Raw genomic sequence first — 212,692 nt, forward strand, 5'->3', positions numbered from 1 at the left:
GCCGGTATCCGCACCGGCTTCTGCCAATATTGCTTCTATGGCGTCGATATCATCCACTTCTATTATGTGGTTCCAGAATCGATAGAAAACGGCATCATTATATTTACGGAAAATCTCTCGGCCCTGATCCTGGGCAAACAGCATGCCAATCGTCGCTGGATGTGAGTCGTAAACTTTGCGAGGTCCCTTGATAAACAGATCGCGTTTCGTTGCAAAACGCCGCATGTCCATATAAGCGTATTTTATCTTCCGCCACTGCACAGGGTTTCGATTTTCAACAGAGCCGGCGAAAGATTCAATATCAAGGGTATAAGGACGCCAGACAACCTCCAAATCAAAATCCTCTTCCAATGCATATGCAGACTCCACTGCAAGATACGCATATGGACTCTTATAGTCAGTATAGTGAATGACTTGTTTTTTACTCACGTTTGGCGCTCCGTGTTTTTATTAAATAGTCATCGAACCCGTATTGGATTGCTAACGCACATCCATTCCATTGGGCGCAATCAGAATTTTACCGTAGTGCCCGGGTGATTGCGCATGACGTATTGCTATCTTGATGTCATCTATTGGATAGATTTTATCTACAGGGGCTTGCAAACGGCCCGACGCAACATCGTCAGCGATCTCAGCATAAATAGCCTCGATTTCCGCCGTCGAGTATTTTGCCAAAAATCTTCCCAGCATAAAGCCAGTAAAGGTGATACCTCTGTATATCAGGTCAAATGAAGGGACCGAAGCGGGTAGGCCAGACATGGATCCATACGTGCAAACGGTGGCATTTTCCGCCACACATCCAGCTATGCGCGCTGTCGCACTGCCTGAGATGGCATCAATACCCAGGACAATCGCCGCGCCGTCACAGGCTTTGTCGGCGCGGACCTGCAGATCATCTCCATCCAGCAGGCAGACATCTGCGCCAAGGGCGTACATATCATCAAAAACATCTGCACGGCGAACGATATTAATCGTGCGGATGCCCCGATGTTTCGCCAAGGCAATTATTTGCCGGCCAACTGCCGAATTGCCGACATTCTGGATAATCCAATCCCCGGCGCTTAACGTCACAATGTCTTGCAACAACAGCCGGACGGTTGGCGGATTTATCCGGATCATCGCCGCCTGCGTCAGATTAATATTACTGGGCAATTTGATAACCGACGTGGCTTTAACGCGGCGTTGCTGCGCCCAGTTTTCCCGCTCCAGATTAATGACAATATCACCGATAGAAACCGCGTTGACATCGCTGCCTACCGCAATTATCCGCCCTACGCATTCAGCCCCCGGTGTAGTTGGCAGCGGAGGCTTCAGCCGGTAGTTCCCCTGGCAAAAAGCGACGTCCGCCGGGTTGATAGGAAAGGCGAGAACATCAAAAACAACTTCATCCTTATTTGGCGCATCGATATCAGGCCCTTCAACACAGCTCACGACTTCCTCAGGGTCACCATAACGGGAGATTTCGATTTTCTTCATAGATATACTTCCCAAATAAGTGGTACGGAGCTGTCTTGTTGCAACGTCCGTCGTTTATGCAATACCAGATATCCCATCATACTGCATGATTACGGGAGTACGCAAAAATTTCTCTACAAAAAGCTGCCCGATAATACGGCTATTCCCTGCTCTTAAAGCGAATTTTATTTTTGAAATTATATCCCTATGCGTCCGGGAAGTTCTCCATCACGCCAATAAAGGAGACAGCAACAAAGGCGAATATCTGAATGCGCGCCAAATAGAGTTTTGCTATGCCGTTCGGATTCAGGGAGAACAGCAGCGAAATACTAAGAGCGACGAAGGCCACGATGAGTCCAAGCACCAGGATTGGCCACATCAGAAACCATTCCCCTAATGGGACACTCGACATTTGTGCGGTTGGATGCGCGCCGTCCTGCCCGAGAATGATGGCAGTATAGAGGAACGCGAATAGAGCTGTTGCCAGCGCGATATCCGTCACTCGCTTTACCCAGGTCGGCCATACACGCAGGTTTTCCGATCTGGTCACGCGGCTGTAAACCCAGAAGATGCACGTGCTGAAAGCCAGTAAGATCCAGAGAACCGTAAACATCTCACTTAATCTTCCGATACACAGATTCGTAATTACATTACCCTCCCGTTTTTTGTTTTAGTTTTTCGTATCGTTGCGACAAGTAAGCCTCATCCAGATTACCGGATGCTGCTGGAAGATCATATGATCAATCCATGTTCTTCAAGCTCATTTCGCAATTGAGCCGAGGTTTCAAACCGCACAGTCTTCATTCCTAAGGCTTCCGCGCCTTTCGTATTCACCGGTGAATCATCTATGAAAATACATTCTCCTGCCTGAAGATCATTCCGAGTTAATAAACATTGAAATATTGCAGCATCGGGTTTCATAACCTTTTCATCTCCGGAAACCACCGCATCCCGAAATAACGAAAGGAATTCAAAACGCTTTTGCACCTCACCCCATTTTTCAGATGAAAAGTTGGTAATCGCATAAAGTGGAAATTGTTGTGCCGCCAAAGATTCGAGAATAACGACCGTGTCAGGAAACGTATTCTCTATCATTTCGTTCCAACGCAAATGGGCCGCTTCGATTAGTGAGCTACGATGAGGGAATTGCTCTGATAGATCGGCCACACCCTCTGACCATTGTCTGCCCTTGTCTTGTTGGGCGTTCCAGTTGGCGAAACCAACCTCATCAAAAAACGCATCTATTGATGTCTCGTCTGGGAGCATTTTACGGTACAGATTACGCGGATCCCAATCCAATAACACGCCACCGATATCAAATATGACTGCTTGACCCATTGATTTGACCTCCTCTTCAACCATCAGAGGTGAATACTATCATGACGTTACTACAAGTTGAATTACAAAATATCTTCCGCGCCTTTCAAACATACATATGAAATATAGTCTAAAAAAGAGTTCTGGCGGTCGGTGAGAGATTCGAACTCTCGAAGGGCTTGCACCCTTACCGGTTTTCGAGACCAGCGCATTCAGCCACTCTGCCAACCGACCGCAAATTCGACGCCGCGCCCGTAAACCTGTATATAGAGGCCTATGGGCTTAAAAACACCGAATGGCGGCTTTTACTGCAAGGGTTTTCACAGTGCAAGTGCAGAATGGTTCAAAAACTTTCGGTAGGCGCTTGAATCCTGTTGACTTCGCAGGTCTCATGGATATATTGCGCCCTTCAATTGAGGTACGCGGGGAAATCAGTCTTGGCGGCCCATTCATTATGTTCGAAACGGATCAGCCATGTTTGCAGTGATCAAAACCGGCGGCAAGCAATATAAAGTCGCCAAAGACGATGTCATCAAGGTAGAGCGCCTCGCAGGCGAAGCCGGTGACGATGTACAGTTGGACCAGGTCCTGGCCATCGCAGGTGACGACGGCGCTTTGTCTGTTGGCGTACCCCTTCTGGAAGGTGCGGTTGTTTCCGCTACTTTGTTGGAACAGGCCCGCGCGGACAAAATTGTTGTCTTCAAGAAAAAACGCCGTCAGAACTACCGCCGTAAAGCCGGTCATCGTCAAAATTTGACGGTTCTGCGGATTACAGATATTTCTGCTAAGGGCGCCAAAAAGCCCGCTCCGAAAAAAGCCGCCCCTGCTAAGAAGGCAGATGCTCCGGCTGCAGAAAAAGCTGAACCTAAGAAAGCTGCGCCGAAAAAAGCAGCTGCCCCGAAGAAAGCGGCAGCGCCTAAGGCAGAGAAAGCGGCCCCGAAAAAGGCAGCGCCTAAGAAGGCCGCGCCAAAGAAAACTGAGGAGTAGTTTAGATGGCACATAAAAAAGCTGGCGGTTCAACCCGTAACGGTCGCGACTCAGCAGGTCGTCGTCTCGGCATCAAAAAATATGGTGGCGAAAAAGTTATTTCTGGCAACATCATTCTGCGCCAACGCGGCACCCAATGGTACCCGGGAGATAATGTTGGACTAGGCAAGGATCACACCATCTTCGCCGTTACTGAAGGTAATGTTAAATTTACCAAGAAGAGTGGCGGAAAGATCTATGTATCCGTAGAACAGCAGGCATAACGCCCGCGTTACACGGCTAAGAGATTGAAGAAGGGGAATGGTCCGGCCATTCCCCTTTTTTTATTTTGAACTATAGTCAACGGGATCGCTCCGGTGACATTTCGGTAGGCAATTTTTATGAAATTTCTGGATCAAGCAAAAGTATTTTTACGCTCCGGTAACGGCGGGCCAGGTGCCCTTAGTTTCCGACGGGAAAAATATATCGAATTTGGTGGTCCTAACGGTGGCGATGGCGGTCGGGGCGGATCGGTCATTGTTGAATGTGTTGATGGCCTGAATACCCTTATTGATTATCGCTATCAACAACATTTCAAGGCCAAGAGCGGCGCCCATGGCATGGGCCGCGATCGCAGCGGTGCTGCGGCAAGTGACATGATCCTTAAAGTTCCCGTCGGCACGCAGGTTTTCGAAGAAGACAACAAAACGCTGATCATGGATTTTACCGCGATTGGCCAGAGTCATGTTTTGTGTAGTGGCGGAGATGGCGGCCGTGGTAATGCGGCGTTTAAAACGTCAACGAACCGCGCCCCTCGTAAAATTGAACCGGGCTGGCCCGGAGAAGAACGCTGGATCTGGCTGCGCTTGAAATTGATCGCCGATGCCGGCCTTGTCGGATTGCCCAATGCTGGCAAGTCAACGTTCCTAAGCGTAACCAGTCGGGCAAAACCAAAAATCGCCGACTATCCTTTCACTACTCTTGTACCCCAGCTTGGTGTTGTCGGTGTCGGCACGCGGGAATTTGTGCTTGCCGATATCCCTGGTCTGATTGAAGGCGCATCAGAAGGTATTGGCCTTGGTCACCGTTTCCTCGGACATGTGGAAAGATGTCGTGTTCTCCTGCATCTGGTGGATGGCACTCAGGAAGAAGTCGTCGGGGCGTATAAAACGATCCGCGGCGAACTGGAAGCCTATGCGCAGGAGCTTGCAGAAAAAGAAGAGATCCTTGTTCTGAACAAAATCGATTCCCTCTTTGACGAAGAAATTGCAGAAAAGAAAGCCGCCCTTGAAAAGGCCTCGGGCAAATCCGTTCAGACCATTTCTGCTGTTGTCGGCGATAATGTGGAAGAGTTGCTGTTCTCTTTACAAAAGATTATCGACGACAGTAAAAAAGACGAGGCGGCCGAAATTATCGCAACCGAAAAGCGCCTCGCCGGCGAAGAGCCTGAAACATGGCAGCCTTAATCGATCGATTTACCAAAGCCAAGCGGGTTGTTATCAAAATCGGCTCGGCGCTGCTTGTGGATAGTGAAACAGGACAAATTCGCCGGGACTGGCTGACCGCGCTCAGCGAGGACATTTCGAAAATGCGCGCCCGCGGTCAGGAAGTACTGATTGTGTCCAGTGGATCCATCGCCATGGGGCGGCATGTGCTGGGACTACCCAATGGCCCCCTCAAACTGGAGGCAAGTCAGGCTGCGGCTGCGGCCGGTCAAATCCAACTGGCCCACGCGTATCAGGAAATTCTGGCGTTGCAGAACCTGCAAGTTGCGCAAATTCTTTTGACTCCCTCCGACACAGAGGAACGCCGGCGCTATTTGAATGCGCGGAGCACGGTCGCGACCTTGCTTGGGCTCGGCGCTATTCCTGTGGTCAACGAAAACGATACGGTGGCGACCAGTGAAATTCGCTATGGCGATAATGACCGTCTGGCCGCCCGTGTCGCCCAGATGATCAGTGCGGATTGCCTCGTCCTGCTCAGCGACATTGACGGATTATATGACCGCGACCCCAAAGCAAATGAGGACGCGACCCTTATCCCCGAAGTAACAGAACTTAGCGACGAGGTTATGGCCATGGCCGGCACATCCCGAACCGATGTAGGTAGCGGCGGCATGATTACGAAACTTAAAGCGGCGCAGATAGCCATGGCTGCCGGCTGTACAATGTTTATTGCCAGCGGAACAATCGCCCATCCGATGTCGGCGATCGAGAAAGGCGCGAATTCAACCTGTTTCGTTGCTCATGACACACCGCGTAAGGCCCGCAAAAAATGGATTGCCGCCAGCCTCACCTCACAAGGACGGATTTTCGTCGATGGCGGAGCTGAAAAAGCGCTGAATTCCGGCAAAAGCCTGCTGCCCGCCGGTGTGACGAAAGTAGATGGTAGATTTGACCGCGGCGATCTGGTGACGGTGATGAATACCGAGGGCACGGAACTGGGACGCGGTCTTATTGCCTACTCCTCAGAAGATGCGGCGCGCATCTGTGGCCATAAAAGTGGTGAGATCACCGAGATTCTAGGCTATTCTGGGCGAGACGAGATGATTCACCGCGATGAACTTGCGTTAAACTAACTGGCAAATTGGAAAATTCCATGACCGTACATTCGAATTTAGACGAGAGCGATACCATCGCCAGTATGATGCAGGATCTGGGTCGCCGCGCAAAAGATACGGCGAAAACTCTCGCCATGGCCTCAACCGATGCCAAGAATTCAGCCCTGCGCGATGCCGCCAATGCGCTGCGTGTTCGATCCGCGGAAATACTGGCGGCCAATTCAACCGATATGGCTGCCGCGAAGGAAAAAGGCATTTCCGCCTCTTTGTTGGATCGTCTTGAACTGAACGACGAGCGCATTGGCGCCATGGCGGCAGGTTTGGACGCTATTGCGGAATTGCCGGATCCCGTCGGCGATATCATGGCCGAATGGGATCGGCCAAATGGTCTTGAAATCTCACGGGTTCGGGTTCCCTTGGGCGTGATCGGTATTATTTACGAATCCCGCCCCAATGTCACTGCAGATGCCGGTAGCCTCTGCCTGAAGGCCGGAAATGCCTGTATTTTACGGGGCGGCTCGGAAAGTTATCATTCCAGCCGGGCCATCTGGTCCTGTTTGCAAGAAGGCCTTGTCAGCGCTGGCCTGCCTGCTGATGCCATTCAGATGATCCCGACCACGGACCGGGCGGCTGTGGGTGAATTACTTATCCTGTCTGAATTCGTTGACGTGATCGTTCCCCGCGGCAGCTACAAGCTGATCGAACGGGTGCAGAATGAAAGCCGGATCCCCGTTTTCTCTCATCTGGATGGGCTGGTTCATATATATATTGATGAAGACGCAGATCCTAAAAAGAGTCTGGATATTACCCTCAATTCCAAAATGCGCCGCGTCAGCGTCTGTGGCGCGCTTGAAACATTGTTAGTGCATAAGTCCGCCGCGGCAAGCCAGCTTCCGGCAATCCTTGATAGCCTGATCGACGCAGGCTGTGAAATCCGCGGTGATGACAGCGTCATGGCGCTGGACCCGCGCGTCATCGCAGCGACAGAGGCAGACTGGCAAACAGAATATCTGGAACCAATCCTGTCAATTAAGACAGTAGAAAATCTACTGGCTGCTATTGACCATATTGAGCAATATGGATCCCACCATACGGACTGCATCATCACCGAGAATGCGGACACGGCGAAAACTTTCACGGACATTGTTGATAGTGCCATATTGCTGCAGAACGCGTCGACGCAATTTGCAGATGGCGGTGAATTTGGCATGGGCGCGGAAATTGGGATCTCCACCGGCAAGATGCATGCGCGTGGCCCCGTTGGTGTCGAGCAACTCACCAGTTTCAAATATGTTGTTAAGGGGACTGGCCAGATCCGGCCCTGATACTTCATATGCGGCTACAAAAAATTGGAATTCTGGGCGGCTCCTTCAATCCGGCTCATCAGGGACATCGGGAAATCAGCCTGGCCGCTTTGCGACTGCTTGGACTGGATGAAGTCTGGTGGCTGGTTTCCCCGCAAAATCCGTTAAAATCCAGCGAGGGCATGGGTGAGTTCAAAGACCGAATGGCCAGCGCAAAAAAAATCACGAAGCATCCACGGATCAAGATTTCTGCCTTTGAGGCCAGAATTAACGAGCCAAGAACAGCAAAAATGCTACCAAAATTGATAGAATCAAACCCCAAGTGTCAATTTGTGTGGCTTATGGGCGCCGATAATCTCGTGCAATTTCCAAAATGGTATCAATGGGAAGACATAATGGACACAGTTCCCATTGCAGTTTTTAACCGTCCCGGTTACACATATCGAGCGTTGAACGGGCCCATCGCCCATAAATATCGAAAAAATCGGCTTTTTCCGGCGGCCGACGGTAAACCTATACCGCAATTCGCCTTAACCCCACCCCCTTGCTGGGTTTTTGTGTCGCAAACGGCACATAAAATCAGCAGTACACATATAAGAAATTTTCATGACAAAGCAGGTAATACTTGCTCTTGAGCCATAAAATACCCAAATTAACGGTGTAGGCATGTTTCATGATCACATTTATGGAGAATAATTGATCCCTATTATGAATGCTAACAAAGCTGTAGTTGCTAAACTCCGCGACCTCGTCGAAGACACACTCAATGATGACAAAGCGGAAGAACTTGTTTCTATCGATCTCGCCGGTAAAACCTCCTTCGCAGATTATATGATTATCGCCAATGGCCGCTCCTCTCGTCAGGTAGGCGCGATGGCGGATCATTTACGTACGCGTATCAAAGAAGAAGGTTTTGGCTCCGTCAGGATTGAAGGCAAAACCAACGGAGACTGGATTCTGGTTGACGCGGGCGATATCATAATTCATTTGTTCCGTCCTGAGGTTCGAGAATTCTATAATCTTGAAAAAATCTGGTCTCCAGATTTTCCGATGGAAATGACAAGTTAGCTATCTGCTTCAAGTAAGCTGAAACGTTCAGGAGGGCTGTATGCGCCTTACCATTGCCAGTGTCGGCAGGTTTCGTGGCGGTCCCTTGCCTGCGTTATATAGTGAGTATTCGGCTCGTTTACCCTGGCCTATTGAGCTGAGGGAAGTTGAAGAAAAGCGCCCTCTAAAAGGCGTTCAACGAAAAAACAATGAAGCCGACCTGCTGATGAAAGCCGTTCCCGACAAAGCCCGCCTAATTGTCCTGCATGAAACGGGCAAAGCGCTTACCAGCGTCGAGTTTGCTCGATTACTGGAACAATATGCCGATGACGGAACGCAAAATGTCGCGTTCTTGATTGGCGGCGCAGATGGCCATGCCCCGTCAACTTTGAAGGCCGCTGACCGCCTCCTCTCATTGGGCCCAATGACGTGGCCGCATTTGATGGTGCGCGGCCTCCTGGCAGAGCAACTTTACCGGGCTTCGTCGATCCTAGCCAATCATCCCTATCATCGGGCATGAAACTAATAGAATCTTAAACCTAACGGTACTATAAAGGCATCATGACCAACGACGTGAAAATACAATCAAATGGGCCTGTCCTACTCTGTATTCTGGATGGATGGGGCCATAGTGACAAAGTGATAGACAATGCCATCGCGCAAGGGCAGACACCCAATTGGGATCACATGCTGGCAACGAGACCAAAAAGCCTCCTGGGAACCTCTGGGCTGGATGTCGGATTACCGATCGGTCAAATGGGTAATTCCGAAGTTGGTCACATGACGATCGGCAGCGGCCGCGTTGTGTTGCAGGATCTACCGAGGATCAATACGGAGATCGAGACCGGCGTCCTTGTCACGAACACTGGACTTCAGGATCTCATCAAAAAGCTCCGGACAACCGGTGGCACCTGCCATCTCGCCGGTCTTCTATCCCCCGGTGGCGTGCATTCTCACCAAGATCATTTGGTGGCGGTCGCAAAGATTCTGGATGATGCCGGTATCCCTGTGCGGATACATGGCTTTATGGATGGTCGGGATACTCCGCCCACAAGCGGTGCGGATTTTGTCTCCAAAATGGTCTCTGACCTGTCCGACCTGAACGATACAACCATCGCGACCCTCTGTGGTCGGTATTTTGCCATGGATCGGGACACGAACTGGGATCGGGTTCAGATTGCTTACAAAGCTCTGTTCAATGGCGCGGGCTCTTCCTTTACGAACCCTGTTGCGGCAATTCGGTCTGCCTATGACATCAAAGAAACAGATGAATTTATCAAACCGCTAGTCCACGACGGATTTACCGGCATTCAAGATGGCGATGGCATCATCTGTGCAAATTTCCGTGCCGACAGAGCGCGCGAACTCCTCAGTGCTATTGTGCTGCCCGACTTTGACGGGTTTGATCGTGGGGATCGCCCTCAACTGGCTTCTATCAAGGGAATGGTCGAATATTCGACCACCCTCGCCGATTTTATTCCGGCATTCTTCCCGCCTGTACAAGTAAACAACACCTTGGGGAATGTGGTTTCACAAGCCGGCCGCACGCAGCTTCGCATCGCTGAAACAGAGAAATACGCTCATGTGACGTTTTTCCTGAATGGCGGTGAAGAGCGGGTATATAAAGGTGAAAAGCGTATTCTAGTGCCCAGCCCGAAAGTCGCAACATACGATCTCAAGCCTGAAATGTCCGCGCCTGAAGTAGAAGACAAACTCATTGACGCAATCCAATCAGGTTCCTTTGATCTCATCATCGTCAATTTTGCCAACCCGGATATGGTGGGCCATACAGGCGTCATGCCAGCTGCTATCAAAGCCGTGGAAACCATCGACGGCTGTATCGGCCGCCTGCGAGATGCGGTTGCCGAGGCGACCGGCGTTATGCTGATTACGGCAGATCACGGGAATATTGAACAGATGCGAGATCCGCAAACGGATAGACCACATACAGCCCATACAACAAATCTTGTGCCGTTTGTGCTTGCCGCTGGCGACGGTATCAGTCGACTTGAAAACGGAACCCTTGCCGATATAGCGCCCACACTCTTACATTTTTTAGATATTACAGTGCCTTCCGAAATGACAGGACATAACCTGGCAATCGGTGCAGAAGGAAATGAACATAAACGTGCTGCGTCCTAGTATTAATTACTTTGCCCGTAACGGCTGGTTTTCCGCCGTTTCAGCGTATTTTTGTCTTTTGTGCCTATTATTGGCACCGACCGTCAGCATAGCCAATACGACGCAAGATGATCTGAAAGCCTTACAAAAAGCATTAGCAACCTCGACCAGCCGAAACGAGACATTTACAACTCAGTTGAATAATCTGGACGCCGAGATTATCGGCTTGAAAGCAAGTCTGGTCACTGCCGCAAAGACGCTCACTTCTCTTGATCAAAAGCTGGTGGATGTGGAACAGCGGCTATCGGACATCAAGCAGGTCGAAAATGATACCCTTGACGATTTATCGAAGAGAAATGTGGAGCTGGCGGCAACGTTATCTGCATTGGTCAATTTAAGCCGGCAGCCCGAAGGTACAATTATTGGAAATCCAGCGGGTTTGGTCGATAGCCTCCGGACCTCCTCGCTTCTTCGCAATATCATTCCGACCCTCAAAAATGACGCCGATCAACTGGTGCGGCAACTGGAAACCTTGGAAACCCTGCGGGCGGATTATTTTCGCGAGAAAGCCGAGTTTGAAAATCTGCGAAAAATCAGGCTCATAGAGCAAAAATCCATCGATCAATTGATCGCGGCAAAAAAAGCGGCACAAAACAAGATTGCCGGTTCTCGAACCAAAGAACAGAAACGTCTGAACAAACTGACCGCGAACCTCCGTGATACGACCGCATTGATGGAAAAACTGGCGCAGGATCAACAGAAAGCCAAGGCTGCGGAAGAAAAACGCCTGCAACAAGAAATTGCCCGCACGAAAGCCGAATTGAAAGAGCAACAAAAGAAAGCGGCATCTGTGGCAAAAGCTAATAAAACCGCGGAAAAGCCAATTGAAATTGTAAAACCTGCGGAAAATAAGGAAATAGCTGAAGAAAAGCCGGTGCAAGTGGCCCGGGCAACAATCGGCAAACGCTTTCGCGAAGCGAAAGGCACACTTCCTTTACCTGTTGGCGGTACGATCGTTTCAAACTACAATGAATCCAAGAAAACAGGACAGCAAAAAGGGATCGTAATTGAGAGTAGACCTGAGGCCGCCGTTATTTCCCCGTTTGATGGCCAGATTGCCTTTGCGGGACCATTTCGACATTACGGCCTTTTGCTGATCATTGATCACGGAGATGGATATCATACGCTATTAGCAGGATTAGGATCTATTGAAGGTGCCGTTGGCCAGCTTCTTCTTGCTGGAGAACCAGTCGGACAAATGAAAAAAAGTAGTAAAGACAAACCAAAACTCTATATGGAACTTAGAAGTAAAGGTGCGCCCATTAACCCAGGGCCCTGGTTAATGGCTACCAATAGAAAGGTAAGCGGATAATGAGACATGTTGTAACGGGTGTATTGGCGGTAACGGTAGTCGTGTTGTCTATCGCGATTATTGCGACGCCGGATAAACGCTTAGAAGCCAGCTCGGAAACGTATCAACAATTGAATCTGTTTGGTGACGTGTTTGCAAAAATTCGCGAAGACTACGTGGAAGAGGTTGACGACGCAGAACTTATTGAAGCTGCTATCAATGGTATGCTCAGTTCATTGGATCCGCATTCAAGCTACCTTAACCCAAAAAATTATGACGGCATGAAAGTTCAAACCCGTGGCAAATTCGGTGGCCTGGGTATTGAAGTAACCATGGAAAACGGTCTTGTAAAAGTAGTCTCCCCTATCGATGACACCCCTGCGTCAAAAGCGGGCGTTGAGGCTGGTGACTATATTACTCATTTGGATGGTGAAGCCGTTATGGGTTTGACACTTTCCGAGGCTGTTGAGCGGATGCGCGGCTTAGTCGATACGGATCTTGCACTGACTATTCGCCGGGAAGGTCAAAAAGAACCCGTTGAAATCGTTATTACGCGCGCCATTATTACCGTTCAGTCTGTTCGGGGACGTTTGGAAGACGAAGATATTCTCTATGTCCGTGTTTCCAGCTTTACGGAGCAGACAGACAAGGGCCTTCGAAAGGCTGTACAGAAATTAAAAGACGAAGCTGGCGGAGATTTTAAAGGAATTATTCTGGATTTGCGGAATAACCCAGGCGGATTGCTGGATCAAGCTATCGCCGTCTCTGATGCGTTTCTTGAAAAAGGAGAGATTGTCTCCACGCGCGGTCGGGACGCAAATGATGCCCAGCGTTACAACGCAAAAATTGATGATATCGCTGAAGGAAAACCTGTTATCGTTTTGATAAACGGTGGTTCGGCAAGTGCATCGGAAATCGTTGCAGGTGCCTTACAAGATCACGGCCGTGCGGTAATTCTTGGCACGAAAAGCTTCGGCAAGGGGTCCGTTCAGACCATTGTTCCGCTGCAAGGCAAAGGCGCAATGCGGATGACGACGGCGCGGTACTATACACCGTCTGGGAGTTCTATTCAGGCGAAGGGAATTACCCCTGATATCGAAGTTGAACAGGCGAAACTGGAAGTTTTAAAACCAAATGCACGTCGGACTGAAGCTGATCTTCGGAACCATCTGGAAAACGGCAATAAAGGAGACGCCAAAACCGATCCAACCGCCAAGGCAGGTGACGCACCCGTGGAAAATCTAGATTACCAATTGTTGCGGGCGAAGGATTTATTAAAAGGCGTCTGGCTATTTGCTACAAAAGATGCCAAAAAAGGATAATCTGCCTACCGGCCTGAAATTTGTCATGCGCAATGCAATCGGGCCAACGTCTGATTAAAAAGGCTCGATTGTCGTGCGAAATGTAAAAGAACACCGCGTATCAAAACCGACCCCTCGCAATAGGGTGTCGGTTTTGTTCGTTTTTTCCATAGCTCTAATGCTTGCTGTCATTGGCAGTAGCGCCTGGGTCTATTTAGACCATGACGGCGATTTTTCACCAGAAGTGGTTTCTGCAGTCGCAGCAATTGACGCTCCCCTTGTTGTCTTCGATCCGATTATCTCTGCCCACGAAAAAACAACGCCGACCGACCAGGAAAAAAGGGTCGTTGCTGAAGAAAAAACCGATGTCGCCGTTAAAGAAACAGTGGCCTCTGCTACAGTAACGGCAAGCCCAGCACCGGCCGCCGAGCCTATTGATCAAATCACAGAAGCAGTACCAACGGCAATAGTATTGGATCCTCAACCGCCTGCGACCAAGCCTGCACCCCTTGAAACGCCTGTAATTACCGAAACAAAGCCAGAACCGACGGAAACAACTCTAGCCCGTGCTATTGAGCTTGTGCCGCTAGGAACACCGAAGACGCCAGAAATCGAGTCCCAGCCAACCGATACGCCAAAAATCGCTGAGAATGTCGCAGCGGAAGAAGTCACGCCGGAAATCGTTGAAGCAGCACCTGAACAGATCAAGAAACCGATACAAGTCAGCGAGAGTGTGTCCACAATCCCAGAAAAGGAAATGCAGGAGATATTAGCTGCCGAACCCGCCGCCGGCTCACCTGTCGTTCCTGAGCCCATAACGCAGCCTGATATGCGTGTCACAGACACTCTAGTGACACCGGCCAACGATGATATCCCAACCGAGCTACCAACTATAGCCGCGGCACAGGATCAAGTTTCAAAGGCGCCAGATGAAGCCACCGTTGCGGCAGAAGATATAGACCCCATCGTCGCCATTCCAGTTGAATTTGATCGGGAAATTATTGTTGCCGATATTCCGCCGGCCCCTGCCCCGAGTTTGGATGTGCAAAAAGCCGCTCCAGCCCCGAAACAACCCGCGTTGCCTGAAATCGCAGAAGAAATTGTTGTGGCCCCTCGCGATAAAACGACAGAAAAACTGATTTCAGAAACCGAAGAAACCAAAGTGGAGACACCTGCGTGGCTTGAAGAAACGCCGTCTCTCCCAGCCAGAGGCGCTGTTGAAATGGCCCTGGTCCTGCCCCCCTCACAACCTTCCTATGCTTTCATCGCGCCTACCATTCCGGAGGAGAAACCAGTAGAGACCGCACCAAAAATAACCTCAACACCCGTTGAACCCGTGGTCCTGACACTGCCCCCAGAAAACAAACCCCTGTGGCAAGCAAACGCACAACCTTTCGAGGATGCTGCGAACCGACCTCGGATTGCGATTATTGTGAGTGAGATGGGCATCAGCAAAGCCGGTACGACAGCCGCAATTGATCAACTCCCAGCCGCTGTGACATTAGCCTTCAACCCTTACGGTCGGCGATTGCAAAGCTGGATCGATAAATCAAGAGAGAGAGGTCATGAAGTCCTGCTGCAGCTCCCAATGGAACCCATGGGCTACCCCAAGACAGATCCCGGCCCACGCGCCCTGCTAACGAGCCTAACACCAGTCGAGAATTTGGAACGACTTAATTGGAGCCTGGATCGGTTTTCTGGGTATACTGGACTCACGAACCAAATGGGATCAAAATTTACAGCTTCACGTTCACATATCGAACCGGTCCTTGCCGTCCTAAAAGAGAAGGGTCTGCTTTACGTTGACAGTCGAACTGCCAGCAATAGCGTTGCTGCCAAGATAGCTAAAGAACTTTCTATTCCGGTTGCGTTGAACAATCGGTTCCTGGATCATCGAGCAGATGTTGAAACGCTTGATGCGCGGCTCGTTGAACTTGAAAATATAGCACTGAAGACAGGTTCTGCAATTGGCATCGGCTATCCTTATCCAGCGACACTAGAACGTTTGGCAACCTGGACAGCATCATTGGCAGAAAAAGGAATTGTCCTCGCGCCCATTTCTGCGTTGGTGAACAGACAGGATGTTAAATGACAATGTCCAGCCCAACCACTCCACTTCCTTATCGGCCATGCGCTGGCATGATGGTGATAAACAAAGAAAACAATGTCTTTGTTGGCCGCCGACTTGATATGGTGTCCCAATATTGGCAGATGCCCCAAGGCGGTATTGACCCGGGAGAGCTGCCATTGGAAGCAGCTCACCGCGAACTTTTGGAGGAAATCGGCACTCAAAATGTTGAGCTTTTACACAGCTTAAAGGAGTGGATTGAATACGACCTCCCCGCGGACCTGGTTGGAAAAGTGTGGAAAGGAAAATATCGGGGTCAAAAGCAAAAATGGTTTCTTTTTCGATTTCTCGGCGAAGATGCAGACATCAATATCGCCACAAAACATGCGGAATTCGCAGAATGGAAATGGTCACCTCCAAAAAATCTAATTGGTGAAATTGTGCCCTTTAAGCGTGACATTTATGAAACCATTGTGACCGAATTTACGCCGTTTTTCTAGAAACCGCCGTGAAAATTTATGGCGCACAGTACAACAAATGGTTCATTCCAGTAGTTTTACGACAAATGCCCCCAATATCTAGTATAACAAAATAGTAGTAGCGGATTTAGACTTAACTTGTTGTCTTTCCTTTTAAGTTGAGCCTATAATCTTAACCGATTGTTAATGGTAACTAATTTTTATAGTTAATAGAAATGGTTAACAATTTGACTATTGGGGATCACTTGGTTGGCTTTTCTGTATTTTTAAGAAATCTTGAAAGCTTTCTGAAGTGTAAAAGAGTTGTACTGCTTTTAGTATTTTAATTTTATTACTGTAATCGTTTAGTGAGCGTGACATGAAACATTACGAAGAGCTTACAGGTGGAGAAGGTAGACGTATTTTCTACCGAGCCGAGCGCTTTGATGCCAAAACTCTAATGAGCAGCATCTCACCGGTCGTAGATGTCCAAGATGAATCTTTCGATTTGCTCGATGTCAGCATGAGCGGCATCAGTTTTGTGAGCCCACAAAGTACGTCTTGGCTAGATGATTTGAATAAGGACGTTCCGCTTAGCTTGAAGTTGGATTCTACGGAAATTTTTACCGGACGTGGGACGATCCGACGCATAGAACCTTTGAAAAGCCAGCAGATCGTCGCGTTGGAGTTCACAAAAGGTTATCTTGATATCAAGAAGATCCTGAGACGCCACGACGAAATCTCTCTTCAAAAATCTATCCAAGCCGGTATGAACGATACAACAGAGCTCGTTCCCGGTGAATACAAACAGCTCATAAGCGACGCTATATTTTTGCTGAGATCTGCGCGTACGACACTTGAAGAGATAGAAGCTGAACTATCCGCTGATATGCCACGGCGAGAGGAAAGAATTCGTGATACCGTTATCGCTTGCGAAAAGTTAGCCTATGCGCGCTGGAAAGACCTGTACAAGCTAGGCAATAAAGTTGTGCGCGATATCCGTCACGACCCAATTGTTGAAAGTGCTGTTAAACGATACACGGAAGCGACATTGATGCCTGAGTTAATGGATGGCAAGAACTGGCACCGTTCTTATACCAAGCCTTTAGGGTATCCGGGTGATTTCCAAGTTATGAATTACTTCTATAATGTAGCCCTTATCGGCAATACGCCTTATGAAAAATTCTGCCACCAACTTGGCAATTCAACCGGTGAATTTATTTCTTTTCGCATGACGATGGTCCGCCAAGCTATTGCTAGATTAGCCCTTCAGGCCGCGGAGAAAGGAAAGAGCACTTTTGATGTTGCGAGCCTTGGCTGTGGTCCGGCGCAAGAGGTGCGAAACTTCTTGAAGGCTGACTCTTTGCCGCTTCAGGTTAGTTTTACATTGATCGACCAAGACCATGATGCGCTGACCTATGCCTACGAAAATTCCTTCCCGGAAGTTGCAAGGCTAGATGGGCAAGCGAAAATTAATTGCTTGCATACGTCGTTCGTACAATTTCTCTCTGCTGGAAAACTCGTCGGCAAATTGGGATTGCAAGACCTCGTTTATTCTGTCGGATTAGTCGATTACTTATCGGCGCGTCAGGCTAACAGGTTTGTAACCGGGCTCTACGACAAACTTAAACCAGGCGGAGCCATCGTAGTTGGTAATATGCGACAGTCTGAAGACAGTTTAGAATGGCTATTGGATTACGTTACGGATTGGAAGCTTGAATATCGCACGGAGGATGAAATGTTGGCAATGGCCGACAAAATTGACCCTGATGCGAAACGGGAAGTCCTGCCGGATGTTACCGGACATTGCCACCTTCTAATTGTTACCAAGCCAGACTAAACCGAAAAATATAAACTTTAGCCTTGGGCTTGTTTTTGAGAATTATCTAGGCTTTGTGTAATGACGCGTTCCTTGGGGAATTTGACGATGGCTGTCGTACCTTCTCCAAGCCTGCTTGACAACGTAATCCCTCCGCTATGAAGCTCCATAATGTTTTTCGTCAACGGAAGCCCCAATCCTGTCCCCTCATAATTCCGCGCCATGGAACTCTCAATTTGGACAAATGGCGCAAAAACTTTATCAAGATCTTTCGTATCAATGCCGATGCCGGTATCCTGAATAAGCACCCATAAACCCCCATCTTCGACATTCTCAAAGCTGATCGTCACAGAACCACCTTTGTGCGTAAATTTTACAGCATTCGAGAATAGGTTGAGAAATACTTGTGCGAGAAGTCGGGGGTCTCCGGTCAGCATATTATCATGCTGAGGAACATCAAAAGCCAGCCGAACGCCTCGCTCTGCAGCATGGTCACGCACAATGCGAAGCGTAGAATTAACAATTTCTACAATAGAAACAGGGTTTTCTTGCAAAACCAACTTACCAGCTTCAGCTTTCGAAAGATCTAAAATGTCGTTGATAATGCTTAGAAGATGTTGCCCACTTACATTTATATCTTTGGAGTATTCCTTGTACTGATCTTTTCCGAGAGGCCCGAACATTTCTTTCTCGAGAATTTCTGAAAAGCCAATAATTGCATTTAGAGGAGTCCGTAGTTCGTGTGACATAATCGCCAAAAATTCAGACTTCGCATGATTGGCTGCTTGTGCTTTGTCTGCGAGCTCAACTGACCGGGACCTTTCAGCTTCTAAAAGGCGCATATTGACATAATCCCGACGCCTAGCAATTTCCTGAATATAACTGGCGAAGACACTCAATAACGCCGAACAAACGAGAAAAAATTCAGTCTGAAGAAGAACATCGCTGGGAGGAGGATTTACGAAAAAAACGATATATTGATATGCAACGATGAAAATCGCAATCACGAACGTGGCGTACAGAAAACGCACTGGTGGGATACAGCAACAATAAATCAAGACAATCACAATACCGGCAAAATAACCAGACACGCCAACAGCATCAGCGAGCGCGATCATCACAAGTATGCCGGCTCCGCACGAAAACATGCAAAAAGCAAAAATAGACTGCGCGTAGCGATTTGCAGTGGAATTGAAGGTTAGCAAAATGGACACAAAGAATATAGGTGCGACGATACCAATTCGCACGATCAAGGCTTCTGTAAAGATTTCCGGAATGGAGAAATAGTCGAGAATTCCGAAGGCCATATAGATAATAATTCCAGCTACCAACGCCAACCGCATGACAGGAAGAGCTTTTCTCAACTCCGTCCGATTATGCCGCCGTTCTTCGTCCCGGTCCGCAAACCGCAAAGAGAAGAGGTTGATTGTAAAATCACCGAAACCAAAATGCTCGGAGATCCGCTTGGAGATTGTCATCCCGTCTTTACTCACATACTCGTTAGAGAAAATTATCCCAAAATTCTTTCGAAACTTGCAGACAGATTAACTATTATAGGTAAATAAACTCTTAATTTGACGGGCTGTTGCCTCGCACTCTTCACATATTTATAGTGTATTTTCGGGTATTGGCTCAGATCTCTTCGGAAAATCGAATTGAAATAGGATAATTTCACAAAAAAAGGGCAAAAAAAAGAGACCCTAAAGGCCTCTAATTGATTGAAGATCTAATTGCTACTAATCGATTGCATCAAGCAATTGCTGCAAATGATCCTTATTCTCCGCGGCTCGGCGCCTAACTTCGTCGTCTTTAGCGTCTTCTTCATCTTCTGTCGCATTTTGAATACGCTGCTCGAGATCGGAACGATTAAGATCAGCAATGTAAATTGCTTCTTCGGCCAGTACTGTCAGTTTATCGTTAGACACTTCGACGAAACCACCATTAACGAAAATTCGGTCTTTCTCAACATCATTTTCATAAATGCTAATTACACCGGGACGCAAAGAAGACGTCACAGGAGAATGCCCGGCAAGCACCGCAAAGTCACCTTCGGCACCTGGTACAACCACCATCTCAAAATCAGCAGACAGCATCAACTTTTCCGGTGACACCAGGTCCATGGTAATCTTATCGACCATTCATCGTACTCCTTCAGCCAACAGTGCTTACGCAGCGTCTGCGGCCAGTTTTTTCGCTTTTTCAATGACTTCTTCGATACCACCGCACATGTAAAAAGCTGCTTCCGGAAGCTCATCATAGTCGCCGGCACAGATTTTTTCGAATGCGTCGATTGTGTCTTCCAGCTTAACGAACTTACCAGGAGATCCAGTAAAGACTTCTGCGACATGGAATGGTTGGCTGAGGAAACGTTGAATTTTCCGGGCGCGGGCCACGATCAATTTATCTTCCTCTGACAATTCATCCATACCCAAGATTGCAATAATATCTTGCAGAGATTTATATGTCTGCAATGTTTCCTGAACCTGGCGCGCAATGCCATAATGACGATCACCAACGACAGCCGGGTCGAGCATACGAGAAGTTGAATCCAGTGGATCAACCGCCGGATAAATACCGAGTTCTGCAATCTGACGTGAGAGCACTGTCGTCGCATCCAAATGGGCAAACGATGTTGCTGGAGCCGGATCGGTCAAGTCATCGGCAGGAACATAAATCGCCTGAACTGATGTAATCGAGCCTTTGTTGGTTGATGTAATACGCTCTTGCAAGGCGCCCATATCAGTTGCCAATGTCGGCTGGTATCCCACAGCAGAAGGAATGCGGCCCAGGAGGGCTGACACTTCGGATCCTGCCTGAGTGAACCGGAAAATATTATCAATAAAGAACAACACATCCTGGCCTTCAACGTCACGGAAGTATTCCGCCTGGGTCAAACCAGACAATGCCACCCGCATACGTGCTCCTGGAGGCTCATTCATCTGACCATAGACCAAAGCCACTTTTGACTTATCACCTTCAAGATCAATAATGCCGCCTTCGATCATTTCGTAGTAAAGATCATTACCTTCACGTGTCCGCTCACCAACACCGGCGAACACAGAATAACCACCATGACCCATGGCCACGTTGTTGATCAATTCCATGATCAGAACCGTTTTACCAACACCAGCACCACCGAATAGGCCAATTTTACCGCCTTTCGCATAAGGTGCGAGCAGATCGACAACTTTAATACCTGTGATGAGAATTTCAGCGTCTGTTGACTGATCGGCAAAGTCAGGTGCGTCAGCATGAATTGGTGAGTATGAATCAACTTCAATTGGTCCACGCTCATCAACAGGTTCGCCGACAACATTCATGATCCGACCAAGTGTATTCGGCCCAACCGGCATGCGGATAGCGTCGCCCGTATCTGTTACTTCCTGACCACGAACCAGACCTTCCGTGGCGTCCATTGCAATGGTCCGCACGGTGTTTTCACCCAAATGCTGCGCCACTTCCAAAACCAACCGGTTTCCGTGGTTATCACAATGAAGAGCATTCAAAATTTTTGGTAGCTCACCATTAAATTGTACGTCTACGACGGCACCGAGTACCTGTGTAATTTTGCCGACACTATTCGCCATTTTCATGCTCCCTACAGGGTCACTTCTGTTCTTAAAAATCGACGCGAAAGACTAGACTGCTTCCGCACCGGAGATAATTTCAATTAGTTCACTCGTGATCGCCGCTTGGCGCTCACGGTTATATTGCAAGGTCAATCTATCGATCATATCCCCTGCGTTTCTTGTTGCATTTTCCATCGCTGACATTCTTGCGCCTTGCTCAGACGCTGAATTTTCAAGCAAAGCCCGAAAAACTTGAACCGACAAATTACGCGGAAGTAACTCCGTGAGAATTTCCGCTTCATCCGGCTCATATTCATAAACCACGTCGTCCGCATCTGTTGATGCTTCAGGCACGGAAGCAGGAATTATTTGCAAGCCCGTAACTTCTTGAGTCATAACGGAGATAAACTTGGCGTAAAAAATCGTACAGACGTCAAATTCGCCTTCGCTAAACCTTGTCAAAAGGTCTTGAGCAATTGGTTGCGCATCGCCAAAACCGATCCTTTTGGAGCCTGATAAATCCACGAGATCAATGATCAAATGGCCATATTTACGTTTCAGCGCATCCCGGCCCTTTTTCCCAACACAAAGGATATTGACATCCTTGCCTTGGGAAACAAGACTTTGTACTTTCAAAGCGACCGCTTTGGAAATAGAGCTATTAAATCCCCCGCACAGGCCACGCTCACCTGTCGCTGCAACAATCAAATGCTTTTGATCGGAACCAGTACCGCCGAGGAGCTGCGGAGCATCGTCCCTGCCAACCATTCCGGTCGCCAAAGAAGCCATCATGCTATCCATTCTCTCAGCATAAGGACGAGCCGCATTTGCAGCCTCTTCAGCATGGCGCAGTTTCGCTGCAGCCACCATCTTCATAGCCTTAGTGATCTTCTGCGTCGACTTGACGCTGGTGATCCGGTTTTTGAGCTCTTTAAGGTTCGCCATATTTAGGCTGCCCCTTCCCTAATCTCAGGTTTTACGCAAATGTCGTGGTAAAGCTTTCAAGAATTTCTTTAAGCTTCGTTTCAGATTCTGAAGATAATGCTTCCTCACTCAGGATCGTATCCATAAGATCCTGATGCTTAGCATGCATTTCTGACAGAAGTTGTTTTTCGAAATCACCGATTTGCGATACCTCGATACGATCAAGGTAGCCTCGCACGCCAGAGAAAATAACCACAACCTGCTCGTCCATAGTCAACGGGCTGTACTGCGGCTGTTTCAATAACTCAGTCAACCGAGCGCCACGTGCCAATAGCTGTTGTGTTGCAGCATCAAGGTCGGAGCCGAACTGGGCGAAAGCTGCCATTTCACGATATTGCGCCAATTCCAACTTAATACTACCCGCAACCTGCTTCATGGCTTTCGTCTGCGCGGATGAGCCCACACGAGAAACAGACAGACCAACGTTAATCGCCGGACGGATACCTTGATAGAACAGTTCTGTTTCAAGGAAAATCTGGCCATCCGTGATAGAAATCACGTTTGTCGGAATATAAGCAGACACGTCACCGGCCTGTGTTTCAATTACCGGCAAAGCCGTCATCGAACCGGACCCATTTTCTTCGTTCAATTTAGCAGAACGTTCCAATAGACGTGAATGAAGATAGAAAACATCACCTGGATAGGCTTCACGTCCTGGAGGGCGACGAAGCAACAAGGACATTTGACGATAGGCGACAGCTTGTTTCGAAAGATCATCATAAATGATCAATGAATGCATACCATTGTCACGGAAAAACTCAGCCATCGCACAACCGGTAAACGGCGCAAGATACTGAAGTGGTGCTGGATCTGAGGCCGTCGCTGCAACAACGATGGAATATTCCATGGCGCCGTTTTCTTCAAGGGTTTTCACCACCTGAGCAACTGTTGACCGCTTCTGACCAATCACGACATACACGCAATAAAGCTTTTTGCTTTCATCATCGCCCGCATTTACGGATTTTTGATTGAGGATGGCGTCAACTGCCACGGCCGTTTTACCGGTCTGGCGGTCACCAATAATCAATTCACGCTGTCCACGTCCAACAGGCACAAGGCTGTCGATCGCCTTAAGGCCTGTCATCATTGGCTCGTGAACCGATTTACGGGGCATAATACCAGGAGCTTTAACATCTACACGGCGTGTTTCAGCATCTGCAATCGGGCCCTTTCCATCAATCGGGTTCCCCAAGCCATCGACGACACGACCAAGAAGTCCTTTGCCGACGCTTGTTTCAACAATGGCGCCTGTACGTTTAACCGTATCGCCTTCGCGGATATCGCGGTCGGAACCAAAGATAACAACACCGACATTGTCGGTTTCCAGGTTCAAAGCAAGACCCTTAATGCCTCCTGGAAATTCGACCATTTCACCGGCCTGAATATTGTCTAGTCCATATACGCGGGCAACACCGTCACCAACGGAAAGCACTTGGCCAACTTCTGAGACTTCAGCTTGCGTGTCGAAACCAGCAATCTGTTGTTTAAGAATTTCGGATATTTCTGCGGCGCGGATATCCATCACCCAACCCCTTTCATCGCAAACTTGAGATTCTGAAGCTTGGTTCGGATCGAGCTATCGACCATACGTGAACCAACTTTTACTATTAAGCCCCCAATCAGGCCATCATCTACATCCGCCTCAAGGCTGACGTCACTTTTGATGGCAGATTTAAGAGCTGTCGCAATAGCCTCTAACTGGCTATCACTTAACTTCTTAGCGGATATTACTTTGGCTACGACCTCGCCACGCTCTGCGGCTAGCAATTTACCAAAATCATCTATCATGTCCGGCAGGGCAAATAGACGACGGTTTCGTGCAACTGTGCCGACGAAACGACGAACGAGATCACTAACGCCTAATTTTTCAAGCACGGCCGCCATAGCCTTAGCCTGATCATCGCGGCTGATAAGTGGACTCCGAACGAGGCGCACGAGATCTTCACTCTCGGCCATCATCGATTTAATCGTGGTCAAATCTGCCGCCACTGTATCGAATTGCTTCGCTTCAGAAGACAAATCAAACAAGGCTGTCGCATAACGACCCGAAATACCGGAAACTGTTATGTTCTCAGCTGACAAGGAACGATCCCCAAGCCTGAAAAAAAGACGCGAATTGCGCCGGACAAAAACTTTTATTCGCCAAACTCTCGGCACCTGAAATTCGAGGTCCCGTTAGCAAGGCACCGGGTTATTAGCACAGGGAAATCCGGGTGGCAATATGCTGCAGCCCAGTTTATTCATCAAAAATCACCTTTCGCTCCAGAAAGACTTTAATTTGCGATACATTACATGAAATTATAAGGATCAATATCTATTTGAAGCCTGATATTGCTTGGCACTTTCCGGCCCTTCAACCAATTTCCAATCAGCGCCTGAATATTCATTGCTTTATCGCATTTTACAAGGAATCGATAACGATGACGTCCCCTAATCATCGATAAGGGAGCGGGCGCTGGTCCCAAAATAATAAAGTTTTCTGCAATCGGGGCGGAGCGCGCCAATAAATTGGCGAATCCCGAAACTGATTCGGCATCAACACTTGAAAGAATCAAGGCGGCCAACCGACCAAAGGGCGGCATGCGAGCGTCTTGGCGTGCTGAGGTCTCGTAAGCAAAGAAGGCTTCTTCATCTTGATTGACAATGGCGTCAATTACTGGATGTTCCGGAATATGGGACTGCAAGACAACCTTTCCCTTAAGGGCTTCACGACCCGCTCGACCCGCCACTTGTGAAAGCAGTTGGTAGGTACGCTCAGCAGCGCGCAGGTCCCCGCCAGCCAACCCAAGATCCGCATCAATAATTCCGACTAACGTCAATTTCGGAAAATGGTACCCTTTCGCGACAATTTGCGTGCCAATAAGAAGATCAATCTCCCCTCGTTCCATCGCACCTACAAATTCCGCCGCCGCCCGCGGGCTTGTTATCGTGTCGCTAGCGATTGTTGCGATTTTTTTATCAGGAAAAAGCATTTCGGCTTCCTCAGCCAATCTCTCAATTCCGGGACCACATGCTTTAAAGCTCTCTTCCGCTTCACATTCAGGACATTGACGCGGTGTTTGCGCGGTATAGCCACAGTGATGACATTGTAATCTTTTTACTAATCGATGCTCAACAAGCCAGGCACTGCAATGAGGGCATTGCAAACGATGCCCGCAGGTATCGCAAAGCGTCAGCGGAGCATATCCCCGTCGGTTCAAAAAGAGCATTGCTTGCTGCCCGGAATCTAGAGTCGTTTCCACGGCTTCTCTTAGCGGTTCCGAGATCCAACGCTGTGATCCGGGGCTATGTTGCTTTAAATCAACTATGTGAACGTCAGGTAAAGTGGCTCCGCCAAAGCGAGACGGCAATTTCAAATAAGTATAACGATCTGATTGTGCGTTTATCAGGCTTTCAAGTGACGGCGTCGCTGAGGCAAGTACAACGGGGAAATTTCCAATTTTCCCGCGGACAACAGCCATATCCCGGGCATTGTAAGAAACGCCCTCATCTTGCTTAAAAGACGCTTCATGTTCCTCATCCACTACGATAACACCAAGATTGGGAAAAGGCAGAAATAGGGCAGACCGGGCACCGACGACTACATCTGCACGTCCCTCAATCACGGCACGCCAGTTACGTCGGCGTTCCGCCTGACTAAGATCAGAGTGCCATTCAACCGGTTTTGTGCCGAAGCGATCCTCAAAACGCGACAACCATTGCGACGACAATGCAATTTCTGGCAAAAGTACCAGCGCTTGACGGCTTTGTTTGAGGCATTCGGCAATCATTTCAAAATAGACTTCTGTTTTCCCAGATCCAGTGACGCCGTGAAGGAGAGAAACATCAAAGGAGTTTTGCTCTACCATCCGGACGAGATGCTTTGCAGCGGCGTCTTGATCCATCGATAATCTAGATCCCGGCCGCTGCCAATCAGGCCGCATAACAGGCTTTTCCGAGGGCAAATGCACCCGTTCCAACACAGCTTGCGCTGCCAGTCCCTTAACGACCGAACTGCTGACTGCTGCAAGGTTGCTGAGATCTGCGGCTGTAAATGCCGGACCCTCTGCCGCAATTTCCAAAACCCGTTTACGAGCTGGGGTTAATTTATCCGGTTGGTGCCCCGTAAAACGATATCCCGTACGGGGCGGCTTTGGGTAAAGTGCATCGGGAACACTCATGGCCATTCTCAATACTCGGCCGCGCCGTTGCATGGTATATTTTGCAACCCAATCTACAAATGTACGGCTATCTTCAGGAAGAATTGGCGATGGTAAAATATCCAAAATGTCTTTCATACGTGCTTCGGGGAAATCGGAGTTCAGGGCTTCTTCCCAGACCACGCCCGTAATTTCCCGGCGGCCCAGGGGCACCGTCACAAATTGTCCAAGGACAATCCCCAGATCCTCAGGTGCCCGATAATCATAGACATCTCCTATAGCGAGAGGCAGAAGTACGCGGACGCGTCGATGTTTGTTTGTGCTGCTCATATCTATGCGATAGACTATTATTACACGAGGAACCAGTCGTTATTCGTTAAGGTCGATTGTTCTTTCCGATCAAAAGAATTATAGAGAGTGAACACCCAGTTCCAAGCACCCAGAATTACAGGATTTGAGATATACAATGAAATTTTTTGTTGATACAGCCGATACGGAAGAAATTAGAGAATTATCAGACACTGGCCTCTTGGACGGCGTAACAACAAATCCTTCTTTGATAGCTAAATCCGGACGGGATTTCTTTGAAGTGATTAAAGAAATTTGCAGCCTGACGGACGGCCCGGTAAGCGCAGAAGTCGCCGCAACCGATTATGAAACTATGCTTGAAGAGGGAAAACGGCTAGCTGGCCTGGCAGAAAATGTTGCCGTTAAGGTACCGCTGACGATGGCAGGGCTAAAAACCTGTTCGCAACTCAGCAAAGCAGGAACACAAGTAAACGTCACACTTTGTTTTTCTGCGCCGCAAGCCATATTGGCCGCGAAGGCTGGCGCAGCATTCATTTCACCATTTGTTGGCCGATTAGATGATATCGGGCAGGTTGGAATGGATCTTATCGGTGACATTGTCCAGATCTATGAAAATTATCCAAAAATGGAAACCGAAGTTCTTGTTGCGTCAATTCGCAACCCAACGCACATTGTTGATGCAGCTCTTATGGGCGCGGATGTTTGTACCATTCCACCCTCTGTTCTCAAGCAACTAGTCTCCCACCCTTTAACCGACAAAGGACTAGCCGCGTTTCTCGCGGATTGGGAAAAAACCGGTCAAAAGATTTTGGATTAATAGCCAAATAGTGAGATGAAATAGTGAGTAAAAAATCAGACACCAAAACCGAAAATCCGCAATCTCGAATTGAAGACCTAAGCGAGGAGGATGTTCGAAACTGGCTGACTTCCCACCCTGATTTTTTGTCGAACAATGCAAGCTTGCTGGCGACCTCGCTTCCCTCTGGCAGGATTACAGGCGATGGCGTCATAGATATGCAGTCTGTGCTGGTGAACCGGCTGCAGAAAGAAGTTGCAGATTTATCTGCTGTTCAGAATGAATTTGTAAAAGCGTCGCGCTTAAACTCTCATACTCAAGATATGGTACATGCGTCCGTTATGGCTATGTTATCTGCAACGAGCCTCAATCATTTCGTTCATATCCTAACGCAAGATCTTCCCGAGCTTTTGGAAATCGACGTCATTACATTATGTATTGAAGATGGACCCATTTCTTTGCCGGAAATGACTGGCTTGCAGCGATTGAAAGAAGGCAGTATTGAAAGAGCGAATTGGCGTGAGCGCGATATAATTCTACGGGCTGCTGCCCCAAAGTCCAAAGCAATCTTTGGCCCCGCCAAAGATTTGGTTCAATCAGACGCGCTTATAAGACTTAATGTACCGTCACTTCATGCCAATGCCATGATAGCCTTTGGCAGTCGTGAATCAGATCATTTTCAAGAAGACCAAGGCACAGAGTTACTGACTTTTCTTGGCATTACTATGCAATCTTGCCTCCAGATGTGGTTGGAACAAAAATCGGATTAGCCATGCAGGGCCTTCCACTACTAAGCGACGCGTTCGAAAACTGGATTGATTGGCTTCGGCACGAAAAAAAAGTAAGCCCCCACACGTTGGAAGCCTATGAACGGGATGTCCGTGATTTCCTAAGTTTTATTAGAGGCCATATCGCAAAGGAGCCGGATTTGCCGAGCCTTGAAGCTTTGCGTGCAGCCGATTTCAGAGCGTATCTCGCCTATCGGCGGTCAGAAGGATTGGCGGCAACTTCTTTGCGTCGTGTCTTGTCCTCGATAAGAAGTTTTTACAAAAGGCAAGAGCGGGACAAATATATTCATAATCCCTACCTTAAGACAATCCGAACACCCAAAGCCGGCGTAAAGCTTCCACGTCCACTTTCGGTTGTCGACACACGAGATCTTCTCGATAGTATAACAGATACAAAAGAGCCTTACTGGATACAAAACCGCGATGCAGCAGTACTGACACTTTTATATGGATGTGGGCTTCGCATTGGTGAAGCCTTATCTCTAAATTACGATGATCTTCCCGTTTCGGATACTTTGACACTTATCGGAAAGGGGAATAAGGAACGAATTGTGCCCGTTCTCCCGGCTGTTCGAGAAGCGTTAAATTCGTATATTGATCAATGCCCATATCCCTTGAAAAGCAGAGGACCTCTCTTTGTAGGACGCCGCGGCAAACGGCTTAGCGCTCGTGTCATACAACTCAAAATGCAGGCGTTGCGGCGCAATCTAAATTTACCTGAAACCGCAACGCCTCACGCACTTCGACATAGTTTCGCAACCCATTTACTCGAAGGTGGTGGGGATTTGCGGTCCATACAAGAACTGTTAGGGCACGCATCTCTTTCATCTACGCAACGATATACCGATCTTGATATGGAAAAACTTTTGGCGGTCTACGACAAAGCACATCCGAAGGCTTAGTCTCTGGTCAGCCGAAGGAAAAACGGGCCCAGAAGAGTCACGGCTCCTACAGATGCGAACATTAAACCCCAACCTAACGTTTCAGTCGGTCCGCCAGCACTATCTAAAACCATGCCGGCGACTACTGGGCCCAGCATACCGCCTGTGAAACCGAGGAAACTATGGACCGCCATGGTTGCACCCCTTAAATCCAGCGGAGAACTTCCGACGGCACCAGCGGTCAACGATGATGAATCCGCGGTAATTGTAATGCCGTAAAGAGAGGCAACAGCAACAACGAAGGCAAACGGCATTTCCGCCGTGAAGCCGATGACACAAGAAACAATAAACGAAAGGATCATAATAATCGTAATAGATCGCCGACGGCCAATTTTCAGTGACAGTTCATTTCCCAGAACACTGGACGGCAGACCAAGAAAAACGGCAAAAGCTGTAATCGCAGAAACGTCCATCCAAGCGGGCGCATCGGTCAAGGTATGTGAATAGGCTAGAAACGCGAGTATAAACGATCGCATAGCAACCAGCTCCCAAGTATGAACGACATACCCAAGGATATATCCCATTGTGAACCTATTTCGAACAACAGGTGCATAATTCATAATTTGCGACCAAGGACGCTTTGTCGCGGACTTTAATGGTTTAGTACAAAATAAAATGATCGCGATACCAAGGGGCGGGCCAATAATAATAGCAGCCAGAGAGGTCTTCCAATCCATCCATAAAAATATTTGACCAACGGCAAGAAAAGAGACGGCAGATCCACAAGAAAAGCACGCCGTGTAAAAAGCGATGGAACGCGATTGATCGCCCTGCGGCAATCGGTCAGTCAGGAGTTTCAAGCCAGGCATATAAGTACAACCCAATCCGGCGCCCGAGATAAACCGCCAGGGCAGAGAGCTCCAGAAATCCTCAGCATGAAAAGCGAAACCATAAGTACCAATCCCCGCGAGCACGCACCCAGCAAGAAATACGTTTCTTGCATCGACCCGATCCGTAAACGAGGTGGAAAGCGGACCAACCAACATAAAACCAAAAAAGAACATACCGTTTATCCAACCAGCATCGGTCCCTGTTAAGGACCAATGCTCAAAGAAAAACGGTGTAAGCGCTGGAAACGACGCAAACGACGACATGGCCAGAATTTCGGCAATACAAATCGCGATGGTAAGTCGAACGGCAGTCAAGGTCTCCGCCCTTCTTTATTCTGGAGACGTACTCGCGATTGACGGACGTGATGCCACAGTTTCATACCAAGCCGCCAATTTGGGCCGATCATCCCGCCATTTTTCATCCGAAAAACGAAAGTCGTGATAACCCAGTGCGCTGGCAACGGCAATTGTCCCAATATTTAACGGTCCATTGTAGCTTTCTGCTTGCGTTTCCATAACATCCAAACAGGTTTCCATGGCTAGCTTAAGTCTCGCATTCCAGCTCGGAGAGCCTTCACCATCAGGCATGATACTGTCTACACGGCGATGATATGCAGCATCTGTCATACCATCGGCCATGGCATGCAATGTCAAAACTCTTGTGCGTTCAGCTCCTGCTTCGGGAAATAGCGACGGGCCGCTGCCAATATTGTCGAGATATTCACAAATCACATAAGAATCGAAAAGAACGTCGCCGGAATCCAACGTCAGACTTGGAACTTTCCCTAAAGGATTTGATGGATTATTCCCCTTAAACATGTCGCTGTGGTCGGAATCCTCGAGAACAATCCGATCCCGCAGGTTATGTTCGATAGCTGTAATCATAACACGGCGAACAAAAGGCGAGAGGGGGCTATAACAGAGCTTCATAACGTCTCCTTTGGGAAAAGCCGTCGGCTTGAGCCGACAAAAAATAAGGGCTGCCCCGAAAAAGGCAGCCCTGCATTGTGATAACTTTATGTCGTAACCGTCAACTGTTTAATGTACGACCAGCAACCGCTAGGGCTGCTTCTTTTACAGCTTCATTCAAAGTTGGATGCGCATGGCAGGTCCGCGCAATGTCTTCTGCTGATGCCCCAAATTCCATCGCCAGCACACATTCGTGAATTATTGTACCAGCATCCGGTCCAATTATATGAACACCCAATACCTTATCGGATTTTTTATCAGCAAGAATTTTGACGAAACCATCTGTGAACCCGTTCGCGCGTGCGCGACTGTTTGCCATAAATGGTGATTTGCCAACATTATATTCAACGCCTGTTTCCTTTAATTGCTCTTCTGTTTGACCAACCGTCGCAACTTCGGGCCATGTGTAAATGACCCCAGGAATTATATTATAATCAATATGTGGCATTTGGCCGGAAAGCTTTTCGACACACACAACCCCTTCATCTTCAGCTTTATGGGCTAGCATCGGGCCCTCAATCACGTCGCCAATAGCATAAACGCCATCAACACTTGATTTAAAGTTTTCATCAACGACTATTCGGCCCTGCTTGTCTTGGTCTACACCGATATCTTCCAAACCAAGTCCATCTGTATAGGGACGGCGCCCAATGGCTAAAAGAACCACATCCGCTTTTAAACTTTCTTCTTCACCGCCTTTGGCAGGCTCCACAGTAATTGTTACTGCCGACTTCGTTTTCTTTGCGCCGGTCACTTTTTTACCGAGCATGAATTTAATGCCCTGCTTCTTCATGATCCGTTGAGTGGTTTTTGCAACCTCGTTATCCGTGCCCGGTAAAATACGGTCAAGGAATTCTACAACCGTTACCTCTGCACCGAGACGACGCCATACCGTCCCCAACTCTAAGCCGATGACGCCCGCACCGATGACGATCATTTTTTTAGGTACTTTTGGCAACTCAAGCGCTCCTGTTGAGGAAACGATCTGCTTCTCGTCTATCTCCACATTCGGCAGCGGCGTCACTTCTGAGCCTGTAGCAATCAGGATATTTTTTGCTTTCAAGATTTGAGGGTTTTCACCGGTGACTTCAACACGCCCACCGCCCTGCAGAACACCGGCACCTTTAACGTAGGTAACTTTGTTTTTCTTGAACAGAAACTCGATTCCCTGTGTAAGGCTTTCGACAGTAGCATCCTTCTGCCCCAGCATCTTCTTCAAATTCAGCTTTACGGTTCCCGTCGATATGCCACGAGATTCAAAACTATGTTGTGCTTCTTCGAAAAGCTCTGAAGATTGCAATAAGGCCTTTGACGGGATACATCCGACATTCAGACAGGTACCGCCCAAGGCGCCGCGTTTCTCCACGCAAGCAGTTTTCATGCCCAATTGAGCTGCTCGAATTGCAGCCGTATATCCACCGGGGCCGCCGCCGACAATGATCAGGTCGAAAATATCGTCGCTCATGTTATTCCTCTTTCAGAACGCTAGAGACTAGAGATCAAGCAGTAAGCGCTGCGGATCTTCGAGGGCTTCTTTGACACGTACGAGAAACGTAACCGCTTCCTTACCATCGATGATACGGTGATCATAGGTAAGTGCCAGATACATCATTGGACGAATTTCAATTTCACCATTTACGACCATCGGTCGCTCTTGAATTTTATGCATGCCCAAAACAGCGGCTTGCGGCGGATTCAATATTGGCGACGACATCAACGACCCATAAACACCACCATTAGTGATAGTGAAAGTACCACCTTGTAGATCAGCCATACTCAATTTGCCATCTCGGGCTTTTTTACCAAGTTCGCCAATGCCTTTTTCAACTTCCGCAAAACTCAATTGATCGGCATCTCGCAAGACGGGAACAACAAGACCTGTTGGTGTGCCTACAGCAATACCCATATTGTAGTAGTTTTTATAAATCAGATCATCGCCATCAATTTCCGCATTCACTGCTGGCAGTTCCTTCAAGCCTGCGATACAAGCTTTTGTGAAAAACGACATAAAGCCGAGCTTCACACCGTGTTTTTTCAGAAAAAGCTCTTTGTATTCTGTTCTGAGATCAAGCATACCGCCCATGTCAACTTCGTTATAAGTCGTCAACATTGCAGCCGTGTTTTGTGCTTCCTTAAGCCGGCTTGCGATGCTTTTGCGCAATCTCGTCATTTTCACGCGCTCTTCGCGCGCTTCTTCGCTACGCGGTCCCGACGGAGCAGTAGGAGTTGCAGCCGCGGCAGGTACTGACGTCACCGGTGCGGATACTGCTCTCGGAGAGCTGCCACCATTCTCCATGGCCTCAAGAACGTCACCTTTTGTAATACGGCCATCTTTGCCGGTACCAGTGATGGACGCAGGGTTCAATCCATTTTCATCGATTAATTTCTGAGCGGCAGGTAATGCCTCTGCCGCGTTCTTCGGCGCGGCAACAGCTGCTGGTGCTGGAGACGCGGGCGCCGGTGCAGCAGCTTTGGTAGGTGCAGGGTCACTTTTAGCAATTTCTGCCGGAGCAGAAGCTTTTCCTGCGCCACCTGCAAGAAGTTGACCAAGGAGGGCACCGACTTCAACATCTTCACCTTCGGCAACAACGATTTCTTCCAATCGACCAGATTCAGTTGCATTTACCTCAAGGGTAACTTTATCCGTTTCCAGTTCAACAATTGGCTCGTCCTTTACGACAGCATCGCCAACTTTTTTAAACCATTGACCAACTGTAGCTTCAGTTACAGATTCCCCAAGAACAGGGACACGAATTTCGATCGTCATTTTGACTTCCTATTCTGATGCAACGCCTAATGCGTCGTCGACCAATGCTTTTTGCTGTAGATTATGTTTCTTCAAAAGACCCGTTGCTGTCGACGCTGATGCCGCACGGCCCGCATATCGCGGACGGGTTACTTTTTTCATTTTTAGATTTTCAAAAACCTGCTCAAGATGGGGCTCAGCAAACGCCCAAGCACCCATGTTTTTGGGCTCTTCCTGACACCATACAACTTCTTCCACGTGTTTGAAGTTCTTCATCTCCGCCTCAAGCGCTTGATATGGAAACGGATAAAGCTGTTCTAACCTTAGGAAATACGTTTCTTTGGTTCCCAGCTCTTCTCTTCGGGCATGCAAGTCATAGTAAACTTTGCCCGAGCAAAGAACGATACGCTTCACGTCTTTATCAGCACAAAGTTTTTCATTGTCATATAACACTCGATGAAATGCAGAACCGGGGCCCATATCATCAAATGTCGATACCGCTTGCTTATGGCGTAGCAACGATTTCGGTGTCATCACCACTAGTGGTTTTCTGAATTTACGATGTATTTGGCGTCGCAACGCATGAAAGTAATTTGCGGGCGTTGTACAATTAATTACCTGCCAGTTGTCTTCTGCTGACATCTGTAGATATCTTTCCAGGCGAGCCGATGAATGTTCCGGTCCCTGCCCTTCATAGCCATGCGGCAGTAGCATTACCAATCCGCTCATCCGCAGCCATTTGGACTCGCCGCTGGAAATAAACTGATCGATGATGACTTGTGCACCATTGGCGAAATCACCGAATTGCGCCTCCCACAAAACCAAAGCGTTAGGCTCTGCCAGTGTATAACCATACTCATATCCGAGCACGGCAGCTTCAGAAAGCAAACTATCTATAACTTCATAATGGGCTTGCTCGCCTTCAAGATTATTCAGAGGAACGTAACGTCCCTCCGTAACCTGATCGACAATCACTGAATGACGCTGAGAGAAAGTTCCGCGACCGCAGTCCTGGCCTGAAAGCCTTACCGGGACATTCTCTTTCAACAGAGAGCCGAAAGCCAAGGCTTCAGCGGTTGCCCAGTCAATATTGGCGCCGGTATCGATCATTTTTTTCTTCGACTTCAGCACTCTTTGCAATGTGCGATGAACGTTGTAGTCCTCTGGGACTTCGGTCAATTTATGGCCAATGGCCTTAAGTTCATCGACATCAATAGCCGTCGTTCCACGTCGCGCACCTTCATCAGCCCGCTCAAATCCCTGCCAGCGGCCTTCAAACCAATCTGCCTTATTAGGCTTGAAGCTAGTTGCCGTTTCAAATTGCTTTTCAAGATAATCCTTGAATTCAGCGATAATGGATTCAACATCTTTTTCAGTAATTACGCCTTCAGCAATTAACTTCTTTGCATAAATTTGCATTGTAGTTGGGTGCTGCGCAATAGTCCGATACATGAGCGGTTGCGTGAAAGCTGGCTCATCGCCCTCATTATGACCGTGACGACGATAACAGAACATATCGATAATGACATCGATCTGGAACAGCTGACGAAACTCCGTTGCAATTTTCGCCACATGGCAAACTGCTTCAGGATCATCGCCATTAACATGAAAAATCGGCGCCTGAACCATTTTACCCACGTCTGAAGGATACGGGCTAGAGCGAGAATATTTTGGGCTGGTGGTAAAGCCGATCTGGTTATTGACAACAAAATGAATAGTCCCCGAAGTACGGTAGCCTTTCAATTCAGAAAGACCAAAACACTCCGCAACTATGCCCTGCCCGGCAAAGGCAGCATCGCCATGCAACAACAAAGGCATAACCTGGCCACCGACATCTTCGCCTATCTGGGACTGTTTGGCGCGTGCCTTACCCAAAACGACAGGATTAACCGCTTCCAAATGCGACGGGTTCGCTGTGAGCGACAGATGGACATTGTTCCCATCAAATTCACGATCTGACGATGTGCCAAGATGATACTTAACATCGCCTGATCCTTCGACGTCTTCAGGATTCGCCGGACTTCCCTGAAATTCAGAAAAAACAGCTCGGAATGGTTTGGCCATCACATTCGTTAGTATGTTTAAGCGGCCACGATGTGGCATGCCAAGAATAATTTCCTGTACGCCTAACTGACCGCCCCGCTTAATGATACCTTCCATAGCCGGAACCAATGACTCTGCGCCATCAAGGCCAAATCGCTTGGTTCCTGTATATTTGACGTTGAGGAAATGTTCAAAGCCTTCAGTTTCGATCAATTTTCGCAATATTGCGATTTTGCCTTCATCCGTAAAGGATATTTCTTTGTGTCGTCCTTCAATTCGTTCCTGTATCCAGGCCTTCTGATCGGGTTCCTGAATGTGCATAAACTCAACACCGATAGTCGAACAATATGTTCGCTTCACGATTGCTAGGATTTCTCGAATAGTTCCGGTTTCCAACCCCAACACATTATCGAGGAAGATTTTTCGGTCCCAATCAGATTCCGCAAAACCATACGTCGTCGGATTGAGTTCAGGATGTTCTTTAGGAATTTCCAAACCAAGCGGATCAAGGTTTGCTTTTAAATGTCCTCTTACCCGATAGGAGCGGATCAGCATCAATGCCCGGATCGTATCAATCGCTGCAGCACGAACGTCTTGTTGTTCCGCACCGGATTCGACTGCAATTTCCGTTGCGCGATTTGCAGCACTACCAAGTATTTCATACTCGTCTTCAAGATCGAAACCATTTGACGGGGTCCACGGAGCACCGCGGCTTTCTGCCAAAACTGTTTCGGCATCATCCCCCAAGGACTGGAAATATTGTTGCCAGCTTCCATCGACAGAAGTCGGATCGTCTAAGTAGCGGGCATAAAGGTCTTCTATGAATCCTGCGTTAGAACCAAAGAGGAATGAAGAGTTGTCCAGTTGTTGAGCCATTTCCGGTCAATCGGCGGGGTCTCCCCCGCCTCCCTAAGTACTTGTATAAAAATTAAGGTTAATTATGGAGCCTTAGCCTTTCAAAACTCTTACCAACGTAGAACCAAGTGCCGACGGGCTGTCAGATACTGTAATGCCCGCACTTCGCATCGCGTCCATTTTATCTTCAGCGCCACCTTTTCCGCCGGAAATAATGGCACCTGCATGTCCCATTCGGCGTCCCGGAGGCGCTGTAACACCAGCAATAAATCCAACAACCGGTTTCTTGATTTTCGATAATTTTAAAAACTCTGCGGCTTCTTCTTCCGCAGAACCACCAATTTCACCGATCATAATGATCGATTCTGTCTCGTCGTCACCGAGGAATAAATCAAGGCAATCAATAAAGTTTGTCCCGTTGACCGGGTCTCCACCGATGCCAATGCAGGTTGTCTGACCGAGACCCGCAGCTGTTGTTTGTGCCACTGCTTCATATGTCAACGTACCGGAACGAGAAACGATACCAACAGTGCCGCGACGATGAATATGGCCCGGCATAATACCGATTTTGCATTCGTCCGGTGTGATAACGCCCGGGCAATTGGGGCCTATCAATCGCGTTTTGCTGTCCTTGAGTGCACGCTTTACCCGAACCATATCAAGAACAGGAATACCTTCAGTAATGCACACCACGAGCTCAATACCTGCATCTACAGCTTCGAGGATGGCATCTGCAGCAAATGGCGGCGGGACATAAATGACACTTGCATTTGCGCCGGTCATTTGAGCGGCTTCGTCAACCGTATTGAAAATCGGAAGATCAAGATGGCTTTCACCGCCTTTACCCGGCGTTACGCCGCCGACCATCTTAGTTCCATAGGCAATTGCTTGCTCAGAATGGAATGTTCCTTGCGAACCTGTAAAACCCTGACAGATAACTTTTGTGTCTCTATTAACGAGAACGGCCATTACGCGGCCTCCTTCACTGCTTTAACTATTTTCACCGCTGCATCACCAAGATCGTCTGCAGAAAGGATTGGAAGGCCGGATTCGGCCAAAATTTTCTTGCCAAGATCAACATTTGTTCCTTCTAGGCGCACGACCAGTGGAACACTCAAAGCGACTTCTCTTGCGGCAACAACAACACCTTCGGCAATCACATCACAACGCATGATACCGCCAAAAATATTAACGAGAATTCCTTCGACATTGTCGTCTTTAAGAATGATCTTGAAGGCCTCGGTAACTTTTTCTTTTGTTGCTCCGCCCCCGACATCTAGGAAGTTGGCAGGAGAACCACCATTCAGCTGAATGATATCCATAGTTGCCATGGCGAGACCAGCGCCGTTGACCATGCAGCCAATATTTCCATCTAGCTTAATATAGTTGAGATCATATTGAGCAGCTTCGAGTTCTGCCGGGTCTTCTTCGTCGGGATCCCGTAACTCCGCAATATCTTTATGACGGAACAACGCATTGTCATCAAAATTCATTTTGGCATCAAGTGCGATAACCTCGCCGCTGCCTGTAATCACGAGCGGATTAATTTCAACCAAGCTCGCATCTGTATCGATAATGGATTTATACAAAGCCGTGATGAATTTAACGGCTGCGCCGACTTGTTTGCCCTCTAGTCCGAGGCCGAAGGCAATTTTACGAGCATGAAAAGGCATTATGCCTGTGGCAGGATCAATGCTGACCATATGGATTTTCTCAGGCGTTGCAGCAGCAACTTCTTCTATTTCCATTCCGCCTTCTGTAGACGCCATAAAAGTAACGCAGTCGTTCGCCCGATCTATGATCGCACCCAAATAAAGTTCCCGCGCAATATCACACCCATCTTCGACATAAACCCGTTTAACTTCTTTGCCTTCAGGGCCGGTTTGGTGTGTCACCAGCTGCATGCCAATCATGGCTTTTGCCGTTTCAGATACTTCTTCAATTGATTTGACAACTTTAACACCGCCACCCAAGCCGCGGCCGCCAGCGTGAATTTGTGATTTCACCACCCAAACTGGACCGCCAAGTTCTTGCGCTACTGTTTTGGCTTCTTCTGCAGTATATGCGACGCCGCCTTTTGGCACGGTCACACCATATTTTGCAAGCAGGCTCTTGGCCTGATATTCATGAATGTTCATTGTATTCCGCTGTTCACTCTATTGTGGCTGACGCCCTGTCGACCCATTAATTATATAAGTTATTTCGACTTAAGTTATAGCACCGTAAAAAAGGGGCACAACCGGTTATTGTTGTACCCCTTTGTAATCGACTTAGCTTACCAAGCTTGGATCAAGGCCTATGCAAGCTTCGACCAATCCCTTAACCGCATCAACGGAGCTATCAAACATCGCTTTTTCTTCATCATTCATATTGATTTCAACAATGCGCTCGATACCCCCTTCCCCAATCACGGTTGGAACACCAACATACATGCCATCAAGGCCGTATTGACCGTCGACATATGCAGCACAGGGCAGGACACGTTTTTTGTCTTTGAGATAAGCTTCAGCCATTGTAATTGCACTAGAGGCTGGTGCATAAAAAGCAGATCCCGTTTTGAGAAGGGCAACAACTTCTGCGCCGCCGTTTCTTGTTCGATCAACGATCGCATCAATTTTTTCCTGTGTAGTCCATCCCATTTCGATAAGGTCCGGGACAGGAATGCCGGCGACAGTAGAGTAACGGATCAGGGGCACCATCGAGTCACCATGGCCACCGAGAACAAAAGCAGTGACATCTTCTACGGAAACGCCAAACTCTTCTGCAAGGAAAAGACGGAACCGGGCACTATCAAGAACGCCCGCCATACCAACAACTTTGTTATGCGGAAGACCGCATTTTTCGCGCAGAACCCAAACCATCGCGTCAAGAGGGTTGGTGATGCAAATAACAAAGGCGTTAGGCGCATATTTCTTGATACCTTCACCAACGGACTGCATCACTTTAATATTTGTTCCCAAAAGATCGTCACGACTCATGCCAGGCTTACGAGCAATACCAGCTGTCACGATGCAAACATCTGCACCTTCAATGGCACTGTAGTCATTGGCGCCGGTAATATTTGCATTAAAACGCTCGACCGGAGAAGACGACGCAATATCCAGCGACTTACCTTGCGGTAATCCGTCAACGATATCAAAAAGCACGATATCCCCGAGCTCCTTTAATCCTGCGAGATGAGCGAGCGTACCGCCAATATTTCCGCCACCGATTAACGCTATTTTTTTGCGAGCCATTACTTTCTCCAAACACTATGTGGGAGGGCTCTCTGAGAAGACAGAAAGTCCTCTTTAATTATTCTCGAAGGGGTACTACCCCGTTTCTTGCCCAAGAGCAAGATACGCCAGTGAATTAGTTAGGATTTTTTTCGAATTCGGAATTCTAAAACGAAGGTTTGAACATAATTGGGTCAAAATCCAATCACCTCGGCACACGTTATGCTGAAGAGGACAAAAAATATCTTCATCTTCGTCGCACAAAAATGAATCGAAAAACTGGTTCTGATCGTTGCAAGATGATTGCGAAGCCGCTACAGATCTATAAAGCCAGCTTATCCGATACTTTATTTTGTAGCGATTGCCTTAATTATACCATGACGAATTCGCCCAGCCCTCTCGAAACCTATCGAAAATTGTTGGCGACCCATGCGTTGCAACCTGATCCGATTCAGTTATTAGCTGTTGAAAAACTGCAGACACTGCATCGTCGTCTAGCCAACTACGACCCCAGGACAAGCACGAAATGGACAGATATCTTCCGTTTGGGCGCCCGTAAGCCACGAGTTGAACCTCCGCAAGGCACTTACATGTATGGGGATGTGGGTAGAGGGAAATCCATGCTCATGGACCTGTTTTTTGACACGGTACCAAATACGCACAAGCGACGCGTACATTTTCATGCCTTCATGCTCGAAGTACATGCCTTCATCCATGAATGGCGTCAAAGTGAAACCAAATTAGGAGATGATCCAATTATCTCTTTCGCAAATTCTATCGCCGAGGAATTCTGGCTTCTTTGTTTCGATGAGTTTCAAGTGACCGACGTTGCGGATGCAATGATTTTGGGCCGGCTATTTGAGTATCTTTTTCAGCAGGGAGTCGTCGTCGTCGCAACATCTAATCGGATCCCGGATGATCTGTACAAAGATGGCCTTAATCGAGAACTCTTTCTTCCTTTTATTGAAATGATTAAGGATCAATTAGATGTTCTTCATCTTGACGGCGGGACCGATTACCGGCTCGACAGATTGGCGAAGAACCCTGTTTACTTTAGCCCGCTGGACGATGTTGCCGCAACGGAGATGGATCGACTTTTTGAAGAGCTGACGGAAGGATCCGTACCCCATTCGACGATTTTGACAACACAAGGTCGAGATTTAGAAGTCAAATTTTGCGCCCGCAATGTCGCACGTTTCGATTTTGAAGAGCTCTGTAATCGTCCGCTCGGTGCGTCTGATTATCTAACCTTGGTCGCGCATTTTCACTCCATTTTATTGTCCAATGTTCCACAATTGAGTCCGGCAAGAAGAAATGAATCCAAGCGGTTTGTTACGTTGGTCGATATTTTGTATGAAGCGGGAGCAAATTTAGTAATCTCTGCGGAAGTCGATGCAGATGATCTTTATCTTCAAGGTGATGGAAATTTTGAATTTGCAAGAACTGTATCACGGTTAATGGAAATGCGGTCTGAGGATTACTTAAAAGATGTATCCCTCCGGCGATAGTTCAGCAAAAAATTCTGAAATGCATTATTTTGCGGTTGAGCTATACTGACGAGCAGAAATTCAAAAACAATAACCAGAAAATGGGGTTTCCAATGACCGATATGCCATTTCCAGATTTGGCAGAAATGAAGAACCGGCTAGTCGTAGAGCAACATGTTTCAAAAGCAGTTTCTGATATTATTAACAACACGGCCGATGCTCGAATTCTAATCTCTATTTCCCGATCCCTCAACAAATCTTCAGATGTCGTTGCTGAATTACAAAATTCGCTTCGGGAGAAAATTGTTGCCGTTACAAGCTTGTTGAGCGAACATTCTCCGTATGAAAAGGTATTTGAATTAGCTGGTGAAATTCTACGTCACGACGCTACTCACATTTTGTCTATCGGCGGCGGAAGTGTCATAGACGGAACCAAAATTGCGCTCATAGTTGCGACCAAAAATATCTCTAGTCCGGAAGAGTTAGATGCCAACACATACGCTACTAAAGAAGGAACAGTTGTAGAGAAATGGCCCATCAAGCACATCGCCGTGCCAACCACTCTATCTGGCGCAGAATTTACGCCGCTTGCAGGGGCAACAAGTAGTGTAACGGGACGTAAAGAAGGTTTTCTGAACAGTCACCTCGTGCCCGATCATATTATTCTCAGCTCCACCTTGAGCCTGCATACACCAGAACGCCTTTGGTTATCGTCCGGCATAAGGTCAATAGATCATGCCATCGAAACGATTTGCGCTCCTACCGTTGACGCTGAAATCGCCGATGCCTGTGCAGAAGGCCTTAGGCTTTTACATTCCGGCATGTCTGGATCTCGCAATGACGGAAAAAATCTCAACCATCGCGCTGAAAGCCAAATGGGCGTTTACTACGCGACTGCAGGCCTTTCCAGGTATAGAATGGGGGCAAGCCATGGTTTAGGATATCTTCTTGGCGTGATTGGTCACGTCCCGCACGGGTTGACATCTTGTGTGCTTCTTCCGGCGGTGATGACATATAATCTACCCTCAACAGAAGTTCCTCAAACTCGGATCGCTAAAATCTTGGGCGTAGAATCTGCGCTGGAGGCTGGGCCGGCGTTGCGGAACTTTATCGGGTTTCTCGGACTCCCAAACAGGTTATCCGAAATCGACGTGTCTGACGCCGCCATCGCAGAAATCATGGAAGCGGCCCTAACGCATCCAGTTGTGCAGTCTAATGCCAGAGCAATAACGACAACGGCGGAAGTGTCAGAAATCCTCACTATAGCTAACTAGTGCAATTCAGAGGCCAAAGACAAGCCATAGTAGCATTTAGGACGAAAGCACAATGTGCCGCGTCTCACGGTACAAAAACAAAGTAGCCAGTAATGACAGGGCGCCGGCAAAAGCAATCCAGTATGCCGGTGCAATGGGATCACCCGTCGTTGTGAGCAACCATGTGACGATAAGTGGTGTCAATCCGCCAAATATTCCGACCGAGGCATTATATGAAAAGGCCAATCCGGTGCACCGGACGGATGTCGGCATCATTTCGACATTAGCAGCATTCAAACCACCACTGAAAATTGTAATAGCAAGAACAAAACCAATTTCCCCAATAAAAATGAGCATTGGATCCGTTGTGTGGATGAGATGAAAAAATGGAATGGCGCCAAAAGCTATCAAAAATGCCCCCGCAACCATCATTGGTTTACGGCCAATTTGATCTGCCAACCAGGCGGCAATTGGCATAAAAATTAGTAACAATACCATGCTGCCGGTATTCAAGTTCAAGGCAATTTCTTTCGGCAATCCGTCTACCACCTGAACGTATGTTACGACATAAACAAAGGCCGCGTAGAAGGATACCGCTGTTCCTATGTTCAATAAAATGACTTTAATGACTGTTGGATAATGCAACATGAAAGTTTGTTTGACGGGGCTAGATACTTCTGGCGAAGGCGTATCTTTAGTGAGGGATCTTCGAACAAGAAGGCAACTAATTGCCACGAGTGATCCCAGGAGGAAGGGTGCTCGCCAGCCCCAATCTGCAATCTGCTCGTCCGTTAAAACCGTTGCGACAACATCGCCGACAGCAGATCCAGCCAAAATGCCGAGAGTAGCTCCCCACATTCCCCAAACTGCAAAGAATGAACGACGTTTTGCTGGCGCCTGTTCCACCAAGAAAACAATGGAACTTGTATATTCGCCGCCAACTGACAATCCCTGTATGATCCGAAGAAGCACAAGAGTTATTGGTGCAAGGATACCAATACTCTCATAGCCTGGCAGGAAAGCTATGAGGGTCGTTGGTATCGCCATCGCCATAACGGATAACATCAAGACGCGCTTGCGGCCGACAATGTCGCCAATACGCCCAAATACAATTCCGCCCAGGGGTCGGGCTAAAAATCCAGCCGCGAAAGCTCCGAACGACGCGATTAATGAGATAGCAGGATCTTCAGATGGAAAGAATTGTTTCCCGATAGTAGCAGCGAAATATCCATATATCGCGAAATCGTACCATTCCATGATATTGCCAACAAGGCCTGCTAGAATAGTCCGCGTCCGGCCCGGTGTATTATCCTCAACTCCGGTATCTTGAACGTCACTGTTAATCGACATATTCTCCCGCCACCTATACCTATGCGAGCATTAGTATTTGATATAATACAACTACAGTCAAGGAATACTAATCCAACAAAGTGCCTATCGCAGATTTCACCGATGCCTGATCTTCCGGTAATTTATTCTGGCCCAACTTGGCTTTACCGTCGAGCCTAGTTATTGGAATTTCAAATGCGACAATTGCGCGCATAAGTCCTTGAAGACGTTTTTCGGTTAGATTGTCAGTTGTCCAAGGATCAGGCTTATCCCGTTCGTTCTCAGAAGTTAGGCGCTCTAGAATTGTTAATACTTCGTCTGGATCCAATAAAATTTTTGGGACTCCGTAAGCATGAACCGCCACATAATTCCATGTGGGTACATTGATGTCCGTCGCATAATAACTCGGAGAAATATAAGCGTGCGCCCCCTGAAAAATAACAAGAGCCTCAGTGCCGTCAAACCCCTGCCAATGGGAATTAGCGCGAGCCATGTGAGCATAGATTTTGCCAAACTCGCCACCATCTGGTTCGTAGGATACGGGCAAATGGGATGCGATTGGGGCGCTGTTCTCGATCGTCGTAATCAGTGTCGCAAAGCTCGCCTCAGGCAGTATTTTCTGAAGCGTTTCTTTGCCAGGTACCGCAAAGTGAGGAGGTATGTACATTTTTCTTATCCATAAAAAAAGACCGCTCATCGGAGCGGTCTAATTTAAATTAGTATTGGTCTATGGCCAGCGCCATTTTCAACAAAATGAAGGAGCCAATTAACGCCGTTCAACCATCAATTTCTTGATTTCTGAAATTGCCTTCGCTGGGTTCAGACCTTTAGGGCAGGTATTCGCACAATTCATAATCGTGTGACAGCGATAAAGCCGAAACGGATCTTCAAGATTATCCAAACGTTCACCGGTATGTTCATCCCGACTATCGACTATCCAACGATAGGCTTGTAAAAGTATAGCTGGGCCTAAGAACCGGTCTGAATTCCACCAATAACTTGGGCAGGATGTGGAGCAACAGGCACATAGAATACATTCATATAGCCCATCCAATTTCTCACGATCTTCTTTTGATTGCAGGCGTTCATGTGATGGCTGAGGTGTTTCCGCCTGCAACCAGGGCTTGATGGATGCATACTGTGCGTAGAAATTTGTCAAATCAGGAACAAGATCTTTGACTACTGGCTGATGTGGCAATGGGTAAATATTAATGTCACCGTCCATCTCATCCATACCCGTGGTGCAGGCCAATGTATTGGTGCCGTTGATATTCATCGCACATGAACCACAGATACCTTCACGACAGGATCTGCGAAAGGTCAGGGTCGGGTCAATTTCGTTTTTAATTTTGATCAGGCCGTCCAAAATCATTGGGCCGCAAGTATCCAGATCGACTTCATATGAATCGATAGCAGGATTAGCGTCATCATCCGGCGACCAACGATAAACGTTGAAAGTCTTGGTATTTGTCGCTCCGTCTGGCTTAGCGTGCTTCTTGCCTGTGCCAACTCTTGAATTCTTGGGTAATGTCAGTTCAACCATATCTAACGTCCCTAACTCCTAGTAAACACGTGCTTTGGGTTTAATATATTCGACTTCGTCCGTGAGCGTGTAATCATGCACCGGCCGATAATCGAGTTTCACACCATCCTTATCGTTAAAATAAGTTAATGTATGTTTCATCCAGTTTTCGTCATCTCGATCCGGAAAATCTTCATGGGCATGTGCCCCGCGACTTTCTTTTCTATTCTCCGCAGCTGTCATGGAAACAACTGCCTGGCGGATCAGGTTATCCAACTCTAAAGTCTCAACCAGATCAGAATTCCAAATCAAAGAACGATCTGTGGTTTTGATATCGGGCATTTGATCCCAAACGGCTCCAATCTTATCTTTACCTTCAAGCAAAGTCTTGCTTGTCCGGAAAACGGCGCAATCATCTTGCATCACCTTTTGCATGTTATCGCGAATAGAGGCTGTTGAGCTATTTCCACTTGCATGGCGGTATTTATCAAGGTGAGCCAAAGCTTCATCACAGGCATCCGCCGGCAAAGGCGAGTGCGCTTCCCCCGTCTTGACGACATCTTTTGCACGCAATGCGGCGGCCCGGCCAAACACGACAAGATCAATAAGGGAGTTGGATCCCAATCGGTTCGCGCCGTGAACAGAAACACAGGCAGCTTCACCAACTGCCATAAGTCCGGGAACAATGGCATTAGGATCGCCCTGCTTTAAATCCACGACTTCCGCATGATAATTTGTCGGTATACCGCCCATATTATAATGCACCGTCGGCAAAACCGGAATGGGTTCTTTATGCACATCTACGCCAGCAAAAATACGGGCACTTTCGGATATGCCGGGAAGCCGTTCATCAATCATCGACGGGTCAAGATGGTCTAAATGCAAATAAATATGGTCATTTCGCGGTCCGACACCGCGGCCTTCGCGAATTTCCATGGTCATGGAGCGACTAACCACATCGCGGCTGGCCAGATCTTTCGCATGTGGCGCATAGCGTTCCATGAAACGCTCACCTTCACCATTGACCAGAAACCCGCCTTCACCACGTACGCCTTCAGTGATAAGGCAGCCAGCACCGTAAATTCCTGTCGGATGGAACTGAGTAAATTCCATATCCTGCAGCGGCAATCCGGCACGTAGAACCATGCCGCCGCCATCTCCGGTACAAGTATGGGCAGACGTGCAACTGAAGTAAGCCCGACCAAACCCGCCTGTGGCAAGAACAACCATATGAGCGCGGAATAGATGCAGCGTACCATCTTCCAGACAAAGACACAGGACACCTTTGCAGGAGCCGTCTTTATCCATAATCAAATCAAGAGCAAAATACTCGATAAAGAATTCCGTATCATGCTTCAAAGATTGACTATAAAGCGTGTGCAACATCGCATGGCCGGTCCGGTCGGCAGCTGCACATGTCCGCTGCGCCGCAGGGCCTTCACCAAATTGCGTTGTCATACCGCCAAAAGCACGCTGATAAATCTTGCCCTCTTCTGTACGGCTAAACGGCATACCAAACTGTTCGAGTTCAAGAACAGCGGCCGGTGCCTCGCGGCACATATATTCGATCGCGTCCTGATCTCCGAGCCAATCCGAGCCCTTGACGGTGTCATACATGTGCCACTGCCAGTTATCTTCTCCCATATTGCCGAGGGATGCAGATATACCGCCTTGCGCTGCAACCGTATGGCTCCGGGTTGGGAAAACTTTTGTAATTGCCGCCGTTTTTAAACCGGCTGCGGCCATGCCCATGGTCGCGCGCAATCCGGCACCACCAGCGCCGACAACGACAACATCAAATTTATGTTCAGTAATTGGATAGGCGTCCGACATTCTTACTTTATCCTCCTAGCGCGAGCTTTAAGACAGCAAGCGCGGCAGCCAACCCAATGACCGTACAAATAAAACTATTCAATAACAGCAAAGCGATTTTCGTTCTCTCGGTGTGAACATAATCTTCAATAACAACCTGCAACCCGAGTTTCATATGATAAAACATGGCGCCGATGAGAAGTAACATAACCAAAGAGGAAAACGGCAAGCTTAAAACATAAACGACGCGGTCATAGCTTGAGCCAGTAAGGCTAATGGCATAAGCAAGCGCGATTATAAAGAGCGGGATCAACGCAACTGCTGTCACTTTTTGATGCCACCAATGTGTCGTTCCTTCTTTCGCAGACCCCAATCCACGCACCTTTTTTAGCGGCGCTCTCATTCCCATGATTAGCTCCCCAATCCATAAGCTACAATCCAAGTCAGCAGTGTCAATACGACAGAGGCAATAATCGCGGCCATACCGCTTTTTCGCATTGTCGGAAGCTCAAATCCTTTTCCCATGTCCCAGAATAAATGACGTATTCCGTTACAAAGATGGAAGAAAAGCGCCCAGGTAAATCCGAACATTACCAACTGGCCAAACCAAGAAGAAATAAAGCCGCTGACAGTTGCAAAAGCGTCCGGACCGGTCGCTGCAGCGATTAACCACCAAGTAAGTAGCAAAGTACCAACACCCAGAGCAATGCCAGTCGCGCGGTGCGTGATAGAGGTCACCATCGTAATCTGTGGCTTATATATCTGCAGATGCGGCGATAGCGGTCTTTCAATATTCGCCATGGGAAAGTCTTTCTCGCTGTAAATTTTTCATATATTATTGATTATCTTCAACTGGAGTGGATTTTAGTCCTCCACTTCCCGAAGTCAACCGAACCCTGCCTTATTTATGAAACTTCCTGCATTTTAGGCATGATCACCCAGTAATCAAGGTCTAGAACGACGGCAGGGTCCCGTTTTCCATCTTCCGATTTGTCCGGGAAACTTTCACAGGGCATATCCTTTGTTGCCAAAGTCCGTATTCTAAGCGCACCGGCATCTGTTCGATCCGGTAAGTCGGCCTTTTCAAGAACTTCGCTCCAAGCGTAAATCGTGTGCCCCGCAAATGTTGGTGCCGTATGTGATCCACCGTTAATCGCGGCTATCAATTGCGCGTTGCCTAACCCATTAAAAGTAAGCGCGCGGGCAAGGCTTATAATATGTCCACCATAAATCAATCTACGTCCAAATCGATCATTTTGCATTTGATGCTGGTTAAAGTGAACTTTCGCTGTGTTTTGGTAAAGGCGTGTTGCCATCATATGTTCGGCTTCTTCGATCGTCATCCCGTCAACATGATCAATTTTCTCACCGACTTCGTAATCCTCATGAAAATGAGGTGATCCAGCAAGTGTTGCGTTATATGCAGAAAAGTTGAGGTCTGGAGCGATCGAAAAATCTGCGGGATCAACACAGTCCATCAATTGTGGAACAACTGGTGTCGGTGCCACAGCGTTTTCATCTCTTTTACGCACCATTACCCAACGGACATAATCAAGAACAACTTCATCCATCTGATTGGTGCCAATGGACCGAACATAGACAACACCTGTTTTGCCGTTGGAATTCTCTTTCAGTCCAATTACTTCCGAAGAGGTTTGCAAACTGTCTCCTGGATATACAGGCACTCGGAACTGCACATCCGCGTAGCCCAGATTGGCTACCGCGTTAAGTGAAACATCCGGGACTGTCTTCCCAAATACAATATGAAATACCAGCAAGTTATCTATTGGTGCAGCCTCTAAGCCGCAATCCATGGCAAAGCTGTCGGCAGATTGCAACGCAAAGCGACTTCCGTACAACGCCGTATAAAGAGAGGCATCTCCTTCGGTAACTGTTCGCGGGGTTGCGTGATCAAGAACCTGGCCTATTGAGAAGTCTTCAAAATAATTACCGGGATTGGTTTTCGTTGTCATGCTGTAGAGTTCCTATTCTGCCATTGCCTGAATGGCATCAGCCATCGCTACTTTTGATTTGGCTATTTCTACATGAAGATTTTCGATTAGCTTGCCCTCGACAAGAACCACACCTTTACCTTGAGCCTCTGCCTCTTCAAATGCAACGATCACTTTTCGGGCATGCGCGACTTCCTCTATCGACGGCGCAAATACGTCATTGGTCGGCGCTAATTGTTTAGGATGGATAAGCGTTTTACCGTCAAATCCGAGTTCAAGACCCTGAACGCAGGATGCCAGAAATCCATCTTCATCTGCCAGATCCAAGTAAACACCGTCGAGAACTGTGAGCCCATATGCGCGACCTGCCAATAAACACAAGCCCAATGACGTGATGACGGGAAGACGCAATGTCGTATGCTGTGCTTGCAAATCTTTCACAAGGTCAGAAGTTCCCATAACAAAGCACTCAACCCGTGGGCTCGAGGCGGCTATTTCTTCAGCTTTAAGAATACCTAGTGGTGTTTCCATCATGCACCAAATTGAGACTTCGGGGCCCGCGCCCGCGGCGCTCATGATCCCCTCCAGCTCCATGACCTGCCCGGCGCTTTCCACTTTCGGCAGTAAGATAGCGTCTGGTTTCGCGGCGGCGGCGGCGGCAATATCATCCCGTCCCCAGGGTGTATCCAATCCGTTCACCCGAATTATTATTTCACGATTACCATACTCGCCCGAAGCCGCATTCGCGCATACGATAGCGCGCGCCTCTTGCTTGGCATCGGGAGCGACTGCATCTTCCAAATCCAGAATTAGTGCATCGGCAACAAGTGTTTTCGCCTTTTCCTGTGCACGAGCATTTGATCCCGGCATATAAAGCACGGAACGACGCGGACGTATGGTTTTCGTCATAATATATCCCTCGGGCGTTCGTTCTCGCCTCTATTGATTTTATTCATGTTTGAATTAGCAAAAAGTTCGCCGCCATCATAATCAGTTTTTGCTGCGACGCAATAAAGTTGCGGCGGTTTTCTCGCTTACGCAATAAAAAAGCCGGGACAGGAACCCTGAACCGGCTTTAATCGAATTATGATAAACGTGCTATGCTGCTTTTTTAAGGTATTCCCGGCCAACAAGTTCCGCGATCTGAACCGTATTTAACGCCGCGCCTTTGCGTAGGTTATCAGAAACACACCACAGATTGATACCGTTTTCTATGGTTGGATCGTCGCGAATACGAGAGACGAAAGTTGCGTAATCACCAACACATTCAACAGGCGTGACATATCCATTCTCTTCAGGATTATCAACGACCAGTATACCCGGCGCTTCCCGAAGAATACGGCGTACATCATCTGCGCTAAGTTCGTTTTCAAACTCGATATTGACGCTCTCCGCATGGCCAACAAAAGTCGGCACACGGACACAAGTTGCGGTCAATTTGATAGCCGGGTCGACAATTTTTTTCGTCTCCACCACCATTTTCCACTCTTCCTTGGTATACCGATCATCCATAAAATCATCGATATGCGGAATTACGTTAAAGGCTATTTGCTTGGGGAATTTAGACGGTGTTGGCTCGTCATTTACAAAGATACCTTTGGTTTGAGAAAACAACTCATCCATTGCCGCATTCCCGGCCCCAGATGTAGATTGATATGTTGACACCACGACGCGTTTTATTTTCGCGATATCGTGCAAAGGCTTTAGTGTCACAACCAGTTGCGCAGTCGAGCAATTTGGATTGGCAATGATATTCTTTTTTACATAACCTGCTGCATCTTGCGGATTAACTTCGGGAACAATCAATGGAACGTCCGGGTCCATCCGAAAATGAGATGAGTTATCGATTACAATACAGCCTTGCGCTGCGGCAATCGGGCCATATTTAGCCGAAACCGAACCACCCGCAGAAAACAAGGCAAAATCCATGCCCGTAAAATTAAAACCATCCAGAGCCTGTACCTTCAGATTTTTATCACCGAAGGAAACTTCCCGTCCTACTGACCGTTTTGAGGCCAGAGCAATGACTTCTGTGACAGGAAACTGTCTTTCATGCAGAATGTTCATCATTTCGCGGCCCACGCTACCGGTGGCGCCGACGACAGCTACTCTATATCCCATGATCTTAATCTCTTCTCTTTCCCGGATTTTCCATTCCCGGGGTATGCTTCTATTTAATACTATCTTGGTACTAAGCGTTGGCTTTATTCAGTTCCTTTAAAATGGCGTCGCCCATTTCAGTTGTAGAAACCTGTGTCATGCCGTCCGCCATGATATCGCCAGTCCGCACGCCACTTTCAAGTACTTTTTCGACAGCACCTTCAACAAGGTCTGCTTCGTCGCCCATATCAAAGCTATAGCGCAGTGCCATGGCGTAGGACAAAATAGTTGCGATTGGGTTAGCCAAATTTTGACCTGAGATGTCGGGGGCTGATCCGTGAACCGGCTCGTAAAGAGCCTTTCTTCGACCTGTTTCATCAACATCACCCAAAGACGCGGACGGCAGCATTCCCAAAGAGCCGGTCAACATTGCCGCGCAATCCGATAAAATATCGCCAAACAGATTATCCGTTACAATAACATCAAACTGCTTTGGCGCTCGTACCAACTGCATGGCAGCATTATCCGCATACATATGGCTCAACTCGACATCCGGAAACTCTGTTTGTTGAATATGGGTGACTTCTTCGCGCCAGAGCACACCAGATTCCATGACATTTGCTTTTTCGCTAGAGCAAACGCGGTTACCGCGCTTCTTCGCCAGTTCAAAGGCAACCCGTGCGACACGGTGAATTTCAGGTGTTGTGTAGACTTGCGTATTAACGCCACGACGCACACCATTACCCAAATCTTCGATACCACGTGGCTCTCCGAAATACACACCGCCAGTCAGTTCGCGCACAATCATAATGTCTAGGCCACTGACAAGCTCAGGCTTAAGACTGGAGGCATCAACAAGCGCATCAAAACAAACAGCAGGCCGCAAATTGGCAAACAACTGCAGATCCTTGCGAAGGCGTAATAGGCCTCTTTCAGGCTTAATAGAAAAATCCAGATCATCCCATTTGGGGCCGCCAACTGCACCAAGCAGCACGGCATCAACGTTCTGCGCTTTTTCAACAACTGCGTCGGTAATCGGAATACCGTGTTCATCGATAGAGGCGCCGCCAACCAGGTCTTCATCTATATCGAAGGCGACCGCGCGGTTTTCTTCCATCCAGCCAACAATACGGCGCACCTCAGCCATAACTTCAGGCCCAATGCCATCACCTGGCAGTATCAATAGTGACTTGTTCGATGTCATAACGGTTTACTCTCAATAACAGGACTAAAGGTGTAACCAGGGCTGGTCGATTTTACGGATTTCTTCAAATTCGGTCACTTTATCTTCTTTCTTCATAGTCAGGCCGATCTCATCAAGGCCCTCAAGAAGACAATGTTTATTGAAATGATCAATATCGAATTTGATGACACCACCATCCGGACCGTGAATTTCCTGGGCTTCCAGATCTACAGAAATTGTCGCGTTTGCACCGCGCTCTGCATCATCCATAAGCTTTTCCAGCTGCTCGTGGGTTACCTCAATTGGCAGGATACCATTACGAAAACAGTTGTTATGAAAGATGTCTGCGAAACTTGTGGAAATCACACAGCGAATTCCAAAGTCTTTTAAAGACCACGGAGCATGTTCGCGGCTGGAGCCACAACCAAAATTATCTCCCGCAACCAGTATCTGAGCATTCCTATAAGCTGGCTTGTTCAGTACAAAGTCTTCGTTTTCATTTCCATCATTGTCATAGCGCATTTCAGCAAACAGGTTCTTACCAAGACCCTCACGTTTGATGGTTTTCAGAAACTGCTTCGGAATAATCATGTCCGTATCGATATTGACCAGGGGCATCGGTGCTGCAACGGCTGTTAGTTTATTGAACTTATCCATTTCCCTACCCCTTATGCCAAATCACGAATATCAGTTAATCGACCCGTGATGGCTGCCGCTGCAGCCATTGCCGGGCTCACAAGATGTGTCCGCCCACCACGACCTTGACGACCTTCAAAATTACGGTTGGAAGTCGACGCACAACGATCGCCATCTTCCAGCCGATCTGCATTCATAGCCAGACACATAGAGCAACCCGGTTGGCGCCATTCAAATCCAGCCTCTTCAAATATGATATCCAATCCTTCTTCTTCAGCTTGAATTTTTACTAATCCAGACCCTGGAACAATAATTGCGTTGACGCTGTCTTTGACTTTCCGACCTTTGACGACGTCGGCCACCGCCCGCAAATCTTCAATTCGACCATTTGTACAAGACCCAACAAAAACATGGTCAACTTCAATATCCGTAAGTTTCGTACCTGCTGTAAGGCCCATATAATGCAAGGCACGCTGAGCAGCGATCTGTTTGCCTTCATCGTTAAAATCGGCTGGCGCCGGAACATAGCCCGTAATCGGTAACGCATCTTCCGGGCTCGTACCCCAAGTTACATAAGGAACCAAATCATCGGCTTTGAGGGTAATTTCAGTATCAAAATGGGCCCCTTCATCAGTTTGAAGTGACTTCCAGTAAGCAACGGCCTGCTCATAAGCACCTGCCTTTGGTGCGTACGGACGCCCTTGAACATATTTGAAAGTTGTTTCATCGGGGGCAACCAGACCGGCCCGCGCGCCCGCTTCAATGGTCATATTGCAAAGGGTCATCCGACCTTCCATTGACAATGCACGAACGGCTTCTCCGGCATACTCAATCACATGACCGGTACCACCAGCAGTTCCAATTTGCGCGATAATGGCCAGCGCAAGATCCTTGGCCGTTACACCGGCCGGAATATCACCTTCCACCGAAACCCGCATGTTTTTGGCTTTTTCTTGAACAAGTGTCTGCGTCGCCAGAACATGCTCAACCTCTGAGGTACCAATTCCGTGCGCAAGCGCACCAAAAGCACCGTGGGTCGATGTATGAGAGTCACCGCAAACAATTGTCATGCCAGGCAACGTCAAACCTTGTTCAGGTCCAATAATATGTACAATCCCACGACGATCGTCTGTCATAGAAAAATACGGAATTTCAAATTCCGCCGTGTTCGCTTCCAGAGTATCAATCTGGAGCTTGCTTTCCGGATCCGTAATACCTTTGTCCAGATCTTTGGTCGGGACGTTGTGGTCAGCGACTGCAAATGTGGCATTGGGGCGTCTGACTTTTCGGCCAGACGTTCTTAATCCTTCAAAAGCCTGAGGGCTTGTGACTTCATGCACCAGATGGCGATCAATATAGAGAATATAGGCTTCTCCCTCCAATTGATCGACAATATGACTATCCCAAATTTTGTCATACAGAGTTCTTGGCGTTCCCATCACACATCCTCTTTCAACTTTTCTTAAGTTAGCGGTCTGTTCGCTTTATTCCGATCTCGTCATGATTTTCGCCCCTCTTCATCGAGGAGCGAAAATACCAGACGTCAGATAACGTTGTCGTTTCTGCGAATATTATCACATCAAATATCGACGTTACTCAATGATCTACTAGCTATCAGATTTATTGTACCGATCATCGCGACGTTCGCGGATACGAGCCTTTTTACCACGCAATTCGCGGAGGTAGTATAGCTTGGCGCGACGAACAACACCTTGACGAACGACTTCAATATTGTCGATCCGTGGTGAATAGAGTGGGAAAATACGTTCCACACCTTCACCATAGGAAATTTTACGAACCGTGAAGTTTGAGTTGATACCGCCGCCATTGCGGGCAATACAAACACCTTCAAAGGCCTGAAGACGCTCACGCGTGCCTTCAACAACCTTCACATGGACCCGTACCGTGTCACCGGCCCTAAATTCAGGAACCGGACGTTCCGACGTTAGTTTATCAATATGTTCTTGCTCTAGCTTTTGAACTGTATTCATAGCTTTCACCCTTTTATCAAAATTTACTCTGTCGAAGATCCCACAGGTCACGTCGACGTTGTTTCGTTAGCTCTTCAGACTGACGTTGCCGCCACTCCTTTATTTTCTCATGGTGGCCAGAAAGCAAAACTTCCGGCACCGTCCGATCTTCCCAAACCGGTGGACGCGTGTAATGGGGATATTCCAATAACCCGTCCGAAAAACTTTCTTCTTCCAGCGACAAACTGTTGCCAGTTACGCCCGGTAGCAAGCGCACCACGGCGTCCAATAATGCCAACGCCGCAATCTCGCCGCCTGACATAACAAAATCGCCAAGACTTACCTCTTCCACGTCACGCGCTTCCAAAACCCGTTCATCTACTCCTTCAAACCGGCCGCATATCATCACAGCGCCCGGCCCCTCAGCCAACTCCCGAATGAACGCCTGATCCAGGGTTCGTCCGCGGGGACTGAAATATATCAGTCGCTCAATTCCTTTCGATGCCTCAACCGTGGCATCAATGGCGGCACCAAGTACATCTGGTCGCATGACCATCCCTGCACCACCGCCGAAAGGGCTATCGTCAACATTGCGATGCTTTCCAGCGGCGAAATCCCGAATATTTGTGACGTTCAGATTCCAGGCTTTTTCACTTAGCCCCTTTCCTGCCAGGCTCTCTCCCAATGGTCCCGGGAACATTTCCGGATACAAACTGAGAATATGGGCAGTCCAAACTGTCATCTTATCGGTTTCTCGCTCCTCTGCTGCGCCACCGGCGCTCACATCATTTCTCCTTCAAAGTGGCGTTAGGCCTGTTCCTGACTTTGTGGATCTTTTGGTACATCAAAAAAATCGTCACTTAAATCCAAAACAACCTGTCCCGCCGCCATATTGACTTCCGGTACCATTTCCAATGTGAACGGCACCAGTACAGATGAACTCTCAGCTTTCCCTTCCGGTATGATTTCTAGCATATCTCCAGCGCCAAAATCATGAACGCCAGCAATTGTACCGAAACTTTTACCGTCTTTAAAGACAGCTTGCATCCCGACCAGGTCTGCATAGTAAAATTCATCTTCGTCACTTACGTCAGGCAATTCACTCCGTAATACGTATAGCTCCGTCCCCTTCAGGGCCTCGGCTTGATTGCGGTCTGATATACCCTTTATCCGAACAACCGGCAAACCTTTGCTGAGACCAATAACCTTTAACTTGTAGGTTTTTTGGCCCGTTACATCTTTCAAGGCGCCATATGCCACTATATCTTCGGGTCGCTCAGTAAAGGTTTTAACCCTAACCTCACCTTTTATTCCCTTAACACCGACGATTACACCTAAGAGCAATCTGTCATCTTGCGGCATTTCTGGTTGCCTTAAGCTTCAGCTTTTTCTTCAGGAGCAGCCGCATCATCTGCAACAACTTCTTCAGCCGCAGCTTCTTCTGCTGGTACTTCTTCTGCTGGTGCTTCTTCTACCGGTGCTTCTTCTACCGGTGCTTCTTCTGCCGGTGCCGCCGCCGCCGCAGCTTTAGCTTCCGCTTCTGCTACTTTTGCCTCAGCCGCTGCGTCTTCAGCAGCTTGCTTCGCCTCTTCTAGTTCACGTAAACGTTCTTGCGCCTTCGCTTTTGGCTTAGCTTTCTCAGGATTATTGCGGACAGGTTTTTCACCAATACCGGCAGCAGCCATGAAACCAGCGACCCGATCACTTGGTTGCGCACCATGGCCAACCCAATGCTGGATACGCTCAACGTTCAGATTGACGCGGTTTCCATCTTCTTTTGGCAACATAGGATTGTATGTGCCTAGAATTTCAATATACCGTCCGTCCCGAGGGCTGCTGGCTTCAGCAACTACGACACGATAAAAAGGGCGTTTCTTAGCACCCTGACGCGTTAGGCGAATTTTCAAAGCCATATCAGTTTCTTTCCTTAAACAATCTCAATTTCGATTAAAATTTCATTCCCGGCGGTAAAAGTCCTTGCATGCCTCCGCGTGCAATACCTTTTTTGCCAAGTTTCTTCACTTTCTTCATCATGCCCGACATTTGCTTATGTTGTTTCAGCAAACGATTGACATCTTGAACACTCATGCCGGAACCCGAGGCAATTCTTTTCTTGCGGGATGCAGCAATAATTTGCGGATTACGTCGTTCTTTCGGCGTCATGGACTGGATCATCGCTTCCTGACGGATCAGAAGCTTATCATCAAGATTGGCACCATCCAGCTGCTTCTTCATCTTGCCCATACCAGGCAACATGCCGACAAGACCGCTCATGCCGCCCATTTTACGCATCTGCCGAAGCTGGCTGGCAAGGTCATCCAGGTCGAAAATGCCCTTTTGCATTTTGAGCGCAAGTTTTTCAGCTTCGTCCTGCTCAATGGTCTCCGCAGCTTTTTCAACAAGAGAGACAATATCTCCCATGCCCAGAATACGATTGGCGATCCGATCCGGATGAAACGCTTCAAGGGCGTCCAACTGTTCCCCGGTGCCCAATAGCTTAATGGGGCATCCGGTTACTTCGCGCATGGAAAGGGCTGCACCGCCGCGGCCATCTCCATCAATCCGCGTCATGACAATACCGGTTACGTCAACGCGGGCCTTAAATTGTTCGGCTACATTGACAGCATCCTGTCCGGTCAAACTATCAACTACTAATAAGGTTTCTGTTGGCACAGAATTCTTATGAACGGCTTCCATTTCGGCCATCAACTGCTCGTCCACATGCAAGCGGCCTGCTGTATCAAGCAAGATCACGTCAATGCCCTGCAATTTCGCGGACTGCAGTGCACGATTCGCAATTTCCACTGGCATTTGTCCGGCAACGATTGGCAATGTCGCAATCTGGGTTTGCTCACCCAGAACACGAAGTTGCTCCTGCGCCGCTGGTCGCTGTACGTCAAGCGACGCCATCATGACCTTTTTGTTATGCTTTTCGGTCAGCCATTTAGCGATCTTCGCGGTCGAGGTTGTTTTACCAGATCCCTGCAGTCCAACCATCATATAAACGATCGGCGGAACTGCGACGAGATTGAGTTCCTGTTGCTCCGATCCCAGCATTTCAATAAGCTGTTCGTGAACAACCTTGATAACCATTTGTGCAGGATTTACAGACTTCAGCACTTCTGTACCGATCGCCCGGGTTTTAACGCGTTTTATGAAGCTTTTAACGACAGGCAGTGCGACGTCCGCCTCAAGAAGAGCAATACGAACTTCGCGCATTGCCTCCGAGACATCTGCTTCACTGAGTGCGCCGCGCTTGGTCAATTTACCAAGAACATCGCCCAGTCTGCCTGTTAAATTTTCGAACATATGGTTACAAACCCGTCCAAGCTCACATCAAATTCATTTTCAAGACCGTAAATTTCAACAACGAAAAAAACACCAGGGCGCGAAACTCGCGGGCTGGTGGATACCAAAAAAGGGTACTTTATGTTGCGACTCGATTGTCTTGAGTGCCCGGAATTAGCCATAGCATCCCGAATAAGTCAAGAATTATGTAACAACTTGTATGAGGAAATACTAGACCCCGCGTGCACAAACGCCTATATCGCGACGTATGGAACAAATACCTTTCATAAAGATGCATGGTCTTGGCAATGATTTCGTCATTATTGACGGTCGTGAAAACCTACCAGATCTTTCCGTAACAGCCTTACAGGCAATAGCGGATCGACACCGTGGCGTCGGGTATGACCAGCTCATCGTATTAGAACCTTCGATGGCGGGGGCGGATGTGTTTATGCGCATTTATAACGCGGATGGCTCTGAATCCGAAGCCTGCGGTAATGCCACCCGTTGTGTCGTCAATATGATGATGGACGAAACATCTAAAGATGCTGTAGTGGTTGAAACCCTTGCCGGCCTGCTCGCCGGCACCAAGGACAGTGCCGGTGTCATCGTTGTCGATATGGGAAAGCCGTCTCTCGAGTGGCAGAAAATCCCTTTATCCCACGCCCAGGATCCTTCGCATATTGAGCTTACCGCCGGCCCGCTTAGCGATCCAGTCGGCGTAAATATGGGCAATCCCCATGCTGTTTTCTTTGTCGACGATGCAGAGCAAATCGATTTGGAAAAATGGGGACCTATTCTCGAGACTGATCCGGTTTTCCCTGAACGGGCAAATATTAGCGTCGCAAGTAAAATGCCGAACGGCGATATTCGTCTGCGAGTTTGGGAACGGGGCGTCGGCATAACGCTCGCATGCGGTTCAGCGGCTTGCGCGACAATTGTCGCTGCGAATATTCGGGGCCTAAGTGGTCGCTCTTCACGTCTTCACCTGAACGGCGGACCGCTTGATATGCGGATCGGCGAGTCAGGAAATGTTTTCATGGGCGGCGCCATTGCGACCTCTTTCAGCGGACATCTAGATCCAACCCTCCTGCGGGAGACCGAAAATGGGTGAGAACAAACCGTTGAAATCTCCAGAAATAATCACCTTCGGCTGCCGATTGAATACCTATGAATCAGAGGTCATGCGCGGTCACGCTATAGCAAGCGGCCTAACAGATGCGGTGATCGTGAATACATGTGCGGTTACCAATGAGGCTGAACGTCAGGCTCGCCAAGCTATTCGTAAAGCTCGGCGTGACCATCCGAATTCAGAAATTGTTGTTACCGGATGTGCTGCACAAACAAATCCTGAACAGTTTTCGAAAATGCCAGAAGTAGATCGCATTCTTGGAAATCTGGAGAAGCTGGAACGAGAGGCTTTTGGTCTGGAGAAAACCGAGCGCGTTCAGGTGAACGACATCATGTCAGCCGAAGAAACCGCTGGTCATTTGATTGAAGGTTTTGAGGGACGAGCGCGAGCCTTTCTGCAAATTCAAAATGGATGTAATCATCGCTGTACGTTCTGCATTATTCCTTATGGTCGCGGAAATAGCCGATCGGTTCCGCTCGGCGCAATTGTCGAACAAGCTCGGACACTCACACTAAATGGTTATAAAGAGTTCGTCCTGACCGGCGTTGATATCACTGCCTATGGTGAAGACTTGCCCGGAACACCCACATTGGGTCAAATGTGTCGTCGATTGCTGGCCGCGGTCCCTGAAATTCAGCGCCTGCGTTTATCGTCTCTCGATCCTGTGGAAGTCGATGAAGATTTATGGCGGCTCATCGAACATGAGCCGCGCTTGATGCCGCATCTTCATATCAGTTTACAGGCCGGTGACGATATGATTCTAAAACGAATGAAGCGGCGACATCTTCGGGCAGATGTATACGAATTCGTTGAAAAAGCGCGGCGTCTTCGCCCCGATGTGGTTTTCGGCGCGGATATCATTGCCGGATTTCCAACGGAAACCGACGAAATGGCACTCAATAGCCTCAATCTGATCAAAGATTGCAACATCGCCTATATGCATGTTTTCCCCTATTCTGCGCGCCCGGGAACACCCGCCGCAAAAATGCCGCAGGTACCCGGCAATCTTCGCAAAGATCGGGCGGCAGAACTTCGGGCAGCTGGCGATGACAATTTGTCCGCTTTCTTGGATACCCTTGTTGGAACAGAACAATCTGTTCTGGTTGAAAATGAGAACACCGGTCGCACTGCCCATTATGCCCCCGTTAGTTTTGATTTTAAGGCTTGTCCCGGAGACATCATTAAGGTCGCCATCAGAAAAACGGACGGCAAGAAGCTATCCGCCAGTGCAGTAAGTTGAAAACTAAATATGAGTGAAAAAGAAGAGAAAAAAGGCTGGTTTCGGCGACTACATGATGGCTTGAAACGATCCTCCAGCGCAATTTCCACTGGCATCACAGATATTTTCACCAAGCGAAAGCTGGATGATGATGTTCTGGAAGAATTGGAAGAGCTCCTAATAACATCTGATCTCGGCGTTTCTACTGCCGTACGCATTACGGCTAATATCGCCAAGACACGCTATGACAAGGAAATCGAGCCCGACGAAATTCGTAAAGCTCTCGCTGATGAAGTGACAACAATTCTCGAGCCCGTCGCCCGACCATTTACCCTTATGGAAGACCGAAAACCACATATCGTACTGATTGTTGGCGTTAATGGATCAGGCAAGACGACGACTATTGGCAAACTTGCCCATCAATTCACGCAGGCTGGCAAAAAAGTTGTGCTCGCTGCAGGGGACACCTTTCGCGCGGCGGCTATTGAACAGCTTCAAATCTGGGGCGAACGGACCGGTTGTGATGTTGTTACAACGAAAGTCGGCGGAGATGCTGCCGGGCTTGCTTATTCGGCAATTGAAAAAGCTCAAGCAGAAAATGCAGACTTGCTTCTCATTGATACGGCGGGAAGATTACAAAATAAAAGTGATCTGATGGCGGAACTGGAAAAAATTATCCGGGTAGTTAAAAAGCTTGACGCAGACGCACCCCATTCCTGCCTTTTAGTTTTGGATGCCACGACCGGACAAAATGCACTGAACCAAACTGAAGTTTTTGGCAAAGTATGCGATGTCACGGGACTGGTAATGACCAAGCTCGACGGCACAGCGCGCGGTGGTGTTCTCGTCGCCATTGCTGATAAATTCGGATTACCTGTCCATGCGATCGGCGTTGGCGAAGGTGTAGAAAATCTACAGCCTTTTGAAGCTCGTGATTTTGCGCGGGCGCTTTCCGGCCTCAATAACTAGTAGAAGGATTGATCTGCGACCATGACTACCCGTAGAATGCCCACCGGCCTGAAACCGGCAACTGAATTTGGACCCTTGCTCATTTTCTTCGCCGCCTATTATTTCGGGGATCTTTACCTGGCAACCGGCGCAATCATGGTGACGACGGTCGTCTCCCTTGCTATCTCATATTACTATACCGGAACGCTCCCCACTATGCCGCTGGTAACTGCGGTAGTTGTAATGGTGTTCGGCGGGCTGACCTTGTATTTGGAAGACGAGACTTTCATCAAAATGAAGCCAACGATCGTGAATACAATGTTTGCCGTCATTTTGTTTGCCGGCCTCCTCTTTGGAAAATCCTTTATCAAAGTCCTGTTTGATAATTTCTGGAACCTGGATGATATCGGCTGGAAGAAACTAACAGTACGGTTGGCGGTCTTCTTTTTGTTGATGGCCGTGTTAAATGAATTCGTGTGGCGCAATTTCTCCACTGATATATGGGTCAACGTTAAGGTGTTTGCCTCCCCCGCCCTAACTTTTGTGTTTTTCATGGCGCAAGTCCCCTTCATCACCAAACACACAATTGAAAAAACTACAGACACGGACGAATGAGCCTTTCCTATTTTCCCTTAGGCGGAAATGACTTTCGCTTCACTTTGGGTTTGCGGGCTCTGAAAGACCGATCCTGGTTACATGAAGATCAACACCGTCACGCAGACTTACTGGAAAAAGACCGGATCCTTACCAAACATTACGATCATGTTGTCGCCACACACCCCAAAACGTTGGAGGCTCAACAGGAAATTCTTGAGTTGGTGCGCACTGAGCGCCAAAACACTTTTCCCGACACAGCAAGCCAGGTGCCGCCCAAATCACCCGAAATTCCGATTGTCACCGCAGCGAGGCAGGTTCAAGAAGATCTCGTTTTAATGCAAGAAAGCGACAACGGGTATATCCTGACCGCCGCCTGTGTTTGCTTTCCAACCGGTTGGAATCTGCGGGAAAAGATTGGAAAGCCGATTATGGCAATCCATGAACCCATTCCTGAACTCAATGAGCGAATAGGTAGTTCTATCGACCGATTTTTTCAAAACCTGAAAGAAGGAAAAAAGGTCGAACGATTTAACTGGGGACTATATGATTGTCCTGATCTGTTTCAACCGGCATGGATCCGTGATACCCATCGTTCGGACCCACGGATAGATTTTGAAAATATCGGTCAAAAGGTGTTTTTCAGAGTAGAACGTCAAACCCTGCAACGCTTGCCCAAAGACACGGGCATCTTGTTCACCATACGAATTTTTACAAATACGCTGGCGGACGTCGCTAGCGACAAAACCCGAGCATCGAGGTTGTCTCAAAGCCTGCAGACAATGCCTGAATCCGTCAAAGAGTATAAATCCATCAACCGTTTCGCGGCGCCATTAACAGCTTTTTTAAAAGCTGCCTCAGTTTAGTTTCCAAATACTGTCGTTAAAATCTCAGTGGTGCGTTTCACTGGATCATTTCGGATGGCCGCCTCTTCTATGGCAAGATAATGAAACAATCCTTCCAACGCCTGATCCGTTGCATGATCTGTTAGATTGCCTTTTAAATCCGGTACCAGCGGATAATCATTATACTCTGCCGTTAAGCTCTCATACGAGGAAATCGCCCCTACATCTGTAAGCGATTGTTCCATGATCGGACGGACGGTTTCCTTCAGATCGGCACTGGTGACTCTCCGAAAATACTGTGTCGCAGCATCATCTGGTCCATTATATATCGCTTGGGCGTCTTCCAAGGTCATTTCCGTGATCGCCGTATAGAAAATTTCTTTGGTTTTTGGTGCCGCTGCTTCAGCACCACGATTCAGCCGTTCTTCTACTTCATCCGCCATGTCGGAAAGGCCAAATTTCTTTAAAAGCGCTTGCGCTTGCTGCATTTCCTCAGGCAACGGAATATGAATGGTTGGATCACCATTGTAGCCGTCGCTCGCACCAACTTGGCCAACTACGGTGTCGGTACCAACTCGAAGCGCTTCTTTCAAGCCTTCCGTTATCTGATCAACATCCAGATTGCCAACGGCGGAAGACGATGAAGACGTTCCGCCAGTGACCGAATTTGTCGTATCGGTTATGGATTTTTGAACTTTGTCGAAAAGGCCTGCGGCGTCTACGGATATACTAAAGCCAACGCCAACAATGCCGGCCACAATACTTTTTACTAACAAATTCCGCATGTTCTTATCCTAACCAAACAATGTTATCGCTTGAGTATCTCAAACGATTTTTTCAGCATATCCCCATCCGCATTAGTAAAGGGAACAAAACTTTCCTGATCTTTTATCTGTTCATATTGATGTAGGGCCCAGTATACAGTTGGAAAGGCCAAATTATCCCAGGGAATTTCTGACCAGCTGAAAAGCTGAACATCCAGAGATTCCTCGCCGGCGGAAAATTCAGGTATATCAAGCGTTGCTCGATACATCACCTGCACCTGGCTGATATGCGGAACATTATACAAAGCCAGCATATCGCGGATGCGAATAGTCGCCAATGCCTCTTCATATGCCTCCCGTATTGCGCCTTCCGCAGTCGTTTCATTTTGTTCCATGTAACCTGCTGGCAACGTCCAGAAGCCTTTGCGCGGATGAATGGCACGCTTGCACAGCAGAAATTTATCTTCGAAGGTGACAACAGAGCCCACGACAACTTTCGGATTCTCATAATGGACCCAACCGCAATCGGAACAAACATGGCGTTCCAAGCTGTCGCCTTCGGGTATTTCACGCTTAAAGGCATAATCTTTTGGGTCTAATGAGGCCACGTATTCTGTTCTTTCGTCGCTTTTGTATCAAGGAGCGAGAAGGCTACGGTATTCCACTCTTCTTGCCAAGAATTAGCATAAGAAATTATGAATCATTTATTGGTGAGTTCGCCGATAGATTTTGTAACGGCTTGAAACAACGGGCTGCTCTTTGGCGCCAATTCCTGCAATTTCATCCAGAGTGCCAGCGCCTCTTCGTCACGACCGGTCTGAGCTTCTGCCACACCAACATACCAAAGGGCTTGTAGTTGCTCAGGATCCAGAGATAAAACCCTTCGGTAGAGCTCAATGGAACGGTCAGGAATTTCGGCCGAACTATTTGAGCCCTGAATGAGTGCAAAGGCTTCCGCTGCCATTGCAGCAACATCATTTTCCATCAAAGCTGACGCGCGTGCATATGCGTCCGCAGATTTGCCATACTCGTTTAAAGTTGCATATACCTGTCCCAAACGCATCAGACCTTCATACTCTGGAGCGTCTTCCATCCTCGTCGACAACCGCTCAACCATAGAGGCAATCATGGCCTGTCGGTCATCGGCTGACATATCCGCCGCCGCCGCGATGTCTTGCTGTGAGGGTCCGACAGTCGCTAATTTGGCTTTGTCGTCAAAAAGCGTTCCAAGGTCCTTGCTCGTTTTCTCTGCAGCATCCCGTATTCGACGTTCCAAAATAGCAATGAAAGGTGCATCCGCGGGACTTTCCTCATACAGTTTAATCCAGCTATCAAGAGCATCTTCTTCATTGCCATGTTGCGCTTGCAGAACGGCAAGATAATAACGCGCGCCGGGGTGATTAGCATCTAGATCCTGTGCTTTTCGAAAGGCATCTTCTGCATCAGCATCGACGACGCCCTGGGCGTTAAAGTAAAAATTTTCTCCTGCACCAACATAAAGATCAGGATCATTGGTTGCTAGGGTTGTTGCTTGTAGAAAGGTTTCCGCCGCTTCCTTATAACGTTCAGAACGCGACAAACTTCTGGCGAGCAATATCCATCCATCGAGATTATCCGGTTGCGACTTAAGCCCGTCGATGAGCTTCTCTATCAGCTGATCAATATTATTTCCAGTAAAGGCCGCTTTCTCCGTATCTAGATCCCGTGCGGCCAATGGTTGCGATGGTTGATCCGGAGACCCAAGGTCAAAATAAATAAACAGGCTGGCCAAGGGAATGTACAATACCAAACCGGCCATTAGCAATCGATTGATGTCAGAACCGCCCGCACTTTTTAACCCTTCATGTCGGTCGACGCGCAGCATCCGGCGCTTAATCTCAATTGCCAAGGATTCTGCCTCGTCAGCACTAATAATTCCTTGTTCTATGTCCCGGGTTAATTCATTCAGCTGCTGCTCATAAACTTGCAGTCCGCCGTCCGTCCTCGAAATAGAGGCCAGTCCTTTTTTTGTAAAAGGCCAGATTAGAATTCCAACAGAGACAACTAAAATAGCGCCGACAAAGACCCATATCATTTCGGTAACTCATTCTTATCAGCAGGCATGATTTGTTTGAAATCGGCTTCTTCTTCAGGTGTCAACGCGACGATCTCCGTACTGTCAACATTGCCACGCCCGCGGACGAACAGAATGACCGCGATTCCACCAAAGATAAAGATCGCAAACGGTCCTAACCATAAAACCGCGGTCCGAAGTTTAAAGGGCGGGTCCAAGAGAACCCAGTCTCCATATCGCACGACAAGGAAGTTTTTGACCTCTGCGTCCGTATCTCCGTCAAGGATCCGTTCACGAACAATCTGGCGCAGATCCCGCGCCAAATCCGCGTTACTGTCGAGGATCGATTGGTTCTGGCAGACGAGACAGCGGATACCTTCTGAGATTTCACGAGCGCGGGTTTCCTGCGCAGGGTCATCCAGTTGCTTTTCCACGAAAACAGCACCGGCGCTGCCAATAACAAGAACTGTGAAAATAGCAGCGATAAAGCCTGATCGAAAAATAGCACTCAAGAATTATTCCCCTGGAGAAGCGGCTCAATCCTCTGTTCGTAAATATCCCGGCTTACGGGGCCGATTATTTTGTCCATTATTTTTCCGTCTGGGCCAATGACAAAGGTTTCGGGCACGCCATACACCCCAAAATCAATTCCAACCCGGCCCTTTTCATCCATTCCCGTTCTGACATAAGGATTGCCATTGCGTTTAAGCCATTCGGCCGCTGCACCGGGTTTATCTTTATAATTGAGCCCATATATGTCTACTTTGCCTTGCTTTTTCAGTTCCATGAAAAGCGGATGCTCGGCCAAGCAGGCAACACACCAAGAAGCAAACACATTAAGAAGTGTAATTTTCCCGGTTTTTAAGTCTGTAGAAGCCAAATCAGGCCCATACCCCGGAACACCCGATAGCGAAAATTCGGGAACAGGTTTGCTCACCAATTCGGACGGGATCTCCGAAGGGTCCAGATTAAAAAGGGCGTACCACATGATCACGGCAATTGCTGAGAATGTTAATACCGGCGCTAAAAACCGAAACCGCATTTGTGGACCCTTATATTCGAGTGGGCACTTTTTCGCCCTTGATTTCTATTTGTCTCTTTTTCGGCGCACCGAGCCGCAACCGTCTGTCACTCAAACTCAAAAAGCCGCCAAAAAACATGGTCAAACATCCGAGCCAGATCCAGGAAATAAACGGCTTGTGATAAATCCGCGTTGCATAGCCACCAGCGCCGTCTTCATCGCCAATAACAACATACAAATCAGCGGTAAGCATCGGACGAATTGCAGCTTCCGTCGTCATCATTGGCGGGTCTGTATAGACCCGCTGCTCCGGAAACATCTGGTATCCATCGCCGCCTTTCTTGGAAGCCGTGAAAGAGCCACGAAGGGCATCATAATTAGGACCCACAATCTGTTCGGCTCCGTTGAACGTAAACTCATATCCCCCGACAGTAGCTGTTTCACCAGGCTTCATGATACCAAGCCGTTCCGACTGCCACGCTTCAGAAGCCGTGATACCAAGCACTACCAGCGCCACACCAATATGGGCGGCTGTCATGCCATGGGCACTGCGCGGTAAATTTATCATCCGCCGCCAACTAGAACTGAGCGGCGCGCGAAATAACTTTATCCGGTCTGCCCATTCAACAAGCGAGGCGGTTAAAAGCCAAGCAAAAAGGCTCATACCGACCAAGGCTAGAAGTGGGCCATCGGTTTGCAGCCACCAGGTCAGGCCAAGAACAATTAGTACGGCGAACAAGCCAATCTTCAGTCGCGACAAGACGCTCCCAAGATCTGCTCTTTTCCAAGGAAGGAAGGGGCCAAACGCCATGGCGATAACCAACGGTGCCGCAAGCGGTAAAAAGGTAGCGTTGAAATATGGCGGCCCGACGGAAACCTTCTCTCCGGTAAACGCATCCAGAAAAATAGGATAAAGCGTTCCAAGCAATATTGTTGCGGCGGCGGTCGATAACAGCAGGTTATTCAGAACCAATGCACCTTCTCGACTTATAGGTGCGAAGAGGCCTCCGCCTTTCATCGCCGGTGCCCGCACGGCATAGAGCACCAAGGATCCACCAATGACGAAAATCAGAAACATCAAAATAAATACGCCGCGCGCAGGGTCGGACGCAAACGCATGAACGGAATTCAAAACCCCGGATCGAACCAGGAAGGTTCCCAGCAAACTCAGGCTAAATGCGATAATAGCCAGCAAAATTGTCCAGTTTTTAAGGGCATCGCGCTTTTCAACAACGATGGCCGAATGCAAGAGGGCAGTTGCAGCCAACCACGGCATAAAGGACGCATTTTCGACGGGATCCCAAAACCACCAACCGCCCCATCCCAATTCGTAGTAAGCCCACCACGAGCCCAAGGCAATTCCGATGGTTAGGAAGGCCCAGGCTGCCAATGTCCAGGGGCGAACCCAGCGCGCCCAAGCAGGGTCAACCTTGCCTTCAATTAACGCCGCGATGGCGAACGAAAAAGTCACGGAAAGCCCAACATAGCCCAGATATAGAAAAGGCGGATGAAAGGCGAGGCCTGGATCCTGCAACAGTGGATTGAGTCCGTTACCATCGAATGGCGCTGGTATAAGGCGCTCGAAAGGGTTCGATGTAAACAGGACGAAAAGAAGAAATCCAACACCAATCAACCCCTGAATGGCAAGAACACGTGCTTTCAAACTATCCGGGAGGTTGCGACCAAATAATGCGACTGCAAACCCGAACAAGGCTAATATCCAGACCCAGAGTAAAAGCGAACCCTCATGATTACCCCACACCCCACTAATTTTGTAGAGCAGCGGTTTGAGAGAATGCGAATTGCTAGCGACATTTAGAATTGAAAAATCACTGGTCACATAACCAACTGTCAGACAGATAAAGGCGCCCGTCAAAGCCGCAAACTGGACAAAGGAGGCATTTTCAGCAAGCTTCATCAGTGCTGTGTTCTGTTTATGGGCGCCGATAAGCGGCAGAGTGCCTTGACAGATTGCTGTTACCAGCGCCAATACCAGAACAAATTGGCCAATTTCCGCGACCATTATTTGTTTTCCTCAGGTTGCCAGTGCCCCGATTTTTTTAGGCTCTCTGCGACTTCAGGCGGCATATAATTTTCGTCATGTTTGGCCAATACATTGGAGGCGACAAAAACGCCGTCGTCGTTCAATTGGCCTTCCGTGACGACGCCTTGCCCCTCACGAAATAAATCTGGCAACAATCCTTCGAAGGTCACAGGAACCGACTCTGCCATGTCCGTGACCCGAAACTGGACAACAACACCCTTCTTCACGACACTTCCTTCTTCGACCAACCCGCCCAGGCGAAAAGTTCTACCGGCAGGAACAGTTTTCTCCGCCAGATCTGACGGGCTATGAAAAAAGACGAGGCTGTCTTCGAAAGAAGTCAACACGAGTACAGCCGCGATAGCCAGGACACTCATTCCCGCAATAACGAAGTACAATCGTTGTTTTTTACGTGTCATGTAGTGCCCTTCGATGAAGGTGCGGATGTACCACGCCGACGGTTCGGCCGTTCTTGTTCGGCCGCACTTAATTTGTTCTCAATCGATTTGAGTTTCGATTGACTCCAGACATACAATGATAAAAGGCAGATAGCGGAAATGGCAAAGGACGGCCATACAAAACCAGCATAACCTCCCATATTAAAAAATGCCTCGATTTTTTCCATCGGTTCCATCAAATCTTGCTATAATCTGCGCGCGACATAGTCAATCCTTCATATATCGCTTATCGAGCCAAAATACACGCACCAACAACAATTATGCGTCACAATGCCGCGATGACCAAAATCCTGCTATTTATCCCGAAGAGCATTCATATTCATAATTCTAAGGCGGCGTCCCAATATTTCTGTCTTCACCCGAATGATCCAAACCATCAAGAAGAAAGACGTATAGGCCAACCCCATAATTAACAGAGGCGTCAGAATTGAACTATGTATTTTAGGACCCTGCAATGTTGCGACGCTTGCGGGTTGATGCAGCGTATTCCACCAGTCCACGGAAAATTTAATAATGGGTACATTTATGGCACCGACCAAAATAAGAATAGTAGCGGCCTTCGCCGCTTTGTTCGGGTCCTCAAAGCTTTCCCAAATAGCCATATAACCAAGGTACAAAAACAACAGAATAAGCATGCTTGTTAAGCGAGCGTCCCAGACCCAATAAGTTCCCCACATGGGTTGGCCCCAAAGTGATCCAGTAATAAGCGCCAGAAACGTGAAGCTCGCCCCAATCGGAGCGGCTGCTTTGGCGGATAAATCAGCAACAGGATGTTTCCAGATCAATCCGGTTGCAGACGATACGGCCATCATCGTATAAATCGACAACGCCATCCAGGCCGCAGGTACATGGACGAACATTATTCGAACCGTTTCGCCCTGTTGATAGTCAGGCGGGGCAACGAACAATCCAAAATAAAGCCCGGCAACCAGTAAGATAACCGTCGCAGCAACAGACCACGGATAAATCACCGAGATTATCTTCAGGAACCGTCGAGGGTTAGCGTATTTATGTAAATCAATCGCCATTATTTCCGTCAGTATTTCTCTGGTTGCACTTAGTCAAATGTTAATCGCAATGCAGCGGCAGCGGCCACCGGCCCGACTACTAATGCCCCTAATGAAATACCGGATAATAACATTAGGTGCGAAGATACAGGTAATACAGCGATTGCCGCCTCAACAGCAGCAACGCCAAAAATCAATACTGGTATATATAGAGGTAAAACCAAAAGCGACAACAATACGCCGCCGCGCCGCATTCCAACGGTTAATGCCGCACCAATTGCCCCGATCAAACTTAATGTCGGTGTCCCTATGAGCAACGCCAGCACCATAACCCAGATCCCTGCCAGGTTCATATTCAGCGACAAAGCCAGAATGGGCGTGATTATGATGAGGGGTAGAATCGAAGAAATCCAGTGAGCACAGATTTTTCCAAGAATCAGCATTTCTAACGGCAAAGGTCCCAAGACCAGCAAATCAAGAGAGCCATCTTCATAATCCGCTTGAAATAAGCGATCCAGTGTCAGCAAACAGGCTAGAAGCGCACCGACCCATATTACGCCGGCAGAAATCCTGGACAGAATATTCAATTCCGGACCGACACCCAATGGAAACAACACGATAACAATAACAAAAAAACTAAGGCTGAGAGAGATAGCGCTGCCTTGTCGATAACTCAATTTCAAATCTCGCCGAAGAATAGAAAGAAACCTCGTCATTGGCTCACCATCGCATCTAAAACGAGTGAGGAGGAAAAGTTCAGGCTAAGAAGCTGATGCGTTGAGTACAGAATTGTGCCGCCCTCTTCGAGATGACGGTCCAGCTGATTTTTTACAAGATCTATGTAAAGCTGATCTAAAGAGCTGAACGGTTCGTCCAATATCCAAAGCGGTGCTTTAGTAATCAGCAGTCGGGCAAGATTTACGCGTTTTTTTTGACCGGCTGATAGCAATCCGGTTGGCGTGTCCTTCAATGGACCGAGCTCAAACTCGAAAAGTGCGCGATCAATAGTCCCATCACCGAGATATTGTGCCCAAAAACTCAGATTTTCAGCAACCGTCAGCGCGGTTTTCAAGGCATCTTGATGGCCTACATAAAGAAACTCATCACGATAGCTGTCGGGATCGTCAAAACAACTTTTACCAAGCCATTTCATGTCACCTTGAGCCGGTTTTAACAATGTCGCGCAAATGCGGAGCAGCGAAGATTTACCGGCGCCGTTTTTTCCCTTGATCCAAAGCGCTTCCCCTGCAGATACCTGAAAGGAGACATCTTCAAAAACAAGATGATCCGAACGGATGCAGGTCAAATTTTCTACGCTCAAACTCATAAAGTAACAGCTTCAATCCAAATCAATAGAAATCCTCCGCCATGACTACAGGATTGCTGCTGTTAGCGCAAATCATAGCCGTTGCTCTAATAAGGTTACTATTCGTAAGTTCGGATGTCGTCGATAACCTTGCCGTCATTCGCCAGACTTCCGGCAGCTACAAATTCCACAGACCCGCGCACCTTGCAGAGATTTTGTATGGATTCTTCAATGGCGGCTTTAAGCTGGTCATTCACCTCAGCACGTATCTCACACTGTAACATCATGGCATCCACGTTGTTATTGCTGCTCACCACAAGCCTTACTTTCTGGATTTCATCATGCCGTTTATGAACCGCGACAACTTGAGAGGGATCGACAAACATACCTTTAACTTTTGCTCTTTGGTCAGCCCGTCCCATCCAGCCCTTAATTCGAGCATTGGTTCGACCGCACGGGCTTTGACCTTCCAATAGCGCAGACATATCACCTGTGGCGAATCTAATGAGAGGATAGGTTTTGTTAAAACATGTCACCAATACTTCGCCGACTTCTCCGGCCGCGACTGGATCGCCCGTACCCGGACGCACGATCTCAACAATAACACCCTCGTCAATAATCATGCCTTCCATCTCATCACTCTCGTAGGCAATCAATCCAACATCTGCTGTTCCATAAGACTGGGTAACGGACTTCATCCCCAAATTAATCAATGTGGATCTGAGGGAAGGCGGTAACGCCTCACCGCCAACGCTAGCATGCGTAATGGAGGACATATCAAGACCCGCTTCCTGCCCTTTTTCTAGTAAAATTCGGAGAAAAGAAGGGGTTCCAACATAAGCTTTAGGTCGTAATTCACTGATGGCTTGAAGCTGCATATCAGTATTTCCGACACCTGCCGGAAATACTGGACAGCCAACAGCGCGCGCGCCGCTTTCCATCATCATTCCAGCAGGTGTCATATGATAGGAAAAAGTATTATGCACCAAATTTCCAGGACGGAAACCCGCGGCCCACATGGCCCGGCCCATACGAAAAAAGTCTTTTACATCCTGGCCTGGTTCATAGATTGGACCTGGTGACATGAATATGTTTGCAAGTTTATCCGTTGGCTCCGCATTCAATCCACCGAACGGCGGTGATTTTTTTTGTTGAGCCATCAGATCAGATTTTCTTGTGACAGGCAATTCTGACAAGGCTTCAAAACCGCCGATAGTTTTTGCGTCAACGCCTTCTAGTATCTCTGCAAAATAAGGAGAATTCGTTTTTGCGTAAGTGATATGGGCCTGGAGAGCAAGAAACTGTTCCTGATTGCGCTGATGCTCATCACGGGTTTCAAGGGAATCGTAATACGTGTCTGCGGCGGTCATGCGGCACCTATTGAATGGTAAGATTAAGAAAAGGAGGTTACGCCAGCCAGCGTTTGCGGCGGCGGTAATGTTTTACATCCCGAAAACTTTTCCGGCCATCACCACCAAGGCCGAGATAAAATTCCTTCACATCTTCATTGTTAGCCAGGTCAGATGCCTTCCCGTCCATGACCACACGGCCATTTTCAAGAATGTAACCATAATGGGCATATCTCAAAGCAATGGTGGCATTTTGCTCGGCAACCAGAAAGCTAACACCGGTTTCTTCGTTCAACCGCTTGACGATCTCAAAAATTTCTTCGACCAGCTGTGGCGCTAGCCCCATTGACGGCTCATCGAGGAGAATTAGATTTGGTTCCGCCATAAGAGCACGGCCGACAGCAACCATCTGCTGTTCACCGCCGGAAATATATCCAGCGAGCGACGTCCGGCGTTCCTTCAAACGGGGAAAATAGTGATAAACTTTTTCAAGTTCCTTATTGATAACGGCGCGACCACCCTTTCGAGTGTAAGCACCCGTCAGAAGGTTTTCCTCTACGGTCAAATGCTCGAAACAATGCCGCCCTTCCATGACTTGAATGACGCCTTCAGTCACCAACTCAGATGGCGACTTCTCGGTAATATCAGTTCCCTTATATTCAATATTGCCTTTCGTAACCTCCCCGCGCTCAGAGCGGAGGAGGTTCGAAATAGCTTTGAGAGTGGTTGTCTTACCTGCGCCGTTAGCGCCGAGAACAGAGACGATAGCGCCCTCGGGCACCTCCAAAGACACGCCTTTTAAAACCAAGATAACATGGTCATAAATGACCTCGATATTATTGACCGTCAAAAGCGGTTCTTTAGAAGTACTCATAAGCTCAGCTCACTCTTTCCTAGTATGGTCTTATTTGCATGTAACGCGTGTAAGACCTTTTTCCTGCAGATACTTATCAGCAGAGGCTTTAATCGCAGGTTGTACCATTTCATCAATCGGTTGAATCCAATCTGTAATCATTGACCAATTGGACCCATCCCACTGTTGAATTTTAACACCACCGCCAACACCTACATGGTTTTCGCAAGAGACTGTAATATTTGGAACGATACCTTGCGCACCAAGTGCTTTCGCACGCTCTGGTGTCATATCAATATTTTCCAAACCCCACCGGAGCTGTTCCGCATTAATGGAGGCGACACCAAACTTCTTTTGTGCCAACAAAATACCTTCATGAACCAAAACTTGAGAAGCAACGGCGCGGTTATACAGCACGGTCCCTACTTTATCTGCACCGGCACCATTACCTTTGGCGTAGACATATTTTTCGATATCCTGGATCACAGGAAAGTCTTTTCCAGAACCAGAGAAAGCCGCACTTTTATAACCCTTGGCAGCCGCTCCCGCTGGCACTGTGTCAACTTCTGCACCTGACCACCAGTTACCGATGAAATGATCGCTTGGGAAGTTAATGTTAGAGGATTCTTTAATAGCCGTCTGGTTCATTACACCCCAACCCCACATAGTGATGAAATCTGGTTTATTCCGACGGATTTGCAACCATGTTGCTTTTTGCTCAATGCCCGGGAAAGATACTGGGTACAATTGAATCTCAAAACCAAATTTCTTGGCTGCTGTTTCAAACAACGGAATTGGCTCTTTACCGTAGGCAATATCAAGATAAACAAGAGCAATTTTTTTACCCTTAAGATCTTCGATAGAGCCGCCGGACATTGTGCCCATATATTTCAAAATAGCGGTCGCCTGTCCCCAGTAGTTTGTCGACATCGGGAAAATATATGGAAAAGCTCCGCCATCACCGGCATCTGAACGTCCATATCCCATGGATACGATATTGATCTTGTCGGAGACAACGCGATCCGCAAGGGCATAAGTCACACCCGTACTCAATGGATGATAAACCAACGCACCCTTATTGTTGTTTTTGGTCCGTTCGTAGCATTCAACGCCACGGTCCGTGTTATAGCCGAACTCACATTCATCTGTGATGACCTTCGCACCGCCAACACCACCATCACGCTCGTTGACCATCGCCCAATAATCCGCAAAACCATCTGCGAAAGGGACACCCCCTGGCGCAAAAGGCCCCGTTCGATACACCAAACTCGGTAGATACAAGCTTTCTTCTGCTGCGGCGGGTGCCGGAGCTGTAAATGGGGCTGCCAAAACGGCGGCGCCAATCACACTCAAAAACATATTTTTAAACTTCATCATTTTCCTCCCAGGTAAATCTCGAAAAGAGCGGTTTCCTGCCGCCGAGATAATATATCGTCGCAAGGCGTTAGATAAAAAGCAAGCTCTTACCTCTGCCAGACGACGGTTCAATATGGAAATGGCCAGGTTCTCAGCTTCTCCTTGCCAATACTCCACAGTCTTGCAAGCCCGTGTGGCTCAACAATAAGAAAAAACACGATTAAGATACCAAAAACCATAAACTGAATATGCTCGATCAAAGCAACCCCGATGTTCAAGCCGATCAATGGTGGAACATTATTTAATAAAATCGGCAACAGGGTAATAAACGCCGCCCCAATAAATGCGCCCATAATACTGCCAAGGCCGCCGATAATGATCATAAACAAGATTGAAAATGACCGATTAATTCCAAAGGCCTCTGGTTCTACTGTGCCCAAATGAACGAATGCCCAAAGAGCGCCGGCAACCCCGCATAAAAACGAGCTTACAGCAAATGCAGACAATTTCGTCTGCAGCGGTTTGAAGCCAATAATCTCAGCCGCTATGTCCATATCGCGGATTGCCATCCAACCACGACCAATATGGCTGCGAACCAGGTTTTTTGTTGCCAACGCCAAAACAACCACAAAACATAAAGTGAATATGTATTTCTTTGCAGATGTATCAAATACATATTCAAGACTGGTAAATGGTAAACCAATGGCAAGGGGTGGTGCCGTGATAACGCCGGACGCACTATAGTTAGTAAACCAACCTACTTTAATAAAGAGCCATTCAATAAAGAACTGAGCCGCCAACGTGGCCACGGCCAAATAGAAGCCCTTAATCCGCAAGCTCGGGATACCGAACATAATTCCAACACCGGCGGCCATGAGCCCCCCCATCAGCATGACGACGATAATAGGCATATCCGGTACGCCAGTCGCAAACTTATATGCCGCAAAGGCACCAACGGCCATGAACCCGCCAGTCCCAAGAGACAGCTGGCCCGCATATCCTGTCAGCACGTTCAAACCCAAAGCCGCAAGGGCAAGAATTAAAAATGGTATAAAAATTGCGGAGATCAAATAGTCGCTGGCAACCAACGGAACACCAAAAAAGGCGACGAGAAGGATCACGTATAACCCGATACGATCTTGACGGAGCGGAAAGATCGCCTGATCCTGTTTATAATTAGAGCTAAACTGTCCGGTTTCACGATAAAACATTTCAATTATACCCTTTCGATAATTTTTTCACCGAACAATCCTTGTGGTCGGAAGAGTAAAAAGACCATGGCTAACATATACGCGAACCAGTTTTCGATAGCACCGCCGATAAAAGGACCAATGTAAATTTCTGCTAACTTTTCACCGGCGCCAATGATCAAACCGCCGACAATTGCGCCCGGGATCGACGTAAAGCCACCAAGTATTAGAACAGGGAGGGCTTTAAGTGCAACCAAGCTAAGGCTGAATTGCACTCCAAGCTTCGTCCCCCACATAATACCGGCGATCAAACCTACCAATCCGGCAACTGACCAAACAATAATCCAGATATGATGAAGGGAAATCCCAACGGAAAGGGCTGCCTGATGATCATCGGCAACCGCGCGTAGCGCTCGGCCAACCTTTGTCTTGCTAAAAAAGATCGCCAGGCCGGCAACCATTATGGCCGCAACAGCACCGGCGAACAGTTCCAATTTGTCGATCAAAATATCAAAAATGAACAACGGTCCGGTTGGAATACCAATATCCAACACTTTAATATCGCTACCCCAGACCGTTTGACCAAATCCGTCGATAAAGAATGTAATCCCGATTGTCGCCATAAAAAGAATGATCGGTTCTTGATTGACGAGCTTTCCAAGTACCAGTTTATCGACCAGATATGCCAGAATGACCATTATAAGAACGGCAAGGACAAACGCCACAGGCCAGGGCACACCAAGTTTTTCCTGAATGCCAACGAAGCTTAACGCGGCGAAAAGCATCATGGCGCCTTGCGCGAAGTTAAAGACACCAGAAGCCTTAAAAATCAGGACAAAGCCGAGCGCTATGAGCGAGTACAGCGTTCCCGTAAGGAGGCCGCTGATCAGCACCTCGAGAAAAAAGTAAAATTCACCTAGAAAATCTTGCATTGTATGCTCCAGCTACCGGCTTAGTGGCCGCCGCCCAAATAGGCGTCAATTACATTTTGGTCGGCACGAACGGCGTCAGGCGTGCCATCCGCAATTTTTCCGCCATAATCAAGGACGAGCACACGGTCGGAAATATCCATTACGACGCCCATATCATGTTCGATCAAACAAATTGTCGTGCCAAATTCCTGGTTCACATCCAGAATAAATCGGCACATATCTTCTTTTTCTTCCAAATTCATGCCGGCCATCGGTTCGTCCAAAAGCAACAGATCCGGTTCGGCCGCTAGTGCCCGCCCAAGTTCAACCCGCTTTTGCAAACCATAAGGCAATCGGCCAACAGGCGTTTTACGGATCGCTTCAATTTCCAAAAAATTAATGACATCTTCGACATATCGTCGATGCTCAAGTTCTTCACGTTCCGCACGACCGCGCCAAATCATCGCAGATAAGATTCCCGATTTCATTTTCAGATTCCGACCTGTCATAATGTTATCGAGGGTCGACATACCTTTGAATAACGCCACGTTCTGAAAAGTGCGGCCGATGCCTTGCGCCGCAGCTTCATATGGCTTCATCTGACTACGAGTTGTACCTTTGTAGGTGATAGTTCCCTGCTGAGGATGGTAAAATCCGTTGATGCAATTCAGCATCGAGGTTTTTCCTGCCCCATTCGGGCCAATTATCGCACGCACTTCACCTTCAAGAATATCAAAGCTTACGTCAGCAATTGCCTTTACCGCTCCAAAGGACAGGCTTATTCCTTTGACATCCAGTAAGATATCTCCAATTTTTCGAGTATCTTCCAACATAAAAATACCAGTCCTTACCGTTAAGAGGCGGCCTTTAAGGCCGGATAAGTTTCACATTCTTTGATTTTCAAATCTGCTTTCAATTGACCGGTTCGGCCATCTTCAAATGTCATCTGAGATTCGATAGAAATCATGTCTTTGTCTGAATACAGTGCATCAATCAAGGTCGCATAGCGATCCGCAACAATTCGCCGGCGTACTTTTCGTGTCCGGGTCAATTCGCCGTCGTCTGCATCTAGTTCTTTGTGCAATATAAGAAACCGCGTTACCTGCGCATTCGCCAGTTCACTGTCGATTGCCAAATCACGATTGACCTCTTCGACGCATTCCTTGACCAAGTTATAGACTTCATCTCGATTGCCGAGATCCGTATAACTTGTATAAGAAATACCCTGTCGCTCGGCCCAGTTTCCAACGGCATCGAGATCAATATTGACAAAAGCAGTTACACTCTCGCGTTCACCCCCATGACACACAACTTCTTTGATGGACGGGAAAAATTTCAATTTGTTCTCGATATACTGAGGCGCAAACAATGTGCCATCGTTTAGTTTGCCGACATCTTTGGCACGATCAATAATTTTTAGCTGACCATCGTCCGTCATAATCCCGGCATCGCCTGTATGCACCCAACCGCTTTCCAGCTTGGTTTCGCGCGTTGCCTCTTCATTCTTGAAATATCCAATAAATGCGCCAGGACTTTTGTAAAGAACTTCACCAGAGGTATCGTCGATCATCACCTCACACCCCGGAGCTGGAGGGCCGACCGTATCTGAGCGAACATCATTATTATTTTGGATGCAGACATACGCGCAGGATTCTGTTTGCCCATAAAGTTGTTTTAAGTTCATACCCAACGAGCGATAAAACTTGAAAACTTCTGAGCCAATAGGCGCCCCCGCAGTATAGGAAACTCTAATTCTGCTGAATCCCAACCTGTTTTTCAACGGACCGAAAACCAAGATGTTGCCAAGAGAATATAGAAAGCGATCTTTCAACGAGACAGGTTTTTTCTCAAGGATCTCAACGCCGCATCGTTTGGCGACACCAATGAAATAATGAAACATCTTTCGCTTGAGCGCACCGGCATCTTCGATTCTGATCATCGTTTGCGTCAGCAAGTTTTCGAATATCGCCGGCGGTGCGAAATAATATGTTGGGCCCAATTCCCTCAAATCAGACAGGACGGTTTCAGCGCTCTCCGGGCAATTCACTGTATATCCAGCATGCAATGCTTGAGCATAAGCAAAGAAATGATCACCTACCCACGCCATTGGCAAGTAGGACAGGACTTCGTCTTTTTCTGTCAACCCTTCAAATTCCACTGATAACCGGGCGGACTCCCATAAATTGAAAAAGCTCAGCATCACGCCTTTCGGGCGTCCCGTGGTTCCGGAGGTGTATAAGATAACAGATAGATCTTCAATTTTGCCCTTTGCAATCTCCGCTTCAAAAAAGTCAGGATGTGATTTTTCGTAAGCGCGCCCCGCATCTTGGACGTCATCATAGAAATGCAGGTAGTCTTGATCATATAGTCGTAAACCCCGAGGCTCTTTATATATGATGCTTTTGATATCTGGACATTCCGCCATGACCGACATTATTTTGTCGACCTGCTCCTGGTCTTCCGCAAAAACTGCTTTCACTTCTGCATGCGCCAAAACATACTGGACTTCTTCAGCAACACCATCTTGATAAATTGGCACAGGAACCGCCCCAATTGCCTGAGCGGCGGCAAAGGCCCAATAGAGCTTTGGTCTATTCGACCCTACAATTGCAATCTTGTCGCCACGCTGCAGGCCCAGATTTGCTAGACCAAGAGCCAGAACCTTAACGTTCTCCTGGACATCCTGCCAGCTATAGGTTTGCCAAATACCGTATTCTTTTTCACGAAAAGCAGGGGCTTGTGGTCGCTGAAGTGCGTTACGGAGCAACAATTTTGGAAAAGTATCGTACCGTTTCAATTCTAAATCATCTGTTGTCATTGGCGCCCGAATCCCAAATATCAAAATATCTACGTAACTTGCATATTTATAAAGAACCGGGAGCAAACAGAATTCCCATGCGAAAATATCTCGCCACAGAAAATTTAGACATGTCTTCAACAGCATTTGATTGTATCGCTGCCGACACGATCCTCCCAGATCAAGTAGTTTGTTAGCCACTACCTATTTTTAGCTTTTCGCAAGCCTTGTTATCGTCAATAGTCGATATCTCCAACCAAGGTCAAGAGGAAAACTAAAATTAGCAATTTACAGAAGAGATATCATGCGATTTTTAATGAAAAATAGTAATAATAAAATAAAACAGTCGTTTGTTATTTAAGTATAAAATAGAAATTTATCTAAGTTAGATTAAATGAAATACGATATTACTATCTTTTAGAATAATTTTATCCAAAATAATTCAAATTTAATAATACGTGAAAAAATAATACTGTCATTTTTACATATATTTAGTACATTTTGATATTTTTTAATCTCAATAGTTAAAATCCTCTGTCAGGCCTCAACAACATACGCCGCTTCTTCACTTTTATTACTTAATCAAAAAGCTGCCCGACCGCTCGCAATAACAATTTCAATTGTTATTGGAGAATAAATTGACGTTTGATGTAGCCAATCGTCGTCCTAACTTTCTAGATTTCACCTTATGGCTTGAGAAAATTTTAAAATTAGGGCACATACGGGCCATCAATTAACGGGCACCAATTTCAAAGTGCCTTCCCGTTTCCCTTTGCATTAAGGAGCGAAGCGTTGACAACAACTGGTCACGACAGCCTAAATACCCGCCGAACACTTGATATAGACGGCAAGAGTTACGATTACTACAGTATTCCAGCCGCGGAAGATGCGGGCCTTGGAGACGTTTCTCGCCTTCCCTTTTCCCTCAAAGTTCTACTAGAAAACCTGCTGCGCCATGAAGACGGCCGCACAGTTACCTCGGAAGACGTCGCCGCAATCGCTGGCTGGCTTGAAAATCAAAAAGCAGATCGGGAGATCGCATATCGCCCTGCCCGCGTCCTTATGCAGGATTTCACAGGCGTTCCCGCAGTTGTTGACCTCGCCGCCATGCGCGACGCTATGGTTGCGCTAGACGGAGACCCTGAAAAGATTAACCCGCTGGCCCAATGCGATTTGGTAATTGACCATTCTGTCATGGTGGACAAATCAGGTACCGCCGCATCTTTCGGTGAGAATGTTGAGCTGGAAATGCAACGCAACGGTGAACGGTATGCTTTCCTCCGCTGGGGCCAAAAAGCCTTCAATAACTTTCGTGTTGTTCCTCCTGGAACAGGGATCTGTCATCAGGTTAATCTCGAATATTTGGCGCAGACTGTTTGGACCACAAATGATCAAAACGGTACGGAAGTGGCCTATCCCGATACTTTGGTGGGAACCGATAGTCACACAACAATGGTCAACGGTTTGGCTGTTCTTGGCTGGGGTGTCGGCGGCATTGAAGCCGAGGCCGTCATGCTAGGCCAACCTATTTCAATGCTTATTCCTGAAGTTGTTGGTTTCAAGCTGACGGGCAAGCTAAAAGAAGGAACAACGGCAACGGATTTGGTTTTGACCGTTACACAGATGCTCCGGGCACAAGGCGTGGTCGGAAAATTTGTTGAGTTCTATGGACCAGGGATCGCCGAGCTCGCGCTGGCGGATCGGGCTACGATTTCGAATATGGCGCCTGAATATGGCGCAACATGTGGCTTCTTCCCAATCGATGCAGAAACCATCAACTATCTCAATTTCACAGCAAGAGACCCGGAAAGAGTTAAGCTGGTTGAGGCCTATGCAAAGGCGCAAGGAATGTGGCGTGATGAGTCAACGGCTGACCCCGTCTTTACAGCCTCTCTCGAGTTAGACATTTCAACCGTTGAGCCAAGCCTTGCAGGACCAAAACGCCCGCAGGATAGAGTACTACTATCCGAAGCAGCACCTGCTTTTAAAGAAGTTCTTCCTTCGCTTGCCGGTAGTGCTTCATTAGACGTGCAGATAGAGGTTCAAGGAACGGACTATACGATCGGTCATGGCGATGTAATCATTGCTGCAATCACATCCTGTACCAACACCTCTAACCCTAATGTAATGCTTGCAGCAGGTTTAGTCGCAAGAAACGCCTTGGCGAAAGGTCTTGCGGTTAAGCCATGGGTAAAAACATCTCTCGCGCCGGGCTCTAAAGTGGTCACAGACTATCTTGCGAAAGCTGGCCTTCAAGACGATCTAGATGCACTTGGCTTCAACCTTGTTGGTTATGGTTGCACCACCTGCATCGGAAACTCCGGTCCTGTAGCGCCTGCGATCGCCGATGCCATTGCTGAAGGTGATCTAGTAGCTTGTTCAGTTCTATCAGGTAACCGAAATTTTGAAGGGCGCGTAAGTCCCCAGGCGAAGGCAAATTACCTTGCTTCACCACCGCTTGTCGTTGCCTACGCCATTGCTGGTTCCATGAACATAGATGTTTCAAAAGATTCGTTGGGGAACGATCAAGATGGCAATCCGGTATACTTAAGCGATATTTGGCCAAGCAATGCAGAAGTGCATGCAACCGTTCGTGACGCTGTAACCCGCGATATGTTCGTTACTCAATATGCGGACGTGTTTTCTGGTGATGATGCATGGAAGTCCATTGAAACAGCAGAAGGACAAACCTACACGTGGGACAGCACGTCGACTTATGTGCAGCATCCTCCGTATTTTCAAGGCATGGAAAAAGAAGCCGGTGGCTTCAACGACATAACCGGCGCCCGTATTCTGGCCCTTCTTGGTGATTCGGTTACGACTGACCATATATCTCCCGCAGGCGCCATTAAAGCTGATGGCCCCGCCGGTGAATATCTCAATAGCCATCAAGTAAGTGCAAAGGACTTCAACTCCTTTGGTTCTCGCCGCGGGAACGATCAGGTGATGACACGGGGTACTTTTGCGAATATTCGTCTTCGCAATGAACTTGCACCAGGTACCGAGGGCGGCGTGACCCGTCATATGCCCGATGGCCAGCAAATGTGGATTTATGATGCGGCTCAAAAATACCATTCGGAACAAACACCACTTGTTGTTTTTGCCGGTAAGGAATACGGAACGGGATCTAGCCGCGATTGGGCGGCAAAGGGAACGTTACTGTTGGGAATTCAAGCCGTTGTCGCCGAAAGTTTCGAACGTATTCATCGGTCAAACCTAGTTGGGATGGGTATATTGCCCTTGCAGTTTCCGGAAGGCGTTACACGGAAAACACTTGGCCTGGACGGCAGCGAAGTCATTGATCTGACTGGAATTGGTGCTGGCATTACACCCCGTATGAATGTTGCCTGTAAAATTACGCGGGGCGACGGATCCAGTGAAACGATCGATTTATTGTGTCGTATTGATACATTGGATGAGGTCGAGTACTACCGAAATGACGGTATTTTGCAGTATGTTCTTCGGAATCTTTCTGCCGCTTAAGTTAGAGGCGCACAGGCCTAAACAAAACGGCGGCTCGTTTGAGCCGCCGTTTTTCGTTCACCAAGTTGTCAACCATAGGTGATTTGTTTGTGAACGCAGAATATACTAAATATCAGAGCATGAAAAAAATAAACCTCATCCCAACAGTTGTTGGCGCAGCCTTCGGTATGCTGGCCTTGACCGTAGCATCTCTCGTGAATGCGCAAAGCGCGCACCAGCCTGCCTCCGTGGTCGAGCTATACTCTTCTCAAGGTTGCAGTTCCTGCCCCCCCGCCGATAAATTTCTGGGTGAATTGGTTGAAGACGAAGAAATTCTTGGCCTGACATTTGCAGTCACCTATTGGGATTATATTGGCTGGAAAGATACATTCGGCAATAAAGACAATGATTACCGGCAGGCAAATTATAAAAAGCAATTTAGTTCCCGGTATGTTTATACGCCCCAAATGATTGTTGGCGGTACAGAGCATAAGGTAGGCTCAGATAATCATGGGGTAAGAGCCCTTATAAAGGATCAGGCTGGTCATGCTCAACAACTTCCACTCACGTGGTCTTTCACGGAGGATACGTTACAAGTCAATCTACCTGCCGGTGAAGGAAACGCAACGATTTGGCTTGTAGATATTGACCAGTCAGCGGATGTCGATATCGGCCGCGGTGAAAATTCGGGCCGCAAAATTACGTATCATAATATTGTTCGTCAAATTCGGTCACTTGGTGACTGGGACGGAAATGCGGAAACGATTTCACTTGATCTGGCTGAAATGAGGCACTCCGGGCGCAATGGTTGCGCACTTATCATTCAGCGGACAGGCTACGGACCTATTATTGCAGCGTTGAACGTAAAACTTTAAGATTGAGAAGTTGATACTGCTGCCGCTCTCAGGCAGTATAGGGCCAATAATAACAACAATGGCGCTACTTCCATGACTAAAGAGATTGCCCCGTTAAAACCAGCTGCGACCGTCTTGTTGGTACGTGATTGTGAAAAAGATCAAGATACACTTGAAGTCTTCATGGTCGTTCGGCATCACCAAATCGATTTCGCTTCGGGCGCCCTGGTCTTTCCAGGCGGCAAAGTTGATGAAGCTGATACTAACGACGCACTTATTGATCATCTACCAGAGTCTGAACGCCAAGAAGATCCTCTCCGGTTCTTCAAAATCGCCTGTATTCGTGAAAGTTTTGAAGAAGCAAACATCCTTCTTGCCAGGAATCGAGACACTGGAAAATTAGTGACCCATGATCGGTTGGAACAGCTCGCCGCACAATATCGGATGCCACTGCAAAATGGCGAAATTACAATTTTACAAATGGTACAAGAAGAGAATTTGGAGTTGGCGACGGACCTTCTTGGGCATTTTGCCCATTGGGTGACACCAACCTTTATGCCCAAGCGCTTCGATACGCATTTTTTTGTTGCCGCAGCTCCACCCCATCAACTGGCAAGGCATGATGGCGAGGAATCTGTTGATTCTGTTTGGGCAGGCCCCAACGAAATTATGGCAAAAGCCGATGCAGGTGAATACACCGTTATTTTCCCGACGAGAATGAATATTGAAGTTCTCGGCAAATTTTCGTCCGTCGATACGGTAGTAGCCGATGCCAACGCAACCCACACTTTTACAGTATTGCCAGAAATGGAAGTCACGGATGAAGGCAAGTTTCTGCTCATCCCAAAAGAGGCGGGATATAGTGTGACACGAAGAGCAATCGATGCCCTAATGGACAAATAATCTCCAGGAAAATTAGTGGCTAATATTTCTACATTTTTTAGGAAAAAGCGGCCGTCTTTTATACGTCAATCCGGATGCTTGGTAATGGCTGAATTAGAGGCGGCAATCGTCGCCGTTGATTGATTTGTCTCCTCGTCAATCAACGGCGTGATCCACTTGGCTCGCTCTGTAAGAACAGTGACCTCTTCCAAAAAGGCTTGTAGCGCGAAAAAATCAGAAGCGGTGTTATCACGATCAGAATGCTTGAGCATTTGAACGATTTGGTCGTGGGAGGATACCATTTTTTTAATCGCGACCTGCGTTTGCAAGATCATCTGATCAACTTGTCGCCCGCTTTTTTGGGTTGAGATTAATTTTCCCATGAGATGTTTATCCGGGAAAGCTGCCTTTGGTCGTCTAGTAAACGACAACCGTTTCTTCCATACGACCAATTCCTTTTCGATTACTGATTTCAAACGCCCCCGTAACCCACCGCGACACAGAATCAGATTGTGTATTTTCCGCAGGGAGTTGGCTTTCGGCGCCGCGTAGCTACAGGCTTTAACCTGATCAGATTTTGCACCAAGATCCAAATATAACAATTTGGCTGCCTTTTCGACACCGCTACCACCAGACGCAACAATTGCCGCAAGTCGGGCCTCTCGTTCTGGTAGTTCAAAAAAACTTTTGAAAAACTCGAGTCCATGCTGCAATTCTGCAATACCCGATAGATCTACCGAGTGTAACACATCCAGCCTCTCCAGATTAACGGGCTCCGCATAATTTACTCTAGGCGCAAGAGAGGAGGCAGCATGGTCACCCGACGCTGCGATGGCAAGCGATTGGGCATATTGCGTCAGGTTATTAAGGACGGCGGCCCGCGCAGCAAGATCGGCGGTAGAATACATTGGTTGCTGAGTTACATCAACGTTGCCACCTGTTTCCAACTGAAATTTCAGATTATTGCGAAAGGCTCTCGAGTTTACATTCTCTGCCAGGGCAAAATCCCCTTTTATAACCTTTGAAAGGAGCATGACACCTTTGGCAAAATCCTCCACCAAGAAAGCGATCGCAAGGGCATCAACAGCGGTACAACCTGTCGCAGACTTCAGAATGAAGCCAATTAGAACTAATTTTCGCACCCAGTTCATAAGGCCGGATTTCTTGTTCGAGTCATCTAATTCTAGATGGAAATTGGATAGTAAAAATACTAATTAATTATACTAATAATTGAATTTTTTCTTCGAAAGCTGACACGCCGACCAATTGACTATTTTTTTACAGTCTGACTACAATCGAGACAGGAGAATTTTTTGACACAAGGAAAACCTTCACCTTGAACGACGCTAATCGGAAATGGTGGATACTAACAGCCATGGGAGGCGTTATTGGAATCGTCCTTTTGGACGAAACCATTGTCGGTGTCGCATTACCGACTATTCAAACAGAATTGAACATATCTATGCTCACCTCTCATTGGATCATAAATTCTTATTTGCTGGTCTTTGCAGGCCTTGTCGCAGCTGGTGGACGGCTCGGCGACATTCTAGGGCTTCGCACCCTTTTTACATTTGGGATCCTTTTGTTTGGCCTTGCTTCCCTCGCCTGTGGATTTGCAAATAGCGGAATATATTTAATCATTGCACGCGCCATGCAAGGTGTCGGAGCCGCGATTATATTTCCGGCCTCGATGGCGATGATAACTATTGTCTTTCCTGATGAAGAGCGAGGTGTAGCCCTCGGTATTTATGGAACCATAGGAACTGTATTCTTAGCATTGGGTCCACTTGTCGGCGGACTTGTCACAGGCTTTATGTCTTGGCGGTGGATATTCTGGATCAATCCGCCGATTATATTGCTAATTATAACGCTGGTTCTCATATCGTGGATTGACCCGCCGCGAGGCAAAACCAAAGAGCGGTTCGATTTTGCAGGTACAGCAACATTGATCGGCGGTGTCGGTCTCACCGTGTTTGCCATAATGCAAGGGCCGGACTGGGGATGGCTCGATCCGTTCGTTATAGTCCCCTTGCTTGCCGGGATCGGGCTGTTCGGATTGTTCGTGACAATTGAACTCAAAATCGACCAACCTCTTATTGATATGGCGCTCTTCAAAAATTCCAGTTTTGCTGCTTGCAACTTTACCGTTTTTACAGCTCAATTTACGAAAATTGCGGTCTTTATTTTTGGCGCACTTTACTTACAACACACACTCGGCATGTCATCCTTGCAAGCCGGAATAGCCTTGGTCGCTGGCGCAGCTCCCTCCATACCGAGCGGTTTCATAGCAGGCAAAATTGCTGACCGATATGGCTCTCGAATACCAACACTCGGCGGCGTATTCGTCGTTGCCCTCAGCATTCTATGGATCGGAATTGCAGTCCATTGGGAAAGCTATCTTTTGCTGTTACCAGCGCTTTTGATCTGGGGAGCGGCCTTGCCGTTTCTTTTTGTGCCGCCAATGCGCGCGATAATGAACGAAGTCCCGCTAAATAAACAAGGGTTAGCCGGTGGGATAGTCCTCTGTGCACAGTTGTTAGGGGGCACAGTGGGCATGGCTCTGTGTAGCACTGTCTTTTCATCCTCCCAAGATTACACAGGTGTCTTTTTGATGACGGCTGGTTTGGCCATATTTTTGCTAATATTAGGATATTTCAAAATCGAGCCATCGAAAGCTGAAAAGCATGGCGATGCGGCCTGAGGTTAAGTAAGTTTATTCTAGAGATCTTGTAACGATTGTTGAAGCTCCGCCAGGCCATCAATAATTAGATCGGCGTTCTGACAATCCAAACGTTCGGCATGGGCCAACCCCCAAGGACCTCGCCGCAGGAAGATACCTTTCATGCCAACCTGCTGTGCTGGAAAGACATCATTGTCCAGTCGGTCGCCAACATAAGCAACTTCATCTGGTGCGCATGCCATCATTGCCAAGACCCCTTTGAAAAAGAGAGTGTCCGGCTTTTCAAACTGAATGGCCTCAGAAGACGTAACATGATCGGCAGGGATCCCTAATTTCTTCAAAGCCCGCTCCATTGCCTTTGGCTGGTTTCCTGCAATACCAATCATGTATCCGGATTGCCGCAGCTGTTGCAGGCATGAAATGGAATCTGCATAGAAATCACTCGATTGCAGTGAATAGGCGGTACCTGCCTCTTCGCGTGCATGTAAAGCTGCCGCCATTCTAAAGTCTGGATCATATGACTTAAAAACCGTGTGATGATGTTCGCCGCGAGCAATGACATCACGAAGCCGGATCATGAAATTTTCAATGGGCACCCCTAAATAGGATGCCCATTCACTCCAGTAACGTGACTCATTGACCAACGTTTCGCCGACATCAAAAACAACGGCCTTTATGGGCACATCGAACCCGCCTGTTCGTTTCAAGCCAATATTACCTAACTAAGCTGAGATCCCGCTTGCCATAAAATCCGCCATACGTTTTGAAAAAGCGACTGGATCAGAGACGGGATCCCCTTCAACAATATGCGCTTGATCAAGCAAGAGAAGAGCTGCATCTTCCAGCGCTTCGGATGTTCCGCTGGCTTTCGCATTCGCAGCTAATTTTTTTATCAACGAATGAGTTGGATTGAGTTCCAGAATACGCATACTTTCCGCGCCACCAAATTGCTTATGGGCTTTTAGTACTTTCTCAAGATGTATGTCCATATCGCCATCATCCGCCACAAGGCAGACAGGGCTTTCCGTCAAACGCGAAGATTCTTTTACATCCTTGACTTTGCCTTCCAGCGCTTGCTTGAACAAAGCGATCAAGCTATCCATTTCTGCGCTTTCTGCTTTTGGTTCCAGTTTTGCAGAAGGATCTTTTTCCTCAGCTACGTTCTCTAATCCAGCTGTCCCACGTGTTACGGATTTAAAACTCTTTCCTTCATACTCACTAATTCGGCTTAGCCAAAAATTGTCGACAGCATCGTCGAGTAATAAGACTTCTATTCCTTTCGCAGCAAAACCTTCTAGTTGAGGGCTGGATTTAAGGGCATCAATTTCATCGCCAGTAATATAATAAATGGCATCCTGGCCTTCTTTCATCCGTTCCAAATAATCGGCTAAATTTGTCCGATTGTCTGCTTTTGTGCTTCGAAATTGCGCAAGTTTAAGAATACGTTGCCCGTTATCCTCATCCTCATAGATACCTTCTTTGAGCACGGCACCAAAATTGTCCCAAAAACTTGCAAAGCTTTCTGGATCTTTCTTCGCTTTCTTTTCGATTTCACCGATAACTTTTTTGACCAAGCCGCCTCGAATCTTATGCAATACAGGATTGTTCTGCAGCATCTCGCGGCTGACATTGAGAGGAAGGTCTTCGGAATCGACAACACCTCTTAGGAAGCGCAAATATGCGGGAATGAGTTCTTCGCAGTCATCGGTGATAAAGACGCGTTTGACATATAATTTAAGCTTGGATTTCCGTTCTGGGCTGAAGAGGTCGAAAGGCGGTTGCTCTGGAATAAAAAGCAACATCGTATATTCAATGCGGCCTTCCACCTTGCTATGAAGTGTCATCCAGGGGGAATCAAACGCCTGCCCTACATGATGGTAGAACTCCGTGTATTGTTCCGCGGTAATCTCAGATTTTTGACGAGTCCAAAGCGCGCTGGCGGTATTCAGAACCTCATCCTCATCGCCTTCCTTCTCTGCTTTTAGAATAACTGGCAAAGCGATATGGTCGGCATAGGTCTTAACAATATTACGAAGACGCAGAGGTTCCAGATACTCTTTGGCCTCTTTCCTCATATGTAGCGTGATAGTCGTGCCGCGTCCTTCTCGCGTTCCTTCAGCGATATCAAAAGAACCTCCGCCACTCGAGGACCAAACGGTTGCAGTCTCCTCGCCGGCCTTTCGGCTTATCACAGTGACTTTGTCTGCAACCATAAAGGACGAATAAAAACCGACGCCGAACTGGCCAATCAGGTTGATGTCTTTGTTGGAATCACCTGTAAGCTCTTCAGAAAAACGGGATGTTCCCGACCTCGCTATTGTACCCAGATTATCAATCATTTCCTGTTCGGTCATGCCGATACCATTGTCCGTAATGGTCAAGGTTTTTGCTTTCTGATCGACGCTCAAGATAACTTTAAATTCCGGATCTTCCTTAATGAGTTCCGGTTTCGTCAAAGCTGCGTAACGCAATCTGTCACAAGCATCCGAGGCGTTGGAAACCAACTCTCTTAAAAAAATTTCTTTTTCGCTGTACAGTGAATGGGCGACAATATCGAGCAGTTTGGCGACTTCGGCCTGAAATTCATGGGTTTGTTCTGTCATTTTCCTCTTTCGACTCATTCAAAATTATTCAATTACCTATATGACGAGCGACACAAGGTCAATCAAGGCTTATGTTCTGAATTTTTTAATGGAAGTGCGGGGATGAAGTGGCCCGCTCCGAGGGGCGCAGAAAATCGGAGCAGGCCTTTCACAGATCATCAACAAATGTGTGTAGATGAAGTTGATCGGTAAGCTACTATATATTTTATTGGAATGAACGTTCAAGTATTAATTTTGAAAAAGGGCGTTTTAATTAGAAACCTGTTCACATCCCTCGTCAGGCAGGCGTCCTCTCCTTGATTTTAACAAACAAGGTAACTGCCCGAATGACAAAAAAAACACCTTTGCCCAAACCAGTTTCCTATGCGCCGCCTAAACCTTTGTATGAACGGGTTAAATCCCATGTATTGAAAAGAATATCGAGCGGTGAGTGGCCAGCTTACTGCCGGCTTCCCTCCGAGCATACTTTGGTCAAAGACATGGGAATATCAAGAATGACTATCCACCGTGCCCTTCGTGAACTGACGCAAGCAGGGTTCTTGGAACGCATTCAGGGTGTTGGAACTTTTGTCGCTTCACTAAAAACCGCGCCGAAAAACCTTGAACTTAAAGATATTGACCAGATAGTTCACTCTCGCGGATCCAAATATAGTTGTAAAATTCATTTCCTGCAGGCAGAACTCGCTGACGCCGATGCGGCCAAGCTAATTGCTGTGTCTGAAGGTGATCAGGTTTTTCGTTCGTACTTTGTACATTGTGAGAACGATGTTCCACTTATGCTTGAAGACAGGCACGTGAACGCGGCCTTATTTCCGGAATACCTTAGAATGGATTTTCATGATGCGACGGCAGAAAACTGCCTCAGCACCAGATTTGCTCTTTTGTCCCACGAACATAGTATTCAAGCGAAAATTTCCGACGCTGAAGTCTCTCACTTTCTGGCACTTGATACTGCGACCGCCTGCTTGGTGATCAATCGCCGTACTTGGTTCGGAGAGAGAATAGTATCGACCGCCAGAATGGTTTATCCCGGCAACCGATACCAATTGAACTGAACGATTTCGTGCTTTATAGCACAGGACAACAGTATTGTGCTTCGTTACACGGCTTCAGCTAAAGCATCGCGGGAGTCGTCAATCATCGGACTTTTAGCGGCTATCTTCTTGGCGCCTTTTGCGTTGCTAGTATAAAGGTTACGAAGGGCATCAACAACCAGTTGCTCATCAATATGTGGCTCAGTACCGCGGTATTTGCAAGCCGCAATAATCTGATCAATAATAAATTTAGGCTGATAGCAGGCTAAATCGAATTTGTTTTTGACTTGCAGTTCTTCAATGACAATTTCTAGAACTTTTTCTGTGATTTCAAGACCTCGAGCGTCCCCGACCATTTTGAAGATCTCGAAATACTGATCCCTTGACGGACCAATGGTTTCAAGCTTGTACGGAATACGCCGCAAAAAAGCCGGATCCATTAAGTCGTCAGGCGACAAGTTAGTCGAGAAAATTACCAGTTCGTCGAAGGGCAAAGAAAAGCTTTTGCCCGTATGCAGCTTAAGATAGTCAACCCGACTTTCAAGGGGAACAATCCAGCGATTGAGAAGGTCTTCAGGACTTACCAATTGGCGGCCAAAGTCATCAATAATGAAAGTACCATTGGATGCTTTCACGTGCAGCGGGGCTTCATAATATTTTGCATGGGCGTTAAAGCTCAAATCGAGCATTTCAAGTGTCAGTTCCCCGCCGGTAATGATAACCGGACGTTCGCAGGGAACCCAGCGACCGTCAAACTCTTCACGTCGCAACCCAGAACTCGCAGCTTTTTTCTGAGCGTCGCCTAAAATTGGCTTATGAATACTAGGGTCAAAGACCTTGATAATTTGACCGTCAACTTCGAAACAATATGGAATATAGATAACATTGGCGAAAATCTCCGCGACTTTCTCTGCCACGGTTGTTTTCCCGTTCCCCGGAGGGCCATAAAGTAGAATACTTTTACCGGCGTTGATTCCGGGGCCAAGACGGCGAACAAAGTCATCCGCGATCACCAGATTTTCAAAGCTTTCTTCGATTTTCGATTGCTCGACACGCTCGTTAGTAATTTTTTGCAAACTAATACGAGCCTGATAGGCTTGCAAGGAAACAGGTGCAGGTCCGACATATTGGTTCTGATCCAGAGACTCAATCGCGTAGCGCTTACCAGCTTCCGTCATAACATATCGGGTTTCCGAAAATGTAGATTGATCGGCAGTACCCAAGGATTCTAAAAACTTACGGTCGCCTGCTTCCTGAATAAGGCGGTTTACAACACCGATCGGAAGTTTAATGGCATTGGAAATTGACGACGCCGTATCCAAACTGTTCACATAAACAAGCTTGAAGAGGATGCGTAAAAGATTAGCGGAAGGTATCCCCGAATTTTCAATTGATTTAGGAGCTTGAGGTGCCTCATAGATGGCTCTATCAAGTTGTTCTTGGGTTAGCGCGCCAAGGGCAACAAGGTTTTCGCCAAGGCGGCCACCATTTTCTTTCTGCCGATGAAACGCAATTTTTATATCCTCAGGCGTTACTAAGTTTTGCGCCAATAAGATATCACCGATAAGCATCCATTATCTCCGTTTTTGTTCCCGACAGCGCATAATTCCTGCGAGAAATCATAGACAGCCTGTCTACAGCCAGAAAATTAGTAGGTTACTTTTTACGCTCCTTTCGTTAACGCATCGTTATAATCCAACAAAAAACCGCCAAATTTTCGGGATTTGCTCTTGAGCGTGGTTCCAAGGAAATACTCACGTTAATATCGGGGGTTTTCTTTTGGACGTGTTGCCGAATCCCAAATAAGAGATCATATTGCTAATCAGGCACGACATTTTGTGCGCCAGTAACTGACAGGAGAAACCATGGGAACATTCAAAGCGTTGCTGAAGGTCCATTCCAGCGATCGAGTTGGATTGATCTCTCTAGTTACAGGTTATCTATTTGATAGAAATATCAATTTGGGCGATACGTCATTTGCAATCCTCGATAAAAGTGGGGAATTTACAAGCATCATAGAGATTCCATCGGATTTGGCGGAAGATACATTGTCGGAAGAAATTAATTCACTGGAGGGATTGAGCGACGCCACCGTTCAGATTCAAAGACTTGATCTTGCAAATTTGAAGACGCCTCCAAAAGAAGTAACGCATCACATCCACTGTGAAGGCGAGGATCAACCCGGGTTACTGGCCCGCCTATCCGAAGTATTTATCGATTATGATGCCAATATTGTAGGTTTAAAATCAGATCAAGTTCAGACGAAGAACGGAAATATTTTTATCACTCATTTTTCTGTCAATATCCCGAAGTCGCGTACGAACTCCTGCCTTGCAGCCCTCGGTAATACAGCTGGCGAGCTTCGGCAAAATCTGACATCAGAACCGGCAGCCAATTAAACAGCAGGGCCGGCACCTATGATGTCAATATTCCCGTCGATTTCATCTTGTAACCATGTGCAGAAGGCTCGAATATTTTTGTCTTGCACTCGATTATTGAGAACGACAGCAAAGAAGGAAAAATCCGCCTTGATTTTTAAATCAAAGGGCGTGACCAATCGGCCCGCCTCCACATCATTTTGAGCTAGTATCCAGCGACCGAGGACCACCCCCGCGCCCGCCACGGCTGCGTCTAAAGCATGGTCGGCTATATTGAAATGCAGGCCACTTCTTTTAGGATCCACTTCGGGAGCCCCCGCCATCTCCAACCATTTTTTCCAATCGGCCAAATCAAATACGCCTAAATGAGTGTCGTCATGGATCAAAGTATGCTTTCCAAGATCCGACGGATGCTTCAAAGGGGTTTCACCTCCTGCTACTTGCGGGCTGCACATCGGGGTTACATATTCTTCGAATAATAATGTTGACTCACATCCTTCATATTCCCCCATGCCGAACCTAATGGAGACATCAATATCATCTCGTTGCATATCAACAACTTTCAGATTAGCTGAGATCCGAGCATCTATTTCGGGATGACGAAGCATAAAACGGTATAATCGTGGCGCAAGCCATTTTGCAGTAAATGCGGGCCCGGCAGAAATAACCAAGACATTATCCGTTTGTCGTCGATTGAGTTGTCGCAAAGCATTTTCAAATTCGATAAAGCCATCGCGAATGCCAGGCGCTAACAACTCACCCTCAACGGTTAACCTGACCGCACGATTGAGACGATCAAAAAGTTTTAAGTCCAGATGTTCTTCCAATTGCCTTATCTGATAGCTCAATGCCGATGGCGTTACGAAAAGCTCTTCGGCCGCCTTTTGAAAACTCATATGCCGAACAGCACAATCGAATGCCCTTAACGCATTTAGGGAAGGTAGTTTCTGCATTTTCTCACTTAAAAAAATTTAACCTGATAACTAATATAACTCGTTTGTAGATATTCCCACAACAGCCTAAATATGACTCACGAGATTTAGGAAACAGCTTTAAATATTGCGGCTTCCATTGGTTTGAAAGGAATTATTATGGCATACGGTATCTTAAACGATGAAAAGATCAAAACCCTGATCAACAATGCACATGTTGAGCGGTCAGAAATGTTTCACGCAATCATCAAAAATTCTTTTAGTGAAGTTAAAAATCTGATCCTGAAACCAATAACAGCATCACAGAAATATGCGACTGCTCATCACTAGTATTTCTTGAGCGCTACATTTTGAAGTCGGGAAAACGAATTTGGCTTTTGCAATTGACCTCAGCAATGTCTTTTGTCTTTATTGATATTAATTCTCTATAGATTTAGGCAAAGAGCTCAGGAAGTGAAATGCAGCTACTCCTCGTCGGCAAAAACGACATCAGTCAAATAAAAAGTGTGAATGCCTCCTCGCGGACCCTGAACGAAGGCGAAGTGCGGCTGCGGGTAGAAAGTTTTGCCCTGACAGCCAACAATATTACTTATGCTGTTACTGGCGATCTCATCGGATATTGGAAGTTTTTTCCTGTTTCTGAAGAAGGCTGGGGCATCGTGCCTGTTTGGGGGCATGCCGTTGTTATTGAGACTGAGTGCGAAGGAATAGACTTGGGAGAAAGGCTTTATGGTTATTTGCCGATGGCAGAAGAACTCGTTGTTCATCCCTCACGCATCCGACAAAATGCTTTTAAAGATGGTTCCGACCATCGTTCGCAATTACCAGCCGTGTATAATGAATATATCAGACTGAATAATTCAGAACATCACGACACGGGGTTGGAGGATCTTCAGTCAATCCTTTACCCGTTATACGCCACTTCTTACATGATCTATGACTACCTCATGGACAACAACTATTTTGGTGCAAAGCAAATTCTCATCGGTAGCGCGTCCAGCAAAACAGCCGTTGGACTGCTTCAGCTCCTGTCTGATGATGAAACTGTGGATCCAAAAATAATCGGTTTGACGTCCACTCGAAATCAAGATTTCGTTAAAAACCTAGGTGTTTGTGATCAAGTCATAACATATGAAAACATAGAACGAGAAACTGAGAAAATACCATCGGTTTACATAGATATGTCGGGCAATGCAGACGTGCGCGTATCGCTTCATACCCATCTGGATGCGCAACTTCTAGTCAGTTGTTCTGTCGGTGTAAGCCATTGGGACAAATTCCGCCCCACTAAAGAACTGCCCGGCGCAAAACCGCAAATGTTCTTTGCACCCGCACAAATTCAGAAGCGCCACGATGAGTGGGGACCCGGTGTCATACAAGGTAAAACACAGGCGGCGTGGCGAGATCTGGCAATCAAAAGTAAATCATGGCTCACTGTCAAGGAAGGCAAAAACCTAACTGATGGCATTGTCGCCTATAAAGAACTTATTGCTGGTGAAACCTTGCCAACAGAGGGCCACATCATACGAACAGGATAAAACGCTCAGCTTTAAGGGCTATTTCGTTGGGAGTGTAAGGCGATCATCCAGTTGGTGTAATACGTCAATTACAGAGGCCCCAAACTTCTTCGATCGCTCAGGTGACCATCCCCACAACTCGTTCGGTGTATCCGCCGTATCTTTAAACGGCATCTCCAGGGTCATGGCAAGGCATCCAAACGTTTCCGCGACATAATTTCCGCACATCGCTAGATTGCCTTTTCCTTTTGGTGCAGCTGGATATCCGTGCGTTGTTTGAAAATCAGGATTCACTTGTTGCCAAAGACGTTTAAAATCCGTCAGGAGCCTATCTTTCTCCGCTGTCCAGCTTGGTATACCTTGCGTGCCTGCGATAAAATTATATGGCAGCCCTTCATCTCCGTGAACATCCAGACAAAAATCAACACCCGTTGATTGCATCTTTTGGCGAACTAAATAAACTTCCGGGCTTTTGTTCATCTCCGGCTCAGACCACTCACGATTTAGGTTTGCACCTGCTGCATTCGTGCGCAAGTGGCCGCGACGACTACCATCGGGATTCATATTCGGGACAACATAGAAACAGATTTTCTCAAGCAATGCCCTGGACACGGCATCATCTTCATCTAGCAACCGCGATAGAAATCCTTCCATCCACCATTCTGCCATGGTTTCTCCAGGATGCTGGCGCGCGACTAACCAATAAGCTTTCTTTTCTGGTGCTGGCTCCCCGATCGTCAACAGATCCATATCCTGGCCATCCAGCGTTTCCCCCAGAACGCTCAAAAAGACATCCGGCGATTGCCCGGCATCTGCAATAAGATCTGAATGTCGTTCCATGGAATAGGGTGCGAAGTAAGCGTAATACACCGCGTTGACGTCAGGAGTATGACGAATGACAAGGTGACCGTTTTCATAAACCGTATCCACTCGGAACCAGTTTTCACGATCATAAGAGGCGACTGCCTGATAGCCTTCCCATCCTTTGACATAGGAAGCCTTATCCGCATTGGTAATTTTCATCACGCAGGGAAGCCCTTGTCCGCCTGTTAATCGAAAATAGAACCATTGGGAAAAATCTGCGGCTGAGTCTGTTTTAATCTGCAACTGAATATCGGATGCATCGGCACAAGTGTCGCAAAGTATATTGCCACCATCAAAACTACTGGAGATGCGTATCATTTGTGATTTCCCGAATAAAAGTAAGCCAAAGGCATAGACCTTTTGACAGGATCAGACATTTACCAGAATATTGAAAGACATAAAATGTTAAAAACACTGCTTTATCCGTCCGGCACTACGGGAGATATGCTAAATGTTCAAAATTTTTACCGCTCTGACTATTTTTGCTTTTGTCCCCCATATTGCTGCGGCGACCGAACAACTGGTCGATGTCCATATACATTACAGCCACGATGCATGGGATATGTTACCGCCCGATGATGCGGTGAAAGTTTTACGTGCCGCAGGACTAAATAAAGCGTTTGTCTCCAGCTCCAGTGATGATGGCACGCAAATGCTGTATGAAGCCGCGCCTGACCTCATCGTTCCCGTATTGCGCCCCTATCGCCGGCGCGGTGAGTTGGGAACCTGGTTTCGGGATGAAACGGTTATTGATATGCTAGAAAAAAGACTGGAAACAAATACCTACGCTGGTATCGGTGAATTCCATATCTTTGGTGAAGATGCAAATTTGCCGGTAATGCGCCGCGTTGTCGAACTCGCTGATCAGCACAAAATTTTCCTGCATGCGCATTCCGATGCGGAAGCGATCGAATTTTTGTTCGCGCAAAATCCAGATGCACGCATCCTATGGGCACATTCTGGTTTTGATGCGCCGGAAAAAGTCGGACGCATGTTAGCAAAATACCCAAACCTCACCGCTGACCTGGCGTTTAGGAGTGATCAAGCAAATAACGGACAAGTCGATGTGGAATGGCGACAATTATTTCTCGAATTTCCGGAGCGAATTATGCTTGGCACGGATACATACACGCCGGAACGCTGGTATTTTGTAGAAGATAACGCCAACTGGACGCGCGAATGGTTGAAAGACCTTCCGCCTGAAGTCGCTGTCAAAATTGCTCGGGAAAACGCTATCGCCTTGTCAAATTGGGCTTTAAAGAAATGAAACCCTTATTGCGCTTAGCCTGTATTACCGCGTCGTTGCTAGCGATAATGCCAATAGCCGCATTTGCCTGCCCGGCCCAGCCAGATCCGCCGTTCAAACAAATCGGCACGCAATCTTATGATGTTGCCTTGACGACAATTCCGGAAGAGATTGTCGTCGGCAAACCTTTTTCTGTTGATCTGTGGATTTGCGATAAGACAGGTTCTGCTTTTGAAGGCGAAATAATAGCGGGCGCCACGATGCCCCTGCACAAGCACGGAATGAACTATAAACCTAGTATAAGTTCTCTCGGAGATGGGAGATATCGTTTAGAAGGTTTCGTTTTCCATATGCAAGGCCAATGGCAATTCCTTTTCGATCTGAGAGAGGGCGGGCAATCAGAAACTGTTTCTCTGGATCACGTCCTAAAATAATGCGACGAGCTTCTCAGCATGCTGTCGTTCTTTTCGCATGGATTAGTATGTTGGGATCGGCCGCCGCCTCTGAACCTGTACCCACTTATGACGATGCGGAAATCTCGCGTATTCTAAGCCACGGTCCATGGCCCCCTGCCGCGCCCGCGGATCCATCTAACAAATTCTCAGGCGATGAAAATGCGATCAAGCTGGGTTACCAGTTATTTCATGATCAACGCTTGTCTCGAGGTAATGTTCTGGCTTGTGCCAGTTGTCATCAGCCTGACCGGTTATTTATGGACGGGGTGCCGCTTAACAGGGGCCATCAGCTTTTGGACCGACATACCCCAAGCTTGGCAAACCTGAGATGGGCAAATTGGTTCAGCTGGGACGGCGCCAATGATAATCTCTGGGCCCAGAGTATTCGCCCCATATTGACGCCTGCGGAAATGGACAGCTCCGCGGAGCACCTCAAAAAAGTGATAGTGAAAGACCCGGTACTTTCGTGCGGGTTCGCGAAAACCTTTAATACCGCCGCCATGAAAACCGATTCAGAAAAACTTTTAGTTCTGACGGGCAAGGCATTGGCCGCGTATCAGGAGACGCTAATTACAGAGCCGAGTTCATTCGATCATTTCGTTACGGCCTTACAGCAAAATGATCGCAAAGGAATGGCTGCATATCCGTTGGCTGCACAGCGCGGATTAAAAATATTCATCGGCGAAGGCCGATGTAATCTCTGTCACTTCGGTCCGCTCTTCACAAATGGCGAATTTGCAGATATCGGTATTCCTCATTTTATCGGCAAGGGAAAAGTAGATAAAGGACGGTTTGGTGGCATCGTAAAGCTCAACAATAGTCCCTATAATCTACTTGGTTCCTATTCCGATGGCTCAGAACTGGACGCTATTAGAACGCAACATATTAAGTCACAGTTTCGAAATTTTGGAGAGTTTAAAGTACCATCCCTTCGTAATGTCGCGGATACCAGCCCGTATATGCATAACGGAAGTTTAGCAACGTTAGAAGATGTGGTGGATCACTATTCAGAATTAAACGAAGACCGGCTACATTCAGAAGGTGAAAAAATTTTACGGCCTCTGAATTTATCGGTTCTAGAAAAAGAAGATCTTGTGTCGTTTTTACAAACGCTTTCTGCACCCATTATGGTGCGAGATCAGACCTTCTCGAAGATTAAGGATTGTTAGAAATAAAGATGATACTGAGGCAGGATCAGTATCAATTTTATTTACCCAAATTCGTTACCAGTAGTATCGAACCAAGAAAGCCCTTCATGTGCTTCCTCGGGGCATTCCATTGCAAATTCCAATTCCGGTTTATTTGCACCATGGTTATTACTTCCCTTGTCGTCCTGGGGAGCAACAAAATCATCTTCCGATATATTTTGCATTTTCTTAACTCCTTGTTTTTACGAGAACTTTTTCTTATAGTCACGAAAACGTTCCCATACGTTACTATGTGTGATCAAGAAATCAATTTACAAGGCCAATTTCGTAATTATTGTACCATTTCCGGCGGCTTCGCACGTAGGGTATATCGGGTTTCATAGAGGTCTGTCGCAATAATTTCGCCACCCTCCATACTCGGTTATTTCTTTTTGATCTGCACAGAGGGCCGCTTCGCCCAAAACGCCAAGAACCAGACGACCATCGACTAGTTTTACTTTGCCAATACAAAGACCAGGCGGTTCTTGCATTAATATATGGCTAATCCCGTTCACGGGAACTTCCCAGATCTCCAGTGCTATTTCCCGACCTTCCGTCTCGACGCGCTGCATAGCGGGATGGACGTCATTGATTGTCCATAGCCTGTATTCCGGTGCCGTCATGGTTTCTTCGACAAATTCAGCAGCAGCATCCAAAAGATTTTGATTGAGCTCCAGCCCCCTCATCAGCGTGCCGTTTACTGCTAACAAAATGGTATCCATAAAATTTCCTTCGTTACAAAACCGTCCGGTCATTGTAATCACGGAATTCAAAATCAACCATTGTTTAGTACTAGATAAGTTGTTTTGTGCTAATTTGCTATATGGCTGAACCCTATTATTCTGCTCTTCAACATCTGGCTGAAACGAACAAGTTGCTAACTAGCCGTTCGCAAGATTTGTCTTGTAAACATTTCTTTAGTGGTGCCGCAGCCTATATTGACAAGCACATTTTCCTGTCAATATCGCCAGTCGGGCTGGCCTTGAAGCTATCTGATGAAGATTGTACCGCACTCTTCGAATTGGGCGGAACCCAGCTCCGGTATTTTCCAAAAGCACCTGTCAAAAAAGGGTACGTCGTCTTGACTGAAAACATCGTCGAAGATGAGGAAGACTTAAATAGCTGGATAATGAGGAGCATTGCCTTCATTGAGGCCGGCTAATTTCCCTGCCGACTAACGTCGCAGCTCTACCATCAATTCTGGATATTTGGAGACCAGTCGAAGCAGATTATTCATCGGCTGTGAGATGGTTACTTTTCCGGTTTCATATTTTTGAAAAGCGTTGGGACCGCCGCCAAAAATCTGCCCGGCCCGGCGTTGCGACAGTTTCAAATTGACGCGTATTTCCTTGATATGATCGGGCGCCATGACGCCAAGGTAACTGGCCTTTAATTCGGCTTTGATTTTTGCGACCAAAACCCATGAGGATTCTTCAATCATTCCTTCACCGCAGTCCGAACTACTACAAAATAAACCCGGCAAATCGACAATCGTTTCCAGGTCTTTATATTCAATAGTATAACTACGCATTTGCGATTCAACTTCACTACCGCAGAGAAGGCATCCCATTTTTTTTCCTTACTAAATCAGAACAATAGAAGCAAAACTAAATTTGATAGGCAACAACCGTCGAAATGATTGCTGTTCAGCCTTTTTGAAAGAGAACTGTGGCACCATTATGGCGCCATGACACAAACTCATAAAAAAATTCGATTGGGGCCAATTAAAGCTGAATTTCTTATTTTCTGATTGCTTCTTGAACTACTTTACTAACCTATTCTCAATTGAGGTAATTTACTGGGAGTATGATTGTGGGACGGCTAATTGATGGAGAGTGGGTTGCCACGGGTGTAGATCCGCGAAAATCCAGTGGGAAATTTAACCGTACAGAAACCAAATTTCGAAATTGGATTCAAGCCGATTATTCTTCTGAATTTCCCGGAATGAAAAATCGATATCACCTATTTGTTTCCCACGCCTGCCCCTGGGCCCACCGAACAATGATTTTCCGCAAGCTATTGGGCCTTGAGGACTTCATATCAGTTACATATGTGGAACCGATGATGCTTGAAAATGGATGGCAAATTCGCGGGAATAGCCCCGTCGAGGAGGCTAAATTCATGTATCATGTGTATCTGGCTGCGGATCCTCAATACTCGGGGCAAGCAAGTGTTCCCGTTCTTTGGGACAAACAGAAAGCGACCATTGTTTCAAATGAGTCCTCTGAAATTATTCGAATGCTCAATGACGGTTTCAAAGATATAGCCACCACCTATTGCGATTTTTATCCTGAGGCACATCGTGACGAAATTGATGCCATTAATGATCGGATTTATCACACATTGAATAATGGGGTATATAAATGTGGTTTTGCCCGCCAGCCGGAACCTTACGGCGAAAGCTTCGATTTACTTTTCGGCACGTTGGACTGGCTGGAAGAAAAATTATCCCATCAGCGCTATCTGTTACCGTCCGGCATCTGTGAAGCAGATTGGCGGCTCTTTACAACTCTCGTCAGATTTGACGCTGTCTATCATGGACATTTTAAATGCAATCTACGCCGATTGATCGATTACCCAAACCTGTCGAACTATTTGCGCGACCTGTACCAAATTCCGGGGATCGCTGACACTGTCGAAATTGAGGAGATCAAGACGCATTATTATGGCAGCCATGACTACGTCAATCCGTCCCGTATCGTGCCAAAAGGGCCGCTACTTGACTTTATGGCGCCTCACAACCGTTCTCGGATCCTATAGCAGGGCATAGTCCGATTTGTCACGAAACAGTGACAGGCTGTGACCCCTATTTTCATTGACCCGCCTCACGCTCGATGAAAATATTTTCTACACATCACGTCAACAACAAGTGAGGAGCGCAAAATGGCAAGTCCGGCAGAAAACACGGATGCTCATCGGCATCGAGATGGCGCTGCGTTGCTAATATTGCGGCTGGGATTGTCCTGGTTTTTGTTTGTCTGGGCGGTCAATAAAATTATTGAGCCCGGACAGTATGTTAGAATCTGGGGGTATTTTCACGGAATTGATATCGGCGCAAACCTTCCTTATTTTATGGGGAGTGCGCAAATTTTGATCTGCGTGCTGGCAGCACTCGGCCTCTGGCGTTTCTGGTCCTATGGCCTGTTGTTCATCATGCATCTCGTGACCGTTATCGTAATTTTCCAAAGCCTGATCGCACCCTTCGTCATAGAAGATAATTTTCCCGTCAATCGGAATGCTTCAATCGCATTGGCCGCCCTCGCCGGCTTCGCGGCCTTGTGGCTTTTACGTCATCGGGATCATTGGTCGCTTGATGAATGGCTCGCTAAAAGACGCTCTTCGTCGGGCAATTGATATTCGGAAATAAAAATGATTTCAGGAACTCTCTTTGTTTCTCGTTAAACGGGTATATTATATATAAATGTTTCACGTGAAACATGTGCCCAGCTGGCGGATCATTGTGACGGGAGGTCGTGTGGACCGTTCTGAGATAGAAAAAATCGTGCGATTCAGCCCGGGCGAAATTCGCATTTTGGGCCTGAATGGTATCAATATCGGAATAGCATCACGATAAATAATTACATTTATTGAGAAAATTGGAGCGGGCGATGAGATTCGAACTCACGACCCTAACCTTGGCAAGGTTATGCTCTACCCCTGAGCTACGCCCGCTCGAGCGTGCAACATATGTTGCGAGGCGGGATAATACGTAAATGGTTCCTGAATGCAAGCGCGTTTTACAAAAAACATGCTATTTCCAATTTCTTTATTTGCTTAACGGCAATTGCCCGCTATTTTCCGTCCCTTTCCAAGTATGAAAGAGAATGCGATGCCGGCGACTTCTGAGGATATATTTGCAAGATTAAACCAACTGGGAATCAAATTTGAAACCCATCAGCATAATCCGGTTTTTACAGTCGAAGAAGCGCAAGCCGTAAATCGGGACTTATCAGGTGGCCACAGCAAAAACCTTTTCCTAAAAGACAAAAACGGGGATTTGTATCTTTTAGTGTGCCTGGAGAACACTGCGGTAAATCTCAAGTCTTTCCGTAAGCTGGTCGGCGCCAAAAACCTGAGTTTCGGAAAACCAGAACTTTTAAAGGAGACCCTCGGAATTGAACCGGGATCTGTGACCCCCTTCTCTTTGATCAACGACCTCGATCAAAAAGTCACTGTCGTGCTGGAAGAGCGGATGATGGAAATGGAAATGTTAAATTTTCATCCGCTTATCAACAGCATGACAACCCAAATATCTTCGCAGGATTTAAGCATGTTTATTTCAGACTGCGGCCATGCCCCCCTGATCGTTAATTTGGACAGTTCAGAATAGACAAAAACACCCTGCGGCTTGATTGACCGAGAAACATGCCTAAATCCTTCCTATGGCGCTCTTAACAAACGCGGCCAGAGATGCTATTGCCTTGTTTGTGATTGTCACCGATCATTCTTCTACTCGTTTGAAAAACACTCTATTTTGGTATATTAATTCTATGGAAACGTTACTCGACGAAAACACTGCTTCCGGTAATAACTGGGTCAAAGACGGCTCGGCACAAACCTTTGCTCAGGATGTTATTGACGCCAGTCAAGAGAAGTTGGTTATTGTAGATTTGTGGGCGCCCTGGTGCGGGCCCTGTAAGCAGCTCGGGCCGATGATCGAGAAGGTTGTCCAGGACGCCAAGGGGGCAGTGGAGTTAGTAAAAATTGACATAGACCAGCACCCTCAAATCGCTCAAAGCTTGCAGGTAAAATCTATTCCCGCAGTTTTCGCCTTTAAAGACGGGCGCCCTGTAGATGGTTTCATGGGCGCTGTCCCTGAAAGTCAGATAAAAGAGTTCGTTGAGAAACATGCCGGACCCATCGGCCCGTCTCCGATTGAAGCCGCTTTTGAATCCGGTACCGCGGCACTTGAAGAAGGCAATACTGAAATTGCCCTGACAGCATTTGTCAAAATTCTCGACTTGGACCCCGATCATATTGAAGCAAAAGCCCAGCTGGCGCGGGTGTATATCCAGCTCGGAGAGATTGACGCTGCAAAGGAATTGATTGCAGCTATCGAACCAAACGATCAGAAATCGGCAGTAGTCTCAGCTGCATTGGCCGCTATTTCATTGGCGGAAAATGCCGTCGACGCTGAAGATATTGCACCGCTTCGCCAGAAAGTTGAGGCAGCGCCAGAGAATCTCGAAGCCCGTTTTGAGCTTGCGCAAGCCCTTTTGGGTGGCGGAGAGAATGAAGCTGGCGGGTTGGAGCTAATGGAAATTATTCGGCGAGATCGCGATTGGAATGAAGCAGCTGGCCGTGTAGAGCTCCTCAAATTGCTAGAAGTTCTGGGGCCAACAGACCCGCTGACAAAGACTTTTCGGCGGCAACTCTCCGCTATTTTATTCTCATGACTGAAACGAGCGCCATGACCGGTTTGGAAGAACTCCCCTCGGTTCTACCAATTTTCCCGCTAACTGGCGCGCTTTTACTCACAACGGGTCAACTTCCGTTGAATATTTTCGAACCGCGTTACTTGGCGATGGTCAATGACGCGATGGAAACCCACCGTTTGGTCGGTATGATACAACCCCGAGACCCTGAATCTTCTCTTCTGGAACCAGAAATTTATGCTATCGGCTGCGCCGGAAAGATCTGTGAATATGCGGAACTTCCAAATGGCATGCTGCGCATTACACTAGAAGGCGTTTGCCGGTTTCGAGTTTTGGAAGAATTGGATGTCAGCACACCGTATCGACAAGTTCATGCAGATTTTGCGACATATAGACGAGACCGGACCGAAGTGCACAGCCAACAAATTGACCGCGATGCGCTGCATGAAGCCTTACATCATTTTTTAGAGTTCGAGAATGATGCAAAAGACTGGCAAGCCCTTGATCATCTTGAAGATGACAGCCTGATTAACACGCTGTCGATGATTTGCCCCTTTTCACCAGCTGAAAAACAAGCTCTTCTGGAAGCTGAAGACATTTCCTCCCGGTCCAAGCTGTTAATCAGTCTTCTGCAAATGATGTTGCAGCATGACCAAATGCACAACACAGTGCAATAATTCGAATTCCTGAAAGAGAAAGCCGCATGGCAGACAAAGATATACCCACCGTCGATCCCAAACTTTTGGAAATTCTGGTGTGTCCGCTAACGAAACAAACCCTTTCATACGATCGGCAGACAAATGAACTGGTCAGCGAAAAAGCCGGCCTCGCCTATCCGATCCGTAATGGGATTCCGATTATGCTGGTAGAAGAAGCCCGTCAGCTTGACGGAGAAAACAGTTGATGACGGGCGACGTATATGACGATGCCGGTCGGCCGAAGCCAATTGAAATCAAGCTGAAAAAAGAAGAAAAGCAGTTACTGGTCTCTTTCGCCGATGGCCATGCCTTTCAGTTTCCCGCCGAGTTGTTGCGGGTTGAAAGTCCGTCAGCTGAAGTACAAGGCCACAGCCCAACCCAAAAGCAGATTGTCTCGGGGCGTCGCCATGTCGGGATAATGGGGCTGGAACCCGTCGGAAATTACGCCATTCGTATCAAGTTTGACGATCTTCATGATACCGGGCTTTTTTCCTGGTCCTATCTTTATGAAATGGGATTACAGCAGGAAACGGTTTGGGAAGCTTATCTTGAAAACCTTTCCAGCAATGGCTTGAGCCGCGATCCGTAACGACCCTACAAAGGTTTTCCCTGCAACATTCTGGGCAACTTTCCAACAGTACCGCGGGCATGTTCCATAAAAAAGCCTTTGAGTTTGGGCATTTTATTCACTGCAGCCAGCCCAATGTCCCGGGAAAGTCGGACAACCGGTATGTCGGATCCAAATAATTTATTCAGGCCGTCTGTTATTGCCAACAAAGCAATACTGTCAAAGCGGCGCCAACGTTGATAATCCTCAAGGACTGTCGACCCACCGATATCGAGACCCAGGCGAGAGGCATCAATAACCACTTGTGCCAGCGCGGCGACATCTCGCAATCCAAGATTAAGTCCCTGACCAGCAATTGGATGCATGCCGTGCGCGGCGTCTCCGATCAGAGCTAGCCGTTCAGCTGTATATTGCTCCGACTGATGTAGTGCGAGCGGATAACTCCACCGCGGGCCGACAACTTCCAATGCGCCTAAATAGTCACCAAACCGCGCCGCCATTTCTGCTTGAAATTCGTCATCAGGCAACGCCATGATTTGCTTGGCCCGCACCGTTTCCTCCGTCCATACCAGAGACGATCGATTACCCGTCATTGGTAGAATGGCGAAAGGGCCTGGATTAAGAAATCTTTCCTGAGCAACGCCTTGATGAGGCAATTCATGGGCAACAGTACATACGATGCCAGATTGGTTGTAGGACCAGCCCACCGTCTTGATGCCCGCAAGCTCGCGCAATGGCGACATTCGCCCATCGGCGGCGACGACCAGCCGGGCGGAAATAGTCTCTCCGGACGCCAATGACGCCGTGGCGCCAGATGAGTGTCGGTCGATAGAAAGATACTCTGCCGGCGCCAATATTCTCAAATTCTCTAGTTCTGCAGCCCGCCGCGACATGGCCACCCTCAAATACCGGTTTTCCACCATATGACCGAAGGGCTCGTCACCAAGCTGTTGATGATCGTAATGCAGAAAACACTTTGACGGACCATCGGTTATCCGAATATCCAGCATCGGCTGTTTTTCTTCAATATGATCCCAGATTCCGGCGGATCGAAACAAATTGCGCGATGCATGAGCGATCGCGGAAACGCGCCCGTCGAAATCCGGTGACAAAAGCGTCTCCGGCACCAGCCGTTCCAACACGACGACATCAAGACCGGCCGCCGCTAAAGATATGGCCAGAGGCAGACCATTCAAGCCACCACCCACAACCAAAACATCTGCGCTAATCTCTTTTTGTTTCCCGGTATTACTCATGACAGTATTTAATTTCCGATCATATTGTGTCTCTTTGTATATAGGGGTAGTCTCCTCAAATGACAAAATCTTGGCACGAAATGACAGCCCTGGAACTCGGGCATCTTATAGGGGAATGCGCAATCGATCCAATTGATCTTGCGCAATATTTTTACGATCGCATCGAGAAAGCCGATCCCGAGAAGCGCATTTATGTGCGCTTGACGAAGGAGCGTGCTTTTGCCGAAGCAACAGCCGCTTCTGAACGTGCTAAAAACGGCACGCGCCGGGGACCGTTGGATGGGGTTTCTATATCCTGGAAAGATCTGTTTGATACGGCAGGTGTCGCGACAGAGGCAGGGGCCCCGTTATTGGAAGGCAGGACACCAACTGAGGATGCAGAATGCCTGAAACGGGCAACAAGAGCCGGGCTTGTTTGCCTGGGCAAAACCAATATGCCGGATATCGCGTTCTCTGGCATTGGCGTGAATGCCTGGACGGGGACCGGACCAAATCCACATGACAAAACCGTTGATCGTGTTCCAGGCGGATCCTCCGCAGGCGCCGCTCTTTCCGTCGCGCAAGGCCTCGCCGCCGCGGGTATTGGTTCTGACACGGCAGGGTCCGTCCGGATTCCTGCATCCTGGTGCGGTATTACCGGCCTTAAAGTCACTCATGATGTCATTTCACTGGAAGGTGTTGTCCCGCTTTGTTATTCGCAGGACACCATTGGACCGCTCACAAAGGATGTCGCCGACGCAAATGCATTATATGCCGTTCTTTCCGGTGAGCCCGCTGCCGACTTGAAGGGTGTGTCTTTGCAAGGTGTTCGTATTTTACGGGCAACATCGCAATTTGATGCTTTGACAGACCCAACAATCATGGCCAAATTCAAAGAAGGCCTTGCTTTACTCGAAGCCGCCGGCGCAGAAGTAACCGAAGGGCCGGTACAGGCATTCGACGACGTCATAGCTCTGTCGACGAAGCATGGAAGCCCCGCAGCCATTGAAGCCTGCATGATGTATGGCGAGCGACTTCACGCAAATCCGGAGGGAATGTACGCACCGATTACGCAGCGCATTCTCGCGGCCGAGGAATACTCCGCAGTCGGCGTAACAGCGCTGTTTGACGGAATGAAGCGACTCGAAAAAGAATATCTTAAGCAGACGGCAGGATATGATCTTGTCGTCGGTCCAACGCAACCACAACACCCCCCGGAAATTGCGCCGCTTCTTAACAATGTGGAAGCGTATCTTGCGGCAACGATCATGTCTATTAGCCTCACAAGGCTTGGAAATCTCCTTAAGCTTTGTGCGACAACCCTGCCCTGCGGTAAGCTGGATGGACTCCCCGTTGGCATGATGCTGATGGCCCCCGCACATCAGGAAGGCAAGCTTTTACGCCTCAGTGCGGCCGCGGAGAAGGCCCTTCAACCCATAAATGCTTAAATATTAGTCATCATAAGATAAGTGATTATTAATTAAGCATATTTACGGGCGTTTTCGCGCCTCTCAATCTCACCATTTCTCCAACCTATTGATATTTAACACTTAAATAGCCACGCATTTTGTTGGCACAGCTCTTGTATTCATATCTCTGAAATCTAGGGCGATCGTCCTTTGATCACAACAAGCCGCAGAGGTTAAAAATCATGAAGCTGGTTATGGCTGTAATTAAACCCTTCAAGCTGGATGAGGTGCGCGATGCCCTCACGTCCATTGGTGTTGAGGGGCTGACCGCATCCGAAGTTAAAGGATATGGTCGCCAAAAAGGACATACCGAAATTTATAGAGGCGCCGAATATGCGGTCTCCTTTCTTCCAAAAATCAAACTCGAAGTGGCTGTAAAATCCGAACTGGTTGAACAAACGGTCGAGGCCATCGCCAGCGCCGCAAAAACCGGTCAGATCGGCGACGGGAAAATCTTTGTCTACGACTTAAATAATGTCGTCCGCATTCGCACGGGCGAAGCTGACGCTGACGCGCTCTAGGAGAATTTTCATGCGTAATATACGAACTTTAAAAACCGCGATCGTCGCCTTTGCCGCTTTCATGGCGCTGGGCGCAGCACCTGCCCTTGCAGCTGTTGATCCAGAGACGGCATATGTCCTCAATACTTTTTCCTTTCTTGTGAACGGCGCTTTGGTGATGTGGATGGCGGCTGGGTTTGCCATGCTGGAAAGCGGCCTTGTACGGTCCAAGAACACGGCAACCATTTGCCTGAAGAACATTGCACTCTATTCCATCGCCGGACTGACCTTTTACCTTATTGGCTATAATCTGATGTATCTGGATGTAACCGGATATATCGGTAGTTTCAGTCCCTTTTGGGGAGCCGATGATGCGGCTGCCCTAGAAGGAACCTTTGAAGAAGGTGGCTATTCAGCATCATCTGACTGGTTCTTCCAGATGGTTTTTGTGGCCACAGCGGCCTCCATCGTCTCAGGCGCCCTCGCCGAGCGGGTCAAGCTCTGGTCTTTCCTTGCTTTCGTTGTTCTGCTCACGGCCATTATCTATCCAATTCAGGGTTCCTGGGTATGGGGCGGCGGCTGGCTGGCAGAAATGGGCTTTTCAGATTATGCCGGATCCACACTGGTTCATTCCGTCGGTGGCTGGGCAGCATTGTCGGGCGCGATCATCCTTGGTGCCCGAAAAGGCAAATATGCCGCTGATGGCCGGGTACAGCCTATTCCCGGGGCAAACCTCCCCCTTGCTACTCTCGGAACTTTCGTGCTGTGGCTCGGATGGTTCGGTTTCAATGGCGGATCTGTCCTGGCTCTGGGGTCGGCTGCCAGTGCCATCGAGATGTCGAATGTTTTCGCCAATACAAACATGGCCGCCGCAGGTGGCGTCATCGCTGCCATGATCCTCACGCAAATTCTGTATAAAAAAGTCGACCTGACCATGGCTCTCAACGGTGCCATCGCCGGATTGGTTTCCATTACAGCAGAACCTGCTGATCCATCCATGGGCCTGGCGGTCCTGATCGGTGCGGTTGGCGGTATCATCGTTGTGCTGGCTGTTCCCTTTCTTGACAAGCTCAAGATTGACGATGTCGTCGGCGCCATTCCAGCGCATTTATTCGCAGGCATCTGGGGAACACTTGCTGTTGTCATTTCTGATCCTGATGCGACCCTTGTCACCCAGCTTACGGGTGTTGTCGCCATTGGTATTTTTGCCCTTGTCCTCAGCACTGTTTTCTGGCTCATCCTAAAATTCACCATCGGCATCCGCGTTGATGAAGAAGATGAAGTGATGGGTCTTGATAAAGCCGAGCTGGGCCTCGAAGCATATCCGGAGTTTGGTAGAGGATCACAAACCCTGTAACATTTTATTCGATCCGTTGTTTCGCACTAAATTTGTGCAAGCACCCCCTAATGCTCAAAATTTGATCACTTGAATGATTAGATTTTGGGCATTTTTTGGTAATTACAGGTGATTTGGTCTGTAATATCGCTGAAAACTTAGGCAAATCACGTTTGGCATGCTCCTTGATAAGGTACAGGTAATCCGCGCCTCAACGCGGCGACAATTATGAGGGAGAAATAACCAAATGTCCGAAGGTATTACGGGCTCTGATGTCCTGTTTGTTCTAATGGGAGCAATCATGGTTTTTGCCATGCATGCCGGATTTGCCTTTCTGGAAGTCGGCACGGTGCAGCGCAAAAATCAGGTCAATGCATTGGTCAAAATTCTGGTGGATTTTGGCATCTCCACAGTCAGTTATTTCATCATTGGGTATACAGTCGCTTATGGTGTTGATTTCTTTGTCAGCGCTGCCGTGCTTTCCGGCACAGCTGAAGCCGAAGGTTATGCCTTCGCCAGCAATGGATACGACCTCGTAAAATTCTTCTTCTTGTTGACCTTTGCCGCAGCGATTCCGGCCATCATTTCCGGCGGAATTGCCGAACGGGCAAAATTTTGGCCTCAGCTTTTTGCGACAGCAATTCTGACGGCCCTGATCTACCCCTTCTTCGAAGGTATCATCTGGAATGGAAATTTTGGCCTGCAAGATTTGATAGCGGATACTTTCGGGGTTGGTTTCCATGACTTCGCCGGATCAATTGTTGTCCATGCGGTTGGCGGTTGGATTGCTCTTGGGGCTGTATTGCTCCTTGGCGCTCGTCGTGGACGATATCGGAAAGACGGCCGGGTTGTCGGCATTCCCCCCTCAAACATTCCGTTCCTGGCGCTTGGATCCTGGATCCTGTGTATTGGCTGGTTCGGCTTTAACGTCATGAGTGCCCAATCCATCGGCGGTATTTCAGGCTTGGTCGCCATGAACTCCCTGCTCGCCATGGTGGGCGGCATAATCGCCGCTCTTCTAGTCGGAAAAAACGATCCAGGCTTTGTCCATAACGGCGCGCTGGCGGGGCTTGTCGCTGTTTGCGCCGGGTCCGACATCATGCATCCAATCGGCGCCCTTGCCACTGGCGGCATTGCCGGCACTCTTTTCGTGTTTGCCTTCACTTTATGCCAAAACAAGCTGAAAATTGATGATGTTCTGGGCGTTTGGCCGCTGCACGGTATTTGCGGTCTTTGGGGCGGGATCGCCGCCGGTATTTTCGGCTTGGAAGCCCTCGGCGGCCTGGGCGGAGTAAGTTTCATGGCGCAGCTTGTTGTTAGTCTGATTGGCTGTGCCTACGCTCTCGCTGCCGGATTTGTTGTCTACGGCCTGTTAAAAGCCAGCATGGGCATTCGCCTCACCGACGAGGAAGAATTTATTGGCGCAGACCTCAGCATCCACAAAATTGGGGCGTATCCAGAAGAGGATCTTCGTTAATCAGTCCGATTTCCGGCGATCATAGTGGTATAAAAACACAGGCTGCCTTTTTATGACCTTCGGCGCGGCGAAGCCGCTTGTGCCGAAGGGACTAATTATCTAAGTTCGAGCACGTTTTGTTCTCACTAAAAATGGTTTGCACGTGCTTGATGTTAAATTCTGACTTATCTCAGTTAAGAGGATCTCCCTTTGATGCGTTAAGGGCGCTTTTGGGGCCTTTATCGGCGGCACCCAATCTGGAGCCGCAAACCCTGACCATTGGCGAGCCGCAGCACACGCCCCCTCAGATAATGATTGATGCTTTGCGGGCCAACGAACATCTCTATGGTAAGTACCCGCCGGTAAATGGCACACCCGAACAGCGCATCGCCATCACCAATTGGCTGGATCGCCGATATCATTTGCCAGAGGGAATGGTTGACGCGGATAAGCATATTGCGCCGGTAAACGGGACCAAAGAGGCGCTTTACATGATCGCGCAAGTGATCACGGAACGGGCCGGGCATAATCAGGCGAAACCGGCTATTTTGCTGCCGACCCCCTATTATCACGTCTATCACGCCGCAGCTGTTATGGCCGGCGCGGATGCTGTCTTCATGCCCGCGACGAAACAAACGGAATTTTTCCCGGATCTTGACACTCTGGACCCTGACCTGTTGGACCGGACGACAGCGTTTTATCTCTGTAGTCCGGCCAATCCGCAAGGCACCTGCGCCAGCAAAGAGTATCTGCGCGAGGCCCTGCGTCTGGCCAGACAGCATGATTTCATGCTGGTTATGGATGAATGCTATACGGAAATATATGACCGGGAACCGCCCGCCGGCATTCTTGAAATCTGCAAGGAAGAAGACGGCAGCCTCGATCATGTTCTTTCTTTTCATTCCCTGTCCAAACGCTCCAGCGCAGCGGGCTTGCGGTCTGGGTTTTGTGTGGGCCCGGAAGATATCATCAAGACGTTCCTGAATTTGCGCAATTTTGCCGGTGCCGCGTCTCCGTTGCCCGTCTGTGCGGCAGCAACCGCTTTATGGAATGACGATGCACATGTCGAAGAAAACCGCGCTTTGTACCGGCAAAAATTTGATATTGCGGAAAGACACCTTGCCGGGAAATTTGATTTTTATCGGCCGCAAGCCGGGTTTTTCCTTTGGCTTAATGTCGGCAATGGTGTAGAGGCCACGAAACGCCTTTGGACAGCGGCCGCCTTGCGGGTCCTGCCCGGCTCCTTTTTAAGTGTCACCGATGAACAGGGTGTCAATCCTGGCGACGACTATATCCGCGTTGCCCTGGTCGGCAGTGCCGACGCCACGGAAGAGGCTTTATCTAGACTCGTCAATAGCTTATAGAATACAGGTATGATGGCTAAAAGTAGAAGTTCAAAATCTATCTCTCTCTTACCAACAGGTAGTGTGGATTTTATCCACCGGCGGGTTATTGAACTTGCCGGGTTGGCCTTGTTGGTTCTGGCGCTTATCTGCGTCCTGTCCCTTGTCACTTATTCACCGGCCGATCCGAATTTCAATCACGCCACCGACGGGGAGACCAGCAATCTGCTTGGCTCTGCCGGCGCCCATCTTGCGGACTTGCTGTTGCAAACCATCGGTTTTGGCTCGATTGCCCTCATTTTAGGCCTGCTCGCCTGGGCGTGGCGCGTTATGTCACATCGCGGATTGCCGTGGGGATGGATCCATCTGGCTGTCTTCCCGTTCGGCATCTGTTTTACCTCAGCCATGCTGGCGGCGTTGCCGGTGGCTGACGGCTGGCCGCTTAATTCCGGTTATGGGGGCATTGTCGGCGAGGTTATCTTCAATTCAATCATTGTCCTCGGTCAGAAAATAAGTGTGTCCGTGCACCCCGCCATTCTGGGTCCGATCCTGTTCGTCATTGCCGCGGGGACACTCCTTGTCTCGTTCGGCATGTCACAACAGGAGTGGCGCGTTATCGGCGGTGGTTTCAAAACTATTTTGCAGACCCTTCTTCTGGCGCCCGGATATCTGCGCGGCTTCAAGAAAAAATCCGCCGATGAAGACGAGCACGGCTATGATGAGATTGATGCCGCGGCTCCGGCGCCGAAAAAGAAGCTGCGGGAGAAGAAGGCCAAGAAACCGGTTTTTCGTAAATCTGCAGAACCACAAATTGAGCAACGCAGCAGTGCAAACGCAGTCGGCAAACGCGTTGCCGCAGAAAAACAACCGGCGCTTGACCTGGGACCTTCCGGGGAATATCAGCTGCCGCCGCTGGATCTGTTGTCGTTGCCCGATGCCAAGTTGGTTTCCAAGCCGATCAGCGAAGAAGCCCTCTCTAAAAATGCCCGATTACTGGAATCCGTGCTCGACGACTACGGGATCAAGGGCGATATCAGCCGGGTTCGACCCGGACCCGTTGTCACCCTGTATGAACTGGAACCGGCTCCGGGTCTGAAAAGTTCTCGGGTGATTGGCCTCGCCGACGATATTGCCCGCTCCATGAGTGCCATCTCAACCCGTATCGCCGTTATTCCGGGCCGCAATGCCATTGGTATTGAGCTGCCAAACCAGCGGCGGGAAACCGTTTTCTTGCGCGAGCTTCTCTCGGCAGCTGCCTATGAAACCACCAGCTCCAAGCTGACACTGGCTCTGGGCAAGGATATTGGCGGCGATCTGGTGATCGCTGATCTTGCCCGGATGCCGCATTTGCTGATCGCAGGAACCACCGGTTCGGGTAAATCCGTGGCCGTGAACACCATGATCCTCTCGTTATTGTATCGCCTCTCACCCGAGGAATGCCGCTTTATCATGATCGACCCGAAGATGCTGGAACTCTCCGTCTATGACGGCATTCCACATTTGCTGGCACCAGTCGTGACCGAACCCGGTAAAGCCGTTGTCGCCTTGAAATGGGCGGTCAAGGAAATGGAAGATCGCTATCGCAAGATGGCAGAGCTCGGCGTTCGAAATGTTGACGGATATAACCAGCGTATCCGGGACGCCAAGAAAAAGGGTGAGGTTCTCAAACGGACGGTCCAAACCGGATTTGATATCAACACTGGCGAGCCCATTTTTGAAGAACGCGGTCTGGACACCGATCCGCTTCCCATGATTGTCATCATTGTCGATGAAATGGCTGATTTGATGATGGTCGCTGGTAAGGATATCGAGGTTGCGGTGCAACGTCTCGCCCAGATGGCCCGGGCCGCCGGCCTGCATGTGGTCATGGCCACACAACGCCCGTCCGTGGATGTGATCACCGGAACCATTAAAGCCAACTTCCCGACCCGGATCAGTTTCCAGGTTACCTCAAAAATTGACAGTCGGACTGTGTTGGGTGAACAGGGTGCGGAACAGCTTCTGGGTCAGGGTGACATGCTCTACATGCCGGGCGCTGGTCGGGTCCAGCGTGTCCACGGGCCTTTCGTCTCGGATGAAGAAGTTGAACAAGTCGTCACCTTCCTGAAAGGTCAGGGACAGCCAGATTATAAAAACGAGGTGACTGAAGAAGCCCAAGGCGATTTTGATGGCATGTCCGGTATGCCGGGCGGTGGGTCCAGCGGCGATGAGCTTTATGATAAAGCCGTCGAACTTGTCTGCCGCGAACGCAAAGCCTCCACCAGCTTCGTTCAACGTCACTTGCAAATCGGCTATAACAGGGCCGCACGGATCATCGACCAGATGGAAAAAGAAGGTGTTATTGGCAGTGCCAATCATGTGGGTAAACGCGAGGTTTTGGCCCGGGATATTGACGATCGCGAATATTAAGACGGTTTTGTCGGCTGAATCGCCGTATTTGTCTGGCAATCCCTGCATACAGGCCTATATCTAGAACATTATTTTGAAGATCCTGACAGAAAACTGGAAAATGTTATGATGCGGCTACTGTTGAATAAACTGGCTCCTGCTATCGCCGGATTGATGGTTGCTGGAATACCAATTTTCGCCTCGGCCGAGTTAAGCGCCGCAGACAAAATCGAGATTACCCGCGCCGAAACCTACCTTAATGAACTTAAGACCATGCAGGCCGAGTTTCTGCAAATCGATGCTTATGGCGGTGTCACGAAGGGCGATGTCTACATGCGCCGTCCCGGACGCATGCGGTTCGAGTATAGCCCACCTGCCCAAATCCTCGTCGTCGCCGATGGCACCTGGCTGGTTTTTCATGACAAAGAACTGAAAGAAACGACCCGCCTCCCGTTGTTTAGCACGCCGGTCAGTGTGCTGTTGAAAGATGAGATCAAACTCAGCGGGGACGTGACCGTAACCAATGTAGAGAATGACGGAAAAACGTTGCGCATTACGCTCGTCGATACTGATAATCCAGATGAGGGCAGTATTATGCTGGTGTTTGCGGACGAGCCGCTTAAACTCCGCCAATGGCTTGTGACAGATCCGCAGAATAATGTCACAAGTATCAGTATCGGCAATATCCAGAGAAATCTGAAACTTCGGCCGGAACTGTTCACATTCTTTGATAGCGATTACCAATAGGCGCCCCAACTGCCATGCATGACGACGATTTTGACGATGAAGAAGAAGCGCCGGATCTCGACAATTACCCCACATTGGTATCGGTTGTCCGCTTCAATAAACTGCTCCCCTCCATTTCCTGGTTTGAGGAAGTCGGCCAACCGCTGACCGAAGAATCCTTCGTTGTTGCCCGTGATTATATGAATGCATTGGGCTTTCCCGATGCTTTCGTGGGTGAAGTCGAAGACTGGGACGATGCGGCTTATGCCGCGAGTAATCCCGACTGGAACAGTGATTGGTGGGAGGCGGAAGAACAGTTACGCATGGGTCTGACAACCGCCGCGCTGGAACTGATCAGCGAAGAAGACTTGAATGCGGCGCTCACTCAAATTTCGGCGACGGCCTCGCCGGTGATTACCACGGCGGTTGAAGCCATCACGGATGATCACGGAATAGAGGATCAGGAGCTGATCCGTGCTGCTGTCGGGGCCGCACTGCAAACCTGCCACCAGGCAGCCCTTGTTCTTGCTGCCGGAGAAGAGGATACCCATCCTTTTGCCATCAAATATAAACTCTTCGAACAGGGACATTGGCCAATTGCCATTACCGGCAACAGCTTCAATATCTTTTAGAAAAACTCAACATCGGAAACCATCACTATGAGCAATATGCGTCTTGTCACCTGGAACGTGAATTCTGTTAGAGCCCGTCTGGCCCATGTTGAAAATTTCGTTGCGGAAAATAGTCCTGATGTTCTCTGCTTACAGGAAACCAAGGTCACCGATAACGAATTTCCATTGAAAGCTTTTGCGAAAATGGGGTTTGAGCATCATGTTATTGCCGGCCAGAAAAGCTACAATGGCGTCGCGATTTTCTCACGCCGCCCATTTTCCGTCTGTGAGGGACCACAATGGTGCGGCAAGGATGACAAGCGTCATTTAGCCATAGAGCTGGACAACGGCATTGAAGTAAACAATTTCTATGTCCCTGCCGGCGGCGATGTGCCGGATGTCACGGTTAACGACAAATTCGCCCATAAACTGAATTTCATGACGGAAATGACCGATTGGTTTACAAAGCGCCAGGCAAAGAACAACAAGCTCGTCCTGGTCGGTGACTTGAACGTGGCGCCCTGTGAAAGCGATGTTTGGAGCCACAAGCAATTACTGAAAGTCGTCAGCCATACACCCATCGAAGTTGAACATATGGATCGCATCATGAAGTCCCACGATTGGATTGATGCCATGCGTCACTTCGTGCCCGAACCAGCGCCTCTGTATTCCTGGTGGAGTTATCGTGCCCGGGATTGGAAAGCGGCAAATAAAGGCCGCCGCCTAGACCATGTCTGGGTGACACCGCTCCTAAAACCCCATTTGAAAGCCATGGATATCATGCTCGAGCCCCGTGGCTGGGAAAAGCCGTCAGACCATGCGCCGGTCGTTGTTGATTTCGATTTGACAGGGCTTAAATAGATTGAATCGTTATCAGGGGGCACCATAATGGTGCTGTTGACAGCTTGATTTGCGACGGCAGACGTTCGTGCTAAGAAGTAATTTGATCCGGATCACATAAAATCTATCGCTAAAAAGGGGTGGCCGTTACCCATGTTTGCACAATCGCCCCTCATCAGGTCTGGCAATGAAGAAGTAGGATTACAGCATCGTCTGTTGATTTTATCCACCTTCATGATGACCGGGGCGGCAGTTTTCTGGTCGGCTCTGTATGGGTATTTTGGCGAGTTTGCCGCTGCCGCCATCCCGGGAACCTATGTGGTTCTGTCCCTCGCCTTTCTCTTGGCCCTGAAGCATCGTCATGGCTTTGCCTTGCTCCGGACCAGCCAATTGGCGGCGTCGCTGCTGCTGCCGTTTTTCCTGATGTGGGAGTTGGGTGGCTTCGTGAATTCGTCTGCGGTGGTTGTCTGGTCATTTACCAGCCCCATCGGTGCCTTGATGTTCGCCGGTCGCCGGCAAGCCGCCCTGTGGTTCGTGGCTTTTATCCTGCTTATCCTTATCGGTAGCGCCATCGAGTATCCGGCCGTCACTCTAGATAACCTGCTGCCCGCCGGTGTTATCGTAGCACTTTTCGCCATGAACCTCAGCGGCGTGTCCATCGTCGCCTTCGTCATGATGAGCTATTTCGTTAAACAGAAGAATACCGCTCTGGATTTGCTCGCACTGGAGCGCCAACGATCCGAACAGTTGATTGAAAACATGTTACCGAACTCGATCAGTGAGCGGCTCAAGAACGAACAACGCCCGATTGCTGATCAGTTGGACGACGTCACCATTATTTTTGCCGATATTGTTGGTTTCACCGGATATGCCATGGACCATGATCCCGATGAAATCGTGCAATTGCTGGATCAGATTTTTTCCGATTTCGACAGGATCTCCGACGACCAGGGATTGGAAAAGATCAAGACCATCGGCGATGCCTATATGGCCTGCAGCGGATTACAAGGGACAGCTGACGCCAATGCCAAAGGCGCCGCCCAATTTGCCCTTACCGCCATGAAGGATCTTAAGAAAATTGTCGCTGACAAACGGCTCGATCTCGATCTGCGTATCGGTATTCATACGGGAACCGTGGTTGCGGGTGTTATTGGGGAGCGGAAATATTCCTATGATATCTGGGGGGATGCGGTGAATATCGCCGCCCGCCTGCAGCAAACTGCCTTACCCGGGGAAATCCTCATGTCCGGTGCCACAGTGGAATTGATTTCAAGCCATTTTAACACCGAACCGCAAGGAACAACGACCTTGAAAGGCCATACACCGGTCGACACTTTTGTGCTGACCGGGTCCATATCGTAAGACGAGCAAGAGAATTGTTGCGCCCTTCCGTTGCTTCCGGCACACTCGGCGCATAATAAAAATAACAAGGAGACCCCATCATGAGCACAGAATCCACCAAAACCGGATCAGGACGTGTCGGCGGCAAAATTGCCGTAATTTCCGGCGGAGCGTCCGGCATCGGCCTGGCAACTGCCGAGAGACTGGCCCGTGAAGGCGCAAAAGTCGCCATCACCGACGTGGATGTTGCCAATGGTGAAGCCTTGGCGGATCGCTTGACGGCTGAGGGCCATGATGTGTTTTTTATGAAACTGGATGTGGTGGATCCGGCGTCCTGGGCTGCTGTGGTCGACACCGTGGTTGAGCGCTGGGGTGGACTCGACATTCTGCTCAATTCCGCCGGGATTGGCCGGGTCTATCCGCTGCTGGAAATGACCCTGGAAGAATGGCGGCATACCAACGCGATCAATCTCGATGGTACTTTTTTGGGAACGCAAGCCGCCGCACGGGCCATGTCCGTGTCGGGTGGTGGATCCATTATCAATATTTCATCGGTTGCGGGCCTGGTCGGGTTACCGACGGCCTCTGCTTATTCCGCCAGTAAAGGCGGCGTCAAACTCTTCACCAAAGCCGCGGCCTTGGAATGCGCGAATATGAAATTGAATATCCGGATTAATTCCGTACATCCGGGCTATATTGAAACGCCCATGGTCATGCGCCGGTTCAAGGATGTCGAAGCAGAGGCGGCGGACGTCCAGGCACTGAAAGATCAGCACCCCATCGGACGACTTGGCCAGCGCGACGAAGTTGCCAGCATGATCCTGTATCTGGCGTCAGATGAATCCGCTTTTGTCACCGGTGCAGAGTTCGTCATTGATGGTGGATATTCGGCACAATGAGACTGTAGAAAAACTACTGGCTCGTTTTTGGCTATTTTTGCCGGTAAATGTGATATCGACCCGCGGCCACGCCCTCGGGTAACGGCAATTGTTCCCAGCTCGACACTTCAAAGGGCTGGTCACTGACAATAATGGCATCGGGTGCAAGCAGCCCTGGTAAACTGGCGCCCAGAGTTTGTGCCAAGGCCACACTTAAAGCCTTGTCGCCAGATCCGATATCGCAATGGGCCATTACGGCTGGTGCGGACATGCGCGCACGGGCGGCCGGTACGGTTTCGCGAAAATCGCCAATGATCATATGCTCCTCATCCGGAATGCACTCAGGATGGGCTTTCACATGCCGGTCAAACACATAAATATCCCGATCCGGCAGGGACGCACGCAAATGATCAAACGTCCGACCATTACCCAATCCCAACTCCAGAACACTGCCCGGCCGCCCGGTAATCTGGGCTATTGCGGCGTTGAGGCAATCGCGTTGCGCGCTCACCCGGCGGATAAAACTGTCTAATCTGCTCATATCAACCTCCTTCGTTACAGTCCCATTCGGCGATCACGTCCGCATCGGTTTCCGATCCCGCCAATCTTTGTTTTTCACCTGCAAACGCTGCCGATGGCGCGAGCCGGGACAGCGCCCAAATAGCGGCCACCCGGATAATCGCAGAGGGATCCTCAAGCAAGGGCCTCACCTTCGCCACATAAACGGGATCACCACTATTTCCAATGGCAATCAACACATTCCGGATAAACCGATTGCGGCCCAAACGTTTGACCGGCGTTCCGGCAAAAAGCGCCCGAAAGGCCGGATCATCCAGCGCCACCAGTTCGTGGAGCCGTGGCGCCACCAGCTCGGGTCGCGGCCGCAGAACCATTTCCGCCGCTTGTTCCGCATATTTATTCCAGGGACACACCGCCAGACAATCATCACAGCCATAAATCCGGTTGCCGATCAATGGCCGCATTTCACGAGGGATATGGCGGCGGGTCTCGATCGTCAGATAGGAAATGCACCGCGTGGCATCCAGCTGATAGGGCGCCGGAAAAGCCTTGGTCGGGCAAATATCAAGGCAGGCCGTACAGGAACCGCAGGAGCCTTGCGCAGCGAGATCCGGCGCCACCTTCAATGTCATGAAAACACTGCCCAGAAACAACCAGGAGCCAAATTCACGGCTCAGCAGGTTGGTATGCTTACCCTGCCACCCGACGCCCGCAGCTTCGGCCAACGGCTTTTCCATAACCGGGGCCGTATCCACGAACACTTTCACGTCGCCGCCATAAGTCTGGACGATCCACCGGGCGATCCGTTTCAGCTTCTTCTTGACCACATCATGATAGTCCCTGCCCTGGGCATAAACGGATATCAGGCCGCGGTCAGATTGGTCCGCAAAAGCCAGCGGATCCGTCTCCGGACCGTAATTCAGGCCCAGCATCAACACTGTTTGCGCGTCCGGCCACAGCGCCTGCGGATGGCGGCGGCGATCGGCTTTCTCGACAATCCAATCCATGTCACCATGACGGTTTTTATCAATGAATTCAGCTAGATGCTGGCCCGGTAGATCGCCAAAGTCGGCCCCCGTAAATCCCACGGCCTCAAAGCCCTGGGCCAGTGCATATTCGCGAATACACTGTTTATCCTGTGAGGAGAGGGTCGCGTCAGAAATCGAGGTCGGCATAATGTTTAGGCGCCGGCATGCCCGGAAGATTGTCCCCCAGTATTCCGCGGAAGCTTGGCCGCGATTTCGCCCGGGAATACCAGACTTTTGCGGCGGGATGCTGATCCCAGGGCACGTCACCGAGATAATCAACCGACGACAGCTGCGCCGCGGCAGCAATATCCGCCAACCCATATTCCTCACCGGCCAACCAGGATCGGCGCTCCACAAGATAGGTAATATATTCCAGATGATAGTGGATATTATGATGTCCAGCGCGAATGGCCGCCGTATTTGGCGTCCCCGATTTCGTCAATCGCTTCATGACCTTTTCATCGACGAGATTATCGGTCACCTCGCGATAAAACTTATGATCGAACCATGCCACCAGCCGCCGGACTTCGGCACGCTCAATGGGATCTTTTGGCATCAGCGGAACGTCCTCATACGTTTCTTCCAGATATTCGCAGATGGCCTGACAATCAGCGATGACGGCGCCATTTTCATCAACGAGAATGGGCACCTCACCAGCCGGATTTCGGGCCAGCAGGTTGGGACGTCTTTCCCATGGCTTTTCGATCTGAAGTCCAAATTTCAACCCTTTTTCATCAAGGGCTAATCGGACTTTGCGGCAGCCAGGGGATATCCAGAAATGATACAATGTTCGCATGGGGCAGAACATACCTCATGCGAAGGAAATGGAGAATAGGCTGTTTAGAGATAATCGAAAAAAAATAGCACTTTTTCGAAATTAGTTGATGGTGAACTGCCGAAAGTGTTCGCTCTGCTTCAAAAGACGGGCACATTCTCTTTCAACGCGGGAAAACATTTCCGCGGTTCGCAATTTCCCACTGGCATCGAGCTGATTGACATGCTGCGACGCTTTTGCCGGGGCATCATCCCCATACAGCAGGATAAACCGTCTAGCCGCCCATTTAACGCCGTCAACGCTAATGATCGGATCGACATACGTAGAGGTCACCAGATTTGGCTCCACAGTTGGTTGATCCATTAAATTTTGCATGTTTTATTATCCTGTTGTTCGCTTGTTCATTCCCTGTCGACACAAGGACATACAGGAATAGTTGCAAGCATCAGGCCAAGTCGAACGCTCTGAAAAGCCCTTTGAAACTGCCATTCAGACGGTAAGACCGCGGAAGTGTTTCAGGAAAATTTGACTGGGTAAGGCAGGTTTTTCCCATGGATCATCGACGAACAATCCATGGGACAACAGGTTTAGGCTGTTTCGCGCATCCCTTCATCGCTCAATGGATGGGCCAATTTATTGAGCATTTCCTTAGGGCATATCTGATAGAATTTTCCAAGCTCCCAATCCCAATCCGCGACAAGGGATTGCGCCATTGGCGAATGGGTTTCCGTTGCATGCTGCGTCACCATATCTTTCAACACACCGGCCCAATGTTTGGACGTGACCCGTTGATAGACAACACTCTCATCGTTGATACTGGCTGGCAAAGTGTCATCGATATCATAAATAAACGCCATCCCGCCGGTCATGCCGGCACCAAAGTTATCGCCGACTGAACCCAGAACCGTGATCATACCGCCGGTCATATATTCACAGCCATTGGTCCCACATCCTTCAACCACGGAAATCGCCCCAGAATTTCGTACAGCGAACCGCTCGCCGGCTTGTCCCGCAGCAAACAGATAACCTGAGGTCGCCCCGTACAGAACGGTGTTACCAATGATCGTGTTTTCGTTCCATTTCAACGGGCTGGACGTCAGCGGCCGAACAATGATCGAGCCGCCGGACAATCCTTTTCCGCAATAGTCATTGGCATCGCCCAAAACTTCAAGCCGCAAGCCCTGAACAGCAAAAGCACCCAGCGACTGGCCGGCGGACCCGCGAAGACGGACCGTGATATGCCCGGATTCCAGACCTGTCATGCCAAACTGGCGGACAATTCTCGACGACAATTTGGTCCCGATTGCCCTGTGTGTATTGCGAATGCTATAGGCAAGCTGCTTTTTCTCGCCGCCCTTGGTAAACACACTGGCCGCATCCATGATCATTTGTGCATCCAGTGTTTCAGGCACTGGAACCGGACCATCATTGATACAGTAACGTGGATTATCACCAGAATCCGCTTCAACCAATAACGGGTTGAGGTCGAGATCATCCAGATGTGCAGATCCGCGGCTTACCTGGGAAAGCAAACTGCTGCGGCCGACAATCTCCTGCAAGGACCGATAGCCAAGCTCTGCCAGAATTTCACGCACTTCCTCCGCTAGAAAGCTGAACAGATTGACGACTTTGTCGGCATTTCCTTCGTATTTCTTACGAAGATCCTCATCCTGCGTACAAATCCCGACGGGACAAGTGTTGGAATGACATTGCCGCACCAGAATACAGCCAAGGGCGACCAGCGCACCGGTACCAAGTCCGTATTCTTCACCGCCCATCAGAGCGCTCATAACGATATCGCGGCCGGTTTTCATGCCGCCATCGACCCGCAGAAGAATACCAGGTCGTAATTTGTTCATCGTCAGCACCTGATTGACTTCCGGCAGACCCATTTCCCACGGCACACCCGCATATTTTATAGATGTTTGCGGACTGGCACCGGTACCGCCGGAGTTTCCGGAAATCATGATCACATCGGCTTTGGCCTTGGCGACACCCGCCGCGACTGTGCCGATACCGGCTTCGGCGACCAGTTTAACGCACACCCGGGCTTCCGGATTAATCTGCTTCAGATCATAAATCAGCTGCGCCAGATCCTCGATGGAATAAATATCGTGATGCGGCGGTGGTGAAATCAAGGTCACCCCGGGCGTCGAATTCCGCAGCTTGGCAATCATCTCCGAGACTTTGAAGCCCGGAAGCTGCCCGCCTTCGCCGGGTTTTGCGCCTTGCGCGATTTTAATCTCAATTTCTTCGCAGTTATTCAGATATTCCGCCGTGACGCCAAAGCGCCCCGAGGCAATCTGCTTGATCGCAGAATTGGCATTGTCGCCATTGGCCTGCGGTTTATACCGGCTGACATCTTCGCCGCCCTCGCCGCTATCAGACTTTCCGCCAATGCGGTTCATGGCAATGGCCAGCGTCTCATGGGCTTCTTTGCTCAGCGCACCTAAGCTCATGGCGCCGGTGACAAAACGTTTGCGGATTTCCGTAATGCTTTCCACTTCATCAATGGAAATTGGCTCGCGGTCTGATTTGAAGTCCAACAAATCCCGTAGATTGACCGGGGCCATCTGCCGCATGCCTTCGCTATATTTTTTATAGAGTGAATAGCTGTCTTTATCGACGGCGGATTGCAGCATATGAACCAGCTCACCGTCAAAGGAATGCACCTCGCCGGAGGCGCGGAAGCGATAAAGGCCGCCAATGGGCAGGCTGATAATATCTTCCTTGTAAGCCTTTTCATGCTGTTGCAGCACCTTGTGCTGAATACCGGGCAATCCGATACCGGAAATTCTGGACGGCATGCCCGGGAAAAACTCAGCAACCAGGGCCCGTGACAAGCCGACAGCTTCAAAATTATATCCGCCGCGATAGGAACTAATGACAGAAATGCCCATTTTTGACATGACTTTGAGCAACCCCTGATCAATGGCGCTTTTCGCCCGCATCAAGCAGCCTTGAATATCGAGTCCTGGAAACAATCCGCGATCAAAGCGATCCAAGATGGTTTCTTGCAACAAATAGGCGTTGACGGTCGTCGCCCCGACCCCAATGAGCACGGCAAAATACTGCACGTCCAGGCATTCACCGCTGCGGACATTGATGGAGGTAAAGGTCCGAAGCCCCTCATTGACCAAATGAGTATGAACACCGGCCGCGGCCAGAATGGAAGGGATCGGTGCCAATGTGCTGGACGTTCCCATATCACTTAAGATCAAATGGGCGCAGCCACCGCGTACCGCGTTCTCCGCTTCTTTACGGATTTTCTGCAACGCGTTGGTCAGCGCATCCGGACCCTCTGAAGGATCGAAGGTACAATCGATAGTCTCTGCACTATCGCCCATATACGTCTGCATGGCATCAAATTCACCATTGGTCAGAATAGGCGATTCCAGTGACAGGATTTCCGCCTGACTTTTATCTTCGTCCAGAATATTATTGAGGTTTCCAAGCCGGGTCTTCAAGGTCATGACCCGACGTTCGCGCAAGCTGTCGATGGGCGGGTTGGTAACCTGGCTAAAGCGTTGCCGGAAATAGTGATGCAATCCCCGATAATGCTTGGACAGAACCGCTAACGGCGTATCGTCCCCCATGGATCCGGTGGCTTCCTTACCGTCCTCGACCATCGGTTGCAGCAAGAGTTCGAGATCTTCCATGCTCCAGCCGGCGCAAAGCTGCCGCTGACGCAGCTCCTTGCGCTCAAAATGCCGGGGCTCTTCGGCGCCGCTCAAGGTGTCTCCGAGATTGACGATATTTTCGATCCATTTATCAAATGGCTTCGCCGAGGCCATTTTGTCTTTTAACTCGCCATCGAAATAAAAGGTGCCCTTTTTCAAGTCGACACCGATCATCTGCCCCGGTCCGACACGGCCTTTACGCACGATCTTGGATTCGTTGACCGGCACCATGCCCGTCTCCGAACCAACCACCAGCATACCATCGCCGGTGATCGTATAGCGCAGCGGCCGCAACCCGTTTCTGTCCATACCGGCGATGACCCACCGGCCGTCGGTCGCACAAATTGCCGCCGGTCCGTCCCAAGGTTCCATCACCGAATTACAATAGGCGTAGAGCGCCTTATGTTTGGGCGGCATGGACTCGCGGTTAGCCCAGCTTTCTGGAATAAGCAAAGTCTTGGACATAGGCGCACTTCGGCCGGCCCGAACCAAGACTTCGAAGACCGCATCCAGCGCTGCACTATCCGAGCTTCCGGCCTGGATAATCGGCTTCACATCGTCTGATTTTTCGCCGAACGTCGAGGAAACCATGCGAATTTCATGGCTTTTCATCCAGTTTACATTGCCGCGAATGGTATTGATTTCGCCGTTATGGGCCAGAACCCGAAACGGTTGCGCCAAATTCCAGGTTGGGAAAGTATTCGTCGAATAGCGTTGGTGATAAATAGCGAAATTAGAAACAAACCGCTCATCCAGCAAATCGGGATAGAAGCTTGATAGCTGTTCCGCCAGAAACATCCCCTTATAAATGATAGAGCGGCACGACAATGTGCAGATATAAAACTCGTTGATATGCGCTTCGAGAACTTTTTTCTCGATCCGCCGGCGAATAATATACAAATCTCGCTCAAACTCATTGTCATCAACGCCGCGCGTATTGGCGATCATGATCTGTTCGATTTCGGGGCGGGTGGCGTTGGCTTTTTCACCAATGATACTGGCATTCACCGGCACCTGCCGCCAGCCGTAAATATAGTAGCCGAAGGCCAGAATTTCTGTCTCGACGATTGTCCGGCAGGTTTCCTGGCCTTCGAAATTCGTTCTCGGCAAAAACACCATGCCGACGGCGAGTTTGCCCGCAATGGGCTCATGACCGGTGCGGGTGATATGCTCCTTAAAGAAATCCTGTGGGATCTGCACATGAATGCCGCAGCCGTCGCCGGTTTTGCCATCCGCATCAACGGCCCCGCGATGCCAAACTGCTTTCAGCGCGTCAATTCCAGCCGCAACAACAGCTCTGGAAGGTTTTCCGTCGATTGCCGCAACAAGACCAACGCCGCAGTTATCCTTTTCTTCCGCAGGATCATACATGCCTTTTTCTTCCAAGAAAGCGGCATTCTTTTTCCAGGATTTAACGAAATCTTCGCCTGAAGTCATCTTGGCGGTCCGTTTTTTCGCATCTTTTTTCATATTATTTTTCCCAGCAGCTCAAGAGGCAATGGCGACAGCTTCTGCCGCGCTTTTGCCCTTTAAATATTTATCAATCGCAAGTGACGTATCGCGGCCATCGCGAATAGCCCAGACAACCAGCGATGCGCCGCGGACAATATCCCCGATCGCATAAACACCTTCCAGATTGGTTAGACCCGTGCCAAATTCAACGACGATTGTTCCCCACCGGGAGACCTCAAGACCAGGCTCATCAAATAATGCGGGAATATCTTCCGCATCAAACCCCAGTGCCTTGATGGCAAGATCACAGGGAATGTCATGCTCGGACCCCGAAATCTCAACCGGAACCTGCCGGCCAGTCGAATCTGCAATGCCCAGATGCATGTCAATCGCCTTGACGCCGCGTACTTTTCCATCCCCAAGAAATGCTTTTGGCGCGGAAAGCCAGACGAATTCCACACCTTCCTCTTCAGCATTAACAACCTCTCGCAGGGAACCGGGCATGTTCTTGCGGTCCCGACGGTAAAGGCATTTCACGGATTTCGCGCCCTGACGAACTGCTGTTCGCACGCAATCCATCGCCGTATCACCGCCGCCAATGACCACCACATCCTTGCCCTGCGCATCAAATGTCCCATCCTCAAACTCCGGAACATCGTCGCCCAGACCCTTACGATTGGACGCCGTCAAATAATCCAGCGCTGGAACGATGCCGCCGACGCCGCTGCCGGGCAATGAAATATCCCGGGCCTTATAAACACCTGTCGCGATAACGATGGAGTCATGCTTTTCCCGGAGCTCATCAAGACTGGCGTCGCGGCCAATTTCGAAGTTCATATGAAAGGTCACACCGCTGTCTCGAAGCAGTTGTGCTCTCTTCTCGACGATGTCTTTTTCAAGCTTGAAAGCCGGAATACCGTAAACAAGTAAGCCGCCGATACGGTCATACCGGTCATAAACATGGACCTGATAACCCTTTTTTCTCAGCTCATCTGCCGCTGCCAACCCACCGGGACCCGCGCCAATGATGCCCACGGACTGCGCCAACTCTGTAACCGGGACCGTTGGCTTGACCCAACCCTTTTCCCAGGCAGTATCAGTAATGTATTTTTCTACAGCCCCGATGGTGACCGATTCAAATCCTTTTTCAATGACACAAGAGCCTTCGCAAAGTCGATCTTGCGGACAAATGCGGCCACAAATTTCAGGGAAGTTGTTCGTCGCCTGGCTCATTTCATAGGCTTCTTCCAACCGTCCATTGGCTGTCATGTTCAACCAATCGGGAATGTTATTCTGTACCGGACAATGAACCTGGCAATACGGAATGCCGCATTGAGAACACCGGCTTGCCTGTTCATTCGCCTTGTCATGCGAATATTCATCATAGATTTCAGAAAAATCCTCACGTCGATTGTCCGCCGCGCGTTTCGCTGGCATTTTCTTTTCTAACGATACAAATTTCAGCATATTCTTAGACATCAGGCGTTCCCAATCCAGACCCGCAAGGTGCAGGTTTACTTCTTCCACAAACTTTTAACTTAATCCTGTACCGAAAGCCCAAAAGGCACGAGCTGGATAAAACCCCAGCATTTCCGGTCTTTACCTGCGCGTATTAAAATTAATAGGAGGCAAAGGGAAGCATTGAATAGCCTAAAAAATCAAAAATTACCAGAAAAAAGCGATAAATAGGTCAATATATATGACGTATTTATACAAAGGGCCCGCCATTTCCTCGAATTTCATATCATTTTTGTTAAAATGTAAGGAAAATTTAGTACAGTATCGGACCTAATTAATCACAGGTGATTCTTATCCGCTTTAATAAGGCCGAGACCCGCTGCTAAGTAAGGTCAACAGTTTTTGTCCCACCGCCTTTTTTGTAACGGTGCAAATATGACGGAACAACGGAATCAATGGAGGCAGCCTCTATTCCGAGGTCTTGCAAATTGGGAAAATCCCCCGACGCAACGTTATCGACTTTCAATAACTTGACCTGATCGGGTGTCAATTGTGGGCGCCCTGGCGCCAGCTTCATGAAAATGGCCATAAAAGACATTAAAGGTGCCGGAACTGGCAGAAGCAAACAACTCCGGTCCGTATACGCCAAAACCTTTTTCATCAGATCATGGAAGCTGACCGCATCCGGGCCGGTTAATTCCCAAATCTTGCCTTGCTCAGAAGGCGTTTCCACAATTCTGACAATCGCTTCCACCAGATCTTCTATCCAAATAGGCTGCATTTTGGCCTGGCCGCCATCGGACAATGGGAAGATCGGCGTCAGTGCAAACAGCTGGGCAAAGCGATTGAAAAAATCGTCATCAGTGCCAAAGACGACCGAAGGCCGTAAAATAGTCGCACCAGGAAACTCTGTTGCTGCCAACTCTTCGCCAACGGCTTTACTGCGGGCATAGTCCGCCTCATGTTCCCTGTCAGCACCGAGCGCCGACATATGAACAAGCTGTTTCGCGCCGGCTTGTAGAGCGGCTTTCGCAACCCGCTCTGCACCGTCCACATGAACCGCACCGAAGGACTGAGCGCCCGCTTCATAGAGCAATCCAACGAGATTAATGACAATATCGGCCCCTGCGACAGCGCGATCGACAGACGGTTGATTGCGAATGTTCGTCTGCATACCGACAATTTGGCCGACATTTCCCTGCGTCATCAGCTGCACGGCGCTTTCCGGATCCCGTACGGCGAGCCGAATTTGATATCCTTTTGCTGCCAGACGCCCGACCAAATGGCGCCCTATGAATCCGGAGCCCCCAAAGATGGTAATTAATCGATCTGGCATACTGTCATCCTTTGCTCGAAAATTTTAGGCTATATCATTGCGCATTGCGCCATTCCTGAGGCAATTTCTACCCGTATATAACCTCCACGCCAAGCCCAAACCGAAAAATACTTGAATTCTTTTGTCGAAGTTTGTTGACAACAAAGACCTTGCTTTATATCAGAGGCACCATTGAGTTGCCCAGGTGGCGGAATTGGTAGACGCGCTAGCTTCAGGTGCTAGTGGCCTTATGGTCGTGGAAGTTCGAGTCTTCTCCTGGGCACCATTCGATGAACAACTATCAAGCGGTTATGCCAGCTTTCGATTCCGGCGTAGTGGCCGTGCTTTCGGAGGACTAAATGGCAATATTTTTACATCACAACGATCTTCCCGATGATGTCGATCTCGGCAACAGCATAGCAATTGATAGCGAGACCATGGGATTACTGCCCCACCGGGACCGCCTTTGCCTGATCCAATTGTCCTCAGGTGATGGTGATGCGCATTTAGTGAAATTTGACGGCAAGACCTACGACGCGCCCAATCTGGCGACCCAACTCAATGACCCGGACCGCCTCAAGCTTTTCCATTTTGGTCGCTTTGATATTGCGGTATTGAAGAAGTATCTCAATATCGACTGCGCCCCCGTTTACTGCACAAAAATCGCGTCCCGTCTCGTTCGCACCTATACCGACCGTCATGGCCTAAAGAACCTATGCCAGGAATTGCTCGGCATTGATATTTCCAAGCAGCAACAAAGTTCCGACTGGGGCGCCGAAGAGCTATCGCAAGCACAAATGGAGTACGCAGCGTCGGACGTTTTGTACCTTCATCAGTTGAAGGAAAAACTCGACGTGATGCTTGCCCGGGAAGGCCGAAAAGAATTGGCTGCTGAATGCTTTTCCTTTTTGCCTGTACGGGCGGAATTGGATCTTGCCGGTTGGGATGAGACGGACATTTTTGCCCATTCATAAGTTTTTCCCTATTTGATATCAAAATCTTTCAAACAGAATACGCTATTAACCTTGTTAATTTGGCGCAATTTTCTTATATATTTAGTATGCTTGAGTGTTTTTTGCTGGCTTACTTCATCAAGGCCCGCGCCCGCAACTTATAAGGACGGACTAATTGACTGAAACCACAGATCAAGTGATAGTGGGTTTGACGGAAAAAAGCCGTGATCTGGAGAGTGCGCGTAATGTCCTGACCATTGAGGCTGATGCGATATCTCAATTGCAAAAAAGCCTTGATAGTAAATTCGTTGAAGCCCTTGACCTTATCAGCCAATCTACCGGCCGTGTCATCGTTAGCGGGATGGGAAAAAACGGCCATATTGGAAATAAAATAGCGGCAACCTTGGCCTCTACAGGAACCCCGGCGCAGTTTGTTCATCCTGGCGAAGCAAGCCATGGTGACTTGGGTATGATCACGAAAAATGACACAGTATTATGCTTGTCAAACTCGGGCAGCACAAAAGAACTCAGCGATATAATTGCCTATACAAGGCGCTTCGATATCCCGCTCATCGGCATCGTCGGTAAGCTGGATAGTACTTTAGGCCGTCGCGCCGATGTGGCCCTTGTCTTGCCCCCTGCTCCTGAAGCCTGCCCAATGGGGCTAGCACCAACAACTTCGACGACAATGACACTTGCGCTCGGTGATGCCCTTGCGGTTGCTTTACTTGAGCGACAGGGGTTTGATTCTTCTCAGTTTCATGTATTTCATCCAGGTGGCAACCTGGGCAGTTCGCTGATTAAAGTCAGCGATATTATGCATACGGACAAAGCCGTTCCGGTTATCGGCAGTGAAACACTTATGAGCGATGCACTGATTGAAATTTCAACAAAGAGTTTTGGTTGCGTTGCCATAACAAATAACACAGGCAAACTTGCGGGGGTCATCACCGACGGCGATTTAAGGCGTCACATGGGACCCGATTTACTAAGCAAAAGAGCTTTGGATGTGATGACGGAAAACCCTCAAACCATTTCCCCTCGAGCCTTGGCAGGCGAAGCGCTATCTCAAATGAATTCGACAGGCTTCAATGGTATTACCTGTCTTTTTGTAACTGAAGACGATGAAATTCTAGGTATTGTGAGTGTTCACGACTGTTTGCGCAGTGGAGTGATGTAAGAAATGAAACCCGCTGACGCCATTTCTGCTGACGAGAATGCCGACAAAGGATCGGTTTCTGAAGCACCGAAATTTGTCGCATCGGACATTCTTGATGGGGTAAAATTTAGCTCGCGCTACAGCCATTTCGTCGCCATTGCTAAATTTATACTCCTGGGGCTTGCAATTCTTCTCATCGGATTGGCTTTTGTTCTACCTAATCTAGAGAAAGAGGAAGGGTTTACACTTGATTATGCGGATTTGATCGTGTCCGACGATAGCCTGACAATGAAAAATCCGCAATTTGTTGCCAGTGATCTCAGTAATCAAAACTACGTTGTAACGGCTGATACGGCGACACAAAAAACCGCTACGAGCTCAGAAATTACCCTGAAAAACCTGCAGGCTGATATCACACTTAAATCAGGAGAATGGGTTTCACTGTCCGCCCCTGATGGTGTCCTCGATCAAGACACCGGCCTATTGCAGCTTTTTGGAGATGTAAATATTTTTTCGGATAGTGGCGATCAGTTCACCATGAAATCAGCAGAAGTCGATTTGAAAAAACGGACTATTGTCAGCCCCAACCGTGTTATCGGTCATGGACCCCTTGGCGCCATTGAAGCAGATAAACTTGTGGCAGATCAATTAACTGGTAGATTACGTTTTGAAGGCAATGTACGACTTAAAATATATCCCTAAATCAGAAATAACGGACAGATCTGGAAACAACAAAATGAAAAAGATTACGGGATTATTTCTGTTAGCCGGTATCCTTTTAGGTGCCATGGGGAGTTCTCTCGTCATCGCCCAATCAGCTTTAACCGGCGGGGAATATGATACTAATCAACCGCTTGAAATTACAGCTGACTCCCTGGAAGTTCAACAGGATAACCAACAGGCCATTTTTGAGGGCAATGTCGATGTAAAGCAAGGTGAAATACGCATGCGGGCCGACAAGCTAATTGTCTATTACGCGGACAAAAACACTGCAAAGGATGGCGGTCCGGCCAATATCAAGAAAATTGATGCCATAGGAAATGTCTTTCTGTCCAGCCCGCGGGAAACCGCCGAAGGCGAAACGGGAACATATGATGTGAACAGTAAACGGGTAGACCTTCGGGGAAATGTGGTATTAACGCAAGGGCAGAATGTCTTGCGAGGCGACAAGATGACTTTGAACATGGTGACAGGCACGAGCCGAGTCGAAAGTGCCGCAACAACGGACGGTGGCACGGGTCGCGTTAAAGGCATTTTCGTGCCGGAACAGAAGGCCGAGTAGTTGAGTAAAGGGGCTTTTAAGCGATGAGTATGGATGAAGAGGAACGTGTTCCCAGGTTGGTTGCCGAAAATTCGGGGCTCGTGGCGCAAAATATTGGGAAGGCATTTAAAAAAAGGCCCATTCTTCGCGGCGTCGATATTGTTGTAAACCGCGGAGAAGCTGTTGGCTTGCTTGGTCCGAATGGCGCCGGGAAAACAACCAGTTTTTATATAATTTCCGGCCTGTTGAGCCCCGATTACGGATCGATTATTCTAGATGGACGAGATGTCACAGACCTTCCCATGTACAGACGGGCACGGTTGGGTATCGGTTACTTGCCGCAAGAGGCGTCCATTTTCCGGGGCCTGAATGTCGAACAGAATATTCGAGCCGTACTTGAACTTATCGAACCTGTTCGTGAAAAACGTGAGAATTTGCTTGAAGGACTTCTCGCGGAGTTTTCCATTACACATTTAAGACGAACCCCGGCAGTCGCCCTATCCGGCGGGGAACGTCGCCGGGTGGAAATTGCTCGAGCTTTGGCCGGAAAACCAAGTTATATCATGCTGGATGAACCGCTTGCCGGTATCGATCCAATTGCGGTCGGTGATATTCGTGATTTAGTCTCTCATCTGAAAGACCGCGGCATCGGCGTTTTAATCACAGAGCATAATGTCCGTGAAACTTTGGAAATCATCGATCGAGCATACATTCTTAACGATGGTCGTGTCATAAAAGAAGGCACCCCATCTGAGATTGTTTCAGATGAGGGGGTACGACGTGTCTATTTAGGGGACCGCTTTAATCTCTAGCGTTTGACATTGATCAGGAGTAACGATGGCTTTAACGCCCAGACTGGATTTACGACAAAGTCAACAGCTTGTGATGACGCCTCAGTTGCAGCAGGCCATCAAACTGTTGCAATTGTCTAATCTGGACCTCGCCGCTTATGTCGAACAAGAGCTCGAGAAGAACCCTTTACTTGAGCGCTCTGATGCGTTGGAGGCGCAAGAAGCCAATTCTGGTGCGGTAGAACAAGAAAGCGCACCAGCCTCTGCTGACAATGATGACACACCACTAAAAGAACTATCAATTTCTAACGACGGCACCTCTCCGGATGATGGGAATAGCACGCCTGAAGCAGATTATGATAATACATATAACGATACGGTAACAGATATGCCGGCAGAACAATCTTTTGCTGATGGCGCCGACACCGGGTATCTGGGCGCCAATTCAGGAGGAAGTTCCAATTTCTCAAGCAATGATCTTAATCTTGAAAACACCCTGTCAGAAGATTTATCGCTCCAGGATCACTTGACCCAGCAGCTTAATCAACTCCCCCTTTCAAATTCGCAGAAACTTATTGCTTCTTATATGATTGATCTGGTTAGCGATGCTGGATATTTTACGGAAGAGCTCAATGATGTTGCAGAAATATTAGGATGCGGACGAGGCGCTGTTGAAACCGTTTTTACAGCCTTACGCACTATGGAGCCGGTTGGTATCTTCGCAACAGATCTCGCTGACTGTCTCGCCTTACAGCTGATGGACCGAAACAGATTTGATCCAGCAATCGAAGCTCTTCTTAGCAATCTGAATATGCTGGCGGAAGGAAATTTGAAAGGGTTGCTTGAAATTTGTGATGTTGATCAAGAAGACCTGAGAGAAATGATTTCAGAGATCAAAGCGCTGGATCCAAAACCTGGCCTTCAATTTGACAGCGAAGTAGCACAAACGGTTATTCCTGATATTTTCGTCCGTCGACGTCCGGATAGCACCTGGCACATAGAATTAAACAGCGAAACCTTGCCAAAAGTTCTTGTTAACAACAGCTACTATTCGGTGCTGAACACTAAAACAAAGAAAAAAGAGGAAAAAGAGTATCTTTCAGATTGCCTGAGTACAGCGAACTGGTTGGTCAAATCTTTAGATCAACGGGCACAGACGATATTGAAGGTTGCAACGGCTCTGGTTGCAGAACAAGAAATGTTTTTCACCCAAGGCATTGAGTTTCTACGCCCCCTCAATTTAAAAACAATTGCCGATACGATTTCCATGCACGAAAGTACGGTCAGTCGCGTTACGTCAAACAAGTATATTGCGTCGCAACGCGGTATATTTGAACTTAAGTATTTTTTCACGTCAGCGATTAACTCGACATCTGGCGGCGATTCACACTCCGCTGCTTCAGTTCGACATAAATTGAAGCGGCTCATAGATGACGAATCCCCTAATAAGATCCTTTCCGATGACAAAATCGTCGAATTGATGAAATTGGAGGGGATAGATATTGCACGACGGACCGTTGCAAAGTATCGTGATGCGATGAAGATTCCCTCTTCCGTACAACGTCGAAGACTGAAGAAGCAGTTGATTGCTTCCTAAACGGGGATACATGAAATGACGCCACCAAATCAGCGAATTTTATTTTCTACAACCGCATATTGACAATGCGGTACGCAAAAACTATGGTCCCGCCCTCAAATTGATTTGGACGTTTTTCCGGGGCGGATAATTGGTTCACTTCTAGAATTGGAATTACAGATGCACGTGATTGTAAAAGGTAAACAGATAGATGTTGGCGATGCACTTCGAGTGCATATTGAAGATGCTCTGATTGCAGGCGTCTCAAAATACTTTGACAACGCTATTGACGCCCAAGTGACTCTAAGCAAGAAAAATCACAATTTCCATACGGAATGCAGTGTGCATATAGGGTCCGGAATTGATGTAACCGCGTCTGCCGATCATGTTGACCCCTACGGAAGTTTTGATACTGCGGCTGAGCGTGTCGAAAAGCAGTTGCGTCGTTATAAACGCCGTTTAAAAAGCCATCACGGCAAAGAGCGATACCAAGCCAAGCAATCTCTTGCCGCGCAATCTTATATTCTGGCGCCGGAGCCGGAAGAGATCGAAGTCGAAGTCGAGGCAAATGACGACTGGCAGCCAATCATTATTGCGGAAAGCAGCGCAGATATTCCAAATTGCGCCGTCGGTGAAGCCGTTATGAGAATGGATTTGGCCAACCTTCCTGCCATGATGTTTCATAATTCGCAAACCAATGGTTTGAACGTTGTCTACCGCCGGCAAGACGGCAACATTGGCTGGATTGACCCACGTGTCGAGTCGGCGAAAAAGTCTGCCTAAAGCGCTGGAAAATCGAAAAAGAATTACCATTTAGTACAGGTATCATGGAACTTACTGACCTTATCAGCCCGGAGACTGTCTTCGCGGATCTAAAAGCGACGAGCAAAAAGCACGCCTTGCAGGAACTTGCACGGCGTGCAGCAGCTGTGACTGACTGCCCCGAACGTGCCATTTTAGATGTTCTATTGGAACGCGAGAGACTGGGTACGACGGGTATTGGCCGAGGTATCGCAATTCCTCACGGAAAGCTGGCGGGCATCGATCATGTTTATGGTTTATTCGCAAAGCTCGATTCCGGTATTGATTTTGACTCGATGGATGACATGCCCGTCGATCTCGTATTTCTGCTGCTTGCACCAGAATCTGCGGGCGCTGATCATCTGAAAGCCTTGGCCCGCGTATCTCGTACTTTACGAGACAAAGGACGATGTGAGAAATTACGAGGAAGCAACGATGCGGACGCATTGTTCGCAGTGCTAACGGATGAAAGCGCACAATCAGCAGCCTAAAAGGATTCTGTGATGCTCTTCATATTGCTTGCCAAATGACATCAAGATTTCGCAAGCGTCTCGCCGCCATCACATGCCTTATGCTTACTGTCATATCTGCTCACGCGTTCGCAGATGACCTTGAGCTTGATTTACCAATTGGCTGTCAGCTTGGCGATACCTGTTTTATCCAGCATTATCCCGATATGGATCCTAGCAAGAAGGCAAAAGACCACACATGCGGTTTCTTGACCTATGACGGTCATAAAGGCACAGATTTCCGACTGCCAACGCTTGCAGATATGGAAGCAGGCGTTCCAGTTCTCGCGGCTGCAGACGGTGTTGTAGCGAATTTAAGAGACGGCGTTACGGATCAGTATTTTGAAGATTATCCATCAGCTGTTCGTCCACGAATAAAAGAAATCGGGCTCGGAAATACGGTGATACTTGCCCATGAAAACGGCCTGAAGACCATCTATGCGCACCTGAAAAAGAACAGCGTTACTGTCGCCAAATTGCAAAAAGTAAAGCGTGGTGATATATTGGGTTATGTTGGCTTATCCGGCTTAACAGAATTTCCGCATTTGCACTTTCAGGTCATGTCTGGCAAAGCCGTCATTGACCCCTTTTCAGGCCCGCAGAAAACCACGCCCTGTACGCATTCAGAAACGCCCCTATGGTCCGAAGTCGCGCAGCACGAACTGGCGTATCAACCGACTGGGTTTCTCGTAACCGGCTTCTCGGCGAAAATCCCAAAGAATCGACGGGCACTGGAAAGCGGAAATATGCAGCAAAGCCTGTTGCCGCCAAATAGCCAGACTCTTATCTTTTGGTCGCTATATTATGGATCCCAAAAAGATGATGTCGTAACGTTGACAATCGTAGGACCGGACAACAAATTACTAAAGGAGTATTCCCCGAAGCGGGTATCTAAAAATCAAATTTCGAAATACTTCTTTGTCGGGATTAAAAAGCCGAAAACTGGTTGGCCGAAGGGTGACTATCGTGGACAAATCACGATCAAGCGTTCATCCGCGACGATTATTGACGAAGCGAAAATCTCGGTTCGATGAAAATTCGCTAATTGACGAGGAAAGCCTCAAAGTCATTTTGACGGGCAACTACCATCGCGACGTCTGCAGAAGACTCATCGCCAAGTTTTTCACCATTTGCCGCGAAAATACCGTAGGTGATGTCTCCTTCGTCTTCTACTTTTCGGATATACGCGATATCCATGGATCCCAACATCCCAAAGGCCGCAGAACTCATCTGTCGTAAGGTGGTTTCCTGATACTGCATTTTAATACTCCTGCTAATACGCTAACGCCTCGAACTAAATTAATTCACCAGAATCTATCGTCTTCATATCTTTTTTATTGCTCTTCTTCGTAATCTGAATCTGCCGGCTATTGACACTTGGTGTCGGTAAAAGCAAATCAATGTGAAGAAGCCCATTATCAACTTCAGCACCTGTCACTTCAATTCCTTCCGCAAGGACAAATTTCTTCTTGAACTGCCGTGCGGCAATTCCACGGTGCAAAAATACGCGATCTGTTTCTTCTCTTTGCTTACCATGAATGATTAGCTGATTTTGTTCCAGCGTTATTTGCATATCTTCCTCACTAAATCCAGCAACAGCAAGTGAAATTCGCAGTGCGTCCTGCCGAACCTGTTCAATATTATAAGGAGGGTAACCTTCACCACCAGATTTGGAGAGTTGCTCTAACATCTGATCAAAGTGATCGAATCCAAGCATCAATGGATTATTAAAGGTCGACATTCTCGGCATTTCTCTCCTCCTCAAACGAGCGAGTAACTTTCGGCGTCAGATAAAAACGCCTGAAACCAGCCCTTAAGCGGCACCAGTCTCCTCATATGTAGGGATTTTATTGCACCGCATCAAGGTTGCACTTCACAAAAATGCCCAGCGAGTTATAACTCACAAAACAATCACAAAAAATAAAGGCAAAACGGAAATGGCAATTGACCCCCACAGAAAAGATCTAAAAATTGGTATCGTCGGCGCCGGCGCCATGGGACGAGGCATTGCACAAGTATCCGTAACCGGTGGTATGCAAGCGATTATATTTGATGCTGCAGACGGGGCAGCGCGCCTGGCCGTCGATTTCATCTCGGGTATGATTGGCCGCTCTGTTGAAAAAGGCCGCCTGGAAAGTAACGAAGGTCAGGGCGCCATCGATCGATTGCACGTTGCTAACGCCATTGCCGATCTAAAAGATTGTGATCTTGTCGTCGAGGCAATTGTCGAAAATATTGACGTGAAGCAATCCGTTTTTCAGCAACTTGAAGAAGTTGTCCGACCTGACGCGATAATCGCTTCGAATACATCCAGTATCCGTATTTCTTCAATTGCCTCTGCTTGTACCCACCGTGGTCGCATTGCCGGCTTGCATTTTTTTAATCCTGTTCCCTTGATGAAATTAGTTGAAGTCATTAATGGCACGGATACAAATGCGGATGTCACCGCGGCGCTTGAAGTTATTGGCAAACGCATGGGCCGCGTCCCGGTTGTCGTGAAAGACGCGCCAGGATTTTTGGTTAATCTTGGCGGCCGGGCCTACACAACAGAATCCTTGCGTATCGTATCAGAAGGCGTAGCAACGCCTTTTGAGGTAGACGCTATCATGCGGGACGCCTGTGGTTTTCGCATGGGACCGTTTGAACTCATGGATTTAACAGGAATCGATGTTAATTTCCCCGTCAGTCAGATCATTTACAAAGGGTACTTTCAAGATAAACGGTTATCTACCTACCCGCTTCATGAAAGCATGATGGAAGCCGGTCGGCTGGGCCGAAAAACTAAAGCCGGTTTTTACGAATATGATGATAGTGGCACCATCATCCGCCCGGAGATCGACTTTCCAATCGAAGGCGATCCTGCACAGCGCGTTTATCTTCCAGAACCTTCAGAAGCCCTAAACACCATTCTTCGCGATCTTGGTGTCAATATTTTAGCTGAAGATGACGGAACATCGCCAATTCTATCCGATCCTATTGGTGAAGACTGCACGGCCCTCGTCAAACGGCTCAATCTCGATGCGAAAAGGCTTGTTGCCATCGACACTCACACCGGCGTTGTTAGCCGCGCAACTGTTATGGCTGCGCCGGGCGTTGACGAAGCGATCATGTCTTCCATCATTGCCATGCTCAAAGGCGTTTCCATGAGTGTGACCCGAATAAAGGATAATCCAGGTTTTGTTGCTCAGCGCATTCGATCAATGATTGCCAATCTTGGTTGTGAAATGGCACAAATCGGTATTGCAACGCCCGAAGACATTGATAAGGGAATGAAGCTGGGCCTTAATTACCCGCTTGGTTCCGTAGAACTTGCCGAGAATATGGGAACGCAAAACACCCATAGCATATTGGAGTACCTCCAGAAAATCACCGGTGAAGAGAGATATCGGCCTAGTCAGTGGCTCAGACGTCGGGCTATTCTAAATCTACCCATTCACACGCCCGATTAACGGGCTGTGTCTGGTAAATTGTTACTGAACTGGATTTTCAGACTCGTGATCAACAGCCATAGCGGCCATTTCCTGTAAGGCACCGGCCGCACTACCGCCAAGGCTGGTTTCGACAGCCTGCATCATGGTTGCGATAACGCCAGCTGTGAAATGCTCACGCTCCAGCCCGGCTTCAACGCAGTCCTGCAAGGCCATATCCATATATTTGGTGATGATTTCAGCAGCCTTTTCCAGTTTAACGCGCGTATCGTCATCAGGTAGGGTATCAAGAGGCGTATCGGTCACAGGTTTTCCAGTTCACTTAAGGTTTTTAATAACGCACACATACGCACTGAGAAGCTTAATCACAATGCCCTTAATGGTTTTCGGCCAGCAAAATCGGCTTGCCATGTTCTGTATGCTCTGACGCATGTCGCCATTCTTCTTTTCGGTCCGCCAACTGTTGCGTCGTCAATAGGTCTTTTCGAGCCACGATTTTTTCAAGCGCCGCAAGCCAGCACAAGTAATATCCTTCGTTGCCGCGCCCCTCCCCCGCCAAAGTCGCCGCCCCAATCTCCGCACCAAAGATTTTGGCCCATTCAGACCAGCTAAATTGGCCTTGCTCGTTTAGTTTGACGGTCATGGCAAAGGCTTGGGCCTGCCAGGGTTCTTCAAAAACCGGTCCACCGGCATCACGCGGTATATCTATTTTCTCGAGCGTCCAATCCAGTTCGCCGCGATTGTTAGTCATTGGATAAAGCCTCCAGATGGTCATTCCAAAGATCAATATACACAAAGTCACCAGGGGTACCATCGCCGCCCCATAATTCTTCTGACGAGAATTTCACATTGTAAAGATGCTGTGGTTGATCCGGGCCATGGGCATTTGCGTCGGGAAACACATGAACACCATAAGCCGCATGAATAACCCCCGTATGGCCGCGTGCATAGCGCGGCAATCGCGTATGACCGGCGGGATGAATATTTTTCGCGCGGACAGCTTGCCCAACGACAAAAGCCGGGTCGATGTCCAGATCCACCACATAAGTTGCGCCCTTACTCATAATAATATCGACATTTTCAGCGGTCATTGCCGGTTTTGGCGTTGTCACAGGCTGTGGCGCCATGACGCCGGATAATTCTTCTTCGCTGATCAGACCTTTCTCTGTCAGCGTCCGGACTAGACCATCGAGCCAGATTTCATAATAGTTGCTGCCAAGGTAATCTGCCGGGGCCATGCGCTCGCGAGCGTGCCGGCTCTCGTCAATATTGCGCATCCCAAGGGCGCTTATGGCATTGTTCATGGCAAACATCCGCTTTTCCCAGTCGCCATGAAAAACCGGCTCATTTTCTTCTGGCTCCACCGAGCCCATACCATGCATGCCGCCCATATCATGTACACCATCCATGTTAGGTTACCTCCGTATTCGCCGGTACGTTGGCCGTTGTCACGCCGATCATGCTGTCGCGTGTTACCAACTCCGCGAGGGATTGTTCGGAATACCCCTCTGTCCCTTCAGGGCGACGCGGTATTACCAAATATCGGGTTTCTGCCGTACTGTCCCATACGCGTACTTCGGACGAAGCAGGAAGTTCCGTGCCAAATTCCTGCAAAACTTTGCGCGGCTCGCGGACTACCCGGGAGCGGTACGGTGCGGATTTATACCAGACTGGTGGTAGCCCCAATACCGGCCATGGGTAACAGGAGCACAACGTGCAAACGACCACATTATGAACGTTGTCGGTATTCTCTACTGCTACCATTTCTTCGCCTTGCGCCCCGGAAAAGCCAAATTCGGCGATGGCTGCCGATCCATCTTTCAGCAATCTTTGCTTATAGTTGTCGTCAATCCAAGCCCGAGCGACGACTTTTGCACCATTTTGAGGGCCGATCTTCTTTTCATAGCGTTCCACAAGGGCGTCAAGGGCGGCTGTTTCCACTAACCCCTTTTCAACTAACAGAGATTCCAGACTTTTAACCCTTAGAAGTGTTTCTGGTAAGGGGTCATTATGCTTGTGATCATGGGCCATGTAAGGATCCTCGAAACGTTCAAAACGTCTTTCTTCACTTTTCGTTAATGCGCCATCTGCGAATATAGGCTGGAATCTTGCGGAGTACAAAAGCAAACTGACGATATAATTTGAAAATGCCGGAATCAAGCGCCTGAAAATGGATTGCCTTGCTCCCGACATTTTTTTTATGTCAACTGAAACGCAATCATGAATAAAGGGCAAACGAGATGACCTGGATCAAAACAATCAGCTATGAAGAGGCCGAAGGCAAGCTCAAGAAATTATATGAGCGCGTGAAGGGTCCAGATAATAATATCGACAATATCATGATGGCACATTCGCTGCGGCCCCACACCATGGAAGGCCATATGAGCCTCTACAAACATGTATTGCATCATTCCGCGAACACCCTGCCCAAATGGAAACTAGAGGCGCTCGGCGTGTATGTCAGTTTGATCAATGAATGCATGTATTGCGTAGAGCATCATTTCGAAGGTCTGAAACGGCTGGTAAAAGATGACGACTGCGCGAACAGAATTCGTAGTGCCTTAACGGTTGGATTACCGGAACAGGTTTTTGAAGGCCCTGATCTGGCAATGATGCTCTATGCCAATGTCCTGACCACCCGCCCAGCACATATAGATGCCACGATGATTAACGAACTCCGTATTTCCGGGCTCGATGACGGGCAAATTCTGGAGGTCAATCAGGTCGTTGCTTATTTTTCTTATGCAAACCGCACGGTACTAGGGCTTGGCATTAACACTGAAAATGATATTATCGGTTTATCACCTAATAACTCCGATGAGCCAGACAACTGGAATCACGCATAAGCACTTGTTGGAAAAATTATATAAAATGAGGAAAACTCATGAAGCTATACGACCTCAAAGCCTCTCCCAATGCCCGCCGGGTTCGAATTTTTCTTGCTGAAAAAGGCGTCGAAATCCCGTCACAAGAGATAGATTTATCGACAGGCTTCCATAAATCTCCGGAGTATCTTGAAAAAAACATACTGGGCCGCATGCCGCTTTTAGAGCTGGATGACGGGGTCTGCATTTCTGAAAGCCACGCTATTTGTCGTTATCTGGAAGAAGAATACCCAACACCGCCGCTGATGGGCCGGACACAAGTCGAGAGGGCGCAAGTCGAAATGTGGAACCGGCGCATGGAACTTGAACTGCTCCATCCGCTCATCAATATTTTTTCCCACACTCATCCCATGTGGAAAAATATCCGAACGCAAGTTCCAGATTGGGCGGAGGTTTGTAGAATCCATGCGACCGAGACTATCGACTGGATGGAAACAACATTGGAAGGGCGCGAATTTCTTGCGACAGACGATTACACCGTCGCCGATATCACCGCACAATGTGCTATACTTATTGGTAAAGCAGTGGGTGTCAGAGTACCTGAGACACACCAGAACCTGACAGACTGGTGGGGCCGCGTCACCAGCCGGCCCACGGCTCGAGCATAGTATTTAGACACGGTTTTTGACCTGTTTAGTAATAAATAGGTCAAGATACTTTCATCTCTGATGGTTCTTTTGATCCCGTTCGGCTATTTGCCGAAGCTCATTCAGTGCCAATGCACCTTCTGCGATATGTTCCACCCCCCAGAAGCCATCATTGTATGACAAAAACGGCGACGAGCTGGAAAAAGATACCATGGTACCTAAATTACCCGGAACCCACTTTTGTTTGTCTTCCTGATAGGGATTGGATGCGCGGTTCTTGCTGATCCGAAGTTGAATATCACCTCGATCGCCACTTCGACGGATAAGTTTGTAATCGGTAATATCCGCAGGATAAAAAATTGTCTCACGAACCCGGAGGCCTTTTTCCAGAATAACCGCCCGTTGATCGGTCACAATATATGCGGTGCGCGATGCCCGCCACAAATAACGGATCGGCGTCAGCGCCAACCAGAGAGAACCGAAAACAAGCAAAGCCTCTGGAAGTCTTATATCCCCATAGTCCGGAATTGATCGCCATATCATGAATAGAAAGAAACACAAAAAGCAACCCACCACACAGAACCACGCATTAAATTGTAGAACGCGGCCTCGCCCTGGCTGTCCGCCCCAAACGACTTTCTCTTCAGGCCATAAATAATTCTGCCTGAAATACTCTGCCGCTGGAGAATCAAATTTTGGCGGGGACAATTTGCATTCCTTAAAAGTTCAATTAGGTTTAGCATAGACACATTAGTCAATTCTATTCTGGAGCATAAATAATGAATAATCCACTGCACAGAGAAATTACGGATGGCGAGATTGCGGCCTTTCAAAAAGATGGGGTTATTTGCCTGAGGAACTTCTTCGACAAAAATTGGGTCATGCGGATTCAGGAGCTAGTAGACGAAGATATTGCCAATCCTTCAGGCATGGTGAAAGGTATTGATGAAAAAGACTCAACGGGGTTTTTCTTCGGGGATACTTTTGTGAGCCACCATTTGGACGGATTTCGGGATGCTGTCTTCAATTCTCCAGCACCGTTGATTGCAGCCTCCTTGATGAAAGCTGACAAAGTGAATTTGCTGTTTGATCAGATTTTGGTGAAGGAGCCAGACACATCAACGCCGACGGCCTGGCATCAGGATTACACCTACTGGCCGGTTGCAGGAGAACAAGTGTCGACGTTGTGGCTAGCGCTTGATCCCGTAACATATGATAGCGGTGCCGTAGAATATGTGCGTGGATCACACCGCTGGAACCAAAAATATCTCGCCATCAGTTTTGACCCAAGTCAGACATATGAAGAAGAACTGCCGGAAGTACCGGATATTGAAAATAACCGAGCGGACTATGACATCGTTTCCTTCGAGCTCGAACCGGGAGATTGTACAATCCATCATGGGCTTTTGTTACATGGCGCCCAACCCAACAAATTGAAGAATGTTCGACGTCGCGCCTATATCCAGCGCTGGACCGGTCACGATGTTACTTATAATCCACGGCCAAATCTTCAGAAAATGCTGCGCGATCCGATGATTCCGGCAGGTGGGCCCTTGGATAGTGATCTTTTTCCTGTTGTTTGGACGCGTTGAGTGTTCCTAATCTGAAATTTGTACCATAGCCTCATCGGCAAAGAGGCTTTCAAGGGCATCGAGCCCTTGTTTGAGGGCGGCGAAATTTGCATCGCCCAATTTTGCAATCATGTCCGTTTCGATTTTTAGCATTTTTGGGACAAGCTTTTCATAAGCCTGCTGTCCAAAGGTGGTCAGCGCTATATGTTCCAGTCGGCGGTCCTTATCGTCCTGACGGCGGATCAACCAACTTCTTTTTTCAAGAGCGTAAAGCGCTCTGCTGACCTTTGTCTTATCCATAGTTGAAAAATGCGCGATTTCTGTGGCGGTCATTGTGCTTTTTTGCCCAAGGAGCGCAAATGCCCGCCATTCGGACCTGCTAAGTCCGAACTCTAATTTATAAGCCTGACTGGCATTTTTACTCAAGCTGTCGGCCAGCCGGTTGAGCCGATAAGGCAAAAACTGCTCGAGAACAAGACTCATAGTGAAAAATTCCTTGATAGTTACATTTACAACTGTTACATATGATACCAATGGGTCGCGTAAAGATCAATAAGGATTATGAGCATGACACTCAGTTATATGTCTGGCTTTGGTAACGAAATGGAAACCGAAGCCCTGCCAGAGGCATTGCCGAAAGGTCAAAATAGTCCTCAAAACTGTGCCTATGGTCTTTACGCAGAGCAAATATCGGGCACCGCATTTACGGCGCCGCGCGCGACAAACGCCCGTTCCTGGCTATACCGCATTCGACCTTCTGTGCGTCATACAGCACATTTCACACCGATATCCTACCCGAACTGGTTATCTCCGCCGTCTATGGACGATCACGATTTGCCAATCGGCCAGTTTCGTTGGAACCCGATTTCTCTGCCTGAGACAAAGACGAACTTCCTCGCAGGCATAAAGACAATGACAACTGCAGGAGATGTCCGGGCGCAATCCGGCATGGCCGCCCATACCTATGCGTTCAATGACAGCATGACGGATGATTATTTCTTTAACGCTGACGGAGAGATGCTCGTTGTCCCGGAGCAAGGCAGGCTGAAAATCCAGACTGAACTTGGATGTCTCGACGTTGAGCCCGCGGAAATCTGCATCATTCCCCGCGGCGTGATGTTTAAGGTTGACTGCGTTGACGTTGTTGCCCGCGGGTATATTTGTGAAAATTACGGTGCCCGTTTTACACTACCGGAGCGCGGTCCGATTGGCGCCAATGGCCTCGCAAATCCACGGGATTTTCTGAGCCCTGTCGCGGCTTTTGAAGAAAAGGATACGCCTTGCTCAGTGCATGTCAAATGGGGCGGGAAATTCTATCAAACAGATATCGGCCATTCACCTTTGGACGTGGTGGCCTGGCACGGCAATTTTGCGCCCGTAAAGTACGACTTGCGCCATTTCTGTCCCGTCGGCGCCATTTTGTTTGATCATCCGGATCCTTCAATCTTTACGGTTTTAACAGCGCCCTCAAATGAGCCGGGAACCGCTAATGTCGACTTTGCAATCTTTCCGGCAAGATGGATGGTCGCGGAAAACACCTTTAGACCACCCTGGTATCATCGCAATATTATGAGCGAGTTCATGGGGCTTATTTACGGCCAATATGATGCCAAAGAAGAGGGGTTTTTTCCCGGTGGCATGAGCTTGCATAGTATGATGCTGCCGCACGGGCCCGATGCCGAAGGTTTTCTCAAGGCGGCAACGGCCGACCTGACACCGCAAAAACTGGAAAATACTTTGGCGTTCATGTTTGAAACCCGCCTGCCCCAACAAGTGACAGCATTTGCGGCCAACCTTGAAACACTGCAGACAAATTACATTGATTGTTGGGCTGGTTTGGAAAAACGGTTCGACGGGACAAAAGAAGGAAAGAAATGAAACTCGCAAGTTTAAAAAACGACTCACGAGACGGCAAACTCGTGGTCGTGACGACGGATTTGAGCCGATGCCGCGCCGTTCCGGAGATTGCGCGAACTTTGCAAACTGCCCTTGATAATTGGAAGGCAAAAGCGCCATTGCTTGCACAGGCGGCTCGGGAACTCAATAGCAATGCCAATATGGGTGAGCCTTATCGTGAGGAAAACGCGCATTCTCCCCTACCACGCGCTTTTCAATGGGCGGACGGATCGGCATACGTCAATCACGTCGAACTGGTGCGTAAAGCCCGCAAAGCTGAAATGCCCGCGTCCTTCTGGACGGATCCATTAATGTATCAAGGCGGGTCCGACAACTTTCTAGCTCCGCATGACCCTATAGCAATTGCAGATGAAGCATATGGTATCGACATGGAAGGCGAAATTGCCGTTATTATCGATGATGTGCCCATGGGTGCCGATCTGGATCAAGCGGCGGCATCCGTTCGTTTGATTATGATCGCCAATGATGTCTCTCTTCGCGGATTAATACCTGCGGAACTCGGCAAGGGTTTCGGCTTTTTTCACGCCAAACCTTCCAGTGCTTTTTCACCTGTCGCCGTGACGCCAGATGAACTTGGGCCAAATTGGCAGGACAGCAAACTCACATTGCCGCTGTTGGTGGACTATAACGGGTCGCCGTTTGGAAAAGCCAACGCTGGTATTGATATGACCTTCAACTTCGCAGAACTCATCCGCCATGCGGCGAAAACGCGGCCGCTATGTGCCGGTACGATCATTGGATCAGGGACAGTTTCGAACAAACTAGAGGAAGGTCCGGGGAAAGCCATCTCTGAAGGTGGCGCAGGGTATGCCTGCATCGCTGAGATTCGAATGATCGAAACCATCGAAACAGGCGCACCCATCACACCTTTCATGAAATTTGGCGATACAGTCCGCATCGAAATGCTCGATGCCGCAGGCAACTCCATCTTCGGCGCCATTCAACAAACCGTTGAAAAATACGCGCCGTCAAAAACGAATTAGGGAAAAGGACACAGCATGACAAAGGCATTTGCCTCACAGGGCGATATGGAAGAAAAAACCATTTCATTTACAGAAATTGGAAAAGACCTTTGGGCGTTTACAGCCGAAGGTGATCCCAACACCGGCGTCATCATTGGTGATGACAGTGTAATGGTCATCGATACGCAGGCAACGCCCCGCATGGCGAATATGGTTTTGGAGAAAATCCGCACTGTCACAGATAAACCCGTAAAGTTTGTCGTGCTATCCCATTATCATGCCGTTCGCGTTCTAGGCGCGTCGGCTTACGGCGCTGAGCAAATCATTGCATCGGATAAATGCCGTGCCATGGTCGCGGAACGCGGTCAAGAAGATTGGGATAGTGAGTTTGAACGATTTCCCCGACTCTTTGAAGGGTATGAGGACATTCCAGGCCTGACCTGGCCGACCCATACTTTCTCTGACCGAATGACTGTTTATCTTGGCAAACGGCGTGTTGATCTGATGCATCTAGGCCGCGCCCATACGGCCGGTGACGTGGTAACTTATGTCCCAGATGCAGAGGTATTATTCTCCGGCGATGTCGTTGAGTACCACTCGGCCTGCTATTGCGGCGATGGCCATTTTGGCGATTGGGGCAACACACTGGATGCCATCGCGGCGTTCAAACCAAAATCCATTGTTCCAGGGCGCGGTGCCGCGCTGGTTGGTGATGAGTTAGTTACCGCAGCATTGACCAACACCCGTGATTTTGTCGAAAGCACTTACCGACCTGCGGCGGCTGTTGCTGCTCGCGGCGGATCCTTGAAAGAGGCCTGGGAGGCTGTTCGCGCAGAATGCGATCCGAAATTTGCAGACTATGCGATCTACGAGCATTGCCTGCCGTTCAATGTAGCCCGTGCCTATGACGAAGCAAGAGGCATCGACACGCCAAGAATATGGACGGCTGAACGCGATAAAGAAATGTGGGCTTCACTGCAGGGATAAATCCATGCCGCACTATCAGGGAATACGGTATCCGTTCACTCCCCCACCCGAACTTGATCACAAGGTATCCGATCGTCATCCTGTGGCGATCATTGGCGCGGGCCCCATAGGCCTTTCCATGGCCATTGATTTAGCCATGCAGGGGATAAGGACTGTTGTTCTCGACGATAACAATGTGGTCTCCGTCGGATCCCGCGCCATTTGCTGGGCAAAGCGGACCCTTGAGATATTTGACCGACTGGGTGTGGCGGACAGGATGCTGGAAAAAGGCGTAACCTGGAAAGTCGGTCGATTGTTTCATGGGGAAAATGAGGTTTATAATTTTGATTTGCTGCCTAATGCCGGGCACAAGATGCCGGCGTTTATCAATCTTCAGCAATATTATGTCGAACAATATCTGGTAGAGCGGGCAGCCGAATTTCCAGGCCTTATCGAGATGCGTTGGCTGAGCAAAGTCATCGGCGAAAACATTGAGGCCGATTACGTGACCTTGCAGGTAGAAACGCCTGACGGAACCTATGACCTGTTGGCCGATTACGTGCTGGCTTGCGATGGTGCAAAATCGGGCATTCGCGAAAGAATGGGCCTGGCATTCAAAGGGCATCATTTCGAGGAACGCTTCCTGATCGCCGACGTGGAAATGGCCGAGAGCCCCTTCGACGACGAGGACACTCATGAACGCTGGTTCTGGTTCGAACCTCCGTTTCATTCGGGGCAGTCTTCGTTGCTCCATAAACAACCGGACAATATCTACCGCATCGATTTGCAATTGGGGCCGGATGCGGACCCGACCGAAGAAAGTAAGCCTGAAAAGGTCATTCCCCGGATCAAGGCAATTGTCGGCGAGCGCCCTTTCAAGTTGGATTGGGTAAGTGTTTATAGCTTTACATGTGCAAAGCTAGATCAATTTGTCCATGGCAGGGTGATCTTCATTGGGGACAGTGCTCATACAGTGTCACCGTTTGGTGCCCGCGGTGGAAATGGCGGTATTCAAGACGTCGACAACCTCGGCTGGAAGCTTGCGGCCACCCTCCACGGTCAGGCGGATCCAAGCCTGCTCGACAGCTATCATGAGGAACGGAGCATCGGCGCACAGGAAAACATCAAAAACTCCTCGCGTGCGACAAATTTCATGACGCCGAAATCAAATATGGAGCGCATTTTTCGCAACGAGATCCTGAATCTAGCGAAAGATTATCCGTTTGCCCGAACTTTGGTGAACTCCGGCCGGCTTTCCGTGCCCTGCTCTCTTGCCGGGCTTTCGCTTCAAACGACTTCAACCCTGGCCCGCGGCCTGACACCCGGTACGTCTTGCCCGGATGCAGAACTAGAACAAGGCGGCGAAAAAAGCTGGTTGCTCAATCATCTGGGAGGTGAGTTCGTGCTTCTAACAATTGGTGGATCGACAAGAAACCTCACTCTGGACGGGGTGCGCCATCTTCACATAAGGACGGATACCACCGTTGCTGGTTTGTATGACTGCACTGGAAATGTTGCGCAACAATATGGTGCTGATTTGGCCTATTTAATCCGGCCCGACCAACATATTGCTGCCTGCTTCGAATTAAGGGAGCCAGAAAAGCTGTTACCGGCTTTACAACGGGCGCAAGCAATTGAACCCCTGAAGGCCACTCAATGACACAAAAGGAAATTGGCGAAGACAACCTTCAAGAACATCGGGACGATTTCTACGAACTGCTGCTCAAGGCCCATGAGAATCTCAGCGATGACGAGTCTACCGCCTTGAATGCCCGGCTGGTTCTTCTCCTTGCCAATGAAGTCGGAGATTTTGACATCCTTAAAAAAATACTTAAAGGCGCCGTGACGCCATAATGCGGGAAAAGACCCATGAGCGATATTGTTCTGTATGACTACTGGCGCTCCTCGGCCAGTTATCGGGTGCGCATTGCCTTGAACTTAAAGCAGCTTGCGTACCAATCCAACGTCGTGGATCTTGCCGCCGGCGAGAAATTACTCAGCCATAATCCACAAGGTTATGTCCCGGCATTGATAATGAAGGGCAAAACCCTAACGCAATCCCTTTCCATCATCGAGTATCTTGATGAGCTTTACCCAGCTCCGCCCCTCCTCGGCGAAACCCCGGAGGCGAGGCAAATTGTTCGCGCTCTTGCCCATGTTGTCGCCATGGATATTCATCCCGTTTGCAACCTCAATGTGGTCAATTATGTGGCGGGTCGCGCTGTAGAGAACGATCATCTGAAAGAGGACTGGATGAAGCATTTTATCGAAAAAGGAATGACAGCCCTCGAGCAGTTAATCAACGATGCCGGTCCCGGACTTTTCTGCTTTGGCGATTACCCGACCCTTGCGGACATTTGTCTGATGCCACAAATTTATAATGCAGACCGTTGGGGTTTTGATATCGCGCCGTTAAGGAGAATATCGGCAATCGGCCAACGATGCGCCAAGATAGAAGCCTTTCAAAAAGCCCATCCTGACGCTGTTCGATAAACCCACACCGAACCTGCGTTTATCCTCCTGTCATCGATGCGTTGCCCATCGCATGACTTAGATATACCATCTTCAAACAGATCTAATAGGGGGAGTGACATGTCACATAGATTCCGGTTGAGTGGCGAAAAACGTCAGCGACATCTAGATGCCATTGCCAAACGTTTGCCGGAGCATCTTGCCCGACTGTCCTGGTCCGCGGAAACGCTCAAACAGGAGCGGCAGGAAAAACTGCGATCCCTTCTGCGGCATGCTGTTGAAAAGTCACCCTGGCACACGGAGCGATTGACGGGCATAGAGATTGAGACTTTTACAGAGGCGGATTTAACGTCTCTCCCCATCATGACCAAAGCAGATGTTATGGAAAATTGGGATCAAATCGTCACCGACAATCGGCTAACCCTAGAAGGTGCCAATAACCATATCACCCGGAAATTACGAGATCCTGATGCCCCCTACTACTATTTGGATGACTATGAAATTTTTGCTACCGGAGGTTCGACGGGATCGCGCGGTGTCTTCATCTGGGGATGGGAAGAATTTATTGAGATTGCCTGCTCAACTTTTCGATACCAAATGCGCGACGAACCCACCGAAACCCTGACAGGAGATCGCTTATTGGCTGTCGTTGAAGCCGGAGAAACTGTTCATGGCAGCCCTTTTGTTTTTTCGGTTAGCCCGGATCCGGATACGCGCGTCGATTGGTTCCCGGCCTCAACACCTATGAAAGAGCTGATCGCCCAGCTAAACGCAGCTCAGCCAACGCAAATCAATGGTTTTTCATCCGCTGTACAGGAGTTGGCCATCGAAGCCGTTGCCGGAAATCTAAAAATTTCACCGCACCGTGTCACATCTAATTCCGAACCCTTGCTTCCTGAAGCCCGGGCGGCAGCGAAGAAAGCCTGGGGAGTCGATATTAATAACATGTGGGGCTGCGTTGAAGTCGGCCTCATTGGCGTTGAATGCGACGCGCATCAAGGCATGCATATGACCGACGATATGGTGATTTGTGAGTTCGTCGATCATGATAACCAGCCAACGGACGATCCTGACAAAATTGATAAAATACTTGCGACTTCGCTTTTTGGAACAAGCCTGCCCATGATCCGGTATGAAGTTTCAGATATCGCCATTACGGGTAAGGAGTTGTGTAGCTGCGGTTCTGTATTTCCACTCATTGAAGAAGTCAGAGGCCGCGCCGACGACGCGTTTATTTACGATGGAGACATCAAAATTCACCCGCTGGTCTTTCGCACCCCTTTAGGGCAACATCCCCATATTGAAGAATACCAAATTCAACAAACGAAAACTGGCGCCGTAATATCCGTGGTATGTGCCGGCATTGTTGATCAAATGCTCCTGAAATCCGATATAGAAACAGCTTTGATTGCCCTTGGAATGTCCGCCCCGGAAATCATTGTAAATTTTGTGGAGGCTGTTCAGCGCCATAAAGAAACAGGAAAATTAAGACGGTTTATCCCTGTATAATTACGAAGATGGCTTGGCCTCAGGACCGTCCCATTGCCATACTCTTTGCCGACTTCCATTTGATTGAACATCCTGCAGCGGAAGTGGCCTAAATCCGTTTAACAGCTCATTCGCTGTTCCGACCGTCAGTATTTCGTCCACAATTGCATCAGAGGCTATCACAGCTTTTGCGTGGGAAATCGACATTTTTTCAAGCTGATTTACGACCGAAATAGCCTCGCCCGTAATACTCAATTGCTGATCGCCGGACGCGGCGCTGTCGTCGATCGAAAGCTGACCGTAATGCATACCAATACCAAATTTAAGCACCACCTCTTGCGGTAATTCTTGGTGACTGTGCCATTTGGAAATTTCTTCTGTTAGCTCGCGGGCGCACCGCAACGCATTAAGGCTGTCATTCTTATCCGCGTCCGGCAATCCAAAGATTGCAATGACCCCGTCGCCGCCAAAACTGTCCGCATATCCCGCATGCCTGGAAACGGTCACCTCGACGATACCTTGCAGGGAATGCCGTATCTGCGCCAGTCGCGTCGGCCCTAAGATGCTATTTGCCGCTTCGTACCCGGTCAAATCAACAAAAAGTAACGCCACGTCGAAATGATAGGCTGCAAGATCTGCTTTTTTAGGTACTTCCCCAGCTTCAACTGTATCTTCTTGTGCAGGAGGCGCTGTCGGTGAAGAGGTTTTCGTAACAGGCATCAACTCCGGAATTAGGTCATCTTCTAGTTCTTCTGAAGTTTCAAATATTGTGGGGCTTTCGCCGCCTGTCTCGTCGACAACCTCTTCCGCAATTTCTACAACTGCAACGTCATCGCCTTCTCTTCCTTCATTAGACGCGAGTTCTTCGTCGTCGATTGCGGCAATCTTTTCAAAAGCCCGAATGACCGAGTCGATTGGGCTGGCCAGTTCAACTTCACTCATTTCTGAGCGTGAAAGGCTGTCTGCCCCTGTTGGTTTTTCAAGAAATAGCGGCTCGTCGATTACATCTGACTGTTCTGCAGCAGAGATTTCCTCTTGCACGGCCTCTAAGGCCTCGCCTTCCTCCATATCCGTGACATCTTCTTCTATAACAGGCACCATGTCAGTGAGCACCAGTTCTTCTTCAGCGGATTGCGTCTCCATTGCTTTTGCCAGAGCCGCCTCTTCTTCTGCTGCGGCTTCTTCAGCGGCGATAACATTCTTAGCCTTGCGCACCCGCTCTGCTATCCAGGGGGCCGCGTATTTAGTGGTATCATTTTTCTCTGCTTCTTCGATCGCCCGTGATCGCCTGTTTGATACGTTCTTCGCGTAAAACAGATACGCAGTGCATAAAAGGACCGTCCCCAGTGGAAAGGTCAGATTGAGCCATATATTAATCAGCGTAAAGGCTTTGAAATTTAGCGCTGTAATTAACGCGCCCATAAGCAAACCCAATGTTAAGACGACGATCCCGCTTCGCAAAGTTGCGAAAAGAGCAAAAAATACCCCAAGAATTGCGATCAGGACGATATCGAGGATTATTACCTGTTGTGACCGGTCCAGCGGATCAACGCTCAGCAAATTATCAATGGACGTTGCAAGGACTTCGATATTTGGCAATGTTGAATCAAATGGGGTCACGGACGTCGCCTGTTGATCCGTCGTAACCGCGCCAAGCAGCACAATTTCGAAGTTATTTTTTGACTCCGGCACGTCAAGAAGCTCCGAGAGGGTGCGATATCGATAGCTTCCCACTGGACCCCTGTAATTCAAAGCCATTTGCATGGTCGAATCTGTTGGAATATAGTTGCTGCCAATTTGTAAACTAGATCCAAAGAAAACACTGACATCGCTAGAAGCTATATTCATAAAGGTCGTGGCCGCTTCAATCGCAAGAGACGGTAAATACTCCCCCTTATAGCCGATGACCGGATAGGCAAATTGCCGATACATCGTTCCATCATCAATGTGAGTTTCATGGCCTGGTATCGACACCGAAAGAATTTGTCGGGGTGGCGCCACGACAGCTTGTGGATTGAGGGGCAATTTCGGCGCCATATCATCGCGGAACCGATAGACGCGATAGGCTGTTTCACTGATGGCCTCGGGGATATCAGTTCGGTCTCCCGAATTCAGCGTGAATTTATACGGGACAAGAATGCGGTCAGACCGGGACAAGGCGGTAATCAATGCTTTGGATAACACCGACTCGTTTTCAGCGATCTTTCCGACTGTGAGGTGATCCATCAATGTATGATCAAAAACAATTACACTTGCTTCATTCTCTGTCAGATACTCAATCGCCAGGGTGACGTTTGTCAAAATCTCGTCAGGTGTCTTCAGCCGATCTTCTTCCAAAAGAACAATTTCGATACTTCGATCCGCAGGAATTGGGCCGCGCAGCATAAATTTTGCGGACAGCAATTGGTCTTCTACTTGCCTGAGAACAAGAAGATGCCGAGCATTGATAAAACCGACGACAATGGCAGCACAAATCCCAAGCACAATCATTGCCTGGCTCAGTCGACCTATGGGTGCTGGAAGTCTTTGTGCCATAATTTCAGGCCGATTTAATAATTGGGTTAAAAAACATATTCAGGCGTACCGCACAACATTCGAGTCATTTGAACCACAAAAATTCACTTTATTATCGGTAATATTCATAAACAAGCCTAACATCATCGGGCTATGTTACTAACCTTTTTTGAGTAACACTCATAGGCATAAAGTATTATTTCTCGAAATAATTAGAGGATTGTTCCCCTTTATTTCTCCCCCGAAATACTGGAAAATACGCCCTCATGGATCTGACAAGGGAACTAAATTAAACAATGGATAACCATCAAAAAAATCAACCGCTCATCGATCCTGAAGAAATTGTCGAAGGAATTCTTGAATGGGTCGAAATTGAGAGCCCCTCTACAGACAAAATGGCCGTCAATGAAATGGCGAAACTTGTTGAAGCTCAATGTCTTTCAGCTGGCCTCACTGTGGAACGAACTGCGGGGGAAGAAGGTTGGGGAGATCTTATCAGGGCCCGCGCCCCTCATCCAGACCAAGACATACCCGGTATCCTGATCCTGAGCCATATCGATACCGTACACCCACTCGGCACCAAAGAAGGTGACAATCCTATACGACGCGAAGCGGACAAGCTTTATGGTCCCGGAATATATGATATGAAAGCCGGGGCGTATCTGGCCTATTACGCCTATCGCCATCTTTTACGGCAGGGCAACAGCCCGAAATTACCGGTAACCTTCATGTTTGTGCCCGAAGAAGAGGTTGGTAGCCCGTATAGTCGCAAATATATTGAAGAAGAAGCCGCCAAAGCCAAATATGTACTGGTAACCGAACCCGCCCGGGACGGCGGCAAGATTGTCGTGGCCCGTAAAGGCTGGGGTAATTTTCAGCTAAAAACCACGGGCGTACCAGCGCATGCCGGCGCCAAACATGAAGACGGGCGCAGCGCCATCAAGGAAATGGCCCGCCAAATCCTCGATATTGAGGCGATGACCGATTATGAGCGCGGCATCTCCCTCAATGTGGGGTTAATCGAAGGGGGTACGGGAACCAATGTCGTTCCCAGAGAATGCCACATCAACGTTGATATGCGCGTCACAACCGTGCAAGACGGAGAAGAGATGGTCGCCGTCATGCATGGATTGACGGCGTATGACCCGGACGTAACTTTAACAGTGGGCGGCGGCATGAACCGTCCGCCTTTTGAGATGAACGATGCAACCGCCGCCTTGTTCGATATTGCCCGCAACGCCAGTCTCGAGCATGGTCTCGACTTGCAATACACCACCATGACCGGCGGCTGTTCCGACGGTAATTTTACCGGAGCCATGGGCGTTCCCACCTTGGATGGGATGGGAGCGGACGGGGCTGGCGCCCATACGCTGGATGAATTTATCCTGATCTCTTCGTTGGAACCAAGAGCCAAAACCTGGGTCAAATTGCTCGAACGGCTCGAATAATTACTCGATTGAAGCGGCAACGTAACAATTGAAACATTAAACCAGAAAACCAGACATGCTGTTGAAACCAACGACCTTCATATTCTAATCATCAGAGAAAAAGAGACTGTAGAAAAACTACACCCTCGATTTGGCGATAAACGGAAGGAAATTGGACATGACATTCGCATACATAGACCATACAGAAACTCAGACAGCCTCAATCGGCAAAATGGCCGTCATCGTTTTAATACGTGCCGCCGAAGAAATGTTGAGCGCTTGCAAGTCAGCCCGTCATAAATGGGAATACCATAAATCAGTTGCTGAATTTTCCGGCATGAACGATCACATGCTGCGGGGTATCGGCATCCACCGGTCGGAAATAACTGCCATTGCTGATCACGGAGCGGATTTGTCGAAAGCGCGTTACTATCGATAAGCGGCGCTGACGCGCCGCTTGCTCTTCCCGACAATAACGTCCGTTTTCTCCGTGTCGCCAAGATTTATCCAACCTGCCCTTTACCTTCCGCCTGTATTTTGAAATACTGTTTTCACACGGTCGTCAAAAATAAGAAACCGGCAGCCCGACGGGGAGGGAAAATGACACCACCAGATTATGTAAGGCTGAGACAGATCTGCCTTGCCACAACCGATATCAAACAAGCCGAACATGACTTGTCCCGTCTTCTCGGCCTGGATGTCTGCCATCGCTCTCAGCTTGAAAATTTTGGCCTCGAAAATATCATGTTCGCCATCAATGGGACCTTTCTGGAGGTTGTGGCGCCGGTTACAGAAAAAACCACTGTTCACCGATTTCTAGCAAAAAACCAGGGGCGCGGCGGCTATATGGCAATATTTGATTGCAGCGATGTTGCCAAACATAAGGCCCTTGCTGGGGCAGCGGGCGTCGACCCTATCTTCGAAAGATACAACGAAAAAGCAGATTTGTTGCAACTGAACCCGAAGCAAACAGGTGCCACCATGGTGGAGTTTGATCACCATTATGGTGGAGACGATCGACTTGGTCGCTATGAATGGGCCGGGGATAACTGGCAAGACCATCTGAGCACTGATGTTACTTCCGATATTCTGGGGATAGAGTTCTGTAGCCCGAAAGCAGCTATGAGAGCGGAATTATGGGCAACGCTTTGTGATAAACACCTGCAGTCCGGTGAAGCCGGCATTCAGGATATCAAACTTGACTACGGTGTCCTCACCTTCCGCCAGAATACAAATAGTCCGCAGGAATTGCTGACAACCATCAACATGACTGTCAAAAATCGATCCCAGGTTCTAAAAACCGCGAAAGAACTGGACTGTCCTGTGACAGACAATAGTTTTGATTGCTGCGGGGTCACGTTCCGACTGCAATCCGCCGCCTGAAGAAACAAGAGCGAGGTGGCGTCATGGCGTCACATAACCGCCAAAAGAGAGGCTTAGTATGACAATTCTTGACCTAGATAATTTTGAAACCGATTTCTGGAAAGATGTCGAAAAACGAAAAACCTGGGATCAAATCATCCCCGGAGAGCTGCGCGATACGCGCCCCGTTACCCTCACCAAAGAAGTCATCGCCCGATATGCGGATGGTGTTGGCGAAGATAATCCCATTTACTTTGACGAAGCTTATGCGAAAACAACCCCGTATGGCGGCATTATTGCCCCACCCTCAATCCACATCCTTCTGATGTTTGCCTGTACCACGACCGAGGATTGGATGCGGTCGCCCGGCACCATAAATGCCGGCCAGAATTGGTCGTACCATATTCCCATCAGACCCGGAGACACGATTACCATGCGCGGAACGGCCCTCGATCGGTTTATCAAGAAGGATCGGTTGTTTGCCGTACATGAAAACACCTTCACCAACCAACATGGACAAGTTGTTTGTACCGGTCGCGGTCAAACAATTCGGCCCAATTAACCTAAAGAGGGATCCGATCCATGACTGCACAGCACCAATACGACCAAATCCAAACCGGAGAAGTTATTACCGGGCGCGCCTTTACTGTGACCCGCGAGACCATTCAGGCTTTCGCCGACGCTTCTCTTGATTACAATCCGTTGCATTTCGATGATAAATACATGGAAAATACTTTCGGAAAAACCAGTTTTGACGGGGTCATCATGCATGGGATGCAAAATTTTGCCCTCATATCCCGTACCTTGACAGACTGGCTCTTGCCAAAAGGCGGATTTCACCGGCGGCTGGAAACCCGTTGGCTAAAACCCGTGCAACTGGGTCATACCATCACGGCCACGGCCACCCTGACCCAGAAAAAACAAACCGATAAAGGGTTCTGGGTGATGTTCGATATTGAGGTGACCAATCACCTTGGCGGACTGGTGGCAGCAGGCAACGCCATGGCTGAATTTCTCGACGTTATCCCCGGCAAACCAGAATAAAGGGCGTGAACGACCGGCTTTAGACGGATACGGCTAACGGCCCTAGTCTGCTGATGGCGGTGCATAAATTGTCGTAATTGTTTCTTTCCAGTCCGCATCCGTCGCGAAATCCGTCGGGCGGGAACAGGTAATGCCGCGGTCTTCAAGGTCATTGCAAAAAATATCTGTAATCAACTTCGTATCGAGATCATAGCTGTGATTGTCATATGAGGCGGCCATCTCGGCTGTCTCAAAGCAATAGGCTTTCCACAAAATGGACAAGCGAACCTTATCAAACGGAAACGATGCAAGGCGTTTCCCATCTTCCATTACCTGCCACTTGTCATCCTGTGTCAGCTCCAACGTGGCATCATATCCGATAGTCTCATAATCGCTGTATTCCTCGGGGCTGCCTACACCGCCCACCCGATGATACATATATTCATTATCTGCCAGCACGCAGGTGTTGGAGAACGGAGGCCGTTCCGTCACCGAAGGTTCGTTGAGGCCATTGGGCCAATACTCAAAATCGCCGCCCTCACCATCGTAAAACCAGGTTATGGCCGAGGCGACCGGGATCGCCCAGTCATGAAACAATCCTGAATACCCCATGGGCGCCAACATCCAGCTCGGCACTTCTCGGTTGGTGACACCGCGAAAAAACGGGAGATCCTGATGGCAGGGGGATGATGGCGCTGGCAAGTTCAAGTTTGTCATCATGGCGACGGGCCGAATAACCTCGGCCTGAAAGGAGGTTTTTGCGGCCTCGATAAATCTTTCGTTGTTGAAAAACGGCTCCGCCCCCTCCATCACAACTTTTCCGCCGAGGGCCCAGAAATTTCGAAACCAGCCGGCTGATGTTTCCCCGACATTCCTGTGAACGGCAGAAAGAGTTTTATACGGGCTGCCTTTTTTCAAGAGATCCATAACTGCGCCCGGATTCTCAAACGCGGCGTCGAGCTTCACCGGGGGAGCCAGAAGGTTTTTTGGTCGAATGGTTTGTAAAACACCCATTTTCAGATCCTTTTTTAGCTACTATTACACACCTATTGCGATCAGGCAATAATCTACGCCCGCGCTATAATCGGTAACATGGAAGGTAAAGAGACCTGCCTTGAGCATTCAAAAAATCACTCTGCCGGTGTGCCAGAAAGATTTTCGTCGATAATACGCTGCGCCGGTAATAATAAGGCGGCACCGGTTATACAACAGGCCGTTAATGCGGCAACAACCATGACTCTATCGAAACCTTCTCCGGATTCGAGGATATAACGGGCGACCAAAAGAGCGAGCGCCCCAATGACCAAATTCAAAAGCAGTTTTACCGACAGGATTTTTGCGCGCCATAAGTCAGGTACATATCGGGATATCACGGCATCCGTAATGGGAATTTGGCCAAAGACGAACGCCATCGCCGCTAAAGCCGAGAAAAACAAGGCCAAATTGGTTTGCATGGACATCAACCCGATCAGCAACGGCTGAGCAACAGCGACAACCAGCAGGACGGTCCGGATATCATGGCGATCAATCAGACGTCCGACAACAAGCTGGGCAAAGGCCGCGATCGCATAAACCAACGCCGCTAGCAAGCCTGTTGTTGCGACATTCACGGTTAATTCGGGCATACTGACTTCAAACATCCGCGGGATGACAAATGTCATGGTCCCGAAGACAAAACCACCCGCCGACGTGACGAGAGCTATGGCAAGCAGAGCCCGCGGCCAGCCGGGCGTAAATCCAACCATCGCCTTTTCGGATGCAGACGATACCGGCGGCCGAACACGGCCCCGCCGGACGAAGACAATAAAACCAACACCCGTGACAATGGCCAGCACGCCCGGAACAATGAAGGCCAGCTGCCAGTTATAATCGGCGAGGATGAAGCCGGTCAAAAGTGGGGCGGCCGCAACACCCATGTTACCCCACACACCGTTGGTGCCAAGGCGCCAGCCAATTTTTCCGCCGCCTTGGATGATCATGGCAATGCCAACCGGGTGGTAAATCGCTGCAAAAATGCCGATGGCCGCCAAGCCAAAGGCCATTTGCAAGGGGGTCTGCGCAAAACTGGTGGCAATAGCCGAGACCCCAATACCAATAAAAAACACCGCAATCATGCCATTTCGTTGCCATTTATCGGCCAAATGCGCCGCCAAAGGAGCGCAAGCCCCAAACAGAACAAGCGACGGAATGCCATATGGGATCATTTCGGCGTAAGCGCCATCCTTTGCCAAGCCAAAGGACAGGCCGGCACTGAAGGCTGCCTTGGCGAATATTAGCATGAATAAATGGTCGACAAAATGACCAAAATTCAAAAAGGTAAAGCGTAATTTTTGGGCGTTCACGGCCAAGATCCGATCGTTGAGGGGTTTCTTTTCTGGCATTTTAGCATACGGAAAAGAGTGTTGTCCCAATACAATCGCGTATAACGGGATTTTCGTTGTTTTCTAGGTAAAATTTGTCGTTGCAAATCCCGGAATTCACCCTAATATAGCCGCCAACTCATCGGGGCGCCCAAAGGGCTGAGAAGCGAAAGAAGCTGACCCGTAGAACCTGATCTGGTTAGAACCGGCGTAGGGATTTGAGGGCAGGTTCATCTTCGTTTCGGGTAATCCATGTTCGCTAACCTTCCGCCAACATCTTATGGTGGAGCGGGATATGAACGAAGAATTGGCACGACACCATCTCAGCTTGATACAGGGCCAGCGGCCCGCTGTACATTGCCTGACAAATACAGTCGTCCAAAGTCTGACAGCCAATATGCTATTGGCCATCGGCGCTATTCCTTCAATGTCATCGGATATAACGGAAGTAGCCGATTTTACGGCCCGCTCCCAAGCGCTGCTCATCAATCTTGGCACATTGGATCCGGGACGAAAAGACGCTATCCAAGCCGCCATTACTTCTGCGAAGAACAATAATATCCCTTGGATACTGGATCCGGTTCTCATTGACAGAGCCCCGGCGCGATTGGCCTACGCACAAGAGCTGATTGGGCAAGCACCAGCTATTATTCGGGGAAATGCCGGGGAAATCGCGGCGTTGGGCTCGGATCCGAAATCATTGGCCCAAAGCAGCCAATCGATCGTCGCCGTGACCGGCGCTATAGATTTTGTCACCGATGGTCACCGGGAATCCGAGCTTCGGGTTGGTCATGACCTTATGAGCCGGGTCACCGGTATCGGTTGCGCTGGAACTGCGGCCATCGCCGCATTTTGCGCGGTGGTTACTGACGCCGACTATTTCGACGCCGTTGTATCCGGCCTCTATATTTTAGGCAAATCGGGCGAAAATGCTGCCCGAAAAGCACCCGGACCTGGCGCGTTTGCCGCAACAATTCTCGACGAAGTATATTTTACCAGCCAATCTTCCTCAACCGAAGGATCCCCAAAATGAGCACTCGCATATCCCGGCGCAACCTTCTGAAAACAGCAAGTATCGCTGCGCCGGCCGCCGCTGCGACATTGATCAGTTCACCGGCACGAAGCACGGAAGCTTTGCAGTGGAAAATGGTCACCTCCTGGCCAAAGGGCGCGCCTGGTGTTGGAACAACTGCGCAAAGACTGGCGGACCGCATCACCGCGATGAGCGACGGAAAACTTAGCGTCAAGCTCTATGGCGCGGGGGAACTTGTGCCACCATTAGAAGTTTTTGGGGCCGTGGGTGAAGGGGTCGCTGAACTTGGTCATACGGCTTCTTTCTTTTGGCAGGGCAAAGCAAGGGCAAGCGTGTTTTTTACAACAGTTCCCTTTGGCCTTACATCTGCAGAGCATATTGCCTGGGTAAATCAGGGCGGCGGACAGGCCCTCTGGGATAAACTGTACGCCCCTTTTGATATTAAGCCCTTCATGGCCGGAAATACCGGAATACAGATGGGCGGCTGGTTCAAAAAAGAGATTACCTCTTTGAAAGATCTCCAAGGGCTTAAAATCAGAAGTGCCGGTCTTGGCGGAGAAATTTATAAACAGATGGGAGCAACTGCGGTTTTATTACCGCCCGGTGAAATCTATTCTGGACTACGAAGCGGCGTTGTCGATGCAGCCGAGTTTTTAGGCCCTTGGAGCGACCGGGCTTTTGGCTTCTACAAAGCTGCCCCCTATTATTACTGGCCGACATTCAACAAGCCCAATGGCACTGCAGAATGCCTTGTCAACAAATCTGCATTTGAAGCACTCAGCCCGGATTTGCAGGCGATCGTCCAAAATGCCTGCGAAGCTGAAAATGCCTACGCGCTTTCAGAATCTGATTGGGAAAATGCCCGGGCGTTAGCGGCCCTGATCGATGACAAGAAAGCTCAGGTTCGCGAGTTTCCGTCAGATATCATGGCAAAAGCAAAATCGCTGACGCCCGGCATATTGGAGAAATTTGTCTGGGGCGATCCGCTTGCTGAGGAAATTCTGTCGTCTTATCGTCAGGCCATGGCTTTGTCAAAAACATGGGCAAAAGTGGGAAGGCAGGCCTTTTTAACGGCACGTGACAGCTGAAATAACTGCCTAATAACAAAAAACTGAAAAAATAGTCTCTCCGTTTGTCGATTAGCGGTCCAGCCGTTCGTCTTATAGATATCCCGCATACCGGCTTATGCCATTTTCGCGGAGAAAATATCTAATAACTCAAGACGGAGAGGTTTCATGTTGAAAATTTACGGTTTTGGATTGTCGCAACCCACAAACGCCGTACGGATGGTCGCGAACGCCCTTAAAATTCCCTACGACTACATCGAGCTCAATGCGCCGGAAGGCGAGCATCGGGCACCGGATCACTTACAACGCCATCCAGCCGGGAAAATGCCGGCCATCGAAGACGGTGATCTTACGCTTTTTGAAAGTACGGCTATTATGAAGTATCTTTGCAAGAAAGCGGGGTCGAGTATGTATCCAGAGGATATCATAGAACAGGCAACTGTCGATCAATGGTGCTCCTTCGTGTCTGTCCATATTTATATGGCGTTCAGTCGAATTGTCTTTAACCGCCTGCTCGCGCCGCAACTCGGCCTTCCCGTTGACGACGCGTCAGCAAAAGCCGGAGTGGAGTTTTTGGATCGTTTTTTGCCTGTGGTTGATCGACAGTTGTCGCAATCTAAGTTTATCGCCGGGGACAGGATGACAATTGCCGATATCAATCTGCTCGCCACTATCGATCCGGTCGACGCCCTGAAAATCGACCTGTCGATGTATCCTCACCTCAGTGTCTGGCGTGAGGCGTTAATACCACAAGCTTTTTATCAAGACGTTCATGCCTTTTATGGACAAGCCGCCTAAAGCACCGATTTATTTTCAAAGGAGAAGACAGATGCAATATTTACTTATGATTTACAGCGCCCAAGGCGCCGGACCCGAGTATGGAACGCCGGAATTTGGAAAGCTTATGACGGGCTACCAGACAATGACAGCAGAGGCCCGCGATAACAACGTCATGGAAGGCGGTGAGCCCTTGCAGGGAATTGAAACGGCGACCACTGTGCGTGTTCGTAATGGCAAAACAGAAATCACCGATGGCCCCTTTGCAGAGACGAAGGAGCAGCTCGGCGGATACTACTTGCTCAATTGCAAAGACCTTGATGAAGCCTTATCCTATGCCGCAAAAATACCCACGGCTGAGTTCGGATCTATTGAGGTTCGACCGATCTGGGATATGACCTCTGTTTCGGAGTAAAAATTGTAGATGACAATGGACAACAGCGCGCGCGTTATCGAACAAGTCGTTCGCGAAGAATGGGGGCGCGTTTTGTCCATTGTTGTCAGCTATACACGTGATCTGGAACTGGCTGAAGATGTAACGCAAGAAGCCGTAATCGCCGCACTGACACATTGGAACGAAAAAGGAATACCAGGCTCACCCCTTGCATGGCTTTTACAGACAGCGCGCCGCAAGGCGATCGACCGCATTCGGCGCCACCGCAATTTCGAACGCAAACGCGCTGAATATGAACTTCTTCTAGAACTGGAACAAAGAGCAGATCCAAATGATAGTTTAAAAGAAGAAGATGCCCATATCCCAGACGAACGATTACGCCTGGTATTTACCTGCTGCCATCCCGCGCTGGCGGAATCCTCGCGCATTGCATTGACCTTACGGACCTTGGGCGGATTGACAACCGCGGAAATCGCCCGGGCATTCCTGGTATCAGAAGAAACCATGGCCCAGCGCCTGGTGCGGGCAAAGCGAAAAATTCGCGCCACCAACATCCCATACGAGATACCGGAAGCAGATTTACTTGAAGAACGCCTTCAATCGGTATTATCGGTTCTCTACTTGATTTTCAATGAAGGGTTTTCTGTAACAACCGGTGAAAATTTATCTCGGCTGGACTTAACTGATGAAGCAATTCGCCTGACACAGATGCTCGCGCATCTCATGCCAAATACACCTGAAATCATGGGGTTGCTCGCTCTGATGCTCCTCCATGATGCCAGAAAACAAGGTCGGGTGGATGCGGTTGGCGCCATGGTGCCTCTGAATGCACAAGATCGCTCCTTATGGCATAAAACTCAAATCCAAACCGGCTGCAAAATACTAAAGCAAGCGCTTCGACTGGGTGCACCTGGACCATACCAAATTCAAGCCGCTATTAGCGCCATACATGCAGAAGCCAAAACACATGAAGCAACTGACTGGCAGGAAATTTCACTGCTTTATGAAAGGCTTTATGAATTCCAACCCTCCCCAATTATCTTGTTAAATGGGATAGTAGCTCAATCTTATGCCCTCGGACCGGAGCGCGCGCTTGGAGCATTGAGCAATCTAGAAAATATTGGCCAATTGATAGAGTATCAGCCTTTTTACGCGGCAAAAGCAGATATTTTTCGGCGCGCCGGGCAATTTGACAATGCTGTCATCGCCTATGAAAAAGCAATTGACCTTTCTGGAAATCAGAAAGAAAAAGATTTTTTGGTCAATCGATTGACTGAACTAAAGGTGCAGGCGGATCCTAGGAAAATTGCCGAAAAATAGGATTTGTCAATTACCCGAAACAGAATCCACCGCACCAAATACGTCCTCTAGTCGAGCAAGATTCTCAGACGATAAAGATCCGCCAAGGATGGAACTGATATTTTCTGTCAAATGCTGGATCTTTCCGGTACCGGTCAGAACAACATCGGCACCCGGCTCGTGCCGGCAAAACCGATAGGCCGCTTCAACAACCGAGGTTGCATCGCCGTTCTCCATAATAAAGTCAAAAGCCGCAGCCGCATCGACTTTGGTGGAATCCACTGCAGCCGCTTTCACTAGCTCAGCGACGAGGGCTGCGAGCTCCTGTGGCTTACTTAACGCACGACGAACAGCGAACATTATTAAAGTACCAATATTCTTTTCCAGAGTTGCCTGAAACACCCGATCCCGCGCCGACGGGTTGATCATATTGAAACCGGCCATCACCACATCCCAATACTCATCTTGAAGCGCCTGCATCAACATCCGGTGCTGCGGATCAACGATAAACCGTTCTGTTAGCCCTAAAAACCGTATTTTTCCCTGCCTTTGCAGATCATGAAGAGCCGGGACTAGTTCTTCCACACATCGCGCATACTGATTTGGCGCAACACCATGAAGATGGAGGATATCAACATAATCCGTTTTCAGCCTTGTGAGCGATTTTTCAAATTCCCGTTTAAAATCGACCGCACTGATAAGATTTGAAGATAAGGGATCTTCCCCGTGCGCAACAACCGGCTGTTTCGTCGAAATCACAGTCGATGCGCGTTTGCCGGCAATCGCCTTGCCAACAATCTCCTCTGTGCCGTAAATGGCGGCCGTATCAATGAAATTTATGCCTTGCTCCAGCGCGGCTGTTACCACAGCAACTGAATTTTCTTCAGAATTTCCGTAAGACATGCCCAAACGGCTATGTCCACCACAGCCAAGCCCGGCAACGCTAACTTCGAGACCTGTCCGCCCTAGAGTAACATATTCCATTAGTCTACCGTCGGTATGTCCATTGTAAATTTAGGCAAGTGATACCCTTTTTGGACGGCCGGGCGGCTCGCGATTCGATTATACCAAGCCTTTACGTTAGGGTAATCATTGAGGTTAATTGTCTGCCATTCGAACCGGGATATCCACGGCCAGATGGCAATATCCGCGAGACTGTAACTTCCCGCGACATAGTCACGATCTGCCAATTGCTGATCGAGGACGCCGTAAAGGCGCTTGGCTTCATTCAGATATCGTTCTTCTGCATAGGGTGCTTTGCCCGGATTAAATTTGGTGAAATGATGAACTTGGCCGCACATCGGACCAAGTCCGCCCATCTGCCACATGAGCCATTCCATCATTTCCCAATAGGCGTTTTCTTCGGCCGGAATAAGATTGCTGCCCGCCTTTTTCGCCAAATAGAGCATCATGGCGCCAGATTCCATCATTCTCACGCCAGTCTCATGATCAAAAATTGCTGGTATTTTACCGTTAGGAGCAATTTCCAAGAAGCCTTCGTCTTTTTGCTCACCCTCCGTAATATTGATGGATTTTACGGTATACTCTAAACCAAGCTCTTCGAGCAGAATAGAAACCTTACGGCCGTTGGGCGTTGTCCAAGTATAAAGATCAATCATTTTAGCGTTTCCTACTCATAATATGTGTCGAGAACCCGCGAAAGCAGGTCCCAAATGTCAATGTTTCTTAGAAATTCCGACTATTTTTCAGTGGGGGTGGTCTGCTTCTCCCTGTGCCCGAGCTTCCGACAGACTCTGTTGCGGCGTCAAAGCTTCCGGATCAACCACAATTTCAATAACTGCTGGTTTGCCACTGGCAACAGCCTGCTCATATATATCGGCAAATTCCGACGTTTTGGTGACAGTCGCCCCAAACGCACCGTACGCCCGTGCAAGAGCGGCAAAATCGGGATTAAATAAATCCGTTGCGTATACGCGCGTCGGATATCCTCGCTCCTGATGCATTCGAATGGTGCCAAGCATGCCATTATTCACAATAATAAAAATTACCGGCGCATTGAACTGCATGGCCGTTGCCAGTTCCTGACCTAACATCATAAAACAGCCATCGCCATTAAAACTGACGACGGTTCGGTGTGGTTCGGTTATTTTTGCGCTGATTGCAGCTGGCACACTATATCCCATGGCGCCGCTGGTCGGTGCGAGCTGAGTGCGATAGCACTTATGTTGAAAATATCTATGGACCCATACTGTATAATTGCCGGCTCCGGCTGTAACAATGGCATCTTCTGGCAAAATATTATTCAGATGGGCCACAATCTCCGCCATATTCACCTCGCCCGGCACTTCTGTCGGTCGCAACCGTTCCTGGTAATCTGCCGACGCACTCTTTACCCATTCTGCTCGCGCACTCTCAGCATCCGCTGGTGCAAGAGCTTTAACTGCTTTGGCAAATTCAGGCATACGGGCATTGATCGCCAAATCCGGCAGGAAAACCCGCCCCAATTCTTCAACACCGGGATGTACATGAACCATATCCTGAAGCGGTTCTGGCAACCCAATCAGAGAGTATCCCTGGGTCGTCATCTCCCCGAGGCGCGGGCCAACAACCAGCAACAAGTCACTTTCCTGAATCCGTTTCGCCAACTTCGGGTTAAGACCAATGCCAACATCACCAGCGTAATTGGGATGGCGATTATCAAAACAATCCTGCGACCGAAGAGACGCGCAAACGGGTATATGATGTGCCTCGGCAAAGTCCTGGATGTCATTGACGGCTGCTTGTGTCCAGGTTGCGCCGCCAACAATCATCAAAGGTTTTTCGGAGGCCGCTAACCGGGACGCCAAATCCGTCATGGCATCTGTGCTCGGTGCAAGACTGGGTGCGATCGCTGCGCGACTGATATCCGCCACGCTCACCTCGTCACGAAGCATGTCTTCTGGCAGCGCCAGAACCACCGGACCCGGACGGCCCGATAACGCTGTATGATAAGCACGGCTGATATATTCAGGAATACGGCTGGCATCATCTATTTGCGCCACCCATTTCGCCATTTCGCCGAAGACCTTGCGATAGTCCATTTCCTGAAAAGCTTCCCGATCCACCATGTCGCGGGCTACCTGTCCGATGAACATAATCATCGGCGTGCTGTCCTGATAAGCCGTATGCAGACCAATGGCCGCATTGGTCGCACCGGGTCCTCGAGTCACCATGCAGATGCCGGGACGTCCGGTCAATTTTCCATAGGCTTCTGCCATATTTGAGGCCCCGCCTTCATGGCGCGTATTGACCATCTTTATGGAATTGGCATGATTATAAAGGCCATCAATAACGTCGATATAACTCTCCCCTGGGACACAATAAACGGTGTCCGTACCCTGGATTGCCAGTTGGTCCGCAAGCACATGACCACCGGTTCTTGTTTTTAAGGGCTTACTCATTCCACTTCCTCTTGATTTTATCGGAGAGCCAAAGGCCTGTTCCATGTCATACGGCGCTAAATGTCGTCGCCACTTCCTCGTACCAGAACTGTGTCATCGGGTCTATGCCGGAGGTTCTTTATCAATAATACAACTGCAAAAACCACCATGATGCCAGCTAGAACGGGACGAACGTAACCCCCCATCATAAACACGGGCACCGCCAATATAACAGCAAATACCGGAACAAAATATCGTGTCCATGCCGCCGTGCCCCGGCGTTTCTGATATACCGGGAAAATGATCGACATGAATCCCAACAAAATGAAGAAAAGCGACCAGGGCCGGGTAAAGAATGGAGATAGATCATCAGATATTGCCAGCGATTGAGCCAAACTGGTTTCGGCTATGGATCCCAGCACGGCACCCAGAATGATCGGAACAATGGGAAAACCTAAAGACCGCATAACAAAGCCCAAGACGCCAAACCAAAACAGCGTCCACATATCGAACTCAACATTATTCAATGCAAACACGCCGATGGAACAGTAAAACAGGATCACCGCCGTCAACATATACATTTTGACTTTGGTGATTTTGACGAAGCCACGCAAGGTGATGGATTGCAGGCCCAGCATCATAAAATTCGCGACAAAGAACGAGATAAAGATGGCATAGGCGAGCACAGGCTCGTCAGAAATAAAAGACGGACTGGGGATCACGTCATGGATAAGCAGCGCACCGAGCATAACGGCGGTGACAATATCTCCTGGTATCCCCAACGCCATCATAACAATCAATGCGCCACCCGCCGTTGCATTATTTGCCGCCTCCGGCGCGACAATGCCGTCGAGGCTTCCCGTGCCAAATTCCTCTGGGTTTTTGGAGGCTTTTTTGGCTTGATCATAGGCCAAAATATTGGAAATTGTGCTGCCCGCTGCCGGAAGAACACCGACGAAAACACCCAGTAAAGAAGACCGTAGTAAATTAAACCATCGCTTCAAAACTTCCGCCGCCGCTTTTCGATGTTCTATCCGTACGGCTGTTGCATCGTTACCACCCAAGCTCTTGTGGGCGCTAGAAGGGTCCCTGATATCTCCCAACAACCGGCTGAAGGCAAACAAACCAACCAATACTGGCAGGAAAGAAAATCCCTGTTTCAACGGTTCTGTGCCAAAATTAAATCGCGGATACCCCATAATGTCATCAACACCGATTGTGGCGATCAATAACCCGACTAAGCCCGCAATCAGTCCTTTGATGATATTCTCGCTTGCCAGACTTGCCGTCACGGTAAGAGCAAAAATCACCAGAGAGAAGAAGTCCCAAGGATGAAATTCCAACCCGATCTGGGATAGTTGGGGAGCGACCAAAATCAAGACTACGGCGCCGATTGTACCGCCAAAGAAAGACGACCAAACGCCGACTCCAAGAGCAAGGCCGGCCTTGCCCTGCCGGGCAAGAGGATATCCATCGAAGGTCGTTGCGACCGACGACGGTGTCCCCGGAATACCGGTCAGAATTCCTGACATGAGACCACCGGATAGGCCGCCAACGTAAACGGCCATCATGGTGGCAAGGCCTTCAATCGGTGTCATGTTGAAAGTAAAAGGCAAAACAAGCACAACTGCCATGGCAATGGTAAAGCCAGGAATTGCACCGGCCATCAGGCCCGCAAAAGTTCCCAGCATCATAAAGGCCAGTGTTTTTATATTCGCGAGTTCCGCGCTGGCGGCGAGGATCGTATCAAACATATTGTGTCCTCACCCTTCAGTAATACGTAAAAATTTCACCGCGCGGTAGCAGCACACCCAACGCGAATGTAAAAACGGACCACATGGCTCCGACGGCAATAATTGAAACGAGGCAATGCAATGCCATTAGTTTCGGCCGCCAACCCCCAAGAAAATTCAGCATTAAAAAGACAAACAGGATTCCGCCGATTAGCATCCCCAAATAGGGCATTGTTACCAGGAAAACGGAAAACATCGTGAAACAGACAAATGGCGAACGGTAGTAGACAAACCAGCCTTTGAATCCGCCCCGATCGGGCCCTCTGAGATCCGGTCGCATCACTGCACGGACCAAGAAAATAAGACTAAGCAATGTCAAGGGAACCAGAATAATCCGAGGCCATAGGGCGGGCGGCATCTGGCCAAAATCAGGTTTTTCCATTCCCAGCGTTGCGGATAAAAATGTTCCACAAATGAGGAGAAGGACAATCCCAACAACAACATCACGTGTTATGCGCATGGCAGCTTATCTCACTCTGTGACCTGGCAGGAAAATTCGGCAGCAAAGGACCATACGCCTTTGCTGCCGACTATTGGTGAGTATTAGCGTTTGGAAATACCCATTTTCTTGGCAACGCCCATCAAACCGTCTGAGGTTTCGGCAAACCAGGCTTCATATTCATCCGGACCCAAATAGATCAGAGAGGTTCCTTTGGAGGCCATTTGATCCTGAAACGCTTTATTCTGCGTAGCCTTTTCAAAAATTCCAGCCCAGTAATCCCGAATTTCGCGAGACGTGCCTTTTGGCACAACAATTCCGCGGTTAAGGGCGTAGGTCATATCAATTCCGCGTTCTTTAAGCGTCGGAACATCCGGAAGAAGCGGATTGCGCTCATCTGCGGCAATGGCAAAGGCTTTGAGCTGGCCGTCCTTCGTTTGTGTTCTTGCGGCAGCCAAATTAATACCACCAAGATCAATGGCGCCTGACAACAGCCCGGTAATGCGTTTGCCGGTACCTCCTTGATAAGGCACATATTTGTATGACGTCCCTGTTTTATCACCCAGCAACAACCAGAGAAAGTGACTGGTCGCCCCCATAGTTACGCCTGTCGGGATATTTCCAGGATTGGCTTTCGCCGCGTCCAGCATTTCTTCCAAAGTATTGTACGGAACATGTCCGCCAGCACCAATAATTTCAGGTGTGCTGGTCAAGTGCGCCACCGTATCAAAAGCGTCATAATTAAAGTCGACAACGCCGTTGATGTAGCCGACAATCGCGCTTTGATGAATGGCGAAAAGAGTACAGCCATCAGGTTTTGCGCCCAATGCTTCCTTCGCGCCTTTATTTCCCCCTTGGCCCGGAATCGTCACGACTTTAACCTGAGGTGAAGCGCCTGCTGCGTTGATAGTATTTTCAAACACACCAAAAATACCTGCTGTTCCACCACCCGGTCCCCATGGCACGATCAATTTTGCTGTCTTGCACGGCAGCTCTGGCGCCGCTGTAGCTGCGCCACTGAAAACCAGACTTCCGGCGACTGCCGCTGCAATTGCCATGGTCGACTTTACTAATCTGTTCATCAAACTTACTCCCTGTTGTATGTGCCTGTCTTTAGGTGCCGTTTTATTGTCAGCTTGAGACATTGGTTTGATTTTCTTAAAGACAGGTATTCCCTTATGTTGTTGGCTTCTTTCGTTTGAGAGATCATTGTCATCAGACGCACGAATAAGAAGCGCTTTATAAATTTATATTGTTCTTGCTGAAAGACAAAGCTAAATATAATGGAAACACTGTTCACTATACAGGACAATAGCCATGGAAAATCTATCTGATATGGGAATTTTTGCAAAAGTCGTCGAATTGCAAGGGTTCTCGAAAGCCGCGAACGCACTGAATATGTCGAAATCAAATGTCAGCCGCCGCATTGCGTCGTTAGAGGACCGTTTAGAAATTCGGTTACTACAGCGAACGACCCGTAAAATCGGATTAACAGACAGTGGTCGGCTGTATTTCGAATTTTGTTCCCGTGTGTTGGCCGAGGCACAGCAAGCGGACTATGCCATGAACAAGTTAAAACGAGAGCCCAGCGGTCAGCTGACAGTTAGTCTGCCAGAAACTTTTGGTCGCTTTTTTGTTATGCCTATTCTCCCTTCCTTTATGGATAAGTATCCTGAAATCAGAATAAAACTCTCCCTTACGAACCGTAAATTGGACCTTATTAACGAAGGTTATGATGTTGCTATTCGAAAAGGTGACATTGATGATCAAAGTCTTATCGCCGTGAAGCTAGGCGTTTCTCAGCAGCATTTATATGCGAGCAGAGAGTATTTGGAGCGTCATGGCGCCCCAGAAACAGCCAAAGATCTTTTGGAGCATGATTGCCTGTCCGCCGCGGAATCGAACAACAAGGCCGAGTTTGCGCTTTATCGAGACGGAAAGTCCGCCGCGGTGACGGTGCGTCCGCGCTTTGCAATTCAAGATCATGGTGTGGTTTTCGACTTGGTTCTGGCTGGAGTTGGCATCGCACTTGTTCCCGGGTTTTTATGTAATGAGGATCTTAAAACCGGGAAAATAGTCAGAGTGATGAAAGACTGGACAGGCCCTTCCGTGCCATTCCACGCTGTTTATCCATCCTATCGCGGCCTCGCACCAAATGTCCGGGTATTTCTGGACTTCATCAAAGAGCATCTGATGCAGAAGACCCCGTGGGCGAATACTCGACTTCGCCCACAGGAAATTCGAAAGAAAGCCAGCTAACCACCGCCAGGGCCTTGCCGCATGTTATCTGGCAAAAAGGTCGCCAGGTCAGGCACAAAGATCAGAACGAAAACCATAACCACCATGATAAGGAACATGGGGATCGCGGCTTTCGCGATAAAGTTCATTTCATGATGGGTCATCCCCTGCAATACAAAGAGGTTAAACCCAATAGGCGGTGTAATTTGCGCCATCTCGACCACGACAACAATGAAAATACCAAACCAGATGAGATCGATACCTGCTTGTCGGATCATCGGCTCTACAACAGCCATGGTCAGCACCACCGAAGAGATACCATCGAGAAAACATCCTAGGATAATATAGAACACCAACAGAACCATAAGAAGTTCAAAGCGCGAAAGTTCCAATGACCCAATGAGATCTGCCAGTCCTCTTGGCAAGCCCGTAAACCCCATGGACAAAGATAAGAAAGATGCGCCGGCCAGGATGAGCGCAATCATCGCCGACGTGCGTGTTGCCCCCATAAGGCTTTGTGAGAATGTTTCCCAGTTCAGCGATCTCTGGGTCGCTGCCAAAAGTAATGAACCAACAACACCGAAAGCAGCAGCTTCTGTCGCCGTCGCGATACCTAAATACATCGAGCCTATAACAACCGCGATCAAAATAAGCAGGGGAATTAGAAAACGGGAATTTTTGACCTTTTCCGAAAAAGTCATTTTCGGCTCTTCCAACGGTGCAAAATTACTGGAGAATTTCGAGTAGAGGGCCACATAGGCCATAAACAGGAAGGCTAAAAACAAGCCCGGCAAAATACCCGCCATAAAGAGCTTTGTGATACTTTCATTGATAGTCACGCCATAGACGATGAGAGTCAGTGAAGGGGGGATCATCAAGCCAAGTGTCGCGGCACCCGCCAACGTACCGATCACAAGTGATTCGGGATATTTACGCTTTCGTAGTTCCGGTATGGCCATTTTACCGACGGTTGTCAGGGTCGCGGCTGAGGATCCTGAAACAGCGGCAAATATAGTACAGGCGACAATATTTGTATGTACGAGACCGCCTGGCAATCGGGCCATCCAGGGCGACAGGCCCCGAAACATATCTTCCGACAAGCGTGTTCGAAACAGAATTTCACCCATCCAGATAAACAGCGGCAACGCTGTTAATGTCCAGCTTGACGAGCTTGACCAGATGGTCGTGATCATGGTGTCGCCGGCGGGACGCGCTGTAAACATTTCTATGCCAAAAAAGGCCACGCCCAGCAACGCTAGCCCGACCCAGACACCTGTCCCCAGTAATAAAAACAGAACAAAGAGAAATAGGGCAATAAGTTGAATTTCTTCCATAACCCTACTCTCCGTGACTTTGTTCGACGATGTCCGTTACGATCCGGTGATTCCCGACGAACAAGACATGAATAAGATGATCTAGTAGTGCGATTGCAAAGATGATACTACCGATGACCATGGCCATCTGCGGGATCCAGATCGCCGTTGCATCCTGTCCCTGACTGATATCATGAAATTTCCAGGACCAATAGGTCGCCTTGACCGCATAGTAAGCAAAATACCAGGCGAGCCCGGCCCCAATGGTGAAACACCAGATTTCCAAAATACGGCGTACCTTAGGTCCAACCGCGTTGATCAAGATACTGACTCGGATATGAGCCCCACGGTTCAAAGCATGAGCGAAGGCAAAGAATGAGGCAGCAGCCATGCAATAACCGGCGTAATCAGGTGCGCCTGGGAAAACTTCGCCTGTCCAGCGCGCGAGCATCTGGACCAAAATTAATGTCAAAATTGCGACGAGAAAAAGTGAGGCAACAATGCCGCTCGCAAGATAGAGCATATCTAAAAACGATCGGACTTTTTTAAGAGCCGGTGTCATAAAAGTTCCCTCCCCTGAACTTTAGTGAATAGGGAAACGGGAACGGAGATTTCTCTCCGTTCCCGCAATGCATACTATTGCATGCTTTTGTAGGACTCGATAATCGCAGCGCCGTCTGGCCCTGCCGCTTTTAGCCACTCTTCTGTCATGGTGGCGCCGATGTCTTTGAGCTCACCCACCAAAGCATCACCAGCGGGCCCAACAGTCATGCCGCCAGCTTTCAAACCATTCAAAGTAAATGTTGTGTATTCAACCGCACGCCATGTTCCGGCATACTCAGCGAGTTCCGCACAACCGCGAATGACGTTTTTGTTAGCGTCGCTGGTGTCACCCCAAACGTCCTTGTTGACCATAATATAGTTACGCGGCAACCAGGCATCTACTTCATAAAAATGCGAAAGGCTTTCCCAGACTTTACGGTCATAACCGGTAGAGCCAGAGGATACCATGGATTCAGCTACTCCAGTCGCAAAGGCTTGCGATATTTCGGCCGCTTCGATGGTTACCGGAAGCATGCCTGTCAATTCTGCAAGACGTGCCGTCGCATTATTGTATGAACGGAATTTGATACCCTTCATATCCGCGACACTGTTGACTTCTTTTTTGAAGTAAAGTCCCTGTGGTGGCCACGGAACAGAATACAATAGAACCAGATTCTGCTCTGCCAGGATTTTTTCCATTGTTGGCTTGGCTGCTTTCCAGAGCTTTCCAGCATCTTCAAACGATGTGGCAAGAAACGGAATTGAATCAACACCGAAGACGGCGTTTTCATTCTGGTGACCGGAAAGCAGGCGTTCGCCGATTGGCGCTTGCCCAGTTTGGACGGCCCGTTTGATATCTCCACCTTTAAACAACGATCCTGAAGGATGAGTGACGACTTCGATGGCGCCACCAGTTCCGGTCGTGATGCATTTGGCAAACTCAGCGCCCGTTGCTGAATGGAAATTTGATCCGGAATAGGCCATGGGCATATCCCATTTTTCCGCCAATGCCGGAACGGCGAGCAGTACGGCCCCAAGGGCGCTGCCGACCAGTACTTTTGTACATTTTAGTATCATTTGATTACTCCCTGTAAATGTAATTAATTGTCTTCCCTCTTTTCCTGATCTCTCCTTTCAATCAAACCTATCTACACGATAGGGCCTAATATCGATATTTGGCAACCGATCAGAAACCATGTCAGCAATCATCCGCCCTGTTTTAGGGCCCGCCGTTAAACCGACGTGATGATGGCCAAAAGCACAATAAACGTTGGGGTGGTGCGAAGACGGTCCGAGGAATGGCAAACTATCAGCTGGTGCCGGGCGATGCCCCAGCCATTCACGCTTTTCTTCAAATTCGAATTCGGGATAAAGTTTTTTAATCCCTTTCTCAAGCAGGGTAATTGGTCCCTTGCTTGGCGGAGCATCAAGCCCTCCAAATTCAACAATACCCGCCGTACGTAGACCGTCCGTCATGGGTGTTGCGACAAATTTTGAATCTGCGACCATATACGGACAAGGCGGCTTAACATTGGGATTTACATAGTGAATATGGTATCCGCGTTCCGTTTCCAGTGGAATTTTATGCCCTAGCCGCTCTGCTAGTTTGGCGGACCAGGCGCCACCAGCAATGACCACCTGATCATATTTCTCGGCGCCGCCGTCAAAAACCACTTCCATTCCCTCACCATGTTGGCGCAAATCCGTCACATCGGCCTGAACCAATTGACCGCCCTGACTTTCAAAATGACGAGCCAAAGCTTTGACATAACCACCCGGGTCGGCGATATGTCCGTGATCCTGCATTTTACACCCAAAGTGGTATCGGTCGCCTAAAGCCGGATCATTGGCAAGTAACGCTGTCCGATCCATAGGAACTTCGATGAAACCTTGTTCGCGACGTAAATTCCAGACATAGCTGTCGTTTTCGAATCCCGCTTCATCGCGATAGAGGAAAATATAGTCACCGGGATGAATAAACGCCTCAGCTTCTGTTCCCTTCGCCAGGGCCAAATGTTCATTAACAGCATCTTCCAGTAAGGGGACCAAGCCGTCGGAGATTTCTCGAACTTTTTCGTCTTTGCTTGCAGATAGATACTGCCGCAACCAAGGTAGCATTTTCACAAGATAGGACCAGCGCACAAATAACGGCTGCTCAGGATCCATAAGCATTTTTGGGGCCTTAGCGAGGATGCCAGGGGTCGGCACAGGCACAACTCCACAACGAGCTAGAACACCGCCGTTACCGAAACTTGTTCCTTCACCAGGCGGTAAACGATCAATGATCGTAACATTGTGACCGTCACGGCGTAGCCATTCAGCGGAAGAAACTCCGACGATGCCTGCACCGATAACGGCAATATTTTTTGCCTCACCCGGCATATATTACTCCTTGATAACTGAAGCCCATTTTCGAATTTTCCCCTCATCAACTGTTCCGCCCAACCCGCTGGCGGTTGGCACCTGAACTGCCCCATTCTCACACGCAAACGGTGCCTCAAGAACATCCTCAGTCAGATAGTATCGTGCCTGATAAAACTCGCAACCTAATGATATATTATCTGTTGCCGCAATCATATGCGTTCCTGCCAGATGCGCCAGACCGGATTCGAACATATCTCCACCATAGCAGGCAATGCCTGCAGACTTGGCAACGGCAGATACATCTTGACCGGCCCGCATGCCCCCGCTTTTCATAATTTTGACACTGAATAAGTCGGCGATTTTGGCTTCAGCTGCCCGGTAGGCATCAACCGCATTAAAGACGCTTTCATCAGCCATGATCGGAATATCTATCGCCGCTGTCAAAGCCGTCATTGCCCGCCAGTTGTCCGCAGGTACCGGCTGTTCAATGAACGTTGGTTTAAAATTTGCGATATCGCGTAGTTTTACCAGCGCTTCATGAGCGACAAGCCCCTGATTATAATCGACCCGGATGTCCACATCAGGAAAGTCAGACCGCAAACTCTCCAGCCGCATAAGATCAAACACATGTTCGGCAAAGCCTGTTTTGACCTTAAAGATCCGAATACCGTCGCTATGGGCGCGTTTTGCAAGATCCGTGTCACGGCCGAAATCGGGATCGGCGATGGATATACTCAGGGGAATTTCGTCACGGACGCGCCCGCCCAATAATTCGGCAACCGGCAATCCGCATTGCTGGCCATATAAATCGTACAAAGCCATTTCCAGAGCCGCTTTTGCTTCCGGTGCTGCTGCAACGGTTTTGTTGGCGACGCGCATGATACTCGCCACTTTCGCCGGATCTTTTCCAACTACATGTGGGCGAAAATGCGTATCCAGCGCGCCGGCCGCAGATTGCGCCGTTCCTGTAAAGACAGGCCAGGGCGAGGCTTCACCCCATCCGCATCTGCCTTCCGTATCCCGAAGACAGACAAAGACGTTATCGATCCCACCCTCAACGGAACCAACACCGTGGTGGCGAGGCGTTTGGACCTTTAACTCTGCCAGATAAACTGTCATATGAGAGACAATTGCCATCAAGTTTTCCTTACGCGACCCATTCACTCACAGGTGCATTCGCATCCTGCAGCGGTTGGCTAATCACATCGATTAAAGTTGGGCCATTATGAGCGATCGCTTCCTTCAGGATCCGGTTGAGATCCGCCGGATCTTCCACTCGCCACGATTTGATGCCGAACGCTGCCGCAACAGCGGCGTGATCCGTCACGTTAAAATCGACATTATAGTAACGTTCCCCAAAGCCTGTTTTCTGCCCAGCTTTTATCCATCCGTAAACTGAATTAGAAATTACGATAAAGGTTATGGGAAGATTATATCGGGTCGCCGTCTCGAATTCGCCGCAAGAAAACCCAAAGGACCCGTCACCCATCATCGCAATGACTTTACTCCCCGGTCGGCCAACCTGTGCACCCATGGCTGCAGAGAGAGAATAGCCTAATGCTCCGTGAGCCCGGTTGCTGATAAAATGCCGTCCCGCCTGCCGCCAGGGCTTAAAGCCAGAAACATAAGGACAGGGTGTTCCTGGATCCGCGACAACCACCGCGTCGTCGGGCAGAACCCGATCAAGTTCAGCAATCAATCGCTCCGGCTTAATGGGTGAATCGTTTGACACCGCCAACAGCTCAAACGCAGCAAACTTGGTTTTCTTGGCGTCAGCCACTCGGGCCGCGCCACCAAATCCCTTCGGTGCTTTGCCGCTCATATCCAGCGCCATATTCAGGGATTCAAGCGCAAGCCGCGCGTCGGAAACAATGCTGACTTCAGTCGCATAAATCGCCGAAATCACTTCGGGGTCGGAATCAATATGTACGATCGGCGTACCGAGCGGTGGAGACCGCCAACGTTCCGTCGTCACAGATCCAGCTCGGCAACTTATAAAGATCACAAGATCCGCCTCGTCAACTACAGCGCGCGTCGCAGGAACGCCGCCATTCGATCCGACCACCCCAAGGCAATTGGGATGAGTATCGGCAAGCGACCCCTGTCCGGATACGGTTGTCGCAACGACGATATCAAGGCGCTCTGCAAATTGCTGCAAAGCCGTTTCTCCGCCTGAAATAATGACACCGCCACCGACGATAATTACCGGGGATTTCGCTGCCAATATTTTATCCAGCGCGGCTTCCACGTCACATGGATTGGGGCCAGATGGCCAAGCCGGAAACTGACCGAATTCAGCTTGTCCCCAAATATCTTCGTCCGGAACATCATGTTTTTGAACATCGAAAGGTAGCGCAAGATGAGCGGCGCCAGGCCGGCCAGTCGTCATTGCCCGGAAGGCGTTGCGCACCATCGTTGGTAGTCGTTCAGCCGTATCGATAACGCCATTCCATTTGGTCACCGGTTTCATCAACGCGCCCTGATCCAACTCTGTCAGAGGGTATTTTCCCAGCGACGACACCGACACATCGGTGGTTATTCCCAACACAGGGATAGAAGATTCGTTCGCTTCCGCTAAACCTGGCAGGATATAAGTCGCGCCTCCGCCCGAAGGGCCTTCCGTCACGCCGACTTTCCCCGTAACCCGCGCATAGGCATCCGCCATATAGGCGCCATGACGCTCATCCCGCGTTAAATAATGGGTTATGCCATGATCCAGATTAAACATCGCGTCATAAAACGGCAGCGATGTATCTCCACATAAACCGAATATATGTTTCACATCATGTGCCTGTAGCAGACGCACCATAGCCTCCGCGCCTGACGCCATGTTCTTGCCTTCTGAGGCCATTCGGGTTTCTCCAAATATCAATTTCAAACTGTATACAGTATTGCACATAATTTTATCTGGCGGTCAATAGCGTATTTCGATAATTGTTAGTAAAGCTATATTTTGGCTTGGAATATTCAATTATTATCTGTTATATCTTTGCTAGAATTGAATACAGAATAGGATACACCCCATGGCCTTGGCCGAAGAAAAACCGTCCAGCAGCGTCGTGCGCCTCTATGATCACATTAAGGACCGAGCCATTTCCTTTAGCTTCAAACCGGGCGAGCGGATCAATGAAGTTGATCTTGCAAAAAAGCTGGGCGCCAGCCGTACCCCGTTGCGAGAGGCGCTCAACCGGTTGACGGCCGAAGGCCTGCTTACCTTTGAAAGAGGACGTGGTTTTTTCTGCCGAGACTTAAAGCCCCGGGAAATTTTCGAGCTGTATCAGCTGCGATCTACACTGGAGGTCGCTTCTGCACGCCTTGCCTGTGAACTGGCGACAGATGATGAATTGAACGCCGTTAAAAAATTTCTAGTGGAAACCGGAAGCGACAGGGGGGCGTTGTCCAGTGAAAAACTGGTTGAGTTTGACGAAATCTTTCATGAACACATCGTCTCCTTCACCCGCAATTCGGAAATGGCCCGTGTTTTAAAAAATGTAAATGAACGGATCAAGTTTTTCCGCTGGATCGATATGGATAATCGGCGAAACGATACACAGCATGAACATCGTAATATTTTGCAGGCGATTTGCGCCCGCGACGCCGACAAGGCTGGGGAACTCATGCAGCGCCATATCACCTGCCGCCTAGACCAGATAACTGCCGCCGTGAAAGAAGGATATGCGCGCATTTATATGGGAACGGAGGGGTTGGATTAATGACGGCTTCTTCTGATATTCAGTATGGCGGTAAAGGCTTGTTCGGTGCCTCTGTCGGTATCTTAATGCTTGATGCACAGTTTCCGCGTATTCCTGGCGACATGGGCAATGCACTCACCTGGCCCTTCCCTGTCCATTATAAAATAGTCCGCGGCGCCTCTCCAGAATTGGTCGTGCGCGAGCAAGCAAGTGGATTGTTGAACGATTTTATCGACGCAGCTCGGGATTTGGTCAGGGATGGCGCTGACGGAATTACGACAAATTGCGGTTTTCTCTCTTTGTTTCAAGCGGAACTTGCGGCAGCTGTCGGAGTACCCGTCGCAACGTCCTCCCTCATGCAAATTCCCATGGTGGAAAAATTGTTACCACCAAGCAAACGCGCTGGCATTCTAACCATTTCCGCACAGACTTTAACTGAAGCACATCTTGATGGCGCCGGCGTCGCCCGCGACACACCTGTTATGGGAACCGAAGGCGGGACAGAATTCACCCGGGTCATATTGAATAACGAAACGGTAATGGATGTGACCAAAGCCCGCGAAGACATGCTGACAGCAGGCCGGGAATTTGTTGCAGCGCACGAAAATCTCGGCGCCATTGTGCTGGAATGCACCAATATGGTGCCTTATGCAGCCGACTTGCGACGGGAGCTTGGGTTGCCGGTTTTCAGTATCTACTCATTTATCAACTGGTTTCAATCCAGCTTGATGCCGCCTGTTTTTACTACCGAGATATTGGATCCACGACGTTAAGTCCCGTCATTTGACAAAACGACGGCGATAAAATAGGGCAACCCCAAAAGAAATAACAGCAAACATGAAGGCGGCGGCTGTTACAATGCTCGGACCTGAAGGCGTATCGAATTGAACGGAGCCAAAAATTCCCCCGATCACGGCGCATAAGCCCAATATTGCTGCCATTAGCGCCATATTCTCCGGCGACGTCACCAATTGCCTTGCCGTTGCTGCCGGTATAATGAGCAACGACGTTACAAGCAATATGCCGACGATACGGATCGATACGGCAACGACAATCGTCATCAAGAGCATCAGCAGAATATTGCTCCACATTGTGTTAACCCCCTCAGCCCGCGCCAGGTCCTCATGAATTGTCATCAAGGTCAGCGACGACCAATTAGCAACAATCAAGGCAATCACAACGACGCCGCCCCCATAAATCCAGTAAAGGTCAGTCATACGAACGGTCAGAATATCGCCAAATAGGTAACTATGCAGGTCAAACCGCGGATTATCGAGGAAACTGATGGCGACCATCCCAATGGACAACGCCGCATGTGCCAGGATCCCCAGCAAGGTATCTGTCGCCAGCACTCGCCGATGCTGCAGCCAGACAAGCAACAATGCAAAGACCGAGCAGACAATGATCGTTCCAAGATTGACATTGATCCCGTACAGCAAACCCAGTGCGATACCGAGCAGTGCGCTATGGGCCAGCGAGTCACCAAAATAGGACATCCGTCGCCACACCACGAAACATCCAAGTGGCCCGGCAATCAGTGCAACGCCAATGCCGGCAATCAAGGCACGTATAACAAAATCATCACCCATGGGAATGTGATCCGTGATCATCGTGGCCATGGTCGTGGTCGTGAGAATGGTTGTACACAGCCATCAATTTCGCCATGTCATTTCCAAACAGCGATATAAATTCCGGATCCCGGGTCACCATATGGGGTTCACCAGAACAGCAAACATGATGATACAGGCAAACCACTTGCTTCGTACTGGACATTACCAAATGCAGATCATGGGACACCATGAGTATACTGACATCCCTTTCAGCATAGATGCGGTCCAACAATTTATAGAAGGCCAGCTGACCGGTCACATCTAAATTCTGCGCCGGCTCATCTAGGACCAAGAGCTCCGGGTCGTCAAGCAGCGCGCGCGCTAACAAAACCCGCTGTAATTCCCCGCCTGACAATATATGCAACGGCTGCTCCAGTAGCTCGGCGATGCCAGTCTCCTCTGCCACCTGCTCCAAGGTTTCCTTGCTCGCTTTCTTGCGCAAGCTCAAAAACCGCCGCGTACGGATGGGAATGGTATGGTCAGCAACAAGTCGTTGCGGAACATAGCCGATACGAAGTCCTTTTTTGCGGATCACCTGTCCCCGGTCCGGTTTGTAGAACCCCATGATACATTTGAGCAACATGGATTTTCCGGCGCCGTTTGGTCCGATAATCGTAATAAAATCCCGATCCTCAAGAGCGAGAGAGACATCGCTCAAGATTTCACCGCCCTCCCGAACAACGAAAAGGTTCTCTGCAGATACCAGCGCGGTCATAGACTATGGCACTCCCCACATTCGCCGGAAATTTCCAGGGTTGTGTGCTGAACCCGAAACTTGTTCTCCTCAGCAATGCCCAATATCACGTCAGATAAATCCGCATTGCAGCATTCCTTCGCTTCTCCGCACTGGGTGCAAATAAGGAAATAACATTCACTGTGTTTTAACGGATGGCTGCAACCCGCAAAGGCATTCAGACTATTTAGCTTGTGAACCAGGCCATTTTCCAAAAGAAAATCCAACGCACGGTATACAGTCGGCGGTTTAATCGCCGCAATACGGCTGTCCAGACGCTCTAGTATATCGTACGCCTTGATCGGTCCGTGATTTGTCCAGACCAGTTCGAGGACGTTGCGACGAATATCGGTAAACCGCAAATCCTTGGCTGCACAGATTTCCTCCGCCTCTGCCAACGCGGTCGCAATGCAATCACTATGGGCGGTGCAATTATGCATGATGATCTTCCGTATGGGGTTGTTTGTCAGATAGTGTTATAATATAACATAACATATATTCACGCGCAACAATCTATAGGGCAGCCCCTTCATGTTTCGAACTTTCATATTTATCTTTCTGCTCTTGGGTTTTTCGGCGCCCGTAATGGCCTCACAGACCCAAGGCATTGTTGTTTCAATTAAACCGCTGCATGCATTGGTGCAGGGTGTTATGGGGACCACAGGTGAAGCAGCTTTGCTAATGCGGCAAAACGCCTCCCCGCACGGATATTCACTGAGGCCTTCACAATTGCGACTTTTGCAGGAAGCGCGTGCAGTTTTCTATATTGATGACGCGTTTGAGACCTTTCTCCGAAACGCCCTTAAAAACATCCCTGAATCTGTCCAAGCGACCGAAATAGCGCATCAGCCCGGCATGGAAATCTTGCCTCTACGGCGCAGTAGTGACTGGGACGACCATGATGACGCGGCGCATGGGCATCAAGAGACAAGCGCCCAGGCAAGTAGCGATCACGATCATAACGGAGATGACTTACATGTCTGGCTCGACACCGATAATGCCCGAATAATGGTCGAAATTATCGTTCAGAAATTGGCCGAAGTTTATCCAGAGAACGCGCAAATTTATCAAAACAATGCTAAAATATTGCTGGCACGGATCGAGGTATTGGATCAAAAACTCGCCGAATTACTAACTCCGGTAAAAGACAAACCCTACATCGTCCTTCATGATGCTTATCAGTATTTTGAGCATCAACACGGCCTCAATGGCGTCGGCTCTATCACTGTCGAGCCAAACCAGCCGCCGTCAATCACAGATGTCCAGACAATTCGAAAAAAGCTGCGCGATAGGAACGTCGTCTGCGTGTTTCGGGAGCCGCAATTCAGCGACCGGCTTATCGAAACGGTCATAGAAGGAAGCAGTGTCCGTATTGGTACACTCGACCCCATTGGAGCCGATTTGGAGCAAACACCAGATTTCTATTCTGTGTTGCTGCAAAATCTCGCCACCAACTTCGCCGCCTGCCTCAATGATGAGACCAAATAAGTCTTTTCTCGTGCTAACGGCTTTCAACATTTTTGTTGCCTAGAGAAGGCAGAAACGCCACAGTGATTTGTATCGTGAAGCAGAGGGCCGGGTGTAATATGCAAAAAATCATCACACTAGTAGCTTTTCTCGGAGTTTTTTTAGCGCCGCTTTTGGCGCTAGCTGGCCCGGAAATCGGCACCGTTACCCGACTGCAAAATAGCGCGACTGTCATCCGCGATGGGCAAACACTTCCGCTGAGGCCCGGTTCCGCGATCCAGGAAAATGACGAAATCAATTCTGCGAAAGAAGCGCGGGTTGAGATCACTTTTAGCGACGAAACCAAATTGACCATTGGCGGAAACAGCACCCTCATCATCGACCGGTTTCTCTATGATCCGAAGAAAAGCGTTGGACGCATCTTACTTGACGCCGCACAAGGCCCCTTCCGGTTTATTTCGGGCGGTATCGGAAAAATGAAAAACAAACGGGCTGAAGTAATAACGTCCTCGGCAATCATCGGTATTCGGGGAACAGATTTCTGGGGCGGACCCTCGGCTGGCGTCTATGGTATCTTCCTGATCGACGGAATCATTGTCGTGCGAAACGCCGAAGGCGGCCGCATTCTAACGGCATCGGGAACCGGTGTAAATTTAACCGGCCCATCCGTCGCCCCGGGCGAAGTTTCTGTGTGGGGTAAATCCCGTGTCGCAGAAGCGGTTTCCTCCGTAACGTTCAAATAAATTCAGCAAGCGAAAAGGGATTGCAATGTGGCCAGATAACCGATTAATGGATCTGTTAGAAATTGATAATCCACTTATTCAATCCCCGATGGCCGGAGCCAACGGATCAGCGATGGCAATTGCCGTCAGCAATGCCGGCGGACTTGGGTCGCTGCCCTGCGCCATGCTGGGCATGGATGGCATCCGGGCTGAAGTCGGCATAATCCGTCAGCAAAGCCAAAATGCCTTCGCCATGAATTTTTTCTGCCATTCTGCTGAGCCTGCGGACCCTGCCCGGGATGACGGTTGGCGAGAGGAACTTGCGCCGTATTATGACGAGCTGAAGATTGACCTGACGAATATCCCGTCTGCCGCACAAAGAACGCCTTTCGGCGAGGACCAATGCCGACTTGTCGAAGACCTCAAACCCAAAATAGTCAGCTTTCATTTTGGATTACCCGAGGCTGGGCTAGTGGATCGTGTGAAGGCGACGGGCGCAACTATCATCAGCTCTGCAACAACTGCCGATGAAGCCCGTTGGTTAGAGGCCAGAGGATGTGATACCATTATTGCGCAAGGCGCCGAAGCCGGCGGCCACCGCGGAATGTTCCTGACCCAAGACGTAACGGCGCAAGCCGGAACATTTGCGCTGGTGCCGCAAGTGGTTGATGCGGTTTCCGTGCCGGTTATCGCCGCCGGTGGAATTGCCGATGGTCGGGGGATTGCCGCAGCATTTGCCTTGGGTGCCGCCGGTGTCCAGATTGGAACGGCGTACTTATTTACCCCGGAATCCCTGATCAGTGATTTGCATCGCGACGCCTTGCGTCAGGCAAAAGACAATAAAACAGCTATAACCAATCTGTTTTCAGGCAAGCCAGCACGTGGCCTGATAAACCGGGTCATGCGCGAAATTGGCCCGATGTCAGATGCAACCCCGGCTTTTCCAACAGCCGGTGCTGCGTTGGCACCGCTAAAAGCGAAATCAGAAACCGCCGGATCCGCGGATTTTTCTTCTCTGTGGTCCGGACAATCTGCGGCTCTGGGCCAAGAAATGGACGCGACAGATCTAACCCATCATTTACTGTCCGATGCAAAAAAGAGGTTGGCGACACTGTCCAGCTAATATTCGCAATAAGATATTTCTCGCAAAACTCTCCGTCTGCGTCGTATTTTCTGTCTTCAAAAGGACAATCGAATTGAATTCAGCGGTGCTTTGTTTAAACTACACATGAAAATAATATTTAATTATTGGTATGGGGCACGATTGGCCATGTGGGGACATTTCTTTAAAATACTAACTATCAGTCTTATGCTTTGGGTTGCGTCGCCTCTTAGCACCGTGGCTCAAACGGCTGAGGAAACAGGAGCCTTAACATCAGAATCGTTGCAGAAAATTATTGATGACGCCGCCACTAAAGGTTTGGATGTTGTCGTGGTTTCCACGAGAAAGGCAGCAATAGCCCCTGCCGGGCCGGGTGCTGCGGAGGACTTTCAAACGGCCATTGGTTCGTTCCGGACAAACTTTTTGACACTTTTAGAGCAAGTTCCACAGGTTATTCCGAATGTTGCGGAAACTCTTATTGACGCGAGTACAGCCATTGGCGGGAACGGTCTCTGGTGGGCCGTTTTGGTCGTCGTTCTGGCTATGGGCGTCGGTATTTTTGCTGAGCAACTCTTTCTAAAATGGTATATGGCCAAATCCAGACCTATCTGGGAAGCCCTCCCCGTAGAACGCAGTATCAATATGTGTTTTTTGTTGGCCCGCTACCTCGGCCGGACCGTCGGGGTCGTCATTTTCGCGATCATTTCCATTTCACTAGCAAGTATCGTCCTTGGGGACAGCACCTTCGAAGAGGTGACAATTTTTGAATGGGTTTCCACCGTTGCCATGGCTATGCTGATGGTCGAAATCTGGAGAATTTGGCTTGCGCCAGACGCCTCAGTGCGCCGCATACCGGATATGTCTGACGCCGACGCGAGTAATATCTTTAGCTGGCTCCGGGGAATATTTATCTTCGGTTTATCCATTGTCGGTCTGACTGAATGGCTACAGCAACTCGGTCTTAATCCGACCTCACTGGCAACTCTTCAAATTATCATGGTCGTCGTCTTCCTTTCGCTTATAAATGTTGTTCTTTACAAAGCGCGGGACGCCGTCTCGAAGCTCATTCGGGGCTCTACGCCCCCGTCAGAGCTATCACTTATTGTCCGGGTATTTGCAGCAAGCTGGCATCATATTCTTGGCGTCTATTTCGCATATGCCGGTATTGTGTCTGTTTACCGCCTGATCATGGAGTTGCCAAACGCGCTTGGCTTGATGGCCGCGCTATTCTTCACACTCATTGCCTGCCTAACCGTTTATGGTGTTGGCACGGTGATCATCGATCGCCTGCTGGCCAAACGCCAAATCCAGTTCCATCAAGAAAATCCCGACGTCACCAGGGTCGTCACGACAACAATTTTGTCAGACGATGACGAACCAACGGTTCTAGAAAGAACAGAAACGGGCCCCGATCCGTTAATAACCCGGGACTTGACTTATGTTGGCCTGGCGCGCCAGGGACTTCTCCTGGTTATCTTTGGGTTTGCCGGTGTCTTCCTTCTCGCCCAATGGGGTATCGATCTTTTTGATGAAGAAAGCTCCCTTGTCCGCGTTTGGGACGTCGTGATCGTCCTTATTGCCGGATATATTGTTTTCCAAGTCGCAAAAATTACCATAGAGCGAAAAATCGAAGACGAGGGGACCGGCGCGGAAGCAGAGCCTGGTTCGGAAGGCGGCGGTGCCGGTGCGACACGTATCGCGACCCTCCTGCCCCTTATCCGTTATACTATTCTGGCAACAATCGTCGTGATGACAGCCATGATCGCCCTATCTGGTCTCGGGCTGGATGTCGGGCCCTTATTTGCCGGTGCCGGTATTATTGGTATGGCCGTCGGTTTTGGCGCCCAGACCCTGATCCGGGATATATTCTCCGGTGCATTCTTTCTTTTCGACGATGCCTTTCGCAAAGGCGAGTATGTCGATGTGGGAGACGTCAAAGGCACCGTGGAACGGATTACCATCCGGTCTTTGCAACTCCGCCATCATATGGGCCCGCTGAATACCATTCCCTACGGCGAAATCCGGATGCTCAAAAACTATTCCAGAGATTGGGTCATGATGAAGCTGAAACTTCGTCTTACGTACGACACAGACGTTGAGAAGGTCAGAAAGCTGATCAAAAACCTCGGTATAGAATTACAACAACACCCGGAGTTTGGGGAAGACTTCTTGCAACCGCTCAAATCCCAGGGCGTCTATGCCATGGAAGATTCAGCAATGATCATTCGGGTAAAATACATGACCCGTCCCGGCGACCAGTTCGTCATACGTAAACATGTTTATGCACGGATCCGCGAATTATTCGAAGAGAATGGCATCAAGTTTGCCCACCGCCAGGTAACCGTTAGATTGGCGGACAGTGAATATGAAAACTTGACGGAAGCGCAGAAAACACAAGTTCTGGGCGCGGCATTGGAAGAACCGGAGCCGAAACCCAAATAGTCTGTTCCAGGAAACTCTGGTGCACCGAGAACAGTTCTTTACGCCGGGAGTATCTAATGCAGATTGTTTAAGCAGTCCATTCTACAAGGATGTTCTATTGAAATACGGGCTGGTTAAACTAGAACCTATATCCAATGCCAATCATGGGGCCGCTATAGGTTGCGTCGTAGGCAAAATAATCAGCCCCGCTGCCTTCATCATAATCCATGTATAGCACCCGGTATCCAGCAGTAACCTCAATATTATTGTCAAATAAATAGGCGTAACTTGCAAGGATCTGCCAGGTATTATTAGATCCAACACCAAACCCTCCAATATCGCCATACAATGTTAATCGTGATTTTTCCGATGGGTTAAATCGCGCCCTGAAGCCAATTATTGGATCTACCCAACTCACCTTTTTTTTACGAACTGCAGCGCTCGTAAATCCAAGAACGGAAACAGCCGTTCCCAGGGACAAATTAAGTTCGTTGTATCGTGCGCCACCGATCAAGTCCACTTTAACATTACCGCTAAATGAGTCTGGATCTTCAAAATCAATGACTTTATAGCCCACTAGCGCTTCAACAACGAGTTGACTCAACTCTGCTTTCGCGTTGACTGTTACGACATTATTACTAACCGGACTCTGCTTATTGTAGAGGGACAAATACGCAATATCGAACATTAAAGATAGCTGATCATCTTTTCTTGCTTCGTAAAAGCCCATGGTCCCGAATTCTAAATTATCCAGAATATCGCTAAACTCAACATCAAGTGGGACATTGACGTTCCTGATGCCAAGATCCCCTTCGATTGCCGTCGCATATAAATAAAGCTTAACTTCATGTTCCCAATTTTTTGCTTTTTCTTCAGAAGAAGCGGCGGGCAACAGGAAAAAGGACGCAAATAGAAAACTGACGCTAAAGGTCGACATAAAAAATTTACTGTTGTTGTTATTGGTTTGTTTTAGTCCCTTATGCAGCACGCTATCCCTCTCTTCAAAACCAATCGATTATCTAAAACTTGTACAAAATGCTAGCCGACGCATAGCCAAAGGTATCGCTCCCTCGAAGTTTTGTAAGTGGGCTATCAGCCGCACTACCCGAGAGTTTGTTGAACGACGCAATTCCCAATATCGCCCAATTCTGATCGAGGAAGTAGCGGGTATTGAGGCCAACAGAGAAATTATTAAAACCGCTACTGGCATTATATTGCGGGAGCCCGGATCGCGCTGACTGTGCACTATCGATACCAAAATATGTTTCTGAATACTTCTTGGAGACCCAGGTAGATCCAACAAAAGGTGTAATAGCCAGCTTTTTTGAAAGCTTGAAATCATAGCCAGCACTTACATTGACGCCAAAACCTTCCACATCCCCGGCAAGCGCATAAAGGGCTGCGACTGTAAACCGCCAATTGTTCGGCTCATATTCGATAAAGGCACCGCCAAGCAATGTCGTCCCAATGTCACCGAGGCCCCGCAAATCACTGCTTTGGTCCTCGTCCCGCCCAAGATCCAGGTTAAGAAGCGGGCCTGCCCGAAACCCGTTATCATCAATAACATTGTAGCCGAAGCCGCTATATGTCATGCCAAAACCGCGGGTATTCAGAAAGAAATCTTTATATTTTGCGTTTATGGAGGGTTGCGGAATGAATTCGTACTCGTCCCCACCTATATACTCGGGGGCATATCCAACGCCCAGCCCGAGAATCAAATAGTCCCCGCTTTGGTCGGTTTTATCGGAAATTTCGGGTTCTTCGGAATCTGCCATTGCCGGCAATACCGGCAGCATCGCGATCGCAACAACAAGTAATTCTTTCAAAAACCGCATTCTCACTCCAACTGAATATAAATAACATTTATTCATACTGTATTATAACAACAACAGAATTTTGCAAGAACCTTTAATGCCGCAATACCCATTTATACGCGGCCGGACGCCAAATAGATTAGTGGTAAAACTACTCTGAATTTCTAATTAAAAGAGCATAAAAATGTTTTTGTTTCACGTGAAACATGTGCGGATACGAAAGACGAAGGGAAACCCCCGCGTTAGAGGGCTAGTGACTACCCGTAATCCTCAACCGACAAGGCTGTGGTATCGCTAAGGGGATATTGATGGCCGGCCACAACCTGAAATAAGAGGCCAGCGCAAAATTTCGTTTGGCTTGCACGAACTTCCGGATTGCGAACAAAGCTCCCCTTGCCGCAGGCTCTAGCGGGATATTCTTAGCCGTATAAATCCAAATATCGCTAACGCTGCCCCGAACAGGGGTAATGCCGCTGGCAGGGGAACGGCTGATACGGTTACGTTGTCGATATTACCAAAGAGACCAATTGTTGATTCAACTCCCTCGCGGTTTTCCCATCTTCCAGTTTCCGAATTATAAAGACTGCCAAACCCGCCATACCCTACTTCGGATCCAGCAGACCCGGCATCGTACATGTCAAAGAAGAAACTGGTCAGGACAAGCCCCTCACCAAGAAAGATTGGAGCACCAAACCCCGTCGGGGACAATGCCATACCATCGATCACATCGGAATTCAGTCCTGTCTCTTCATTTGTATCAGTATCGTCACTCGGATCGGGTGTATTTTGAATAGAGAAGGCAACAGATTGAAATGACGGTGGCGGATTGGTAAGTGGTGCAAAGTCGATGAGTAGGTTCACGCCGCTATTCCAGTTGAATCCGTCGTTCCAATTGGACTGATTAATCCAAGTAATCGTGCCTAACAAGATTATTCCCGGCGACGTAATCTCCGCACCGAAGGAACCGTTGTTCACTTTTAGAGAGCTTGAGTTGCCGTCTTCAACTCCGTCCGCCTCATCACTGGTCGGCGTCCCCCAAGCCAGTTTATTGGTGACCCGCCCGTGGTCACGAGTGAACCTGTAGCCAAACGTGGTGCATCTATTGTTCCGCTAAAATTGCCGGAAACCGTAGTTGCTTGTGCGAAACCAGCGAAGCATAGGGTGAAAACGCCTAAAAGAGCGAGTTGTTTGAACATGGCTAAACCACGAACCAATAAAAAGTCACTTAGAAAAACTACGATTTTCATCATATTCATCCTGTAAAAATTTAGATAACGCTAATATGTAAGCAATCGTACGTCAAAGTATCAGTGAAACATGGTTAATATCGAATACTGTCCTGTCTTCGTTATCTACGCGATGTAATTTTGAAGTAGACGTTTCGCTCCATATTTGATTTCGATTAATACGCGCAATAAAGTTTTGCTGAGACGTGCATCAATGGTGACGGCTCTGGACCTATACGGCTGCCTCTGGTATCGCCTGATTGCCAAGCCTATTACGGCCATTCGCACGTGTTTTGATCTCGCCCTTCCGTCTCAGAATAACAAACCCCATACGTGCTGATGGGGAATAGTCTTAAACCGTCAACGAGTAGCTTTTAAAATCAATTTCAATGGTCGATTATTGATACTTGAAAAAATTAAGGGCCTAGCTGTTTCCAGCTAAGCCCTTGAATTTTTGGTGGAGCCAGACGGGATCGAACCATCGACCTCTTGAATGCCATCCAAGCGCTCTCCCAACTGAGCTATGGCCCCACAATTGCTGAAATTTCTCAGCAAATGAAATCGGAAACTATGCCGAAGCTTTATAATTTTCAAGACAAAAATGCATTGGCTTGAAAATCAGCTTTCGTCATCGCCCTTGGGAGCAATGACTACACCCGACAGGTCATCTTCTTCTTCATCATCATTTGGCATATCCACCGTGTCCGGATCAATCAGATCTGTATCATCCTTGGTTGGCTTGGTGAGTTCTTCTTTTCTTTTTGCCGCTGCAGCTGCAATGGCTTTTTTCTCCGCGGCAGACGGCCCGGCATTACGTCGCGGTTTCAGAAGCCTTTCCGGAACATTTTCTGCGCCGCAGACCGGGCAGATGATCGGTTTCTTTTTCATATCGTAGAACGGCTTCGTACAGGAGCTGCACCGGTGCTTATCGCCCCATTTCGGATTTGCCATTAAATACCTCATATCCTTAAGTTTGTTCTGGACGACTAACAGCGCCCAAATTAGATATCTGATGCGCTGAATTGCCAGAATAAACAAGCGCTGTCAAAAGTTTCTTTCATTGAAACCACAGCTTTATGTGACATTGACGGAAAAGCTTGCTAAAAACAGGTACATTTTCAACCGTTTTTATGAAATTTTCCGGGTTGCCGGAAATTCCAGATCCGATAAAATTATGACCTCTGAAACATCAACGTATCAACCGGTTACGGCGTGCCGGTCACCAGCCTTGACGGGTACTGTAAATGTCCCCGGCGATAAATCGATTTCCCATCGATCCCTTATTTTGGGCAGCCTGGCTGCGGGAGAAACGCATGTAACCGGCCTATTGGAAGGCGAAGACGTCCTGCGAACTGCTGCCGCAATGCGCGCACTGGGAGCGGATGTCTTTAAAGACGCCGCAGGAGTTTGGCATATATTTGGTCGCGGCGTTGGCGCCCTTTCCGAGCCTGATGGCGTGCTGGATATGGGAAATTCTGGTACCGCGGCCCGATTATTGATGGGACTTGTTGCATCTTGCCCTTTCACAACATTTTTCTGCGGAGATGAATCGCTCCATAAACGGCCAATGGGGCGAATTGCTTTACCGATAACTGAAATGGGGGCAAAAATAACCAGCCGTTCTGAAGGTCGGTTTCCGTTGGCGGTGACGGGTAATCAGCTTATGCCCATTGATTATGAGCTTCCCGTTGCGTCCGCTCAGGTGAAATCGGCTATCATGCTCGCCGCGCTGGATACGCCGGGAGTAACCCGGATCGTCGAGCCGCGCCCGTCCCGCGACCATACCGAAAATATGCTGCGTCATTTCGGCGCCGAGGTCACGGTGACCGCACTTGAAAATGGTTCCCGTGAAATTATGCTCTGCGGCCAGCAAGAGCTGACGCCAACGCATATTATTGTACCGGGAGATCCTTCTTCGGCCGCTTTCCTTGTGGTCGCCGCAGCTATCATACCAGGCTCCGACATCACGATCCTGAATGTCGGCTTGAACCCGTTGCGCGATGGTCTGTTCGAAACGCTGGTAGAAATGGGGGCGGATCTTGACGTTCTCAATGTCCGGACAGAAGCCGGTGAACGGGTGGGCGACTTACATGTTAAAGGGGGGCCCCTGAAAGGAATTGAGGTTCCGGCCAGCCGTGCGCCGTCGATGATCGACGAATATCCTGTTTTATTTGTTGCCGCGGCCTTCGCAACAGGAAAAACAGTCATGAAAGGCCTGCGAGAGTTGCGGGTAAAAGAATCGGATCGCCTGGCAACGATGGCCGTTGGCCTGAAAGCTTGCGGCGTCTCTTTGGAAGAGCTTGAAGACGGTTTGATTATTGACGGAACTGGCACAGCTCCGTCTGGCGGGGGAACGGTCTCAACCGAGCTTGATCACCGCATTGCCATGTCATTTTTGATTTTAGGCTTGGCAACCGAACAGCCTGTAACCGTCGATGATGGACAAGTCATGGAAACCAGCTTTCCCGGATTTGTTCAACTTCTTGAAAGCCTTGGTGGTCAGTTTTCTCAAGGGCCCCACGCATGATCATTGCCGTAGATGGGCCGGTCGCTGCGGGAAAGGGGACATTGGCCCGAAGAATTGCCGAGAAATACGGATTTCAGTATCTCGATACAGGGTCCCTGTATCGCGCAGTTAGCCTGTTGATGTTGAGGGAAGGCCGGGATTTAAAGGATCTGAACATGGCAGCGGACGTCGCCATGCGCGTAGAGGAAATTTCAGCGGATGATCCTGATTTACGTAAAGAATCAACCGGCAACGCCGCCTCGGTCGTAGCGAAAATTCCTGAAGTACGGGCCACTCTTTTAAAGTATCAACGCGATTTCGCACGCCGCGCACCCGGGTCGGTGCTAGACGGGCGGGATATTGGCACGGTGGTTTGCCCGGATGCGGACGTTAAACTATATGTCACGGCAACCGCAGAAATCAGGGCTCGCCGCCGATTTGACGAACTGATCGCTAAAGGCAACGATGTTTCGTTCGACGAAATATTAGCTGAATTGAAAACTCGGGATGCGCGGGATCAGGGCCGGAATGCGTCACCCCTTAAAAAAGCGGAAGATGCGCACTTGCTTGATACGTCAAAATTGGATATAGAAGCGGCACTCAAAGCTGCGAGTGTCCTTATCGATAATCGCATACCTTAAGACGAACCGTTCCGACCACGCCGGAACACCTTATATAAATGCTTCTCGCGTGCGAACAGAATATAGAGAAGCCTGAGGCCATCAATCCGCCGGAAGACCGGTTTGGCCTGATATCTGGATTGTTAAGGAATTCAAAAATATGACTGAGACTACACTTGCCGATGAAGGCATGCCTGCAATGGAAGATTTCGCGGCGCTGCTTGAAGAATCTTATGGCGCCAATGACAACCTTGAAGGCACTGTCATCAAGGGCACCGTTATTAATATTGAAAATGATCTGGCCATTATTGATGTCGGATTGAAATCAGAAGGCCGCATTCCCTTAAAAGAATTTGCCGCTCCGGGACAAGACTCGGATTTGAAAATTGGCGATAGCGTCGAAGTATTCCTCGAACGCATCGAAAACTCTGCTGGTGAAGCTGTTCTGTCACGGGACAAAGCGCGCCGCGAGGAAGCTTGGGAAAAACTCGAAGTGGCTTTTGCCGCCGCAGAACGTGTCGACGGCATTATCTTCGGTCGCGTAAAAGGTGGCTTTACAGTTGACCTTTCCGGCGCCGTTGCGTTCTTGCCAGGTAGCCAGGTTGATGTCCGCCCTGTGCGCGACATTGCACCGCTCCGCGGCATGCCCCAACCGTTCATGATCCTGAAAATGGATCGTCGTAGGGGCAATATTGTTGTTTCTCGCCGTGCTGTTTTGGAAGAAAGCCGTGCGGAAGCCCGCTCTGAGTTAATTGCCACATTGGAAGAAGGTCAGACACTTGAGGGTGTTGTCAAGAATATCACCGATTACGGTGCGTTCGTTGACCTCGGCGGTGTTGATGGTCTGCTTCATGTGACAGATATCGCATGGCGTCGGGTCAATCATCCTTCTGAAGCTCTTACCATTGGTGAAACTGTTAAAGTTCAGGTTATTCGCCTGAATAAAGAAACACAGCGCATTAGCCTTGGCATGAAACAGCTGGAAGAAGATCCATGGGATGCCCTTGACGCAAAATATCCTTTGAACAGCAAATTCCACGGCCGAGTAACAAATATCACAGACTATGGTGCTTTTGTTGAATTGGAAGCCGGCGTTGAAGGTCTTGTCCATGTTTCTGAAATGAGCTGGACGAAGAAAAACGTGCATCCAGGCAAAATTGTTTCAACGTCTCAAGAAGTTGAAGTCATGATCCTGGAAGTTGATCAATCTCGCCGCCGCATCAGCCTTGGTTTGAAGCAGTGCCTTGACAATCCTTGGGAATCTTTCGCCGAAACCATTCCTGTGGGATCGACAATTGAAGGCATCGTCAAGAATATCACTGAATTTGGACTGTTCGTTGGTCTCGAAAATGATGTTGATGGCATGGTTCATATGTCCGACATCGACTGGAGCCAACCTGGTGAACAGGCAATCCAGGCATTTACAAAAGGCGATACGGTGACAGCTAAAGTTCTCGACATCGATGTCGAAAAAGAACGGGTTAGCCTTGGTATCAAGCAGATGAGTGAAGATCCATTTGCCGGTGCCACTGAAATGAAGAAGGGTGCCGTTGTAACATGTACGGTTTCCGCAATTCAGGATGCCGGCATTGACGTTGAAGTCAGCGAAGGTGTCGTCGGCTTTATCCGTAAAGGTGACCTTAGCCGTGACAGAGCAGAGCAACGCCCTGACCGGTTCGCAGTTGGCGACAAGATTGATGCGAAAATCACATCTATCGACAGCAAGACCCGTAAAGTTAGCTTGTCAATCAAGTCCAAAGAAGTTGCCGAAGAGAAACAGGCTGTTGCGCAATACGGTTCGTCCGATGCCGGTGCCTCGCTTGGTGATATTCTTGGTGCCGCAATGCGCGACGCCGACGAAAAAGGGAAAGACTAATCCCATGACAGGCTCTGTTGCCGGTATGACAACCCCCCTCCTTGGAGAGATGAATGTCTACTGACAACGAGACGACACAGGACAGGCGCCGCCTCAAGCGGCGCCTGTCTTTTTGGCGCATCGTCGCCATCATCCTCATCATCGTTCTAGGCGTCTGGGTTTTCGACAGCTTTTCCGAGGATGAACTGACAGACCATGTCGCTCGGCTGGATGTCAGCGAAATTATTGTTGAGAACGAACGTCGACAAGAGGCGATTGGCCGGGTTCGTGATGACGACACAGCAAAAGCGCTGATCGTCTATATTAACAGCCCCGGCGGATCCACCTACGGTAGTGAACGTCTGTATAAAGCGCTTCGGCGCGTTGCGGAAAAAAAGCCCGTTGTTACCATAATTGGAACCATTGGCGCCTCGGGCGGATATCTGACCGCCCTCGCAGGAGAACGCATCTTTGCGGGCGAATCTTCAATTACAGGTTCCATCGGCGTTATCGTTCAGCTCACTGAATTTTCTGAACTTATGGAAAAAGTGGGCGTCACCGCCACAGCGATAACATCCGGTGGCATCAAAGGCGACCCGTCTCCGTTCAAGCCGATTACCAAAGCGGGACGCGAGAATTTGCAGACAATGGTCACCGAAACCTACGATTGGTTTGTTGGCTTGGTCACGGAAAGGCGCCCGCTTGAAGAATCCGAGGTGCGCCGTCTTGCCGATGGCCGCGTCCTTATCGGTATTTCAGCCCTCCGCAATGGCCTCATTGATGAATTGGGCGGAATCGAAGAAGCACGCCAATGGTTGGAATCAGAACGGCAGATTTCGCGCTCGATGCCGCTTCACAAAGTTGATTATAGCGAACCAAAACCCCTCATTGAGCGCCTTTTTAGCGGAATGTTGGGGAAAAGCGTTATAACTGAACGGCTTACACTTGACGGACTGCTTTCCCTTTGGCAACCTAACTAGAAATCAAAAGACACATCGCTAATTTATAAAATATATACGTCTCAGGGGGAGCCTTCCATGATCAAATCCGAACTCATCACGCTCATTGCGGAAAATAACCCCCATTTGTACCAGCGCGATGTCGAACGCATTGTAACGACCATCTTTGATGAAATATCAGACGCATTGTCTCGGGGTGATCGGGTTGAGCTGCGCGGATTTGGCGCTTTTTCAACGAAAGAGCGGGCAGAACGGATCGGCCGCAATCCACGAACAGGCGAAGCTGTCAAAGTCGACAAAAAATATGTTCCCTATTTCAAATGCGGAAAAGAATTGCGCGATCGACTGAACGCGGATTCTTAAGTATCGCCTTTAAGTGAGTTTGTCGGTAATCTGATTATTCATCAGTTTGATATTCAAGGCTGGACATGCTGAAATTTGTTTCCTGGATCTTTTTTATAATCGTTGCGTTGGCTATTTGTGCGCTCAGCATTGCCAATCGACACGAGGTCATGTTCTCCCTGGACCCCCTACCCTTCGTTTTTGACTTACCGCTCTTTTTGCTTTTACTTGCAGCTGGATTTATTGGATTGGTTATCGGCTCCTTCGTTACCTGGCGCCGCGGATCAAGGGCGCGAACTGAAAATCGGCAAAAGCGCCGCGAAAATGCAGATTTAAAAGGCCAGAATACCAAACTTACCCAAGATCTGGCTGAGACAAAACCCACCTCCCAGAATAATACGTCTTCGGCATCGCCACAGACACCGCGCCTCGAACATCAGCAGTAAGCACCTATAAAATGCGGATCTTCAGCCCAAAAGAAGTCGCGGCGGCCTTAAACTACCCTGATCTAATTGGTGCCTTACGCGACATGTTTAAATCAGGCTGCACCATGCCACTGCGGCACCATCATCCGCTGGACAAGAATAACTCTCAACACGGAATGCTACTCTTGATGCCCGCCTGGCAACAGCGTGGCTATCTTGGTGTTAAGATGGTAACCGTCATGCCGGAAAACGGCTCAAAAAACCTGCCTTCCGTGCAAGGGAACTACACGCTTTTTGATGCGGCCAATGGCAGTATCGTTGCCATCATGGACGCGGGCGAGCTTACGTTACGTCGTACCGCCGCCGCCTCCGCCCTCGCCGCCTCATACCTTGCTCGTAGAAATTCGAATTCCCTATTGATGGTCGGCGCTGGCGCCTTGGCACCTTATCTTATCCACGCCCATTGTTCCGTGCGCCCATTAACGGACATAAAAATATGGAACCATAATGGTGACAAAGCGGAAGTACTTGCGAACGCTCTCACAGCGGAAGGCTTGCCCGCACGGGCTATTGTCAATCTGGAAAAGGAAGCACGGACCGCTGATATCATTTCTTGTGCCACGCTTTCAACGGATCCCATCATTCAAGGCGACTGGTTGAAAGCCGGAGCGCATTTGGATTTAGTCGGCGCCTTCACGCCGGCCATGCGCGAGTCTGACGATACAGCGGTTACTGTCGCCAGTCTATTTGTCGACACTTTCGAAGGCGGGTTGCACGAAGCGGGAGATATCGTGCAACCCCTAAACGATGGAATTATCAAAGAATCTGACATCAAGGCAGATCTTTTTAGCCTCTGTGCCGGCGAACATGACGGACGCCTAAATGAAGACGAAATAACGCTGTTCAAATCCACCGGTGCAGCATTGGAAGATCTTGCCGCCGCCATCCTCGTTTATACCCAATCCAACTAACGCGACTACGCTATTAGTTCACCCCCACCCCTGGGAGAGTTTGGCCAAATTTCCCGGCGCATGCGATCACCATATGCCACGAGATTGGGGTATTTTTTTACAGCTGCGAGCAACGGGCTGCGCAACGGCGCGTAGAGCAGATTGGCAAGGAAACCATAGGCTGACGCGTCGACCAGACCAGGCTCTTTACCCATAAAATACTGTTTGTTTCCCAATGCACCCGAAAGCGCGGCAATATCAATCGCCCCCTTCGCATATATTTCCGAACTACTATGTCGTGAGATACCTTGGGCCATTAGATTGCGCCTTACGATCTTGCGGATTTTTCGAGAAATGATCGACCGGAAGATTGACGGGATATGCCCAAAGACTAAAGGCTGGAAGACGGCCCATCCGTCGTCATCGATCCAACGGCTATGCATCAGAACAAAATACATATGCTCCTCCACCATGCGCCGGATCAATATGTCATTTGAGTTGGTCACTTGCGCAGGCGCAACCGATCCAGCCGTGCCTGTTTCTTTTTCAATCCGATCAATGATCAGCTCACTATCGCCGATGACCTCATTATTGATTGTTGCAAAAGGCACCTTGTTTTTCGGGCCCATTTTGGTGAAGGATACTTCTGTTTCGTACGGAATCTTCTTCATTCTGAGCCATGTTTCGAGTTTGAGACCAAAAGGGCTTGCCTGCATTTGCAGGAAAGGCGGGAATTGATGAATGGTGATAGATGGCGTTTCCATGAGAGCCTCATTTCATTGTGTAATTTTCAATAATCACCTAATATCAACAAGCAACTGACACCCTCCTGTCAGTTGATATGAGAAAACGGAAAAAAGATTCAATGAGACGCGCAGATCGACTTTTTCAAATCGTTCAAATTTTGCAACGGCGTAAATCCGTAACAACCGCTCATGCAATGGCAACAGAGCTTGAAGTCTCGGACCGCACCATTTACCGCGATATACAGGATTTGATGAGCAACCGCGTCCCCATCGAAGGAGAGCGCGGCATCGGATATATGTTACGCGATGGCTATGATTTACCACCGTTGATGTTCACAGACGAAGAAATCGACGCCATCATGTTGGGTGTACGGCTGGTTGAAGCACGGAGCGATCCGGCACTATCCCGTGCCGCAAATGACGTTCTGGCAAAAATTGAAGCGGTGATGCCGGTAGAAAGAAGATCTTTATTGCGGTCGGTTCGTCACATCGTGCCGCAATTTTCGACACCGCCAGACATCCATATTGATATGCGCAAGCTCCGGACGGCAATTCGCGGCTTTCACAAAATTGAAATTCAATATCAGGACACTGCTGGCACGGACACTGACAGGACGATTTGGCCCATGCTCACGGTTTTCTTCGACCCGGTGCAACTCCTTGTTGGTTGGTGCGAGCTTCGCCAGGGTTTCCGTAATTTCCGAATTGATCGAATTTCATCCTTTTCGACACTTGAAAACAGATTCCCGTCTTCCAAGAAGTTTGAATTGAAGGCATTTCTTGAGCAACAACGTAAAGTTGACGATGAATAGTTTATATTACGCGATTTCGGAAATTTGTGCCTGTATCGCTTCCCATTTTGACGAAAACTTCTATTATCACCGCTGAAATTGACTCCGGCCCGAATAAAGGACTTATATTTATGCGATTAGCCCCGCGAAATGCCGTCTTTACGGCAATCGATACCACCGACCTGGACGCCGCCCGTTCCCTCGGATCAACTCTTGGTCCGGTTACAGGCGGATTGAAACTTGGTAAGGAGTTTTTTACAGCCCATGGTCCGCAAGGTGTGTTGAATGTTGCGGGCCCGGAAACCCCGTTATTTCTTGATCTGAAGTTTCACGATATTCCAAATACTGTCGCGGGTGGCGTCCGTGCGGCGGCCAAAATAATGACCCCGAATATGCTCACCATACATGCCAGCGGAGGCCCGGCCATGATCCGCGCGGCGGCCGATGCATCTGCAGAATTTGGCGCAACCCGCCCACTTATTCTGGCGGTAACTGTCCTGACAAGTATGGATGATGACGATTTGGCTTCTGTTGGTGTGAACAGCACCGCGGAAGATCAAGTCCTCCGCCTCGCCGAGCTTGCCCAGAAAAATGGTGCAGATGGTGTCATTTGCAGTCCTCGGGAAATTACTGCGATCCGAAACATATGCGGTGCTGGCTTCAAACTGGTCGTACCGGGTATTCGCCCGGCCGGAGCGGATCACGGCGATCAGAAACGCGTGAAAACGCCGCCGGAGGCCATGGCAGACGGCGCAAGCTATCTGGTTATCGGGCGCCCGATAACAGGAGCCGATGACCCGGCGCGTGCCATTGGCACCATTCTCGACAGTTTGGCCGCCTGATGCCAGTTCAAGGTAAAATTTGCGGACTCTCCGATCAAACCTCGGTTGATACAGCGGTAAGCCACGGCGCGCGCTTTATCGGCCTGGTCTTTTATCCGTCAAGCCCGCGATACATCGATCCAGAATTGGCGGCGCAGCTTGCCTCCAATGTGCCTGACAATGTGGACAAAGTCGGTCTGTTTGTTGATCCCGATGATTTCCTGATCCAGACCGTCCTCGAAAGCGTAAAACTAGATTGGATACAGCTGCACGGATCGGAATCTCCGGACCGGGTTCGCGTTATCCGGCAGAAATTCGGTATTCGTGTTCTCAAAGCCGTAAAAATTTCAGATAAAGCTGATTTTGAAGAGGCAAAAAGTTACGAAAAAGTCGCAGATATGTTGCTGTTTGATGCGAAAGCCCCTAAAAACATGGCAAATGCATTACCGGGTGGCAATGGTCTGGTTTTCGATTGGCGCATGATGCAGGGACTAGAGTTTTCTATTCCCTGGATGTTAGCCGGCGGACTCACCGCAGAGAACGTGGCCGAAGCCGTAAAAATCAGCGGCGCCGAGATTGTTGACACCTCTTCAGGGGTTGAAAGCGAACCTGGCCGCAAAGACCCGGCAGCCATTGCCGCCTTTTTGGCTGCATTGGCAGAAATTGAACGTTGAACGAAATTTAGAGGCTGAATTCACAATGTCACAACTGAATACCTATCGGGCTGGACCCGACGAAACTGGGCATTTCGGCATATTTGGCGGCCAGTTTGTCGCCGAAACACTGATGCCGCTCATCTTAGAATTGGATGAAGCTTATGAAGCGTCAAAAAAGGACCCTGAATTCGCGCAACAACTCAGTGGCTTGCTGAAACATTATGTGGGCCGGGAATCCCCGTTATATTTTGCCGAACGCCTGACCGAGCATTTTGGCGGTGCGAAAATCTATCTCAAACGTGAGGATCTCAATCACACAGGCGCCCACAAGATTAACAATTGCATGGGGCAGATCCTGCTTGCATTGCGCATGGGCAAGAAACGCATAATTGCCGAGACCGGGGCCGGGCAACATGGTGTCGCTACCGCGACTGTGGCCGCGCGATTTGGGCTTAAATGCTCGATTTACATGGGTGAAACTGATATCGAACGGCAAAAACCAAATGTCTTTCGTATGAAATTGCTGGGCGCGGAAGTCGTCCCCGTTTCCTCTGGCTCCCGCACATTAAAAGACGCCATGAATGAAGCCCTGCGGGACTGGGTAACCAATGTGGACGATACCTTCTACATTATCGGCACTGTCGCCGGTCCGCACCCTTACCCACAGCTCGTCCGCGATTTTCAAACTGTTATCGGTGAGGAAACACGACGGCAAATGCTGGCTCAGGAAGGCCGTTTGCCAGACACGCTTTTAGCCTGCATCGGCGGAGGATCGAATGCCATGGGTCTTTTCCATCCATTTTTGGATGACGAAGGAATTAACATCATCGGCGTCGAAGCGGCTGGACATGGTCTCGACACAGATAAACATGCGGCATCGTTGAAAGGTGGCCGTCCGGGTGTTCTTCACGGCAACCGAACGTATCTCCTGCAAGATGATGATGGACAGATCATTGAAGCACATTCTATCTCGGCCGGACTCGATTATCCAGGCATAGGGCCGGAGCATTCTTGGCTCAATGACGTTGGCCGCGTCGAATATGTCAACGCCACGGATACCGAAGCCCTAGAGGCCTTCCAGCTTTGTTGTAAACTGGAAGGCATTATTCCGGCGCTGGAATCAGCACATGCCTTGGCGTATTTGGAAAAACTGGCACCTGGCTTGCCAAAAGATCATCTAATTGTTGTCAATCTTTCTGGCAGGGGCGACAAGGATATTTTTACGGTTGCGGATGCGTTGGGAGTTAAATTGTGAACGAAACGCGAATTGATCGACGGTTTGCGGCGCTGAAAGCAGAAGGCCGCGCCGCATTTGTCACCTACATTATGGCAGGCGATCCGAACTTTGAGGCGTCCTTGGAAATTGTCAGAGGCCTGCCCAAAGCGGGCGCGGACATTATTGAAGTTGGATTGCCTTTTACCGACCCCATGGCCGATGGGCCGGCAATTCAACAAGCCGGCTTGCGGTCACTCGCCGGCGGAATGACGTTGAAGTCTACCTTGCGGTTGGTTTCCGAATTTCGAAAATCGGATGATGACACGCCAATTGTCTTGATGGGATATTACAATCCGATTTATGCCTATGGTGTTGACAGTTTCCTGACGGATGCGCTCGCTGCGGGGGTTGACGGTCTCATCGTGGTCGACTTGCCTTCCGAAGAAGATGCAGAACTTTGTCTTCCTGCCCTTAAAGCAGGGATAAACTTTATTCGGCTAGCCACGCCGACGACAGATGACAAACGTCTACCGGCCGTACTCGCCAATTCCTCCGGCTTTTTGTATTATGTGTCCATCGCGGGCACCACGGGAGCCGCGGCGCCAAAGGCCAGCGACGTTGCTATTGCCGTTAATAGAATCCGCAAAACGACAGACTTGCCAATTGCCGTCGGGTTTGGCCTGCGGACAGGTGAACAAGCAGCAGAAATCGCGAAAATAGCGGATGGCGTCGTTGTTGGCACAGCCTTGGTAGAACAGGTTGCGCTTGGCAGCAATGACCAAGATGCTGTAGAACGGGTTCTAGATATTGCCAGGAAAATCTCAAAAGGCATCCGTGGCGTAAAAAAGAACGAGCAGGACTGACATATGAACTGGCTTACAAACAAGGTTCTTCCGAAATTCCGCCAATTAACCGCAAAGCAGGACACGCCTGACAACCTATGGATCAAATGTCCGGGTTGCGGTCAAATGCTGTTTCACAACGATTTGGAAACGAACCAGAATGTGTGTCACCATTGTGAGCACCATATGCGCGTCGGACCAACAGAACGGTTCAGAGCTCTTTTTGATGACGCTAAATATGATGTAATTGAATTACCGGAAGTTCCGGCCGATCCTCTTAAGTTCAGAGATTCTAAAAAATATACAGAACGCCTTAAAGATGCCCGGAGTAAAACCGGTGATCGCGATGCCATGATTGTTGCCCACGGCCGTATTACCGACAACCCAGCAGTTGTCGCCGTACAGAATTTTGATTTTATGGGCGGTTCTCTTGGCCTTGCTGTCGGTGAGGCTATCGTTGCCGCGTCCAAGTTAGCCATTTTACAAAAAGCACCTCTGATCCTTTTCTCAGCGGCGGGCGGCGCGCGGATGCAAGAGGGAATTTTATCGCTAATGCAGATGCCGCGAACAACAGTCGCTATTCAGCGCCTGAAGGAATCCAATCTTCCTTTTATCGTTGTTCTCACCGACCCGACAACGGGCGGCGTAACAGCTTCTTATGCCATGCTAGGTGATATCCAGATTTCAGAACCAGGTGCCCTTATCTGTTTTGCTGGCCCACGAGTCATTGAAGAAACAATTCGTGAAGTTCTGCCTGAAGGCTTCCAGCGCGCAGAATTTCTCCTTGATCACGGCATGCTTGATATGGTTGTCCACCGTCTGGATTTACGCGTAACATTAGCCCGTCTTATTGACCTTATGGGAAATAGAATAAAAGACGCTGTTATTGCCGAAGAAACGAAGCCAGTAGAACTGGCCGTCGTCGCGGAAAGCGTCGAAGAAGACGCACCGAAAGATCTGAAAGCCGCAGAATAGTCCGGGTTAGTTATGGCTCTGGAAACAACCGACCATATTCTGACGCGGCTTATGGCGCTGCATCCAAAAATTATTGATCTGTCGCTGGACCGTATGTGGCAGATCCTGGAAAAGATTGACCATCCCGAACTGCGCCTTCCGCCCGTTATCCATGTTGCCGGAACCAATGGAAAAGGATCCTTGCTGGCGTATCTTCGCGCTATGCTGGAAGCGGCTGGATATAGAGTTCATGTGTACATCTCTCCGCATCTCATTCGGTTCAATGAGCGGATCCGCCTTGCTGGATCGGTCATTGATGAAGCGGCGCTGGCAGATTTACTGTCGTATTGTGAACGCGCTAACGGATCGGCCCCGATTACCTATTTTGAGGTGACGACGGCCGCTGCTTTCAAGGCTTTTGCCGACACACCTGCCGATATTCTCCTGCTGGAAACCGGACTCGGTGGGCGCCTTGACGCAACAAATGTTATTGAAAAGCCTGCATTAACAGCGATCACACCTATTTCACAGGATCATGCTCAATATCTCGGAACTGACATTGCTGGCATCGCAGGTGAAAAAGCAGGAATATTAAAATCAGGTGTCCCCGCAATTTTTGGTCCTCAAGAAAATCTTGTCTCGAACGTTTTAATCTCCCGGGCCGCAGCCGTTGGCGCGACACCTTATATATATGGATCTGATTGGACTTTCTCTGAGCATGACAATGGCTGGAGTTTTTCGTCGAAAAAAGGCCGCCGGAATTTCTCGCTACCTTCCTTGCATGGCTCACATCAAATCGCAAACGCTGCAACAGCCGTCGCCTGTTTAGATCAATTGTCAGGGTTTGATGTCACCGAGGCCGAAATTGAAAAAGGATTAGCCAGTGTCTACTGGCCGGGACGACTGCAACGATTATCTAAAGGGCCCTTAGTGGATGAGTTACCATCACACGTAGAAATCTGGCTCGACGGCGGCCATAATCCTGCCGCAGCAGAACAAGTGGCAAACACCTTTGCAAAGTGGAATGCAACAGATCCGAAACCTGCCTATTTGGTCGCCGGCATGTTGAACACAAAAGACCAGACGGCCTTTTTCGCGCAATTATGCAGCACAATCAGCAAAGGGTGCTGTATTTCCATTGACGGAGAGGCCGCGACAACATCATCGACGGAACTTGCGGCGCTCGCCCGATCCGGTGGTGTTTCGATGACGGCGAAAGATTCCCTGGAGGCAAGCCTTTTGTCTTTACAGGTTGAGCTCAACGCGGGCCCCTGCCGCCTTTTGATCGCGGGCAGCCTGTATCTCGCCGGGCGAATACTCAGAGAAAACGGATGAAGCACCCGTCACGGAGCTAGTCTATAGCCCCCGGTTTCGGTAATCAGAATAGAGGCTGAAGAGGGTTCGTCTTCAATTTTTTGACGTAGTCGATAAATATGTGTTTCAAGCGTATGTGTTGTCACGCCTGCATTATATCCCCAAACTTCGTTCAGCAATATATCCCGCGAGACCACCTTACGTCCGGCCCGATACAAATACTTCAAAATCGACGTTTCTTTTTCCGTCAATCGGACCTTCTGCTCAGTTTCCTTGTGCACCATAAGCTTGTTTGCAGGTCGAAAGCTGTAGGGTCCAATTGTAAAAACAGCATCTTCACTTTGCTCATGTTGTCTTAACTGTGCCCGAATACGCGCCAGCAAGACGCCTATTCGAAAAGGTTTTGATACATAATCATTGGCACCAGATTCCAATCCCAATATCTGATCGCTATCACTATCTTGTGCGGTGAGCATAATTATTGGCGCCTTGATTCCAGCTTTGCGGATCAATTTACAGGCTTCACGCCCATCCATGTCCGGTAACCCCACATCAAGCAAAATCAAATCAAAATGATTGGTCTTTATTTTTTCGAGCGCAGAAGACGCATTATCTGCTTGCATGGTGATAAATTCTTCATGTAAGTCCAGCTGCTCTGCCAGTGTCTCGCGAAGGCTATTATCATCGTCAACCAGTAGAATTTTTTTGCCGGTTGTCATTATTATATCCCCATCTAAATTTCCGTTGCGGCGCCAGTAGCAGCCTTGACTACCATAGAAATTGGTTCCCCATCCTTGTATTCAAGGGCTAAGCAGCGCACAACACCCCTTTTTTCACATAGAAGTGATCTGCCTTTACTCCTAAATCACGGGGTTGTCAGATGCATCTTGCCGGATCTCCATCGAAAAATGAAGCTTTGGTTTCTATAAACTGCGGGCGGCCGTTAAGATTTTGAGTTTAAATGCATATATAGACTGGAAACCAGATTAATAATTGCCGCCCGCCCTCCTCGCCTGCTAATACTCTTTGGGTTGGTCGATAAACACAACCGTTGGAAACCGGGACGCCATGAGCAAAACTGACGTACAAAAAAAAGAACTAAAAAAACTACGCAATGTTGATCGCGCTATTGCGGATCTTCGCCGCGGCCTACCCATCGTTGTCTATGCCGACAAAGAGGCCTCCATTGTTCTGGCAACTGAAATGGCATATGCAGCCGAGTTGAAAGAGCTCGAAAACCTGGGTGGGACACTTCCTGTTTTAGCGCTGACCGCACATCGAGCAAATGTCCTACATATCAAGCCCACCGGTGATGCTGCTGTCAGATTGATAATAGAGAATTGGATGGATGCACCGCTTATGCGCGCACTTGCGGATGCAACCCATGATCTGGATCAGCCTTTTCGTGGACCGTTCACACGCATGAAAGGAAATCTGCCAAATACCATTCCAAGTGCAATCAAGCTGACGAAACTCGCGCGCCTGCTACCGTCAGTCCTATCGTCAGACATGCCTGCCGAGGTTGCCGCTGACCTTGCCGTGAAAGAAGATTTCTCCAGTGTCACCGTTGACGATATTTCCGCTTTTGAAGCAACTGCTGCTGTGCAGTTGAAATCTGTTGCGGCAGCCCGCGTTCCCTTACAATCATCAGAAAACACAACCATCCACGCTTTTCGTCCTGAAGACGGCGGCATTGAACATTTGGCCATTCTTGTCGGCGACCCCAATCGGCATGAGCCTGTTCTCGCCCGACTACATTCAGAATGTTTTACCGGCGATTTGATTGGATCGCTCAAATGCGATTGTGGCGAGCAGCTTCGCGGTGCCCTTAAGGCAATTGACGAAGCCGGCGGCGGGGTCTTGTTATATCTTGCGCAAGAGGGGCGCGGAATTGGTCTAATCAACAAATTACGGGCGTACAAATTGCAAAGCCAGGGATTTGATACCATCGACGCCAACGAAAGATTGGGATTCGATGCCGATGAGCGTGTTTTCCAACCAGCCGCTGAAATGTTCCTGCAGCTTGGGTTTAAAAAGGTCCGTTTGATGACCAATAATCCGGAAAAGGTTGAGGGGTTGGAGCGTCACGGAGTTGAGGTTATCGAGCGCGTGACCCATAAGTTTCCGTCCAATACCCATAATGAGCTTTATCTTGCAACCAAGAGAAAGCGGAGCGGGCACTATTTGTAGCCTTTCCTTTTAAAGACGGCAATTATTGCCGTGCGGTGGTTTTTAAATGCTGTTTTTTCGCAGTTTTCTTGTCTTTTTTGTTGGCATAAACCTTGCTCATTAAGAAGTAAGGAGAGATGAATGTCGATTAACCCTATAACCAGCGACCCCTACGCCTATCTAGACCGAGCGCTCCCGAATTCGCCTGTGGCCCAGTATGTTCCGGCCGCAACCGCTGTACCGGGCGATCAAGCCGACGCGTTTGGAGGAGACGGTTTCGGTTTTGACGACTTTCTCGACATTATTAATCCGCTACAACATATCCCAGGAGTGTCTTCCATATACCGGGAAATTACAGGCGACCAGATAAACCCAGGATCTCGGCTGATTGGAGGATCACTTTTTGGCGGAGGCATAGGCCTTGCCGTTTCCTTCGTCAATGCAGCTATTGAAGACAGCACTGGTAAAGACATAGGCGCACATTTTTTCAGTGTTTTCTCACCAGACGAAGAAAGTGCGCCAGACACCATTCTTGCCGTCACGCCAGAAGATGTGAAAGAGCAAACACCTCCTGCAGCTTCGGCTGTCCCGATCGTGCCAGCAGCGCCGCTTTCTGTAGCACCGAAAACTTTGCCGGTTACTCCAAACGATGAAGAAGTGCCGGCACTTCCA

The 212,692-nt window shown here is 48.9% G+C and carries 210 protein-coding genes, 4 tRNA genes, 1 pseudogene and 1 riboswitch; of the genes and pseudogenes, 108 read left to right on the plus strand and 107 right to left on the minus strand.

Features of this window, described 5'->3' with window-relative positions; genetic code table 11:
- From V7723_RS01065 to V7723_RS01085, 5 genes are all read right to left on the minus strand, one after another.
- On the minus strand, positions 1-429 hold a 429-nt coding region (locus tag V7723_RS01065), incomplete at its 3' end, for a DsbA family protein (protein ID WP_335682559.1).
- 51 nt (positions 430-480) lie between these two features.
- Positions 481-1,476: an MDR family NADPH-dependent oxidoreductase gene (locus V7723_RS01070; protein WP_335682560.1), complete on the minus strand. Its 996-nt coding sequence runs from the start codon at positions 1,474-1,476 to the stop codon at positions 481-483.
- A gap of 184 nt (positions 1,477-1,660) precedes the next feature.
- Positions 1,661-1,957: a hypothetical protein gene (locus V7723_RS01075; protein ID WP_335682561.1), complete on the minus strand. Its 297-nt coding sequence runs from the start codon at positions 1,955-1,957 to the stop codon at positions 1,661-1,663.
- 230 nt (positions 1,958-2,187) lie between these two features.
- Positions 2,188-2,793 carry an HAD family hydrolase gene (locus V7723_RS01080; RefSeq protein ID WP_335682562.1) on the minus strand — a complete coding sequence of 202 codons (606 nt, stop codon included), beginning with the start codon at positions 2,791-2,793 and terminating at the stop codon, positions 2,188-2,190.
- Positions 2,794-2,916: 123 nt separating this feature from the next.
- A tRNA-Ser gene (locus V7723_RS01085) sits at positions 2,917-3,006 on the minus strand.
- Positions 3,007-3,246: 240 nt separating this feature from the next.
- Here V7723_RS01085 and rplU point away from each other — a divergent pair.
- The 14 genes from rplU to V7723_RS01155 all read left to right on the plus strand — a co-directional run bounded on the left by rplU (position 3,247) and on the right by V7723_RS01155 (position 17,788).
- Positions 3,247-3,759, plus strand: a complete 513-nt coding sequence (rplU, locus tag V7723_RS01090; protein WP_335682563.1) for a 50S ribosomal protein L21 — start codon at positions 3,247-3,249, stop codon at positions 3,757-3,759.
- Between the two features lie 5 nt (positions 3,760-3,764).
- A complete protein-coding gene (rpmA, locus tag V7723_RS01095; RefSeq protein WP_335682564.1) occupies positions 3,765-4,022 on the plus strand; it encodes a 50S ribosomal protein L27 in 258 nt (85 codons plus the stop codon).
- 117 nt (positions 4,023-4,139) lie between these two features.
- Positions 4,140-5,204, plus strand: a complete 1,065-nt coding sequence (gene obgE, locus V7723_RS01100) for a GTPase ObgE (RefSeq protein WP_335682565.1) — start codon at positions 4,140-4,142, stop codon at positions 5,202-5,204.
- Complete coding sequence (gene proB, locus V7723_RS01105) at positions 5,192-6,316, plus strand: glutamate 5-kinase (RefSeq protein WP_335682566.1); 1,125 nt, start codon at positions 5,192-5,194, stop codon at positions 6,314-6,316. Before obgE ends, proB begins: the two co-directional genes overlap by 13 nt.
- A 20-nt stretch (positions 6,317-6,336) precedes the next feature.
- Entirely contained in the window at positions 6,337-7,623 is a 1,287-nt protein-coding gene (locus tag V7723_RS01110) for a glutamate-5-semialdehyde dehydrogenase (RefSeq protein WP_335682567.1), read from the plus strand.
- A gap of 8 nt (positions 7,624-7,631) precedes the next feature.
- On the plus strand, positions 7,632-8,237 hold the full coding sequence (gene nadD, locus V7723_RS01115) for a nicotinate (nicotinamide) nucleotide adenylyltransferase (protein ID WP_335682568.1): 606 nt from the start codon (positions 7,632-7,634) through the stop codon (positions 8,235-8,237).
- A 73-nt stretch (positions 8,238-8,310) separates the two neighbouring features.
- A complete protein-coding gene (rsfS, locus tag V7723_RS01120; RefSeq protein ID WP_335682569.1) occupies positions 8,311-8,670 on the plus strand; it encodes a ribosome silencing factor in 360 nt (119 codons plus the stop codon).
- 40 nt (positions 8,671-8,710) lie between these two features.
- The gene (gene rlmH / locus V7723_RS01125; protein WP_335682570.1) at positions 8,711-9,169 is read left to right on the plus strand and encodes a 23S rRNA (pseudouridine(1915)-N(3))-methyltransferase RlmH; all 459 of its coding nucleotides are present in this window, start codon (positions 8,711-8,713) and stop codon (positions 9,167-9,169) included.
- Between the two features lie 41 nt (positions 9,170-9,210).
- Positions 9,211-10,791: a 2,3-bisphosphoglycerate-independent phosphoglycerate mutase gene (gpmI, locus tag V7723_RS01130; RefSeq protein ID WP_335682571.1), complete on the plus strand. Its 1,581-nt coding sequence runs from the start codon at positions 9,211-9,213 to the stop codon at positions 10,789-10,791.
- Entirely contained in the window at positions 10,778-12,142 is a 1,365-nt protein-coding gene (locus V7723_RS01135) for a murein hydrolase activator EnvC family protein (RefSeq protein ID WP_335682572.1), read from the plus strand. The genes gpmI and V7723_RS01135 overlap by 14 nt, the downstream gene beginning before the upstream one ends.
- Positions 12,142-13,443 (plus strand): S41 family peptidase, encoded by a 1,302-nt coding sequence (locus V7723_RS01140; protein WP_335682573.1) that lies wholly within the window; start codon positions 12,142-12,144, stop codon positions 13,441-13,443. The genes V7723_RS01135 and V7723_RS01140 overlap by 1 nt, the downstream gene beginning before the upstream one ends.
- A 133-nt stretch (positions 13,444-13,576) precedes the next feature.
- Positions 13,577-15,514, plus strand: coding sequence for a divergent polysaccharide deacetylase family protein (locus tag V7723_RS01145; protein WP_335682574.1), 1,938 nt, complete (start codon positions 13,577-13,579; stop codon positions 15,512-15,514).
- Complete coding sequence (locus V7723_RS01150) at positions 15,511-15,990, plus strand: RNA pyrophosphohydrolase (protein ID WP_335682575.1); 480 nt, start codon at positions 15,511-15,513, stop codon at positions 15,988-15,990. The genes V7723_RS01145 and V7723_RS01150 overlap by 4 nt, the downstream gene beginning before the upstream one ends.
- Positions 15,991-16,327: 337 nt before the next feature.
- A complete protein-coding gene (locus tag V7723_RS01155) occupies positions 16,328-17,788 on the plus strand; it encodes a hypothetical protein (RefSeq protein WP_335682576.1) in 1,461 nt (486 codons plus the stop codon).
- A 17-nt stretch (positions 17,789-17,805) separates the two neighbouring features.
- On the opposite strand, the gene V7723_RS01160 is transcribed toward V7723_RS01155, so the two are convergent.
- The 7 genes from V7723_RS01160 to V7723_RS01190 all read right to left on the minus strand — a co-directional run bounded on the left by V7723_RS01160 (position 17,806) and on the right by V7723_RS01190 (position 26,789).
- Positions 17,806-19,245 (minus strand): sensor histidine kinase, encoded by a 1,440-nt coding sequence (locus V7723_RS01160; protein ID WP_335682577.1) that lies wholly within the window; start codon positions 19,243-19,245, stop codon positions 17,806-17,808.
- A 258-nt stretch (positions 19,246-19,503) separates the two neighbouring features.
- Complete coding sequence (locus tag V7723_RS01165; protein ID WP_335682578.1) at positions 19,504-19,905, minus strand: F0F1 ATP synthase subunit epsilon; 402 nt, start codon at positions 19,903-19,905, stop codon at positions 19,504-19,506.
- A gap of 27 nt (positions 19,906-19,932) precedes the next feature.
- Positions 19,933-21,354: a F0F1 ATP synthase subunit beta gene (gene atpD, locus V7723_RS01170; RefSeq protein ID WP_335682579.1), complete on the minus strand. Its 1,422-nt coding sequence runs from the start codon at positions 21,352-21,354 to the stop codon at positions 19,933-19,935.
- Between the two features lie 51 nt (positions 21,355-21,405).
- Entirely contained in the window at positions 21,406-22,281 is an 876-nt protein-coding gene (locus V7723_RS01175; RefSeq protein ID WP_335682580.1) for a F0F1 ATP synthase subunit gamma, read from the minus strand.
- A gap of 31 nt (positions 22,282-22,312) precedes the next feature.
- The gene (gene atpA, locus V7723_RS01180; RefSeq protein WP_335682581.1) at positions 22,313-23,842 is read right to left on the minus strand and encodes a F0F1 ATP synthase subunit alpha; all 1,530 of its coding nucleotides are present in this window, start codon (positions 23,840-23,842) and stop codon (positions 22,313-22,315) included.
- Positions 23,842-24,402 (minus strand): F0F1 ATP synthase subunit delta, encoded by a 561-nt coding sequence (locus tag V7723_RS01185; protein WP_335682582.1) that lies wholly within the window; start codon positions 24,400-24,402, stop codon positions 23,842-23,844. The genes atpA and V7723_RS01185 overlap by 1 nt, the downstream gene beginning before the upstream one ends.
- Positions 24,403-24,608: 206 nt before the next feature.
- Entirely contained in the window at positions 24,609-26,789 is a 2,181-nt protein-coding gene (locus tag V7723_RS01190) for a primosomal protein N' (RefSeq protein WP_335682583.1), read from the minus strand.
- A 136-nt stretch (positions 26,790-26,925) separates the two neighbouring features.
- Between V7723_RS01190 and fsa the strand changes: the two genes are divergently transcribed.
- From fsa to V7723_RS01205, 3 genes are read left to right on the plus strand one after another with little or no spacing between them, the layout of a single operon-like run.
- The gene (gene fsa / locus V7723_RS01195) at positions 26,926-27,585 is read left to right on the plus strand and encodes a fructose-6-phosphate aldolase (RefSeq protein ID WP_335682584.1); all 660 of its coding nucleotides are present in this window, start codon (positions 26,926-26,928) and stop codon (positions 27,583-27,585) included.
- A gap of 23 nt (positions 27,586-27,608) precedes the next feature.
- On the plus strand, positions 27,609-28,334 hold the full coding sequence (locus V7723_RS01200; RefSeq protein ID WP_335682585.1) for a DUF484 family protein: 726 nt from the start codon (positions 27,609-27,611) through the stop codon (positions 28,332-28,334).
- A 2-nt stretch (positions 28,335-28,336) separates the two neighbouring features.
- Positions 28,337-29,254, plus strand: a complete 918-nt coding sequence (locus V7723_RS01205) for a tyrosine recombinase XerC (protein WP_335682586.1) — start codon at positions 28,337-28,339, stop codon at positions 29,252-29,254.
- On the opposite strand, the gene V7723_RS01210 is transcribed toward V7723_RS01205, so the two are convergent.
- From V7723_RS01210 to mdh, 8 genes are all read right to left on the minus strand, one after another.
- The gene (locus V7723_RS01210; protein WP_335682587.1) at positions 29,251-30,438 is read right to left on the minus strand and encodes an MFS transporter; all 1,188 of its coding nucleotides are present in this window, start codon (positions 30,436-30,438) and stop codon (positions 29,251-29,253) included. The genes V7723_RS01205 and V7723_RS01210 overlap by 4 nt on opposite strands.
- 15 nt (positions 30,439-30,453) lie before the next feature.
- Entirely contained in the window at positions 30,454-31,053 is a 600-nt protein-coding gene (locus tag V7723_RS01215; RefSeq protein ID WP_335682588.1) for a glutathione S-transferase family protein, read from the minus strand.
- A gap of 100 nt (positions 31,054-31,153) precedes the next feature.
- The gene (gene lpdA, locus V7723_RS01220; protein WP_335682589.1) at positions 31,154-32,557 is read right to left on the minus strand and encodes a dihydrolipoyl dehydrogenase; all 1,404 of its coding nucleotides are present in this window, start codon (positions 32,555-32,557) and stop codon (positions 31,154-31,156) included.
- Positions 32,558-32,584: 27 nt separating this feature from the next.
- Positions 32,585-33,859: a 2-oxoglutarate dehydrogenase complex dihydrolipoyllysine-residue succinyltransferase gene (odhB, locus tag V7723_RS01225; RefSeq protein WP_335682590.1), complete on the minus strand. Its 1,275-nt coding sequence runs from the start codon at positions 33,857-33,859 to the stop codon at positions 32,585-32,587.
- 9 nt (positions 33,860-33,868) lie between these two features.
- On the minus strand, positions 33,869-36,757 hold the full coding sequence (locus V7723_RS01230; RefSeq protein WP_335682591.1) for a 2-oxoglutarate dehydrogenase E1 component: 2,889 nt from the start codon (positions 36,755-36,757) through the stop codon (positions 33,869-33,871).
- A gap of 72 nt (positions 36,758-36,829) precedes the next feature.
- A complete protein-coding gene (sucD, locus tag V7723_RS01235; protein ID WP_335682592.1) occupies positions 36,830-37,705 on the minus strand; it encodes a succinate--CoA ligase subunit alpha in 876 nt (291 codons plus the stop codon).
- A complete protein-coding gene (gene sucC, locus V7723_RS01240; RefSeq protein ID WP_335682593.1) occupies positions 37,705-38,874 on the minus strand; it encodes an ADP-forming succinate--CoA ligase subunit beta in 1,170 nt (389 codons plus the stop codon). Before sucC ends, sucD begins: the two co-directional genes overlap by 1 nt.
- 132 nt (positions 38,875-39,006) lie before the next feature.
- On the minus strand, positions 39,007-39,972 hold the full coding sequence (mdh, locus tag V7723_RS01245; protein WP_335682594.1) for a malate dehydrogenase: 966 nt from the start codon (positions 39,970-39,972) through the stop codon (positions 39,007-39,009).
- A gap of 356 nt (positions 39,973-40,328) precedes the next feature.
- Here mdh and zapE point away from each other — a divergent pair, with 356 nt between their 5' ends.
- Together zapE and V7723_RS01255 are read left to right on the plus strand one after the other, a co-directional pair.
- Positions 40,329-41,459 carry a cell division protein ZapE gene (zapE, locus tag V7723_RS01250; protein ID WP_335682595.1) on the plus strand — a complete coding sequence of 377 codons (1,131 nt, stop codon included), beginning with the start codon at positions 40,329-40,331 and terminating at the stop codon, positions 41,457-41,459.
- A 92-nt stretch (positions 41,460-41,551) separates the two neighbouring features.
- On the plus strand, positions 41,552-42,712 hold the full coding sequence (locus tag V7723_RS01255) for an iron-containing alcohol dehydrogenase (RefSeq protein WP_335682596.1): 1,161 nt from the start codon (positions 41,552-41,554) through the stop codon (positions 42,710-42,712).
- 36 nt (positions 42,713-42,748) lie between these two features.
- On the opposite strand, the gene V7723_RS01260 is transcribed toward V7723_RS01255, so the two are convergent.
- The 17 genes from V7723_RS01260 to ffh form a co-directional block, all read right to left on the minus strand.
- Complete coding sequence (locus V7723_RS01260; RefSeq protein WP_335682597.1) at positions 42,749-44,041, minus strand: MFS transporter; 1,293 nt, start codon at positions 44,039-44,041, stop codon at positions 42,749-42,751.
- 67 nt (positions 44,042-44,108) lie between these two features.
- Entirely contained in the window at positions 44,109-44,687 is a 579-nt protein-coding gene (locus tag V7723_RS01265) for an FMN-binding negative transcriptional regulator (protein WP_335682598.1), read from the minus strand.
- Between the two features lie 99 nt (positions 44,688-44,786).
- Positions 44,787-45,563 carry a succinate dehydrogenase iron-sulfur subunit gene (locus tag V7723_RS01270; protein WP_335682599.1) on the minus strand — a complete coding sequence of 259 codons (777 nt, stop codon included), beginning with the start codon at positions 45,561-45,563 and terminating at the stop codon, positions 44,787-44,789.
- An 18-nt stretch (positions 45,564-45,581) separates the two neighbouring features.
- A complete protein-coding gene (gene sdhA, locus V7723_RS01275; protein ID WP_335682600.1) occupies positions 45,582-47,375 on the minus strand; it encodes a succinate dehydrogenase flavoprotein subunit in 1,794 nt (597 codons plus the stop codon).
- A 7-nt stretch (positions 47,376-47,382) separates the two neighbouring features.
- Positions 47,383-47,763, minus strand: coding sequence for a succinate dehydrogenase, hydrophobic membrane anchor protein (gene sdhD, locus V7723_RS01280; RefSeq protein WP_335682601.1), 381 nt, complete (start codon positions 47,761-47,763; stop codon positions 47,383-47,385).
- Positions 47,764-47,765: 2 nt separating this feature from the next.
- A complete protein-coding gene (gene sdhC / locus V7723_RS01285; protein ID WP_335682602.1) occupies positions 47,766-48,155 on the minus strand; it encodes a succinate dehydrogenase, cytochrome b556 subunit in 390 nt (129 codons plus the stop codon).
- A 104-nt stretch (positions 48,156-48,259) separates the two neighbouring features.
- On the minus strand, positions 48,260-49,327 hold the full coding sequence (locus V7723_RS01290; protein ID WP_335682603.1) for a MaoC family dehydratase: 1,068 nt from the start codon (positions 49,325-49,327) through the stop codon (positions 48,260-48,262).
- 12 nt (positions 49,328-49,339) lie between these two features.
- On the minus strand, positions 49,340-50,215 hold the full coding sequence (locus V7723_RS01295; protein ID WP_335682604.1) for an HpcH/HpaI aldolase/citrate lyase family protein: 876 nt from the start codon (positions 50,213-50,215) through the stop codon (positions 49,340-49,342).
- Positions 50,216-50,404: 189 nt separating this feature from the next.
- On the minus strand, positions 50,405-51,427 hold the full coding sequence (locus V7723_RS01300; protein ID WP_335682605.1) for an aspartate-semialdehyde dehydrogenase: 1,023 nt from the start codon (positions 51,425-51,427) through the stop codon (positions 50,405-50,407).
- A 70-nt stretch (positions 51,428-51,497) separates the two neighbouring features.
- Positions 51,498-52,610, minus strand: a complete 1,113-nt coding sequence (gene leuB / locus V7723_RS01305) for a 3-isopropylmalate dehydrogenase (RefSeq protein ID WP_335682606.1) — start codon at positions 52,608-52,610, stop codon at positions 51,498-51,500.
- Between the two features lie 24 nt (positions 52,611-52,634).
- On the minus strand, positions 52,635-53,246 hold the full coding sequence (leuD, locus tag V7723_RS01310; protein ID WP_335682607.1) for a 3-isopropylmalate dehydratase small subunit: 612 nt from the start codon (positions 53,244-53,246) through the stop codon (positions 52,635-52,637).
- 11 nt (positions 53,247-53,257) lie between these two features.
- Positions 53,258-54,664: a 3-isopropylmalate dehydratase large subunit gene (gene leuC, locus V7723_RS01315; protein WP_335682608.1), complete on the minus strand. Its 1,407-nt coding sequence runs from the start codon at positions 54,662-54,664 to the stop codon at positions 53,258-53,260.
- A 168-nt stretch (positions 54,665-54,832) separates the two neighbouring features.
- On the minus strand, positions 54,833-55,216 hold the full coding sequence (gene rplS / locus V7723_RS01320; RefSeq protein ID WP_335682609.1) for a 50S ribosomal protein L19: 384 nt from the start codon (positions 55,214-55,216) through the stop codon (positions 54,833-54,835).
- Between the two features lie 16 nt (positions 55,217-55,232).
- Entirely contained in the window at positions 55,233-55,937 is a 705-nt protein-coding gene (gene trmD / locus V7723_RS01325) for a tRNA (guanosine(37)-N1)-methyltransferase TrmD (RefSeq protein ID WP_443024158.1), read from the minus strand.
- A 65-nt stretch (positions 55,938-56,002) separates the two neighbouring features.
- Complete coding sequence (rimM, locus tag V7723_RS01330; protein WP_335682611.1) at positions 56,003-56,557, minus strand: ribosome maturation factor RimM; 555 nt, start codon at positions 56,555-56,557, stop codon at positions 56,003-56,005.
- Between the two features lie 11 nt (positions 56,558-56,568).
- On the minus strand, positions 56,569-57,108 hold the full coding sequence (gene rpsP / locus V7723_RS01335) for a 30S ribosomal protein S16 (protein WP_335682612.1): 540 nt from the start codon (positions 57,106-57,108) through the stop codon (positions 56,569-56,571).
- 34 nt (positions 57,109-57,142) lie between these two features.
- Positions 57,143-58,504, minus strand: a complete 1,362-nt coding sequence (ffh, locus tag V7723_RS01340) for a signal recognition particle protein (protein ID WP_335682613.1) — start codon at positions 58,502-58,504, stop codon at positions 57,143-57,145.
- A 247-nt stretch (positions 58,505-58,751) separates the two neighbouring features.
- Between ffh and dapF the strand changes: the two genes are divergently transcribed.
- Genes dapF through V7723_RS01365 form a run of 5 tightly spaced genes read left to right on the plus strand, consistent with a single transcriptional unit; the run spans position 58,752 to position 63,242 of the window.
- The gene (dapF, locus tag V7723_RS01345; RefSeq protein WP_335682614.1) at positions 58,752-59,597 is read left to right on the plus strand and encodes a diaminopimelate epimerase; all 846 of its coding nucleotides are present in this window, start codon (positions 58,752-58,754) and stop codon (positions 59,595-59,597) included.
- A complete protein-coding gene (mtaB, locus tag V7723_RS01350; protein ID WP_335682615.1) occupies positions 59,590-60,855 on the plus strand; it encodes a tRNA (N(6)-L-threonylcarbamoyladenosine(37)-C(2))-methylthiotransferase MtaB in 1,266 nt (421 codons plus the stop codon). Before dapF ends, mtaB begins: the two co-directional genes overlap by 8 nt.
- Positions 60,856-60,864: 9 nt before the next feature.
- Positions 60,865-61,803: a signal recognition particle-docking protein FtsY gene (ftsY, locus tag V7723_RS01355; RefSeq protein ID WP_335682616.1), complete on the plus strand. Its 939-nt coding sequence runs from the start codon at positions 60,865-60,867 to the stop codon at positions 61,801-61,803.
- Positions 61,804-61,824: 21 nt separating this feature from the next.
- Positions 61,825-62,397 carry a septation protein A gene (locus V7723_RS01360; protein WP_335682617.1) on the plus strand — a complete coding sequence of 191 codons (573 nt, stop codon included), beginning with the start codon at positions 61,825-61,827 and terminating at the stop codon, positions 62,395-62,397.
- The gene (locus tag V7723_RS01365; RefSeq protein ID WP_335682618.1) at positions 62,394-63,242 is read left to right on the plus strand and encodes a heme-dependent oxidative N-demethylase family protein; all 849 of its coding nucleotides are present in this window, start codon (positions 62,394-62,396) and stop codon (positions 63,240-63,242) included. The genes V7723_RS01360 and V7723_RS01365 overlap by 4 nt, the downstream gene beginning before the upstream one ends.
- Here V7723_RS01365 and V7723_RS01370 read toward each other — a convergent pair.
- From V7723_RS01370 to V7723_RS01450, 18 genes are all read right to left on the minus strand, one after another.
- On the minus strand, positions 63,239-64,006 hold the full coding sequence (locus V7723_RS01370) for a DUF4197 domain-containing protein (RefSeq protein WP_335682619.1): 768 nt from the start codon (positions 64,004-64,006) through the stop codon (positions 63,239-63,241). The two genes, V7723_RS01365 and V7723_RS01370, sit on opposite strands and share 4 nt — an antisense overlap.
- Positions 64,007-64,029: 23 nt before the next feature.
- A complete protein-coding gene (locus tag V7723_RS01375) occupies positions 64,030-64,593 on the minus strand; it encodes an NUDIX hydrolase (protein ID WP_335682621.1) in 564 nt (187 codons plus the stop codon).
- 92 nt (positions 64,594-64,685) lie between these two features.
- Positions 64,686-66,059 (minus strand): c-type cytochrome biogenesis protein CcmI, encoded by a 1,374-nt coding sequence (gene ccmI / locus V7723_RS01380; protein WP_335682622.1) that lies wholly within the window; start codon positions 66,057-66,059, stop codon positions 64,686-64,688.
- Entirely contained in the window at positions 66,056-66,550 is a 495-nt protein-coding gene (locus V7723_RS01385) for a cytochrome c-type biogenesis protein (protein WP_335682623.1), read from the minus strand. Before V7723_RS01385 ends, ccmI begins: the two co-directional genes overlap by 4 nt.
- A complete protein-coding gene (locus V7723_RS01390; protein WP_335682624.1) occupies positions 66,547-67,080 on the minus strand; it encodes a DsbE family thiol:disulfide interchange protein in 534 nt (177 codons plus the stop codon). The genes V7723_RS01385 and V7723_RS01390 overlap by 4 nt, the downstream gene beginning before the upstream one ends.
- A 10-nt stretch (positions 67,081-67,090) precedes the next feature.
- On the minus strand, positions 67,091-69,082 hold the full coding sequence (locus V7723_RS01395) for a heme lyase CcmF/NrfE family subunit (RefSeq protein ID WP_335682625.1): 1,992 nt from the start codon (positions 69,080-69,082) through the stop codon (positions 67,091-67,093).
- Positions 69,082-69,522, minus strand: coding sequence for a cytochrome c maturation protein CcmE (gene ccmE / locus V7723_RS01400; protein ID WP_335682626.1), 441 nt, complete (start codon positions 69,520-69,522; stop codon positions 69,082-69,084). Before ccmE ends, V7723_RS01395 begins: the two co-directional genes overlap by 1 nt.
- Positions 69,519-69,737 (minus strand): heme exporter protein CcmD, encoded by a 219-nt coding sequence (ccmD, locus tag V7723_RS19735; RefSeq protein ID WP_443024157.1) that lies wholly within the window; start codon positions 69,735-69,737, stop codon positions 69,519-69,521. Before ccmD ends, ccmE begins: the two co-directional genes overlap by 4 nt.
- Positions 69,738-69,854: 117 nt before the next feature.
- Positions 69,855-70,589, minus strand: a complete 735-nt coding sequence (locus V7723_RS01405) for a heme ABC transporter permease (protein ID WP_335682627.1) — start codon at positions 70,587-70,589, stop codon at positions 69,855-69,857.
- A gap of 29 nt (positions 70,590-70,618) precedes the next feature.
- Positions 70,619-71,284 carry a heme exporter protein CcmB gene (ccmB, locus tag V7723_RS01410; protein ID WP_335682628.1) on the minus strand — a complete coding sequence of 222 codons (666 nt, stop codon included), beginning with the start codon at positions 71,282-71,284 and terminating at the stop codon, positions 70,619-70,621.
- Positions 71,281-71,895: a heme ABC exporter ATP-binding protein CcmA gene (gene ccmA, locus V7723_RS01415; protein WP_335682629.1), complete on the minus strand. Its 615-nt coding sequence runs from the start codon at positions 71,893-71,895 to the stop codon at positions 71,281-71,283. Before ccmA ends, ccmB begins: the two co-directional genes overlap by 4 nt.
- A gap of 98 nt (positions 71,896-71,993) precedes the next feature.
- Positions 71,994-73,244 (minus strand): phenylacetate--CoA ligase family protein, encoded by a 1,251-nt coding sequence (locus tag V7723_RS01420; protein ID WP_335682630.1) that lies wholly within the window; start codon positions 73,242-73,244, stop codon positions 71,994-71,996.
- A 37-nt stretch (positions 73,245-73,281) separates the two neighbouring features.
- Positions 73,282-74,097, minus strand: a complete 816-nt coding sequence (locus V7723_RS01425; RefSeq protein WP_335682631.1) for an ABC transporter ATP-binding protein — start codon at positions 74,095-74,097, stop codon at positions 73,282-73,284.
- A 30-nt stretch (positions 74,098-74,127) separates the two neighbouring features.
- Positions 74,128-75,453, minus strand: coding sequence for an ABC transporter substrate-binding protein (locus V7723_RS01430; protein ID WP_335682632.1), 1,326 nt, complete (start codon positions 75,451-75,453; stop codon positions 74,128-74,130).
- A 107-nt stretch (positions 75,454-75,560) separates the two neighbouring features.
- The gene (locus V7723_RS01435) at positions 75,561-76,643 is read right to left on the minus strand and encodes a branched-chain amino acid ABC transporter permease (protein ID WP_335682633.1); all 1,083 of its coding nucleotides are present in this window, start codon (positions 76,641-76,643) and stop codon (positions 75,561-75,563) included.
- A gap of 5 nt (positions 76,644-76,648) precedes the next feature.
- Entirely contained in the window at positions 76,649-77,554 is a 906-nt protein-coding gene (locus tag V7723_RS01440; protein WP_335682634.1) for a branched-chain amino acid ABC transporter permease, read from the minus strand.
- 20 nt (positions 77,555-77,574) lie between these two features.
- Positions 77,575-78,366: an ABC transporter ATP-binding protein gene (locus tag V7723_RS01445; RefSeq protein ID WP_335682635.1), complete on the minus strand. Its 792-nt coding sequence runs from the start codon at positions 78,364-78,366 to the stop codon at positions 77,575-77,577.
- Between the two features lie 20 nt (positions 78,367-78,386).
- Positions 78,387-80,351, minus strand: coding sequence for an AMP-binding protein (locus tag V7723_RS01450; protein ID WP_335682636.1), 1,965 nt, complete (start codon positions 80,349-80,351; stop codon positions 78,387-78,389).
- A 771-nt stretch (positions 80,352-81,122) separates the two neighbouring features.
- On the opposite strand from V7723_RS01450, the gene acnA reads away from it, so the two are divergent.
- The 3 genes from acnA (at position 81,123) to V7723_RS01465 (ending at position 85,549) form a co-directional block, all read left to right on the plus strand.
- Entirely contained in the window at positions 81,123-83,813 is a 2,691-nt protein-coding gene (acnA, locus tag V7723_RS01455; RefSeq protein WP_335682637.1) for an aconitate hydratase AcnA, read from the plus strand.
- Between the two features lie 89 nt (positions 83,814-83,902).
- A complete protein-coding gene (locus V7723_RS01460) occupies positions 83,903-84,667 on the plus strand; it encodes a DUF1223 domain-containing protein (protein ID WP_335682638.1) in 765 nt (254 codons plus the stop codon).
- 72 nt (positions 84,668-84,739) lie between these two features.
- Positions 84,740-85,549, plus strand: a complete 810-nt coding sequence (locus V7723_RS01465) for an NUDIX hydrolase (protein ID WP_335682639.1) — start codon at positions 84,740-84,742, stop codon at positions 85,547-85,549.
- Between the two features lie 65 nt (positions 85,550-85,614).
- Here V7723_RS01465 and V7723_RS01470 read toward each other — a convergent pair whose 3' ends face one another.
- The gene (locus V7723_RS01470) at positions 85,615-86,679 is read right to left on the minus strand and encodes a hypothetical protein (RefSeq protein WP_335682640.1); all 1,065 of its coding nucleotides are present in this window, start codon (positions 86,677-86,679) and stop codon (positions 85,615-85,617) included.
- Between the two features lie 185 nt (positions 86,680-86,864).
- Here V7723_RS01470 and V7723_RS01475 point away from each other — a divergent pair, with 185 nt between their 5' ends.
- Complete coding sequence (locus V7723_RS01475) at positions 86,865-88,229, plus strand: MFS transporter (protein ID WP_335682641.1); 1,365 nt, start codon at positions 86,865-86,867, stop codon at positions 88,227-88,229.
- Between the two features lie 17 nt (positions 88,230-88,246).
- On the opposite strand, the gene V7723_RS01480 is transcribed toward V7723_RS01475, so the two are convergent.
- Positions 88,247-88,915, minus strand: a complete 669-nt coding sequence (locus tag V7723_RS01480) for an HAD family hydrolase (protein WP_335682642.1) — start codon at positions 88,913-88,915, stop codon at positions 88,247-88,249.
- A gap of 15 nt (positions 88,916-88,930) precedes the next feature.
- A complete protein-coding gene (htpG, locus tag V7723_RS01485; protein ID WP_335682643.1) occupies positions 88,931-90,811 on the minus strand; it encodes a molecular chaperone HtpG in 1,881 nt (626 codons plus the stop codon).
- A 326-nt stretch (positions 90,812-91,137) separates the two neighbouring features.
- Here htpG and hutC point away from each other — a divergent pair, with 326 nt between their 5' ends.
- Positions 91,138-91,866 carry a histidine utilization repressor gene (gene hutC / locus V7723_RS01490; protein ID WP_335682644.1) on the plus strand — a complete coding sequence of 243 codons (729 nt, stop codon included), beginning with the start codon at positions 91,138-91,140 and terminating at the stop codon, positions 91,864-91,866.
- 44 nt (positions 91,867-91,910) lie between these two features.
- Here hutC and V7723_RS01495 read toward each other — a convergent pair whose 3' ends face one another.
- Positions 91,911-93,416, minus strand: a complete 1,506-nt coding sequence (locus V7723_RS01495; RefSeq protein WP_335682645.1) for an AAA family ATPase — start codon at positions 93,414-93,416, stop codon at positions 91,911-91,913.
- Positions 93,417-93,710: 294 nt separating this feature from the next.
- Here V7723_RS01495 and V7723_RS01500 point away from each other — a divergent pair, with 294 nt between their 5' ends.
- On the plus strand, positions 93,711-94,244 hold the full coding sequence (locus V7723_RS01500) for a glycine cleavage system protein R (RefSeq protein ID WP_335682646.1): 534 nt from the start codon (positions 93,711-93,713) through the stop codon (positions 94,242-94,244).
- Here the strand turns inward: V7723_RS01500 and gcvA are convergent.
- Positions 94,241-95,176, minus strand: coding sequence for a transcriptional regulator GcvA (gcvA, locus tag V7723_RS01505; protein ID WP_335682647.1), 936 nt, complete (start codon positions 95,174-95,176; stop codon positions 94,241-94,243). The genes V7723_RS01500 and gcvA overlap by 4 nt on opposite strands.
- A gap of 138 nt (positions 95,177-95,314) precedes the next feature.
- Here gcvA and V7723_RS01510 point away from each other — a divergent pair, with 138 nt between their 5' ends.
- Both V7723_RS01510 and V7723_RS01515 read left to right on the plus strand, forming a co-directional pair.
- Positions 95,315-95,485, plus strand: a complete 171-nt coding sequence (locus V7723_RS01510) for a hypothetical protein (RefSeq protein WP_335682648.1) — start codon at positions 95,315-95,317, stop codon at positions 95,483-95,485.
- A 128-nt stretch (positions 95,486-95,613) separates the two neighbouring features.
- Positions 95,614-96,693, plus strand: a complete 1,080-nt coding sequence (locus V7723_RS01515) for a DUF2855 family protein (protein WP_335682649.1) — start codon at positions 95,614-95,616, stop codon at positions 96,691-96,693.
- An 18-nt stretch (positions 96,694-96,711) separates the two neighbouring features.
- Here the strand turns inward: V7723_RS01515 and V7723_RS01520 are convergent, their stop codons facing one another.
- Positions 96,712-97,854, minus strand: coding sequence for a M14 family metallopeptidase (locus V7723_RS01520; RefSeq protein WP_335682650.1), 1,143 nt, complete (start codon positions 97,852-97,854; stop codon positions 96,712-96,714).
- Positions 97,855-97,987: 133 nt separating this feature from the next.
- Here V7723_RS01520 and V7723_RS01525 point away from each other — a divergent pair, with 133 nt between their 5' ends.
- The 3 genes from V7723_RS01525 to V7723_RS01535 are packed head-to-tail and all read left to right on the plus strand — an operon-like array spanning position 97,988 to position 100,406.
- The gene (locus V7723_RS01525; RefSeq protein ID WP_335682651.1) at positions 97,988-98,803 is read left to right on the plus strand and encodes an amidohydrolase family protein; all 816 of its coding nucleotides are present in this window, start codon (positions 97,988-97,990) and stop codon (positions 98,801-98,803) included.
- The gene (locus tag V7723_RS01530) at positions 98,800-99,216 is read left to right on the plus strand and encodes a hypothetical protein (RefSeq protein ID WP_335682652.1); all 417 of its coding nucleotides are present in this window, start codon (positions 98,800-98,802) and stop codon (positions 99,214-99,216) included. The genes V7723_RS01525 and V7723_RS01530 overlap by 4 nt, the downstream gene beginning before the upstream one ends.
- On the plus strand, positions 99,216-100,406 hold the full coding sequence (locus V7723_RS01535; protein WP_335682653.1) for a cytochrome-c peroxidase: 1,191 nt from the start codon (positions 99,216-99,218) through the stop codon (positions 100,404-100,406). The genes V7723_RS01530 and V7723_RS01535 overlap by 1 nt, the downstream gene beginning before the upstream one ends.
- Positions 100,407-100,447: 41 nt before the next feature.
- Here the strand turns inward: V7723_RS01535 and V7723_RS01540 are convergent, their stop codons facing one another.
- Both V7723_RS01540 and V7723_RS01545 read right to left on the minus strand, forming a co-directional pair.
- Entirely contained in the window at positions 100,448-100,609 is a 162-nt protein-coding gene (locus tag V7723_RS01540; RefSeq protein WP_335682654.1) for a hypothetical protein, read from the minus strand.
- 153 nt (positions 100,610-100,762) lie between these two features.
- Positions 100,763-101,146 (minus strand): allophanate hydrolase-related protein, encoded by a 384-nt coding sequence (locus V7723_RS01545; protein WP_335682655.1) that lies wholly within the window; start codon positions 101,144-101,146, stop codon positions 100,763-100,765.
- A gap of 101 nt (positions 101,147-101,247) precedes the next feature.
- Here V7723_RS01545 and V7723_RS01550 point away from each other — a divergent pair, with 101 nt between their 5' ends.
- Complete coding sequence (locus tag V7723_RS01550; protein WP_335682656.1) at positions 101,248-101,586, plus strand: TfoX/Sxy family protein; 339 nt, start codon at positions 101,248-101,250, stop codon at positions 101,584-101,586.
- A gap of 12 nt (positions 101,587-101,598) precedes the next feature.
- Here V7723_RS01550 and V7723_RS01555 read toward each other — a convergent pair whose 3' ends face one another.
- Positions 101,599-101,994 (minus strand): type II toxin-antitoxin system MqsA family antitoxin, encoded by a 396-nt coding sequence (locus V7723_RS01555; protein ID WP_335682657.1) that lies wholly within the window; start codon positions 101,992-101,994, stop codon positions 101,599-101,601.
- Between the two features lie 242 nt (positions 101,995-102,236).
- On the opposite strand from V7723_RS01555, the gene V7723_RS01560 reads away from it, so the two are divergent.
- Positions 102,237-103,184, plus strand: a complete 948-nt coding sequence (locus tag V7723_RS01560) for a glutathione S-transferase family protein (protein WP_335682658.1) — start codon at positions 102,237-102,239, stop codon at positions 103,182-103,184.
- Between the two features lie 123 nt (positions 103,185-103,307).
- Positions 103,308-103,778 (plus strand): hypothetical protein, encoded by a 471-nt coding sequence (locus V7723_RS01565; protein WP_335682659.1) that lies wholly within the window; start codon positions 103,308-103,310, stop codon positions 103,776-103,778.
- 243 nt (positions 103,779-104,021) lie between these two features.
- Here V7723_RS01565 and V7723_RS01570 read toward each other — a convergent pair.
- A tRNA-Gly gene (locus V7723_RS01570) sits at positions 104,022-104,096 on the minus strand.
- A gap of 157 nt (positions 104,097-104,253) precedes the next feature.
- Between V7723_RS01570 and V7723_RS01575 the strand changes: the two genes are divergently transcribed.
- The 5 genes from V7723_RS01575 to V7723_RS01595 all read left to right on the plus strand — a co-directional run bounded on the left by V7723_RS01575 (position 104,254) and on the right by V7723_RS01595 (position 107,086).
- Positions 104,254-104,754, plus strand: a complete 501-nt coding sequence (locus V7723_RS01575) for a prolyl-tRNA synthetase associated domain-containing protein (protein ID WP_335682660.1) — start codon at positions 104,254-104,256, stop codon at positions 104,752-104,754.
- Positions 104,755-104,914: 160 nt separating this feature from the next.
- Positions 104,915-105,820 carry a thioredoxin gene (gene trxA, locus V7723_RS01580; protein ID WP_335682661.1) on the plus strand — a complete coding sequence of 302 codons (906 nt, stop codon included), beginning with the start codon at positions 104,915-104,917 and terminating at the stop codon, positions 105,818-105,820.
- Positions 105,817-106,476 carry an LON peptidase substrate-binding domain-containing protein gene (locus tag V7723_RS01585; protein ID WP_335682662.1) on the plus strand — a complete coding sequence of 220 codons (660 nt, stop codon included), beginning with the start codon at positions 105,817-105,819 and terminating at the stop codon, positions 106,474-106,476. Before trxA ends, V7723_RS01585 begins: the two co-directional genes overlap by 4 nt.
- Before the next feature lie 26 nt (positions 106,477-106,502).
- Positions 106,503-106,703, plus strand: coding sequence for a Trm112 family protein (locus tag V7723_RS01590; RefSeq protein ID WP_335682663.1), 201 nt, complete (start codon positions 106,503-106,505; stop codon positions 106,701-106,703).
- Positions 106,703-107,086: a DUF971 domain-containing protein gene (locus tag V7723_RS01595; protein WP_335682664.1), complete on the plus strand. Its 384-nt coding sequence runs from the start codon at positions 106,703-106,705 to the stop codon at positions 107,084-107,086. The genes V7723_RS01590 and V7723_RS01595 overlap by 1 nt, the downstream gene beginning before the upstream one ends.
- Positions 107,087-107,091: 5 nt before the next feature.
- Here V7723_RS01595 and V7723_RS01600 read toward each other — a convergent pair whose 3' ends face one another.
- Positions 107,092-108,321, minus strand: coding sequence for an FAD-dependent monooxygenase (locus tag V7723_RS01600; protein WP_335682665.1), 1,230 nt, complete (start codon positions 108,319-108,321; stop codon positions 107,092-107,094).
- A gap of 59 nt (positions 108,322-108,380) precedes the next feature.
- On the opposite strand from V7723_RS01600, the gene V7723_RS01605 reads away from it, so the two are divergent.
- From V7723_RS01605 to V7723_RS01655, 11 genes are all read left to right on the plus strand, one after another.
- The gene (locus V7723_RS01605; protein WP_335682666.1) at positions 108,381-109,748 is read left to right on the plus strand and encodes an amidase; all 1,368 of its coding nucleotides are present in this window, start codon (positions 108,381-108,383) and stop codon (positions 109,746-109,748) included.
- A gap of 203 nt (positions 109,749-109,951) precedes the next feature.
- Entirely contained in the window at positions 109,952-110,290 is a 339-nt protein-coding gene (locus V7723_RS01610; protein WP_335682667.1) for a P-II family nitrogen regulator, read from the plus strand.
- A gap of 10 nt (positions 110,291-110,300) precedes the next feature.
- Complete coding sequence (locus V7723_RS01615) at positions 110,301-111,626, plus strand: ammonium transporter (RefSeq protein ID WP_335682668.1); 1,326 nt, start codon at positions 110,301-110,303, stop codon at positions 111,624-111,626.
- A 226-nt stretch (positions 111,627-111,852) separates the two neighbouring features.
- Entirely contained in the window at positions 111,853-113,082 is a 1,230-nt protein-coding gene (locus V7723_RS01620) for an ammonium transporter (RefSeq protein WP_335682669.1), read from the plus strand.
- 149 nt (positions 113,083-113,231) lie between these two features.
- Entirely contained in the window at positions 113,232-114,425 is a 1,194-nt protein-coding gene (locus V7723_RS01625; protein WP_335682670.1) for an aminotransferase class I/II-fold pyridoxal phosphate-dependent enzyme, read from the plus strand.
- Between the two features lie 12 nt (positions 114,426-114,437).
- Complete coding sequence (locus tag V7723_RS01630) at positions 114,438-116,813, plus strand: DNA translocase FtsK (protein ID WP_443024159.1); 2,376 nt, start codon at positions 114,438-114,440, stop codon at positions 116,811-116,813.
- A 105-nt stretch (positions 116,814-116,918) separates the two neighbouring features.
- Positions 116,919-117,539 carry a LolA family protein gene (locus V7723_RS01635; RefSeq protein ID WP_335682672.1) on the plus strand — a complete coding sequence of 207 codons (621 nt, stop codon included), beginning with the start codon at positions 116,919-116,921 and terminating at the stop codon, positions 117,537-117,539.
- A 14-nt stretch (positions 117,540-117,553) separates the two neighbouring features.
- Positions 117,554-118,150 (plus strand): hypothetical protein, encoded by a 597-nt coding sequence (locus V7723_RS01640; RefSeq protein ID WP_335682673.1) that lies wholly within the window; start codon positions 117,554-117,556, stop codon positions 118,148-118,150.
- Positions 118,151-118,177: 27 nt separating this feature from the next.
- Positions 118,178-118,990: an exodeoxyribonuclease III gene (gene xth, locus V7723_RS01645; protein WP_335682674.1), complete on the plus strand. Its 813-nt coding sequence runs from the start codon at positions 118,178-118,180 to the stop codon at positions 118,988-118,990.
- A gap of 132 nt (positions 118,991-119,122) precedes the next feature.
- Positions 119,123-120,331, plus strand: a complete 1,209-nt coding sequence (locus V7723_RS01650) for an adenylate/guanylate cyclase domain-containing protein (protein WP_335682675.1) — start codon at positions 119,123-119,125, stop codon at positions 120,329-120,331.
- 80 nt (positions 120,332-120,411) lie between these two features.
- Positions 120,412-121,209 carry an SDR family NAD(P)-dependent oxidoreductase gene (locus V7723_RS01655; RefSeq protein ID WP_335682676.1) on the plus strand — a complete coding sequence of 266 codons (798 nt, stop codon included), beginning with the start codon at positions 120,412-120,414 and terminating at the stop codon, positions 121,207-121,209.
- Between the two features lie 31 nt (positions 121,210-121,240).
- Here V7723_RS01655 and V7723_RS01660 read toward each other — a convergent pair whose 3' ends face one another.
- The 7 genes from V7723_RS01660 to V7723_RS01690 all read right to left on the minus strand — a co-directional run bounded on the left by V7723_RS01660 (position 121,241) and on the right by V7723_RS01690 (position 131,436).
- Positions 121,241-121,729 (minus strand): class I SAM-dependent methyltransferase, encoded by a 489-nt coding sequence (locus V7723_RS01660; protein WP_335682677.1) that lies wholly within the window; start codon positions 121,727-121,729, stop codon positions 121,241-121,243.
- Position 121,730: 1 nt separating this feature from the next.
- Positions 121,731-122,882, minus strand: coding sequence for a tRNA epoxyqueuosine(34) reductase QueG (queG, locus tag V7723_RS01665; RefSeq protein WP_335682678.1), 1,152 nt, complete (start codon positions 122,880-122,882; stop codon positions 121,731-121,733).
- A complete protein-coding gene (locus tag V7723_RS01670) occupies positions 122,863-123,531 on the minus strand; it encodes a glutathione S-transferase family protein (RefSeq protein ID WP_335682679.1) in 669 nt (222 codons plus the stop codon). The genes queG and V7723_RS01670 overlap by 20 nt, the downstream gene beginning before the upstream one ends.
- Positions 123,532-123,612: 81 nt before the next feature.
- Positions 123,613-123,885: a hypothetical protein gene (locus V7723_RS01675; protein WP_335682680.1), complete on the minus strand. Its 273-nt coding sequence runs from the start codon at positions 123,883-123,885 to the stop codon at positions 123,613-123,615.
- Between the two features lie 212 nt (positions 123,886-124,097).
- On the minus strand, positions 124,098-128,660 hold the full coding sequence (gltB, locus tag V7723_RS01680) for a glutamate synthase large subunit (RefSeq protein ID WP_335682681.1): 4,563 nt from the start codon (positions 128,658-128,660) through the stop codon (positions 124,098-124,100).
- Between the two features lie 18 nt (positions 128,661-128,678).
- Positions 128,679-130,121 (minus strand): NAD(P)-dependent oxidoreductase, encoded by a 1,443-nt coding sequence (locus V7723_RS01685; protein ID WP_335682682.1) that lies wholly within the window; start codon positions 130,119-130,121, stop codon positions 128,679-128,681.
- A gap of 361 nt (positions 130,122-130,482) precedes the next feature.
- Positions 130,483-131,436, minus strand: a complete 954-nt coding sequence (locus V7723_RS01690) for a complex I NDUFA9 subunit family protein (protein ID WP_335682683.1) — start codon at positions 131,434-131,436, stop codon at positions 130,483-130,485.
- Positions 131,437-131,614: 178 nt separating this feature from the next.
- Here V7723_RS01690 and V7723_RS01695 point away from each other — a divergent pair.
- The 10 genes from V7723_RS01695 (at position 131,615) to V7723_RS01740 (ending at position 139,499) form a co-directional block, all read left to right on the plus strand.
- Positions 131,615-131,701, plus strand: a tRNA-Leu gene (locus V7723_RS01695).
- Positions 131,702-131,774: 73 nt separating this feature from the next.
- Positions 131,775-132,389: a ribonuclease D gene (locus tag V7723_RS01700; protein WP_335682684.1), complete on the plus strand. Its 615-nt coding sequence runs from the start codon at positions 131,775-131,777 to the stop codon at positions 132,387-132,389.
- 154 nt (positions 132,390-132,543) lie between these two features.
- Positions 132,544-133,548: a KpsF/GutQ family sugar-phosphate isomerase gene (locus tag V7723_RS01705; protein WP_335682685.1), complete on the plus strand. Its 1,005-nt coding sequence runs from the start codon at positions 132,544-132,546 to the stop codon at positions 133,546-133,548.
- Between the two features lie 3 nt (positions 133,549-133,551).
- The gene (gene lptC, locus V7723_RS01710) at positions 133,552-134,229 is read left to right on the plus strand and encodes an LPS export ABC transporter periplasmic protein LptC (RefSeq protein WP_335682686.1); all 678 of its coding nucleotides are present in this window, start codon (positions 133,552-133,554) and stop codon (positions 134,227-134,229) included.
- A 34-nt stretch (positions 134,230-134,263) separates the two neighbouring features.
- Positions 134,264-134,809 carry a lipopolysaccharide transport periplasmic protein LptA gene (lptA, locus tag V7723_RS01715; protein WP_335682687.1) on the plus strand — a complete coding sequence of 182 codons (546 nt, stop codon included), beginning with the start codon at positions 134,264-134,266 and terminating at the stop codon, positions 134,807-134,809.
- Between the two features lie 23 nt (positions 134,810-134,832).
- Complete coding sequence (lptB, locus tag V7723_RS01720) at positions 134,833-135,600, plus strand: LPS export ABC transporter ATP-binding protein (RefSeq protein WP_335682688.1); 768 nt, start codon at positions 134,833-134,835, stop codon at positions 135,598-135,600.
- 25 nt (positions 135,601-135,625) lie between these two features.
- A complete protein-coding gene (gene rpoN / locus V7723_RS01725; protein WP_335682689.1) occupies positions 135,626-137,176 on the plus strand; it encodes an RNA polymerase factor sigma-54 in 1,551 nt (516 codons plus the stop codon).
- A gap of 159 nt (positions 137,177-137,335) precedes the next feature.
- Entirely contained in the window at positions 137,336-137,938 is a 603-nt protein-coding gene (gene hpf, locus V7723_RS01730; protein WP_335682690.1) for a ribosome hibernation-promoting factor, HPF/YfiA family, read from the plus strand.
- A gap of 44 nt (positions 137,939-137,982) precedes the next feature.
- Positions 137,983-138,447, plus strand: a complete 465-nt coding sequence (gene ptsN, locus V7723_RS01735) for a PTS IIA-like nitrogen regulatory protein PtsN (protein ID WP_335682691.1) — start codon at positions 137,983-137,985, stop codon at positions 138,445-138,447.
- Positions 138,448-138,482: 35 nt separating this feature from the next.
- On the plus strand, positions 138,483-139,499 hold the full coding sequence (locus V7723_RS01740; protein WP_335682692.1) for a M23 family metallopeptidase: 1,017 nt from the start codon (positions 138,483-138,485) through the stop codon (positions 139,497-139,499).
- A 7-nt stretch (positions 139,500-139,506) separates the two neighbouring features.
- Here the strand turns inward: V7723_RS01740 and V7723_RS01745 are convergent, their stop codons facing one another.
- Together V7723_RS01745 and V7723_RS01750 are read right to left on the minus strand one after the other, a co-directional pair.
- A complete protein-coding gene (locus tag V7723_RS01745) occupies positions 139,507-139,725 on the minus strand; it encodes a hypothetical protein (protein WP_335682693.1) in 219 nt (72 codons plus the stop codon).
- 34 nt (positions 139,726-139,759) lie between these two features.
- On the minus strand, positions 139,760-140,206 hold the full coding sequence (locus V7723_RS01750; protein WP_335682694.1) for an Hsp20 family protein: 447 nt from the start codon (positions 140,204-140,206) through the stop codon (positions 139,760-139,762).
- A 196-nt stretch (positions 140,207-140,402) separates the two neighbouring features.
- On the opposite strand from V7723_RS01750, the gene V7723_RS01755 reads away from it, so the two are divergent.
- Complete coding sequence (locus V7723_RS01755; protein WP_335682695.1) at positions 140,403-141,914, plus strand: 3-hydroxyacyl-CoA dehydrogenase; 1,512 nt, start codon at positions 140,403-140,405, stop codon at positions 141,912-141,914.
- A gap of 21 nt (positions 141,915-141,935) precedes the next feature.
- Here the strand turns inward: V7723_RS01755 and V7723_RS01760 are convergent, their stop codons facing one another.
- The 4 genes from V7723_RS01760 to nthA form a co-directional block, all read right to left on the minus strand.
- Positions 141,936-142,199 (minus strand): hypothetical protein, encoded by a 264-nt coding sequence (locus tag V7723_RS01760; protein ID WP_335682696.1) that lies wholly within the window; start codon positions 142,197-142,199, stop codon positions 141,936-141,938.
- 70 nt (positions 142,200-142,269) lie between these two features.
- Entirely contained in the window at positions 142,270-142,644 is a 375-nt protein-coding gene (locus V7723_RS01765) for a nitrile hydratase accessory protein (RefSeq protein ID WP_335682697.1), read from the minus strand.
- Positions 142,637-143,302, minus strand: a complete 666-nt coding sequence (nthB, locus tag V7723_RS01770) for a nitrile hydratase subunit beta (protein WP_335682698.1) — start codon at positions 143,300-143,302, stop codon at positions 142,637-142,639. Before nthB ends, V7723_RS01765 begins: the two co-directional genes overlap by 8 nt.
- 1 nt (position 143,303) lies before the next feature.
- A complete protein-coding gene (gene nthA / locus V7723_RS01775; RefSeq protein ID WP_335682699.1) occupies positions 143,304-143,924 on the minus strand; it encodes a nitrile hydratase subunit alpha in 621 nt (206 codons plus the stop codon).
- A gap of 209 nt (positions 143,925-144,133) precedes the next feature.
- Between nthA and V7723_RS01780 the strand changes: the two genes are divergently transcribed.
- Both V7723_RS01780 and V7723_RS01785 read left to right on the plus strand, forming a co-directional pair.
- Complete coding sequence (locus V7723_RS01780; RefSeq protein ID WP_335682700.1) at positions 144,134-144,739, plus strand: carboxymuconolactone decarboxylase family protein; 606 nt, start codon at positions 144,134-144,136, stop codon at positions 144,737-144,739.
- 38 nt (positions 144,740-144,777) lie between these two features.
- Entirely contained in the window at positions 144,778-145,386 is a 609-nt protein-coding gene (locus V7723_RS01785; RefSeq protein WP_335682701.1) for a glutathione S-transferase family protein, read from the plus strand.
- A 51-nt stretch (positions 145,387-145,437) separates the two neighbouring features.
- Here the strand turns inward: V7723_RS01785 and V7723_RS01790 are convergent, their stop codons facing one another.
- Positions 145,438-146,073, minus strand: a complete 636-nt coding sequence (locus V7723_RS01790; protein WP_335682702.1) for a hypothetical protein — start codon at positions 146,071-146,073, stop codon at positions 145,438-145,440.
- Positions 146,074-146,144: 71 nt separating this feature from the next.
- On the opposite strand from V7723_RS01790, the gene V7723_RS01795 reads away from it, so the two are divergent.
- Positions 146,145-146,957, plus strand: a complete 813-nt coding sequence (locus tag V7723_RS01795) for a phytanoyl-CoA dioxygenase family protein (protein ID WP_335682703.1) — start codon at positions 146,145-146,147, stop codon at positions 146,955-146,957.
- Positions 146,958-146,963: 6 nt separating this feature from the next.
- Here V7723_RS01795 and V7723_RS01800 read toward each other — a convergent pair whose 3' ends face one another.
- Positions 146,964-147,419 carry a MarR family winged helix-turn-helix transcriptional regulator gene (locus V7723_RS01800; protein WP_335682704.1) on the minus strand — a complete coding sequence of 152 codons (456 nt, stop codon included), beginning with the start codon at positions 147,417-147,419 and terminating at the stop codon, positions 146,964-146,966.
- Positions 147,420-147,503: 84 nt separating this feature from the next.
- Between V7723_RS01800 and hmgA the strand changes: the two genes are divergently transcribed.
- The 7 genes from hmgA to V7723_RS01835 all read left to right on the plus strand — a co-directional run bounded on the left by hmgA (position 147,504) and on the right by V7723_RS01835 (position 154,762).
- On the plus strand, positions 147,504-148,814 hold the full coding sequence (hmgA, locus tag V7723_RS01805) for a homogentisate 1,2-dioxygenase (RefSeq protein ID WP_335682705.1): 1,311 nt from the start codon (positions 147,504-147,506) through the stop codon (positions 148,812-148,814).
- Positions 148,811-149,836 (plus strand): fumarylacetoacetate hydrolase family protein, encoded by a 1,026-nt coding sequence (locus V7723_RS01810; protein ID WP_335682706.1) that lies wholly within the window; start codon positions 148,811-148,813, stop codon positions 149,834-149,836. The genes hmgA and V7723_RS01810 overlap by 4 nt, the downstream gene beginning before the upstream one ends.
- A 15-nt stretch (positions 149,837-149,851) precedes the next feature.
- Positions 149,852-150,802, plus strand: coding sequence for an MBL fold metallo-hydrolase (locus V7723_RS01815; protein ID WP_335682707.1), 951 nt, complete (start codon positions 149,852-149,854; stop codon positions 150,800-150,802).
- Positions 150,803-150,806: 4 nt separating this feature from the next.
- The gene (locus tag V7723_RS01820; protein ID WP_335682708.1) at positions 150,807-152,441 is read left to right on the plus strand and encodes an FAD-dependent oxidoreductase; all 1,635 of its coding nucleotides are present in this window, start codon (positions 150,807-150,809) and stop codon (positions 152,439-152,441) included.
- The gene (locus V7723_RS01825; RefSeq protein WP_335682709.1) at positions 152,438-152,635 is read left to right on the plus strand and encodes a DUF2783 domain-containing protein; all 198 of its coding nucleotides are present in this window, start codon (positions 152,438-152,440) and stop codon (positions 152,633-152,635) included. Before V7723_RS01820 ends, V7723_RS01825 begins: the two co-directional genes overlap by 4 nt.
- 15 nt (positions 152,636-152,650) lie before the next feature.
- Positions 152,651-153,274, plus strand: a complete 624-nt coding sequence (gene maiA / locus V7723_RS01830) for a maleylacetoacetate isomerase (RefSeq protein ID WP_335682710.1) — start codon at positions 152,651-152,653, stop codon at positions 153,272-153,274.
- Between the two features lie 99 nt (positions 153,275-153,373).
- Positions 153,374-154,762, plus strand: a complete 1,389-nt coding sequence (locus V7723_RS01835; RefSeq protein ID WP_335682711.1) for a phenylacetate--CoA ligase family protein — start codon at positions 153,374-153,376, stop codon at positions 154,760-154,762.
- Here V7723_RS01835 and V7723_RS01840 read toward each other — a convergent pair whose 3' ends face one another.
- Positions 154,763-157,276: an adenylate/guanylate cyclase domain-containing protein gene (locus V7723_RS01840; RefSeq protein ID WP_335682712.1), complete on the minus strand. Its 2,514-nt coding sequence runs from the start codon at positions 157,274-157,276 to the stop codon at positions 154,763-154,765.
- A 275-nt stretch (positions 157,277-157,551) separates the two neighbouring features.
- Here V7723_RS01840 and V7723_RS01845 point away from each other — a divergent pair, with 275 nt between their 5' ends.
- The 5 genes from V7723_RS01845 (at position 157,552) to V7723_RS01865 (ending at position 161,088) form a co-directional block, all read left to right on the plus strand.
- Complete coding sequence (locus V7723_RS01845; RefSeq protein WP_335682713.1) at positions 157,552-158,703, plus strand: M20 family metallopeptidase; 1,152 nt, start codon at positions 157,552-157,554, stop codon at positions 158,701-158,703.
- 157 nt (positions 158,704-158,860) lie between these two features.
- Positions 158,861-159,121 carry a DUF1127 domain-containing protein gene (locus V7723_RS01850; protein ID WP_335682714.1) on the plus strand — a complete coding sequence of 87 codons (261 nt, stop codon included), beginning with the start codon at positions 158,861-158,863 and terminating at the stop codon, positions 159,119-159,121.
- A gap of 161 nt (positions 159,122-159,282) precedes the next feature.
- A complete protein-coding gene (locus tag V7723_RS01855; RefSeq protein ID WP_335682715.1) occupies positions 159,283-160,065 on the plus strand; it encodes a VOC family protein in 783 nt (260 codons plus the stop codon).
- A gap of 58 nt (positions 160,066-160,123) precedes the next feature.
- A complete protein-coding gene (locus tag V7723_RS01860) occupies positions 160,124-160,606 on the plus strand; it encodes a MaoC family dehydratase (protein WP_335682716.1) in 483 nt (160 codons plus the stop codon).
- Positions 160,607-160,626: 20 nt separating this feature from the next.
- Positions 160,627-161,088 carry a MaoC family dehydratase gene (locus tag V7723_RS01865; RefSeq protein ID WP_335682717.1) on the plus strand — a complete coding sequence of 154 codons (462 nt, stop codon included), beginning with the start codon at positions 160,627-160,629 and terminating at the stop codon, positions 161,086-161,088.
- Positions 161,089-161,130: 42 nt separating this feature from the next.
- Here the strand turns inward: V7723_RS01865 and V7723_RS01870 are convergent, their stop codons facing one another.
- On the minus strand, positions 161,131-162,081 hold the full coding sequence (locus tag V7723_RS01870) for a hypothetical protein (RefSeq protein WP_335682718.1): 951 nt from the start codon (positions 162,079-162,081) through the stop codon (positions 161,131-161,133).
- Positions 162,082-162,197: 116 nt separating this feature from the next.
- Positions 162,198-163,448 (minus strand): MFS transporter, encoded by a 1,251-nt coding sequence (locus tag V7723_RS01875; RefSeq protein ID WP_335682719.1) that lies wholly within the window; start codon positions 163,446-163,448, stop codon positions 162,198-162,200.
- A 112-nt stretch (positions 163,449-163,560) separates the two neighbouring features.
- Positions 163,561-163,662: riboswitch (TPP riboswitch) on the plus strand.
- A gap of 60 nt (positions 163,663-163,722) precedes the next feature.
- Here V7723_RS01875 and V7723_RS01880 point away from each other — a divergent pair.
- The 5 genes from V7723_RS01880 (at position 163,723) to V7723_RS01900 (ending at position 168,018) form a co-directional block, all read left to right on the plus strand.
- Positions 163,723-164,460 (plus strand): hydroxyethylthiazole kinase, encoded by a 738-nt coding sequence (locus V7723_RS01880; RefSeq protein ID WP_335682720.1) that lies wholly within the window; start codon positions 163,723-163,725, stop codon positions 164,458-164,460.
- Positions 164,457-165,548 (plus strand): TRAP transporter substrate-binding protein, encoded by a 1,092-nt coding sequence (locus V7723_RS01885; protein ID WP_335682721.1) that lies wholly within the window; start codon positions 164,457-164,459, stop codon positions 165,546-165,548. Before V7723_RS01880 ends, V7723_RS01885 begins: the two co-directional genes overlap by 4 nt.
- 147 nt (positions 165,549-165,695) lie before the next feature.
- Positions 165,696-166,325, plus strand: a complete 630-nt coding sequence (locus tag V7723_RS01890; protein ID WP_335682722.1) for a glutathione S-transferase family protein — start codon at positions 165,696-165,698, stop codon at positions 166,323-166,325.
- A gap of 31 nt (positions 166,326-166,356) precedes the next feature.
- Positions 166,357-166,719: a YciI family protein gene (locus V7723_RS01895; protein WP_335682723.1), complete on the plus strand. Its 363-nt coding sequence runs from the start codon at positions 166,357-166,359 to the stop codon at positions 166,717-166,719.
- Positions 166,720-166,728: 9 nt separating this feature from the next.
- Entirely contained in the window at positions 166,729-168,018 is a 1,290-nt protein-coding gene (locus tag V7723_RS01900; protein ID WP_335682724.1) for an RNA polymerase sigma factor, read from the plus strand.
- A gap of 6 nt (positions 168,019-168,024) precedes the next feature.
- Here V7723_RS01900 and V7723_RS01905 read toward each other — a convergent pair whose 3' ends face one another.
- From V7723_RS01905 to V7723_RS01930, 6 genes are all read right to left on the minus strand, one after another.
- Entirely contained in the window at positions 168,025-168,981 is a 957-nt protein-coding gene (locus tag V7723_RS01905; RefSeq protein WP_335682725.1) for an aldo/keto reductase, read from the minus strand.
- A complete protein-coding gene (locus tag V7723_RS01910; RefSeq protein WP_335682726.1) occupies positions 168,981-169,616 on the minus strand; it encodes a glutathione S-transferase family protein in 636 nt (211 codons plus the stop codon). The genes V7723_RS01905 and V7723_RS01910 overlap by 1 nt, the downstream gene beginning before the upstream one ends.
- A gap of 87 nt (positions 169,617-169,703) precedes the next feature.
- Complete coding sequence (locus tag V7723_RS01915; protein ID WP_335682727.1) at positions 169,704-171,398, minus strand: thiamine pyrophosphate-binding protein; 1,695 nt, start codon at positions 171,396-171,398, stop codon at positions 169,704-169,706.
- Between the two features lie 56 nt (positions 171,399-171,454).
- Complete coding sequence (locus V7723_RS01920; protein WP_335682728.1) at positions 171,455-173,131, minus strand: tripartite tricarboxylate transporter permease; 1,677 nt, start codon at positions 173,129-173,131, stop codon at positions 171,455-171,457.
- A gap of 16 nt (positions 173,132-173,147) precedes the next feature.
- Positions 173,148-173,630 carry a tripartite tricarboxylate transporter TctB family protein gene (locus V7723_RS01925; protein WP_335682729.1) on the minus strand — a complete coding sequence of 161 codons (483 nt, stop codon included), beginning with the start codon at positions 173,628-173,630 and terminating at the stop codon, positions 173,148-173,150.
- An 83-nt stretch (positions 173,631-173,713) separates the two neighbouring features.
- Positions 173,714-174,691 (minus strand): Bug family tripartite tricarboxylate transporter substrate binding protein, encoded by a 978-nt coding sequence (locus V7723_RS01930; protein WP_335682730.1) that lies wholly within the window; start codon positions 174,689-174,691, stop codon positions 173,714-173,716.
- Positions 174,692-174,926: 235 nt separating this feature from the next.
- On the opposite strand from V7723_RS01930, the gene V7723_RS01935 reads away from it, so the two are divergent.
- Positions 174,927-175,868: a LysR family transcriptional regulator gene (locus V7723_RS01935; protein WP_335682731.1), complete on the plus strand. Its 942-nt coding sequence runs from the start codon at positions 174,927-174,929 to the stop codon at positions 175,866-175,868.
- Here V7723_RS01935 and V7723_RS01940 read toward each other — a convergent pair.
- The 6 genes from V7723_RS01940 to V7723_RS01965 all read right to left on the minus strand — a co-directional run bounded on the left by V7723_RS01940 (position 175,865) and on the right by V7723_RS01965 (position 182,918).
- The gene (locus V7723_RS01940) at positions 175,865-177,181 is read right to left on the minus strand and encodes a TRAP transporter large permease (RefSeq protein ID WP_335682732.1); all 1,317 of its coding nucleotides are present in this window, start codon (positions 177,179-177,181) and stop codon (positions 175,865-175,867) included. The two genes, V7723_RS01935 and V7723_RS01940, sit on opposite strands and share 4 nt — an antisense overlap.
- Before the next feature lie 4 nt (positions 177,182-177,185).
- The gene (locus V7723_RS01945; protein ID WP_335682733.1) at positions 177,186-177,722 is read right to left on the minus strand and encodes a TRAP transporter small permease; all 537 of its coding nucleotides are present in this window, start codon (positions 177,720-177,722) and stop codon (positions 177,186-177,188) included.
- Positions 177,723-177,796: 74 nt separating this feature from the next.
- The gene (locus V7723_RS01950; protein ID WP_335682734.1) at positions 177,797-178,780 is read right to left on the minus strand and encodes a TRAP transporter substrate-binding protein; all 984 of its coding nucleotides are present in this window, start codon (positions 178,778-178,780) and stop codon (positions 177,797-177,799) included.
- Positions 178,781-178,837: 57 nt separating this feature from the next.
- Positions 178,838-180,085, minus strand: coding sequence for an NAD(P)/FAD-dependent oxidoreductase (locus tag V7723_RS01955; protein WP_335682735.1), 1,248 nt, complete (start codon positions 180,083-180,085; stop codon positions 178,838-178,840).
- Positions 180,086-180,088: 3 nt separating this feature from the next.
- Positions 180,089-181,204 (minus strand): enolase C-terminal domain-like protein, encoded by a 1,116-nt coding sequence (locus V7723_RS01960; RefSeq protein ID WP_335682736.1) that lies wholly within the window; start codon positions 181,202-181,204, stop codon positions 180,089-180,091.
- A 10-nt stretch (positions 181,205-181,214) separates the two neighbouring features.
- Complete coding sequence (locus tag V7723_RS01965) at positions 181,215-182,918, minus strand: thiamine pyrophosphate-binding protein (RefSeq protein ID WP_335682737.1); 1,704 nt, start codon at positions 182,916-182,918, stop codon at positions 181,215-181,217.
- A 172-nt stretch (positions 182,919-183,090) separates the two neighbouring features.
- Between V7723_RS01965 and V7723_RS01970 the strand changes: the two genes are divergently transcribed.
- Positions 183,091-183,780, plus strand: a complete 690-nt coding sequence (locus tag V7723_RS01970) for a GntR family transcriptional regulator (protein ID WP_335682738.1) — start codon at positions 183,091-183,093, stop codon at positions 183,778-183,780.
- Complete coding sequence (locus V7723_RS01975) at positions 183,780-184,532, plus strand: aspartate/glutamate racemase family protein (protein WP_335682739.1); 753 nt, start codon at positions 183,780-183,782, stop codon at positions 184,530-184,532. Before V7723_RS01970 ends, V7723_RS01975 begins: the two co-directional genes overlap by 1 nt.
- Before the next feature lie 6 nt (positions 184,533-184,538).
- Here V7723_RS01975 and V7723_RS01980 read toward each other — a convergent pair whose 3' ends face one another.
- Genes V7723_RS01980 through V7723_RS01990 form a run of 3 tightly spaced genes read right to left on the minus strand, consistent with a single transcriptional unit; the run spans position 184,539 to position 186,542 of the window.
- Entirely contained in the window at positions 184,539-185,348 is an 810-nt protein-coding gene (locus tag V7723_RS01980) for an iron chelate uptake ABC transporter family permease subunit (protein ID WP_335682740.1), read from the minus strand.
- The gene (locus V7723_RS01985) at positions 185,341-186,084 is read right to left on the minus strand and encodes an ATP-binding cassette domain-containing protein (protein ID WP_335682741.1); all 744 of its coding nucleotides are present in this window, start codon (positions 186,082-186,084) and stop codon (positions 185,341-185,343) included. The genes V7723_RS01980 and V7723_RS01985 overlap by 8 nt, the downstream gene beginning before the upstream one ends.
- Positions 186,081-186,542: a Fur family transcriptional regulator gene (locus V7723_RS01990; RefSeq protein WP_335682742.1), complete on the minus strand. Its 462-nt coding sequence runs from the start codon at positions 186,540-186,542 to the stop codon at positions 186,081-186,083. The genes V7723_RS01985 and V7723_RS01990 overlap by 4 nt, the downstream gene beginning before the upstream one ends.
- Before the next feature lie 145 nt (positions 186,543-186,687).
- Between V7723_RS01990 and V7723_RS01995 the strand changes: the two genes are divergently transcribed.
- The 4 genes from V7723_RS01995 (at position 186,688) to V7723_RS02010 (ending at position 191,835) form a co-directional block, all read left to right on the plus strand.
- On the plus strand, positions 186,688-187,590 hold the full coding sequence (locus V7723_RS01995) for a zinc ABC transporter substrate-binding protein (protein ID WP_335682743.1): 903 nt from the start codon (positions 186,688-186,690) through the stop codon (positions 187,588-187,590).
- A 98-nt stretch (positions 187,591-187,688) separates the two neighbouring features.
- Positions 187,689-188,312: a FecR family protein gene (locus V7723_RS02000; RefSeq protein WP_335682744.1), complete on the plus strand. Its 624-nt coding sequence runs from the start codon at positions 187,689-187,691 to the stop codon at positions 188,310-188,312.
- A gap of 19 nt (positions 188,313-188,331) precedes the next feature.
- The gene (locus V7723_RS02005) at positions 188,332-189,414 is read left to right on the plus strand and encodes an NAD(P)H-dependent flavin oxidoreductase (RefSeq protein WP_443024160.1); all 1,083 of its coding nucleotides are present in this window, start codon (positions 188,332-188,334) and stop codon (positions 189,412-189,414) included.
- A 105-nt stretch (positions 189,415-189,519) separates the two neighbouring features.
- Positions 189,520-191,835, plus strand: a complete 2,316-nt coding sequence (locus V7723_RS02010) for a mechanosensitive ion channel family protein (RefSeq protein ID WP_335682746.1) — start codon at positions 189,520-189,522, stop codon at positions 191,833-191,835.
- Between the two features lie 118 nt (positions 191,836-191,953).
- Here V7723_RS02010 and V7723_RS02015 read toward each other — a convergent pair whose 3' ends face one another.
- The 6 genes from V7723_RS02015 to V7723_RS02040 form a co-directional block, all read right to left on the minus strand.
- Complete coding sequence (locus V7723_RS02015) at positions 191,954-192,751, minus strand: hypothetical protein (RefSeq protein ID WP_335682747.1); 798 nt, start codon at positions 192,749-192,751, stop codon at positions 191,954-191,956.
- A gap of 82 nt (positions 192,752-192,833) precedes the next feature.
- Positions 192,834-193,649 (minus strand): MipA/OmpV family protein, encoded by an 816-nt coding sequence (locus tag V7723_RS02020; protein ID WP_335682748.1) that lies wholly within the window; start codon positions 193,647-193,649, stop codon positions 192,834-192,836.
- A 384-nt stretch (positions 193,650-194,033) separates the two neighbouring features.
- Positions 194,034-194,603, minus strand: coding sequence for a hypothetical protein (locus V7723_RS02025; RefSeq protein WP_335682749.1), 570 nt, complete (start codon positions 194,601-194,603; stop codon positions 194,034-194,036).
- Positions 194,604-194,605: 2 nt separating this feature from the next.
- Positions 194,606-194,878, minus strand: coding sequence for a hypothetical protein (locus V7723_RS02030; RefSeq protein WP_335682750.1), 273 nt, complete (start codon positions 194,876-194,878; stop codon positions 194,606-194,608).
- A gap of 431 nt (positions 194,879-195,309) precedes the next feature.
- Positions 195,310-195,385, minus strand: a tRNA-Ala gene (locus V7723_RS02035).
- A gap of 87 nt (positions 195,386-195,472) precedes the next feature.
- Positions 195,473-195,805, minus strand: a complete 333-nt coding sequence (locus tag V7723_RS02040; protein ID WP_335682751.1) for a TIGR02300 family protein — start codon at positions 195,803-195,805, stop codon at positions 195,473-195,475.
- 223 nt (positions 195,806-196,028) lie between these two features.
- On the opposite strand from V7723_RS02040, the gene aroA reads away from it, so the two are divergent.
- The 7 genes from aroA to V7723_RS02075 all read left to right on the plus strand — a co-directional run bounded on the left by aroA (position 196,029) and on the right by V7723_RS02075 (position 202,532).
- The gene (gene aroA / locus V7723_RS02045; RefSeq protein WP_335682752.1) at positions 196,029-197,381 is read left to right on the plus strand and encodes a 3-phosphoshikimate 1-carboxyvinyltransferase; all 1,353 of its coding nucleotides are present in this window, start codon (positions 196,029-196,031) and stop codon (positions 197,379-197,381) included.
- Positions 197,378-198,001 (plus strand): (d)CMP kinase, encoded by a 624-nt coding sequence (gene cmk, locus V7723_RS02050; RefSeq protein ID WP_335682753.1) that lies wholly within the window; start codon positions 197,378-197,380, stop codon positions 197,999-198,001. The genes aroA and cmk overlap by 4 nt, the downstream gene beginning before the upstream one ends.
- Before the next feature lie 139 nt (positions 198,002-198,140).
- Entirely contained in the window at positions 198,141-199,856 is a 1,716-nt protein-coding gene (gene rpsA, locus V7723_RS02055; protein ID WP_335682754.1) for a 30S ribosomal protein S1, read from the plus strand.
- 53 nt (positions 199,857-199,909) lie between these two features.
- Positions 199,910-200,815 (plus strand): signal peptide peptidase SppA, encoded by a 906-nt coding sequence (gene sppA / locus V7723_RS02060; protein WP_335682755.1) that lies wholly within the window; start codon positions 199,910-199,912, stop codon positions 200,813-200,815.
- Between the two features lie 57 nt (positions 200,816-200,872).
- Positions 200,873-201,157: an integration host factor subunit beta gene (gene ihfB / locus V7723_RS02065; RefSeq protein WP_335682756.1), complete on the plus strand. Its 285-nt coding sequence runs from the start codon at positions 200,873-200,875 to the stop codon at positions 201,155-201,157.
- A gap of 65 nt (positions 201,158-201,222) precedes the next feature.
- The gene (locus V7723_RS02070) at positions 201,223-201,582 is read left to right on the plus strand and encodes a lipopolysaccharide assembly protein LapA domain-containing protein (RefSeq protein WP_335682757.1); all 360 of its coding nucleotides are present in this window, start codon (positions 201,223-201,225) and stop codon (positions 201,580-201,582) included.
- An 11-nt stretch (positions 201,583-201,593) separates the two neighbouring features.
- The gene (locus tag V7723_RS02075) at positions 201,594-202,532 is read left to right on the plus strand and encodes an ornithine cyclodeaminase family protein (RefSeq protein ID WP_335682758.1); all 939 of its coding nucleotides are present in this window, start codon (positions 201,594-201,596) and stop codon (positions 202,530-202,532) included.
- A 5-nt stretch (positions 202,533-202,537) separates the two neighbouring features.
- On the opposite strand, the gene V7723_RS02080 is transcribed toward V7723_RS02075, so the two are convergent.
- Positions 202,538-203,275 carry a glutathione S-transferase family protein gene (locus tag V7723_RS02080; protein ID WP_335682759.1) on the minus strand — a complete coding sequence of 246 codons (738 nt, stop codon included), beginning with the start codon at positions 203,273-203,275 and terminating at the stop codon, positions 202,538-202,540.
- A gap of 101 nt (positions 203,276-203,376) precedes the next feature.
- On the opposite strand from V7723_RS02080, the gene V7723_RS02085 reads away from it, so the two are divergent.
- The 7 genes from V7723_RS02085 to V7723_RS02115 all read left to right on the plus strand — a co-directional run bounded on the left by V7723_RS02085 (position 203,377) and on the right by V7723_RS02115 (position 209,872).
- Positions 203,377-204,069 (plus strand): helix-turn-helix transcriptional regulator, encoded by a 693-nt coding sequence (locus V7723_RS02085; protein ID WP_335682760.1) that lies wholly within the window; start codon positions 203,377-203,379, stop codon positions 204,067-204,069.
- Between the two features lie 110 nt (positions 204,070-204,179).
- Positions 204,180-204,890: an orotidine-5'-phosphate decarboxylase gene (pyrF, locus tag V7723_RS02090; protein ID WP_335682761.1), complete on the plus strand. Its 711-nt coding sequence runs from the start codon at positions 204,180-204,182 to the stop codon at positions 204,888-204,890.
- Positions 204,890-205,543, plus strand: a complete 654-nt coding sequence (locus tag V7723_RS02095; RefSeq protein ID WP_335682762.1) for a phosphoribosylanthranilate isomerase — start codon at positions 204,890-204,892, stop codon at positions 205,541-205,543. Before pyrF ends, V7723_RS02095 begins: the two co-directional genes overlap by 1 nt.
- 25 nt (positions 205,544-205,568) lie before the next feature.
- Positions 205,569-206,780 (plus strand): tryptophan synthase subunit beta, encoded by a 1,212-nt coding sequence (gene trpB, locus V7723_RS02100; RefSeq protein WP_335682763.1) that lies wholly within the window; start codon positions 205,569-205,571, stop codon positions 206,778-206,780.
- Positions 206,777-207,604, plus strand: coding sequence for a tryptophan synthase subunit alpha (gene trpA / locus V7723_RS02105; RefSeq protein WP_335682764.1), 828 nt, complete (start codon positions 206,777-206,779; stop codon positions 207,602-207,604). The genes trpB and trpA overlap by 4 nt, the downstream gene beginning before the upstream one ends.
- Before the next feature lie 3 nt (positions 207,605-207,607).
- Positions 207,608-208,558, plus strand: coding sequence for an acetyl-CoA carboxylase, carboxyltransferase subunit beta (gene accD / locus V7723_RS02110; protein WP_335682765.1), 951 nt, complete (start codon positions 207,608-207,610; stop codon positions 208,556-208,558).
- A 12-nt stretch (positions 208,559-208,570) separates the two neighbouring features.
- Positions 208,571-209,872, plus strand: a complete 1,302-nt coding sequence (locus V7723_RS02115) for a bifunctional folylpolyglutamate synthase/dihydrofolate synthase (RefSeq protein WP_335682766.1) — start codon at positions 208,571-208,573, stop codon at positions 209,870-209,872.
- 8 nt (positions 209,873-209,880) lie between these two features.
- Here the strand turns inward: V7723_RS02115 and V7723_RS02120 are convergent, their stop codons facing one another.
- Entirely contained in the window at positions 209,881-210,570 is a 690-nt protein-coding gene (locus V7723_RS02120) for a response regulator transcription factor (protein WP_335682767.1), read from the minus strand.
- Positions 210,571-210,919: 349 nt separating this feature from the next.
- On the opposite strand from V7723_RS02120, the gene ribA reads away from it, so the two are divergent.
- Positions 210,920-212,041, plus strand: coding sequence for a GTP cyclohydrolase II (gene ribA / locus V7723_RS02125; RefSeq protein ID WP_335682768.1), 1,122 nt, complete (start codon positions 210,920-210,922; stop codon positions 212,039-212,041).
- 120 nt (positions 212,042-212,161) lie between these two features.
- Positions 212,162-212,692 (plus strand): annotated as a pseudogene (locus V7723_RS02130) (hypothetical protein); the annotation flags it as partial.

This window comes from Sneathiella sp. (genome assembly GCF_036960985.1).
Lineage (GTDB): Bacteria > Pseudomonadota > Alphaproteobacteria > Sneathiellales > Sneathiellaceae > Sneathiella.

Bases quoted from the DNA above. Each gene is read 5' to 3' on its own strand.
- V7723_RS01405 (WP_335682627.1), bottom strand. From the start codon at position 70,589: ATGGCGATTGATTTACATAAATACGCTAACCCTCGACGGTTCCTGAAG.
- V7723_RS01205 (WP_335682586.1), top strand. From the start codon at position 28,337: ATGCAGGGCCTTCCACTACTAAGCGACGCGTTCGAAAACTGGATTGAT.
- V7723_RS01520 (WP_335682650.1), bottom strand. From the start codon at position 97,854: ATGATACGCATCTCCAGTAGTTTTGATGGTGGCAATATACTTTGCGAC.
- V7723_RS01585 (WP_335682662.1), top strand. From the start codon at position 105,817: ATGACTGAAACGAGCGCCATGACCGGTTTGGAAGAACTCCCCTCGGTT.
- V7723_RS01270 (WP_335682599.1), bottom strand. From the start codon at position 45,563: ATGGTTGAACTGACATTACCCAAGAATTCAAGAGTTGGCACAGGCAAG.
- V7723_RS01890 (WP_335682722.1), top strand. From the start codon at position 165,696: ATGTTGAAAATTTACGGTTTTGGATTGTCGCAACCCACAAACGCCGTA.
- V7723_RS01995 (WP_335682743.1), top strand. From the start codon at position 186,688: ATGGCCTCACAGACCCAAGGCATTGTTGTTTCAATTAAACCGCTGCAT.
- V7723_RS01175 (WP_335682580.1), bottom strand. From the start codon at position 22,281: ATGGCGAACCTTAAAGAGCTCAAAAACCGGATCACCAGCGTCAAGTCG.
- V7723_RS01160 (WP_335682577.1), bottom strand. From the start codon at position 19,245: ATGACAATCTCCAAGCGGATCTCCGAGCATTTTGGTTTCGGTGATTTT.
- V7723_RS01590 (WP_335682663.1), top strand. From the start codon at position 106,503: ATGGCAGACAAAGATATACCCACCGTCGATCCCAAACTTTTGGAAATT.
- V7723_RS01650 (WP_335682675.1), top strand. From the start codon at position 119,123: ATGTTTGCACAATCGCCCCTCATCAGGTCTGGCAATGAAGAAGTAGGA.
- V7723_RS01810 (WP_335682706.1), top strand. From the start codon at position 148,811: ATGAAACTCGCAAGTTTAAAAAACGACTCACGAGACGGCAAACTCGTG.
- V7723_RS02075 (WP_335682758.1), top strand. From the start codon at position 201,594: ATGCGGATCTTCAGCCCAAAAGAAGTCGCGGCGGCCTTAAACTACCCT.
- atpA (WP_335682581.1), bottom strand. From the start codon at position 23,842: ATGGATATCCGCGCCGCAGAAATATCCGAAATTCTTAAACAACAGATT.
- V7723_RS01515 (WP_335682649.1), top strand. From the start codon at position 95,614: ATGCAGCTACTCCTCGTCGGCAAAAACGACATCAGTCAAATAAAAAGT.
- V7723_RS01370 (WP_335682619.1), bottom strand. From the start codon at position 64,006: ATGCGGAATTTGTTAGTAAAAAGTATTGTGGCCGGCATTGTTGGCGTT.
- lptC (WP_335682686.1), top strand. From the start codon at position 133,552: ATGAAACCCGCTGACGCCATTTCTGCTGACGAGAATGCCGACAAAGGA.
- V7723_RS02000 (WP_335682744.1), top strand. From the start codon at position 187,689: ATGCAAAAAATCATCACACTAGTAGCTTTTCTCGGAGTTTTTTTAGCG.
- V7723_RS01945 (WP_335682733.1), bottom strand. From the start codon at position 177,722: ATGACACCGGCTCTTAAAAAAGTCCGATCGTTTTTAGATATGCTCTAT.
- V7723_RS01885 (WP_335682721.1), top strand. From the start codon at position 164,457: ATGAGCACTCGCATATCCCGGCGCAACCTTCTGAAAACAGCAAGTATC.
- V7723_RS02015 (WP_335682747.1), bottom strand. From the start codon at position 192,751: ATGTCGACCTTTAGCGTCAGTTTTCTATTTGCGTCCTTTTTCCTGTTG.
- V7723_RS01425 (WP_335682631.1), bottom strand. From the start codon at position 74,097: ATGAGTACTTCTAAAGAACCGCTTTTGACGGTCAATAATATCGAGGTC.
- V7723_RS01900 (WP_335682724.1), top strand. From the start codon at position 166,729: ATGACAATGGACAACAGCGCGCGCGTTATCGAACAAGTCGTTCGCGAA.
- V7723_RS02120 (WP_335682767.1), bottom strand. From the start codon at position 210,570: ATGACAACCGGCAAAAAAATTCTACTGGTTGACGATGATAATAGCCTT.
- rsfS (WP_335682569.1), top strand. From the start codon at position 8,311: ATGAATGCTAACAAAGCTGTAGTTGCTAAACTCCGCGACCTCGTCGAA.
- leuB (WP_335682606.1), bottom strand. From the start codon at position 52,610: ATGACATCGAACAAGTCACTATTGATACTGCCAGGTGATGGCATTGGG.
- V7723_RS01670 (WP_335682679.1), bottom strand. From the start codon at position 123,531: ATGCGAACATTGTATCATTTCTGGATATCCCCTGGCTGCCGCAAAGTC.
- htpG (WP_335682643.1), bottom strand. From the start codon at position 90,811: ATGACAGAACAAACCCATGAATTTCAGGCCGAAGTCGCCAAACTGCTC.
- V7723_RS01750 (WP_335682694.1), bottom strand. From the start codon at position 140,206: ATGTCGACCTTTAATAATCCATTGATGCTTGGATTCGATCACTTTGAT.
- V7723_RS01595 (WP_335682664.1), top strand. From the start codon at position 106,703: ATGACGGGCGACGTATATGACGATGCCGGTCGGCCGAAGCCAATTGAA.
- V7723_RS01495 (WP_335682645.1), bottom strand. From the start codon at position 93,416: ATGCTTATCGGTGATATCTTATTGGCGCAAAACTTAGTAACGCCTGAG.
- rplU (WP_335682563.1), top strand. From the start codon at position 3,247: ATGTTTGCAGTGATCAAAACCGGCGGCAAGCAATATAAAGTCGCCAAA.
- V7723_RS01605 (WP_335682666.1), top strand. From the start codon at position 108,381: ATGACAAAATCTTGGCACGAAATGACAGCCCTGGAACTCGGGCATCTT.
- V7723_RS01290 (WP_335682603.1), bottom strand. From the start codon at position 49,327: ATGACAACGAAAACCAATCCCGGTAATTATTTTGAAGACTTCTCAATA.
- lptB (WP_335682688.1), top strand. From the start codon at position 134,833: ATGAGTATGGATGAAGAGGAACGTGTTCCCAGGTTGGTTGCCGAAAAT.
- hmgA (WP_335682705.1), top strand. From the start codon at position 147,504: ATGACACTCAGTTATATGTCTGGCTTTGGTAACGAAATGGAAACCGAA.
- mdh (WP_335682594.1), bottom strand. From the start codon at position 39,972: ATGGCTCGCAAAAAAATAGCGTTAATCGGTGGCGGAAATATTGGCGGT.
- accD (WP_335682765.1), top strand. From the start codon at position 207,608: ATGAACTGGCTTACAAACAAGGTTCTTCCGAAATTCCGCCAATTAACC.
- V7723_RS01875 (WP_335682719.1), bottom strand. From the start codon at position 163,448: ATGCCAGAAAAGAAACCCCTCAACGATCGGATCTTGGCCGTGAACGCC.
- V7723_RS01295 (WP_335682604.1), bottom strand. From the start codon at position 50,215: ATGACGAAAACCATACGTCCGCGTCGTTCCGTGCTTTATATGCCGGGA.
- V7723_RS01300 (WP_335682605.1), bottom strand. From the start codon at position 51,427: ATGGGATATAGAGTAGCTGTCGTCGGCGCCACCGGTAGCGTGGGCCGC.
- V7723_RS01795 (WP_335682703.1), top strand. From the start codon at position 146,145: ATGAATAATCCACTGCACAGAGAAATTACGGATGGCGAGATTGCGGCC.
- ccmB (WP_335682628.1), bottom strand. From the start codon at position 71,284: ATGACGAGGTTTCTTTCTATTCTTCGGCGAGATTTGAAATTGAGTTAT.
- odhB (WP_335682590.1), bottom strand. From the start codon at position 33,859: ATGACGATCGAAATTCGTGTCCCTGTTCTTGGGGAATCTGTAACTGAA.
- V7723_RS01930 (WP_335682730.1), bottom strand. From the start codon at position 174,691: ATGAACAGATTAGTAAAGTCGACCATGGCAATTGCAGCGGCAGTCGCC.
- V7723_RS02070 (WP_335682757.1), top strand. From the start codon at position 201,223: ATGCTGAAATTTGTTTCCTGGATCTTTTTTATAATCGTTGCGTTGGCT.
- V7723_RS01550 (WP_335682656.1), top strand. From the start codon at position 101,248: ATGGCTGAACCCTATTATTCTGCTCTTCAACATCTGGCTGAAACGAAC.
- V7723_RS01435 (WP_335682633.1), bottom strand. From the start codon at position 76,643: ATGTTTTATCGTGAAACCGGACAGTTTAGCTCTAATTATAAACAGGAT.
- gltB (WP_335682681.1), bottom strand. From the start codon at position 128,660: ATGAAAAAAGATGCGAAAAAACGGACCGCCAAGATGACTTCAGGCGAA.
- V7723_RS02040 (WP_335682751.1), bottom strand. From the start codon at position 195,805: ATGGCAAATCCGAAATGGGGCGATAAGCACCGGTGCAGCTCCTGTACG.
- leuD (WP_335682607.1), bottom strand. From the start codon at position 53,246: ATGGATAAGTTCAATAAACTAACAGCCGTTGCAGCACCGATGCCCCTG.
- V7723_RS01110 (WP_335682567.1), top strand. From the start codon at position 6,337: ATGACCGTACATTCGAATTTAGACGAGAGCGATACCATCGCCAGTATG.
- sppA (WP_335682755.1), top strand. From the start codon at position 199,910: ATGTCTACTGACAACGAGACGACACAGGACAGGCGCCGCCTCAAGCGG.
- V7723_RS01840 (WP_335682712.1), bottom strand. From the start codon at position 157,276: ATGGCACAAAGACTTCCAGCACCCATAGGTCGACTGAGCCAGGCAATG.
- V7723_RS01935 (WP_335682731.1), top strand. From the start codon at position 174,927: ATGGAAAATCTATCTGATATGGGAATTTTTGCAAAAGTCGTCGAATTG.
- V7723_RS01660 (WP_335682677.1), bottom strand. From the start codon at position 121,729: ATGAGCAGATTAGACAGTTTTATCCGCCGGGTGAGCGCGCAACGCGAT.
- V7723_RS01450 (WP_335682636.1), bottom strand. From the start codon at position 80,351: ATGACAACAGATGATTTAGAATTGAAACGGTACGATACTTTTCCAAAA.
- V7723_RS01070 (WP_335682560.1), bottom strand. From the start codon at position 1,476: ATGAAGAAAATCGAAATCTCCCGTTATGGTGACCCTGAGGAAGTCGTG.
- V7723_RS01970 (WP_335682738.1), top strand. From the start codon at position 183,091: ATGGCCTTGGCCGAAGAAAAACCGTCCAGCAGCGTCGTGCGCCTCTAT.
- V7723_RS01820 (WP_335682708.1), top strand. From the start codon at position 150,807: ATGCCGCACTATCAGGGAATACGGTATCCGTTCACTCCCCCACCCGAA.
- rlmH (WP_335682570.1), top strand. From the start codon at position 8,711: ATGCGCCTTACCATTGCCAGTGTCGGCAGGTTTCGTGGCGGTCCCTTG.
- V7723_RS01825 (WP_335682709.1), top strand. From the start codon at position 152,438: ATGACACAAAAGGAAATTGGCGAAGACAACCTTCAAGAACATCGGGAC.
- V7723_RS01635 (WP_335682672.1), top strand. From the start codon at position 116,919: ATGATGCGGCTACTGTTGAATAAACTGGCTCCTGCTATCGCCGGATTG.
- V7723_RS01740 (WP_335682692.1), top strand. From the start codon at position 138,483: ATGACATCAAGATTTCGCAAGCGTCTCGCCGCCATCACATGCCTTATG.
- aroA (WP_335682752.1), top strand. From the start codon at position 196,029: ATGACCTCTGAAACATCAACGTATCAACCGGTTACGGCGTGCCGGTCA.
- V7723_RS01640 (WP_335682673.1), top strand. From the start codon at position 117,554: ATGCATGACGACGATTTTGACGATGAAGAAGAAGCGCCGGATCTCGAC.
- V7723_RS01800 (WP_335682704.1), bottom strand. From the start codon at position 147,419: ATGAGTCTTGTTCTCGAGCAGTTTTTGCCTTATCGGCTCAACCGGCTG.
- V7723_RS01150 (WP_335682575.1), top strand. From the start codon at position 15,511: ATGACAATGTCCAGCCCAACCACTCCACTTCCTTATCGGCCATGCGCT.
- V7723_RS01985 (WP_335682741.1), bottom strand. From the start codon at position 186,084: ATGACCGCGCTGGTATCTGCAGAGAACCTTTTCGTTGTTCGGGAGGGC.
- V7723_RS01420 (WP_335682630.1), bottom strand. From the start codon at position 73,244: ATGACCGCCGCAGACACGTATTACGATTCCCTTGAAACCCGTGATGAG.
- V7723_RS01860 (WP_335682716.1), top strand. From the start codon at position 160,124: ATGACAATTCTTGACCTAGATAATTTTGAAACCGATTTCTGGAAAGAT.
- V7723_RS01940 (WP_335682732.1), bottom strand. From the start codon at position 177,181: ATGGAAGAAATTCAACTTATTGCCCTATTTCTCTTTGTTCTGTTTTTA.
- ccmA (WP_335682629.1), bottom strand. From the start codon at position 71,895: ATGAGTTTGAGCGTAGAAAATTTGACCTGCATCCGTTCGGATCATCTT.
- V7723_RS01465 (WP_335682639.1), top strand. From the start codon at position 84,740: ATGACTAAAGAGATTGCCCCGTTAAAACCAGCTGCGACCGTCTTGTTG.
- V7723_RS01265 (WP_335682598.1), bottom strand. From the start codon at position 44,687: ATGTACATACCTCCTCACTTTGCGGTACCTGGCAAAGAAACGCTTCAG.
- V7723_RS01675 (WP_335682680.1), bottom strand. From the start codon at position 123,885: ATGCAAAATTTAATGGATCAACCAACTGTGGAGCCAAATCTGGTGACC.
- V7723_RS01155 (WP_335682576.1), top strand. From the start codon at position 16,328: ATGAAACATTACGAAGAGCTTACAGGTGGAGAAGGTAGACGTATTTTC.
- atpD (WP_335682579.1), bottom strand. From the start codon at position 21,354: ATGGCGAATAGTGTCGGCAAAATTACACAGGTACTCGGTGCCGTCGTA.
- V7723_RS01190 (WP_335682583.1), bottom strand. From the start codon at position 26,789: ATGAGCAGCACAAACAAACATCGACGCGTCCGCGTACTTCTGCCTCTC.
- V7723_RS01655 (WP_335682676.1), top strand. From the start codon at position 120,412: ATGAGCACAGAATCCACCAAAACCGGATCAGGACGTGTCGGCGGCAAA.
- V7723_RS01615 (WP_335682668.1), top strand. From the start codon at position 110,301: ATGCGTAATATACGAACTTTAAAAACCGCGATCGTCGCCTTTGCCGCT.
- queG (WP_335682678.1), bottom strand. From the start codon at position 122,882: ATGCCGACCTCGATTTCTGACGCGACCCTCTCCTCACAGGATAAACAG.
- V7723_RS01905 (WP_335682725.1), bottom strand. From the start codon at position 168,981: ATGGAATATGTTACTCTAGGGCGGACAGGTCTCGAAGTTAGCGTTGCC.
- V7723_RS01845 (WP_335682713.1), top strand. From the start codon at position 157,552: ATGGATAACCATCAAAAAAATCAACCGCTCATCGATCCTGAAGAAATT.
- V7723_RS01365 (WP_335682618.1), top strand. From the start codon at position 62,394: ATGAGCCTTTCCTATTTTCCCTTAGGCGGAAATGACTTTCGCTTCACT.
- nadD (WP_335682568.1), top strand. From the start codon at position 7,632: ATGCGGCTACAAAAAATTGGAATTCTGGGCGGCTCCTTCAATCCGGCT.
- V7723_RS02115 (WP_335682766.1), top strand. From the start codon at position 208,571: ATGGCTCTGGAAACAACCGACCATATTCTGACGCGGCTTATGGCGCTG.
- sdhD (WP_335682601.1), bottom strand. From the start codon at position 47,763: ATGGGAATGAGAGCGCCGCTAAAAAAGGTGCGTGGATTGGGGTCTGCG.
- V7723_RS01620 (WP_335682669.1), top strand. From the start codon at position 111,853: ATGTCCGAAGGTATTACGGGCTCTGATGTCCTGTTTGTTCTAATGGGA.
- V7723_RS01510 (WP_335682648.1), top strand. From the start codon at position 95,315: ATGGCATACGGTATCTTAAACGATGAAAAGATCAAAACCCTGATCAAC.
- sucC (WP_335682593.1), bottom strand. From the start codon at position 38,874: ATGAACATTCATGAATATCAGGCCAAGAGCCTGCTTGCAAAATATGGT.
- rpsA (WP_335682754.1), top strand. From the start codon at position 198,141: ATGACTGAGACTACACTTGCCGATGAAGGCATGCCTGCAATGGAAGAT.
- V7723_RS02095 (WP_335682762.1), top strand. From the start codon at position 204,890: ATGCCAGTTCAAGGTAAAATTTGCGGACTCTCCGATCAAACCTCGGTT.
- V7723_RS02085 (WP_335682760.1), top strand. From the start codon at position 203,377: ATGAGACGCGCAGATCGACTTTTTCAAATCGTTCAAATTTTGCAACGG.
- V7723_RS01815 (WP_335682707.1), top strand. From the start codon at position 149,852: ATGACAAAGGCATTTGCCTCACAGGGCGATATGGAAGAAAAAACCATT.
- rpoN (WP_335682689.1), top strand. From the start codon at position 135,626: ATGGCTTTAACGCCCAGACTGGATTTACGACAAAGTCAACAGCTTGTG.
- rpsP (WP_335682612.1), bottom strand. From the start codon at position 57,108: ATGGCTTTGAAAATTCGCCTAACGCGTCAGGGTGCTAAGAAACGCCCT.
- lptA (WP_335682687.1), top strand. From the start codon at position 134,264: ATGAAAAAGATTACGGGATTATTTCTGTTAGCCGGTATCCTTTTAGGT.
- hpf (WP_335682690.1), top strand. From the start codon at position 137,336: ATGCACGTGATTGTAAAAGGTAAACAGATAGATGTTGGCGATGCACTT.
- V7723_RS01610 (WP_335682667.1), top strand. From the start codon at position 109,952: ATGAAGCTGGTTATGGCTGTAATTAAACCCTTCAAGCTGGATGAGGTG.
- V7723_RS01990 (WP_335682742.1), bottom strand. From the start codon at position 186,542: ATGCATAATTGCACCGCCCATAGTGATTGCATTGCGACCGCGTTGGCA.
- ihfB (WP_335682756.1), top strand. From the start codon at position 200,873: ATGATCAAATCCGAACTCATCACGCTCATTGCGGAAAATAACCCCCAT.
- hutC (WP_335682644.1), top strand. From the start codon at position 91,138: ATGACAAAAAAAACACCTTTGCCCAAACCAGTTTCCTATGCGCCGCCT.
- V7723_RS01260 (WP_335682597.1), bottom strand. From the start codon at position 44,041: ATGTCGATTAACAGTGACGTTCAAGATACCGGAGTTGAGGATAATACA.
- V7723_RS01395 (WP_335682625.1), bottom strand. From the start codon at position 69,082: ATGGTCGCGGAAATTGGCCAATTTGTTCTGGTATTGGCGCTGGTAACA.
- trxA (WP_335682661.1), top strand. From the start codon at position 104,915: ATGGAAACGTTACTCGACGAAAACACTGCTTCCGGTAATAACTGGGTC.
- rimM (WP_335682611.1), bottom strand. From the start codon at position 56,557: ATGCCGCAAGATGACAGATTGCTCTTAGGTGTAATCGTCGGTGTTAAG.
- V7723_RS01525 (WP_335682651.1), top strand. From the start codon at position 97,988: ATGTTCAAAATTTTTACCGCTCTGACTATTTTTGCTTTTGTCCCCCAT.
- V7723_RS01215 (WP_335682588.1), bottom strand. From the start codon at position 31,053: ATGAAGCTCTGTTATAGCCCCCTCTCGCCTTTTGTTCGCCGTGTTATG.
- V7723_RS01915 (WP_335682727.1), bottom strand. From the start codon at position 171,398: ATGAGTAAGCCCTTAAAAACAAGAACCGGTGGTCATGTGCTTGCGGAC.
- V7723_RS02020 (WP_335682748.1), bottom strand. From the start codon at position 193,649: ATGCGGTTTTTGAAAGAATTACTTGTTGTTGCGATCGCGATGCTGCCG.
- gcvA (WP_335682647.1), bottom strand. From the start codon at position 95,176: ATGCAGAAACTACCTTCCCTAAATGCGTTAAGGGCATTCGATTGTGCT.
- V7723_RS01690 (WP_335682683.1), bottom strand. From the start codon at position 131,436: ATGCCAGATCGATTAATTACCATCTTTGGGGGCTCCGGATTCATAGGG.
- xth (WP_335682674.1), top strand. From the start codon at position 118,178: ATGAGCAATATGCGTCTTGTCACCTGGAACGTGAATTCTGTTAGAGCC.
- pyrF (WP_335682761.1), top strand. From the start codon at position 204,180: ATGCGATTAGCCCCGCGAAATGCCGTCTTTACGGCAATCGATACCACC.
- V7723_RS01530 (WP_335682652.1), top strand. From the start codon at position 98,800: ATGAAACCCTTATTGCGCTTAGCCTGTATTACCGCGTCGTTGCTAGCG.
- V7723_RS01835 (WP_335682711.1), top strand. From the start codon at position 153,374: ATGTCACATAGATTCCGGTTGAGTGGCGAAAAACGTCAGCGACATCTA.
- gpmI (WP_335682571.1), top strand. From the start codon at position 9,211: ATGACCAACGACGTGAAAATACAATCAAATGGGCCTGTCCTACTCTGT.
- mtaB (WP_335682615.1), top strand. From the start codon at position 59,590: ATGGGTGAGAACAAACCGTTGAAATCTCCAGAAATAATCACCTTCGGC.
- V7723_RS01445 (WP_335682635.1), bottom strand. From the start codon at position 78,366: ATGTTGGAAGATACTCGAAAAATTGGAGATATCTTACTGGATGTCAAA.
- sucD (WP_335682592.1), bottom strand. From the start codon at position 37,705: ATGGCCGTTCTCGTTAATAGAGACACAAAAGTTATCTGTCAGGGTTTT.
- ccmD (WP_443024157.1), bottom strand. From the start codon at position 69,737: ATGGAACCGATGGAAAAAATCGAGGCATTTTTTAATATGGGAGGTTAT.
- leuC (WP_335682608.1), bottom strand. From the start codon at position 54,664: ATGGGAACGCCAAGAACTCTGTATGACAAAATTTGGGATAGTCATATT.
- zapE (WP_335682595.1), top strand. From the start codon at position 40,329: ATGACGAATTCGCCCAGCCCTCTCGAAACCTATCGAAAATTGTTGGCG.
- V7723_RS01975 (WP_335682739.1), top strand. From the start codon at position 183,780: ATGACGGCTTCTTCTGATATTCAGTATGGCGGTAAAGGCTTGTTCGGT.
- ccmE (WP_335682626.1), bottom strand. From the start codon at position 69,522: ATGACACGTAAAAAACAACGATTGTACTTCGTTATTGCGGGAATGAGT.
- dapF (WP_335682614.1), top strand. From the start codon at position 58,752: ATGGAACAAATACCTTTCATAAAGATGCATGGTCTTGGCAATGATTTC.
- ccmI (WP_335682622.1), bottom strand. From the start codon at position 66,059: ATGATATGGGTCTTTGTCGGCGCTATTTTAGTTGTCTCTGTTGGAATT.
- ribA (WP_335682768.1), top strand. From the start codon at position 210,920: ATGAGCAAAACTGACGTACAAAAAAAAGAACTAAAAAAACTACGCAAT.
- V7723_RS01630 (WP_443024159.1), top strand. From the start codon at position 114,438: ATGGCTAAAAGTAGAAGTTCAAAATCTATCTCTCTCTTACCAACAGGT.
- V7723_RS01870 (WP_335682718.1), bottom strand. From the start codon at position 162,081: ATGGGTGTTTTACAAACCATTCGACCAAAAAACCTTCTGGCTCCCCCG.
- V7723_RS01390 (WP_335682624.1), bottom strand. From the start codon at position 67,080: ATGCGGTTTCGGTTTTTAGCGCCGGTATTAACATTCTCAGCAATTGCC.
- V7723_RS01910 (WP_335682726.1), bottom strand. From the start codon at position 169,616: ATGATTGATCTTTATACTTGGACAACGCCCAACGGCCGTAAGGTTTCT.
- obgE (WP_335682565.1), top strand. From the start codon at position 4,140: ATGAAATTTCTGGATCAAGCAAAAGTATTTTTACGCTCCGGTAACGGC.
- V7723_RS02080 (WP_335682759.1), bottom strand. From the start codon at position 203,275: ATGGAAACGCCATCTATCACCATTCATCAATTCCCGCCTTTCCTGCAA.
- V7723_RS01165 (WP_335682578.1), bottom strand. From the start codon at position 19,905: ATGGTCGATAAGATTACCATGGACCTGGTGTCACCGGAAAAGTTGATG.
- V7723_RS01745 (WP_335682693.1), bottom strand. From the start codon at position 139,725: ATGCAGTATCAGGAAACCACCTTACGACAGATGAGTTCTGCGGCCTTT.
- ffh (WP_335682613.1), bottom strand. From the start codon at position 58,504: ATGTTCGAAAATTTAACAGGCAGACTGGGCGATGTTCTTGGTAAATTG.
- V7723_RS01255 (WP_335682596.1), top strand. From the start codon at position 41,552: ATGACCGATATGCCATTTCCAGATTTGGCAGAAATGAAGAACCGGCTA.
- lpdA (WP_335682589.1), bottom strand. From the start codon at position 32,557: ATGAGCGACGATATTTTCGACCTGATCATTGTCGGCGGCGGCCCCGGT.
- rplS (WP_335682609.1), bottom strand. From the start codon at position 55,216: ATGAATACAGTTCAAAAGCTAGAGCAAGAACATATTGATAAACTAACG.
- trpB (WP_335682763.1), top strand. From the start codon at position 205,569: ATGTCACAACTGAATACCTATCGGGCTGGACCCGACGAAACTGGGCAT.
- V7723_RS01685 (WP_335682682.1), bottom strand. From the start codon at position 130,121: ATGTCTAAGAATATGCTGAAATTTGTATCGTTAGAAAAGAAAATGCCA.
- V7723_RS01500 (WP_335682646.1), top strand. From the start codon at position 93,711: ATGGGAACATTCAAAGCGTTGCTGAAGGTCCATTCCAGCGATCGAGTT.
- sdhC (WP_335682602.1), bottom strand. From the start codon at position 48,155: ATGGCGAATATTGAAAGACCGCTATCGCCGCATCTGCAGATATATAAG.
- V7723_RS01920 (WP_335682728.1), bottom strand. From the start codon at position 173,131: ATGTTTGATACGATCCTCGCCGCCAGCGCGGAACTCGCGAATATAAAA.
- V7723_RS01545 (WP_335682655.1), bottom strand. From the start codon at position 101,146: ATGGATACCATTTTGTTAGCAGTAAACGGCACGCTGATGAGGGGGCTG.
- V7723_RS01965 (WP_335682737.1), bottom strand. From the start codon at position 182,918: ATGGCCTCAGAAGGCAAGAACATGGCGTCAGGCGCGGAGGCTATGGTG.
- V7723_RS01080 (WP_335682562.1), bottom strand. From the start codon at position 2,793: ATGGGTCAAGCAGTCATATTTGATATCGGTGGCGTGTTATTGGATTGG.
- V7723_RS01960 (WP_335682736.1), bottom strand. From the start codon at position 181,204: ATGGCAATTGTCTCTCATATGACAGTTTATCTGGCAGAGTTAAAGGTC.
- V7723_RS01950 (WP_335682734.1), bottom strand. From the start codon at position 178,780: ATGATACTAAAATGTACAAAAGTACTGGTCGGCAGCGCCCTTGGGGCC.
- V7723_RS01865 (WP_335682717.1), top strand. From the start codon at position 160,627: ATGACTGCACAGCACCAATACGACCAAATCCAAACCGGAGAAGTTATT.
- V7723_RS01895 (WP_335682723.1), top strand. From the start codon at position 166,357: ATGCAATATTTACTTATGATTTACAGCGCCCAAGGCGCCGGACCCGAG.
- sdhA (WP_335682600.1), bottom strand. From the start codon at position 47,375: ATGTCGGACGCCTATCCAATTACTGAACATAAATTTGATGTTGTCGTT.
- V7723_RS01575 (WP_335682660.1), top strand. From the start codon at position 104,254: ATGCCGGCGACTTCTGAGGATATATTTGCAAGATTAAACCAACTGGGA.
- V7723_RS01140 (WP_335682573.1), top strand. From the start codon at position 12,142: ATGAGACATGTTGTAACGGGTGTATTGGCGGTAACGGTAGTCGTGTTG.
- nthB (WP_335682698.1), bottom strand. From the start codon at position 143,302: ATGGATGGTGTACATGATATGGGCGGCATGCATGGTATGGGCTCGGTG.
- V7723_RS01470 (WP_335682640.1), bottom strand. From the start codon at position 86,679: ATGAACTGGGTGCGAAAATTAGTTCTAATTGGCTTCATTCTGAAGTCT.
- cmk (WP_335682753.1), top strand. From the start codon at position 197,378: ATGATCATTGCCGTAGATGGGCCGGTCGCTGCGGGAAAGGGGACATTG.
- V7723_RS01765 (WP_335682697.1), bottom strand. From the start codon at position 142,644: ATGACTAACAATCGCGGCGAACTGGATTGGACGCTCGAGAAAATAGAT.
- V7723_RS01755 (WP_335682695.1), top strand. From the start codon at position 140,403: ATGGCAATTGACCCCCACAGAAAAGATCTAAAAATTGGTATCGTCGGC.
- V7723_RS01430 (WP_335682632.1), bottom strand. From the start codon at position 75,453: ATGATGAAGTTTAAAAATATGTTTTTGAGTGTGATTGGCGCCGCCGTT.
- V7723_RS01955 (WP_335682735.1), bottom strand. From the start codon at position 180,085: ATGCCGGGTGAGGCAAAAAATATTGCCGTTATCGGTGCAGGCATCGTC.
- V7723_RS02030 (WP_335682750.1), bottom strand. From the start codon at position 194,878: ATGATGAAAATCGTAGTTTTTCTAAGTGACTTTTTATTGGTTCGTGGT.
- rpmA (WP_335682564.1), top strand. From the start codon at position 3,765: ATGGCACATAAAAAAGCTGGCGGTTCAACCCGTAACGGTCGCGACTCA.
- V7723_RS01535 (WP_335682653.1), top strand. From the start codon at position 99,216: ATGCGACGAGCTTCTCAGCATGCTGTCGTTCTTTTCGCATGGATTAGT.
- fsa (WP_335682584.1), top strand. From the start codon at position 26,926: ATGAAATTTTTTGTTGATACAGCCGATACGGAAGAAATTAGAGAATTA.
- V7723_RS01230 (WP_335682591.1), bottom strand. From the start codon at position 36,757: ATGGCTCAACAACTGGACAACTCTTCATTCCTCTTTGGTTCTAACGCA.
- V7723_RS01600 (WP_335682665.1), bottom strand. From the start codon at position 108,321: ATGAGTAATACCGGGAAACAAAAAGAGATTAGCGCAGATGTTTTGGTT.
- V7723_RS01980 (WP_335682740.1), bottom strand. From the start codon at position 185,348: ATGGGTGATGATTTTGTTATACGTGCCTTGATTGCCGGCATTGGCGTT.
- trmD (WP_443024158.1), bottom strand. From the start codon at position 55,937: ATGACAGTTTGGACTGCCCATATTCTCAGTTTGTATCCGGAAATGTTC.
- V7723_RS01700 (WP_335682684.1), top strand. From the start codon at position 131,775: ATGGCAATATTTTTACATCACAACGATCTTCCCGATGATGTCGATCTC.
- proB (WP_335682566.1), top strand. From the start codon at position 5,192: ATGGCAGCCTTAATCGATCGATTTACCAAAGCCAAGCGGGTTGTTATC.
- maiA (WP_335682710.1), top strand. From the start codon at position 152,651: ATGAGCGATATTGTTCTGTATGACTACTGGCGCTCCTCGGCCAGTTAT.
- nthA (WP_335682699.1), bottom strand. From the start codon at position 143,924: ATGGCCCATGATCACAAGCATAATGACCCCTTACCAGAAACACTTCTA.
- V7723_RS01360 (WP_335682617.1), top strand. From the start codon at position 61,825: ATGACTACCCGTAGAATGCCCACCGGCCTGAAACCGGCAACTGAATTT.
- ptsN (WP_335682691.1), top strand. From the start codon at position 137,983: ATGGAACTTACTGACCTTATCAGCCCGGAGACTGTCTTCGCGGATCTA.
- V7723_RS01925 (WP_335682729.1), bottom strand. From the start codon at position 173,630: ATGCGCATAACACGTGATGTTGTTGTTGGGATTGTCCTTCTCCTCATT.
- V7723_RS01625 (WP_335682670.1), top strand. From the start codon at position 113,232: ATGTTAAATTCTGACTTATCTCAGTTAAGAGGATCTCCCTTTGATGCG.
- V7723_RS02010 (WP_335682746.1), top strand. From the start codon at position 189,520: ATGAAAATAATATTTAATTATTGGTATGGGGCACGATTGGCCATGTGG.
- V7723_RS01850 (WP_335682714.1), top strand. From the start codon at position 158,861: ATGACATTCGCATACATAGACCATACAGAAACTCAGACAGCCTCAATC.
- V7723_RS01555 (WP_335682657.1), bottom strand. From the start codon at position 101,994: ATGGGATGCCTTCTCTGCGGTAGTGAAGTTGAATCGCAAATGCGTAGT.
- V7723_RS01855 (WP_335682715.1), top strand. From the start codon at position 159,283: ATGACACCACCAGATTATGTAAGGCTGAGACAGATCTGCCTTGCCACA.
- V7723_RS01565 (WP_335682659.1), top strand. From the start codon at position 103,308: ATGGCAAGTCCGGCAGAAAACACGGATGCTCATCGGCATCGAGATGGC.
- V7723_RS01540 (WP_335682654.1), bottom strand. From the start codon at position 100,609: ATGCAAAATATATCGGAAGATGATTTTGTTGCTCCCCAGGACGACAAG.
- V7723_RS01440 (WP_335682634.1), bottom strand. From the start codon at position 77,554: ATGCAAGATTTTCTAGGTGAATTTTACTTTTTTCTCGAGGTGCTGATC.
- ftsY (WP_335682616.1), top strand. From the start codon at position 60,865: ATGAGTGAAAAAGAAGAGAAAAAAGGCTGGTTTCGGCGACTACATGAT.
- V7723_RS01880 (WP_335682720.1), top strand. From the start codon at position 163,723: ATGAACGAAGAATTGGCACGACACCATCTCAGCTTGATACAGGGCCAG.
- V7723_RS01785 (WP_335682701.1), top strand. From the start codon at position 144,778: ATGAAGCTATACGACCTCAAAGCCTCTCCCAATGCCCGCCGGGTTCGA.
- V7723_RS01780 (WP_335682700.1), top strand. From the start codon at position 144,134: ATGACCTGGATCAAAACAATCAGCTATGAAGAGGCCGAAGGCAAGCTC.